This window comes from Roseovarius faecimaris, assembly GCF_009762325.1.
Classification (GTDB): Bacteria; Pseudomonadota; Alphaproteobacteria; order Rhodobacterales; family Rhodobacteraceae; genus Roseovarius; species Roseovarius faecimaris.
On the sequence record NZ_CP034348.1, the window covers coordinates 1,988,305 to 2,216,673 of the forward strand.

The 228,369-nt window shown below is 63.0% G+C and carries 217 protein-coding genes, 4 tRNA genes and 1 pseudogene (2 of these 222 cut by a window edge); 101 read left to right on the top strand and 121 right to left on the bottom strand.

The window, feature by feature from the left end:
* The 7 genes from rpmF to EI983_RS10265 all read left to right on the top strand — a co-directional run.
* Positions 1 to 117, top strand: the 3' portion of a protein-coding gene (rpmF, locus tag EI983_RS10235) for a 50S ribosomal protein L32 (protein WP_157707307.1). 90 nt of this gene lie to the left of the window's left edge; 117 of the gene's 207 nt are visible here — the last part of the coding sequence; its start codon lies beyond the left edge, outside the window; the stop codon is at positions 115 to 117.
* 24 nt (positions 118 to 141) lie between these two features.
* Positions 142 to 1,236 carry a phosphate acyltransferase PlsX gene (gene plsX, locus EI983_RS10240; protein ID WP_157709053.1) on the top strand — a complete coding sequence of 365 codons (1,095 nt, stop codon included), beginning with the start codon at positions 142 to 144 and terminating at the stop codon, positions 1,234 to 1,236.
* On the top strand, positions 1,233 to 2,207 hold the full coding sequence (locus EI983_RS10245) for a beta-ketoacyl-ACP synthase III (protein WP_157707308.1): 975 nt from the start codon (positions 1,233 to 1,235) through the stop codon (positions 2,205 to 2,207). The genes plsX and EI983_RS10245 overlap by 4 nt, the downstream gene beginning before the upstream one ends.
* Positions 2,208 to 2,317: 110 nt before the next feature.
* Entirely contained in the window at positions 2,318 to 2,620 is a 303-nt protein-coding gene (ihfA, locus tag EI983_RS10250; protein WP_157707309.1) for an integration host factor subunit alpha, read from the top strand.
* A gap of 12 nt (positions 2,621 to 2,632) precedes the next feature.
* Entirely contained in the window at positions 2,633 to 3,424 is a 792-nt protein-coding gene (locus EI983_RS10255) for a MerR family transcriptional regulator (RefSeq protein ID WP_157707310.1), read from the top strand.
* 63 nt (positions 3,425 to 3,487) lie between these two features.
* A tRNA-Pro gene (locus EI983_RS10260) sits at positions 3,488 to 3,564 on the top strand.
* Positions 3,565 to 3,622: 58 nt separating this feature from the next.
* Positions 3,623 to 4,702 (top strand): 2'-deoxycytidine 5'-triphosphate deaminase, encoded by a 1,080-nt coding sequence (locus EI983_RS10265; RefSeq protein WP_157707311.1) that lies wholly within the window; start codon positions 3,623 to 3,625, stop codon positions 4,700 to 4,702.
* 87 nt (positions 4,703 to 4,789) lie between these two features.
* Here the strand turns inward: EI983_RS10265 and EI983_RS10270 are convergent, their stop codons facing one another.
* The 7 genes from EI983_RS10270 to EI983_RS10300 all read right to left on the bottom strand — a co-directional run bounded on the left by EI983_RS10270 (position 4,790) and on the right by EI983_RS10300 (position 11,539).
* Positions 4,790 to 4,957 (bottom strand): hypothetical protein, encoded by a 168-nt coding sequence (locus tag EI983_RS10270; RefSeq protein WP_157707312.1) that lies wholly within the window; start codon positions 4,955 to 4,957, stop codon positions 4,790 to 4,792.
* A gap of 71 nt (positions 4,958 to 5,028) precedes the next feature.
* Complete coding sequence (scpB, locus tag EI983_RS10275) at positions 5,029 to 5,691, bottom strand: SMC-Scp complex subunit ScpB (protein ID WP_157707313.1); 663 nt, start codon at positions 5,689 to 5,691, stop codon at positions 5,029 to 5,031.
* Positions 5,692 to 5,695: 4 nt separating this feature from the next.
* Positions 5,696 to 6,484, bottom strand: coding sequence for a segregation and condensation protein A (locus tag EI983_RS10280; protein WP_157707314.1), 789 nt, complete (start codon positions 6,482 to 6,484; stop codon positions 5,696 to 5,698).
* Entirely contained in the window at positions 6,484 to 7,482 is a 999-nt protein-coding gene (gene nagZ, locus EI983_RS10285; protein WP_157707315.1) for a beta-N-acetylhexosaminidase, read from the bottom strand. The genes EI983_RS10280 and nagZ overlap by 1 nt, the downstream gene beginning before the upstream one ends.
* Before the next feature lie 25 nt (positions 7,483 to 7,507).
* Complete coding sequence (locus EI983_RS10290; protein WP_157707316.1) at positions 7,508 to 8,461, bottom strand: SPOR domain-containing protein; 954 nt, start codon at positions 8,459 to 8,461, stop codon at positions 7,508 to 7,510.
* A gap of 78 nt (positions 8,462 to 8,539) precedes the next feature.
* Complete coding sequence (gene argS, locus EI983_RS10295) at positions 8,540 to 10,285, bottom strand: arginine--tRNA ligase (RefSeq protein ID WP_157707317.1); 1,746 nt, start codon at positions 10,283 to 10,285, stop codon at positions 8,540 to 8,542.
* A gap of 84 nt (positions 10,286 to 10,369) precedes the next feature.
* Entirely contained in the window at positions 10,370 to 11,539 is a 1,170-nt protein-coding gene (locus tag EI983_RS10300) for a deoxyguanosinetriphosphate triphosphohydrolase (RefSeq protein ID WP_157709054.1), read from the bottom strand.
* An 88-nt stretch (positions 11,540 to 11,627) separates the two neighbouring features.
* Between EI983_RS10300 and EI983_RS10305 the strand changes: the two genes are divergently transcribed.
* The gene (locus EI983_RS10305; protein ID WP_157707318.1) at positions 11,628 to 11,951 is read left to right on the top strand and encodes a HesB/IscA family protein; all 324 of its coding nucleotides are present in this window, start codon (positions 11,628 to 11,630) and stop codon (positions 11,949 to 11,951) included.
* A gap of 51 nt (positions 11,952 to 12,002) precedes the next feature.
* The gene (xth, locus tag EI983_RS10310; protein ID WP_157707319.1) at positions 12,003 to 12,785 is read left to right on the top strand and encodes an exodeoxyribonuclease III; all 783 of its coding nucleotides are present in this window, start codon (positions 12,003 to 12,005) and stop codon (positions 12,783 to 12,785) included.
* Between the two features lie 49 nt (positions 12,786 to 12,834).
* Here xth and EI983_RS10315 read toward each other — a convergent pair whose 3' ends face one another.
* Together EI983_RS10315 and dksA are read right to left on the bottom strand one after the other, a co-directional pair.
* Entirely contained in the window at positions 12,835 to 13,986 is a 1,152-nt protein-coding gene (locus tag EI983_RS10315) for an FAD-dependent monooxygenase (RefSeq protein ID WP_246162113.1), read from the bottom strand.
* Positions 13,987 to 14,070: 84 nt separating this feature from the next.
* Entirely contained in the window at positions 14,071 to 14,526 is a 456-nt protein-coding gene (dksA, locus tag EI983_RS10320) for an RNA polymerase-binding protein DksA (RefSeq protein WP_157707321.1), read from the bottom strand.
* A gap of 159 nt (positions 14,527 to 14,685) precedes the next feature.
* Here dksA and EI983_RS10325 point away from each other — a divergent pair, with 159 nt between their 5' ends.
* The 4 genes from EI983_RS10325 to EI983_RS10335 all read left to right on the top strand — a co-directional run bounded on the left by EI983_RS10325 (position 14,686) and on the right by EI983_RS10335 (position 18,534).
* On the top strand, positions 14,686 to 15,525 hold the full coding sequence (locus tag EI983_RS10325) for an AAA family ATPase (RefSeq protein ID WP_157707322.1): 840 nt from the start codon (positions 14,686 to 14,688) through the stop codon (positions 15,523 to 15,525).
* Positions 15,526 to 15,806: 281 nt separating this feature from the next.
* The gene (locus EI983_RS10330; RefSeq protein ID WP_157707323.1) at positions 15,807 to 17,174 is read left to right on the top strand and encodes a DUF2927 domain-containing protein; all 1,368 of its coding nucleotides are present in this window, start codon (positions 15,807 to 15,809) and stop codon (positions 17,172 to 17,174) included.
* Positions 17,175 to 17,177: 3 nt separating this feature from the next.
* A complete protein-coding gene (locus EI983_RS19230; RefSeq protein WP_198389273.1) occupies positions 17,178 to 17,345 on the top strand; it encodes a hypothetical protein in 168 nt (55 codons plus the stop codon).
* Between the two features lie 4 nt (positions 17,346 to 17,349).
* Complete coding sequence (locus EI983_RS10335) at positions 17,350 to 18,534, top strand: vWA domain-containing protein (protein ID WP_157707324.1); 1,185 nt, start codon at positions 17,350 to 17,352, stop codon at positions 18,532 to 18,534.
* Positions 18,535 to 18,644: 110 nt separating this feature from the next.
* Here the strand turns inward: EI983_RS10335 and EI983_RS19235 are convergent, their stop codons facing one another.
* The 6 genes from EI983_RS19235 to prfB all read right to left on the bottom strand — a co-directional run bounded on the left by EI983_RS19235 (position 18,645) and on the right by prfB (position 24,096).
* The gene (locus EI983_RS19235; protein WP_198389274.1) at positions 18,645 to 18,929 is read right to left on the bottom strand and encodes a GNAT family N-acetyltransferase; all 285 of its coding nucleotides are present in this window, start codon (positions 18,927 to 18,929) and stop codon (positions 18,645 to 18,647) included.
* Between the two features lie 6 nt (positions 18,930 to 18,935).
* Entirely contained in the window at positions 18,936 to 19,130 is a 195-nt protein-coding gene (locus EI983_RS19240) for a hypothetical protein (protein WP_198389275.1), read from the bottom strand.
* A 75-nt stretch (positions 19,131 to 19,205) separates the two neighbouring features.
* The gene (locus EI983_RS10345; RefSeq protein ID WP_157707325.1) at positions 19,206 to 20,027 is read right to left on the bottom strand and encodes a DUF2189 domain-containing protein; all 822 of its coding nucleotides are present in this window, start codon (positions 20,025 to 20,027) and stop codon (positions 19,206 to 19,208) included.
* Between the two features lie 69 nt (positions 20,028 to 20,096).
* A complete protein-coding gene (locus EI983_RS10350) occupies positions 20,097 to 21,509 on the bottom strand; it encodes an amidase (RefSeq protein ID WP_157707326.1) in 1,413 nt (470 codons plus the stop codon).
* 93 nt (positions 21,510 to 21,602) lie between these two features.
* Positions 21,603 to 22,865 carry a SulP family inorganic anion transporter gene (locus EI983_RS10355; RefSeq protein WP_157707327.1) on the bottom strand — a complete coding sequence of 421 codons (1,263 nt, stop codon included), beginning with the start codon at positions 22,863 to 22,865 and terminating at the stop codon, positions 21,603 to 21,605.
* Between the two features lie 103 nt (positions 22,866 to 22,968).
* Positions 22,969 to 24,096 carry a peptide chain release factor 2 gene (gene prfB / locus EI983_RS10360; protein WP_157707328.1) on the bottom strand — a complete coding sequence of 376 codons (1,128 nt, stop codon included), beginning with the start codon at positions 24,094 to 24,096 and terminating at the stop codon, positions 22,969 to 22,971.
* A 185-nt stretch (positions 24,097 to 24,281) separates the two neighbouring features.
* On the opposite strand from prfB, the gene EI983_RS10365 reads away from it, so the two are divergent.
* Positions 24,282 to 25,322 (top strand): Ldh family oxidoreductase, encoded by a 1,041-nt coding sequence (locus EI983_RS10365; protein ID WP_157707329.1) that lies wholly within the window; start codon positions 24,282 to 24,284, stop codon positions 25,320 to 25,322.
* A 31-nt stretch (positions 25,323 to 25,353) separates the two neighbouring features.
* Here the strand turns inward: EI983_RS10365 and EI983_RS10370 are convergent, their stop codons facing one another.
* The 3 genes from EI983_RS10370 to EI983_RS10380 form a co-directional block, all read right to left on the bottom strand.
* Complete coding sequence (locus EI983_RS10370) at positions 25,354 to 27,876, bottom strand: penicillin-binding protein 1A (protein WP_157707330.1); 2,523 nt, start codon at positions 27,874 to 27,876, stop codon at positions 25,354 to 25,356.
* A gap of 100 nt (positions 27,877 to 27,976) precedes the next feature.
* Positions 27,977 to 29,194: an N-acetylmuramoyl-L-alanine amidase gene (locus EI983_RS10375; RefSeq protein WP_246162114.1), complete on the bottom strand. Its 1,218-nt coding sequence runs from the start codon at positions 29,192 to 29,194 to the stop codon at positions 27,977 to 27,979.
* A 107-nt stretch (positions 29,195 to 29,301) separates the two neighbouring features.
* A complete protein-coding gene (locus EI983_RS10380; protein WP_157707331.1) occupies positions 29,302 to 30,453 on the bottom strand; it encodes a pyridoxal phosphate-dependent aminotransferase in 1,152 nt (383 codons plus the stop codon).
* A gap of 75 nt (positions 30,454 to 30,528) precedes the next feature.
* Between EI983_RS10380 and EI983_RS10385 the strand changes: the two genes are divergently transcribed.
* On the top strand, positions 30,529 to 31,857 hold the full coding sequence (locus EI983_RS10385) for a M48 family metalloprotease (RefSeq protein ID WP_157707332.1): 1,329 nt from the start codon (positions 30,529 to 30,531) through the stop codon (positions 31,855 to 31,857).
* Positions 31,858 to 31,862: 5 nt separating this feature from the next.
* Positions 31,863 to 32,612, top strand: coding sequence for a DsbA family protein (locus EI983_RS10390; RefSeq protein WP_157707333.1), 750 nt, complete (start codon positions 31,863 to 31,865; stop codon positions 32,610 to 32,612).
* Positions 32,613 to 32,659: 47 nt separating this feature from the next.
* On the opposite strand, the gene EI983_RS10395 is transcribed toward EI983_RS10390, so the two are convergent.
* The 4 genes from EI983_RS10395 to hemA form a co-directional block, all read right to left on the bottom strand.
* The gene (locus tag EI983_RS10395) at positions 32,660 to 33,667 is read right to left on the bottom strand and encodes an NAD(P)-dependent alcohol dehydrogenase (protein ID WP_246162115.1); all 1,008 of its coding nucleotides are present in this window, start codon (positions 33,665 to 33,667) and stop codon (positions 32,660 to 32,662) included.
* Positions 33,668 to 33,672: 5 nt separating this feature from the next.
* Positions 33,673 to 34,803, bottom strand: a complete 1,131-nt coding sequence (gene ispG / locus EI983_RS10400; RefSeq protein WP_157707334.1) for a flavodoxin-dependent (E)-4-hydroxy-3-methylbut-2-enyl-diphosphate synthase — start codon at positions 34,801 to 34,803, stop codon at positions 33,673 to 33,675.
* Positions 34,804 to 34,878: 75 nt separating this feature from the next.
* Positions 34,879 to 36,123 (bottom strand): helix-turn-helix domain-containing protein, encoded by a 1,245-nt coding sequence (locus EI983_RS10405; RefSeq protein ID WP_157707335.1) that lies wholly within the window; start codon positions 36,121 to 36,123, stop codon positions 34,879 to 34,881.
* Positions 36,124 to 36,262: 139 nt separating this feature from the next.
* Positions 36,263 to 37,501 (bottom strand): 5-aminolevulinate synthase, encoded by a 1,239-nt coding sequence (gene hemA / locus EI983_RS10410; protein WP_425500850.1) that lies wholly within the window; start codon positions 37,499 to 37,501, stop codon positions 36,263 to 36,265.
* A 206-nt stretch (positions 37,502 to 37,707) separates the two neighbouring features.
* On the opposite strand from hemA, the gene EI983_RS10415 reads away from it, so the two are divergent.
* Together EI983_RS10415 and EI983_RS10420 are read left to right on the top strand one after the other, a co-directional pair.
* A complete protein-coding gene (locus EI983_RS10415; RefSeq protein WP_157707337.1) occupies positions 37,708 to 39,087 on the top strand; it encodes a M20/M25/M40 family metallo-hydrolase in 1,380 nt (459 codons plus the stop codon).
* Positions 39,088 to 39,141: 54 nt separating this feature from the next.
* Positions 39,142 to 40,005: an alpha/beta fold hydrolase gene (locus tag EI983_RS10420; RefSeq protein WP_157707338.1), complete on the top strand. Its 864-nt coding sequence runs from the start codon at positions 39,142 to 39,144 to the stop codon at positions 40,003 to 40,005.
* An 80-nt stretch (positions 40,006 to 40,085) separates the two neighbouring features.
* Here EI983_RS10420 and EI983_RS10425 read toward each other — a convergent pair.
* Together EI983_RS10425 and EI983_RS10430 are read right to left on the bottom strand one after the other, a co-directional pair.
* Positions 40,086 to 40,162 (bottom strand) — tRNA-Asp (locus EI983_RS10425).
* A gap of 106 nt (positions 40,163 to 40,268) precedes the next feature.
* Entirely contained in the window at positions 40,269 to 40,499 is a 231-nt protein-coding gene (locus tag EI983_RS10430) for a hypothetical protein (protein ID WP_157707339.1), read from the bottom strand.
* A 115-nt stretch (positions 40,500 to 40,614) separates the two neighbouring features.
* Between EI983_RS10430 and EI983_RS10435 the strand changes: the two genes are divergently transcribed.
* The gene (locus EI983_RS10435) at positions 40,615 to 41,343 is read left to right on the top strand and encodes a helix-turn-helix domain-containing protein (RefSeq protein ID WP_157707340.1); all 729 of its coding nucleotides are present in this window, start codon (positions 40,615 to 40,617) and stop codon (positions 41,341 to 41,343) included.
* On the opposite strand, the gene EI983_RS10440 is transcribed toward EI983_RS10435, so the two are convergent.
* The 5 genes from EI983_RS10440 to EI983_RS10460 form a co-directional block, all read right to left on the bottom strand.
* On the bottom strand, positions 41,326 to 42,012 hold the full coding sequence (locus tag EI983_RS10440) for a hypothetical protein (RefSeq protein WP_157707341.1): 687 nt from the start codon (positions 42,010 to 42,012) through the stop codon (positions 41,326 to 41,328). The two genes, EI983_RS10435 and EI983_RS10440, sit on opposite strands and share 18 nt — an antisense overlap.
* A 302-nt stretch (positions 42,013 to 42,314) precedes the next feature.
* Positions 42,315 to 42,390 (bottom strand) — tRNA-Val (locus tag EI983_RS10445).
* A gap of 46 nt (positions 42,391 to 42,436) precedes the next feature.
* A complete protein-coding gene (locus EI983_RS10450) occupies positions 42,437 to 43,018 on the bottom strand; it encodes a histidine phosphatase family protein (protein ID WP_157707342.1) in 582 nt (193 codons plus the stop codon).
* Positions 43,019 to 43,186: 168 nt separating this feature from the next.
* A tRNA-Val gene (locus EI983_RS10455) sits at positions 43,187 to 43,261 on the bottom strand.
* A gap of 19 nt (positions 43,262 to 43,280) precedes the next feature.
* Positions 43,281 to 43,697: an HU family DNA-binding protein gene (locus EI983_RS10460; protein ID WP_157707343.1), complete on the bottom strand. Its 417-nt coding sequence runs from the start codon at positions 43,695 to 43,697 to the stop codon at positions 43,281 to 43,283.
* Positions 43,698 to 43,839: 142 nt separating this feature from the next.
* Between EI983_RS10460 and EI983_RS10465 the strand changes: the two genes are divergently transcribed.
* On the top strand, positions 43,840 to 44,025 hold the full coding sequence (locus EI983_RS10465) for a hypothetical protein (protein WP_157707344.1): 186 nt from the start codon (positions 43,840 to 43,842) through the stop codon (positions 44,023 to 44,025).
* A gap of 155 nt (positions 44,026 to 44,180) precedes the next feature.
* Positions 44,181 to 44,375: a hypothetical protein gene (locus EI983_RS10470; RefSeq protein WP_157707345.1), complete on the top strand. Its 195-nt coding sequence runs from the start codon at positions 44,181 to 44,183 to the stop codon at positions 44,373 to 44,375.
* A gap of 60 nt (positions 44,376 to 44,435) precedes the next feature.
* Here the strand turns inward: EI983_RS10470 and lon are convergent, their stop codons facing one another.
* Entirely contained in the window at positions 44,436 to 46,850 is a 2,415-nt protein-coding gene (gene lon / locus EI983_RS10475; RefSeq protein WP_157707346.1) for an endopeptidase La, read from the bottom strand.
* Positions 46,851 to 47,294: 444 nt separating this feature from the next.
* On the opposite strand from lon, the gene EI983_RS10480 reads away from it, so the two are divergent.
* A complete protein-coding gene (locus EI983_RS10480; protein WP_157707347.1) occupies positions 47,295 to 48,365 on the top strand; it encodes a sugar-transfer associated ATP-grasp domain-containing protein in 1,071 nt (356 codons plus the stop codon).
* Positions 48,366 to 48,721: 356 nt separating this feature from the next.
* On the opposite strand, the gene tgt is transcribed toward EI983_RS10480, so the two are convergent.
* Entirely contained in the window at positions 48,722 to 49,846 is a 1,125-nt protein-coding gene (tgt, locus tag EI983_RS10485) for a tRNA guanosine(34) transglycosylase Tgt (RefSeq protein ID WP_157707348.1), read from the bottom strand.
* Positions 49,847 to 49,968: 122 nt separating this feature from the next.
* Here tgt and EI983_RS10490 point away from each other — a divergent pair, with 122 nt between their 5' ends.
* The 10 genes from EI983_RS10490 (at position 49,969) to tpiA (ending at position 59,760) form a co-directional block, all read left to right on the top strand.
* Positions 49,969 to 50,859, top strand: a complete 891-nt coding sequence (locus tag EI983_RS10490) for an SPFH domain-containing protein (RefSeq protein WP_157707349.1) — start codon at positions 49,969 to 49,971, stop codon at positions 50,857 to 50,859.
* The gene (locus EI983_RS10495; RefSeq protein WP_157707350.1) at positions 50,859 to 51,137 is read left to right on the top strand and encodes an NfeD family protein; all 279 of its coding nucleotides are present in this window, start codon (positions 50,859 to 50,861) and stop codon (positions 51,135 to 51,137) included. The genes EI983_RS10490 and EI983_RS10495 overlap by 1 nt, the downstream gene beginning before the upstream one ends.
* A gap of 351 nt (positions 51,138 to 51,488) precedes the next feature.
* A complete protein-coding gene (rimK, locus tag EI983_RS10500; protein WP_157707351.1) occupies positions 51,489 to 52,898 on the top strand; it encodes a 30S ribosomal protein S6--L-glutamate ligase in 1,410 nt (469 codons plus the stop codon).
* 255 nt (positions 52,899 to 53,153) lie between these two features.
* A complete protein-coding gene (locus EI983_RS10505) occupies positions 53,154 to 54,671 on the top strand; it encodes an ABC-F family ATP-binding cassette domain-containing protein (RefSeq protein WP_157707352.1) in 1,518 nt (505 codons plus the stop codon).
* A 109-nt stretch (positions 54,672 to 54,780) separates the two neighbouring features.
* The gene (locus EI983_RS10510) at positions 54,781 to 56,640 is read left to right on the top strand and encodes a pentapeptide repeat-containing protein (protein ID WP_198389276.1); all 1,860 of its coding nucleotides are present in this window, start codon (positions 54,781 to 54,783) and stop codon (positions 56,638 to 56,640) included.
* 142 nt (positions 56,641 to 56,782) lie between these two features.
* Positions 56,783 to 57,145, top strand: coding sequence for an SUF system Fe-S cluster assembly protein (locus EI983_RS10515; protein WP_157707354.1), 363 nt, complete (start codon positions 56,783 to 56,785; stop codon positions 57,143 to 57,145).
* A gap of 50 nt (positions 57,146 to 57,195) precedes the next feature.
* Entirely contained in the window at positions 57,196 to 57,822 is a 627-nt protein-coding gene (locus EI983_RS10520; RefSeq protein WP_198389277.1) for a MarR family transcriptional regulator, read from the top strand.
* Positions 57,819 to 58,538, top strand: coding sequence for a DUF3307 domain-containing protein (locus EI983_RS10525; protein WP_157707356.1), 720 nt, complete (start codon positions 57,819 to 57,821; stop codon positions 58,536 to 58,538). Before EI983_RS10520 ends, EI983_RS10525 begins: the two co-directional genes overlap by 4 nt.
* A 34-nt stretch (positions 58,539 to 58,572) precedes the next feature.
* Positions 58,573 to 58,923 (top strand): HesB/IscA family protein, encoded by a 351-nt coding sequence (locus EI983_RS10530; protein ID WP_157707357.1) that lies wholly within the window; start codon positions 58,573 to 58,575, stop codon positions 58,921 to 58,923.
* A 78-nt stretch (positions 58,924 to 59,001) separates the two neighbouring features.
* The gene (gene tpiA, locus EI983_RS10535; RefSeq protein ID WP_157707358.1) at positions 59,002 to 59,760 is read left to right on the top strand and encodes a triose-phosphate isomerase; all 759 of its coding nucleotides are present in this window, start codon (positions 59,002 to 59,004) and stop codon (positions 59,758 to 59,760) included.
* A gap of 136 nt (positions 59,761 to 59,896) precedes the next feature.
* Here the strand turns inward: tpiA and EI983_RS10540 are convergent, their stop codons facing one another.
* A complete protein-coding gene (locus EI983_RS10540; RefSeq protein ID WP_157707359.1) occupies positions 59,897 to 60,358 on the bottom strand; it encodes an Lrp/AsnC family transcriptional regulator in 462 nt (153 codons plus the stop codon).
* Between the two features lie 210 nt (positions 60,359 to 60,568).
* On the opposite strand from EI983_RS10540, the pseudogene cobA reads away from it, so the two are divergent.
* The 6 genes and pseudogenes from cobA to EI983_RS10570 all read left to right on the top strand — a co-directional run.
* Positions 60,569 to 61,336: pseudogene (gene cobA, locus EI983_RS10545) on the top strand (uroporphyrinogen-III C-methyltransferase); the annotation flags it as partial.
* 1 nt (position 61,337) lies between these two features.
* The gene (locus tag EI983_RS10550; protein ID WP_157707361.1) at positions 61,338 to 61,640 is read left to right on the top strand and encodes a DUF2849 domain-containing protein; all 303 of its coding nucleotides are present in this window, start codon (positions 61,338 to 61,340) and stop codon (positions 61,638 to 61,640) included.
* Positions 61,640 to 63,307, top strand: a complete 1,668-nt coding sequence (locus EI983_RS10555) for a nitrite/sulfite reductase (protein WP_157707362.1) — start codon at positions 61,640 to 61,642, stop codon at positions 63,305 to 63,307. Before EI983_RS10550 ends, EI983_RS10555 begins: the two co-directional genes overlap by 1 nt.
* Entirely contained in the window at positions 63,294 to 64,028 is a 735-nt protein-coding gene (locus tag EI983_RS10560; RefSeq protein WP_157707363.1) for a phosphoadenylyl-sulfate reductase, read from the top strand. Before EI983_RS10555 ends, EI983_RS10560 begins: the two co-directional genes overlap by 14 nt.
* Positions 64,025 to 64,429 (top strand): DUF934 domain-containing protein, encoded by a 405-nt coding sequence (locus EI983_RS10565; RefSeq protein WP_157707364.1) that lies wholly within the window; start codon positions 64,025 to 64,027, stop codon positions 64,427 to 64,429. Before EI983_RS10560 ends, EI983_RS10565 begins: the two co-directional genes overlap by 4 nt.
* A 146-nt stretch (positions 64,430 to 64,575) precedes the next feature.
* Entirely contained in the window at positions 64,576 to 65,421 is an 846-nt protein-coding gene (locus EI983_RS10570) for a ferredoxin--NADP reductase (RefSeq protein ID WP_157707365.1), read from the top strand.
* Positions 65,422 to 65,558: 137 nt separating this feature from the next.
* On the opposite strand, the gene EI983_RS10575 is transcribed toward EI983_RS10570, so the two are convergent.
* The gene (locus tag EI983_RS10575; RefSeq protein WP_157707366.1) at positions 65,559 to 66,533 is read right to left on the bottom strand and encodes a translation initiation factor 3; all 975 of its coding nucleotides are present in this window, start codon (positions 66,531 to 66,533) and stop codon (positions 65,559 to 65,561) included.
* 178 nt (positions 66,534 to 66,711) lie between these two features.
* On the opposite strand from EI983_RS10575, the gene infC reads away from it, so the two are divergent.
* The 5 genes from infC to EI983_RS10600 all read left to right on the top strand — a co-directional run bounded on the left by infC (position 66,712) and on the right by EI983_RS10600 (position 72,779).
* Positions 66,712 to 67,284 carry a translation initiation factor IF-3 gene (infC, locus tag EI983_RS10580; protein WP_246162118.1) on the top strand — a complete coding sequence of 191 codons (573 nt, stop codon included), beginning with the start codon at positions 66,712 to 66,714 and terminating at the stop codon, positions 67,282 to 67,284.
* Positions 67,285 to 67,749: 465 nt separating this feature from the next.
* Positions 67,750 to 69,066 (top strand): PIG-L family deacetylase, encoded by a 1,317-nt coding sequence (locus EI983_RS10585; protein ID WP_157707367.1) that lies wholly within the window; start codon positions 67,750 to 67,752, stop codon positions 69,064 to 69,066.
* A 680-nt stretch (positions 69,067 to 69,746) separates the two neighbouring features.
* The gene (locus EI983_RS10590) at positions 69,747 to 70,604 is read left to right on the top strand and encodes a tail fiber domain-containing protein (RefSeq protein ID WP_157707368.1); all 858 of its coding nucleotides are present in this window, start codon (positions 69,747 to 69,749) and stop codon (positions 70,602 to 70,604) included.
* Positions 70,605 to 70,925: 321 nt separating this feature from the next.
* Positions 70,926 to 72,052 (top strand): IS3 family transposase gene (locus EI983_RS10595; protein ID WP_157705192.1). Its coding sequence is split into 2 segments (ribosomal slippage): positions 70,926 to 71,190 and positions 71,190 to 72,052, totalling 1,128 coding nucleotides; the frame shifts between segments, so codons are not numbered across the junction.
* 58 nt (positions 72,053 to 72,110) lie between these two features.
* On the top strand, positions 72,111 to 72,779 hold the full coding sequence (locus EI983_RS10600; RefSeq protein WP_157707369.1) for a hypothetical protein: 669 nt from the start codon (positions 72,111 to 72,113) through the stop codon (positions 72,777 to 72,779).
* A gap of 58 nt (positions 72,780 to 72,837) precedes the next feature.
* Here the strand turns inward: EI983_RS10600 and EI983_RS10605 are convergent, their stop codons facing one another.
* Together EI983_RS10605 and EI983_RS10610 are read right to left on the bottom strand one after the other, a co-directional pair.
* A complete protein-coding gene (locus tag EI983_RS10605) occupies positions 72,838 to 73,227 on the bottom strand; it encodes a cell division protein ZapA (protein ID WP_157707370.1) in 390 nt (129 codons plus the stop codon).
* The gene (locus tag EI983_RS10610; protein WP_157707371.1) at positions 73,227 to 73,715 is read right to left on the bottom strand and encodes a hypothetical protein; all 489 of its coding nucleotides are present in this window, start codon (positions 73,713 to 73,715) and stop codon (positions 73,227 to 73,229) included. Before EI983_RS10610 ends, EI983_RS10605 begins: the two co-directional genes overlap by 1 nt.
* 217 nt (positions 73,716 to 73,932) lie before the next feature.
* Between EI983_RS10610 and tkt the strand changes: the two genes are divergently transcribed.
* Together tkt and EI983_RS10620 are read left to right on the top strand one after the other, a co-directional pair.
* Entirely contained in the window at positions 73,933 to 75,951 is a 2,019-nt protein-coding gene (gene tkt, locus EI983_RS10615; protein ID WP_157709058.1) for a transketolase, read from the top strand.
* A gap of 70 nt (positions 75,952 to 76,021) precedes the next feature.
* On the top strand, positions 76,022 to 76,570 hold the full coding sequence (locus EI983_RS10620; RefSeq protein WP_157707372.1) for a DUF4329 domain-containing protein: 549 nt from the start codon (positions 76,022 to 76,024) through the stop codon (positions 76,568 to 76,570).
* Between the two features lie 6 nt (positions 76,571 to 76,576).
* Here the strand turns inward: EI983_RS10620 and EI983_RS10625 are convergent, their stop codons facing one another.
* Together EI983_RS10625 and EI983_RS10630 are read right to left on the bottom strand one after the other, a co-directional pair.
* Complete coding sequence (locus EI983_RS10625; protein WP_157707373.1) at positions 76,577 to 77,173, bottom strand: dimethylsulfonioproprionate lyase family protein; 597 nt, start codon at positions 77,171 to 77,173, stop codon at positions 76,577 to 76,579.
* Positions 77,170 to 78,138: a DUF808 domain-containing protein gene (locus EI983_RS10630; RefSeq protein WP_157707374.1), complete on the bottom strand. Its 969-nt coding sequence runs from the start codon at positions 78,136 to 78,138 to the stop codon at positions 77,170 to 77,172. The genes EI983_RS10625 and EI983_RS10630 overlap by 4 nt, the downstream gene beginning before the upstream one ends.
* Positions 78,139 to 78,309: 171 nt before the next feature.
* Between EI983_RS10630 and gap (EI983_RS10635) the strand changes: the two genes are divergently transcribed.
* The 6 genes from gap (EI983_RS10635) to gap (EI983_RS10655) all read left to right on the top strand — a co-directional run bounded on the left by gap (EI983_RS10635) (position 78,310) and on the right by gap (EI983_RS10655) (position 82,211).
* On the top strand, positions 78,310 to 79,311 hold the full coding sequence (gene gap / locus EI983_RS10635; protein WP_157707375.1) for a type I glyceraldehyde-3-phosphate dehydrogenase: 1,002 nt from the start codon (positions 78,310 to 78,312) through the stop codon (positions 79,309 to 79,311).
* Positions 79,312 to 79,557: 246 nt separating this feature from the next.
* Complete coding sequence (locus EI983_RS10640) at positions 79,558 to 79,809, top strand: PepSY domain-containing protein (protein WP_157707376.1); 252 nt, start codon at positions 79,558 to 79,560, stop codon at positions 79,807 to 79,809.
* A 68-nt stretch (positions 79,810 to 79,877) separates the two neighbouring features.
* Positions 79,878 to 80,417 (top strand): cytochrome b/b6 domain-containing protein, encoded by a 540-nt coding sequence (locus tag EI983_RS10645; RefSeq protein WP_157707377.1) that lies wholly within the window; start codon positions 79,878 to 79,880, stop codon positions 80,415 to 80,417.
* Complete coding sequence (locus tag EI983_RS10650; RefSeq protein ID WP_157707378.1) at positions 80,414 to 80,950, top strand: helix-turn-helix transcriptional regulator; 537 nt, start codon at positions 80,414 to 80,416, stop codon at positions 80,948 to 80,950. The genes EI983_RS10645 and EI983_RS10650 overlap by 4 nt, the downstream gene beginning before the upstream one ends.
* Before the next feature lie 67 nt (positions 80,951 to 81,017).
* Positions 81,018 to 81,161, top strand: a complete 144-nt coding sequence (locus EI983_RS19245) for a hypothetical protein (RefSeq protein ID WP_198389278.1) — start codon at positions 81,018 to 81,020, stop codon at positions 81,159 to 81,161.
* A 51-nt stretch (positions 81,162 to 81,212) separates the two neighbouring features.
* Entirely contained in the window at positions 81,213 to 82,211 is a 999-nt protein-coding gene (gene gap / locus EI983_RS10655) for a type I glyceraldehyde-3-phosphate dehydrogenase (protein WP_157707379.1), read from the top strand.
* On the opposite strand, the gene coaD is transcribed toward gap (EI983_RS10655), so the two are convergent.
* From coaD to EI983_RS10670, 3 genes are all read right to left on the bottom strand, one after another.
* Complete coding sequence (gene coaD, locus EI983_RS10660; protein ID WP_157707380.1) at positions 82,208 to 82,699, bottom strand: pantetheine-phosphate adenylyltransferase; 492 nt, start codon at positions 82,697 to 82,699, stop codon at positions 82,208 to 82,210. The genes gap (EI983_RS10655) and coaD overlap by 4 nt on opposite strands.
* Before the next feature lie 254 nt (positions 82,700 to 82,953).
* A complete protein-coding gene (locus EI983_RS10665) occupies positions 82,954 to 83,388 on the bottom strand; it encodes a CBS domain-containing protein (RefSeq protein WP_157707381.1) in 435 nt (144 codons plus the stop codon).
* Between the two features lie 52 nt (positions 83,389 to 83,440).
* On the bottom strand, positions 83,441 to 84,337 hold the full coding sequence (locus EI983_RS10670) for a LysR family transcriptional regulator (protein WP_157709059.1): 897 nt from the start codon (positions 84,335 to 84,337) through the stop codon (positions 83,441 to 83,443).
* 115 nt (positions 84,338 to 84,452) lie between these two features.
* Between EI983_RS10670 and EI983_RS10675 the strand changes: the two genes are divergently transcribed.
* From EI983_RS10675 to EI983_RS10725, 11 genes are all read left to right on the top strand, one after another.
* Positions 84,453 to 85,949 (top strand): CoA-acylating methylmalonate-semialdehyde dehydrogenase, encoded by a 1,497-nt coding sequence (locus tag EI983_RS10675; protein WP_157709060.1) that lies wholly within the window; start codon positions 84,453 to 84,455, stop codon positions 85,947 to 85,949.
* A 212-nt stretch (positions 85,950 to 86,161) separates the two neighbouring features.
* Positions 86,162 to 86,527, top strand: coding sequence for a hypothetical protein (locus EI983_RS10680; RefSeq protein WP_157709061.1), 366 nt, complete (start codon positions 86,162 to 86,164; stop codon positions 86,525 to 86,527).
* Positions 86,528 to 86,623: 96 nt separating this feature from the next.
* Positions 86,624 to 87,757 (top strand): carboxylate-amine ligase, encoded by a 1,134-nt coding sequence (locus EI983_RS10685; RefSeq protein WP_157707382.1) that lies wholly within the window; start codon positions 86,624 to 86,626, stop codon positions 87,755 to 87,757.
* A 71-nt stretch (positions 87,758 to 87,828) separates the two neighbouring features.
* A complete protein-coding gene (locus EI983_RS10690; protein ID WP_157707383.1) occupies positions 87,829 to 88,971 on the top strand; it encodes an acyl-CoA dehydrogenase family protein in 1,143 nt (380 codons plus the stop codon).
* Positions 88,968 to 90,020 (top strand): enoyl-CoA hydratase/isomerase family protein, encoded by a 1,053-nt coding sequence (locus EI983_RS10695; RefSeq protein WP_157707384.1) that lies wholly within the window; start codon positions 88,968 to 88,970, stop codon positions 90,018 to 90,020. Before EI983_RS10690 ends, EI983_RS10695 begins: the two co-directional genes overlap by 4 nt.
* Positions 90,017 to 90,892 carry a 3-hydroxyisobutyrate dehydrogenase gene (gene mmsB / locus EI983_RS10700; RefSeq protein WP_157707385.1) on the top strand — a complete coding sequence of 292 codons (876 nt, stop codon included), beginning with the start codon at positions 90,017 to 90,019 and terminating at the stop codon, positions 90,890 to 90,892. Before EI983_RS10695 ends, mmsB begins: the two co-directional genes overlap by 4 nt.
* Before the next feature lie 63 nt (positions 90,893 to 90,955).
* Entirely contained in the window at positions 90,956 to 91,762 is an 807-nt protein-coding gene (locus tag EI983_RS10705; protein WP_157707386.1) for a class I SAM-dependent methyltransferase, read from the top strand.
* The gene (locus tag EI983_RS10710) at positions 91,755 to 93,413 is read left to right on the top strand and encodes a glycosyltransferase family 4 protein (protein WP_157707387.1); all 1,659 of its coding nucleotides are present in this window, start codon (positions 91,755 to 91,757) and stop codon (positions 93,411 to 93,413) included. The genes EI983_RS10705 and EI983_RS10710 overlap by 8 nt, the downstream gene beginning before the upstream one ends.
* Entirely contained in the window at positions 93,410 to 94,063 is a 654-nt protein-coding gene (locus EI983_RS10715; RefSeq protein ID WP_157707388.1) for a Crp/Fnr family transcriptional regulator, read from the top strand. The genes EI983_RS10710 and EI983_RS10715 overlap by 4 nt, the downstream gene beginning before the upstream one ends.
* Positions 94,064 to 94,151: 88 nt before the next feature.
* Entirely contained in the window at positions 94,152 to 94,358 is a 207-nt protein-coding gene (locus EI983_RS10720) for a YgaP family membrane protein (protein WP_157707389.1), read from the top strand.
* A gap of 89 nt (positions 94,359 to 94,447) precedes the next feature.
* Positions 94,448 to 94,762 carry an excinuclease ABC subunit A gene (locus EI983_RS10725; protein ID WP_157709062.1) on the top strand — a complete coding sequence of 105 codons (315 nt, stop codon included), beginning with the start codon at positions 94,448 to 94,450 and terminating at the stop codon, positions 94,760 to 94,762.
* Positions 94,763 to 94,764: 2 nt separating this feature from the next.
* Here the strand turns inward: EI983_RS10725 and uvrA are convergent, their stop codons facing one another.
* The 7 genes from uvrA to EI983_RS10760 form a co-directional block, all read right to left on the bottom strand.
* Positions 94,765 to 97,623, bottom strand: a complete 2,859-nt coding sequence (gene uvrA / locus EI983_RS10730) for an excinuclease ABC subunit UvrA (RefSeq protein ID WP_157707390.1) — start codon at positions 97,621 to 97,623, stop codon at positions 94,765 to 94,767.
* 103 nt (positions 97,624 to 97,726) lie between these two features.
* Positions 97,727 to 98,293, bottom strand: a complete 567-nt coding sequence (locus tag EI983_RS10735) for a methyltransferase domain-containing protein (RefSeq protein WP_157707391.1) — start codon at positions 98,291 to 98,293, stop codon at positions 97,727 to 97,729.
* Between the two features lie 115 nt (positions 98,294 to 98,408).
* Positions 98,409 to 99,803: a dihydrolipoyl dehydrogenase gene (lpdA, locus tag EI983_RS10740; RefSeq protein ID WP_157707392.1), complete on the bottom strand. Its 1,395-nt coding sequence runs from the start codon at positions 99,801 to 99,803 to the stop codon at positions 98,409 to 98,411.
* 122 nt (positions 99,804 to 99,925) lie between these two features.
* On the bottom strand, positions 99,926 to 100,510 hold the full coding sequence (locus EI983_RS10745) for a DUF924 family protein (protein WP_157707393.1): 585 nt from the start codon (positions 100,508 to 100,510) through the stop codon (positions 99,926 to 99,928).
* 91 nt (positions 100,511 to 100,601) lie between these two features.
* Positions 100,602 to 101,852, bottom strand: a complete 1,251-nt coding sequence (locus EI983_RS10750; RefSeq protein ID WP_157707394.1) for an MFS transporter — start codon at positions 101,850 to 101,852, stop codon at positions 100,602 to 100,604.
* Positions 101,853 to 101,887: 35 nt separating this feature from the next.
* The gene (gene queA, locus EI983_RS10755) at positions 101,888 to 102,976 is read right to left on the bottom strand and encodes a tRNA preQ1(34) S-adenosylmethionine ribosyltransferase-isomerase QueA (protein WP_157707395.1); all 1,089 of its coding nucleotides are present in this window, start codon (positions 102,974 to 102,976) and stop codon (positions 101,888 to 101,890) included.
* Positions 102,973 to 106,290 carry an AsmA-like C-terminal region-containing protein gene (locus tag EI983_RS10760; protein ID WP_157707396.1) on the bottom strand — a complete coding sequence of 1,106 codons (3,318 nt, stop codon included), beginning with the start codon at positions 106,288 to 106,290 and terminating at the stop codon, positions 102,973 to 102,975. Before EI983_RS10760 ends, queA begins: the two co-directional genes overlap by 4 nt.
* A 103-nt stretch (positions 106,291 to 106,393) precedes the next feature.
* Here EI983_RS10760 and EI983_RS10765 point away from each other — a divergent pair, with 103 nt between their 5' ends.
* The 4 genes from EI983_RS10765 to EI983_RS10780 all read left to right on the top strand — a co-directional run bounded on the left by EI983_RS10765 (position 106,394) and on the right by EI983_RS10780 (position 109,696).
* Positions 106,394 to 106,855 carry a peroxiredoxin gene (locus EI983_RS10765; RefSeq protein WP_157707397.1) on the top strand — a complete coding sequence of 154 codons (462 nt, stop codon included), beginning with the start codon at positions 106,394 to 106,396 and terminating at the stop codon, positions 106,853 to 106,855.
* A 14-nt stretch (positions 106,856 to 106,869) separates the two neighbouring features.
* Positions 106,870 to 107,673, top strand: coding sequence for a ferritin-like domain-containing protein (locus tag EI983_RS10770; protein ID WP_198389427.1), 804 nt, complete (start codon positions 106,870 to 106,872; stop codon positions 107,671 to 107,673).
* A 198-nt stretch (positions 107,674 to 107,871) separates the two neighbouring features.
* The gene (locus EI983_RS10775; RefSeq protein WP_198389279.1) at positions 107,872 to 109,194 is read left to right on the top strand and encodes a M23 family metallopeptidase; all 1,323 of its coding nucleotides are present in this window, start codon (positions 107,872 to 107,874) and stop codon (positions 109,192 to 109,194) included.
* On the top strand, positions 109,184 to 109,696 hold the full coding sequence (locus tag EI983_RS10780; protein ID WP_157707399.1) for a bactofilin family protein: 513 nt from the start codon (positions 109,184 to 109,186) through the stop codon (positions 109,694 to 109,696). Before EI983_RS10775 ends, EI983_RS10780 begins: the two co-directional genes overlap by 11 nt.
* 99 nt (positions 109,697 to 109,795) lie before the next feature.
* Here the strand turns inward: EI983_RS10780 and EI983_RS10785 are convergent, their stop codons facing one another.
* Complete coding sequence (locus tag EI983_RS10785; protein WP_157707400.1) at positions 109,796 to 110,071, bottom strand: DUF4242 domain-containing protein; 276 nt, start codon at positions 110,069 to 110,071, stop codon at positions 109,796 to 109,798.
* Between the two features lie 154 nt (positions 110,072 to 110,225).
* Here EI983_RS10785 and EI983_RS10790 point away from each other — a divergent pair, with 154 nt between their 5' ends.
* Together EI983_RS10790 and EI983_RS10795 are read left to right on the top strand one after the other, a co-directional pair.
* The gene (locus EI983_RS10790) at positions 110,226 to 111,140 is read left to right on the top strand and encodes a LysR family transcriptional regulator (protein WP_157707401.1); all 915 of its coding nucleotides are present in this window, start codon (positions 110,226 to 110,228) and stop codon (positions 111,138 to 111,140) included.
* A 75-nt stretch (positions 111,141 to 111,215) separates the two neighbouring features.
* Positions 111,216 to 111,995 carry a methyltransferase domain-containing protein gene (locus EI983_RS10795; protein ID WP_157707402.1) on the top strand — a complete coding sequence of 260 codons (780 nt, stop codon included), beginning with the start codon at positions 111,216 to 111,218 and terminating at the stop codon, positions 111,993 to 111,995.
* Between the two features lie 268 nt (positions 111,996 to 112,263).
* Here the strand turns inward: EI983_RS10795 and EI983_RS10800 are convergent, their stop codons facing one another.
* The 5 genes from EI983_RS10800 to EI983_RS10820 form a co-directional block, all read right to left on the bottom strand.
* The gene (locus EI983_RS10800; protein ID WP_157707403.1) at positions 112,264 to 112,581 is read right to left on the bottom strand and encodes a hypothetical protein; all 318 of its coding nucleotides are present in this window, start codon (positions 112,579 to 112,581) and stop codon (positions 112,264 to 112,266) included.
* A gap of 319 nt (positions 112,582 to 112,900) precedes the next feature.
* Positions 112,901 to 113,485: an HNH endonuclease gene (locus EI983_RS10805; protein WP_157707404.1), complete on the bottom strand. Its 585-nt coding sequence runs from the start codon at positions 113,483 to 113,485 to the stop codon at positions 112,901 to 112,903.
* Positions 113,486 to 113,646: 161 nt separating this feature from the next.
* Positions 113,647 to 114,312, bottom strand: coding sequence for an alpha/beta hydrolase (locus EI983_RS10810; protein WP_157707405.1), 666 nt, complete (start codon positions 114,310 to 114,312; stop codon positions 113,647 to 113,649).
* The gene (locus tag EI983_RS10815; protein ID WP_157707406.1) at positions 114,309 to 114,932 is read right to left on the bottom strand and encodes a DNA-3-methyladenine glycosylase family protein; all 624 of its coding nucleotides are present in this window, start codon (positions 114,930 to 114,932) and stop codon (positions 114,309 to 114,311) included. Before EI983_RS10815 ends, EI983_RS10810 begins: the two co-directional genes overlap by 4 nt.
* 2 nt (positions 114,933 to 114,934) lie before the next feature.
* A complete protein-coding gene (locus EI983_RS10820; protein WP_157707407.1) occupies positions 114,935 to 115,663 on the bottom strand; it encodes a cobalt-precorrin-6A reductase in 729 nt (242 codons plus the stop codon).
* 161 nt (positions 115,664 to 115,824) lie between these two features.
* On the opposite strand from EI983_RS10820, the gene EI983_RS10825 reads away from it, so the two are divergent.
* Entirely contained in the window at positions 115,825 to 117,042 is a 1,218-nt protein-coding gene (locus tag EI983_RS10825; protein WP_157707408.1) for an MFS transporter, read from the top strand.
* Between the two features lie 170 nt (positions 117,043 to 117,212).
* Here EI983_RS10825 and EI983_RS10830 read toward each other — a convergent pair whose 3' ends face one another.
* From EI983_RS10830 to EI983_RS10850, 5 genes are all read right to left on the bottom strand, one after another.
* Positions 117,213 to 118,007, bottom strand: a complete 795-nt coding sequence (locus tag EI983_RS10830) for a squalene/phytoene synthase family protein (RefSeq protein ID WP_157707409.1) — start codon at positions 118,005 to 118,007, stop codon at positions 117,213 to 117,215.
* Entirely contained in the window at positions 117,970 to 119,583 is a 1,614-nt protein-coding gene (gene cimA, locus EI983_RS10835) for a citramalate synthase (RefSeq protein ID WP_157707410.1), read from the bottom strand. Before cimA ends, EI983_RS10830 begins: the two co-directional genes overlap by 38 nt.
* 124 nt (positions 119,584 to 119,707) lie before the next feature.
* On the bottom strand, positions 119,708 to 121,069 hold the full coding sequence (cysS, locus tag EI983_RS10840; protein ID WP_157707411.1) for a cysteine--tRNA ligase: 1,362 nt from the start codon (positions 121,067 to 121,069) through the stop codon (positions 119,708 to 119,710).
* 200 nt (positions 121,070 to 121,269) lie between these two features.
* The gene (locus EI983_RS10845) at positions 121,270 to 121,728 is read right to left on the bottom strand and encodes a DUF411 domain-containing protein (RefSeq protein WP_157707412.1); all 459 of its coding nucleotides are present in this window, start codon (positions 121,726 to 121,728) and stop codon (positions 121,270 to 121,272) included.
* A gap of 82 nt (positions 121,729 to 121,810) precedes the next feature.
* Positions 121,811 to 122,185, bottom strand: coding sequence for a VOC family protein (locus EI983_RS10850; protein ID WP_157707413.1), 375 nt, complete (start codon positions 122,183 to 122,185; stop codon positions 121,811 to 121,813).
* An 82-nt stretch (positions 122,186 to 122,267) separates the two neighbouring features.
* On the opposite strand from EI983_RS10850, the gene soxR reads away from it, so the two are divergent.
* From soxR to EI983_RS10870, 4 genes are all read left to right on the top strand, one after another.
* Entirely contained in the window at positions 122,268 to 122,738 is a 471-nt protein-coding gene (gene soxR / locus EI983_RS10855) for a redox-sensitive transcriptional activator SoxR (protein ID WP_157707414.1), read from the top strand.
* A 72-nt stretch (positions 122,739 to 122,810) separates the two neighbouring features.
* Entirely contained in the window at positions 122,811 to 123,986 is a 1,176-nt protein-coding gene (locus tag EI983_RS10860) for a pyridoxal phosphate-dependent aminotransferase (RefSeq protein WP_157707415.1), read from the top strand.
* 3 nt (positions 123,987 to 123,989) lie between these two features.
* Entirely contained in the window at positions 123,990 to 124,775 is a 786-nt protein-coding gene (locus EI983_RS10865; RefSeq protein ID WP_157707416.1) for an AAA family ATPase, read from the top strand.
* Between the two features lie 264 nt (positions 124,776 to 125,039).
* Positions 125,040 to 126,581 carry a trimethylamine methyltransferase family protein gene (locus tag EI983_RS10870; RefSeq protein ID WP_157707417.1) on the top strand — a complete coding sequence of 514 codons (1,542 nt, stop codon included), beginning with the start codon at positions 125,040 to 125,042 and terminating at the stop codon, positions 126,579 to 126,581.
* Positions 126,582 to 126,749: 168 nt separating this feature from the next.
* Here the strand turns inward: EI983_RS10870 and EI983_RS10875 are convergent, their stop codons facing one another.
* The 4 genes from EI983_RS10875 to EI983_RS10890 all read right to left on the bottom strand — a co-directional run bounded on the left by EI983_RS10875 (position 126,750) and on the right by EI983_RS10890 (position 129,649).
* On the bottom strand, positions 126,750 to 127,724 hold the full coding sequence (locus tag EI983_RS10875; RefSeq protein WP_157707418.1) for a DUF3179 domain-containing protein: 975 nt from the start codon (positions 127,722 to 127,724) through the stop codon (positions 126,750 to 126,752).
* A 98-nt stretch (positions 127,725 to 127,822) separates the two neighbouring features.
* Positions 127,823 to 128,605, bottom strand: coding sequence for a DUF4336 domain-containing protein (locus tag EI983_RS10880; RefSeq protein WP_157707419.1), 783 nt, complete (start codon positions 128,603 to 128,605; stop codon positions 127,823 to 127,825).
* Complete coding sequence (locus EI983_RS10885) at positions 128,602 to 129,150, bottom strand: peptidylprolyl isomerase (protein ID WP_157707420.1); 549 nt, start codon at positions 129,148 to 129,150, stop codon at positions 128,602 to 128,604. Before EI983_RS10885 ends, EI983_RS10880 begins: the two co-directional genes overlap by 4 nt.
* Positions 129,143 to 129,649: a peptidylprolyl isomerase gene (locus tag EI983_RS10890; protein ID WP_157707421.1), complete on the bottom strand. Its 507-nt coding sequence runs from the start codon at positions 129,647 to 129,649 to the stop codon at positions 129,143 to 129,145. Before EI983_RS10890 ends, EI983_RS10885 begins: the two co-directional genes overlap by 8 nt.
* A gap of 129 nt (positions 129,650 to 129,778) precedes the next feature.
* On the opposite strand from EI983_RS10890, the gene EI983_RS10895 reads away from it, so the two are divergent.
* The 5 genes from EI983_RS10895 to EI983_RS10915 all read left to right on the top strand — a co-directional run bounded on the left by EI983_RS10895 (position 129,779) and on the right by EI983_RS10915 (position 136,370).
* Complete coding sequence (locus EI983_RS10895; RefSeq protein ID WP_157707422.1) at positions 129,779 to 130,963, top strand: phosphoglycerate kinase; 1,185 nt, start codon at positions 129,779 to 129,781, stop codon at positions 130,961 to 130,963.
* 258 nt (positions 130,964 to 131,221) lie between these two features.
* Complete coding sequence (locus EI983_RS10900; RefSeq protein ID WP_157707423.1) at positions 131,222 to 132,787, top strand: inorganic phosphate transporter; 1,566 nt, start codon at positions 131,222 to 131,224, stop codon at positions 132,785 to 132,787.
* A 132-nt stretch (positions 132,788 to 132,919) separates the two neighbouring features.
* Positions 132,920 to 134,509, top strand: a complete 1,590-nt coding sequence (locus tag EI983_RS10905) for a hypothetical protein (protein ID WP_157707424.1) — start codon at positions 132,920 to 132,922, stop codon at positions 134,507 to 134,509.
* Between the two features lie 86 nt (positions 134,510 to 134,595).
* Positions 134,596 to 135,372, top strand: a complete 777-nt coding sequence (locus EI983_RS10910) for an SDR family NAD(P)-dependent oxidoreductase (protein WP_157707425.1) — start codon at positions 134,596 to 134,598, stop codon at positions 135,370 to 135,372.
* Positions 135,373 to 135,476: 104 nt separating this feature from the next.
* Complete coding sequence (locus EI983_RS10915) at positions 135,477 to 136,370, top strand: fructose bisphosphate aldolase (protein WP_157707426.1); 894 nt, start codon at positions 135,477 to 135,479, stop codon at positions 136,368 to 136,370.
* Positions 136,371 to 136,495: 125 nt separating this feature from the next.
* On the opposite strand, the gene EI983_RS10920 is transcribed toward EI983_RS10915, so the two are convergent.
* Positions 136,496 to 138,136, bottom strand: a complete 1,641-nt coding sequence (locus EI983_RS10920; RefSeq protein WP_157707427.1) for an acyl-CoA dehydrogenase family protein — start codon at positions 138,134 to 138,136, stop codon at positions 136,496 to 136,498.
* Positions 138,137 to 138,268: 132 nt separating this feature from the next.
* Here EI983_RS10920 and EI983_RS10925 point away from each other — a divergent pair, with 132 nt between their 5' ends.
* The gene (locus tag EI983_RS10925) at positions 138,269 to 138,571 is read left to right on the top strand and encodes an FtsB family cell division protein (RefSeq protein ID WP_246162120.1); all 303 of its coding nucleotides are present in this window, start codon (positions 138,269 to 138,271) and stop codon (positions 138,569 to 138,571) included.
* Positions 138,572 to 138,628: 57 nt separating this feature from the next.
* Here EI983_RS10925 and EI983_RS10930 read toward each other — a convergent pair whose 3' ends face one another.
* The 3 genes from EI983_RS10930 to EI983_RS10940 form a co-directional block, all read right to left on the bottom strand.
* Positions 138,629 to 141,028, bottom strand: a complete 2,400-nt coding sequence (locus EI983_RS10930) for a GcvT family protein (protein WP_157707429.1) — start codon at positions 141,026 to 141,028, stop codon at positions 138,629 to 138,631.
* The gene (locus tag EI983_RS10935) at positions 141,025 to 143,424 is read right to left on the bottom strand and encodes a GcvT family protein (protein ID WP_157707430.1); all 2,400 of its coding nucleotides are present in this window, start codon (positions 143,422 to 143,424) and stop codon (positions 141,025 to 141,027) included. The genes EI983_RS10930 and EI983_RS10935 overlap by 4 nt, the downstream gene beginning before the upstream one ends.
* Positions 143,425 to 143,493: 69 nt before the next feature.
* A complete protein-coding gene (locus EI983_RS10940) occupies positions 143,494 to 145,020 on the bottom strand; it encodes a trimethylamine methyltransferase family protein (RefSeq protein ID WP_157707431.1) in 1,527 nt (508 codons plus the stop codon).
* A gap of 178 nt (positions 145,021 to 145,198) precedes the next feature.
* Here EI983_RS10940 and pdhA point away from each other — a divergent pair, with 178 nt between their 5' ends.
* From pdhA to EI983_RS10955, 3 genes are read left to right on the top strand one after another with little or no spacing between them, the layout of a single operon-like run.
* Positions 145,199 to 146,194, top strand: a complete 996-nt coding sequence (pdhA, locus tag EI983_RS10945) for a pyruvate dehydrogenase (acetyl-transferring) E1 component subunit alpha (protein WP_157707432.1) — start codon at positions 145,199 to 145,201, stop codon at positions 146,192 to 146,194.
* Positions 146,195 to 146,222: 28 nt separating this feature from the next.
* Complete coding sequence (locus tag EI983_RS10950) at positions 146,223 to 147,608, top strand: pyruvate dehydrogenase complex E1 component subunit beta (protein ID WP_157707433.1); 1,386 nt, start codon at positions 146,223 to 146,225, stop codon at positions 147,606 to 147,608.
* Between the two features lie 13 nt (positions 147,609 to 147,621).
* On the top strand, positions 147,622 to 148,935 hold the full coding sequence (locus tag EI983_RS10955; protein WP_157707434.1) for a pyruvate dehydrogenase complex dihydrolipoamide acetyltransferase: 1,314 nt from the start codon (positions 147,622 to 147,624) through the stop codon (positions 148,933 to 148,935).
* Between the two features lie 68 nt (positions 148,936 to 149,003).
* On the opposite strand, the gene cysE is transcribed toward EI983_RS10955, so the two are convergent.
* Positions 149,004 to 149,819 carry a serine O-acetyltransferase gene (gene cysE / locus EI983_RS10960; RefSeq protein ID WP_157707435.1) on the bottom strand — a complete coding sequence of 272 codons (816 nt, stop codon included), beginning with the start codon at positions 149,817 to 149,819 and terminating at the stop codon, positions 149,004 to 149,006.
* A gap of 84 nt (positions 149,820 to 149,903) precedes the next feature.
* On the opposite strand from cysE, the gene EI983_RS10965 reads away from it, so the two are divergent.
* On the top strand, positions 149,904 to 150,242 hold the full coding sequence (locus EI983_RS10965; RefSeq protein ID WP_157709064.1) for a TraR/DksA family transcriptional regulator: 339 nt from the start codon (positions 149,904 to 149,906) through the stop codon (positions 150,240 to 150,242).
* 26 nt (positions 150,243 to 150,268) lie between these two features.
* Here EI983_RS10965 and EI983_RS10970 read toward each other — a convergent pair whose 3' ends face one another.
* From EI983_RS10970 to EI983_RS10980, 3 genes are all read right to left on the bottom strand, one after another.
* The gene (locus EI983_RS10970; protein ID WP_157707436.1) at positions 150,269 to 152,728 is read right to left on the bottom strand and encodes a phage tail protein; all 2,460 of its coding nucleotides are present in this window, start codon (positions 152,726 to 152,728) and stop codon (positions 150,269 to 150,271) included.
* Positions 152,661 to 152,990, bottom strand: coding sequence for a hypothetical protein (locus EI983_RS10975; protein ID WP_157707437.1), 330 nt, complete (start codon positions 152,988 to 152,990; stop codon positions 152,661 to 152,663). Before EI983_RS10975 ends, EI983_RS10970 begins: the two co-directional genes overlap by 68 nt.
* 211 nt (positions 152,991 to 153,201) lie before the next feature.
* Positions 153,202 to 153,903, bottom strand: coding sequence for a DUF1223 domain-containing protein (locus tag EI983_RS10980; protein WP_157707438.1), 702 nt, complete (start codon positions 153,901 to 153,903; stop codon positions 153,202 to 153,204).
* Between the two features lie 224 nt (positions 153,904 to 154,127).
* Here EI983_RS10980 and acnA point away from each other — a divergent pair, with 224 nt between their 5' ends.
* Complete coding sequence (gene acnA / locus EI983_RS10985; RefSeq protein WP_157707439.1) at positions 154,128 to 156,815, top strand: aconitate hydratase AcnA; 2,688 nt, start codon at positions 154,128 to 154,130, stop codon at positions 156,813 to 156,815.
* Between the two features lie 458 nt (positions 156,816 to 157,273).
* Positions 157,274 to 157,408: a hypothetical protein gene (locus tag EI983_RS19450; RefSeq protein ID WP_281356431.1), complete on the top strand. Its 135-nt coding sequence runs from the start codon at positions 157,274 to 157,276 to the stop codon at positions 157,406 to 157,408.
* Positions 157,409 to 157,465: 57 nt separating this feature from the next.
* Here the strand turns inward: EI983_RS19450 and EI983_RS10990 are convergent, their stop codons facing one another.
* The 9 genes from EI983_RS10990 to yajC are packed head-to-tail and all read right to left on the bottom strand — an operon-like array spanning position 157,466 to position 164,253.
* A complete protein-coding gene (locus EI983_RS10990) occupies positions 157,466 to 158,005 on the bottom strand; it encodes a DsbE family thiol:disulfide interchange protein (protein WP_157707440.1) in 540 nt (179 codons plus the stop codon).
* Positions 157,998 to 158,156: a heme exporter protein CcmD gene (gene ccmD / locus EI983_RS10995; RefSeq protein ID WP_198389280.1), complete on the bottom strand. Its 159-nt coding sequence runs from the start codon at positions 158,154 to 158,156 to the stop codon at positions 157,998 to 158,000. Before ccmD ends, EI983_RS10990 begins: the two co-directional genes overlap by 8 nt.
* Entirely contained in the window at positions 158,153 to 158,884 is a 732-nt protein-coding gene (locus tag EI983_RS11000; protein WP_157707442.1) for a heme ABC transporter permease, read from the bottom strand. The genes ccmD and EI983_RS11000 overlap by 4 nt, the downstream gene beginning before the upstream one ends.
* A gap of 25 nt (positions 158,885 to 158,909) precedes the next feature.
* Positions 158,910 to 159,566, bottom strand: a complete 657-nt coding sequence (gene ccmB / locus EI983_RS11005; protein WP_157707443.1) for a heme exporter protein CcmB — start codon at positions 159,564 to 159,566, stop codon at positions 158,910 to 158,912.
* Positions 159,563 to 160,180 (bottom strand): heme ABC exporter ATP-binding protein CcmA, encoded by a 618-nt coding sequence (gene ccmA, locus EI983_RS11010; RefSeq protein WP_157707444.1) that lies wholly within the window; start codon positions 160,178 to 160,180, stop codon positions 159,563 to 159,565. Before ccmA ends, ccmB begins: the two co-directional genes overlap by 4 nt.
* 2 nt (positions 160,181 to 160,182) lie before the next feature.
* Positions 160,183 to 160,536 carry an Mth938-like domain-containing protein gene (locus tag EI983_RS11015; protein ID WP_157707445.1) on the bottom strand — a complete coding sequence of 118 codons (354 nt, stop codon included), beginning with the start codon at positions 160,534 to 160,536 and terminating at the stop codon, positions 160,183 to 160,185.
* Between the two features lie 7 nt (positions 160,537 to 160,543).
* Entirely contained in the window at positions 160,544 to 161,296 is a 753-nt protein-coding gene (locus EI983_RS11020; protein WP_157707446.1) for a sulfite exporter TauE/SafE family protein, read from the bottom strand.
* Positions 161,289 to 163,931 (bottom strand): protein translocase subunit SecD, encoded by a 2,643-nt coding sequence (gene secD / locus EI983_RS11025; RefSeq protein WP_157707447.1) that lies wholly within the window; start codon positions 163,929 to 163,931, stop codon positions 161,289 to 161,291. Before secD ends, EI983_RS11020 begins: the two co-directional genes overlap by 8 nt.
* Before the next feature lie 40 nt (positions 163,932 to 163,971).
* Positions 163,972 to 164,253 (bottom strand): preprotein translocase subunit YajC, encoded by a 282-nt coding sequence (gene yajC, locus EI983_RS11030; protein WP_157707448.1) that lies wholly within the window; start codon positions 164,251 to 164,253, stop codon positions 163,972 to 163,974.
* A gap of 320 nt (positions 164,254 to 164,573) precedes the next feature.
* On the opposite strand from yajC, the gene serS reads away from it, so the two are divergent.
* Positions 164,574 to 165,866 carry a serine--tRNA ligase gene (serS, locus tag EI983_RS11035; protein WP_157707449.1) on the top strand — a complete coding sequence of 431 codons (1,293 nt, stop codon included), beginning with the start codon at positions 164,574 to 164,576 and terminating at the stop codon, positions 165,864 to 165,866.
* Between the two features lie 107 nt (positions 165,867 to 165,973).
* Here serS and EI983_RS11040 read toward each other — a convergent pair whose 3' ends face one another.
* Together EI983_RS11040 and EI983_RS11045 are read right to left on the bottom strand one after the other, a co-directional pair.
* On the bottom strand, positions 165,974 to 166,210 hold the full coding sequence (locus EI983_RS11040; RefSeq protein ID WP_157707450.1) for an EF-hand domain-containing protein: 237 nt from the start codon (positions 166,208 to 166,210) through the stop codon (positions 165,974 to 165,976).
* A gap of 145 nt (positions 166,211 to 166,355) precedes the next feature.
* Entirely contained in the window at positions 166,356 to 167,342 is a 987-nt protein-coding gene (locus tag EI983_RS11045) for a fatty acid desaturase (RefSeq protein WP_157707451.1), read from the bottom strand.
* An 84-nt stretch (positions 167,343 to 167,426) separates the two neighbouring features.
* On the opposite strand from EI983_RS11045, the gene EI983_RS11050 reads away from it, so the two are divergent.
* Positions 167,427 to 168,242 carry a TgpA N-terminal domain-containing protein gene (locus EI983_RS11050; protein WP_343038598.1) on the top strand — a complete coding sequence of 272 codons (816 nt, stop codon included), beginning with the start codon at positions 167,427 to 167,429 and terminating at the stop codon, positions 168,240 to 168,242.
* Here EI983_RS11050 and der read toward each other — a convergent pair whose 3' ends face one another.
* Genes der through EI983_RS11065 form a run of 3 tightly spaced genes read right to left on the bottom strand, consistent with a single transcriptional unit; the run spans position 168,243 to position 171,762 of the window.
* Positions 168,243 to 169,703 (bottom strand): ribosome biogenesis GTPase Der, encoded by a 1,461-nt coding sequence (gene der / locus EI983_RS11055; protein WP_157707452.1) that lies wholly within the window; start codon positions 169,701 to 169,703, stop codon positions 168,243 to 168,245.
* 48 nt (positions 169,704 to 169,751) lie between these two features.
* Positions 169,752 to 171,077 (bottom strand): PQQ-like beta-propeller repeat protein, encoded by a 1,326-nt coding sequence (locus EI983_RS11060; protein ID WP_246162121.1) that lies wholly within the window; start codon positions 171,075 to 171,077, stop codon positions 169,752 to 169,754.
* A gap of 16 nt (positions 171,078 to 171,093) precedes the next feature.
* Positions 171,094 to 171,762, bottom strand: coding sequence for a tetratricopeptide repeat protein (locus EI983_RS11065; protein ID WP_157707453.1), 669 nt, complete (start codon positions 171,760 to 171,762; stop codon positions 171,094 to 171,096).
* Positions 171,763 to 171,991: 229 nt separating this feature from the next.
* Between EI983_RS11065 and EI983_RS11070 the strand changes: the two genes are divergently transcribed.
* Positions 171,992 to 173,314, top strand: a complete 1,323-nt coding sequence (locus tag EI983_RS11070) for an efflux RND transporter periplasmic adaptor subunit (protein ID WP_157707454.1) — start codon at positions 171,992 to 171,994, stop codon at positions 173,312 to 173,314.
* A complete protein-coding gene (locus tag EI983_RS11075; RefSeq protein ID WP_157707455.1) occupies positions 173,311 to 177,369 on the top strand; it encodes an efflux RND transporter permease subunit in 4,059 nt (1,352 codons plus the stop codon). The genes EI983_RS11070 and EI983_RS11075 overlap by 4 nt, the downstream gene beginning before the upstream one ends.
* A gap of 33 nt (positions 177,370 to 177,402) precedes the next feature.
* Here EI983_RS11075 and EI983_RS11080 read toward each other — a convergent pair whose 3' ends face one another.
* The 12 genes from EI983_RS11080 to EI983_RS19335 form a co-directional block, all read right to left on the bottom strand.
* Positions 177,403 to 179,028, bottom strand: a complete 1,626-nt coding sequence (locus EI983_RS11080) for an amidohydrolase (RefSeq protein ID WP_157707456.1) — start codon at positions 179,026 to 179,028, stop codon at positions 177,403 to 177,405.
* 183 nt (positions 179,029 to 179,211) lie between these two features.
* Positions 179,212 to 181,029 (bottom strand): ABCB family ABC transporter ATP-binding protein/permease, encoded by a 1,818-nt coding sequence (locus tag EI983_RS11085; protein ID WP_157707457.1) that lies wholly within the window; start codon positions 181,027 to 181,029, stop codon positions 179,212 to 179,214.
* A gap of 418 nt (positions 181,030 to 181,447) precedes the next feature.
* A complete protein-coding gene (locus tag EI983_RS11090) occupies positions 181,448 to 182,344 on the bottom strand; it encodes a polysaccharide deacetylase family protein (protein WP_157707458.1) in 897 nt (298 codons plus the stop codon).
* A 3-nt stretch (positions 182,345 to 182,347) separates the two neighbouring features.
* Positions 182,348 to 183,433, bottom strand: coding sequence for an ABC transporter ATP-binding protein (locus EI983_RS11095; protein ID WP_157707459.1), 1,086 nt, complete (start codon positions 183,431 to 183,433; stop codon positions 182,348 to 182,350).
* A gap of 1 nt (position 183,434) precedes the next feature.
* Complete coding sequence (locus EI983_RS11100; RefSeq protein ID WP_157707460.1) at positions 183,435 to 184,232, bottom strand: ABC transporter permease; 798 nt, start codon at positions 184,230 to 184,232, stop codon at positions 183,435 to 183,437.
* Positions 184,229 to 185,050 carry an ABC transporter permease gene (locus tag EI983_RS11105; RefSeq protein ID WP_157709067.1) on the bottom strand — a complete coding sequence of 274 codons (822 nt, stop codon included), beginning with the start codon at positions 185,048 to 185,050 and terminating at the stop codon, positions 184,229 to 184,231. The genes EI983_RS11100 and EI983_RS11105 overlap by 4 nt, the downstream gene beginning before the upstream one ends.
* A 101-nt stretch (positions 185,051 to 185,151) precedes the next feature.
* Positions 185,152 to 186,291 (bottom strand): extracellular solute-binding protein, encoded by a 1,140-nt coding sequence (locus EI983_RS11110; protein WP_157707461.1) that lies wholly within the window; start codon positions 186,289 to 186,291, stop codon positions 185,152 to 185,154.
* A gap of 141 nt (positions 186,292 to 186,432) precedes the next feature.
* A complete protein-coding gene (locus EI983_RS11115) occupies positions 186,433 to 187,317 on the bottom strand; it encodes a LysR family transcriptional regulator (protein ID WP_157707462.1) in 885 nt (294 codons plus the stop codon).
* A 63-nt stretch (positions 187,318 to 187,380) separates the two neighbouring features.
* Complete coding sequence (locus EI983_RS11120) at positions 187,381 to 188,313, bottom strand: ribose-phosphate pyrophosphokinase (RefSeq protein ID WP_157707463.1); 933 nt, start codon at positions 188,311 to 188,313, stop codon at positions 187,381 to 187,383.
* A gap of 54 nt (positions 188,314 to 188,367) precedes the next feature.
* Positions 188,368 to 188,988, bottom strand: a complete 621-nt coding sequence (locus EI983_RS11125; protein ID WP_157707464.1) for a phosphoribosyltransferase family protein — start codon at positions 188,986 to 188,988, stop codon at positions 188,368 to 188,370.
* A gap of 13 nt (positions 188,989 to 189,001) precedes the next feature.
* Positions 189,002 to 189,739, bottom strand: coding sequence for a BtpA/SgcQ family protein (locus EI983_RS11130; RefSeq protein ID WP_157707465.1), 738 nt, complete (start codon positions 189,737 to 189,739; stop codon positions 189,002 to 189,004).
* Between the two features lie 299 nt (positions 189,740 to 190,038).
* Complete coding sequence (locus EI983_RS19335; RefSeq protein WP_246162124.1) at positions 190,039 to 191,442, bottom strand: LysM peptidoglycan-binding domain-containing protein; 1,404 nt, start codon at positions 191,440 to 191,442, stop codon at positions 190,039 to 190,041.
* 105 nt (positions 191,443 to 191,547) lie between these two features.
* On the opposite strand from EI983_RS19335, the gene EI983_RS11140 reads away from it, so the two are divergent.
* Positions 191,548 to 192,099 (top strand): LOG family protein, encoded by a 552-nt coding sequence (locus EI983_RS11140; protein ID WP_157707466.1) that lies wholly within the window; start codon positions 191,548 to 191,550, stop codon positions 192,097 to 192,099.
* Here EI983_RS11140 and rarD read toward each other — a convergent pair.
* The 3 genes from rarD to EI983_RS11155 all read right to left on the bottom strand — a co-directional run bounded on the left by rarD (position 192,069) and on the right by EI983_RS11155 (position 194,850).
* A complete protein-coding gene (rarD, locus tag EI983_RS11145; RefSeq protein WP_157707467.1) occupies positions 192,069 to 192,956 on the bottom strand; it encodes an EamA family transporter RarD in 888 nt (295 codons plus the stop codon). The two genes, EI983_RS11140 and rarD, sit on opposite strands and share 31 nt — an antisense overlap.
* Positions 192,957 to 193,036: 80 nt before the next feature.
* The gene (locus EI983_RS11150) at positions 193,037 to 194,083 is read right to left on the bottom strand and encodes a hypothetical protein (RefSeq protein WP_198389281.1); all 1,047 of its coding nucleotides are present in this window, start codon (positions 194,081 to 194,083) and stop codon (positions 193,037 to 193,039) included.
* A gap of 167 nt (positions 194,084 to 194,250) precedes the next feature.
* Positions 194,251 to 194,850: a superoxide dismutase gene (locus EI983_RS11155; protein WP_157707469.1), complete on the bottom strand. Its 600-nt coding sequence runs from the start codon at positions 194,848 to 194,850 to the stop codon at positions 194,251 to 194,253.
* A 196-nt stretch (positions 194,851 to 195,046) separates the two neighbouring features.
* Between EI983_RS11155 and EI983_RS11160 the strand changes: the two genes are divergently transcribed.
* A complete protein-coding gene (locus EI983_RS11160; protein WP_157707470.1) occupies positions 195,047 to 196,594 on the top strand; it encodes a hypothetical protein in 1,548 nt (515 codons plus the stop codon).
* Here EI983_RS11160 and EI983_RS11165 read toward each other — a convergent pair.
* The 5 genes from EI983_RS11165 to EI983_RS11185 all read right to left on the bottom strand — a co-directional run bounded on the left by EI983_RS11165 (position 196,591) and on the right by EI983_RS11185 (position 202,288).
* Positions 196,591 to 197,157: a sarcosine oxidase subunit gamma gene (locus EI983_RS11165; protein WP_157707471.1), complete on the bottom strand. Its 567-nt coding sequence runs from the start codon at positions 197,155 to 197,157 to the stop codon at positions 196,591 to 196,593. The genes EI983_RS11160 and EI983_RS11165 overlap by 4 nt on opposite strands.
* The gene (locus EI983_RS11170; protein WP_157707472.1) at positions 197,150 to 200,167 is read right to left on the bottom strand and encodes a sarcosine oxidase subunit alpha family protein; all 3,018 of its coding nucleotides are present in this window, start codon (positions 200,165 to 200,167) and stop codon (positions 197,150 to 197,152) included. The genes EI983_RS11165 and EI983_RS11170 overlap by 8 nt, the downstream gene beginning before the upstream one ends.
* Positions 200,164 to 200,493, bottom strand: coding sequence for a sarcosine oxidase subunit delta (locus tag EI983_RS11175; protein WP_157707473.1), 330 nt, complete (start codon positions 200,491 to 200,493; stop codon positions 200,164 to 200,166). Before EI983_RS11175 ends, EI983_RS11170 begins: the two co-directional genes overlap by 4 nt.
* Before the next feature lie 147 nt (positions 200,494 to 200,640).
* Positions 200,641 to 200,877, bottom strand: coding sequence for a hypothetical protein (locus EI983_RS11180; RefSeq protein WP_157707474.1), 237 nt, complete (start codon positions 200,875 to 200,877; stop codon positions 200,641 to 200,643).
* A gap of 166 nt (positions 200,878 to 201,043) precedes the next feature.
* Positions 201,044 to 202,288 carry a sarcosine oxidase subunit beta family protein gene (locus tag EI983_RS11185; protein ID WP_157707475.1) on the bottom strand — a complete coding sequence of 415 codons (1,245 nt, stop codon included), beginning with the start codon at positions 202,286 to 202,288 and terminating at the stop codon, positions 201,044 to 201,046.
* A gap of 216 nt (positions 202,289 to 202,504) precedes the next feature.
* Between EI983_RS11185 and ccmI the strand changes: the two genes are divergently transcribed.
* The 3 genes from ccmI to EI983_RS11200 are packed head-to-tail and all read left to right on the top strand — an operon-like array spanning position 202,505 to position 204,473.
* Positions 202,505 to 203,761: a c-type cytochrome biogenesis protein CcmI gene (gene ccmI / locus EI983_RS11190; protein ID WP_157707476.1), complete on the top strand. Its 1,257-nt coding sequence runs from the start codon at positions 202,505 to 202,507 to the stop codon at positions 203,759 to 203,761.
* 53 nt (positions 203,762 to 203,814) lie between these two features.
* Positions 203,815 to 204,234 carry a Holliday junction resolvase RuvX gene (ruvX, locus tag EI983_RS11195; RefSeq protein WP_217626489.1) on the top strand — a complete coding sequence of 140 codons (420 nt, stop codon included), beginning with the start codon at positions 203,815 to 203,817 and terminating at the stop codon, positions 204,232 to 204,234.
* A complete protein-coding gene (locus tag EI983_RS11200) occupies positions 204,231 to 204,473 on the top strand; it encodes a DUF1289 domain-containing protein (RefSeq protein WP_157707478.1) in 243 nt (80 codons plus the stop codon). Before ruvX ends, EI983_RS11200 begins: the two co-directional genes overlap by 4 nt.
* Positions 204,474 to 204,494: 21 nt before the next feature.
* Here the strand turns inward: EI983_RS11200 and EI983_RS11205 are convergent, their stop codons facing one another.
* The 3 genes from EI983_RS11205 to dusA form a co-directional block, all read right to left on the bottom strand.
* Positions 204,495 to 205,283, bottom strand: a complete 789-nt coding sequence (locus tag EI983_RS11205) for a phytanoyl-CoA dioxygenase family protein (protein WP_157707479.1) — start codon at positions 205,281 to 205,283, stop codon at positions 204,495 to 204,497.
* On the bottom strand, positions 205,277 to 206,101 hold the full coding sequence (locus EI983_RS11210) for a sulfite exporter TauE/SafE family protein (protein WP_157707480.1): 825 nt from the start codon (positions 206,099 to 206,101) through the stop codon (positions 205,277 to 205,279). The genes EI983_RS11205 and EI983_RS11210 overlap by 7 nt, the downstream gene beginning before the upstream one ends.
* A gap of 90 nt (positions 206,102 to 206,191) precedes the next feature.
* On the bottom strand, positions 206,192 to 207,148 hold the full coding sequence (gene dusA, locus EI983_RS11215) for a tRNA dihydrouridine(20/20a) synthase DusA (RefSeq protein WP_246162126.1): 957 nt from the start codon (positions 207,146 to 207,148) through the stop codon (positions 206,192 to 206,194).
* A 620-nt stretch (positions 207,149 to 207,768) separates the two neighbouring features.
* Here dusA and EI983_RS11220 point away from each other — a divergent pair.
* Positions 207,769 to 208,710 (top strand): GAF domain-containing protein, encoded by a 942-nt coding sequence (locus EI983_RS11220; protein WP_425500905.1) that lies wholly within the window; start codon positions 207,769 to 207,771, stop codon positions 208,708 to 208,710.
* 140 nt (positions 208,711 to 208,850) lie between these two features.
* On the top strand, positions 208,851 to 210,368 hold the full coding sequence (gene adh / locus EI983_RS11225) for an aldehyde dehydrogenase (protein WP_157707483.1): 1,518 nt from the start codon (positions 208,851 to 208,853) through the stop codon (positions 210,366 to 210,368).
* A 334-nt stretch (positions 210,369 to 210,702) separates the two neighbouring features.
* Here adh and EI983_RS11230 read toward each other — a convergent pair whose 3' ends face one another.
* The 14 genes from EI983_RS11230 to EI983_RS11300 form a co-directional block, all read right to left on the bottom strand.
* Positions 210,703 to 211,233, bottom strand: a complete 531-nt coding sequence (locus EI983_RS11230) for a hypothetical protein (protein ID WP_157707484.1) — start codon at positions 211,231 to 211,233, stop codon at positions 210,703 to 210,705.
* Between the two features lie 72 nt (positions 211,234 to 211,305).
* Positions 211,306 to 212,178: a sulfotransferase domain-containing protein gene (locus tag EI983_RS11235; protein WP_157707485.1), complete on the bottom strand. Its 873-nt coding sequence runs from the start codon at positions 212,176 to 212,178 to the stop codon at positions 211,306 to 211,308.
* The gene (locus EI983_RS11240) at positions 212,175 to 213,008 is read right to left on the bottom strand and encodes a sulfotransferase domain-containing protein (RefSeq protein WP_157707486.1); all 834 of its coding nucleotides are present in this window, start codon (positions 213,006 to 213,008) and stop codon (positions 212,175 to 212,177) included. Before EI983_RS11240 ends, EI983_RS11235 begins: the two co-directional genes overlap by 4 nt.
* Positions 213,009 to 213,113: 105 nt before the next feature.
* Entirely contained in the window at positions 213,114 to 214,229 is a 1,116-nt protein-coding gene (locus EI983_RS11245; protein ID WP_157707487.1) for a porin, read from the bottom strand.
* Positions 214,230 to 214,598: 369 nt separating this feature from the next.
* Positions 214,599 to 215,432: a 3-oxoadipate:acetyl-CoA acetyltransferase gene (locus tag EI983_RS11255; protein WP_157707489.1), complete on the bottom strand. Its 834-nt coding sequence runs from the start codon at positions 215,430 to 215,432 to the stop codon at positions 214,599 to 214,601.
* 97 nt (positions 215,433 to 215,529) lie between these two features.
* Positions 215,530 to 215,919 (bottom strand): carboxymuconolactone decarboxylase family protein, encoded by a 390-nt coding sequence (locus tag EI983_RS11260; protein WP_157707490.1) that lies wholly within the window; start codon positions 215,917 to 215,919, stop codon positions 215,530 to 215,532.
* Positions 215,920 to 215,934: 15 nt separating this feature from the next.
* Positions 215,935 to 216,777, bottom strand: coding sequence for an ADP-ribosylglycohydrolase family protein (locus EI983_RS11265; RefSeq protein WP_157707491.1), 843 nt, complete (start codon positions 216,775 to 216,777; stop codon positions 215,935 to 215,937).
* The gene (locus EI983_RS11270; protein WP_157707492.1) at positions 216,777 to 218,003 is read right to left on the bottom strand and encodes a Coenzyme F420 hydrogenase/dehydrogenase, beta subunit C-terminal domain; all 1,227 of its coding nucleotides are present in this window, start codon (positions 218,001 to 218,003) and stop codon (positions 216,777 to 216,779) included. The genes EI983_RS11265 and EI983_RS11270 overlap by 1 nt, the downstream gene beginning before the upstream one ends.
* Positions 218,004 to 218,135: 132 nt before the next feature.
* Complete coding sequence (locus tag EI983_RS11275) at positions 218,136 to 219,584, bottom strand: aldehyde dehydrogenase family protein (RefSeq protein ID WP_157707493.1); 1,449 nt, start codon at positions 219,582 to 219,584, stop codon at positions 218,136 to 218,138.
* Between the two features lie 17 nt (positions 219,585 to 219,601).
* On the bottom strand, positions 219,602 to 220,342 hold the full coding sequence (locus EI983_RS11280; RefSeq protein ID WP_157707494.1) for a sulfotransferase-like domain-containing protein: 741 nt from the start codon (positions 220,340 to 220,342) through the stop codon (positions 219,602 to 219,604).
* On the bottom strand, positions 220,335 to 221,159 hold the full coding sequence (locus EI983_RS11285; RefSeq protein ID WP_157707495.1) for a hypothetical protein: 825 nt from the start codon (positions 221,157 to 221,159) through the stop codon (positions 220,335 to 220,337). The genes EI983_RS11280 and EI983_RS11285 overlap by 8 nt, the downstream gene beginning before the upstream one ends.
* Positions 221,159 to 221,572, bottom strand: coding sequence for a GFA family protein (locus EI983_RS11290; protein ID WP_157707496.1), 414 nt, complete (start codon positions 221,570 to 221,572; stop codon positions 221,159 to 221,161). The genes EI983_RS11285 and EI983_RS11290 overlap by 1 nt, the downstream gene beginning before the upstream one ends.
* Positions 221,565 to 222,656 carry an aromatic ring-hydroxylating oxygenase subunit alpha gene (locus EI983_RS11295; RefSeq protein ID WP_157707497.1) on the bottom strand — a complete coding sequence of 364 codons (1,092 nt, stop codon included), beginning with the start codon at positions 222,654 to 222,656 and terminating at the stop codon, positions 221,565 to 221,567. Before EI983_RS11295 ends, EI983_RS11290 begins: the two co-directional genes overlap by 8 nt.
* Positions 222,653 to 223,540 carry a MurR/RpiR family transcriptional regulator gene (locus EI983_RS11300; RefSeq protein ID WP_157707498.1) on the bottom strand — a complete coding sequence of 296 codons (888 nt, stop codon included), beginning with the start codon at positions 223,538 to 223,540 and terminating at the stop codon, positions 222,653 to 222,655. Before EI983_RS11300 ends, EI983_RS11295 begins: the two co-directional genes overlap by 4 nt.
* Before the next feature lie 73 nt (positions 223,541 to 223,613).
* Between EI983_RS11300 and EI983_RS11305 the strand changes: the two genes are divergently transcribed.
* The 5 genes in view from EI983_RS11305 to EI983_RS11325 are tightly spaced (each overlapping or abutting the next) and all read left to right on the top strand, a layout consistent with a single transcriptional unit that may run on beyond the window.
* On the top strand, positions 223,614 to 226,070 hold the full coding sequence (locus tag EI983_RS11305; protein ID WP_157707499.1) for an FAD-dependent oxidoreductase: 2,457 nt from the start codon (positions 223,614 to 223,616) through the stop codon (positions 226,068 to 226,070).
* Positions 226,067 to 227,152: an alcohol dehydrogenase family protein gene (locus EI983_RS11310; RefSeq protein WP_157707500.1), complete on the top strand. Its 1,086-nt coding sequence runs from the start codon at positions 226,067 to 226,069 to the stop codon at positions 227,150 to 227,152. Before EI983_RS11305 ends, EI983_RS11310 begins: the two co-directional genes overlap by 4 nt.
* Positions 227,149 to 227,748 (top strand): dimethylsulfonioproprionate lyase family protein, encoded by a 600-nt coding sequence (locus tag EI983_RS11315; RefSeq protein ID WP_157707501.1) that lies wholly within the window; start codon positions 227,149 to 227,151, stop codon positions 227,746 to 227,748. The genes EI983_RS11310 and EI983_RS11315 overlap by 4 nt, the downstream gene beginning before the upstream one ends.
* Complete coding sequence (locus EI983_RS11320; RefSeq protein WP_157707502.1) at positions 227,745 to 228,344, top strand: dimethylsulfonioproprionate lyase family protein; 600 nt, start codon at positions 227,745 to 227,747, stop codon at positions 228,342 to 228,344. Before EI983_RS11315 ends, EI983_RS11320 begins: the two co-directional genes overlap by 4 nt.
* Positions 228,344 to 228,369, top strand: partial view of a mandelate racemase/muconate lactonizing enzyme family protein gene (locus EI983_RS11325; RefSeq protein WP_157707503.1) — the 5' portion only. Its footprint extends 1,099 nt past the window's final position; 26 of the gene's 1,125 nt are visible here — the first part of the coding sequence; its start codon is at positions 228,344 to 228,346; the stop codon falls past the right edge of the window. The genes EI983_RS11320 and EI983_RS11325 overlap by 1 nt, the downstream gene beginning before the upstream one ends.

Sequence of the window (228,369 nt, forward strand, 5' to 3'; positions counted from 1 at the left end):
CCGAATTGCGGCGAACTGAAGCGCCCGCATCACGTGTGCTCGGCCTGCGGTCACTATGCCGACCGTGAGGTTGTGTCCCTGGTTGACGACGTCGATCTGGACGAAGACGCGGCATAACCCCAGCGCATGGACGCCGCCCGCATGACCGCGCAGAAGGATTCCTCCAAAGCGGCGCCGGGGCGCACCATCATTTCGATTGACGCCATGGGTGGCGATGAAGGGCCGGCAACCGTTGTTGCCGGTCTCTCGCGTGCCGCCCACAAGCTTCATGATATCGGGTTCATCCTGCATGGCCCCCGCGAGGAGCTGGAAAAGCTTGTCGCCAAACGCAGGAACCTCGCGGGTATCTGCGAGATCAGGGATGCGCAGGATGTCGTCACGATGGAGGACAAACCCTCCCATGTGATGCGCAATGGCAAGAACACGTCTATGTGGTCGGCGCTCGAATCGGTGCGCAATGGCGAGGCGACGGTCTGCGTCTCCTGCGGCAACACCGGCGCGCTGATGCTTCTGAGCGTGGTCCGCCTGCGCAAGCTCGACGGCGTTTACCGCCCGGCGATTGCCGTGCTCTGGCCCTCACGCAACCCGCAGGGCTTCAACGTGATGCTGGATGGCGGGGCCGATATCCGGGCCGATGCCAAGGACCTCATGCAATACGCGCTGATGGGCATCTCTTACGCGCGCAACGGCTTTGGCCTGAAACGCCCGCGCGTCGGCCTGCTCAATGTCGGCACCGAAGAGCACAAGGGCCGCGCCGAGCTGAAAGAAGCCCATGACCTGATCAGCGCCAATGCCCGGCGTGCGGATTTCGAGTTTGTCGGCTTTGTCGAGGGCAAGGACCTGCCCGGTGACCGCTGCGATGTCATCGTCACCGACGGGTTCACCGGCAATGTGGCGCTGAAGACCGGCGAAGGCACCGCCAATCTGATCGGAGAGCTGCTGCGCAAGGCGTTCCGCCACACGATCTGGTCACGCATGGCCTCGCTTCTGGCCTATACCTCCATGCGCCGCCTGAAAGAGCGGATCGACCCGCGCCGCGTCAATGGCGGCGTTTTCCTCGGCCTGAACGGGACGGTGGTCAAATCCCACGGGGCCGCCGATGCCACGGGCGTGTCGGCAGCCGTGAAACTGGCCTATCAGCTTAGCCAGTCGGGCTTCTCCGAAAAACTCGCCGCGCGGGTTGCGTCCGCCGCCATGCTCAGCGATGAAGACGAAAACGAAAGTGAAGCGTCATGAGCGTACGAGCGGTTGTCGAAGGGGTTGGTCATTACCTGCCGGAGCGGGTCGTGCCCAACAGCCATTTCGAGGCCACGCTGGACACATCCGACGAATGGATTCGCACCCGCTCAGGAATCGAGCGCCGTCATTTCGCCGCCGAGGGTCAGACCACCTCGGACCTCGCCATTCGCGCCGCCACCGCAGCACTTGAGAATGCAGGCGTCAATATCTCGGAAATCGACGGGATCGTCGTCGCCACCTCCACGCCAGACCTCACCTTCCCCTCCGTGGGCACGATGGTGCAAAAAGGGCTCGGCATGGAGCGCGGCTTTGCCTTCGACGTGCAGGCGGTCTGTGCGGGCTTCATCTATGCCCTGACCACCGCCAATGCGATGATCCTCGCAGGTCAGGCGCAAAAGCTTCTGGTGATCGGCGCCGAGACCTTCAGCCGGATCATGGACTGGACCGACCGCTCGACCTGCGTGCTGTTCGGCGACGGCGCGGGCGCGCTGGTGCTGGCCGCGCATGAGGGCAAGGGCGACAATTCCGACCGGGGTATCCTGGCCTCGGACATCAATTCGGACGGGCGCTACCGCGACATGCTCTTTGTCGATGGCGGCGTGTCGACCACGGGCCAGTCGGGCAAGCTCCGGATGCAGGGCAACGCGCTTTTCCGGCAGGCGGTGGACAAGCTTGCCGGCACCGCCTTCACCGCGCTGCACAAGATCGGGCTCAAGGACGAGGACGTGGACTGGATCGTTCCGCACCAGGCCAATATCCGCATCATTTCGGGCACGGCCAAGAAAATGGGCATCCCGATGGACCGCGTGATCGTGACCGTCCAGGACCACGGCAATACCTCCGCCGCATCCATCCCTCTGGCCCTTTCAGTGGGGGTGCAGACCGGCAAAATCAAACGCGGCGATCTACTCTTGTCCGAGGCCATCGGCGGCGGTTTGGCCTGGGGGGCGGTGGTTCTGCGCTGGTAATGCGCGAAAAACCCCCGATTTCATACCTCTAAACGGCATTTCTCAACCTAGCTGCGTTGACTCGCAAAATCCTTACGTCCTAATGTTTGGTCAGAGATCAGGGGGATGCGATGAGCGACAAGACTTTGACACGAATGGATCTGAGCGAAGCGGTGTTCCGCGAAGTGGGCCTGTCGCGCAATGACAGCGCGCATCTGGTGGAAAGCGTTCTGACCTATATGTCCGACGCGCTGGTGGCTGGCGAGCAGGTGAAAATCTCGTCATTCGGCACCTTCTCGGTGCGCGACAAATCCGCCCGCGTGGGCCGCAACCCCAAGACCGGCGAAGAGGTTCCGATCAACCCGCGCCGTGTGCTGACCTTCCGGCCCTCCCACCTGATGAAAGACCGCGTCGCCTCGGGCAACAAGCGCTAAGGAGGCGCGCCGATGGCCAAATCAGCCGACGCCTTCCGCACCATCAGCGAAGTGGCCGAATGGCTGGAGACGCCCGCGCATGTCCTGCGTTTCTGGGAAAGCAAATTCAGTCAGGTCAAGCCTGTGAAACGCGCAGGCGGGCGACGCTATTATCGTCCCGCGGACATGCAGCTTCTGGGGGGAATCAAGCGGCTTCTGCACGAAGACGGCATGACCATCAAAGGTGTGCAGAAGATTTTGCGCGAAAACGGCGTCAAACATGTGGCGAACCTGTCGCAGCCGCTGGACGAAGTGACCGAGATCGAAGCCAGTGAAATGGCCGTGGATGTCGCCCCGATCGATGTCCCCCCAAGCACCGCCGAGGTGGTCAGCTTCCGAAGCGAAGAGGCGAAACCGGTCAAGACCCCGGCAAAGCCCGCCCCCCCGGCCGAGCCCGAAGTGACCGCCGCCCCTGCGCCCGAGCCTGAAACGGCGGCAGAACCCGACACAGCCGACACCGACGAGGTCAGCCCCTCCGAGCCGCCGGCGGCAGAACCCGCGAGCCCGCCGGTCATGCCCAGCTTTCTGCAACGGCACAAGGAGGCGGCCGCACAGACAGAAAGCGCAGCAGAGGCCACGCAGGACGCCCCCGCCCCCGAGCCGCCCGCGATCACCGCCCCCGACATTCCCGAAGACCCGGGCGATGACACCCCCGCCGAGCCCGGACCGCTCAGCACCCTGGCCTTGCTTGACGGCTCGGTCGACCCTGACGCCCTCGCGCGGATGCAAGAGCTGACCGAACAGCTTGGCTCGGGCCCAGGGTGAGGTCGAAAAGTTGCCCCAAGCCCCTTGCCCCCGCTCAGAAAAGCGGTATGTAGGCGCTATCGTCGGGCTATGGCGCAGCCTGGTAGCGCGTCCGTCTGGGGGACGGAAGGTCGCAGGTTCAAGTCCTGCTAGCCCGACCATATCAAAAACCGCCCGCCCGGGCTCTCGGGCGGGCGTTTTGCGTAAGAGGACAGGCATATGACCAGCGGCGTCTTATCCGACCGTCAGATCCGGGATATGATCGCCCAAGGCGGGATCGGGGCCGCCTCGCCCATCCTCAATGACCAGATACAGCCTGCCTCGCTCGATCTGCGCCTGGGCGATGTGGCGCATCGCGTGCGCGCCTCCTTCCTGCCCGGGAAATCCTCCACCGTCTCCGAACGGCTCGGGGATCTGACCATGCACGAGGTGCCGCTCACCGGCGGCGCCGTGCTGGAAAAGGGCTGTGTCTATGTCGTGCCGCTCATGGAACGTCTGCATCTGCCCAAAGGCATGACCGGGGCCGCCAGCGCCAAAAGCTCCATCGGCCGGGTGGACCTGATGACACGGATCATCACCGACCAGGGTATCGAGTTCGACCGCATCCCCGAAGCCTATGACGGCCCGCTTTATGCCGAGCTTTGCCCGCAAAGCTTCTCGGTCGTGGTACAGCCGGGGCAATTGCTCACCCAGGTGATTTTCCGGCAGGGTAAGACGATGCTCAGCGACGCCGAGCTTCTGGACGTGCATCGCACAACGCCGATTGTTTCGGGCACGCCGGTCATCTCCGAGGGTCTGAGCTTCTCGGTCGATCTGAAACCGGCCAAGGGCGATCTGGTGGGCTACCGCGCCAAGCGGCACACGGGCGTGGTCGACCTCAGCAAGCTCAACCATTACGACCCGGCGGACTACTGGGAAGAGGTACGCACCAGCGACGGGCGCATCATCCTCGACCCCGGTGCCTTCTACATCCTCGTCAGCCGCGAGGCGATTGCCATCCCCCCCAATTGCGCCGCCGAAATGGCCCCGTATCTGGCCATGGTCGGTGAATTCCGCGTGCATTACGCAGGCTTCTTCGACCCCGGCTTCGGCTATGACGCCGCGGGCGGGTCCGGCTCTCGCGGGGTACTCGAAGTGCGCTGCCACGAGGCGCCTTTCGTGCTGGAGCACGGGCAGGTCGTGGGGCGGCTGGTCTATGAGCGCATGGCGGAAGTGCCGCAACAGCTCTATGGCGCGGATATCAAGTCAAACTATCAGGGTCAGGGGCTCAAGCTTAGCAAGCATTTCAAGTCCGGCTAAACGCACCTCCGAACCGGGCCGCACAACGCCCAAAGGCCCCGGATCATGTCCGGGGCGCGTTTCAACCCAGTGCTTTGGGGAATGCCGTCAGGCCTGGTTCTGATTGTCGCCCGTGGACTTGCGCGCCGACATGGGCAGATCGTTGCCCTTCGCCATGCGCTTGTTCACCGCGTTAAAGCCCGCATCCACACCGCCGCGCACCACACGGCGCATGATCTGGCGGATCACCATATTGATAAGCTGATTGGCGTTCATTGCGCCCTCCATGTCCTGCTCTGACGCAGAAGATAACCACCAATCATGGAAATTTTAGGGCAAGGACCGCTTTAATCCTCAAAAAGCTCGTTCTGGCCTTCGTCTGTCTCTTCCTCGGCATCCACATCGCCCTCGCCCAGTTGCGGCATGGAGCCCGGCGGCGGGCGGTTTTCCAGCAGGCCAGCGGCGCGCAATTCCTTGAGCCCGGGCAGATCGCGGGCGTTCTCCAGCCCGAAATGATCCAGAAACCCCTGCGTCACCACGAAAGTCACCGGACGGCCCGGTGTCATGCGGCGGCGACCAAAGCGGATCCACTCCATCTCCAGAAGCTGATCGACCGTGCCCCGGCTGACGCTCACGCCACGGATTTCCTCGATCTCCGCGCGCGTGACCGGCTGATGATAGGCAATGATTGCCAGCGTCTCGATCGCCGCCCGGCTCAGCTTGCGCGTCTCGACCGTCTCGCGCTGCATCAGAAAGCCCAGATCGGGCGCAGTGCGGATGGCCCAGGCATCCCCCACGCGCACCACCTGCACGCCGCGCCCCTCATAACGTTTGCGCAGATAGACAAGCGCCTCCGCCGGGTCGCTGCCATGCGGCATCCGCGCTTCCAACTCGCGCACCGTGACCGGCTCGGCGGTGGCAAACAGGATCGCCTCCACCATCCGCTCCTGCTCGGCCATGGGCGGCGCCTCGAACAGGCTTTCTTCTTTTTGGTCAATCTCTTCCGACATACTCTTAATCCTTCCGCCGCAATTCAAGCGGCGCGAATGTCTCGGCCTGGCGCAGCTCCACCTTGCCCTCTTTCGCCAGCTCCAGCGAAGCGGCAAAGGTCGAGGCCGTGGCGCTGCGCCGACGCGCCGGATCAGTGGTGAACCCGTCCGGCAGATAGGTGGAAATATCCGTCCATGTCCCCGCAAAGCCGATCAGCCCGCGCATCCGCTCCAGCGCCTGCTCCAGCGTGAAAACGGAATCGCGGTCCATCACATAGGGGCGGAACTCGTCCTTTGTGCGGATGCGTGCATAGCCCTGCATCAGGTCCAGCAGCGTCGCGGTATAGGTGATCTTGCGCACCTGGGTGACATCCTCGGGGATGCCGCGCGCAAAGAAGTCGCGCCCCAGCTGATCGCGCGCCATCAGTTTGGCCGCCACATCGCGCATCGCCTGCAACCGCTCAAGCTGAAAGGCCAGATGCGCCGCCAGTTCCTCGCCCGATGGGCCCTCTTCCGTCGGGTCGGGCGGCAACAACAGGCGCGATTTCAGGAACGCCAGCCAGGCCGCCATCACCAGGTAATCGGCGGCCAGCTCAATCCGCAGCTGTTTGGCCTTTTCCACGAAGGCCAGATATTGCTGAGCGAGTTGCAGCACCGAGATCTTGCGCAGATCCACCTTCTGCGTGCGCCCCAGCGTCAGAAGCAGGTCCAATGGCCCTTCAAAACCGTCCACATCGACAATGAGCGCCTCGGCGGCCATCCGCTCGGCGACGCTTTCGATCCGCCCGATCTGATCAAAATCCTCGTCCGACATTATCCCGGCCCGTTCATGACGGCGGACAGCTTGGCCTCCAGCGCGGCAATGTCAACCTCGTCAGGGGCTTTGCGGGCCGCCAGTGCCCGCTCGGCCCGGGCCTGGGCCGCGTCTGTCATTTCTCCCGACGCCTCGGCCACGGCCACGCGCTCGGCAAAGGTGCCGTTGCAATGCAGGACCACGTCACAGCCCGCGGCGAGAGACGCGCGGGCGTTGTCCTCGAGCGACCCGCGCAACGCCTTCATCGAGATATCGTCGGTCATGATCAGCCCGTCAAAGCCGATATCCTCGCGGATCATCTGCATCACCTTGGGCGAGAGCGTCGCGGGAGCATCGTCAAGCTGGCTGTAGACCAGATGCGCCGTCATCCCCAGTGGCAGATCGTTCAGGGCGCGGAACGGGGCAAAATCGGTGTCCAGAAGCTCTTCGGGCTCGGCATCCACCACCGGCAGGTCGAGGTGGCTATCGACCACCGCCCGCCCGTGGCCGGGGATATGCTTGAGCACCGGCAACACCCCGCCATCGAGATGTGCATCCGCCACGGCACGACCGATTCCGGCCACCGCCTGCGCCTCGGTCCCATAGCAGCGGTTGCGCAGAAACGGATGCGTGTCCGGTCCGGCCACATCCACCAGCGGCGCGCAATTGCTGTCAATGCCGATGCTGCGCAACTCATGCGCGATGATCCGGTAACGCCAGTACATCGCGTCCTCGGGCCGGTCCGTTGCCTCCACCTGCTCCAGCGGCGGCAGCCATTCGCGCCAGAGCGGCGCGCGCAGGCGCTGCACCCGGCCGCCTTCCTGATCGATGGTGATCGGCGCCTCGCGCCCCACCGCCTCGCGCAGGTCACCGCAAAGGGCGCGCACCTGATCCGGCGTGTCGATATTGCGGGCAAAAAGGATAAACCCGAACGGGTTCACATCGCGAAAAAGCGCCCGCTCATCCGAGCGCAGCCTCAACTCGTCCGCATCCAGGATCGTGGCCCCGTATCGGCTCATCGCACGCCCGCCACGCGCTTGAGGATCATCGCGTAACCACCGGAATGCATTCAGCCTTTTCAGCCACCAGCGCGGAACAGAACCGGCGCGCGTCGCTCAGGTCGGCAAAGCCCATGGCGCGCAGTCGATAGAAGGTCCGCCCGCCGCTCTGCGCCTTTTGCACCACGCGCTGCTTGCCTTCGAGATACTCGGCAAAGCGCCCGTTCAGCCGGTCCCATTCGGCGCGCGCCACCTCGGCGCTGTCATAGGCCCCTAGCTGCGCCAGCCGTGTTCCGACCGGAATCGTCTCCGGGTCCACGTCAAGCACCCGCGCCACGGCGGCGGCAATCGCCTCGGACGGCGCCGAGGTGTTGAGCGTCGCAGGCCGCAACACCGGGCGCAAAGAGCGTTTCAGCCCGCCCTTGACCTCGGGCAGCTCTACCGGGGCCGTGGCAGCCGCTTCTTCGATCACGTCAACGCGCGGCTCAATGGCGGCGGTCACTTCACTCAGGGGCTCAACCCCGTCCGCAAGCTGCGCCGCCAACGCCTCAAGCGCGGCAAGCTGCACCGTCTCTTCGTCTTCCGTATCCGCGGCAATGGCCGCCGCGCTGCGGGTCTGCGCCGCACCAGCCGGTTCATCGGCAAGGGCCGCCTTTGCCAGCACGGCGTCCTCCTCGGTGATATCGAGCGGGGCCGGAGCCAGAACAAGCCGGTCCGCCGGAGCCGCTGCCGTGCCTTCCGCGGCGACGTCGTTTACGCTCAACCCCTGGTTCTGGGCCTGCATCCCGCCGGGATCTTCGGGTTGCACCCGCATCGGCCCTTCGGCGGCGCGCACCACAGGCACCCCGCTGACATCGCGCATGATCAGCTTGTATCCCCACACTCCAACCCCCACGAGCAGCGCCAGCGATACCGCCGCACCAACAAGATTGGTTGCTGTGCCAAGAGATGATTTCTGCCCGGATGCAGCCAATGGCCGCGTGTCATGCATATCGCCCATGTCTCGCCTCTTTCTCACCGGCGATACATGGCCGCCGGGGATGTCCTTCTGCCTCAGCCCCGGCGTTACGTGCGATAATCAGCGCATCTCTTCTTTCGGAGCCACGCCCAGAATACCAAGACCAGCAGAAATAACAACGGTTACGGCACGCGCGAGGGCGATTTTCGCCTGTGAGGCGTGCACATCCTCTTCATCCAGAAAGCGCAGCCCGGGCTGATCATTGCCCTTGTTCCACAGGCTGTGCAGCTCACTGGCCAGATCGTAGAGGTAGAAGGCCACCCGGTGCGGCTCGTTCGTGCGCCCGGCGATCTCGACCAGGCGGGGCCATTCGGCGATCTTCCTGGCCACCGAAATCTGGCCCTCATCGGTCAGCGCGCTCAGATCGACGGACGCAAGCGTGGCGTCATCCACGTCAATCCCCGCCTCGGCCGCCTTGCGCAGCACCGAATGCACCCGGGCATTGGCATATTGCACGTAAAAGACCGGGTTATCCTTGGACTGCTCCAGCACCTTGTCGAAGTCGAAATCGAGCGGCGCGTCGTTCTTGCGGGTCAGCATGTGGAAGCGGGTCACATCCGGGCCCACCTCGTCCACCACATCGCGCAGGGTCACGAAGGTGCCCGCGCGTTTGGACATCTTGAACGGCTCGCCATTCTTGTAGAGTTTCACAAGCTGCGTCAGCTTGATATCCAGCGGCACCTTGCCATCGCTCAGCGCCGAGACGGCCGCCTTCATCCGCTTCACATAGCCGCCGTGATCCGCGCCAAACACATCAATAAGGGCGTCGAACCCTCTGGAAACCTTATCATAATGATAGGCGATGTCTGGCGCGAAATAGGTCCAGCTGCCGTCGGATTTCTTCACCGGACGGTCCACATCGTCGCCATGGGCGGTGGAGCGGAACAGGGTCTGCTCGCGCGGTTCCCAATCCTCGGGCGTCTTGCCCTTGGGCGGCTCCAGCACGCCCTCATAGATCAGACCCTTGGCCTCCAGATCAGCAAGCGCCGCCTCGATCCGGCCCGTGCCATAAAGCGACTTCTCCGAATAGAAACTGTCCATCTCGACGCCAAGCGCGCCCAGATCGGCCTTGATCAGCATCATCATGGCGTCGGTCGCATAATCGCGCACCTCTTCCAGCCAGACGCTTTCGGGCTGGCCGACATAGGCGTCGCCCACCTTGTCCTTCAGCGCCTCGCCCACGGCAATCAGGTAATCGCCCGGATAAGTGCCATCCTCAAAAGCGACCTCCTGCCCATGCGCCTCCAGATAACGCAGGTAGACCGACCGTGCGAGCACATCGACCTGCGCGCCGCCATCGTTGATGTAATATTCGCGGGTCACGTCATAGCCCACGAAATCCAGCAGGCTCGCCAGCGCATCGCCAAAGACGGCCCCGCGCGTGTGACCCACATGCAAGGGACCGGTGGGGTTGGCCGAAACATATTCGACATTCACCCGCGCCCCCTGCCCCATATCGGAGCGGCCAAAATCCGCCCCCTCCGCGAGGGCCGCGCGCAGCACCTCGTGCCAGAGGCTTGGGGCAAGCCGCAGGTTCAGAAAGCCGGGGCCCGCCACATCCGCCGCCTCGATCCGCGTATCGGTGATCAGTTTGCCTGCCAGCGCCTCGGCAATGTCGCGCGGCTTCAGGCCCGCGGGCTTGGCGAGCACCATCGCGGCGTTGGTTGCCATATCGCCATGGGCCGCATCGCGCGGCGGCTCCACCGTGACATTGGCAAAGTCCAGCCCCTCGGGCAGCGCGCCCTCCGCCTGCATCGCGGCCAGCGCGTCAATCACCAGAGTGCGGATATCGGTAAACAGATTCATCGCATGTCCTCAAACGTCCTTGAGCGTGCGGTTTATCACCCCTCCGGCAGAGGTCAATCACCGCTCTGCGCACAGCCCGAAAAGTCAGGCCCCGCCGTGTTCCCCGGCCCCGCCCGGTCCGCCAAAGATCCGGGCATGGGCCTGCAACGCATAGCGGTCCGTCATCCCGGCGATATAGTCCGACACCAGCCGCGCCAGCGCCAGATCGTCCTGCGCCCCGGCCACATCCGCCCGCCATTGCCCGGGCAATGACTCGGGGTGGGCCATGTAATGCGGAAACAGCGCCTCCACCACCCGTGTCACCCGCTCGCGCATCTCCACCACCGATGGCGCACGGTACATCCGGGTGAACAGGAAGGCCCGGATCACCTTGAGATCCGCCCACAGCCCGGCCGAGAACCGGATCACCGGCTGACCCAGATGCCGCACCTCCTCCACGCTTTGCGGGCGCAGCGCGTCGAGCGTGGCGCGTGACGTGGTGATCACATCCTCGACCATGACCCCGAATACCCGCCTCAGCGCCTCATGCCGCCGCCGCGACGCATCCAGCCCCGGATACCGCCCATCGACCCGCTCGAACGCTGCGCCGATGATCGGCAAGGCGCTCAGATCCGCCTCGGAAAACAGCCCTGCGCGCAGCCCGTCATGCAGATCGTGATTGGTATAGGCGATGTCATCCGACAGCGCGGCCACCTGCGCCTCCGCGCTGGCATAGGTGTCCAGCTCCAGATCGTGCCGCGCGTTGTAGTCGGCCAGCGCATAAGGCAGATCGCCCGTCACCGGGCCATTATGCTTGGCAATCCCTTCCAGCGTGTCCCAGGTCAGGTTCAGCCCGTCGAACTCTGCATAATGCCGCTCCAGCGCGGTCACGATCCGCACCGCCTGCGCATTATGATCAAACCCGCCATAGGGCTGCATCAGCGCATCCAGCGCATCCTCGCCCGTATGGCCAAAGGGCGTATGGCCCAGATCATGCGCCAGAGCCACCGCTTCGGTCAGCTCGCCATTGAGCCCCAGCGCGCCCGCGATCGTCCGCGCCACCTGCGCCACCTCGATCGAATGCGTCAGCCGTGTGCGGAAATAGTCGCCCTCATGCTCCACGAAAACCTGCGTCTTGTGCTTGAGCCGCCGGAACGCGCTGGAATGAATGATCCGGTCCCGGTCGCGCTGAAAGCAGGAGCGGAACGCGCTTTCCTCCTCCGCCACGAGCCGCCCGCGCGCGCGGCGCGGGTCAAGCGCATAGAGTGCCTGCATTTCCTCGCGCCTCATCCTTGTCGCCTTGTCCCGGCTTTCATATATTGCAATTCGAGACACAGTTAAACCGCCGCAAACGAGGCCAAAGATGAACCTGCCCCCGAAAGTCACCGACCGTGCTTTTGAGCAACTCGCCGCCATCGGTGCGGGCAATCAGGGCCAGGCACTGCGTGTGGCCGTCGAAGGCGGCGGGTGTTCGGGCTTTCAGTACGAGATCAAGCTGGATGAACCGGCCGAGGATGACCTGATCCTGGAAGGTAGCGGCGAGAAAGTCGTCGTCGACGCGGTCTCCCTGCCATTCCTTGCCGGGGCCACCATCGACTATACACAGGAACTCATCGGCGCACGGTTCGTGATCGACAATCCGAACGCCTCCAGTTCCTGCGGCTGCGGCACATCCTTTTCGATGTAACTTGCATGCCCCCGCTCCCTGCGCGATAGAGAAACCGCGGGAGGGGCCACCATGAAAATCGCCAGTTTCAACATCAACGGCATCAAGGCGCGGATAGGCGCGCTTTCGGATTGGCTCGACGAGGCGCAGCCTGATGTGGCGGTGTTGCAGGAGATCAAGTCGATCGACGAAAACTTCCCCCGCGAGATCTTCGAAGACAAGGGCTATGTGGTTGAAACCCATGGTCAAAAAAGCTTCAACGGCGTAGCGATCCTGTCGAAACATCCGCTGGAGGACGTGACCCGCGGCCTGCCCGGCGATGACGAGGACGAACAGGCCCGCTGGATCGAAGCCACCGTGATGGGCGACACCACCGCCTGCCGTATCTGCGGCCTCTACCTGCCCAATGGCAACCCGGCGCCCGGGCCGAAATATGACTACAAGCTCGCCTGGATGGAGCGGCTCCATGCCCGCGCCCGGGACCTGCTGGCCAGCGAAGAACCGGCCCTGATGGCCGGTGACTATAACATCATCCCCCAGGACGAGGACGCCAAACGCCCCGAGGCCTGGACCGAGGATGCGCTTGCCCGCCCCGAAAGCCGCGCCGCGTTCCGCCGGATCGTCAACCTGGGCTTCACCGACGCCTTCCGCGCGCGCCATCAGGGGCCGGGGCATTATTCCTTCTGGGATTATCAGGCAGGAGCCTGGAATCGCGATGACGGCATCCGCATCGACCATTTTCTGCTCACTCCGCAGACCGCCGATCTGATGAACGATTGCCAGATCGACAAGGCGGTGCGCGGCCGCGAAAAACCCTCGGATCACGTACCGATCTGGGTCGACCTTTCCCTTTAAGAGCACCTTGGAAAATGTTCATTTTCCAGCCTAAATTCTGATCCAGAATTTAGCCCCGCGTCACGTCGTGGTTATAAAGCCAGTCGAACTTGCGCAAGATCTGCATCGGCGCCAGCATCCCGCCCAGCCGCAGCGCCGTATGTGCCGCAAACCGCAGCGGCGGAAAGGCCAGGTGATATTTCCACGCATTGCCATTGGCCGCCTCGATCACCCGGCAGGCCCGCATTCTGCGCCGGGACTGATAGGCCTCCAGCCCCTCGGCCACCGTGCCGGACCGCTCCAGCGCATCCGCCAGAACCCAGGCATCCTCCAGCGCCAGGTTGGCCCCCTGCGCCAGAAACGGCAGCGTCGGATGTGCCGCATCACCCAGAATCGCCACCCCGTCCGAATGCCACAGCGGCGCCACCTCATGCCGGGAAAGCCCCCAGAGATTCACCTCATTCACCCGCTCCAGCACCGCGCGCAGTTCGGGCGCAAACCCGGCAAAGCTTTCGCGCAGACTGTCCGGATCATCCTTCTGGCTCCAGCTTTCCTCCACCCAGGCGTCGCGTTCCTCCACGGCCACCACATTCAGGATCGACCCATCGCGCAGCGGATAGACCACCGCATGCCGGTGGGGGCCCATATAGACCCGCACCTCTTCCGGCTGGTTGCCGAAATTGGGCACGATCGCGCGCCATGCGACCTGCCCGGTAAAGAATGGCTCTTGCGTCGGGCAAAGCGCCGGGCGCACGCGGCTGTGCAGCCCGTCCGCCCCGACGATCAGATCGGCGTGCCGCTCATCGCCATTGGCCAGCCGCACGCACGCCCGGTCGCCTGCATCCACCTCTTTCACCTTCTGCAAAAGGCGGATCTTCACCCCGGCCGCCCGCGCCCCTTCGGCCAGTATGTCAATCAGATCGGCCCGGTGAACAAAGAGAAACCCGTCGCCGCCCTGCTGTGTCAGGTCCAGCCGCAGCACCTCGGATTTGCGGTAATCCCGCAGCGATACCGCCCGCGCCCGCACCGACCGCGCGGCCACCTGCTCGCTCAGGCCCAACGCGCGCAGCACGGCAAACCCATTGGGGCTGATCTGCAGGCCCGCGCCCACCTCGGTGATCGCTTCGGCCTGTTCCAGCAGGGTCACATCGGCCCCGCGCAGCGCCAGCGCCCGCGCCGCCGCCAGCCCGCCGATCCCGGCGCCGATCACAAGAATGGACATGTCCCGTACCATTCCCCAGTGATGAAACGAAAAACGCCGGAGCGGAAGCCCCGGCGTCATGAAATCGTGTCACTCAGGCGGCGATCAATCGTCGCGGTGGACCTTTTCGCGGCGCTCGTGGCGCTCCTGGGCCTCCAGGCTCATCGTCGCGATCGGGCGCGCATCCAGCCGTTTCAGGCTGATCGGCTCTCCGGTCACTTCGCAGTAACCATATTCGCCTTCGTCGATCCGGCGCAGCGCCGCGTCGATCTTGGCCACCAGTTTGCGCTGACGGTCCCGGGTGCGCAGCTCCAGCGCGCGGTCGGTCTCTTCGCTTGCGCGGTCGGCCACATCGGGAATGGCCCGCGTGCCGTCCTGCAGCCCCTCGATCGTGTCGCGGCTGCCTTCGATCAGTTCGTTTTTCCAATTGATCAGCTTGCGGCGAAAATACTCAAGCTGGCGTTCGTTCATAAATGGTTCGTCTTCTGCCGGCTGATAATCATCAGGCAGGAATAGTTCGACTTTCATGTCCGCTCCCTCTTCAAGGGTTGCGTTTGCCATGACCTTCTCCTCAGACATCTGGCACGCCCCTGGCGCTTCAACTACACCCGCATCAGACGATTGTCACTAGGCAATCACGCAGCATTGATGTGTTTTCTTTGAGACGGTAGGGTGCGCCCGATCCGAGAGCGACCTGCATCAAAAACAGAGTGAAAAAATATGAAATTCCAAGGCACTGACACCTATGTTGCCACCGATGATCTGAAGATCGCCGTGAACGCGGCGGTCACGCTGGAGCGTCCGCTCTTGGTGAAGGGAGAGCCCGGCACCGGCAAAACCGAGCTTGCCCGGCAGGTCGCCGATGCGCTGGGGCTGCCGATGCTGGAATGGAACATCAAATCCACCACCAAGGCGCAGCAGGGGCTTTATGAATATGACGCCGTCTCGCGCCTACGCGACAGCCAGCTGGGCGACGAACGGGTGCATGATGTGCGCAACTACATCAAGAAAGGCAAACTCTGGCAGGCCTTCGAGGCGGAACAAAAGATCGTGCTTCTGATCGACGAGATCGACAAGGCCGATATCGAGTTTCCCAACGACCTTCTGCAAGAGCTCGACAAGATGGAGTTCCATGTCTACGAAACCGGCGAGACCGTGCGCGCCGCGCACCGCCCGATCGTCATCATCACCTCGAATAACGAAAAAGAGCTGCCCGACGCCTTCCTGCGGCGCTGCTTTTTTCACTATATCCGCTTCCCCGACATGGAGACGATGCGCCAGATCGTCGAGGTGCATCACCCGGGCCTGAAAGAGCAGCTTCTGACCACCGCTCTCACCCAGTTCTACGAGATCCGCGACCAGGCCGGCCTGAAGAAAAAACCGTCGACCTCCGAAGTGCTCGACTGGCTCAAGCTGATCCTGGCCGAAGACCTCACCGCCGAGGATCTGCGCCGCGACGGGGCCGATGCCCTGCCCAGGCTGCACGGGGCGCTTTTGAAGAACGAGCAGGATGTGCATCTGTTCGAGCGGCTGGCTTTCATGGCGCGCCGCCAGCGATAGCGCGCCATACGGGACCGTCGGTGTTACATCAACGACTCAGTCCAGCCCTTTGTTATTGCGAACGTAAATGGAACATGAAGGCCGATTCGCCACAAAAGCGAATCGGCCACATTTTTGCCTTATTTCATCCTTAACGCCGACAGGATGAGCGTTGAAACTCCTCCCGATCCTGTTTGGGAGACCGGCCCGGTTTTTGCCGATCGCCCCATTGTGACAGGACACCGCCCCTGCGCCCGACCGGTGCCGGAGTTTTTGGTGGGACATGAGTTTTCGGGGGCCCGATGCGCAAAGTAATACTACCGATCTGCCTTATGCTTGGCGCCTGCGTTGCAGGTGGACCCGCAGAGCAGTCCACCCGGACCGCCACGCAGACCGCCAATATCCTGCCTGTGATGAAGGCGTTTTCCGCCCCGCGCCCGGTGCCGCCCTCGCGGTCCAACCGCGACATTCACCGCGATTTCATGGAGCTCGTCTTTCAGCTCGAATCCGGGCGCGCGCTGACCACTTTCACCCGGTTCGAAGGCCCGATCACCGTCCGCGTGACGGGCAATCCGCCGCCCAATCTTGGCCCTGACCTGAACCGCCTGATGCACCGGTTGCGCACCGAGGCCGGGATCGAGATAGACCGCATATCGGGCCCCTATGCCAATATCACCATCCAGGCCGTCAGCCGTGCCGATATCCGGCGCCACCTGCCCAAGGCCGCCTGTTTCGTGGTGCCCAATATCTCGGACCTGTCCGAATATCGCATGGCCAAGCGCGGCCGCACCACCAACTGGAGCAGCCTCAAGAAACGCGAAAAACTCGCGATTTTCCTGCCCAACGATGCCAGCCCGCAAGAGGTACGCGATTGCCTGCACGAAGAGCTGGCCCAGGCGATTGGCCCGCTCAATGACCTCTACCGCCTGCCCGATTCCGTTTTCAACGACGACAACGTGCACACCGTCCTGACCGGTTTCGACATGCTGATCCTGCGCGCCTATTACGCGCCCGAATTGCATAACGGCATGACCCGCGGTCAGGTGGCCGCGCGCCTGCCCGCCATTCTCACCCGCCTGAACCCCGCAGGCGATCAGGTCGCCCCGCGCCACCTGCCCCCCACACCGCGCGCCTGGATCAGGGCCGTGCAAACCGCTCTCGGGCCGGGCGCCCGTCCGGCGCAGCGCCGTGCCGCGGCGAACGAGGCCGTGAAAATCGCCCAGGCGATGGGCTGGACCGATCACCGCCGCGCCTTCAGCCATTTTGCCCTTGGCCGTCTCAGCCAGGGCTCGGACCCGGCGCTGGCCCGTGCCCATTTCGGGCTGGCCGACAAATTCTATCGTCAGACCCCCGGCACCGCGCTGCACCAGGCCTATGCCGCCTCGCATCTGGCGGCCCACGCCATCAGCCGCGGCCAGGGTGAAGAGGCGCTGGCCCGCATCGCCCCGCATATCGCCACCGCCGAACGGCACGAGAACGCCGCCCTTCTCGCCACGCTTCTGATGCTGCGCGCCGAGGCGCTCGACCTCACCGGCCGCGTCTCCGAAGCACAGGCAGTACGTATGGACAGTCTGGGCTGGGCGCGTTACGGGTTCGGGGCGGATTGGGCGGTGCGCGCGAAGCTGCGCGAAATCTCATCGCTCTCCCCGCTCAAAGGACCAAACGGGTGAGCTATGATCGTTCTATTTGGGGCACTTCTGGGCGCTGTCACCGGCGGCCTTATCGCCCGTCGCCGCAAGGGCAAAACCGCTGACATCCTGCAATATGCCTTTGTTTATGCGCTGATCTTCGCGCTGGCGGGCCTGTTCGTGACGCTGATGATTCACCGCGCCTCGGTGTAACGCGATGTTCCTGCCCTTTTTCGAAAGCCTTCGGAAAACCGGCGTGCCCGTGAGCTTGCGCGAATACCTCACCTTTCTTGAGGCGATGAGCGCGGGCCTCGTGACCTATGATATCGAGGGGTTCTACTACCTCGCCCGCTCCGCCATGGTCAAAGACGAGCGTATGATCGACCGGTTCGACCGCGCCTTTGCCGAGGCCTTCAAGGGGCTGGAAAGCATCAGCGCCGATCAGGTGCTGGAGGCGGTCGATCTGCCCCGCGAATGGCTGGAAAAGATGGCCGAAAAGCACCTCACCCCCGAGGAGAAAGCCGAGATCGAGGCGCTTGGCGGGTTTGACAAGCTGATGGAGACGCTCAAAGAGCGCCTGAAAGAACAGCAAGGCCGCCATCAGGGCGGCAACAAGTGGATCGGCACGGCGGGCACCTCGCCTTTCGGGGCCTATGGCTACAACCCCGAAGGCGTGCGCATCGGACAGGACAAATCCCGCCACCAGCGCGCCGTGAAGGTCTGGGACAAGCGCGAGTTCCGCAATCTCGACGACACGGTCGAGCTGGGCACGCGCAACATCAAGGTGGCGCTGAAACGCCTGCGCCAATGGGCGCGCACCGGCGCCGAGGAAGAGCTTGACCTCGACGGTACGATCCGCGCCACGGCCGAGCATGGATACCTTGACGTGCAGACGCGCCCTGAGCGGCACAATGCCGTGAAGGTGGTGATGTTCCTCGACGCCGGCGGCTCGATGGACCCGCATGTCAAAGTGGTCGAAGAGCTGTTTTCAGCCGCGCGGTCCGAGTTCAAACATCTCGAATATTACTATTTCCACAACTGCCTTTACGAAGGTGTGTGGCGCGACAACCGCCGCCGCTGGAACGAGGTGACGCCGACCTGGGAGGTGTTCAACACCTACGGGCCGGATTACAAATGCATCTTCGTGGGCGACGCCAGCATGTCGCCTTATGAAATCGCCTATCCCGGCGGCGCCAATGAGCACTGGAACGAAGAGGCGGGCCATGTCTGGCTTCAGCGTGCGCGCGCGAACTGGCCCGCGCATCTATGGATCAATCCGATCCCCGAAAGCCATTGGGGCTACACCCAGTCAATCGGCATGATCCATGAAATATTCGAGGGCCAGATGGTCCCGATGACGCTCGCCGGGTTGGAAAAGGGCATGAAGGCGCTGGTGCGCTAGGTCTTGCACTGTTTGCCTTGCGGCAGTGCGATTTCTGCTTTGCGGTACGAAACTGCCTTTCGCTGCGGCTGCTACAATGTCAGCTCACCATGGCTCAACCGACAAACGGTTCAAAGCCGCATGGACATTTCGTGCCAAATCATTCCTCCATGATCAGAGGTTGATGGATGAAGATAGCTGTAGCCAAATTTCCGATAAAGCGGGACGTGATGCTCTTTGCACATTAGGTAAATCGCGGATTTGCCCATATTTCTCATGCGGTCGACGAATTCAGTCATCAATGCCCGCGATAGGCCTGTCCCCTGTTGCGCAGGATCTACGACGACAGACATGATGACGACATTTGGTGCATCGGGGTCATGCCCCACAAGCTCTTTAAACTCCTCATCAGACATTTCGACTTAATGGGCACATCCGCAATTGATAAAGCTTACGATCTCGCCTTGTTCCTCAAGAATGAGGAAACCATCGGGATAGACTTCGATCCTTTTGGATATCTTTTCGAGGGTTGCTGCTTCGTCGCCTTCATAGGCAGCAATTTCAATCTCAAAGCATCGCTGTGCGTCGGATTGTCGGGCATTTCGGAACTTGCTCATGCACTTACACTATTCGGGTTGGGTCAAGTTGCATAGCCACCATTGGTTGGGCTCGCAGCATTCGGCACTTTGGGCTCAAAGCGGCCGTTCAGCACCTTCGCCGTCAGCCGCCTGCCCGTCCGCCGCTTCCACCATCAGATGGTAGAGATGCCAGGACGCATGCCCCAGCAACGGAAGCACCAGAAAAAGCCCCACAAAGGCCGGGATCAGCGCCAGGAAGGTCACCACGGCCACAAAGACCGCCCAGGCCAGCATCGGGCCGGGATTGGCCGTGACGGTCTGAAAACTGGTGATCATCGCGGTCACGAAATCCACCTCCCGGTCCAGCAGAAGCGGCAGGCCGATGACGGTGATCATGTAGATGAGCAGCGCGAAAAGCCCGCCCACGACCGTGCCCACCGCAAGCATGCTCAGCCCCTCTGTGGTGGTATAGACCTCCAGCGAACTGGACACATTGGTCATGGTCGACAGCCCCAGAAACAGCGCAAAGATCATATGCGCCAAAAAGAACCAAAACAGGAACACCATGATGATGATCGCACACATGGATGGCAACTGGCGGCGCGACTGATACAGCACCACCCCCAGGATCCCGTTCCATTCCAGCGGCCAGCCCATCTGCAACCGGTGGCTCACCTCGTAAAGCCCCACCGCCGCGAACGGCCCGATCAGGGGAAAGCCGACGGCCGCAAAGACCAGCCAGTAACTTTCGCCCGTCACCCAGGTGATCCACAGCATGATCCAGCCGAGCATCACATAAACCGCCGAAAACAGGATCGCATAGCCCGGCGCGCGGCGCATGTCTGCCCAGCCGCGCCGGAGCGCTTCACCCAGCATCGGCATCTCAATCGCACCCATTGCGGGCACCCCAAGCTCTCGTGCGCGTGGTTCCTTCATCGCCTCCCTCCATGTCCCTCGGGCCAAGCCTAGCGCCGGGGCAATGGAGCGAAAAGATTTATTTTGGAATCAGTTGATTGGCGGTGGCCGACGCGTGGGCCAATGGGTTCTGCGATGATAGGCCTCGGCCAACTCCAGCAAACGCTTATCACCGCCGTGCCGCCCGATCAGCTGTATCCCCATAGGCAGGCCAGCCGCACCAAACCCCGCGGGCATCGCCACCGCAGGCAGCCCGATCAGGCTCACCGGAATCACCAGTTCCATCCAGCGGTGATAGGTGTCCATCGCCACTCCCGCCACCTCGCGCGGCCATGTCTGCTCGACAGGAAATGGCCAGACCTGCGCCGTGGGCAGTGCCAGCGCGTCATAACTCTCGAACAGCTCCGCCGCGCGGCGATACCACTCCGAACGGATCGTGCTGGCCTGATTGACATCCATCGCGGACAGGGCCTGTCCGGTTTCCGCCTCCCACAGCGCCTCGGGCTTCAACTGCCCGCGGGTCTGCTGGTTGGCCATGAGCGGCTCCAGCCCGACCGCGTTGGACCAGGCCCTGAGCGTGACCCAGGCCTCCCAAAGCGCGTCGCGCGAGAAGGGCGGCGCCAGCTCTTCCACAACCGCCCCCTGCTCTTCCAGCGCCTCCAGCGCGCTTCGACACAGGGGAAGAATGCCGCCCTCATAGGGCAGCGCCCCGCCCCAGTCGCCCAGCCATCCGATGCGGCAGCCCTGCGCGCGCGGTGCGATCTCTCCCATCGCCTCATAGGGCATCGGGTTGGGCACCCCCGCGACCGGCCCGCTCATCACATCAAGCTGCAACGCCAGGTCAGCCGGGCAGCGCGCCATCGGGCCGTTGGTGGAAAGCTGATGCAGAAACATCTCGCCCTCCGGCTCCGGCGGCACCCGCCCCCAACTTGGCCGCATGCCATAGACATTGCACCAGCCTGCCGGATTGCGCAGAGACCCCATCATGTCCGACCCGTCCGCGATACTCAGCATACCGGTGCTCAGCGCCACCGCCGCCCCGCCCGACGAACCGCCACAGGTCACCGAGGGGTCATAGGGGTTGAGGGTGGTGCCATGCACCGGGTTATAGGTGTGCGACCCCAGACCGAATTCCGGCGTGTTGGTCTTGCCGATGATGATCGCCCCCGCCGCGCGCAACCGCGCCACATGCAGGCTGTCGGCCTCCGCGAGCCGACCCGCAAAGGCCGGAGAGCCCTGCGAGGTCGGCAATCCCCTCGCATCGGCCAGATCCTTGATGGCAATCGGCAGGCCGTGCAGCGGGCCGGACGGGTCCATCGCGTCCGCCGCCCGCGCCTCGGCCAGTAGCGCCTCGGCCTCGCGCAGCGAGACAATCGCATTCACTCGCGGGTTCACCGCCGCGATCCGCTCCAGCGTGGCCTGCATCAGCGCCTCCGCGCTCAGCCCGCCCCTGGCAATTCCCGCCGCCTGCTCCACGGCACTCAAACTCAGAATATCGCTCATACCCGCAGCATGACCTCAGCGCGCGGGCCGGATCAAGCCTGAAGATCAACGCCCGGCTCTTCCCCTGCGCCGGTACCGGCCTGTCCGCTGCATTTACCTGTCAGGCTCGGACCAGTCCGACGCAGGAACGCCGCGCCGCTGTAGCCGAAGGGCCAGCCCCAAGGCGACACCGCACCCGATCGCCACGGTGAGATCGGTCAGAACGGTAAGGACAAGCGTGAGCAGCAACAGGCCAGTGTCCGATCTGCGCTGCGTCAGGTACTCCCTCCACTTGTCAGGCTCGCTCATGTTCCATGCGGTCAGGATCAGCAGCCCCGCAAGGGCTGGCATCGCCATATATCCGACGAGGTTTGAGGCAAACAGCATCACCAGCAGGATCGTCACCGCGTGAACCAGCCCCGCAACAGGGGTCTTGCCGCCTGCCCGGATATTCGTGGCCGTGCGCGCAATGGCCCCGGTGGCCGGCATCCCCCCGAACAGCGCCGACCCGACATTGGCCGCCCCCTGTGCCAGCAACTCCGCATTGGGACGATGCTGTCCCTTGATCATGCTGTCGGCCACCATCGCCGACAGAAGCGATTCAACTCCCGCCAGAAAGGCGATGATCAGCGCCGAAGGCAGCAAGCTGACCATCCGCTCGAAACTGATCTGAGGCATTTCGGGCCAAGGCAGAGTGGCGGGCAACGCCCCAAACCGCGACTGGATCGTCGCCACATCCAGACCCGCCAGAGCCACCCCTCCCGAGGTAAGCGCCATCGCAACAATCAGCCCCGGCCATTTCGGCGCCACCCGGCGAAACAGCACGATCAGCACCATCGTCGCCAGACCTGTCAGCGCCGACTCCGCCGAGACCATATCTCGCGCCGCCCACAGCGCCCCGATCTTTGCCACAAACTCGGCCGGCACCTCGTCGAGCGGGATCCCCAGCATGTCCTTCAACTGGCTGGTGGCGATGATCACCGCAATCCCGATGGTGAAGCCGTTGACGACGGGGTGCGGCACCAGAGCGATCAGCCGGCCCGCCCTGAAATACCCGGCCACGAGCAGGATCAGACCGGCCATGAACGTGGCGATGATCAGCCCGTCATAGCCATGCTCCGCGATCACCCCGAAGACGACGACGATAAACGCCCCGGTCGGCCCGCCGATCTGCACCCGGCTGCCCCCCAGCAACGAAATCAGGAAGCCCCCGACAATCGCCGTCACCAGCCCCTTGGCAGGGTCGGCCCCCGAGGCAATCGCAATCGCAAGGCTGAGCGGCAGCGCGACCATCGCCACCGTCATCCCCGCCACCAAATCCTGATATAGCAGCGATCTGGAATAGCCGGCCATCGTTGTGATGATCTTGGGTTTCATGGCCGCAGGCTAGGAGTAATCCATCGTCCTGTCATGCCCGATGATCATCTTAGGATGCGACAATTCCGCATCTTACATGCGGGCGGGCGTGCGGCAGGGTGCGCTAGTCCTCGCCCTGCGCCTCGGCACGGGATTTGCCCGACACGTTCATCGCCAGCGTGGCGGCCATGAACTGGTCCAGATCACCATCGAGCACACCCTTGGTGTCCGACGTCTCCACATTGGTGCGCAGATCCTTGACCATCTGGTAGGGCTGCAACACGTACGACCTGATCTGGTTGCCCCAGCCCGCATCGCCCTTGGCCTCATGCGCTTCGTTGATCGCCTCGTTGCGCTTGTCCAGCTCCAGCTGATAGAGCCGCGATTTCAGCGCCTTCATGGCGATATCCCGGTTCTGGTGCTGCGATTTCTCCGAGGAGGTCACGACGATCCCGGTCGGGTGGTGGGTGATCCGCACGGCGGAATCGGTGGTGTTGACGTGCTGGCCGCCCGCACCGGATGACCGATAGGTGTCGATGCGGATATCGGCCGGGTTCACCTCGATCTCGATATCGTCATCCACCACCGGATAAACCCAGACCGAGCAGAAGGACGTGTGCCGCTTGGCGGCTGAATCAAACGGGCTGATCCGCACCAGCCGGTGCACGCCGCTTTCGGATTTGAGCCAGCCATAGGCATTATGGCCGCTGATCTTGTAGGCCGCGGATTTGATCCCGGCCTCGTCGCCCGCACTTTCCGATTGCAGCTCCACGGTATAGCCGCGCTTCTCGGCCCAGCGGACATACATACGCGCCAGCATGCTCGCCCAGTCGCAGCTTTCGGTGCCGCCGGCACCTGCGTTGATCTCAAGGAAGGTGTCATTGGCATCCGCCTCGCCATCCAGCAGCGCCTCCAGCTCCTTCGCGGCGGCCCTTTTGGCCAGCGCCTTCAGCGCGTTCTCGGCATCGGTGACAACCTCCTTGTCATCCTCCATCTCGCCAAGCTCGATCAGCTCGCTATTGTCGCTCAGCTCCTGCTGAATGCTGTTATGCGTCTCCAGCGCATCGACCAGCGACTGCCGGTCGCGCATCAGCTTCTGCGCCTTGGCCGGGTCGTCCCACAGCGTCGGATCTTCCACCCGCGCGTTGAACTCCTCCAGCCGGTGCTGCGCCGTCTCCCAGCCCATGCGCTGGCGCAACAGCTCCAGCGAGTTTTCGATCTCCCCCACAAGGGTCTGAATTTCGGCGCGCATTGCGGTGATCCTTGGTCTGCTCAGACCCGCGTGATAGCGCAGGCGCACAGAGCCGGCAAGATGGGTTCACACCCGGCGCGCATCCGCAGGGCGGGGTTTTACCCCCCGCGCCGCCTCATGTCGCAGACATGCTAGACGCGCGCGCCCCGCCCTCCCTTCATGAGACAGCAGACCCAGCGAGAGCCATGACCAAATACAGCCCCAACACCGCCCGCACCGAGATCCCCTCCGATCTTGCCCACCGGATCGTCACCGGCGTTCTGACCGCAAAAGGCTGTCCCCGGGACATCGCGCATCAGGTGGCCGATCACCTGATCGACGCCGACCGCTCGGGCGTTGAATCGCACGGGGTCTGGCGCATCCTGCCTTATGCCGACTACTACGACAGCGGCTATCTGCGCGCCGATGCCCGGCCCGAATTGCGGCAGAACGACCGGGGCGCATGGCTCGTCAATGGCCAGGGCGGCATCGGCATCCCGGCCATGTCTCTGGCCGTCCGCTCAGTCATCGACCACGCCAGAGCGTCGGGCCTTGCCGCCATCGCGCTTGAGGATGTGGGCCATACCGGCCGGCTCGGCGCCTATGCCGAGGAGGCCGCGCGCGCAGGCTGCCTTCTGATCATCATCGGCGGCGGCGGGCGCAAGGACTGGCGCCTCGTCGCCCCCTATGGCGGGCGCAAGGCGCTCATGTCCACCAACCCCTATGCCATCGGTATTCCGGGCGGCAACCACGGTCCGGTGATCGTCGATTTCGCCACATCCGCCGCCGCCGCGGGCTGGGTCTATGGCGCCCGCATCGCCGGGGCGCAATTGCCCGAAGGCGTCATAATCGACCGGGACGGCCACCCCAGCACCGACCCCGAGGCCTATTTCAACGGTGGCGCGATCCTCACGGCGGGCGGGCCCAAGGGCTATGCGCTCTCGGTTGCGGCCGAAATGATCGCCGAGGCCATGCTTGGCCCCGTGCGCACCGAATGCAACTGGCTGATGCTGGCGCTTGATTGCAGCCTCTATCAGACCCCCACGCGCATGCAGGAGATCGCCGAGGAAATCCTGGACGAGCTGCGCACATGCCCCCCGGCTCCGGGCTTTGACAGTGTGGAGGTGCCCGGCGAACGCGAGGCCCATGCCCGCGCCCGCAACGCCGACCGCCCCGTTTCCCTGCCCACCGCGACCTGGACCCAGATCGCGGCGCTGGCAGCCACACTGAAGCTAAATCTGGATTGACGCGCGACCCGACCGACCGCGCGCCGATGGCTCAGTACAACCCGCCCGAGCTGATCGAGCCAAAGGTCGCCTTGTCGCCCACCTGGGCCTTCTTGCCGGTCGAGGTGGTGATCTGTCTGACCTGCTCGCTCTCGCCCGCGCTGAACAGATCAAGATCGTCGCCCATCGCAAAGCCGCCGTCGAACATGATGCCAAAGACAGGGTCTTCGCCCTCGCGGAAACATTCGGCCACCACATGAGAGCCGCTTGCGTCGCTCGACAGGCGCGCACCGGTATGGCGGTCAATCTTGATGAACTCACAGCCCGCGGGCACCTCGAACTGGCCACCGCCATAGCTCTCGATCGCCTTCGCCATGAACCGCTGAAAGACCGGGCCGCACATCGTGCCGCCATAGGCCCCCCGCCCCATCGGGCGCGGCTGGTCGAAACCGATGTAGCACCCCGCCACGATATTGCTGGAGAAGCCCACGAACCACACATCGCGCGCCTCATTGGTCGTCCCGGTTTTCCCGGCAATCGGCACCGGCAGGTTGATATTGCTGGCCGCCGTGCCGCGATCCACGACCCCTTTCATCATCGAGGTCAGCTGATAGGCCGTCACCGCGTCCATCACCCGTTCGCGGTGCGACACGATACGCGGCGCGCGGCCTTCGGCGATATTGGGATCGGCGCATTCGGTGCAATCGCGCTGATCATGGCGATAGACGGTCTTGCCATAGCGGTCCTGCACCCGGTCGACCAGTGTCGGCTCGACCCGCTCGCCGCCATTGGCAAACATCGCATAGGCCGCCACCATCTTGTACAGCGTGGTCTCTTCCGAGCCCAGCGAATTGGCCAGGAACCGGCTCATGTTGTCATAGACGCCAAAACGCTCGGCATAATCGGCGACGATATCCATGCCGACCTCCTGGGCCAGGCGGATGGTCATCAGGTTCCGCGACTGCTCGATGCCCGTGCGCAGCGGCGTGGGCCCATAAAACCGGTTGGACGAGTTGCGCGGCCGCCACAGCCCCTGCGGCGTGTTGATCTCGATCGGCGCGTCCACCACGATCGTGGCCGGCGTATAGCCGCTGTCCAGGGCGGCGGCATAGACAAAGGGCTTGAAGCTCGAACCGGGCTGCCGCTGCGCCTGCGTCGCGCGGTTGAAGACCGAATGCTGATAGCTGAAGCCGCCCTGCATCGCGATCACCCGCCCGGTATGCACATCCATCGCCATGAACCCGCCCTGCACCTCCGGCACCTGCCGCAGCGTCCAGCGGATGAACGCGCCCGAGCCATCTTCAGTCATCCGGCGCACATGCACCACATCGCCCGACTCGAACGTCTCTCTGAAATTCTTCGGCAGCCAGGCGATATCCTTGCGCGGGATCACATGCGGCTCGGCCTCGCTCTCCTGCACGCCCTCGATCCCGACCCGCATCTGCTGATCGCCGATCTCCAGCACGACCGCCGGATGCCACTTGCCGCCCAGGTCCACATCGCGGCTCACCTCGACCGCGGCCAGCGCCTCCCGCCAGGCCGCCTCGTCGCCCAGCACCTCCGCGGGCAGCGTCTTGCCGGTCCCGCGCCACTGACCCCGATTCCGGTCATAGCGCTCCAGCTCCTGCTGCAGGGACTGTGCCGCCAGTTTCTGCATCTCCGGGTCGATTGTCGCACGAACGCTCAGACCCCCGGTGAAAAACTCCCCTTCGCCAAAATCGCGGGTCAGCTGACGACGGATTTCATCGGTGAAGTAATCCCGGGGCGGCAGTTCGGCGGAAAAGGGCTCGAAATCCCCGTTCTGCACGGACCGCACCGGCTGGGCCACCTCATACTCGTACTGCTCGCGGGTGAGATAGCCATTCTCCATCATCTCTTCGAGCACGAAGTCCCGCCGCGCCTGTAGCCGGTCCTTCTGGCGCACCGGATGATAATCCGAGGGCGCCTTGGGCATCGTGGCAAGAAACGCCGCCTCGTGCGGCGCCAGCTCGCGCAGCGGTTTGTTGAAATAGGTCTGCGCCGCCGCCGCCACACCATAGGAATTCTGACCGAGGAAAATCTCGTTCAGGTACAGCTCCAGGATCTCCTCCTTGTCGAGCGTATCCTCGATCCGCGTCGCCAGGATGATCTCCTTGATCTTGCGTTCCAGCCGCCGGTCCCCGCTCAGCAGGAAGTTCTTCATCACCTGCTGGGTGATGGTCGACGCACCGCGCACCGTCTGTCCACGGGTGCGCACCGCCTCAACGAAAGCTGCCGCGATGCCGCGCGCGTCATAGCCCTGGTGGGTATAGAAATTCTTGTCCTCGGCCGAGATGAACGCGTGTTTCACCAGCGGCGGGATCTCCTCGGCCGGGGTAAACAGCCGCCGTTCCTTGGAAAATTCGTCAATGATCCGCCCCTCGCCCGAATAGATCCGGCTGATGGTCGGAGGCGTGTAATTGGCCAGGCTCTCATGGCTGGGCAAGTCCTCGCCATAGATATAGAACACCGCGCCGATGCTCAGCAGGATCAGCGTGATCCCCAGCGTCAGCAGGCTGAAGATCGTGCCGAAAAATGAGAGGATAGCTCTTAACACAAAAGACCCCGGGTTGCGTTGTCTGTCATATAGGGATGCGCGCCAGCGGCGTCAAAACACAAATGCCCCGCATATGGGCGGCGTTTTGCCTGCCCCCCGCTCATTGCCGCACCAGATCTCGCGTCGCCGCATCGGCCCGCTGCCAGGCAATGATCGCATCCCGTATCGACGCAGCCATCACCGCGCGCCACTCGGGGTTCTTCAGGTTGGCGCGATCCTTGGCGCTGGACAGAAACCCGAGTTCCAGCAGAACCGACGGAATATCGGCGCTTTTCAGCACCGAGAACCCCGCCGAGCGCATCGGCCGCCCGGCGAGTTTCAGCCCGCGCTGCTTGATCCCCAGCCGCAACGCCTCGGCAAAGCGTTCGGCCCGGGGCTGGGTTTCGAGACGGGCCAGATCAATCAGGATATCGGCAACCACATCATCCTGCCCCTGCAGGTCGATCCCCGCCAGGATGTCGGCCCGATCGTGGCGCTCGGCCAGCGCCGCCGAAGCCGCATCCGACGCCTCCTCCGACAGGGTATAGACCGTCGCCCCATGCGCGCGCCCCTCGCTCAGCGCATCGGCATGCAGCGATAGAAACAGGTCCGCGCCCGCCTGATGCGCCAGGGCCACCCGCCGCTCCAGCGAAACGAAACTGTCATCGTGACGCGTCATCGCCACCTCGATCTCGCCCGAACGCAGCAAAAGCTCCCTCAGTTCGATGGCAAAAAGCAGCATCAGGTCCTTTTCCAGCACGCCCCCCTGATCCGCGCCCGGGTCTATCCCCCCGTGGCCTGGATCAAGCATGACCTTCAAGCGCTTGTTATCAAGGGGTTTTTCAACAGGCTCGCCACCCGTCGGCACATCCCATCCCGGCAAGGACGGCGCCCCGGCCGCGTCCGCGAAGGCCTCGGCGCTGCCCGGCTCAAGCCGCACGATCAGCTCCGCCTGCCCGGTCTCCGCCTCCAGGCTCAGATCCGCGGTCCGCACCAGATACGGCCCCGCCAGGTCGACCACCATCCGCGACCAGCCAGGGCGAAACCCGCCCATGCGCACGCCGCTCACCCGCTCGGCCCGGTCGAGCGCGGCCGCATCGGCCCCGCTCCAGTCCACCTCGCGGAAATCCAGCACAAGCCGCTCCGGGTCTTCCAGCGTGAACACCCGGTACGGCACCCCCTGGCTCAGCCTGAGCCGCAGCTCGATCCCCTCACCGGCATCTTGCAGCCCCGACCCCTCGGGCAGCACCCGCGCCAACCCGCTGAACTCCTGCGCGCCCGCCGCTGCGGCCCACAGCCCCAGCAGCGCCGCCGCCACCATGTTGATAAATCTGCTCACCGCCGGTGCCCGGTCTTGCTCTCGTTGCCGTCAGCCTACACGAGCCTGAGGGGATTCGGACAGACCTTGTCTTTCATTGTTCCCCAAATACTCAAAACCCCAACCTCTCAGCCCGCGCCACGCTCCGCCATGTAGCGCGCCAGCCGGGCCAGACCCTCCTCGATATCCGCCGTCGCGCGCGCATAGGAAAAGCGCAGCGTACCGCCGCCCCGCTCCGGATCGAAATCCAGCCCAGGCGTGACCGCCACACCCGCCTTGTCCAGGATATCCGCCGCCAGCGCGCGGCTGTCATCGGTCAGCTCCGACACATCCGCATAGACATAGAACGCCCCGTCGGGCGGCGCGATCCTGTCGAACCCGGCCTTGGGCAGCCCCTCCAGCATCAGCGCCCGGTTGCGCCGGTAAACCTCCATATTCGCCTGCAACTCCGCCTCGCATTCCATCGCCGCCAAAGCGGCCACCTGGCTGGCATGGGGCGGGCAGATGAACATGTTCTGCGCGATCCGCTCGACCACGCGCACATGCGCCTCCGGCACCACCATCCAGCCCACGCGCCAGCCGGTCATCGAGAAATACTTGGAAAAAGAATTGATCACATAGACATCGTCGCTGATCTCAAGCGCACTCACCGCCTGTCTCTCGTATTCGATCCCGTGATAGATCTCGTCGCTGATAAAGCTCGCCCCCTGCTCCGCGCAGGCTTCGATCAGCGCACGCATCTCTGCCTCGCCCAGCATCGTGCCGCTGGGATTCGCCGGGCTCGCCACCATCAGCCCCTTCAGATCGCGCCCCTTCAGGTCGCCCGGCACCGGTTGAAAGCGGTTTTCCGCCGCCGTCTCGATATCCACCGGCACCAGGTCGAGCGCGCGCAATATCTGCCGGTAACTGGGATAGCCGGGCGCGCCGATCCCCACCCGGTCGCCCGTGTCAAACAGCGCCGTGAAGGCCAGCAGGAACGCCCCGGACGAGCCGGGCGTCACGATCACGCGCCCCGGGTCCAGATCGACACCGTACCACTCCGCATAGAGTTTCGCGATCCGCGTGCGCAGCTCCGGCAGCCCCAGTGCCACGGTATAGCCCATCGCATCGCTCTGCATGGCGTGGGCCAATGCGTCTCGTGCCCCCTCCGGTGCCGGCGTGCCGGGCTGGCCCACTTCCATGTGGATGATGTGCCTTCCTTCGGCTTCTGCACGGGCCGCGGCCTGCATGACATCCATCACAATAAAGGGATCGACCTGGCTTCGCCTTGAGTTCCGCATATATCTCTTCCTAAGGTGGGCGCATCTTTCGGGGTGTTCGCGCCCGGGTTTCGCTTGGAATGTATCGTGCCGTCAATGCAGCTTCTTCGGTTTTTTGCCCTTGCTCTGGTGCTGTCGCTCTCGCTGGCCTCGCCGCTGCGCGCGCTGACGCTGCTGCGCGACCCGGATATCGAATACGCGCTCAAGCAACTGGCCGCGCCCATCCTCAAATCCGCCGGGCTCAGCCCCACCAGCACCGATATCCTGGTCATCGACGATCGCAGCCTCAACGCCTTCGTGGTCGACCGCTCCGCGATTTTTCTGCATGCCGGGCTGATCCTGAAAATGGACGATGCCGCCATGCTGCAATCGGTCATTGCCCATGAGGCCGCGCATATCGCCAACGGCCACCTTGTGCGCCGCCCGGTGAATGTGCGCAACGCGCGCACGGCCGCGGGCATCGGCATGGTGCTGGCCGGGGCGGCGGCGGCGACCTCGGGCCATTCCGATGCCATTGGCGCCGCGGCCCTGGGCGCCTCCAACACCGCGCTGCGCCTGCTCATGGCCCATACCCGCGCCGAGGAAAACGCCGCCGACCAGACCGGCATGCGCTATCTGGCCAATGCCGGGATCGACCCCTCGGGCGCGGTGCGCGTGATGGAGATCTTCCGCGGGCAAGAGGCGCTGTCGGTCTCGCGCCGCGATGCCTATGCCCGCACTCATCCGCTCTCCTCCGACCGGTTCCGCGTGGTGCAGCGGCTCGCCGCGGGCTATGCCGACCGCAAACGCAGCAATCCCGAGCATGATTACTGGTTCGCCCGCGCCAAAAGCAAGCTTTCGGCCTTTGAGCGCTCGCCCAAATGGACGCTCAACCGCGCTGGCGAATATGGCTATCAGGATGTCAAACTGATGCGCCAGGCGGTGGCCTATCACCGCCAGTCCAACCTGCGCCGGTCGCTGGCGGCCATTGACGGCGCCATCGCGACACGTCCCAAAGACCCCTATTACCACGAATTGCGCGGCCAGATCCTGATGGAAAGCCGCCAGATCAAACCGGCCGTGTCCGCCTATGCCCGCGCCACCAATCTCGCCCCCAAGAACGCCCTGATCCTGGGCGCCTACGGACGTGCATTGCTGGCGGATGGGCAGGTGAAGAAGGCCGTACAAGTCCTTGAAAAATCACGCGCCCGCGACGGTCGCGATGCCCGTGTGCTGCGCGATCTCGCCGCGGGGCACGCCAAGCTCGGCAACACCGGTATGGCCTCGGTCATGACCGCCGAACGCTACGCCATGCTGGGCCGTCTGAAAGACGCCGGCATTCACGCCAAACGGGCGTCGGACCTTCTGCCGCGCGGGTCTGCCGCTTGGCAGCGCGCCCAAGATGTGCTTTCTGCCTCGGAAGCCGCCCAAAAGAAACGGAGATAACCACCATGACCCGCCTGACCCTGCCCGCTCTGGGCCTCTGCCTCGCCCTGCCGCTGCCCGCGCTGGCGCTCGACCTCGAAAGCATGTCCGACGTCGAACGCGGCCTGTTCCGGGCCGAGGTCCGGGCTTTCCTTCTGGAAAATCCCGAGGTAATCATGGAGGCCGTCGCGGTTCTGGAAGAGCGCGAGAAAGCCGCGAAGGAACTGGCGGATGTGGAACTGGTGCGCGCCAATCTCGATGAATTGCTGAATGACGGCCACTCCTGGGAGGGCGGCAATCCCGACGGAGACCTCGTTCTGGTGGAGTTCATCGACTACCGCTGCGGCTATTGCCGCCGCGCCCATAACGAGGTGGAGCAACTGATTGAAATGGATGGAAATATCCGCTTCATCGTCAAGGAATTTCCGATCCTTGGGCAAGAGAGCGAACTCAGCTCGCGCTTTGCCATCGCCACGCATCAGCTGGCGGGCGACGAGGCCTACAAGTCCGCGCATGATGCGCTGATCACCTTCAAGGGCCAGGTGAATGACACCTCGCTCCTGCGCATCGCCGAAACGCTGGGGCTTGAGGGTCAATCCATCCTCGACCACATGCAAAGCGACGCGGTGACCAAGGTGATCGCCGAAAATCACAGCCTCGCCGGGCGGCTTCAGATCTCCGGCACACCGTCCTTCGTGATGGGTGAGCGCATGTTGCGTGGTTACCTGCCGCTCGACGGCATGATGCAGATAGCCGAGGCAATCCGCGCGAACTGACCCGTCCGCCAATCGGCCCCATCCGCCAATCGACCAGGAGGCGCCCGCTAGGGCGTCTCGCCCCCGGTCTGCGCCACAGGATCAAGGATCACGATCCCCGTCTTCTGCGCCGTTTCGACATAGCGATAGGCCGCGACGATCTCATTCAGCCCATAGCACCGGTCAATCACGGCCTTCAGCTGTCCCGCCCGCATCAGACTGGCAAAACGGGCAATCATCACCGGATTCGCCCTGGGCATCGGAAAGCGTAACCGCGTAGAGCCGATCAGGCCAAACCACAGCGACAACCAGATATTCTGCCACCCGGCTCCAAGGTCCGTCGCGGCAAAGCGCCCGTCCGGCAAAAGCAGCTTCCTGCACTGAAAATAGGACGCCTTTCCAACGGCATCCAGAATGAAGTTAAAGCGCTCATCAAGGGCGAGATACGCCTCTTTCTGATAGTCGATCACCCGGTCCGCCCCCAGCTCGCGCGCCAGATCGACATGCCGTGTCCCCACAACCGCCGTCACCTCCGCCCCGCGTGCCTTGGCCAGTTGCACCGCCGCCGTGCCGATCGCCCCCGATGCGCCATAAATCAGAATGCGGTCACCGGGGCCGATCCCGAAATCCTGCAAATAGGTCTCGGCATACCACGCCCCTTCGCAGAGCACGGCATCCGCAAACTCAATCCCCTCGGGAAGCAGCGCCATCGGCCCGGTCACCGGCAGGCAAAGATACTCGGCATGGGCCCCGAACCGCTCGGGCGACAGGCCGAAAACCCGGTCACCGGGCGCATAGGCGCCGACCCCCTCGCCGATCGCGGCGACCGTCCCGGCAAAATCCACACCCAGGACCTTTGCCCGCGGCGCGAACAGCCCCGCAGACAGGCGCATGAACCACGGATACCCGCGCAGCATGCCGCAATCCGTTCGGCTGACAGTCGTGGCGTGCAGCTTGATCACCACCTCGCCCGGCCCCGGCCGGGGTGTTTCAATCTGTGTCACTTCGATTTGCTCAGGACCGCCATAGCGCCTGGACAGGGCGGCGCGCATCCGGGAAGGAGGGCCGCCGCTCATCCGCGCTATTCTGCGGCTTGTGGCTCGGCGTTGCCCGCCTCTATGGCCTCGGCGCGTTTCTCGACCTCTTCGACGATATGGTCGATCATCTGATCATTGCTCATCTTGTGGCTCGCCTTGCCCGCCAGGTACACCATGCCCGACCCGGCCCCGCCCCCGGTGAAGCCCACATCGGTCATCAGCGCCTCGCCCGGCCCATTGACCACACAGCCGATGATACTGAGGCTCATCGGCGTCTTGATATGCTCCAGCCGTTTTTCCAGCGTCTCGACCGTGCGGATCACATCAAAACCCTGCCGCGCGCAGGAGGGGCAAGAGATGATGTTCACGCCCCGGTGGCGCAGCCCGAGGCTCTTGAGGATCTCATAGCCCACCTTCACCTCTTCCACCGGATCGGCGCTGAGGCTCACGCGGATCGTGTCGCCAATGCCCATCCACAGCAGGCTGCCCAGGCCGATCGCTGACTTGATCGTGCCGGTCATCAGCCCGCCCGCCTCGGTGATGCCAAGGTGAATAGGCGCGTCGGTCTGTTCGGCCAGCATCTGATAGGCGGCTGCGGCCATGAACACATCCGACGCCTTGCAGCTGATCTTGAACTCGTGAAAATCATTGTCCTGCAACACCCGGATATGATCGAGCCCGCTCTCCACCATCGCATCCGGACACGGCTCGCCATATTTTTCTAGCAGGTGCTTTTCCAGGCTGCCCGCATTCACCCCGATCCGCATCGAACAGCCGTGATCCCGCGCCGCCGCGATCACCTCGCGCACCCGGTCCGCGCTGCCGATATTGCCCGGGTTGATGCGCAGGCACGCGGCCCCCGCCTCGGCCGCCTCGATCCCGCGTCGGTAATGGAAATGAATGTCGGCCACGATCGGCACCGGGCTCTCGCGGCAGATATCCTTCATCGCCCGCGCACTGGCCTCATCGGGCACCGAGACGCGCACGATATCCGCCCCCGCCTCGGCCGCGGCCTGCACCTGCGCCACCGTGGCCGCAACATCGGTCGTGTCGGTATTGGTCATGGTCTGCACGCTGATCGGCGCACCGCCGCCCACGGGCACATTGCCTACCATGATCTGACGGCTTTCGCGCCGGTCGATATTGCGCCAGGGACGGATCGGATTATGGGTCATCTCATGGGCCTATGGGTCTGTCAGGGCTTTTCCCAGACATAGTGCAGCCGCACGGTGCCCGCAATCTCTAGAGGGTTATTGATCTGCGGGTTGCGCGGATTGGCTCAGTTCGGCCACGTAACGCTCCAGATCCTGATCCTGTTCCAGCACCGCAGGCTGCAACGTTCCGGTCAGGTCCGCCGAGGCCAGCGACATATTCGACGTGACCGACCCGCGCGGCCCCGCAGGCCCGTAAATCTGCCCGGCCACGGCAAAATAGATCGCCCCGCTTTCGCCCACGCGCAGCACCGGCGGCTCCTCGGTCACGGGCACATCATAGGTGTCGCCCGCGTTCAGGATACCTTCGAAGATCACACTGCCATCGGCCGAACGCACCCGCACCCAGGCCGGGCGCACGGCGACCATCTGCACACCGGCCGGCTGATCGGCCAGAACCTGCGGCGTTGTCGGCTGCGCCAGCGGCGGCGCGGAGCCTTCTGCAATCACCAGGGTGCTGTCGCGCTCTGCAGCGGGCAGATCAGAGCTGAGCGCGCCCACGCGGGCGGGATCGAGCGTCGAAATCGGCGCATCGCGCGCCACCATCACCGGCACATCCAGCGCCTCGGGGCGATACAGCCGGTCTTCGGCCGGATAAAGCTGCCCCAGCCGGTCCACATTGGTGATCTGAACGCCTGCGGTCACCTCATCGGTGATCACATCCTCATTGGTGATCGCCATACCGGCCAGCGGATCGAGATCGGCCAGCACATCGGGCGTGTTCTCCACCGGGGCCACGGTCACGCGCTGCACCTCGTTGAGCACCGCATACCCGCCATAACCAATCGCGCCGATCAGGGCGAACAAAACCAGCGCCGAGCCGATCGCGCCCGGCTCGATCCGGGCCAGAAAGCTTTCCGAGGCCGGCAGGAACGGCGTTGCGGGGGCGACCAGAGGATCGGCATCGCGCGGCTTGCGCCGCAGCGGATCATTGGGCTTGCGGATCGACGACGCCTCGGCCGACATCCCATGCGCAATCGAGAACCCGCTTTCAGAACAGAAATTGCGGAAAGACCGGTCCGGGTCCATGCCAAGATAGCGCGCATAGGACCGCACATAACCGGGGATAAAGCCGGGCGTGTCAAACGCATCCGGGTCACAGTTTTCGATGGCTGCGATATAGCTCGCCTTGATGCGCAGCTCGCGCTCCACATCGAGCAGGGATTTACCGAGCGTCGCGCGCTCGCCGCGCATCACATCGCCCAAACGCAGGTCAAAATCGTCGAACCCTTTAGGCTCAACCTCTTCGACATGTTCCTTGCGTTTGGAAAGACGCCCGATCATCAATCCCGCCTCTAGAAAACCCAATCCGAACCACCGGCACACTCACCTTCCGAATGTCCCGATTCGGAAACTGCCCTTTTCTTTCGGCTAACCTAACACATCGCAAGCAATTTTGCATCAATCGCGCAGGTATGGGCGTTTATGCGCTCAACTCCGCGCGATTCAGGGCGCAGTGGCTCCAAAGCGCATCCATCGCGTTCACCAGCGCGTCCATTTCCTTCGGCCCGTGTACCGGCGACGGCGTGAAGCGCAGCCGCTCGGTGCCGCGTGGCACAGTGGGGAAATTGATCGGCTGCACGTAGATGCCATAGCCTTCAAGCAGCATGTCGCTCAGCTTCTTGGTGTGGACCGGGTCGCCCACGATCACCGGCACGATATGGCTGCCATGATCGATCAGCGGCAGGCCCAGCCCTTTCAGGCGGGTCTTGAGGATCCTGGCTTGTGTCTGGTGCTGATCGCGCAGCGCCTGATCGCGCTTGAGATGCGCCACCGAGGCCGCAGCCCCCGCCGCCACCGCCGGCGGCAGCGACGTGGTAAAGATAAAGCCCGGCGCATAGGACCGCACCGCGTCGCACATCTTGGCCGAAGCGGCGATATAGCCGCCCATCACGCCATAGGCCTTGGCCAGCGTGCCGTTGATGATGTCGAGCCGATGCATCAGCCGGTCGCGCTCGGCCACGCCCGCGCCCCGCGGGCCATACATGCCCACCGCGTGCACCTCGTCGATATAGGTCAGCGCGCCAAACTCATCGGCCAGGTCGCAAATCTCTTCGATGGGGCCAAAATCGCCATCCATCGAATAGACGCTCTCAAACGCGATCAGCTTGGGCAGGCTGGGGTCGTCCGCCTCCAGAAGCTCGCGCAGATGCGCCACGTCGTTATGCCGGAAAATCCGCTTCGCCCCGCCATTGCGGCGCACCCCTTCGATCATGCTGGCATGGTTCAGCTCATCCGAATAAATGATGAGGCCGGGAAAGAGCTTGGGCAGCGTGCTTAATGTGGCGTCATTGGCAATATAGGCGCTGGTGAACAGCAGCGCAGCTTCCTTGCCATGCAGATCGGCCAGCTCCGCCTCAAGCCGCTTGTGATAGACCGTCGTGCCCGAGATGTTGCGCGTCCCGCCCGAGCCTGCGCCGGTCGCATCCAGCGCCTCGTGCATCGCGCCCAGCACGGCGGGATGCTGGCCCATGCCAAGATAGTCATTGCCGCACCATACGGTGATCGGGGCCTGCGTGCCGTCGGGCTTGTTCCAGGTGGCGTGCGGGAACTGTCCGTTCTGGCGTTCGATATCAATAAAGGTCCGGTAACGACCTTCTTCATGCAAACGACCGATCGCCTGATCCAGCTTCTCAGAGTAGTTCACCAGTATCCCCTCCATCTGGCATCTGCCTCAAATCAAAGGCAGACGGCGCAGCACGCCCCTCATATTCAAGTTTTCCGATACCTATAGTCCGGCCCCGGATATCGCAACACGTAACAAATTGCCACGGGGGTGCTCTTTGATCTTGATCAACATGCTGGACAGTGCCGTGCGGGCTGTTACGGTCTGCGCGACCTGTCACATCGATCAAGAGGCCCGTTCCCATGTCCCTCGACGCCATTCTCGCGCGCATTGACGACCAGTTGCCCACCGCACTCGACCGGCTCACAGGGCTGTTGCGCATCCCCTCCATCTCGACCGATCCGGCCTATGACGCCCAATGCGAACAGGCTGCCGACTGGCTGGTGGAAGATTTGCAAAGCATTGGAATAGATGCACAAAAACGCAAAACACCGGGCAAGCCCATGGTCGTCGGACATATCGACGGGCCCGGGCCTCACCTGCTCTTTTATGGTCATTACGACGTGCAACCGGTGGACCCCCTGGAGCTGTGGCACACCGACCCGTTCGAGCCCGTGCTGCAGGACACACCCCATGGCAAGGTGATCCGCGGGCGCGGATCCTCCGACGACAAGGGCCAGCTCATGACCTTCGTCGAGGCCTGCCGCGCCTACAAGGCCGTCACCGGCTCCCTGCCCTGCAAGATCACGTTTTTCTTCGAGGGCGAAGAGGAATCGGGCTCGCCCTCGCTGATTCCCTTCATGGAGGAAAACGCGCCCGAGCTTTCGGCCGATATCGCGCTCATTTGTGACACCTCCATGGTCTCCCCCGGCGTGCCCTCGATCGCCAGCCAGCTGCGCGGCATGCTGAAGGAAGAATTTACCATCCACGGCCCCACCGTGGACCTGCATTCGGGCCATTACGGCGGCCCCGCTCTCAACCCGCTGCGTGAAATGGCCCGGATCATCTCCACCTTCCACGATGACACCGGCCGCGTCGCCATCGACGGGTTCTACAAGGGCGTGCACGAGGTTCCCGCAGACCTGTTGCGGCAATGGCAGAGCTGCGGCTTCGACGAAGAGACCTATCTCAGCTCGGTCGGCATGACCCGCCCGCATGGCGAAGAGGGCTATTCCACGATCGAACAGCAATGGGCGCGCCCGACGCTTGAGATCAACGGCATGTGGGGCGGCTATCAGGGGGCCGGCACCAAGACGGTCATCCCGGCCGAGGCGCATTGCAAACTCACCTGCCGCCTGGTCGGCGACATGGACCCCGATCGCATCCGCGACCGTCTGCGCTTTCACGTGGAGGCCCATCTCAGCCCCGATGCGCGGGTGACGTGGGACGGCGATCTCGAAGGATCGGCAGCGGCGGTGATGAACACCGACCGCCCCGAGTTCGAGCTGGCGCGCCAGGCGCTCTCGGATGAATGGAACCGCGAGGCGGTGCTGGTGGGCATGGGCGGCTCGATCCCCATCGCCGGGTTCTTCAAGGATATTCTGAACCTCGATTCCATGCTGATCGGCTTTGCCCATGACGATGACGCGATTCACTCGCCCAACGAGAAATACAATGTCGAAAGCTTCCACAAAGGCATGCGCAGCTGGGCGCGCGTCCTGCATGCTCTGGCCAAAGGCTGATCCGGGGCGGCAGAAGAAAATTCGTACGAATTTTCTTGGCCCCGGCCCAAACCGATGATCCCGGGCTTCACCGATCATATCATCGCCCCGCAGGGCATCGACATCGCCTATAGCAGGGCAGGCTCCGGCCCGCCGCTACTTCTGCTGCACGGCTTTCCCCAGACGCGGGCGATGTGGGCAAAGGTTGCCCCCGAACTGGCGCGCCGCCATACCGTCATCATCCCCGACCTGCGCGGTTATGGGCAGAGCGGCAAGCCCGAGGGCCTGCACAATTATAGCTTTCGCGCCATGGGTGGCGATCTCTTCGCGCTGATGCGCCATCTCGGTCACGACAGGTTCGCCATCGCCGCCCATGACCGCGGCGCACGCGTGGCGCACCGCATGGCGCTCGATGCGCCACAGGCCATCACCCGGCTCTGCCTGATGGATATCGTCCCCACCCACACCCTGCTGTCGGACCTGCACCGCGATGTCGCGCAGGCCTATTACCACTGGTTTTTCCTGGCACAGCCCGCGCCCTTCCCCGAAACGCTGATCGGCCATGACCCCGATGCCTATTTTCAGTCCTGTCTTCTGGGATGGGGCGGGGCCACGCTCAGCGATTTCGACGCGGACCAGCTCGCCGCCTACCGCACCGCCTGGCGCGATCCGGAAACGATCCGCGCCATGTGCGACGATTACCGCGCCGCACTTGCCCATGATTTCAACGATGACGCGGCGGATCTCGGGGCGCGCATCGCCTGCCCGACGCTGATCCTTTACGGGGGCACGGGGGCGATGGCCAGGGCCTATGACGTCCCCGCCACCTGGGCGCCCAAATGCAGTGAGATGCAGGCCGCCGCCATCCCCGGCGGGCATTTCTTCATCGACACCGCCCCGGCGGACACCACAGACGCGCTGCACCGCTTCTTTGCCTGAACCAGGACCAGGCACGCCCGCAAGGGCGCGACGGGCGCCACATCCGCAATGATATAGAAATGATCTATGAGGGGGGAAAGTGGCGCGGTTGACGGGGCTCGAACCCGCGACCCCCGGCGTGACAGGCCGGTACTCTAACCAACTGAGCTACAACCGCGTGAGGGGCTGATTAATCAAAGCCGCCCCTCCCGTCAATGGGCAAAGCGCGGAAAGTTTCAAAGAAGTTTGCACCGGCCCCGACCGCGCCCCGATCCACCCCGGGATCAGTCGAAATCCGACAAGGCCGCGCGCACGATCTCGATCCCGCCCAGGCGCCGGAACAGCGACAGAAGCTCCGCCTGTTTTTCCCGATCGTCACAAAGGATCGCCCATTCCAGAAGCTCTGCGGCCTCGCTTGGCCACAGTACCGGCCGTTCCCGGCGTTCCAGCCTGTCGCGAATGACGAAAAGCAGCTTCTCCCGCTTTCCGTCATCCGGCGTCTGGTCACAACTCATAATCACCACTACCTTTACTGCCCGACGCAGATTCTATAATTGACGTGAGGTCAGCAACGTCAATATAAATGACTCAAAGTCCTGTATTAAGGACACGTTGCAGGGGGAGGTATCAGTGACTGATTTTCACACGCGCCTTAAAGCGCTGATTCAAAACTCGGATTATGATTACAAGAGCCTGTCGCTGAAGATCGGCCAGGGCGAGCGCTATATCTCCAACCTGCTGTCCAACAAGAGCGACCCGGGTTACTCTTCCGTGGTCAAGATCTGTTCGGCCCTGGGTCTGACCCCCAATCAGATCGCCGGGCTCGACGATCAGATCACCCTCGCGGGCACCGATGTGGATACCCGCGTCGTCTCGGCCCATGCCGAGAAGATCCTGACCGCCGTCACCAAGGAAGCGCATCGCAAGCTTGCCACGCGCGGCGCACAGCCGCTTCTGGATGACGTGCTGACCTGGTGGTACCAGCAAGGCGGCGTTCTGTCGAATTTCGACACGCTCTCCGAACATGTCGATCTCTACCGCGCGCCCACGCCCGACACGCCCCTGCCCGACCCCTACAAGATCGGAAGTCAGAGCCTGGCGACCCGCTCCTTCGGCGTGAACTCCACAGAACACCTGCGCTATCTCTTTACCACGTTTGACAAAAAGATCAGCGACGCGGTGCGTCTTGCGCATGTGGAAACCACCAAGGGCGATCCGCAACTGTCGGTACAGGAGCTTGACGTCACCCTGCCCGGCCACAGTTTTCCGCTGCGCTTTGTCTACAAGCGCCTGCTTCTGCCGGTGCGTGACACGGCAGGAAACGGCTATGTGCTCAACTACTCACAAGCTCTCGAGTGAATGCGCATAATGATGCATCATGTGATCCATATGATGCACCGGCACCGCCACCAGCCATTCTGAATCGCCCCGGCCCTCAGGGGCAGGTGACACCCATTTCGCCACCCCGGGCAATTGCATGGAAAAGCCGTAAACCGTGGCGAAACCGCGTTTGACATCGCGGTCGCGCATCATCGCATAGACCCAGTCGATCGGCCATTTCGTGGCGATGCAACATTGCAGTAACATCATGAAATAACGTAGTTTCTGGCGTGACCCGCGATGATCTGGATGCACGAAAAGCTCCCCGATATAGGCCATCCTGCCGTGAAACCCCGGTGGCAGCGCATCGGTGAACTCCAAAAGCGTCTCGCCTTTGTCATTCGGATAATGCCGCCGCATGGTCCGGATCATGTAAGAGCCCATATGCTCCCGCCCGATATTATCGAACCGGGTCGCAACCGCGGTGACAAAACGGCCCTCTTCCTTCATGAACAGCCAGAAACCGCTTTCCTGGGTGAAATCGTTGAACCCCGATGACAGCTTTGCCGTCTGGCTCTCCTTGCCCATGTCCTGAATAAGGGATTCCGCCTCGGCGAAATCGCTGATCACCTCCACCTCACACCCCTTCTGGGCGAGCGAAGACACACACGCACCGCCGACCTTGATGTAATCAAGCGAGTTCCCCATCTTCCGTCCCTTTAGCTGGCACTCCGGGCGCGAACACACGAAAACCATTAACAATTTTACTGACCACCTTCAGACCTATCGGAGATGCACCGGGGAGGAAAAGCTTCAATCGTCCCGAAACAGTTTGTTTCCGGTTCAGAAACAATCATTCGTTTTCGGCGAATTCACCGGCCCGCGCTCTCGTCCCAAATCGGTGACCGCCGCGCAGCCGCCCCCCTTCGCCATACCCGTCCATACAGCCTCGCCCGCACGCGCGCAGGCCCCGCACAGGGAAGCGGATCAACAAGTCATGGGAAGGATAATGGTGGGTGATGAGAGACTCGAACTCCCGACATCTTCGGTGTAAACGAAGCGCTCTACCAACTGAGCTAATCACCCGGTCCGCGCGGTTTAGCCGGGCGCGGGGCGTCTGGCAAGGGGGGATTTACGCCGCCTCGCGCAGCACCGTCTCACTGCCGTTTTCAAGCACGTAGACACAGGCCTGCTCATTGCTGAGCGTCCCCATCTCCTCGTGGGGCAGCCCCAGGATCAGCCCCCGCATCACCTGCCCCAGCAGCCCATGCGCAACCACGACCGACGGCTCGGTCAAGTCCCGCATAAACGCCAGGATCCGGTCATGAAACACCGCAAAGCCCTCGCCGCCCGGCGCCTTCAGGAACAGATCGAGCGCCGTTGTCTCAGGCGGCAAAAGCTCGGGGTGGTCCCGCCGCACATCCGCGTGCAACAGCCCCTGCCAATCGCCCGCATGGGCCTCTGCAAGGCGCGGATCGGTGACATATGCCCGCGCCCCCAGGGCAATCTGCGCCGTCTGCTGCGCCCGGCCCAGCGGCGAGACGAAACAGGGCGGGTCGGCCTTGAGAATCGGCGCCATCAGACGCGCCTGCGCCTCGGCATGGCCGATACCGCGCGGCGTCAGCTTCGATTCAAGCTGCCCCTGAATACGCCGCTCGGCATTCCATTCGGTCTCGCCATGACGCAGGAACCAGATTTTGGGATAGTCAGACATGGCCTCTCATGGCGCTGCACGCAACGCGCTTCTCAATGGCTCACAGGATTGAAATGGTGGGTGATAAGAGATTTGAACTCCTGACCAGAGGCGGCTTGCGCAGCAAACGCCGGGGGTCAGGCCCATCCAACTGCGAAACCATCGGCCCCTGCTGTACGGTGGGTTTAATGGTGGGTGATAAGAGATTTGAACTCCTGACATCTTCGATGTGAACGAAGCGCTCTACCACTGAGCTAATCACCCTCCGATGCGCCTTTTAGCGTCACTCCGCGGCCTCTGCAACCGCTCTGTTGCCTGTCCCGTCCGGTTTCTTTCCGCTCTTGTTCTGACGCAGCTTCGCCACGATGATCCGGGCGTTTGGCGTCTCTTTCGTCCGGTTCAGCTTGAGTTTGCCCAAAGGCGCCAGGTTCAGCCCGCGCCCCTGTGCCAGCGTCTCGCCCAGCACCTCCAGCATCGCCTCGACCACGGGCTTGGCGTCTTTCTTCTTGACGCCGGAGAGCTGCACAACCTTTTCGATCAGCTCCTGCTTTTTCATCTCCAGCCCCTCGGGCCGGGCCGCGCCATCTTCGGGCGCCGCAACGGGCTTGGCCGTGGCCTTGCGCCCGGTTGTTCCGGTTGCCGTCGGGCTGGTCCCGGGCCGTCCTTTGGACGGGGTTGTCTTGCTTGTTCGCGTGGCCATGTCCGCCCTTTCCTCATCATCCTCAATACGGGACTTATCCACAGGATACTGTGACGCACGGCGTCTGACCACCCATATGTTGACCTGATGCGCATAAAACCGCTATGACAAACCCAAGAGCACCTGTTTTGGGGGTACAGCTGTGAAATACATACTCGTCGCCGCTTTCTTCGCCGCGTCGCCGGCATTGGCAGGCAGCCTCTCGGACCCGGTCGTCACACCCGATGTGGTGGTCGCCGAAGCGGTCGCGGACTCGTCCAACGCAGACGGGCTGATCATCGCGGTCTGGCTCGCCACGCTTCTGGCCGCCGCGGGCGGCGCTTTCTGAGGCACCCCCCGTCCGGCAGGCCGGTTATCGGGCAATGTCACAGAAGGTCTAACGGCCCGGGCGCTCAATCCCGGGGCGTCCCGTTCTGTATCTGCTTCCAAGAGTATTCTCATGCCTACCGGCTGACCCGCACCCGGCACACCGGAGGGTAGAGCATGAAACCCCTCACCTTATTCACCATATCTGCGCGTCTTCCATGCGCTCTGGCCGATCCGTCGCTGACCGGGGGCGATGGCCCCAACATTGGCGCGGGCACCGTCGCTGAAGGCGCCGCAGGACGCTCAGACGGGGGGATCATTCTGCCGCTCATTCTGCTTGCACTCATCGCGGCAGCGGCGGCAAGCGGCTGAAATTCCATGAAAAAGGGCGCCTGACCTCGGTCAGACGCCCCATATCTTCAGTGACCTCGCTTAATGCGTGGTGGTGGCCCCGGCTTCCGCCCCGCCATCCTTCAGCGCGGCTTCGGCGGCGGCGGCCTCTTCGGCGGCTTCGTCCCACTCCACCGGCTCGGGCGTGCGCACCAGCGCGTGTTTCAGCACATCGCTGACATGCTCCACCGGGATGATCTGAAGCCCCTCCTTCACATTGTCGGGGATCTCGGCGAGGTCCTTCTCATTCTCCTTCGGGATCAGCACCGTCTTGATGCCGCCCCGGAGTGCTGCAAGAAGCTTCTCCTTCAGCCCGCCAATGGCCAGGGCATTGCCGCGCAGCGTCACCTCGCCCGTCATGGCGATGTCCTTGCGCACCGGGATACCCGTCAGAACCGACACAATCGACGTCACCATGGCCAGACCGGCGCTCGGCCCGTCCTTCGGCGTCGCCCCTTCGGGCACGTGCACGTGAATGTCCCACTTCTCGAACTTGGGCGGCTTGATCCCGATCTGCGGGCTGATCGACCGGACATAGGATGAGGCCGCATCGATCGATTCCTTCATCACGTCGCCCAGCTTGCCGGTGGTTTTCATCCGGCCCTTGCCCGGCAGGCGCAGCGCTTCGATATTCAGAAGCTCACCGCCGACAGAGGTATAGGCCAGACCCGTGACAACACCCACCTGATCCGATTCCTCGGCCAGACCATAGCGGAACTTCTTCACGCCCAGGTACTCATCAATATTGTCCGCCGTGACGGTGATCGTCTCGGCCTCTTTCTTGATGATCCTGGTCACGGCTTTCCGCGCGATCTTGGCGATCTCGCGCTCCAGGTTCCGCACCCCCGCCTCGCGGGTATAGTGGCGGATGATGGCGGTCAGCGCGTCGTCGGTCAGCTCGAACTCGCCCTTTTTCAGGCCGTGGTTCTTGATTTGCTTGTCAATGAGATGCTGCTTGGCGATCTCGCGCTTTTCGTCCTCGGTATAGCCCGCCAGCGGGATGATCTCCATCCGGTCCAGAAGCGGCCCGGGCATGTTATAGCTGTTCGCCGTGGTCAGGAACATCACGTCGGAAAGGTCATATTCGACCTCCAGATAGTGATCGACAAAGGTCGAGTTTTGCTCCGGATCAAGCACTTCCAGCATGGCCGAGGCCGGGTCGCCCCGGAAATCCTGGCCCATCTTGTCGATCTCGTCCAAGAGGATCAGCGGGTTCGTCGTCTTCGCCTTTTTCAGCGATTGGATGATCTTGCCCGGCATCGAGCCGATATAGGTCCGGCGGTGGCCGCGGATCTCGCTCTCATCGCGCACGCCGCCCAGGCTGATGCGGATAAACTCGCGCCCCGTCGCCTTGGCCACGGACTTGCCCAGCGATGTTTTACCCACGCCCGGCGGGCCCACGAGGCACATGATCGGCCCTTTGAGCTTTTTCGAGCGTTGCTGCACGGCCAGATACTCGACAATCCGTTCCTTGACCTTCTCCAGCCCGTAATGGTCCTTGTCCAGCACGTCCTGCGCGCGGTGCAAGTCCTTCTTCACACGGGATTTCTTGCCCCAGGGCAGGCACAGCATCCAGTCCAGGTAATTGCGCACAACCGTCGCTTCGGCGCTCATCGGGCTCATGTTCTTGAGCTTCTTGAGTTCCGCTTCGGCCTTTTCCTTGGCCTCCTTGCTCAGCTTGGTCTCGCTCAGCTTGGTTTCCAGCTCGGCAATCTCGCCTTCGCCCTCTTCGCCGTCGCCCAGCTCCTTCTGAATGGCCTTCATCTGCTCATTCAGGTAATATTCGCGCTGGGTGCGCTCCATCTGGGATTTGACGCGCGTCTTGATCTTTTTCTCGACCTGCAGAACGCTCATTTCGCCCTGCATCAGGCCATAGACCTTCTCCAGCCGCTCGCTGACGCTCAGCGTCTCCAGCAGGTCCTGCTTCTGGTCCACCTCGATGCCCAGATGACCGGCCACAAGGTCCGCGAGCTTGGCGGGCTCGGTCGTCTCCGACACCGCGCTCAGCGCCTCTTCCGGGATGTTCTTCTTGACCTTGGAATAGCGCTCGAACTCGCTCGTCACGGTCCGCAACAGCGCCTCGATCGTAGCCGCATCGCCCGGCATTTCCATCAACGCCTCGGCGCGCGCCTCGAAATAATCTTCGTTTTCAAGGTATTCGACGATCCGCACCCGCTGCACACCTTCGACCAGCACTTTCACCGTGCCGTCGGGCAGTTTCAGCAGTTGCAGCACATTGGCCAGCACGCCGGCATTATAGATGCCGTCGCTCTTGGGGTCGTCGTCGCTCGGGTCAATCTGGCTCGACAGCAAAATCTGCTTGTCGTCCTGCATCACTTCCTCAAGCGCCCGGACCGATTTCTCGCGGCCCACGAACAGCGGCACGATCATATGCGGGAACACCACGATATCGCGCAGCGGCAGCACGGGGTAGGATGCGTTCAGGGGGTCTTGCATGCTCAGTATCCTGTATTTGGCAAGAAGGCTCCGGTCCCGATCATCGGCAACTCTGGCCTTCTCCTCTCTCAGAGGTCTTACTTGGGGTGTATGCGACCCGTTTCAACCTTCTCCGGCGGACACAATGCCTTGCTCGCCCAGAAGGAGCAAGCGGCATTTCCGAAGGAAACTGCATAAAAGCGCCAGCTTCGGGGGCGCATGCGGCCTCTCCCGGCCGAAAGACCCGGCCCGCTTGGTCCTATTGCCGTGAAACGGCCTATAGACGCTCCAGGATGGTCATATTTTTACCATATTGCGAGCGGATAACTGTTTCCAATCGACCAACAATCATCCCAAAACAGACTGAATGGAGCCGTCGTGACAGTCCAAGGCAAAATCTCCGCAAGCGATCTGGATCAGCGTAATTACTATGCGGTCCGGGATACAGATCACAAAGACTTGTTGGTGCATGCGGCACGCAACAGCGGCAAATCCGTGTTCCAGATTCAGCGCGAATTCCGCCAGATGGCAAAATCCGATAGCCGGATCAACATGGTGGAATACATCCGCTTCGGCCTCTACCGCAGCGAAAACTTCACCGACGAAGAGCGCGCGGCCTACATCTCGAACGACCTGCACTGGGAGATCACGCATCGCTGCAACAATCGCGGCTGGAGTGCTGTGGCCGAAGACAAGGCCCTCGCCGGTCTGATGCTGTCGTCCGGCGGCGTGCCCGTGCCCGACTCCATCGCCGTGATCGACACAACCGCCCGCACCTTCCCCGGTCTGCGCAAGATCTCGTCAGCCGACGCGCTGCGCGACCTGCTGCAAAACGAAGAAGGCAGCGTCTTTGGCAAAATCGTCGATGGCATGGTCAGCTTCGGCGCCTTCCGCATTGATCACGCCGATGACACGCATCTGCATTGCGCGGGCCAGCCCCCGATGACCTATGACCATTTCTTCGAGGCGTTCGTCGCCGGGCACAGCTATCTTCTGCAGCGCACCCTGACAAACCATTCGCATTTCGCGCCCTATTGCTCGGCTTTGGCCACGGTGCGCATGGTCAACATGGTGCGCGCCGACGGTGTGTTTTGCCCGATTGCGATCATCAAGCTGCCGCAGGGGGAAAACATCGCCGATGCCTTCTGGCGCCCCGGCAACCTCGCCTGCGAGGTCGATGTGCAGACCGGTGAAATCCTCACCGTCGCCGAACGCACCGGCCTCGAAGTGAGCTTCCATGACGATCACCCCTCCGTGCCGGGCCTCAAGGGGCTGACCCTGCCCCACTGGGACAGGCTGATCGAGGTCAACGCCCAGGCGGCCCGGCTGTTTGCGCCCATGCCCTATCAATCAACGGATATCGCCATCACCGAAGAGGGCCCCGTCATCGTGGAGCTGAATTACGGCGGCGGCTTCGATCTGCCTCAATACGCCTCCGGCCGCGGCATGCTGACACCCGACGTGCGCGCCTTCTTCGAGGGCAACGGGTATGTCTTCGGCGGTGCGGCCAAAAAGAAAGGCTGGTTTGGTCGGTAAACCGATCAGGCCAGCGCCACCGCGGCCAGAACGGCCACCGACATCCAACCGGCCGCGAAAATCGAAAAATTAAACAACATGTCAAAACCCCAGGTTCAATGCCTTCCTGGGTAGTCTACTCGTCGGCACTCACAGCGTGCTATGCCGGTTTTCCTGACCTATGCTCTTTTCACGGTGCACTCACGCCAGCGCAATCGCCGCCGCTGCCGCAAGGCCAACACCAAGTGCCGAAACAAGCAAAACTTTCATGACCGCGTCCTCCTGGGCCGCAGTCTACTCCGAATCCCGCGGAATTTGCCGACGCCGCACACCAGATATTGCGGGGTGTTGCGCGATTGCACCAACATGAAGTGGCTTCAGAGCGGCGGAATGTCCCCCTCCGCGCGCTGCGCATGGAACATAGCCTCCCACGCCGCAAACCGCCCTTCGGCAATCGCCGCGCGCATGCCCTGCATGATCTCCTGGAAATAATGCAGGTTGTGCCAGGTCAGAAGCATGCCGCTGATCATCTCCTGCGCGCGGAACACATGATGCAGATAGGCGCGGGAATAGCTGCGGCAGGCCGGACAGCTGCAAGCCTCGTCCAGCGGGCGCGGATCGTCCGCATGGCGCGCGTTCTTGATGTTGACCACGCCGCGCCGGGTAAAGACCTGCCCCGTGCGCCCCGACCGCGACGGCAGCACGCAATCCATCATGTCCACGCCCCGCTTCACGGCCCCCACGATGTCATCGGGCTTGCCCACCCCCATCAGATAGCGCGGCTTGTCCTCCGGCAGAAATCCCGGCGCATAATCCAGACAGTCGAACATCGCCGCCTGCCCCTCGCCCACCGCCAGCCCGCCGATGGCATAGCCGTCAAACCCGATGGCCTTGAGTGCTTCGGCGCTTTCCTCGCGCAGATCGCGTTCCAGCCCGCCTTGCATGATGCCGAACAGCATATGCCCCGGCCGTACGCCAAAGGCCGCCCTTGACCGCTCGGCCCACCGCATGGACAGCCGCATGGACCGGGCAATCGCCTCGCGCTCGGCGGGCAAGGCGGGACATTCGTCAAAGCACATCACGATGTCCGACCCCAGAAGCCGCTGTATTTCCATGCTGCTTTCCGGGCTCAGCATATGTTTCGACCCGTCGATATGGCTCTTGAAGGTCACGCCCTCCTCGGTGAGTTTCCTGAGCCCTGCGAGGCTCATCACCTGAAACCCGCCGCTATCGGTCAGAATGGGCCGCTCCCAGTTCATGAACTTGTGCAGCCCGCCCAGGCGCGCCACCCGCTCGGCGCCCGGGCGCAGCATCAGGTGATAGGTATTGCCCAGCAGAATATCGGCCCCTGTCTCGCGTACGCTCTCGGGCAGCATGGCCTTTACCGTGGCCGCCGTGCCCACCGGCATGAAGGCCGGGGTGCGCACCTCTCCGCGCGGTGTGCGGATCACGCCCAGCCGCGCCGCGCCATCCTGCGCCAGTTTCTCGAATCCGGTCGTCAAAACCTATAGCCCTCAGCCAAGTTTCATCTTTTGCCTCTCCATAAAGCGGGCTACCGTAGCTTGCAAATCCAAGACACACACCCCAACTGTATACTATTGCATACACTTTAAGAGGGCCAATTATGACCGAAGACCTGATTATGGACCTGCTGTCCTCCAACCTGCCGCTCCTGTTGCTGGCGCTTCTGCTTGTCATCACCGTCTTCAAGGCGGTCAAGATCGTGCCGCAATCCGAACAGCACGTGGTCGAACGCTTCGGCAAGCTGCGCAAGGTCATGGGCCCCGGCATCAACCTGATCGTGCCGTTCTTCGACGTGGTCCGGCACAAGATTTCCATTCTCGAACGGCAATTGCCCAATGCCTCCCAGGACGCGATCACCAAGGATAACGTGCTGGTGCAGGTGGAAACATCGGTGTTCTACCGCATCACCGAGCCGGAAAAGACGGTCTATCGCATCCGCGACGTGGACGCCGCCATCGCCACCACCGTGGCCGGGATCGTCCGCGCCGAGATTGGCAAGATGGACCTGGACGAGGTGCAGTCCAACCGCGCCCAGCTGATCACCACGATCAAGGCTCTGGTCGAGGACGCCGTCGACAACTGGGGGATCGAGGTCACCCGCGCCGAAATTCTCGATGTCAACCTGGACGAAGCCACCCGCGCCGCGATGCTGCAACAGCTCAACGCCGAACGCGCCCGCCGCGCCCATGTGACCGAGGCCGAAGGCCAGCGCCGCGCGGTGGAACTGGCCGCCGATGCCGAGCTTTACGCCGCCCAGAAAGCCGCCGAGGCCCGCCGCGTCGAAGCCGACGCCGAAGCCTACGCCACCGGCGTCGTTGCGGCGGCCATTCAGGCCAACGGGCTTGAGGCCGCGCAATACCAGGTGGCCCTGAAACAGGTCGAGTCGCTCAACGCCCTGGGCAACAGCCCGTCGGCCTCGACCATCGTCGTGCCGGCCAACGCGCTTGAGGCGTTTGGCAACGCCTTCAACATGCTGAAAGGGAAATCGTGATGGAAGAGCTGGCACTCTGGCAACTCTGGTGGGCCTGGCTCGCCGGGGCCCTGGGCCTCGCCATTCTCGAAGTGATCGCTCCCGGCTTTATCTTCCTCGGCTTTGCCGTCGGCGCGGCCATCGTGGCGCTGCTCGTGCTGCTGCCACTGAAGATCAGCCTCGTCGCCCTGCTGGTAATCTTCGCGGCCACTTCGCTCATCGCCTGGATCGTGCTGCGCAGGCTCTTCCGCAACCCCGACGACCAGACGCGCATTTTCCACGAGGATATCAATAAGTAAGCCATTTGAAGCGACTGCCAGGCGGATGTTGCTGACCTAGGAACAAGGCACCACGGGCCGGTTAACAGCCGCGCAGCGGCCCGGCCCATCGCCAGCCCCCCTACCAGGGCTGGCGATATGGCGGGGCTGGGTGCCTCGCTCCTTCTGCGCGCGGATGTGGCGGGGATAAAGTGCCCCGGAACGCCTGACAGGATCGCCACCCCGGGGGCTGGCAATCGGCCTTGTGGTGCGCTTGCCGCAATGACCGCTCAGGGCTCAAACCGGACATCCCGCCTCCTCCCTTGCATCCCCCCGCGATTTCCCGATGATAGAGCGTTCAACCCGCGCACAAAGACCGACAGGGAAAAGCAAATGACGGACGACACCCAACCAGAGATTCTGCAATTCGGCTGGGAGGAGTGGATCAGTCTGCCCGATCTGGGCGTTCCTGCGCTGCGCGCCAAGGTCGATACCGGCGCGCGCACCTCGGCGCTGCATGCGTTTGACATCGAAACCTTCGGTTCGGCCAAACATCCCAAGGTGCGGTTCACCCTGCACCCGATTCCCGGCCGCGACGATCTGGTGATCCCCTGTTCCGCGCCCATCGTGGACCGGCGCGAGGTGGCCTCGTCGAATGGCGAGAAAGAGCTGCGCTACGTGATCGAAAGCACGCTCTCCGTTGGCGGTCAGAGCTGGCCCATCGAGATCACCCTCACCAACCGCTCCTCCATGGCCAGCCGCATGCTGCTGGGCCGCCAGGCGCTGAAGGATCACATCTCGATCCAGGCCACCGACCGGTTCTTCCAGCCCGAGCTCAGCTATGACGTCTACCACACGTCCAAGATGCGCACCGCACAGCCCAACCGCGCCCTGCGCATCGCCGTGCTCAGCCGCGAAGACAACTATTCCACCCGCCGCCTCGTCGAAGAAGGCGAAAAGCGCGGCCATACCGTCGAGGTGATCAACACCACCCGCTGCTACATGGCGATCAACCCGATGACGCCCGAAGTGCATTACGACGGCAAACGCCTGCCCCGCTATGACGCGGTGATCCCGCGCATCGGCGCCTCGATCACCCCTTATGGCACCGCCATCGTGCGCCAGTTCGAAACCATCGGCACCTATTGCGTGAACCCCTCCGCCGGCATCACCGCAAGCCGCGACAAGCTCTATGCCCATCAGCTCATGTCGCGCGCCAAGATCGGCATGCCCAACACCGCCTTTGCCGCCTCGCCGATGGACACCGCGAACCTGATCGGCCTCGTCGGCACCGCGCCCCTGATCGTGAAACTGCTGGAATCGACCCAAGGCAAGGGCGTCGTGCTGGCCGAAACCAAAAAAGCGGCGGAATCGGTGATCGACGCCTTCCGCGGGCTCAAGGCCAACTTCCTCGTGCAGGATTTCGTCAAGGAGGCCGCGGGCGAGGATATCCGCTGCCTCGTCGTGGGCGGCAAGGTCGTGGCCTCGATGAAACGCACCGGCGCCGAAGGCGATTTCCGCTCCAACCTGCATCGCGGCGGGTCGGCCAAATCGGTGCGCATCACCAAGGCCGAGCGTGAAACCGCGATCAAGGCGGCGCGCGTCTTCGGGCTCAACCTCGCCGGCGTGGACCTGCTGCGCGCCGAGGCCGGGCCGAAAGTGCTCGAGGTCAACTCCTCTCCCGGGCTCGAAGGCATCGAAAATTCGACCGGCAAGAACATCGCCGGACTGCTTTACGAGCAGATCGAGGCCCAGGTCCGCCCTGCCCCGATCCGCCGCCGCAAAACCAAATCCGCCGGATGATCCATCCCGTAGGGTGCGTGTTCACACGCACCTCCCCGCCGATTGACCTCGCGCCCGCATCCGCCTACCCTTGCCCTGCTCAACACCGGGAGGGGTCAGCAGATGCACGCATTCCGCTATCATGACCGAACCCGCGGCCCTGTCCGCGCCCCGCAACGTCGTTTGTGGGGCTGATCCGGACGCGCATACCATCTGATCCGATCTGCCCTGACCGCAGCCGCCTTGCGCTGCTTCTGACCCGGAAAGACCTGACAGATGTCCCTGATCACCCTTCGCAATCTTGGCCTGACCATCGGCACGCCCCTGTTTTCCAACCTCACCTTCTCCATCGAGAAGGGCGACCGCATCGGGCTTGTCGCCTCCAACGGGCGCGGTAAATCCTCGCTTCTGTCGCTGATCGCGGGCGCGCAGGAGCCGACCACCGGCGAAATCACCACCGCCCGCGGCTTGCGCATGGCACTTGTCGCCCAGAACCCGCCTGACGCGCTGCACCCGCTCAGCCTCTATGACACCGTGCTCTCGGCCCTCGATCCCGAGACCGCCGAGATGGAAAGCTGGCGGGTCGATATCGTGCTCGACGATCTCTCGGTCCCGCCCGAGCTGTGGCACACGCCGCTGGCGCAGCTTTCGGGCGGCTGGCAGCGGGTGGCGCTTCTGGCCCGCGCCTGGGTGAGTGAACCGGACGTGCTTTTGCTCGACGAGCCGACAAACCACCTCGATCTTTCCCGCATCGGGTTTCTGCAGAACTGGATCGCCACCATCGCGCGCGGCGTGCCCATGCTGATCGTCAGCCATGACCGCGCCTTTCTCGACGAGGTGACGACCCGCACGCTTTTCCTGCGCTCTGAGGCGTCCGAGGAGTTCCCCCTGCCCTACACAGAGGCCCGCGCGGCCCTGGACGAGAAGGACCATGCCGCCGCCCGCCGGTTCGAGAACGAGGTCGCCAAGGCCAATCAGCTCCGCCGCCAGGCGGCCAAGCTCAAGAATATCGGGATCAATTCCGGCTCTGACCTGCTGCTGAAGAAGAACAAGCAACTGAAAGAGCGCGCCGACAGCATCGTGCAGGCCGCCCGCCCCGCACATCAGGAGGCCGGTTCCGGCCAGATCCGCCTCGCCAATTCCGGCGCCCATGCCAAGGCCCTGATCAGCTTCGAGCCGACCGAAATCTGCATTCCCGACGGCCCCATGCTCTACACACTGCCGCAATCCTGGATCAGCCCCGGCGACCGTGTCGTGATCCTCGGGGCCAATGGCACCGGCAAGACGCAGCTCCTGACCCAGGTCATCGCCGCCACCCGCGCCGAGCACCCCACGATCCGCGTCGCCCCGTCGGCAGTACCCGGCATCTCCGATCAGGCGCTCAGCCAGCTTAGCGCCTACAAGACCCCGTTCGACGCCGTCACCTCCGTGTCGGATATCGGCGATCAGAAGGCCATCGCCGAACTGGCCGCCGCGGGCATCGCCTTCGGTATGCAGGACAAGCCCATTCCGGCCCTCTCCGGCGGCCAGCGCAGCCGCCTCGCCATGCTTCTGCTGCGGCTTCAGGCGCCGAACCTCTACATCCTCGACGAGCCGACGAACCATCTCGATATCGACGGGCAAGAGGCGCTGGAGCATGAGCTTCTGGCCCATGACACCACCGCCCTTCTGGTCAGCCACGACCGGACCTTCGTGCGCACCATCGGCACCCGCTTCTGGCAGGTGGTGCGCAAACGGCTGGTTGAGGTGGACAGCCCCGAGCCGTTCTTTGCCGAACAGCTGGGCGCAAGCTGACCCCGCCCCGGACCCCGATCCCGGGCCTCCTCCTCCCCGCTCAGCATTTGCTTTTCACCCGCCTCGCATGCAGACTGACCGATATATTATACCCAAAGGTCTTTGCCCCATGGCTGATCTGCCCGACGACATCGCCCGCATCAACGCGCTCACCTCCAATGCCCGCAACACCTGGTTCGCCCTCCTCGGTGTGCTTGTCTTTGTCGGGATCACGCTGATGGGGGTCGAGCATATCGACTTCTACGGCGTCGGCCGCGCCACTGAGCTGCCTTTGGTCAATGTCGACGTGCCCACGCGCTATTTCTTCGTCGCCGCCCCGATCCTGACTGCCGCGATCTACGGCTACTTCCACCTCTACCTGATCCGGCTTTGGGATGTGCTGGGCAAGGCCGACCCGGTGCATCAGGGCCAGCCTCTGGGCGATGTGGTCTCGCCCTGGCTCGTGACCGACGCCGCCCTGCACCTGCGCCGCCGCTTGCGCGATGACGCCTGCACCACCCCCCGCACCCTCGAAGCCGCCGCCATGGCGCTCAACTTTCTGCTCGCCTGGGGCTTCGGCCCTTTGGTGCTGGGGCTCTTGTGGTGGCAATCCATGCCCGCCCGGGAGTTTCTCTGGATCACCCTTGTGGCCACCCTGGCGCTGATCGTGGTGCTCATCACCGGCACCGCCAGCCTCGCCATGCTGATCCTGCGCATGCGCCCCTCGAATAGCGGCCAACAAATCAACCTCTGGTCCACCGTTCCGGCAATGAGCGCCTTCCTCATCATCGCTCCTGCCCTTCTGATCTTCGCCTTTCAGCGCACCGAAGGCCCGACCGAGTACCTCGCAGACCTGGTCCTCATCGGAGAAGACATTGTCGAACGCCCCGAAGGCTGGCTCCCCTACGCCATCGCCCGCGACGAGTTTCGCGATAACTGGTGTCGCCGCAAGGGGATCAAAGCGGCGGATTGTTTGGACTTAGGCGACCGCGAGCAGAGCTTTAAAGACGAATGGAGATCCCGCCGTTCCTCTTCATTTGCTGATTTTCAGCGTCCTTCATGGGATGGCCCATTTCAAAAGAAACCTGATCTAAGGAACGCGGTATTGATATCTGCTTATCTGGTTGGAGCAAACCTCTCGCTCATAGATTTAGCTGGTTCTGAATTTTGGGATGCTAATCTGGAAGGGGCTGATCTCAGCAAAGCTAATCTAAGCTTCACGGATTTTAGAAATGCTGAGCTGGCAACTGCAAGTCTGCGGTCAACCAACATACTGCACGCAAGTTTCGTAAGAACGAATCTAGTCGACACACACATTACTTTCGCAAAAATAGAAAGCACTGTTTTTTGGTACGCCAACTTGACCCGCACAAGTTTCAACAATTCCCAAATTACAAATACAACTTTCTTCGATACCAGTTTGAACAGCGTAGATTTTAGCAGCTCAGGCATGAAGGAAGTTAACTTTGGAGATGTAACTTTGACTTCGGCTAACTTCAAATTTTCGTACTTAGATGATGTGAGTTTTGGGCATGCAAAAATGGCAAACACCGTATTCGATTTCTCATATTTGGCTGGTTCATTAGATACACCGACTTTCTTTGCTGAAATCAATCTAGATGGTGCAACTAACTTTGGTGGTGCAATGCGCAATCTTATTGTTGATAAAATAGATTTTGACGAACGCACTGATTTCCGAAATGCATTTCTAGATAAAAGCGTTTCGTTTTCCCCTGATTTTGCAGCGCAAATGGGTACTCCGCTCAATCGCCCTTGTCAGTGGGTCACTACCCATCTGAGCGACGAAGAGTACTTTTCTCTTTGGCGCTGGTGGATAGAACGTAGCCCCGAACTCATATATTGGGATCAAATTGCCCCACCCGAATGGCGCAATGTCCCCCGCCTCACCCCCGAAGACATCGCCGAACTCGGCCTCACCGATTGCACATGGAAAACCGGCCCCATGCCGGGCGCGGAAGCGTCGGAGTGACGCCCCGAAAGCGCCACCCCGGCAAAGAATTTTGTACAAAACAGGGGGTCATTTTGTACAAAACGTACAATTCTCCTCCCTCTGGACGCCGCCCGAGATAAATCCTATATGTTTGCTCAGGAATGAAGCGCAGGACCCCGACATGAGCCAGACCCCCGACCCGGTTGAAGGTGCCCCACTGATCGCACCGTCGAGCACGGATCACCCCCTTTACGATAACATCGTTGAGGCGTGCCGCTCTGTCTATGACCCGGAAATCCCGGTCAATATCTTTGATCTGGGCCTTATCTATACCATTGATATCGATACGGAAAATGCCGTCAAAGTGGTGATGACCCTGACCGCTCCCGGCTGTCCCGTGGCGGGTGAGATGCCCGGCTGGGTGGCCGAGGCCGTGGAGCCGCTTCCGGGCGTGAAACAGGTCGATGTGGAGCTCACCTGGGAACCCCCCTGGGGCATGGACATGATGAGCGACGAGGCGCGTCTCGAACTGGGATTCATGTAACGCAAGTAAATTAGCTTGCTTTGTTTCTCTGCAAGCTTTATAACTTGCCAATGATCCCGATCTCCGTCCTCTCAGGCGATTTGATACAATCGTCCAAACTCACCGACCGCCAGGTTAACGACGCGATATCCGCCCTGGCCGACGCAGCACAGGACGTGGCGCGCTGGGCGCCGGAGCTGCGCACGGGCTTCGCCCGGTCCAGCGGTGACGGATGGCAGTTTTTCCTGTCTTCAGAAGGGCTTGCATTGCGAAGCTCTCTCTATCTGCGCGCGGCCCTGCGCCGTCTGGGCAAACCCTTCTCCACCCGCATCGCCCTGGCCAGCGGGTCAGACAGCTTGCCCCCGGACGGCAATCCCAACTCTGCCACCGGCCCGGTCTTCACCACCTCCGGCCGCCTCCTCCAAACCCTCACCGGACCCCACATCCAAATGGCCCATGCCACCGGCGGCTCAGCCCATGCAGCAACCCTTTTGGCCGATCATATTTCCCAAGGCTGGACCCCCGCGCAGGCCCGCGCGATGGTGCTGATGCTGCCCCCTGCGCCGCCCACACATGCCACCGCCGCCGCAGCGCTCGGCATCTCCCGGCAGGCCGTTGACCAGGCGCTGAGCGCCGCTGGATACCATGCGCTGGCCGATGCGCTCACAGCCTTCGAACACGAGGGGACAGGCCCATGATCGAGACATTCACCGCCCTGCTTCTGGCGCATGTCCTTGCCGATTTTACATTACAAACCAATTGGATAAATGCCAACAAATCGCGCCCGCACGTGCTTGTCCTGCATGGGGCCATCGTCTGGATCACCGCGCATCTGGCGCTTGGTCAGATCTACGATGCGACCCTGGCCCTGCTGACCGCCGCGCATCTGCTGATTGACGCCATCAAGACCTATGGCGGCTTTCGCAAGCTGGGCGCCTTCCTTCTCGATCAGATGGCCCACCTCGCCACGCTTCTCGCCGCCGCCTCCTATGCGCCCACGCTCTGGAGCACCGGCGCCTGGGCCGCATATGACCCGCTCCTGCCCCTCATGGCGCTCGCCGCAGGGGCCATAACCGCCCTCACCGCGGGCCGCCATGCCGTGGCCCTTTTGATGCAGCCCCACACGCAGCGTATCCGCAACGCCGGTCTGCGCGATGGCGGACGCCAGATCGGCCTTCTCGAACGCGGCCTGATCTACCTGATGATGCTGGCCGGACAGCCGCTCGGCGTCGGTTTTCTGATCGCGGCCAAATCCGTCCTGCGCTTCGGCACCGCTATGCGTGACCAGCGGCTTGCCGAATACGTGATCATCGGCACGCTCGCCTCCTTCGGCTGGGCCATTGCCACCGCTCTTGCCACACAAGCCCTTCTCGGGGCTTTGCCCCCTCTTGAGATCATCCCCTCGTCGCCCTAAGTTCATCCTGAGAGATATCTTTGGAACCGCCACCATGTTCAGCATTCCCGGCAAACAGGCCGTCACGATCACACCCCGCGCCGCCGCGCAGATCGCCAAACTCATGGCCGAAGGCGAAAGCCAGGGCCTGCGTATCGGCGTCAAGAAAGGCGGCTGCGCCGGTATGGAATACACGATGGACTATGTGGCCGAGATCGACCCGCTCGACGAGGTGGTCGAACAGGACGGCGCGCGTGTGATGATCGCCCCGATGGCACAGATGTTCCTCTTCGGCACCGAAATCGACTATGAGGTGAGCCTGCTCGAGTCGGGGTTCCGCTTCAAGAATCCCAACGTGACCGAAGCCTGCGGCTGCGGCGAATCGATCAAGTTCGCCGATATGTAGCGCCCCCCGCCCCTTGACGCCCCTGCCCGCGTACCACAAGAAAGGCGCGCGCCCCAAGAGCAACAAGGAGAGCCGCAGATGCGACGCAAACTGGCCGCCGGCAATTGGAAGATGAACGGCACATCTGCCGCCCTGGCCGAGGCCGAGGCCATCGCACAGACCCATGCCGCCTCGCCTGTCGAGCTGCTCCTCTGCCTGCCCGCCACGTTGCTCAGCCGCGCCCATGACCGGCTCGCCGCCTCCAGTCTGTCCCTTGGCGGACAGGACTGCCATGCCGAGACAAGCGGCGCGCATACCGGCGACATCTCCGCGCCGATGCTGGCGGATGCGGGCGCGCGCGCGGTGATCCTCGGGCATTCCGAACGCCGCGAAGCACATGAAGAAAGCTCTGAAATGGTCCGCGCCAAGGCCCGTGCCGCGCATGAGGCAGGGCTGATGGCGGTGATCTGCATGGGCGAAAGCCTGGCTCAGCGAGAGGCCGCCAACACACTCGACATCATCGCCGGACAGCTCTCCAGTTCCGTCCCCGACACCGCCACCGGCGAAAACACCGTCATCGCCTATGAGCCGATCTGGGCCATCGGCACCGGGCTGACCGCCACCACCGATCAGATCGGCGAGGTGCATGACTTCATCCGCGCCCGGCTCGAACGCCGCTTCGGTGCCGGGGTCGGCCGCTCCACCCGCCTGCTCTATGGCGGCTCGGTCAAACCCGACAATGCCGCCCAGATCTTCGCCACCCCCAATGTCGATGGCGCACTCGTGGGCGGGGCCAGCCTGACGCAGGCTGATTTCTCTCCCATCGTCACCGCGCTTGAAGCCGCCCCCGAGAACTGATCTCCAGACGCTTTCATTGTTCCTCAAATACTAAGTTTCCAGGCCTTCCCATACAGCCCAAGCTCAGAGGGTGCGCGTCACCTCTGCACTGCCAGACTAAAAAGCGCGCGGAAGCGCTCCTTTGGATCCCGTCTGCTCACAGAGGCAGCGCCGTGGTCGACTTGATCTCCTCCATCGACAAAAGCGCTGTCACGTTATGCACCTTCACCTCTGAAATCAGCGCCTGGTAAAACGTGTCATAAGCCCGCGCATTGGCCACGCGCACCTTCAGGATATAATCGATATCGCCCGCCAGCCGGTGCGCCTCCTGCACCTCGGGCCGGTCGCGCAGCGCCTTCAGGAAGGCCGCCTGCCAGCCCGCATCATGCTCCGACGTGCGGATCAGCACAAAGAAACAGGCCTCGAACCCCAGCGCCTCGGCGTCCAGCAGATAGGTCTGGCTCTTGATCACCCCGGCCTCGCGCATCTTGCGAATCCGGTTCCACACCGGCGTCTTGGAACTGCCGACGATCTTGGCAATGTCATCGAGTGATTGCCCCCCGTCCTGTTGCAGCTGCACAAGGATTTTCCGGTCTAACTCATCCAGACGGACTGACATTCTTCAAATTCCCTCTTCATGGAACGCCCCGCAGGCTTTGCCGCCAAACCGGAACATATTTCCTTATTTGCCGGGGTTACTGGCAAATATCCAGAACTTTTTTCTATATTACAGGAAAGTCAACGCGCCACCGGAGCCGCAACCATGAAACCGCTTTCCCGCATTCTGTCTCTTCTGACCCGCGCGAATGCCGCAACTGCAAAGCCTGCCGCCCTGCCGCGTCCGGGCCATGTTGCCTTTGTCGGCGCAGGTCCCGGCGATGCGGGGCTTTTGACCGTGAAGGCGCTGAACGCCCTGCAAAGCGCGGATGTGGTCATCCATGATCGGCTGGTTTCGGCCGAGATCCTGGCCCTTGCCGGGCGCGGCACGGCCCTCATCGATGTGGGCAAGCAAGGCTTCGGCACATCCACCGCCCAGTCCGAGATCAACGCGCTTATCGTGCATCACGCCGCGCGCGGATCACAGGTCGTGCGGCTCAAGGGGGGCGATCCGTCTGTCTTTGGACGCCTGGATGAAGAAATCGACGCCTGCGACGCCGCCGGGATCGGCTGGCATGTGGTGCCCGGCATCACCGCCGCCTCGGCCTCGGCCGCCGCCATCGGCCAGAGCCTGACCAAACGCGGCCGCAACTCTTCGCTGCGCCTGCTGACGGGTCATGACATGCAAGGTTTCGCCGATCACGACTGGCGCGCGCTGGCGCGTCCCGGCGAGGTGGCCGCGATCTATATGGGCAAGGCCTCGGCGCGGTTCGTGCAGGGCCGCCTGATCATGCATGGGGCCGACCGGGCAACGCCGGTGACGCTGGTCGAAAACGCAAGCCGCCCCGATCAGCGCATCCTCGCCACCACGCTGGAGCGCCTGCCCGCGGATCTGGCCGCATGGCAGGCCAGCGGCCCCGCGCTCACCCTTTTCGGCCTTGCCCCGCGTGATGCCGCAACCGCCCTCACTGAAATTGAGCAGAAACAGGAGCTTGCCTGACATGCCCCGCGAATTCACTCCCAAAGTTGTCACCGGAAACGCCCTGATCGAAGGCGATGTGATCTATCAGACTGCCGATGACGGCTGGACCCGCAATCTGTCGGAGGCCGAACTTTTGACGGACGAGGCCGAGGCCAGGCTGCGCCTGCTCATGGCCGAAGGCCAGCCCGATCAGGTGGTCGGGCCCTATCTGGCGGATGCCAGACCCGGTGCCAGCGGCCCCGAGCCCACCCATTTCCGCGAGGCGTTCCGCCGCACCGGACCCTCCAACTATTTCCACGGCAAACAGGCGGAGCTGGGCTGATGTACGACTATACAGACTTTGACGCGGCATTCGTCGCGACACGCAACCGCCAGTTCCGCCAGCAGGTGGAGCGCCGCATCGCGGGCGCGCTGACCGAGGATGAGTTCAAGCCGCTGCGCCTGATGAACGGGCTCTATTTGCAACTGCATGCCTATATGCTGCGCGTGGCCATTCCCTATGGCACGTTGGGTAGCCGCCAGATGCGCAAACTGGCCGAGATCGCGGACCGCTGGGACAAGGGCTATGGCCATTTCACCACGCGCCAGAACATCCAGTATAACTGGCCCAAGCTTTCGGACGTGCCCGACATGCTCGACGCGCTGGCCGAGGTGAACATGCACGCCATCCAGACCTCGGGCAATACGATCCGCAACGTGACGGCAGACCATTTCGCCGGGGCCGCCGCCGATGAGGTGGCCGATCCGCGCCCGGTGGCCGAGCTGATCCGGCAATGGTCGACCGATCACCCCGAGTTCCAGTTCCTGCCGCGCAAGTTCAAGATCGCCGTGTCGGGGGCCACTCAGGACCGCGCCGTCACCCGCGCGCATGATATCGGATTGCAGATCGTCGAACGGGACAGAGAGATCGGCTATGCCGTGATCGTCGGCGGCGGGCTGGGCCGGACCCCGATGATTGGCAAGGTTATCAATGACTTCGTAAGCCAAGCTGATCTTCTGCCTTATCTTGAGGCGGTGGTGTCGGTCTGGAACCTGCTGGGCCGGCGCGACAACAAATACAAATCGCGCATCAAGATCACCGTGCACGAGCATGGCATCGACGACATTCGCGCCCGCGTCGGCGAACGCTTCAAGGTGATCCGGCCGACCTTCTCCGGCATCGACCTTGCCCTGTTTGACGAGATCAAGGCCGCCTTCGCCCCGCCCGCCTTCCGCGAGGGCAGCACGGCGATTTACGAAACCGCGTATAAGACCGACCCGATCTTCCGCGCCTGGGCCGACACCAACCTCGCCCCGCACCGCGCACCGGGCTATGCCATCGTGCAAATCAGCCTCAAGGCGCATGGGGCCACGCCAGGCGATGCCACCGCCGGGCAGATGCGCGTGATGGCCGATCTGGCGGAACGCTTCGGCCATGACGAGCTGCGCATCTCGCACGAGCAGAACGTGATCCTGCCGCATGTGCACAAATCCGACCTGCCGGAACTGCACGCCGAACTGAAAAAACACGGGCTGGCCACGGCCAATATCGGGCTGATCTCGGATATCATCGCCTGCCCTGGCATGGATTACTGCGCGCTGGCCACGGCCCGGTCCATCCCCGTGGCGCAGCAGATCGCGACACGCTTCGACGAGCTGAAGCTGGAGCATGAGATCGGTGATCTGAAAATCAAGATCTCGGGCTGCATCAATGCCTGCGGGCATCACCATGTCGGCCATATCGGCATTCTGGGTCTCGACCGCGCGGGCGTGGAAAACTACCAGATCACGCTGGGCGGCGACCATACCCAGGATGCTGCCATCGGTGAACGCACCGGGCCGGGTTTTGCCTATGACGAGATCATCCCGGCGATCGAGCGGATCGTCTATGCCTATCTCGACCTGCGCGAGAGCCCCGAGGAAAGCTTTCTCGCCACTTACAGGCGCATCGGCATGGCCCCGTTCAAGGCAGCACTTTATGAGAAGGCCGAAGCCTATGCCGCTGAATGACCTTGCCCCACGGGTGGCGGGCCTGAACGAATGGTACAGGCTCCATTCCGCCACCGCCGTGCTGACCCATGCGCTGACCGCGCCCGAGGCGGGCAAACTGGCGCTGGTGTCCAGCTTCGGCGCGGAATCGGTGGTGCTCTTGCATCTGGTCTCGGTGATAGCGCCCGCAACGCCGGTGATCTTTATCGACACGGAACTCCTGTTTACCGAAACGCTGGTCTACCAGCAGGAGCTGGCCGAGCGGCTGGGGCTGCGCGATCTGCGGATCATCCGGGCCAGTGCCGCGGAAATTGACCAGGCGGATCCGACCGGCACGCTGCACCGGCACGATCCCGACGCCTGCTGCGCCCTGCGCAAGAGCGCGCCACTGGCCCGCGCGCTTGACGGGTTCGACGGCTGGATCACCGGGCGCAAACGCTATCAGGGCGGCGCGCGAGAAAGCCTTGAGTTCTTCGAGACCGAAGACGGGACAGGCCGGATGAAGGTCAATCCGCTCGCGCATTGGTCGCGCGAGGATGTGCAGACCTACATGACCGAAAACCGCCTGCCCCGGCACCCTCTGGTGGCGCAGGGCTATCCGTCGATCGGCTGCATGCCCTGCACCAGCCCCGTGGCAACAGGCGAAGACCCCAGATCAGGCCGCTGGCGCGGCCAGCAGAAAACCGAATGCGGCATCCATTTCGTCAATGGCACCGCCCAACGCATAGGAGAGAACGCATGAGCGTGATTGTGACCGATACCGGCTTTGCCAAGGATGACTGGGACGCGCCGATTGTGGCGCTCGAGGATGCCTATGAGGGGGTCGCGATCGACCTGCCCTCCTCTGCCGATCCGCTGGAGCTGGCAGGCCGCCTGCCCGATGTGCCGATGATCCGCGTGGATTTCCCCAGCTTCTCCGACGGGCGTGGTTTTACCATTGCGCGGCAGCTCAGGCTGATGGGCTTCACCGGGCGGCTCAGGGCGCGAGGGCATGTCCTTGCGGATCAGTTCGCCATGGCGCGGCGCGCGGGCTTCGACGAGGTGGAGATCAGCGACGAAATGGCCGAGCGCCAGCCGCAGACGCACTGGCTTTTCCGGGCGGATTGGAAGGCGCATGACTACCAGGCCCGCTTGCGCGGCTAAGACCTTTCCCCGAACGCGAAACGCGGCTGGGGCAAAAATGCGCCAGCCGCAATTCATTTGCACGCAAATGAACTTCCGCCTCTTCACCTGATCCAGATCAACGACTAAGAAAGGAATGCCGGGCAAACGCACCGGTAACGGAAACCATGAACGAGATCTCTCCTGTGACCGAAGCCAAACCTGTCAAGGTGCCCACCCTGCCCGATGCACAGACCGTAACGGAGGTGAAACACTGGACCGACCGGCTGTTTTCCTTCCGGGTGACGCGGCCCGCGAGCCTGCGGTTCCGCTCGGGCGAGTTTGTGATGATCGGCCTGATGCAGACCGACGAGAAGACCGGCCGCGAAAAACCGCTTCTGCGGGCCTATTCCATCGCCTCGCCAAGCTGGGACGAGGAGCTGGAGTTCTATTCGATCAAGGTGCAGGACGGCCCGCTGACCTCGCGGCTGCAACATATCGCACCGGGCGATCAGATCATCCTGCGGCCCAAACCCGTGGGCACTCTGGTGCATGACGCGCTGCTGCCGGGCAAGCGGATCTGGTTCTTTGCCACCGGCACCGGCTTTGCGCCTTTTGCCTCACTGCTGCGTGAGCCGCAGACCTACGAGGATTATGACGAGGTGATCATCACCCATACCTGCCGCGAAGTGGGCGAGCTGGCCTATGGCGCTGAAATCATCGAGAGCCTGAAACATGATGAGCTGTTGAACGAGGTCATTGGCGAAGGGTTCTGGAAAAAGGTCAAATACTACCCGACCACCACCCGCGAAGAGAGCCCCAAGATGGGCCGGATCACCGACCTGATGCGCTCGGGCGAGGCCTTCGCGGATCTGGGCACCACGCCGCTCTGCCCCGAGAACGACCGCGCGATGATCTGCGGCAACCTGGCCTTCAATCTTGAGCTCAAGGAGATGCTCGAGGAATACGGGCTGGAAGAAGGGGCCAATTCCGACCCCAAGCAATATGTGGTGGAAAAGGCGTTTCTGGACTGATCTGCCGGGAGCGGTGCGTGCAAGCACACACCCTACATCTTGTTCCGTAGGGTGCGTGATTTCACGCACCTTGCTGTCCCATAGAAAAACCCGCGCCAGTGACAGCGCGGGTTTCGTTTTGTCAGGATCAGAGCGGCTTACTTCGCCAGCGCCTTCTTGACCGCATCCAGGGCGGCTTGCAGCAATTCGGGATTGTCCTGAGCTTTCTTCACCCCTTGCGTCAGCATGGCTTTCTTCGCCGGGCTCAGGTCCGATCCGGCGATCAGTTCACTCACCGTATCCATGTTGAACTCTTCCGCGCTCAGCGCCTTGGCCAGGGTGTCGGCCATGCTGCTGGCCTCTTCCTCTACCGCTTCGGTCGCCTCTGCGGCGGTTTCCGTTGCGGCATCAGCCGCCTCCGCTGTCGTATCCGCCGCCTCGGTCGCGGTTTCAGTGGCCGCGTCCGTCGCCTCCGCAGCCGCTTCGGTCGCGCTGTCCATCGCCGCGTTGGTCGCGTCCGCTGCGGCATCCGCCGCACCTTCCACCGCCTCGACCGCCGCGTTGGCCGCATCCGCTGCTGTGTCTGCCGCACCTTCGGCCGCTTCGGTCGCCGTTTCGACCGCCGCATTGGCCGCGTCTGCGGCCCCTTCTGCAGCTTCCGTCGCCGTCTCGACAGCGGCGTTGGCCGCGTCAGCCGCAGCGTCGGCAGCCCCCTCGGCGGCTTCGGTGGCGGTCTCCACCGCCGCTACGGCAGCATCGGCCGCCGCATCCGCCGCACCTTCGGCAGCTTCAGTCACCGTGTTCGCCGCATCCGCCGCGGCATCCGCCGCACCTTCGGCAGCTTCGGTCGCAGCCTCAACCGCGGTCGCTGCTGCGTCGCCGACCGCGTCGGTCGCCTGAGAAGCAGTATCCGTCGCCGCAGTTGCGGCATCAGCAGCCGCATCAGCCGCCTCCGACGCCGTCTCGGTCACGGCTTCAGTCGCCGCACCAGCCGCCTCGGTGGCGGTCTCGGTGCTGCTATCAATGACGCCTTTGGCTTCCTCGGTCATCTCTTCTACCGACTTGCCGGTGAACAGCATGTAACCGCCCAGAAGAACGACGACAGCCAGTACGATCCACAGAAGATTCCTCATATTCTTTCCCCTCAGAACTCAGGCCATTCGCAGGAGTGCAGGCCTGTCTTACCTGACAACCAGATGGCGAGGATGACAGGAAGGCACAAGGGGGAAACTCACTGATTTCGGCGCAGATTAGCCGATATTCCTGCTTGTATCGGCCCAACGCGAGGTTTACCTTGGCGCCACCTGAACTGTGAACAACCGAAGGATCAAAACCATAGCCCGCAGACCTCACAACGCGCCGCCCACGCGCGACACCGGCCCACGTATCAACGAACGTATCACATCTGACGAAATTCGCCTGATTGGGGCTGATGGTGAAAATGTTGGCGTCGTAACGCCCTCCCGCGCACTCGATCTTGCCGAGGAAGCGGGGCTGGATCTGGTGGAAATCTCACCCAATGCCAACCCACCGGTCTGCAAGATCATGGATTTTGGCAAATACAAATACGAACAGCAAAAACGCGAATCCGAGGCCCGCAAGAAACAGAAGGTCATCGAGGTGAAGGAGGTGAAGTTTCGCCCCAACACCGACACCCATGACTATGATGTGAAAATGCGCAACGTCACCAAGTTTCTGCAAAACGGCGACAAGGTGAAGGTCACGCTGCGGTTTCGCGGCCGCGAGATGGCCCACCAGGAGCTGGGGCGCGATCTGCTGAACCGGGTGGCCGAGGACACCAAGGACATCGGCAAGATCGAAAACATGCCCAAGATGGAAGGCCGTCAGATGATCATGATCATCGGCCCGGTGGCGAGCAAGTAGGCCAAAACACCCGCAAGAGGGTCTGCGCAGGCGACCCCCTGAAACGCGCTGTCCCGGCGCCAATGGCACGCCGGGACAAAAGGCGATCAACCCCTGCGTGTTTTATCTGCGCCACACTTCAGACATATTCGAATCGCGCCCGGACAGGCGGTGTGACGGCCCTACCTATCGGTTTGTAAACAATCCCGACCCAGCAGAGGGATCGTTGATCATTTTCGCGCAGTCATTTACCAGGCGCACATTTTCACCGCCTGGCACACTTTCACGCAACTCTTTGTAATATAATGATTTATACACATTTCAACCGGCCAAATCCTCGGAGATTCGGCGTTTGCTGGCATGAAAAAGGTTAAAATCTGGTAAATTTGTGACCTCAAGGCGTCGGAGGTCAGGACGGTGTTGGTTTCAACTACAGCTATATCAACTTTTGCGATTGTCGCGCATCCTGACGACGACCTGCTTTTCATGAACCCGGACATCCTGCACAGCATTCAGTCAGGCGACGGGCATGTCTCGGTCTATCTGACCGCCGGAGATGCCGGACAAGACGAAGAGTATTGGGAAGGCCGCGAGGACGGCATCAAGGCGGCTTACGGCGAAATGGCCGGTGCGAATGACTGGGTGGACACCGAAGTGACCCTGTCCAACGGTGAGGACGAGGTCACCATTGCCTCCTCATATCTCGAAAGTCAGCCCGAAGTGCGCCTCTATTTCCTGCGCCTGCCCGACGGCTACACCGCCACCGAATCCGGTTACACGGAGAACATGAACGGGCTGGAGCAGCTTTGGGATGGTGACATTCAGACCGTCACCTCGATTGACGGGGCAAACAGCTATTCCGGTGGTGAGCTTGTCGGGACGCTGCACGCCCTGCTGGAATTCCACGAACCCGAAACCGTCATGATCCAGGACCACCAGACCGAATTCTCGGATCACAGTCACGCCGATCATGTGCACGGCTCGATGTTTGCCCAGACCGCTTATGAGTTCTATGCAGACGATCACCAGCATGATCTTGTCGGCTATGTCGATTACGCGTCGTCCGAGCTCGATCCGAACGTGTCCGGGCAAGATCACGCGCAGATGCTCGACACCTTCCTGGCCTATGCAGGGCATGACGAGAACGTGCGCACCGGCAGCACCGAAGATGGCACGCCGATCCTCAACACCTCCTACCTGCAATGGCTGGAACGTCAGTATTACACCGAGGAATTTGCATCGACGCATGATCACGAAGACCCGGCGTTCGAGTTGGAAACATCGGACTTCACGGTCCAGTCCTGCGGCTGTGAAGACGGCTCTTGCGACGCGTGCCAGGGGATCGTGGAAAATCCCGATCTGAGCATTCACGTCACACCAGACAGCCCCTCTCCCGATGCCGCAATTGCCTCCGACACGGCGGGCGGGGGCCCTGACGCGGCGCCGGGCCCGTCCGGCGGTGCACCCGCCGGGCCATCGACGCTCAATCAGTTTCTCGCTCAAATCGGATGGACCGGCGGGCGCTTTGATACGAACGGGCCGGAACATTCCGGTGCGGCTGACCCTTCGAATAACGTGTTCACCGGGCATGATCCGATGAACCGCTGGCTCGTACAAGATGGTGCTGCACGGCCGGGCACAGCCGCCCTTGGGGCGTCTCAGGAACAGCCAGCCGGAGGGATCGCGGATCTCGGCGCGCTCGAGCTGATGTCTGCCCTCTTCACACCGATGCCCAACGAGCATGAGTATGTTCAGGACATGCAGCTCGATCCCGAGGATCAGCAGTTCCTGCCAGAGCTATGACCGATGGGCCTTTCGGAGGGGCCGGGATCGCTTCGGCCCGCCCGTGAGGGCCAGCCGCCGCCTTTTGAGCAGCGCGGCCCCGGCACCGGTGCCGCCCCCCTCTGCCGATCACTCCCAAGGTCCCCGGGGCGTACGGGGCTTTTCAGATTGTCCGGATTGGGGCATGTTTTGAAAGATAATCTATCGAACCCGCATCTTTTCCGCAGAAAGGTTTTCAGATGAAGTGCTCAGCTCTTGTTACCATCACGTCCCTCTTGGCAATGTGCACCCTGCCCGCCCAGGCGCAGGATTTGAACGGGGCGAACCTGACACTTTCAGGCACCATCACTCAGAGCGGTTTTGGCCAAAACTACTTTTCTGCGCAGAACAATACTTTCGATGGGCGCGCCTGCATAGGTCCCGCCTGTGATGGCACGGAACCGTTCGAACAGGGCCCGTTGAGGTTGAAATGGTCCGAACCCGACATCTTGTTTCAAGACAGCTCAGTCTCTGGCGCTTTTTCAAGCAATGACTGGCGGTTGGTCGTCAATGATGTCAGCCAAACTTTCTTTGCCGTTGAGGACATTGACGGCGGCACAATCCCGTTGAAGATCGCCGGTGGCGTGCCAACCAACAGCCTGTATCTTTCAAGTTCAGGAAATATCGGATTTGGCACGTCTCTTCCCCAGGAAGCGCTTCACGTGACCGGAGGCACCCCCAATCTCAGGTTCGAGGATGTTATAGGCACGACCTACCAATGGGATGTGGGCGGCAATCACATCGGTTTCTTTGTTGAGGATGTCACTGCCAGCCGGTTACCCTTCATTATTGCGCCAGGCGCACCCACAAACAGTATCTATATTGCAGGTTCAGGCGGGATCGGTATGGGCACGGACCTGCCGTCCACCGGCCTGCACGTCCAAAAATCCGATGGCACCGGCGCGATCCTGATCGAGGAAACCTCTGCCGGCACACTTGGCCAGATGACCCTTCGCAACAACGGCATCACCTTTTTCACGCTGGAGGACACGTCCATCGCTGACGTGGACAATTCGGGCCGCAAGTGGAACTTCCAGAACCAGGCAGGCACCTTCCGCGTCACCACCGCCCCCGGGGGCCCCGGCGAGATCGAGATGATCCTGACGCCCGCGGGTGACATGACCATCGAAGGTGCTTTGACCCAGAACTCGGACAAGAACAAGAAAATGGCGATCGAGCCGGTGGACCCCGGTGAGATCCTTCAGAAAGTGGCCGAATTGCCCGTCTCAAGCTGGATGTACAAGGACAACGAGGCCCTCGGCATCCGCCACATGGGGCCCATGGCACAGGATTTCCACGCGGCCTTCGGCCTTGGCGCTAGCGAGACGGGGATTTCCTCGCTCGACACCTCGGGCGTCGCACTGGCGGCCATTCAGGCGCTGGCCAGTGAAAACGCGGCGCTGCGGACCGAGTCTGCCAAGCTCAAGGCACAAACCAAAGCAGAAACGGACGCTTTGAGGGCACAATTGACCGCGCTCACTGCTCGGCTTTCCGCGATGGAAATGCAGATCACAGACTGATCCAGTTGAACACCTGACGTGTGTAAGCGCCCGCTTTCGACGCGGCTGTGATTGAATTTATTGAAAAAATCTGCCAAACCTTTGGCCTTAGAGCGGGGAAACTGTGCACATGTTTTCCCGGCTTTGCTTCTCGTCTTTGTTTTGGGGAGGATACGATATGAGACTCAATACTCTGCTAACCGGCATTCTGGCTTTTGCGGTCGCGACGCCTGCCGCGGCACAGGTCGTCAATCTCACCCCCAACAACAGTGACGCTGGAGTAGCCCCCTGAAAGTGGTCCACCAACTGGGATAGATTATCCCGCAAATTGGAGGATCAGCGATGGCTGGAAAACGAGAGAAGCCCGAAGAGATTGTTTCGAAGCTTCGACAGGTTGAAGTTCTGCAGGGGCAAGGCGCGACGATTGTCGAGGCAGTGCGCCAAATCGGCGTGACGCAACAGACGTTCTATCGATGGCGAAAGCTCTATGGCGGGATGCAGCGGTCTCAGCTTGCCCGTCTGAAAGAGCTGGAGAAAGAGAACCAAAGGCTGCGTCGAGCGGTGTCCGATTTGACCTTGGATAAGCTCATCCTGACGGAAGCCGCAAAGGGAAACTTCTGAGCCCTTCGCGTCGCCGGAAATGCGTCGACCATGTGCGGCAGGAGCTTGGCGTGTCTGAACGCCGCGCCTGCCGCGCACTTGGGCAGCATCGATCGACGCAGCGCAAGGTCCCCCAAGGCCGTGCTGATGAAGCGCGATTGACCGACGACATCATTGAGCTGGCCGACCAGTACGGGCGCTATGGGTATCGCATGGTCACTGGTTTGCTGAACAACGCTGGGTGGTGTGTGAATCATAAGCGGGTTGAACGGATATGGCGGCGTGAAGGGCTGAAGGTTCCACAGAAACAGAAGAAGAAAGGGCGGCTTTGGCTGAACGACGGATCATGCGTGCGTCTCAGGCCCGAACGACCGAACCACGTTTGGTCCTATGACTTCGTGCAGGATCGAACCGCTGATGGGCGCGTCTATCGAACGCTCAACATCATCGACGAATACACCAGGGAGGCGCTGATGATCCGCGTCGATCGCAAACTCAACTCAACCGATGTGCTGGATGCACTGACCGACCTGTTCATCCTGCGTGGCCCGCCGGAGTGGATAAGATCCGACAACGGACCAGAATTTATCGCTCAGAAGGTGCGAGACTGGATCGCCGCCGTCGGAGCAAAAACGGCCTACATCGAACCAGGGTCGCCTTGGGAGAATGGATATTGCGAAAGCTTCAACGCCCGTTTCCGCGACGAGCTACTCAACGGCGAAATCTTCTATACCTTACGCGAGGCTCAAATCCTGATCGAGCAATGGCGCGTCCACTACAACACGGTCAGACCCCACAGCGCATTGGGTTACCGCCCACCCGCGCCCAAAAGCATCGTTCCAATGGACCAGAGGCCCACGATGCACTAACAATTAAACCGGACCACCCGAAGGGGGCACGCCACCTCTGATCATCGAAAACGGGGCGATGACCAATGCGCTCCGGATCGCGAATGACGGGAATGTCGGACTTGGCGCCGGAGTACCAAGCGTGGGCCTGCATGTGCAGCGGGGCGATGGGAACGGCGCGATCCTGATCGAGGAGACCTCTGCGGGCACCCTCGGACAGATGACCCTTCGCAATAACGGCATCACCTTCTTCACACTCGAAGACACGTCCATCGCGGCTGGCGACAACACCGGCCGGGCCTGGAACTTCCAGAACCAGGCGGGGACTTTCCGAGTGACGACCGCGCCGGGCGGACCGGGCGAGATCGAGATGATCCTGACGCCCGCGGGCGACATGACGATCAAGGGGTCACTCACCACCGGCGGCGGCACCTGTGGCGGGGGCTGTGACGCTGTCTTCTCGGACGACTACGATCTGCCCACGATTGCCGAGCATCAGGCGCAGATGTGGGCGGCGGGACACCTGCCTAATGTCGGCCCGACGGTGGAGAACGAACCGATCAACGTCTCCGACAAGCTGGGGCGCATGCTCAACGAGCTGGAGCACGCGCATATCTATATCGGGCAGCTGCATGACCGGCTTTCGGAAAGCGAGACGGAAAAAGCCGATCTCCGGGCGATCATCGCCGATCAGAACGCACGATTGGCACGGCTCGAAGCTGCGGTCACCGCTCTGAGCGCGGAGTAACTCCGAGGGCGCCATCGCCGACTGGCATTCCTGCGCCCAGCTCCCTTGCCTCTGGGCGCTACCCGCGCGGGTCCACGGTATCGGCCAGCGCCTCGGCGCGGGCGGCGATCTCGGCCAAGGCGTCGGTCACGTCGGCGGGCACCACGGGCACTTCGACCCTCTCTGGCTCGGGCTGGGGCGCGTTGCGCAACTGCGCCAGTTCGGCCTCTTTCTCGGCCATCTTGTCCTCCAGCTCGCGCAGCCTGTCCTGCACGCCCGCCGTCTTGTCCGCCAGCATCAGCCCCGCCATCAGCAGCATCCGCTGCTCGGGGATACGTCCGATCTGGCTGGTGAGCACCTGTGCTTCTTCGTTCAGCATGGCGGCGGCGGATTTCAGGTAATGCTCTTCCCCCTCCTGGCAGGCCACGTCGAAGCTGCGGCCTCCGATATCGATCTGTACTTCGGGCATTATGCGTCCTCCGATGATGCGGCGGCGGCCTTGGCGATGCGGCCCAGCTCGGCCATGACCGCCTCGGTCTCGGCGCGGTCGGCGGCGCGGGCGGCGCGCAGCCCTTCAAGCTCGCTCAGCATGGCCTTGTTGATCAGGTGCGGCTCGGCCACGCCTGCCTCGATGGCCTCGCGCAGCGCCTTGTTGTTGTCGCGCAGCTGGGCATTGGCCCGGCGCAGCGATTGCAGATCGCCGTCAAGCTTGGCCAGCCCGTCGCGATGCTCCTGCACCGCTGCCTCCGCCGCGGCTTCGGCCGCATCGAGCTTTTCCTTCATCCGCTTGAGCCGCTCTTCGAGCTGGGCATTGGCGGTCTGCTCATCTTCCAGCTGCTGTCTGAGCGCGTCCATCTCATCGGCATCGGCCCCGTCTGCGGACATCCCCTCAAGCCCCTGGCTGATCCGGTCCAGCGCCGCCGTGATCCGCCCTTGCAACTCTTCGATCTGGCTCACCTACTCACCCCTCTTGTCTTGTCGTACCAGTCACATTTTCCCCGATACGGGCGCAAGGGACGAATCGCCCGCAGGCCCGATTTATCCACAAGTCTACATAAGCCGCAGGGAAAATGCGCCCCCTTAACGGGGCCTTCCGGGGCTGGATGCTTGATCTTTGATCTTGGCCTGATATGCACCGGTTTGACTGATGCTGCATGATAAGGAACACGACCCCGTGGATATTGCTGCCCTGCGTTCTGCCAACCCCGATCACTGGATGCGCTCAACCGCCATTCGCGCGCTGACCCTGGACGCGGTGCATGCCGCCAATTCCGGCCATTCCGGAATGCCCATGGGCATGGCCGATGTGGCCACCGTGCTGTTCGACAAGCACATGAAGTTTGACGCCAAGGCCCCTGATTGGCCTGATCGCGATCGCTTCATCCTGTCGGCCGGCCACGGCTCCATGCTGCTTTATTCGCTGCTCTACCTCACCGGCTACGAGGACATGACGCTGGAGCAGGTCAAGAACTTCCGCCAATGGGGGGCGATCACCGCAGGCCACCCGGAATATGGCCACGCCAAGGGGATCGAAACCACCACCGGCCCGCTGGGTCAGGGCATCTCCAACGCCGTGGGCTTTGCCATGGCCGAGGAAATCCTGCGCGCGCGCTACGGGCGCAAGCTGGTGGATCATTACACCTATTGCATCGCGGGCGACGGCTGTCTGATGGAAGGCGTCAGCCAGGAGGCGATCGGCATCGCCGGCCGGCACCGCCTGGGCAAGCTGATCGTGTTTTGGGACAACAACAACATCACCATCGACGGCACGGTCGAGCTGTCGGACAGCACCAACCAGGTGGCGCGTTTCAAGGCGGCAGGCTGGCATGTGATCGAAATTGACGGTCACGACCCCGAGGCCATCGACGCGGCCATCACCAAGGCCAAGGCCACCAAGAAGCCCTCGATGATCGCCTGCAAGACCCATATCGCCCTGGGCCATGCCGCACAGGACACCTCCAAGGGCCACGGCGCCCTCACGGACGAGGCGCAGATGGCCACCGCCAAAGCGGCCTATGGCTGGACGACCGGACCTTTCGAGGTCCCGGGAGAGATCAAATCCTGGTGGGAAGGTGTGGGCACCCGTGGTGCCTCCGAGCGCGCAGCCTGGGAGGCGCGGCTGTCCGAGGCCTCGGCTCAGCGCCAGGCCGAGTTTGCCCGGATCTTCGCGCGGGACGTCCCCAAGAAGCTCTCGGCGCGGATCAAGGCGCTGAAAAAGCAGATCAGCGAGGAAGCTCCCAAGGTGGCCACCCGCAAGAGCTCGGAAATGGTGCTGGAGGTGATCAACCCGATCATGTCCGAAACCGTGGGCGGCTCGGCCGATCTGACCGGTTCCAACAATACCAAATCGGGCGATATGACCGCCTTTGACGTGGATAACCGCAAGGGCCGTTATGTCTATTGGGGCATTCGCGAGCATGGCATGGCCGCGGCGATGAACGGCATGGCCCTGCATGGCGGCATCCGCCCCTATGGCGGCACCTTCATGTGCTTCACCGATTATGCGCGCCCGGCGATGCGTCTGGCGGCCCTGATGAAAATCCCGACCGTCTTTGTCATGACCCATGACAGCATCGGTCTGGGCGAGGATGGCCCGACCCACCAGCCGGTCGAGCATCTGGCAATCTCGCGGGCGACGCCCAACACCTATGTGTTCCGGCCCTGCGATACGGTGGAGACGGCAGAAGCGTGGGAACTGGCGCTGACCTCGAAGGAAACCCCGTCGGTCCTGTCGCTCACGCGGCAAGGCGTGCCGACGCTGCGCACCGAGCACAAGATGAAGAACCTGACCGCCCAAGGCGCTTACGTGCTGGCCGAAGCGGAAGGCAAGCGGCAGGCGATCCTGCTGGCCACCGGCTCGGAGGTTTCGGTTGCGATGGCCGCGCGCGATATCCTTCAGGCCAAGGGGATCGGCACGCGTGTCGTCTCCATGCCCTGCTGGGAGCTGTTCGAACAGCAGGACGAGGCCTATCGCAAACGCGTCCTGCCCGGCGGATCGGCTGTGCGTGTGGGCGTCGAGGCGGCTGTCCGGCAAGGCTGGGACCGCTGGCTTTGCGGCGAACGCGGGCGCGAGGCGCGTGCAGGTTTCGTCGGTATGGACAGCTTCGGCGCGTCGGCCCCTGCCGGCACTCTTTATGAGAAGTTCGGCATCACCGCCGAAGCCGTGGCCGAAAAGGTTCAGTCGCTGCTCTGAAGGCGGCACCGCAAACATCACACGTAGGGTGCGTGATTTCACGCACCTTGCGGCACCACAGGGGGGACCGATGATCCGACAGCTCACCGCGCTCGCGATCCTGGCCGCCCTTGGTGCCTGCGGTGATGTGGAGGTATCGTCCGCTCCCATCGAAGGCCCGCGCACTAAAGACGCCGACGCGTTCGCCATCGCCTATCTCGACCTCATGCAGGCGCGCTCTTTCAGGCGCGGCGTTGAATATTGCGGCCTGTTCGGGCGCGACGCCGAGGGTTATGTCATCGCCACAGCTCCGCTTGTGGGGCGACTTTCCAGTTGCCACACCCCGGATTTTCCCGACGGTTTCAACGCCTTCGCCACCTACCACTCGCACAGCACCTACGACATCGAGGCCGATAGCGAAGTGCCCTCGTCCAACGATGTGATCGCCGATCAGATCGACGGGGTCATTGGCTATATCAGCACGCCGGGGGGACGCGTCTGGCGCAATGAGGACGGTGTCGCCACCCTGGTCTGCGGGCCTGGCTGCATCACGGCGGATCCGAATTTCGTGCCCGAGACCTTCGGGCCCATCCGCACCCGCTACACCATCATCGACCTGCGCGAGCGTGAAGCGTCCTGAGTGCGGTTACGGATCCTTCCAGAGCGCCCACATCGCCAGCAACGGCGCCTCGCCCGATCGCATCGCGTGCAGGATGCCGGGCCGGTTGTAGAACGTCCCGCCGATCCCGGGCGTGAACCAGCCGCGGCCCTCCTGCCAGAAGCCACCTTCGGTGAACACCAGATAGCTTTCTTCCGGTGGATGGTCATGATCCGGGTAGCGCACCCCGGGCGCCAGCAGGGACACGCCCAGCCACACGCCCGGCACCTCCGCCAGCCCCTGCGGGCCAATCAGCATCGCATTGGCATGACCCTCGGGATAGGCCTCATTGGCCCCCGCCCCACCGCCTGTGCGCCTGTACCAGTGCAGATGCGGCTCCAGCCCGACAAGGGCGTGCGCCAGGCTCCGGACCGGCCCTTCCGGCAATCGTGAGGCATCCGCGCCCTGCGCGAAATACCGGCAGGCGGGCAACCGCTCCGGCACCGCGCCGCGCAAGTGCAGGGGGCCGCGCAGCGCGGCGAATATCCGCGCCACCGAGGCCCGCCCGCGCGGATCGCTCACCTGGGTTGCATAGGCCGCCTCGGCCGCGTCGATCGCCGTGCGCAACCGCCTCTCTGCCGTCATCCCTCACCCTTTCCGTTCAGCCGCCTCCACAGCGGCGTGATCACACCGATCCCGAGCGGGATCAGCGCCAAGCCCAGCACCAGCCCGAAAAGCCCGTCGAGCCCGGCCGTGACCCCCCATGTCACGGCACCAGACCACGCGCCCGCGCCCTCTGCGGCGCCCTCGGCCACATGATGCACCCAACCATAAGGCGCATGCCAGCCGATCTGGTCCAGTGCATGCAGAACGATCGAGCCGCCAACCCACAGCATCGCCGCCGTGCCGACGACCATCAGCAGGGTCATGACCCCCGGCATGGCCTTCACGATCCCGTGCCCCAGCGCCCGGGTCAGGCCCAGCCGTCCGCGCGCCGCCAGATAGAGCCCCACATCATCCGCCTTCACGATCAGCGCCACGGCGCCATAGACCAGAACGGTCATCCCGATGGCCACCATCGCCAGGGTCGCCGCCTCCATCCAGATCGAACTTTCAGGGATCGCGGCCAGCGCGATGGTCATGATCTCGGCCGACAGAATGAAATCGGTCTTGATGGCCCCGGCCACCTTGGCCTCTTCCAGATGCGCGGCATCTCCCGATGCGTGACTGCCATCCGGCCCGCCATGCCCTTTGCCGATCCCCACCGCATGGGCCACCTTCTCGGCCCCTTCATAGCACAGATACATCCCCCCCAGCAGCAGCAAAGGCGGGATCATCCAGGGCGCGAAAGCCGACAGTAACAACCCCGCCGGCAGCAACACAAGCAGCTTGTTCTTGATCGACCCAAGGGCGATGCGCCCCACGATGGGCAACTCCCGCGCGGGCGAAAAACCCTGCACATATTTCGGCGTGACGGCGGCATCGTCGATCGCGGCCCCCGCCGCCTTGGCCCCGGCCTGGGCCGCCTGTCCAGCCACATCATCCACCGAGGCCGCGGCGATCTTGGCAATCCCCGCCACATCGTCCAGCAACGCCATCAATCCGCTCATCCCGCCCTGCCCTTCTCCCGCGAGGCCGCCCATTCGGGCGGAAGAGCACCACAGTTCCGGGGTTTGCGCAAACGGTTATCGCTACCACGCTCCCGCCGGTCATTTTCCGCTTTCGCCACTCGGGGCGGCCCGCTAAGAGGCCCCCAAATCCTCACCTTTCGGGAGACATCCATGACCATCAAAGTCGGTATCAACGGATTTGGCCGCATCGGCCGCTGCACTCTGGCCCATATCGCCGCCTCGGGGCGCGACGATATCGAGGTCATCAAGCTCAACGCCACCGGCCCGCTGGAAACCGCCGCACACCTGATCAAATATGACAGCGTGCATGGCCGCTTCCCCAATGAGATCACGCTGGGCGAGGGCACCATGGATCTGGGCCGTGGCCCGATCAGCATGTTCTCGACCTACGAGATGGACGAGCTTGACTGGTCCGGCTGCGACGTCGTTCTGGAATGCACCGGCAAGTTCAACGATGGCGAGAAGGCGAACAAGCACCTCGAGCGCGGCGCGGGCAAGGTTCTGCTCTCGGCCCCGGGCAAGAACGTGGACCGCACGGTTGTCTTCGGCGTCAACGATGGCGACCTGCAGGCCGGTGAGCGGATGATCTCGAACGGTTCCTGCACCACCAACTGCCTGGCCCCCGTGGCCAAGGTGCTGCACAACGCCTTTGGCATCGAAAGCGGCATCATGACCACGATCCACGCCTATACCGGCGACCAGCCCACGCTCGACCGTCGCCACAAGGACCTCTACCGCGCCCGTGCCGCGGCCATGTCGATGATCCCGACCTCCACCGGCGCGGCCAAGGCCCTGGGCGAGGTGCTGCCCGCCCTCAAGGGCAAGCTTGACGGCTCGGCCATCCGGGTGCCCACGCCGAACGTGTCGGCGGTGGACCTGACCTTCGTGGCAGGCCGCGACGTGACCGAGGACGAGGTGAACGCCGCGGTCGAGGCCGCCGCCAATGGCGAGATGAAAGGTGTTCTGGGCTATGACCCCGAGCCGAAAGTCTCGATCGACTTCAACCACACCGACGAAAGCTCGATCTTCGCGCCTGCGCAAACCAAGGTGATCGGCGGCCGCCTGGTGCGTGTGCTGGCCTGGTACGACAATGAATGGGGCTTCTCCGTGCGCATGGCCGATGTGGCCGTGGCCATGGGCAAGCTGGGCTGAACCGCGTCTTATACGGACTGTTTACGCCCCCGGATCGCGTTGATCCGGGGGCGTTTTTCTTTGCGCTCAACAGAAAGAGCCGACCCCACGGCACCACGCGACAGGGCGTAACCGCCCCACATAAACTTCGGTTATACGCGCCCGGATATCAGACCTGAGTACAGTGGCCGCGCTGTCCTTTCGCAGGCATCTCAGGACGACAGCCCCGAGCGTTCCTCTGGGCGCTCACACAAGAAAGGATCAACCATGACACGGATTATCGCCCTGGCTCTTGCCATCGCCGCAGGCTCGCTTGCCCATGCCACCGAAAGCACCGTCGCACTCGACACGGCAACCTCCGAAAAGATCACCGCCATGCTCACTGCCCAAGGCTATGAGATCCGCAAGATCGAAATCGAGGACGGCATGTACGAGGCCTACGCCCTGAAAGACGGCAACCGCTACGAGATTTACCTGAATGCCGAGCTGGATGTGGTCAAGACCGAGCTGGACGACTGACCATTCCCCCAAAGGACGCAGGCCCGCCCGGGGTCAGGGCGGGCCGATCTCTTCCCAAAGGAGCTTCCATGACCTCCTATCGCATCTGGGATCCGTTCGTGCGCCTGTTTCACTGGACGCTCGTTCTGGGTTTTGTCGGCAATGCCTTGCTGATCGACGACGACAGCAAGGCCCATGAATGGGTCGGCTATTTTGTTCTGGCGCTGGTCGGCGCGCGGCTTGTCTGGGGCCTGATCGGCCCCTACCACGCGCGCTTCGCCTCGTTCTTCCCCAGCGCACGCGCCATCACCGGGCAGTTGTCCGATTTCCGCGCCCGCCAGCCCCGGGCCCATCTCGGCCACACGCCGCTTGGGGCGCTGATGATCTTCAACCTGCTGGCTACCATGCTCGCCATTGGCGCCACCGGCTACATGATGACCACCAACGCGTTCTGGGGCATCGACTGGGTCGAGGAGGTGCATGAGGCCCTCGTCAATTGGGCATGGGTCTCTATCGTGCTGCATGTGGCCGCCGTGATCTGGGAAAGTCGGCGCACCGGCATCAATCTGCCCCGCGCCATGATGACCGGTAGAAAAGATGTGCCGGAGGGCGTAACTCTGGTGGAATGAAACCCACCGCCTCCGACCGCCCGGCCCCATTGATTGCCCTGATTGCGGTGCAAGCTCTTTGCGCCGCTTTCTTCGTCCTGGATGTGCTAAGCGATGTCGGCCCGGATGGGCTTCGGGCATTGGCCAATCTGCATATCGCTATCGAAGCCGCCGCCGCGCTCGGCCTCGTCGCGGCCGTGATCTTCGAGACCCGCTATCTTCTCGCTCTTCTGCGCCGCAAGGCCCATCTGGAGCATCAGGTCTCGATCGCCGCCGGGGCCTTCAATGATGTCCTTCTCGAGCATTTCGAGCGCTGGAAACTGACCCCAGCCGAGCGCGATGTGGCCATCTTCACCATCAAGGGGTTTTCGGTTGCCGAGGTCGCGGACCTGCGGGGATCGGCCGAAGGCACGATCAAATCGCAGCTCAACGCCGTCTATCGCAAGGCCGACGTGTCGGGGCGCGGCGCGCTTCTGGGTCTGCTGGTCGATGACCTGATCGCCGCCCCTCTCGTCACCGCGGCCGATGCGGTCGCGTCCCCGCAACGCAGCTGACGCTTGCGCCGCCGCGTCTCGTCAGGCATACCGCTGTCGTTCTCATCATCCATGCCGAAAGCGCGCCATGACCAATCGCATCGCCCTGATCCTCGGCCTGCTGATCCTCGGCGGCCTGGCGCTCGATGCGTATTTCCTCAACTGGGCCAACACGCTCTTTCTGGCGCGCAAACTCGCTGACCTGATCGAGTATCTCGCCTTCTGGCGTTGACGCCCCGCCACCGCCCGCCTTTACTGCCCTCACCACCGCAGGGAGGCCCGCATGACCACCAGACTTGCCATCAACGGTTTTGGCCGCATCGGCCGCAACGTGTTGCGCGCCCTGATGGAGAGCACACGCACGGACCTCTCCATCGTGGCCATCAACGACCTCGCGCCGCCCGAGATGGCCGCCCATCTGTTCGAGTTTGACACCAATCATGGCCGCTACCGGGGCCCTGTCACCCTGGGCGACGGCACGCTGGATGTGGGCGCAGGGCCGATCCGGCTGACCGCCATCCGCGACCCGCAGAAGCTGCCCTGGACGGATGTGGATATCGTGCTTGAATGCACCGGCGTCTTCCGCCACCGCGACAAGGCGGCGCTGCATCTGGCCAACGGTGCCGCGCGCGTGCTCGTCTCTGCCCCCTCCAAAGGCGCTGATCGCACCGTGGTCTATGGGGTCAACCACATGGACCTCGCGGCAAGTGACACCATCGTGTCCAACGCCTCCTGTACCACCAATTGCCTCGCCCCGGTCGCCTCGGTGCTGCACGACAGCATCGGCATCACCCGCGGCTTCATGACCACGGTGCACAGCTACACCGCCTCGCAGCCAACGCTCGATACCGCGCGCAAGACCTTCGCCCGCTCCCGTGCCGCGGCCGAGAACATCGTGCCCACCACCACCGGCGCCGCCGCTGCCGTGGGCCTCGTGCTGCCCGAACTCGATGGCCGGCTCGACGGCATGGCGGTGCGCGTGCCCTCGCCCAATGTCTCGATGATCGACCTCAGCTTCGAAGCCGCGCGCGCCACCAGCCCGGACGAGATCAACGCCGCCCTGCGCGCCGCCGCCGCCGGGCCGCTCAACGGCGTGCTCGACACCACCGACCGCGAGCTTGTCAGTTCCGATTTCCGGCATGACCCGCATTCGGCAATCGTCGCCACCGATCAGACCCGTGTGCTGGACGGTCAGCTTTGCCGCGTGCTGGCCTGGTATGACAATGAATGGGGTTTTTCCATGCGCATGCTCGACACGGCCGCGGCCATGGCAAACGCCTAACCCAGCCGCTCTTTCAGCGCCGTGTTCACCGCGGGTGTCACGAATTTCGACACATCGCCTCCCAGCCGTGCGATCTCTTTCACCAGCTTGCTGGCAATCGCCTGATGATTCGCATCCGCCATCAGGAACACGGTCTCGATCGACGCATCCAGCGCCCGGTTCATCCCGACCATCTGAAATTCATACTCGAAATCCGCCACCGCCCTCAGCCCGCGCAGGATGATCTCGGCCCCCACATCGCGGGCGCAGTCGATCAGCAGGTTCTCAAACGGATGCACCACGATCTCGGTCCCGGTCAGCGCCGACAGCTTCGCGCCTTCGGCCTCGATCATGGCCACCCGCTCTTCCAGAGAAAACATCGGCCCCTTGTCACGGTTGATCGCCACACCGATCACCAGCCGGTCCACCAGCGTCGAGGCCCGGCGGATAATGTCGATATGCCCCAGCGTGATCGGGTCAAACGTACCGGGATAAAGGCCAATGCGCATGGGAGAGCTCCCTCAATTCAAATCGCTCACAAGCAACAGCACCCCCGCCCGGAATGCAAGGGCCAACACCCCGTTTTCATCGTTCCACAAATACTCCCGCCGGAGGCGCCCTCATGCAACACACGCGCACCGCTTCGGTCAGAGGCGTCGCCTCTCCATTGGCCCCGAGGACGCCGCCAAAGGCGAAGGACGAGATACCCTGCGCGCCGCAAGGCGCTCAACAAAACAGCGGTTCGGCCAGGACAGAGGCGGGCTCAGTAGCCCATGATCATGCCTTCCAGCGCGCTTTTCTCCATCGACAACTCCTGCAGCCGCGCCTTGACCACATCGCCGATGGTCACGATCCCGACGAGCTTGCCATCCTCCACCACCGGCATGTGGCGAAACCGCCCGTCGGTCATCCGGCTCAGCACCGCATCCGACGTGTCCTGCCGGGTGCAACAAACCGGGTTACGGGTCATCATCTCATCCACCGTCTCGGTCAGGCACCCTGCCCCGCGCACGGCCAGTGACCGCACGATGTCGCGTTCCGACAGGATCCCCTCGGCCTTCTCGCCATCGCTCGACACAACCAGGCCGCCGATCCGCCGCTCGGCCAGGATCTGCGCCGCATCGGACACTTTTGTCCCGGGTTTGATGGTGATCACACCGTCGCCGCCCTTGGATTGCAGGATCTGTTGCACCAGCATGGCTTTTCCTCCGCTTTTGAGAGTCTTAGCGTCGGACAGAAGCCCGCGCCTGTCAAGTCAGCGCCTCAAGCCGCGCCACCTCGGCCCGCAACCCCTCGACCAGCGCGGCGGCGAACCGGTTCTGCCGCTCCAGCCGCCGGTCATCGGCATGGCGCACAAGATAGAAGCTGCGCGTCAGGCTGACCTGATCCGTGAGGATTTTCCGAACCCCGCGCGTGGCCGGCAAGGCGAAATCATGCACCACGCCCACACCGCTGCCCTGCCGGACCCAGTTGATCTGAACCGAGACCGAATTCGACGCAAGGTCCACATGCTCCAGCCCCGCCTCCGACAGATAATCGAGTTCCTTGTCAAAGATCATATCCTGGATATAGCCGATCACGCGGTGCGCTCGCAGGTCCTCCAGCGTCTTGATCGGCGCATGGCGGCGCAGATATGCGCGCGAGGCCGCCAGATGCAGCTTGTAGTCACAGACCTTCTGCACCGTAAGGCGCCCCGCATTGGGGCGACTCACCGCGATCACCATATCCGCCTCGCGCCGTGTCAGGTTCACCACCCGGGGCAGCGCCAGTATCTGGATTTCCAGGTCCGGGTTGTCGCGCGAGATGCGCGCGCAAACCTGCGGCAACAGGAAATTGGCCGACCCATCCGGCGCGCCGATCCGGATCTGCCCGGTCAGCCCGCCCGATTGCCCGCCCATTTCATCCGCCGCCGCGATCATCGCCTGTTCGACCCGCTCGGCATGGCCGATCAGGCGCTGGCCCGCATCGGTCAGCGCATATCCATTGGGCGATTTGGCAAAGAGCGGCGTGCCGAAACTGTCCTCCAGCCGCCCGATCCTGCGGCCCACGGTGGCCGGGTCCACCTTCAGCATACGCCCCGCCCCGCTGAGGCTTTCGGCCCGCGCCACCGCCAGAAACACCTTCAGATCATCCCACTGCGCATCCATCTCTTCCGCTTCACCCACCTTTGCAAAATTGCATGACCTTTTTGGGATATTGCCTCTGTTCCAATGAATTTTGCAAGACTACCCTGCCCGCAACCAGGCTATGGAGGATTCGCCTATGGAAATGCATCACTTTATCGACGGCGCGTATGTCAAAGGCACATCGGGCCGCTTTTCGGATGTCTACAACCCCGCCACGGGCGAGGTTCAGGGCAAGCTGCCCATGGCCTCCGTCTCCGAGATGGACGACGCCATTGCCCGCGCGGCCGCGGCGCAACCCGCATGGGGCGCCATGAACCCGCAGCGCCGGGCGCGTGTGATGATGGCCATGGTCGGCCTGATGAACCGCGACATGGACAAGCTCGCCGAGGCGCTCAGCCGCGAGCACGGCAAGACCCTGCCCGACGCCAAAGGCGATCTGCAGCGCGGCCTGGAAGTGATCGAATACTGCATCGGCGCGCCGCAAATGCTGAAAGGCGAATACACCGATGATGCCGGCCCCGGGATCGACATGTATTCCATGCGCCAGCCGCTTGGCGTGGTGGCCGCGATCATGCCCTTCAACTTCCCCGCGATGATGCCGCTCTGGCATGTCGGCCCGGCGCTGGCCTGCGGCAATGCCGTGGTGCTGAAGCCGTCCGAGCGCGACCCCTCCGTGCCGATGATGCTGGCCGAGCTTTTCGTCGAGGCCGGTCTGCCCAAGGGCTGTTTCCAGGTCGTCAATGGCGACAAGGAGGCAGTGGACACCCTGCTGGACAGCGACATCATCCAGGGCGTCAGCTTTGTCGGATCCACCCCCATTGCGCAATATATCTACAGCCGCGCCACCGCGAACGGCAAACGTGCACAGTGCTTTGGCGGGGCCAAGAACCACCTGATCGTGATGCCCGACGCCGATATGGATCAGGCCGCCGACGCGCTGGTCGGCGCAGGATTCGGCGCAGCCGGTGAACGCTGCATGGCCGTCTCCGTCGCCGTGCCCGTGGGCGAGGAAACCGCCGACCGTCTGGTCGACGCACTCAAACCCCGCATCGAAAAGCTGCGCGTCGCCCCCTATACCGATGGCGATGACGTGGATTTCGGCCCCGTCGTGACCGCCGAGGCCAAGAACCGCATCCTCGGGCTCATCCAGTCCGGCGTCGATCAGGGCGCGGAGCTGGTGGTGGACAACCGCGACTTCTCGCTGCAGGGCTATGAGAACGGCTTTTTCGTCGGGCCGCATCTGTTTGACCGCGTGACGCCTGACATGGACATCTACAAGACCGAGATTTTCGGCCCCGTGTTGTCGGTCGTGCGCGCAGGCTCCTACGAAGAGGCGATCGGCCTCGCCATGGACCACGAATACGGCAATGGCACGGCGATCTATACCCGCGACGGCGACACCGCCCGTGACTTCGCCCACCGGATCAATATCGGCATGGTCGGCATCAACGTGCCGATCCCGGTGCCGCTGGCCTATCACACGTTCGGCGGCTGGAAGAAATCGATGTTCGGTGACCTCAACCAGCACGGTCCCGACAGCTTCAAATTCTACTCTCGCACCAAGACGGTGACCTCGCGCTGGCCCTCTGGGATCAAGGAAGGTGGCGAGTTCAACTTCAAGGCGATGGACTGACGCCCCCAATTTCTGACACAGAAATTGGCCAAGAAAATGTGCATTTTCTTGGACGTCACACCAGAAAATCAGGGCCGCGCACCACAGCGCGGCCCTTTTTGCGTTCCGCGCTCCCCGGCGTTCGCAAAAAAGAAAAAGATTTTCCTTTTGATCGCGGCACTTTCCTGTTTTCATCCAGGAACACAAAAAAATACATCTGGGGGGATGGGGAAATGACGGGACTGGCTTTCCGGTTTTTTGCAACCGCAATCGTGCTTCTGACGGCAGGTATGCTCTGGGGGATCCAGATGGGGATCACACAGGATCACACGCTTTCGCCCGCACATGCCCATCTTAATCTGGCCGGCGGCGTCCTGATGGCGCTCTTTGGCATCTTTTATCACCTTGTACCGGCGGCGGCCGCCTCGGTGCTTGGGAAGGTGCATTATCTGGTCGCACTGGTGGGGGCGATCCTCTTTGCAATCGGAATCGCGATACACCATTCAGGCGGAACGGAACTCTTTGCGATCCTCGGGTCTTTGGTGACGCTCGGCTCCATGCTGATCTTCCTCGCCACGATGCTCCGAACCCGGACATAGCGGCGGCGGCGACACCGGCAGAGACGAGTTTTTCCTTGGAACCAGGCCCGATCCGGGTTTTTCTGGTAAGGAAACAAGATTTTGGAGGGCGTGCTCATGGCCCAGACCGACACCGATTTCACCATCGGCATCGAGGAGGAATACCTTCTCGTTGACCGCGACAGCTTGGCGCTGGCCGAGGCCCCCGAAGGCCTGATGGAAGCCTGCGCCGCCGAATTGCAGGATCAGGTCGCGCCCGAGTTCCTGAAATGCCAGATCGAGATCGGCACCAAGGTCTGTCGCAATGTGGCCGAGGCGCGCGAGGATCTCAAACGCCTGCGGGCCTGTGTATCGAAACATGCGGCCACCCATAACCTCGCCCCGATCGCCGCCTCCTGTCATCCCTTCTCGGACTGGCGCGATCAGGCGCATACCGACAAGGACCGCTATAACGACCTCTCGCACGACCTGGCCGGCGTGGTGCAGCGGATGCTGATTTGCGGGATGCATGTGCATGTGGGCATTGCCAATTTCGACCGCCGCGTCGATCTGATGAACCAGCTCACCTATTTCCTGCCGCATCTTCTGGCGCTCAGCACCTCCTCGCCCTTCTGGCAGGGGCGCGACACCGGCCTCGCCTCCTATCGGCTGACCGTGTTTGACAACCTGCCGCGCACCGGCCTGCCGCCGCGCATGGACAGTTTCAGCGAGTTCGAACGCTCTGTCTCCATCCTGACCGATCTCGGGGTGATCGAGGACAGCTCGAAAATCTGGTGGGATCTGCGGCCCTCCTCCAAGTTTCCCACGATTGAGAGCCGCATCTGCGACGTGCAGCCCCGGCTCGAACATACGCTGACGCTGGCCGCGCTCACCCAGGCGCTTACCCGCATGCTCTGGCGGCTGGCGCAGAAAAACCAGCGCTGGCGCATCTATGACGCCTTCCTTGTGGCCGAGAACCGCTGGCGCGCGCAGCGCTACGGCACCTCCAGGGGGCTGATCGATTTCGGCCGTGGTGAGATCGTGCCCTTTGGCGAGCTTCTGGAAGAGCTGTTCGACCTGATCCAGGAAGATGCCCTGTTTTTCGAATCCACCACCGAGATCGAAACCGCCCGCGAGATGGTGGCCAGCCAGGGCAGCGCCGGACGGCAACGCACCGTCTATATCGACGCGCTGGAATCCGAGGATGACCGCGACGGCGCCCTGCGCGCCGTGGTCCGCCACCTGATCGAGGAATATCACGCCGATCTCTGATCTGCTTGCAAAACTCCTGCAAGAATTGGTAATTAAACGGGTGTTCAATTCGCACGATCTGAGAGGGCCCCATGGATTTCGCGCTGAGTGAGGAACAAACCGCCATATTCGACATGGCGCATGCCTTCGGGCAGGAGAAGATCGCCCCCTTTGCCCGTCAATGGGAGAAGGACGGCACCATCCCGAAAGAGCTCTGGCCCGAGATCGCCGAACTGGGCTTTGGCGGGCTCTACGTGTCCGAAGAGTCAGGCGGCTCCGGCCTTTCCCGGCTGGACGCCACACTTGTCTTCGAGGCGCTCTCGATGGCCTGCCCCTCCGTAGCCGCGTTCCTGTCGATCCACAACATGTGCGCCAAGATGCTCGACATGTATGCCAGTGACGACATGAAGGCGCGCCTGCTGCCCGATGTGCTGTCGATGCAAACCTTCCTCTCCTATTGCCTGACCGAGCCCGGCTCCGGCTCGGACGCCGCCGCCCTGAAAACCCGCGCCGAGCGGACCAATGAAGGCTATAGCCTGAACGGCTCCAAGGCCTTCATTTCCGGTGGCGGCTATTCCGATGCCTATCTGGTCATGGTGCGCACCGGCGAGGATGGGCCGAAAGGCATCTCGACCGTCTATGTCGAGGACGGCACCGAAGGGCTCAGCTTTGGCGGGCTCGAGGACAAGATGGGCTGGCGCAGCCAACCGACCCGGCAAGTCAACTTCGACAATTGCAACATTTCCGCCGATAATCTGATCGGTGAAGAGGGGAAAGGTTTCACATATGCGATGTCTGGCCTGGATGGCGGGCGGCTGAACATTTCCGCCTGTTCGCTCGGGGCGGCCCAGGCGGGCCTCGATCAGACCCGCGCTTATATGGCCGAGCGCAAGGCGTTCGGGCGCTCCATCGATCAGTTCCAGGCGCTGCAATTCCGCCTCGCCGATATGGAGATCGAGCTGCAGGCGGCGCGTACCTTCTTGCGCCAGGCGGCCTGGAAACTCGACACGCAGGCGCCGGACGCCACCAAGTTCTGCGCCATGGCCAAACGCTTCGTCACCGAGACCGGATCGAAGGTCGTCAACCAGTGCCTGCAACTGCATGGCGGCTATGGCTACCTCGCGGATTACGGGATCGAGAAACTGGTGCGCGATCTTCGCGTGCACGAGATCCTGGAAGGCACGAACGAGATCATGCGCCTGATCGTGGCGCGTCAATTGTTGTCTGAGTCATGAGCGATATTTCGATCCGCATCACCGGCCAGGCCGGCCGCATCACCCTGACCCGCCCCAAGGCGCTGAACGCGATGAGCTATGACATGGCCATGGCGATCGAGGGCGCTCTGGACGCATGGGCGACGGACGATGCCGTGAAGCTCGTGATCATCGACGCCGAGGGCGACAAGGCGTTCTGTGCCGGCGGCGACATTCAACAGCTTTATGACACCGGCCGCGCCGGGGATTTTGCCTATGGTCAGCGCTTCTGGCGCGATGAATACCGGCTGAACGCCAAGATCGCCGAATATCCCAAACCCTATATCGCCTTCATGCAGGGCTTCACGATGGGCGGCGGTGTGGGTATTTCCTGCCACGGCTCGCACCGCATCGTCTGCGAAAGCTCGCAGATTGCCATGCCCGAATGCGGCATTGGCCTTGTGCCGGATGTGGGCGGCTCGCTGCTTTTGGCGCGTGCGCCGGGTCGGCTTGGGGAATATCTGGCCACCACCACCGCGCGCATGGGGCCGCAAGACGCAATATTCTGCGGATTTGCAGATACTTACATCCCACAGCTCAAGTGGCCAGAAGTCATTGCGACGCTGGAGGAAACCGGCGACCCCTCGGCCATTTCCGCAGCCAGCGAGGCTCCGCCGCAAGGCGAGATGAGCGCCCTCGCCCCGCAGATCGACGCTCTTTTCGCAGGCGAGACCCTGCTCGACATTCGCAACGCCCTCTCTGCCGATCCGGGCGATTTCGCCGCCGACGCGCTCAAGAAACTCGGCCGCAACTCGCCGCTTTCAATGGCCTGCGCCGTTGAGATGATCCACCGTTTGCGCGGTCCCGCCGCCGATATCCGGCGCGCGCTGGAGCTGGAATACCGCTTCACCTTCCGCGCGATGGAACATGGCGATTTCCTCGAAGGGATCCGCGCCGCGGTCATCGACAAAGACCGCAGCCCCAACTGGCAGCACAGCCTTGACGCCCCGCCGTCGCTGGCCGCCACCAAAATGCTGATGCCACTGGGAAAAGACAGCTTAACCTTTGAAACAGAAGGACAAAACACATGAAAATCGGATTTATCGGATTGGGCAACATGGGCGGGCCGATGGCCGCCAACCTGGCCAAGGCAGGCCATGAGGTCACCGGGTTCGACACGGCGGGCGTCACCATCGACGGCGTGACCGTCGCCGCCTCTGCCGAGGACGCCGCGCGCGACCGCGATGTGGTCATCACCATGCTGCCCAACGGCGCCATCCTGCGCGCCGTCGCTGATCAGGTGATCCCGGTCATGCAGCCCGGTGCGGTGCTGCTCGACTGCTCCACCGTCGATGTGGAAAGCGCGCGCGCCGTCGCGGCCCAGGCCAACGCCGCCGGCCTCTCCGCGCTTGACGCGCCGGTGTCGGGCGGTGTCGGCGGGGCCACGGCCGGTACGCTGACCTTTATGGTGGGCGGCGATGAGGCGGGCTTTAACGTCGCCTCGGAACTCTTTGACATCATGGGGCAAAAATCCGTTCACTGCGGGCCTTCCGGCAATGGACAGGCCGCCAAGATCTGCAACAACATGATCCTTGGCGCGACCATGATCGTCACCTGCGAAGCTTTCGCTCTGGCCGACAAGCTCGGGCTCGACCGGCAAGCCATGTTCGACGTGGTCTCCACCTCCTCCGGCTATAGCTGGTCGATGAACGCCTATTGCCCCGCCCCCGGCGTCGGGCCGCAATCGCCCGCCGATAACGGCTACAAACCGGGTTTCGCGGCCGAGCTCATGCTCAAGGATCTGCGCCTGGCACAACAGGCCGCCGAGGCCGCCGATGCGGATACACCCATCGGGGCCGCCGCGACGGCGCTTTACGCGCAGTTCGTCGAAGACGAGGACGGTCAGGGTATGGATTTTTCCGCCATGCTCCCCCGCTTCGAAGGGCGCGGCCACAAAAGCTGACACCTTTTGCGCTTTGCCCGGTGCGGCAAGCCCGCTATCCTGCCCAAAACGACCGAGCAGGCCATGGCCCAGACGCAAAACAACACGCCCCCGCATTTCGTTGGGCAGATCACCGATTTGCTCAACGGCAACCCGACCGCGCAGGAGCTGAACGCAGCCCTGCGCATACTGGCCAAATGGCGCACTCAACTTATTGAAAACACAATTGTTTCCAAGGATGGGGCGCGCGTGCAATCAGGTCCGTTTCAGGGCATGACCTATGCCAGCCGCGCCAGTGAGGGCGCCCGGGCGCCCAGGCTGCTGGGCTGCTATGAAGCGTCGCTCGCCCCGGTCATCGAAGAGATCATTGCCCAGGCCTACCCGGTCGTTGTCGATATCGGCTCGGCAGAGGGCTATTACGCCGTGGGGCTTGCCCGGCGGATGCCCGACAGCCTGATCCACGCCAGAGACCAGAACCCGGCGGCGCAGGCGCTCTGCGCAGAGCTGGCCGCGCTCAACGGGGTCGCGGAGCGGGTGCGGATCGGCGGCGAGATCACATATGACGACCTCGCTCTGTGCACCGAACAGGACACGGTGATCATCTGCGATATCGAAGGCGCCGAACGGGCGCTGCTCGATCCGGAAAAGGCACCGGGCTTGCGGGCGGCGGATGTCCTTGTGGAATGCCATGAGCGCCTTTCGCCGGGCGTCACCGCAGAGATCGAGGCGCGCTTTACCCCCACCCACCGGATCACGCGGATCGACCGGGAAATGAGCAGCGCCGCCCTGCCCGCCTGGATGGAAGAATGGAGCGACCTCGACCGCGCTCTCGCGCTCTGGGAATGGCGCGGCGGGCCAACACCCTGGCTCTGGATGACGCGACATGACTGATCCTGGGCGCAACGCGGCAATCTGGTATGCAGATGACGGCTATGACCCTGTAAATAAAGGTTTAAACGGTCGGCGCGTCGCAGGCGCATCTTTCCTCGCCGGGTTCTTTCGGCATGCGGATGTGGCCGAGTTCGTATCGCTCACCCAAGGCCGCAAGGGCCAGGCCCGGTTTGCCGAACGGCTTGCGGCCTCGGGCCGCGATCTGCCCCACCGGGCCGCCTATGTCAGCGCGCCGCTGCGCATGGCGCCGGTGCACACGCTCTATTATCCGTCGCCCAATTATGCCGAGCAGTGCTGGTTGCGACAGCGCTTCGGCAAGCAGACCTATGCGATCAGCGGGATCACCCATACCACCGCCACGCGGGCGGTGATGCAGGGCATGTTCGACCTTCGCGCCGCACCGCAAGCCCCTTGGGACGCGGTGATCTGCACATCCCGCAGTGTTCACGCGGCGACCCTGCGCAATCTGGATCTGGCCGATGCACAGCTCAGGGCCCGTTTCGGCGCCCTGCCCCCGCGCCCGCTCATGCCCGTTATCCCGCTCGGGATCGATTGCAACGCCTATGCCCATGATCCGGCGGCCCGAGACGCCTTGCGCAGCCGTATGGGCTGGGGCCCCGATGACATCGTCATCGCCACCCTGTCGCGCCTGCTGCCCTATGGCAAATTCGACCCCGGGCCGCTCTTTCTGGCCCTGCAGGCCGCCCGGCAGGAGCTGCCCGGGCGCAGGCTGCACATGCTCGCCTGCGGGATCTATGCCGATACGCATTCAAAAAACACGTTCGAGGCCTGCGCCCGCGCGCTCATGCCCGATGTCAGCTACACCCATCTCGACGGGGCCGATGCCACGGCCCGGCGCGAAACCCTTTCTGGTGCGGATATCTTCACCTTTCCCATTGATAACATTCAAGAAACCTTTGGCCTTGCCCCGATCGAGGCGATGGCGGCCGGTCTGCCGGTGGTCACCTCCGACTGGGACGGCATGCGCGACACGGTGAGCGAGGATGTCGGCATTCGCGTGCCGACCCTGTCCGCCCCGGCGCGCCACACCCTCCCCGAGGCCTGGCGCTATCACTGCCAGCAACAATCCTATGCGCAGTATTCCTCGAATGTCTCCGCCCTTACGGCGATCGACCTGCCCGCGCTCACCCGGGCCTTTGTCGCGCTGGCCAGCAACCCCGACAAACGCCGCAGCATGGGCGAGGCCGGAAAACGCCGGGCGCGCACGCTCTATGACTGGGCCGCCATCATCCCGCAAATGCAGGATCTCTGGGCCGAGCAGAACGCCATGCGCGAGGCCGCGGACGACGACAAGACCCCCCGGGCCGTCCCCATGGCCCCCGCGCCGATGGATCTCTTTTCTGCCTACCCCACCGCGCAACTGACCCCGGGCCGGGGCCGCATCCACCCGCAAGACAGCTCTGTCACCCTGCGCGAGATCTACGCCGCCCGCCGCTACGGCAAGCTCGGGCAGGTATTCGAGAAGGAGGAGACGCTGCAAATGGTCCATGACGCGCTTGTTGCAGGCGGCGCGGCAGGCAGCAGCGCCGCCACACTCGCCAAACAGCTCGGCCTCAACCCCGTCACCGTTGAACGCGCCTGCCTCTGGCTGATCAAATACGGGCTTGCCCGCTACGAGGCCCCGTCATGAGCTGGTTGCAGGAAGCCACCGGGCTGCCGCCCTTCGCGTCCGAGATCGAGACCTTGCTCGAAGGAATATCGCCGATGGAGGTGCCCGAAGGCACCATCCTCTTTCGCCCGGGCGAAACGGTGAAGGGCTTCGTGATCCTTCTCGAAGGCCAGGTCGATGTCTATCTGACCGGGCAAAGCGGGCGCGAAATCCTCCTCTATTCGGTCTCACCGGGCCAGTCCTGTATTCAAAGCACACTCGGCCTGCTGGGCGGCGAGGAATATTCCGGCGAGGCCATTGCCCGCAGCGCCTGCCGGCTGGTTCTTGTCCCCAACGCGCTTTTTCTCACCTTGATGGACCGCTCCACCGCATTCCGGGGCTTTGTCTTTTCCGCCTTTGCCAGGCGGATGCAGAGCATGATGCATCTGCTCGATCAGGTCGCCTTTCAACGTGTCGAAGCGCGGCTTGCCCGCTGCCTGCTGGACCGTGCCGAGAACGGCGTTCTGCGTGCCACCCATGCCGATATCGCGGTGATGATCGGCTCCGCGCGAGAGGTCGTCTCGCGTCGGCTGGACGCGCTCGCCAGACGCGGGATCGTCACACTGGACCGCGGGCAGGTCTCGCTTCGCGATCCCAGGTCGCTCGAGGATATGGCGCGCGACGCCAAATAATGCGCGCAATGTGACCAAGTCACAGACCGCCCGGCCACCCCACGCAATACTGGTGTCATCAGTCACTCACTCGATTCGGAGATACACCATGTTCAAGAAAAACGTCGGATCCGTCGACCGCGCGCTGCGCATCATCGTCGGCATCGCCCTGCTGCTGGGCTTCTTCCTCAATGCAGACGCCAGCTATCGCTGGCTTTACCTGATCGGCATCGTGCCGCTGGTCACAGGACTGATGTCAAGCTGCCCGGCCTATTCCATTTTCGGGCTGTCGACCTGCCCGCTGAAAAAGGACTGAGGCGGCATTCCGCGCATCCGCCCCGGCCCGCCTTGGCAGGCCGGGGACAATTGCCCATCTTTGAGCCGTAAAGTTTGAAAGGGCATATGATGCGTATACTCATCCTTCTGGCGTCCGCCGCCTTGCTGGTGTCCGATCCGGGCCTGGCCCTGGCCAAGCAGAAGACCTGCCCGCCGGGGCTCGCGAAAAAGCAGAACGGGTGCCTGCCGCCGGGACAGGCCAAGAAAATCTATGGCACCGGTGATTACATCGACAGCGATTATCAACAGATCCGCTTGCCGGGTCGGCACGGGCTCGACCCTGACGAGACCTATTACCGCGTTGGCGATTACGTCTATCGCGTCGACCGCGACACTCGCAAAGTGCTGGACCTGATCGGGGCCGTGTCCCAGATCCTGAACTGAGCCTATTCGGCGGCCACCTTTCGCGCGCCCAGCATATCCTTAAGGTAGCGCCCGGTATGACTGCGCTCGGAGCGGGCCACCTCTTCGGGGGTGCCCGTCGCCACGATCTCGCCCCCGCCATCGCCCCCCTCCGGGCCGATATCGATGATATGGTCGGCCGTCTTGATCACGTCGAGGTTATGCTCGATCACCACAACGGTATTGCCGCTCTCGACCAATTCATGCAGCACTTCCAACAACTTGCGCACATCTTCGAAATGCAGCCCCGTGGTGGGCTCATCCAGAATATAGAGCGTGCGGCCGGTGGAGCGTTTGCTGAGCTCCTTTGACAGCTTCACCCGCTGCGCCTCCCCGCCCGAGAGCGTGGTCGCCTGCTGGCCCACCTTGATATAGCCAAGCCCCACCCGGGCCAGCGCATCCATCTTCTCGCGGATGCTCGGCACCGCCTTGAAGAACTCCTGCGCATCCTCGACGGTCATATCCAGCACATCGGCAATGCTCTTGCCCTTGAACTTGATCTCCAGGGTCTCACGGTTATAGCGCGCGCCCTGACAGGTCTCGCAGGTGACATAGACATCGGGCAGGAAATGCATCTCGATCTTGATGACGCCATCCCCCTGGCACGCCTCGCAGCGCCCGCCCTTGACGTTGAAGCTGAACCGCCCGGGCTTGTATCCCCGTGCCTTGGCCTCCGGCAGCCCGGCAAACCAGTCGCGGATCGGCGTGAAGGCGCCGGTATAGGTGGCCGGGTTGGATCGCGGCGTGCGCCCGATGGGCCGCTGGTCGATATCGATCACCTTGTCGAGATGCTCCAGCCCCTTGATCGTCTCACAGGGCGCCGGGGTCTGGCGCGCGCCGTTCAGCCGCATCGAGGCGGTTTTGAACAGCGTCTCGATGGTCAGGGTCGACTTGCCGCCCCCCGACACGCCCGACACACAGACAAACTTGCCCAGCGGGAAATCGGCATTCACCGCTTTAAGATTGTTCCCTGTCGCCTTGATAACACTCAAGGTTTTTCCATTTCCCTCACGGCGCACCGCAGGCACGGAAATCTCGCGCACCCCCGACAGGTACTGCCCGGTGATGGAGTTCTTGTCCTTGGCGATCTTGGCAGGCACGCCGTGGCTCACCACCTCGCCGCCATGCACGCCGGCACCGGGGCCGATGTCGAACACGTAATCGGCGGTGCGGATGGCCTCCTCGTCATGTTCCACGACGATGACCGTATTGCCCTGGTCGCGCAGGTTCTTCAGCGTGCCCAGCAGGCGGTCATTGTCTCGCTGATGCAGGCCGATACTGGGCTCGTCGAGCACGTAAAGCACACCCGTCAGGCCGCTGCCGATCTGACTGGCCAGCCTGATCCGCTGGCTCTCCCCGCCGCTCAGCGTTCCGGCATTACGGCTGAGCGTCAGATAATCGAGGCCCACATTGTTCAGAAACCCCAGCCGCTCGCGGATTTCCTTCAGGATGGCGCGGGCAATCTCGTTTTTCTGCGCGCTCAGGTGGTCCGGCACGGTCTGACACCAGTCAAACGCCTCGCGGATGCTCATCTGCACCACTTCGCCTACGTGCAGCCCGGCAATTTTCACCGCCAGAGCCTCTTCGCGCAGGCGGAAGCCGCCACATGAACCGCAGCTTCTATTATTCTGATATCGTTCGAATTCTTCACGAATCCAGTTGCTATCGGTTTCGCGATAGCGGCGCTCCATATTGGGGATCACCCCTTCGAACACGCGGGACACCTGATAGACCCGCCCGCCCTCATCATAGCGGAACGCGATTTCCTCGTCGCCCGAGCCATAGAGGAACACCTGCTGCACATGCGCGGGCAGATCCTTCCACCGCGCATTGGCGTCAAACTCATAGTGTTTCGCAATCGCTTCAATCGTCTGCAGAAAATAGGGCGACTTGCCCTTGCGCCAGGGGGCCAGAGCCCCGTCGCTGATCTTCAGCTGCGCATCGGGCACGACGAGACGTTCGTCGAAAAACAGCTCCACCCCCAGCCCGTCACAATCCGGGCAGGCCCCGAACGGCGCGTTGAAGGAAAACAGCCGCGGTTCAATCTCGGGGATGGTGAAGCCGCTCACCGGACAGGCGAATTTCTCCGAGAAAACAGTGCGTTCCGGCCCGCCCTCTTTCGGCGCGGTCTCCAGCATGGCGATCCCGTCGGCCAGATCGAGCGCGGTGCGGAAACTGTCGGCCAGCCGCGTCTCCAGCCCCTCCTTGATCACCAGCCGGTCCACCACCACGTCGATGTCATGGCGGAACTTCTTGTCCAGCTCGGGCGGCTCGTCAAGCTCGTAGAACTGCCCGTCCACCTTCACCCGTTGAAAGCCGGACTTGCGCAACTCTATGAATTCCTTGCGGTATTCCCCTTTCCTGTCGCGCACGATCGGGGCCAGAAGATAGGCGCGCGTGCCCTCTTCCATCTCCATCACCCGGTCGACCATATCCTGCACCTGCTGCGCCTCGATGGGCTTGCCGGTGGCGGGGGAATAAGGCGTGCCGACGCGGGCAAACAAGAGCCGCATGTAGTCATAAATTTCGGTCACCGTGCCGACGGTGGACCGGGGGTTTTTCGAAGTCGTCTTCTGCTCGATGGAAATCGCCGGGCTCAGACCGCTGATATGATCCACATCGGGCTTTTCCATCATATCGAGGAACTGCCGCGCATAAGCGCTGAGCGATTCCACATAGCGGCGCTGACCCTCGGCATAGATCGTATCAAACGCCAAAGATGACTTGCCCGAGCCGGAAAGCCCCGTGATCACAACCAGTTGGTCGCGCGGAATATCCACGTCGATATTCTTCAGATTATGCTCGCGCGCCCCGCGCACTTCGATATTCTTCAGCTCGGCCATAAATCACCCCACCACAATGGGCTATATCTAGGCGAGTCGTCGCAGGCTTCCAAGGGAAATCTGCGAACATACAGTGAACAAGAACCAATGCTGACAGCTTCTGTCAGTCAAAACTCTTCTGCGCCAGCGCCCAGGCACAAATCGGGAAGTCCGGGTCGTTCTCCAGATCGTCATGATCCGGATCGAAGGCCGGCGGCCATGGCATCTCGAAATTTCTCAGCGCCGCCGCGCGGTTGCCCCATTGCTCGGCGCGAATGGCCTCTTCGGCAAAGCCCGCCTCAATCAGCAGGTTCTTCAGCCCCCGCGCCGACCAGCGCGAACAATCCACCGGTGCCGCGTGATAGGGGATGAAAAACGGCACCGCGATCCAGAAATACCCGCCCGGCCGCAGCATCTCCAGCACGTTACAGGTGGCCGCATAGGGCCGGTCCAGATGCTCCCACACCTGGTTGGCCAGAATGAGATCATATTGCAGCACCTCACCCCGCGCCGTCAGAAACGGCCCCTCACAGATATCGTGCTTCGGGTATCGAAAGATCTTGTAACTCTTGAAGCTGTAGCGCCGCCCATGCTTGCCCGAGATTTCCGCCGCGTCCATGTGCGACAGAGGCAAGTCCTCCAGCCAGCTTCGCGACGTCTTTTGCATGACAACCCTGTTGATGCTCGGCATGGGGCCCTCCTCGACCCCAGAATGCACCAAGGGGGCCGCATCGCACAGCCCCCTCTTTCATTGTTCCAAAAATACTCACAAAAGAAAATTCGTACGAATTTTCTTTGGCCCGGCGTCAGATGTGGATCACACGGTCATAGGCGTCGAGCACGCTCTCATGCATCATCTCGCTCAGCGTGGGATGCGGGAAGACCGTGTTCATCAGATCTTCCTCAGTTGTCTCCAACTGACGGCCCACCACATAGCCCTGGATCAGCTCGGTCACTTCCGCGCCCACCATATGCGCCCCCAGAAGCTCTCCGGTCTTGGCGTCAAACACGGTCTTGATCATGCCTTCGGCCTCGCCCAGGGCAATCGCCTTGCCGTTGCCGATGAAGGGGAAGCGCCCGACTTTCACGTCATAGCCCGCCTCTTTCGCCTTGGCCTCGGTCAGGCCCACAGAGGCCACCTGCGGATGACAATAGGTGCAGCCCGCGATGCTCTCGGGCTTGACCGGGTGCGGATGACCGCCCGCAATCAGCTCGGCCACCATCACGCCTTCATGGCTGGCCTTGTGCGCAAGCCAGGGCGCACCGGCGATATCCCCGATGGCATAAAGCCCGTCCACGCCTGTGCGGCAGAACGCATCGGTCACCACATGGGTGCGGTCCACCTTGACGCCCAGCTCTTCCAGCCCCAGCCCCTCGACATTGCCGACAATGCCCACGGCCGAAATCACCGTGTCAAACTCGTGCTTTTCGACCTTGCCGCCCGCCTCGATATGCGCGGTCACCTTGCCCTTGGCGCGGTCCAGTTGCTTGACCATGGATTTCTCCATGATTTTCATGCCTTGCTTGACAAAGCTCTTCTTGGCGAAAGCTGAAATCTCGGCGTCTTCCACCGGCAGAACCCGGTCCATCACCTCGACCACGGTCGTGTCGGCGCCCAGCGTGTTGTAGAAGCTGGCAAACTCGATCCCGATGGCGCCCGAGCCGATCACCAGAAGCTTTTTCGGCATCCGCGACGGCACCAGCGCGTGTTTGTAAGTCCAGACCAGATCGCCATCGGCCTCCAGCCCCGGCAGCTCCCGCGCCCGTGCGCCCGTGGCCAGCACGATATGTTTCGCGCTCAGCTCTTCGGTGCCCTTCTCGGTCTTCACGCTGACTTTGCCCTTGGCGGGCAGCGTCGCCTCGCCCATGAACACCGTCACCTTGTTCTTCTTCATCAGGTGGCCGACGCCCGAGTTGAGCTGTTTGCTGACCGCGCGCGAGCGTTTGACCACCGCGTCGAGGTCATAGCCCACCTTCTCCGCGCTCAGGCCGAACTCCTTGGCGCGGTGCATCAGTTGAAACACCTCCGCCGAGCGCAGCATCGCCTTGGTCGGAATACAGCCCCAGTTGAGGCAGATACCGCCCATATGCTCCCGCTCCACAATGGCGACGTTCAGCCCCAGTTGCGCGCCGCGAATGGCGGCCACATAGCCCCCCGGCCCGGCACCGATTACGATCATGTCAAAGGAATTGGCAGCCATCTGGCCCTCCATCTGGAAATTTAGTTTGGTATTAAACTATTTTCCGAAAGCCCACAACGCAGAGCCGCCGCCCCGCGCTGAAATGGCGCGGAGACCAGCAATATCCCAAGAGATTTAAGCCCTTATGCAGCGGCCTTGGCCTGCAGACTGCGCAATGTATGGCCATAACCGCCCTTGGCGACATAGTCGCGCTCCAGATCGGTCGACGGGCGGTCCAGCGCCTCGTTGCGGTAGGGGAAGCGGCCGAACTGGCGGATCACGTCGCGATGAGCCTGGGCATGGATCAGCTGCTCGGGCCCGCCTTCCGGCATCCGTTCGCACATCAGGCGAATGCACCGCTCCTGGTCACACAGGTTTTCCGAATGCATCAGCGGCAGATAGAAGAACTGCCGCGCGGGCTCGTCCAGGCGCAGATCCCATTTGCGGTTGATGGCCACCTTGGCAGCGGCCAGCGCATGTTTGTCGGTCGAAAACGCCTCGCCGGAGCCCCGGAACATGTTGCGCGGAAACTGGTCCAGCAGGATGATATAAGCCAGCGTGCCCGAAGGATAGGTCAGCCAGAGCGCATTCGCCCCGTCCTTCGCATTCTGCCAGGCCTCACCAAACCTGTCCCGGATCGTCTGATCCAGCGCGTCGGTCGGATTATACCACCCGTCTTCCCCGACCTCGTCCAACCAAAAACTCAATACCTCTTCCGGCGCGACCATGGACAAACTCCTCTGCATTCCATGAGCGTTACAAAATGTTAACTGCAGAATCCGAGATGGGAACAGTAACGAATTCCTACAATCCGACATATTAACCCTGAGACGTTTCCTGTTGCTCCTGGGCCACTTCGATAGCGTATTCCACGATCAGCGGAGAGCTTGTCGCGCCCATGGGCGAATAGCTCTCGGTATCCTCCACCGACGGGGCCGCGCGCTGCGTCATCCGGTAGGCCGCATAGGCTGCCATGGCAAAGCCCAGCACACCGATGATCAGGAAGAACCCCCAGGCCCCCACAAGGCCCATCAAGCCCCCGGTGATCACCGGCCCGGCAACCGCCCCCAGCCCGTTGATAAAGACCATCCCGCCCGCGGCGGCGGCCATGTCGTCATGCTCCAGAAAGTCGTTCGTATAGGCGATGAGCAGCGAATAGAGCGGGTTCGACGTCCCGCCGATCAGGACGGCGGCCACGAGCAGCATGATATAGCTGCCTCCCAGCAGCCCGCCCAGCACACCTCCCAGCCCCAGCACGACCGAGATGATCAGGATCAGCTTGCGCCGGTCCATCCGGTCCGAAATCCAGCCGATCGGGAACTGCATCACCAATGCGGCCACATAGAACATCGACACGAAAAGCGAGATCTGCGCCACGCTCAGCCCCGCCTCGGCACCATAGACCGGCGCCATGCCGAACTGGGCCGCGAACACACCGCCCAGAAGGAACATACCCACACAGCCCAGCGGCGAAATCTTCATGATTTCCATAAGGCTAAGGGGTTTCGTGGTGGAAAAGGCCGGGGTTGGCCCGACCGAAAGAAGGATCGGCGCAAAGGCCAGGCTGACCAGGATCGACGGGATGATAAACAGGATATACCCGCCCGGATCGGCCACCAGCATCAGCGCCTGCGCGCTGACGATGCCGACCATCTGCATGATCATGTAAAGCGACAGCGCCTTGCCCCGGTTCTCGTTATTGGCCGCCTCATTGAGCCAGCTTTCGGCGGTCACGTAGACGCCCGAAAAACAGAACCCGATCAGAATACGCGCAGCCCCCCAGGCGAACGGGTCGGTAAACAGCGGATAGGTGATCATCACCGCCGAAATGAGTGATCCGAGGGCGGCAAAGACCCGCACATGCCCGACCCGGCGGATCATGTCCGGCGCGCGCCGCGATCCGAACAGAAAGCCGACGAAATAGCCCGACATCACCAGCGACATTTCCAGGGTGGAAAATCCCTCGATCTCGCCGCGCACACCCAACAGCGTGGACTGCATGCCATTGCCCATCTGCAACAGCATCATGCCCAGAAGCAGGGCCCAGGCGCTTCGTATCACATGCAGCATCTTCGCTCTCCACTGTCACGATCAGGGGTCGCGACTCAGGCTTTCATCAATTTGCCGCCGATGACAGTGTTTTTCTCCGGGATCAACAATGAAGAATCACCATAGCTGAAAAAACGGTAATTTTCCGCAACCGCATGGGCATAAATATCGCGGATGCGATCCTGGCCCATCAGCGCGGATACAAGCATCATCAGCGTCGATTTGGGCAAGTGGAAATTGGTCATCAGCGCATCGGTGGCCCGAAACTCAAAGCCCGGATAGATGAAGATATCCGTGTCGCCTTCCCAGGCGCGCACCACGCCCGTCTCGCGCGCCGCGGTCTCAATCAGGCGCAGGGCGGTGGTCCCCACCGGGATGATCCGCCCCCCCGCCGCGCGCGTCGCGGCGATCTCGTCGGCGGCCTCGGCGCTCACCTGCCCCCATTCGGCATGCATCTTGTGAGTGGTCACGTCATCCACCTTCACCGGCAGGAAGGTGCCCGCCCCCACATGCAGCGTGACATGGGTGAAATCGACGCCGCGCCTGCGCAACGCCTCCAGCAGCGCCTCGTCGAAATGCAGCGACGCGGTGGGCGCGGCCACGGCCCCCAATTCGCGGGCGAACACCGTCTGGTAATCTTGCTTGTCGCGCTCATCGGCCTTGCGCTTGGCCTCGATATAGGGCGGCAGCGGCATCGCCCCCACCCGCGCAAGTGCTGCCTCGAAATCCTCCCCCGTCAGGTTGAACCTGAGCCGCGCCTGACCATCGGCCCGGTCCATCAGCGTGGCCTCAAACCCCTCTCCAAAGGCGATCACCTCGCCATCCCTGACCTTCTTCAGCGGCTTGATCAGCGCGCTCCAGTCCCCCTCCGGCGTGGGCGACAGCAGCGTGACCTCGATCTTCGCAACACCCCCCTCCTGCGCGCCTGCCCGCGTGCGCGTGCCACTCAGCCGCGCCGGGATCACCTTGGTGTCATTCAGGATCAGACGGTCGCCGGGGTTGAGAAAATCGGGCAGCTCGATCACCCGCGCATCCCGGATCGTGCCGCCCTCGGCCACCAACAGGCGCGCCGAACTGCGCGGATTGGCCGGGCGCGTGGCAATCAGCCTGTCCGGCAAGTCGAAATCGAAATCGCTCAGCTTCATCTCTGCACCTTCGGCGGCGGACGGCGGAACAGCTCGCGGAACATCCCCGGCGTCAGCAGCGACAGCGGGTTCACCGTCACGCGCGGATCCGAGGCAGGCCCGGTCAGCTCGTAATTAAACCCGATGAGCCCCTCGCCCTTGCGGGTAAAAAGCCCGCCAACCGCATTCACCAGATACAGCGGCGAAAAGACCCCCTGCATGTTCATCTGTCCACTGCCCAAGTCATAAAACCCGTCCATCGAAATCCCCATCGACGCGCCCACCGCACTGCCCCGTTCCAGGATCACCTGCGTCGGCGTCAGCTGAAAATCCGCCTCCACCTGGCCAAAATGAATGCCTTCGCCGCCAAGCTGCTCCAGAAGCCCCACGACACTCAGCGTGTTGAACAGCGCGGCCAGCGCCGGGGCATCCTTGAGCCGCATCTGCTCGACCGTGAGCTTGCCGTTGTAGCTGCCTTTCGCGGTCGCCGGGAAAAGCGTGAGGTCCATCTCACCGTCACGCGCGTTTTTCAAGAGCCCCGCCGATTTCATCACACTGCCGGCATCCTGCGACAGGATGCGAAAGGCGCTGCGCCCCTGATGCGGCAGGACCACGCCCGTCACCCTGGCGCCGCCATTCACCTGCCCCGAAAAACGCCCGTCGGCGCCTTTCGACATATCCAGTTCGGCCTGGAAATTGGTCAGCGCGATCCCGTCGGAAATCTGCAACCGGTCAAGGCTCAGGCTCAGCGGCCCGGTTTGCCCGCTGCTCTGGCCGCTCTCCCCGCTGCCGCCCAGCGAGGTCTGGCGCATGTCGATCATGCCGCCCCGCACCTGCACGGCGGGCGCCGCATTGCCGCCGCGCCCGATCAGGTCCACCGGCGCATCCAGCCAGCTGCCCACACGCACCCGGGAAAACCGCGCCCGCTCCAGCCCGCCATCCGGCCTCAGGCCGATGCTGCCCTCGGCCTGCAATCCCGCCGCATTCAGCGAAAGCTGGTTGATCTCGGGCGGCGACCCGAGCGAGCCCAGCACCTCCAGCGCGCCGCGCCCGCTCTGCGACAATGCCCAGCCCAGCGGCGGCAGGCTCAGCCCCAGCCCCGCCAGATCCGACCGCAGGGCGAACTTGCCGGGCTCGCCCTTGCGGAACCGGATGGTCAGATCGCCCTGCCCGTTTCCGCTGATCGAGCCGGGGGGCAGGCCGATGTTGAACTCGTCGGCAAAGCGTTCCGACAATTCCACTGTCCCGTTCAGCACGCTGCTGCCATCCGCGTCCTTGCCGATCCGGGTGGACCACGCGCCCGAGGCAGGCACAGCCCCGATCCGCCCGTCACCCGCGATGCTCAGCTCTCCGTCCTTGGCCGTCACCGCCAGTCGCGGCGACGCGAGCACCCGCCCCGGCACCAGCGTCTCGGAGCGCACATCGCGTGCCGTGGCGCGGATATCATAGGTCACATCCCCGGGCGCCACCTTCTGCTTCAGCCGGAAATTCAGCAGCCCCTGCACCTCGGCCCGCCCATCGGCCAGGGTCACCGGCTGACCCGCCTTCTGCAGGAACCGGAACGGCCCCGAATCCAGTAGCGACAGCGCGGCGGTGACCGTGCTCGACGTGGACAGCCGCACCTCTGCCGGGGCCTGCTGCTGTGACGTGTCGGTCACGATAAAGCTGGTGCCAGCGATATCCACCTTTCCGCCCTGCGCCGCCGTCACATGCCCGCGATCCGCCGACAGCACGAACCGCTTGTCATAGAGCGAGCCATGCCCCGCCGCCCCCTTGATCACCGGCACATCCTTGATAAACCGCGTCTCCAGCTCTTCGAAATCGAAGCCAAGAAACAGATCAGGGCGGCTCTTGGGGCTGGACCGCAGGGCAAGCTGAATGTCACTCATCTTCGCCCCGCGCACATTGTCGCGGATCCAGTTGCGCGTCGGCGCCTTGACGCTTTCGGGCCAGAGCTGAAGCATCCGCTCCGGCGTCAGCCCGTCCATCCGCCCGTCCAGCGCAACCGACCAGCCCTCCGGCCCCGCCCCGGCCCGGCCCGTCAGGATCAGCCGTTGACCCTGATCGGAAAAGCTCATCTCGCCCAGCGTCAGCTCGAACGGATCAAGCCGCAGCTTCGCATCCATCGTCGCGCCTTCCACCGAAACCGGCTCGGCATAAAGCGCGGCCGGATTGGCCGACAGCTCGGACACCCGGAACTGCGTCCACAACTCCGTCGGCCAGCCCTCGTCCAGACCAATCAGAAACGCCTTGCCCTCGACCCGTGCCGTGACCCACTTGCTTTCGACAAAGGCTTCGCTGACCTGCATGGTCTGGGTCAGCGGATCGAAGGTCAGATAGGTGCGCGCGCGGCTGAACGGGATCGGCCGTGCCGCCTCTGTCGGCTGCACCGCGCCCGCGCCGATCTGCAAGGTCGCGTTCAGCGGCCCCAGACGGCCATCCTCCATCACCGAGGCCCGCAGCGCTCCGGACATCGGCGCATCCAGCGCATCCAGAAACGCCAGAGCCGGGGTCTGGCCGGCCATGTCTCGGGCGGGCATGTCGTCAAAGCTCACGCCGAACTCCGCCGCCGTCTCACCGATCTGGCCCGAATAGTTCATCTCCAGCGTGGTGGCATAGCCGCGATTGCCCAGCAGCACGAAATCCCCCCGCAACTGCAACCGCTTGCGCTCCCGCGACAGCTCGATCCGCCCGCCATCGACCGTCCAGTTGCGCCGCGCGCGCGCATCTTCGTATTGCACCGTGAGGTTCTCGGCCTCCACCCGTTTGAGCGCCGCGAAATCGGGCCGCAGCAGGAACCGGTCAACCTCCTGAATGAGCCCCGCCAGGCTGGGCGCGTCCTCCACCGTCTCGGGGCTGTCCCCCAGGGCCAGGCCGATATTGCCGTCCTCGCTGCGCCGCAATCTCAGCGTGGCCCCCGACAGTCGGATCGTCGCTGGACGTATCTCGCCGCGCAGCAACGGGCGCAGGGCCACCGTCCCATCCACATCCGACAGGATCGCCAGCCGCTCGCCCCGTGCATCCGAGATCATCAGGTTGCGCATCACCAGCCGCGGCACCCAGTCGCGTTCCAGCACAAAGGCCACATCGCCAAAACGCAGCTGCGGACCGGTCAGGCCGCTGTTGATCCGGGTCGACACCTCGTCGCGCAACCAGCCCGGCGCGCTGACCGGCTTGCCCAGGATCGAAAAAAGCCCCACCGCCCCGACAAGCGCCAGCACCACCAGCGGCACGCCCAGCCACAACGCGCAGCGCCGCAGCCACCCGCGGCGCGGCTTGGCCGCATCGGCCTCGGGGCTGCCTTTCGGGTCTGCCTCTTTGGCGGGCTCGCTCATCGTCCTCCTTGCGGCTGAGACCAGGGCCACACACACGCGCCCTTTTCGCTCGCCTTTTGCGACCTAATATGAAACTCCTCGTCGCAGTTAACAAGGATTGCCCATGCCCGAAACCACCGATATCGCCCCCGACTTCACCCTGCCCCGTGACGGCGGCGGCGAGGTGACGCTGTCATCGCTCAAACCCAAATCCGTTGTCCTCTTCTTCTACCCGCGCGACGACACGTCCGGCTGCACCAAAGAGGCCATCGGCTTCACCGACGCGGCGGGCGAATTCGAGGCCGCAGGCGCGGTCGTGCTCGGCATCTCCAAGGACAGCATCGCCAAACATGACAAGTTCCGCGACAAACACGGGCTCGGCGTGGCCCTTCTGTCGGATGAAGACAGCGATGTTTGCGAACGCTACGACGTCTGGAAGGAAAAGAGCATGTATGGCAAGAAATTCTTCGGCATCGAGCGCTCCACCTTCCTGATCGACGGGACCGGCAAGATCGCCCGCGTCTGGCGCAAGGTGAAAGTGCCCGGCCATGTGGACGAGGTGCTTGAGGCGGCGCGCGCGCTGTGACCACGCTCAGCGACATGGCCGTCGAGGTGCTGACCACCGCCGATGGCCGCGCCAAGACCGCCCTTTCGCGCAGGCATGCCGCCACCTGGTTTGCCGCGCGCGCGGCGGGTGAGGTGATCCCGCTCGGCAATGCCTCCCCGCCTCTGCGCCCGGCGCGCCCCGACAAACCGGCGCTCCTCGACCCGCGCGACGTGCCCCGCCGCCGCCCCGGCAGCCCGCAGGGGCGCATCGCCCTTCTGCATGCCGTGGCGCATATCGAACTGAACGCCGTGGACCTGCACTGGGACATCATCGCGCGGTTTTCTGATGTCAAAATGCCAGCCGGATTCTATGATGACTGGGTCAAGGCGGCAGATGAAGAATCAAAACATTTCAATCTGATATCCGACTGTCTTGAAGCACTCGGCAGCCATTACGGCGCCCTGCCTGCCCATGCCGGAATGTGGCGCGCCGCCGAGGATACGATCGATGATTTCATGGGCCGCCTGGCCGTGGTGCCGATGGTGCTGGAGGCGCGCGGCCTCGACGTGACCCCCGGCATGATCGAGATTTTCGAAAAGGCAGGCGAAACCCAGGCGGTCGATGCCATGCAGGTCATCTATGCCGAAGAGGTCGCGCATGTCGCCTATGGCTCCAAGTGGTTTCACTTCCTCTGCGGGCGGCATGATCTCGACCCCAAAGAGGTGTTCCACAGCCTTGTGCGGCGCTATTTTCACGGCCCGCTCAAGCCGCCCTTCAACGAGGAAAAACGCGCCGAGGCGGGCCTGCCGCCCGACTTCTACTGGCCCCTTGCCGACCACCCTGACGCGAACCGTTAGCGCCACCGTCACCGCATAGGGCAAGTCCTTGGAATCGGCGGATTTTCGCCACATGCGCCTTCATCCGCCAAAAAGGCTGGTGCGCTTGACCAAATACCTTGCCGAAGGCAAAGCCGCTGGGGTATGCACGACCGCGGGCGCTGCCACTCCAAAAATACGTGCGCCGCAATGGGATGGGAAAGATAGGGGCCCGAGGATTTGCGAAGCAAAATTGCGATCAAGATGGATGCGTTTCTGGAGCGGTATTTTCCTGAGCGACGCGTCTTTCTGAAATCCGATACGGACACGCGGTTCATCCGCCTCCGTCCTGCCTCACAACTCATGGCCTTCCTGGGCTGCTCGGCCATTGTCGCCTGGGCGATCATCGCCACCGCGATCCTGATCATGGACAGCATCGGCTCGGGCAATTTCCGCGAACAGGCCAAGCGCGATCAGCGCACCTATGAAACCCGGCTCAACGCCCTGTCCGCCGAACGCGACCTGCGCGCCGAAGAGGCGATTGCCGCCCAGGAGCGTTTCAATACCGCGCTTCGGGAAATCTCCAAGATGCAGTCGGAGCTTCTGGCCTCCGAGACCCGCCGCCGCGAGATGGAAACCGGCATCGAGGTGATCCAGGCCACCCTGCGCAAAGTGATGAACGAGCGCAACGATGCCCGCGAAGAAGCACAACAGCTCGCGCTCGCCCTCGAAGAAAACGGCGGTCAGACAGGCGTGACCGGCGACAAGGGCGGGCTGAACCAGCAGGCGCTGAACTTCCTGACCGCAGCACTTGAGGACACCGCCAGCGCCCGCGACACGATCACCGAAAATGCGCAGGAGGCGCTTCTGGCCGCCGATGAGATGGCGCTTCAGATCGAGTTGATGAAAGACCAGAACAACCAGATCTTCCGTCAGCTCGAAGAGGCCATGACCATCTCGGTCGAGCCGCTCGACAAGATGTTCCGCGCCGCCGGGCTCAACACCGAAAGCCTGCTGAACACCGTCCGCCGCGGCTATTCCGGCCAGGGCGGCCCGCTGACCCCGCTCAGCTTCTCCACCCGCGGGGGCGACCCCTCGGAAGACACGCTGCGCGCCAACCGGCTTCTCAGCCAGATGGACCGGCTCAACATGTACCGGATCGCGGCGCAAAAGGCCCCCTTCGCCCTGCCGGTCAAATCCGCGTTCCGCTACACGTCGGGCTTTGGCATGCGCTGGGGCCGGATGCATAACGGCACGGATTTCGCAGCCCCCCACGGCACGCCGATCTATGCCACCGCCGATGGTGTCGTCACCCATGCGGGCTGGCAGTCAGGCTACGGCCGCCTCGTGAAGATCCAGCACGAGTTCGGCATCGAGACCCGCTATGCCCATAATTCGAAACTGTTCGTTCAAGAGGGCCAAAGGGTCTCGCGCGGACAGAAGATTGCTGCTATGGGGAACACTGGACGTTCTACCGGCACTCATCTACATTACGAAATCCGTGTCGGCGGCAAACCCGTCAACCCCATGATCTATATCAAGGCAGCGAACGATGTTTTCTAAAAGCAAAATCAACGACCCGGCCCCGAAACCTGAGGAGGCCACCCGGCCCGCCGCCCCTGCGCCCAAGACGGATGCAAATCCCGCCGCGGCAGAGTTCAAGGCCGCAGCCCCCAAAGCCAAGCCGCCCGCATCGGTGCTTTCGTCGGATCTGCATGTGACCGGCAACCTCAAGACCACCGGCGATATCCAGGTCGAAGGCACTGTCGAAGGCGATATTCGCGCGCATCTTCTGACCATCGGCGAAGGCGCCACCATCAAAGGCGAAGTGATCGCCGATGACGTGGTGATCAATGGCCGCATCGTGGGCCGTGTGCGTGGCCTTAAGGTGCGCCTGACCTCGACCGCCCGCGTCGAAGGCGACATCATCCACAAGACCATCGCAATCGAAAGCGGCGCGCATTTCGAAGGCTCGGTGCAGCGTCAGGATGACCCGCTCAACGCCAAGTCGAAAAACCCGAACCCGGCCGCCGCCGCCGCATCTTCGGACGCCGCCAAAGGCTGACCGCAGCGCAAGACCGGCTGAAAAAACAGAGAAAAGGCGCCCTGCCCATGCGGCAGCGGCGCCTTTCCTTTTGCGGCCGTCCGGCCGTGTCCCGCGCGGTCAGTTATTGGCGGTCAGCGGGTCGATGATCTGGGACACTTCGGTGACCTTGCTGAACGGGATGCCGCTCAGTTCCGCATGTTGCTTGATCTCATCCTCGCTCTCCGCGAGATAGACACAGAACGTCTTGTCGCCCGCAACATAGGAATGCTGCCACTGAATGCCCGGGCCGACGCTGGCAAGGGCCTGGTTCGATGCGCGTGCCGCGCCGCACAGCTCGGTCATGGAAAACTCTCCGATACCAGGAATGTCACGTTCGATGATGTAGCGTTTCATGATGTTATCCTTCCGATTTTGAGGTCTGTCGGTGTGCACAGTCACAGCATGACCTGTCCCGGTCGAATTCGCGAATTCAATTTTCTTTAGCAAAACGAAGAAAACCTTTATCATTGATGCTTGATGTTTTGCCTATTAAAGGTAACCTTTATCAATGACCCCTGTCACGCACCTGAAATCCCTTCAGGCCCTCGAAATGGCGATCCGCGAAGGATCGCTCAAAGCTGCGGCCGAGGCATTGGGAATCACCTCCGCAGCGGTCGGACAGCGCATTCGCGCGCTGGAGGATTATCTTGGTACCGACCTGCTGCTCAGGGGGCGCTCCGGCCTCTCTCCGACGCCGGAACTTCTTGAGGCGCTGGCCGATCTGCGGGCCGGGTTCGCGGCACTCGAACGTGTGACCGAGGTGCTCGATTTTCAGCGCATGTCCGAGATTCATGTGGTCGCCGATCCGGACTGGACCGAGCTGTGGCTGATGCCCCGCCTGACCGAATTCCGGCAGATGTATCCCAATGTCCTCTTTTGCATCAATGGCGCCGGAGACGTGCCGATACGGATCGGCACGCCCGATCTGCGCATCACCTATGCGAACGGACCGGGCGAGGTTTTGTTCAGGGATGTGCTGATCCCGGTCACCGGCCCCGACAACCCGCGCCGCATCGCTGTGGGCGAGGCTTATCCGATGGAGGGCATGCCGCTCTTGCATCTGAAGGCACAGCTCGAAGACCCGGCCCATCCCGGCTGGCCCCACTGGTTCGACCTGTTCGGCCAGCGCGAAACAGGCATCGACCGGGGTGTGCGCTATCCGCATGCGCGCCTCGCCCTCAAAGCGGTGCGCGAAAATGTCGGTTTTCTGGTCTGTGGCCTGTCGCTGATGACCCGCGACATCGCGGAGGGGCGCATCGTTACCCCCTTCCCGCTGTCGCAATCCATTCCCGCGCCGCTGCCCTACCAGCTGACGGTCCGGCACGATTCCGGGAAACGCCCCCAGATCCAGAAATTCGTCTCCTGGCTGCGGGACGCCGCCGCGCAGACCCAGGCCGAAATCGACCGGATGACCAGCGCCTGAGCAGGGCGATTGCCGCGCCGCACCGCAGTTGATAGGCTTTCATCAACCACCCGACCCCAACCGCAGGAGCGCCCCATGTCAGACAAGAACCAGCATTACGACGACGCGTTTGCCGGGCTGCTCGAAGAGGTCTGGGGCGAGGGCTATCTTTCTCCTGGCGGCCCCGAGGAAGTGGCGCGCGTTCTGGAGGGGCTCGACCTCTCCGGCAAGACCGCCCTCGATATCGGCTGCGGCACCGGGGCGATCACCCTTTCACTCGTGGCCGATCACGGCGCGGCGCGCGCGGTGGGCATCGATGTCGAAAACCACGTCTGCCAGGAGGCCCGTGCACGGGCCGAAAAGGCTGGGTATGGCGACGCGGTCGAGATCGTCCATGTGGCACCCGGCCCCTTCCCTTTCGAGGATGGCACGTTCGATCTGGTCTTCTCCAAGGACTCGATCATTCACATCGCCGACAAGGAGGCGCTCGCGCGTGACATCTTCCGCGTGCTGAAGCCCGGTGGCGTGTTCGCCGCATCCGATTGGCTGACCAATCAGGATGGCCCGATGTCCCCCGCGCTCCAGCGCTATGTCGATCTCGAAGGTCTCGGCTTCGCCATGGCGTCGCCCTCCCGCTATGCCAAGGCGCTGAGTGACGCGGGCTTCACCGGCGTCGAGACCCGTGACCGCAACCCATGGTATCTGGGCCTTGCCGGGGACGAACGCGCGTTTCTCGCCGGGCCCGAACGTGCCCGTCTCGAAGTGGCCTATGGCGCCGGCCTGGTGGCGGAAAATATCGAGATCTGGGACGCGATGATCGCGGTGCTAGAAACCGGCGAGCTCTGCCCGCATCACCTGCGCGGACACAAACCTTAAGATTTGGTTGCGCGCGGTCCGATTGTACAATTCAGGGGGTGATTTTGTACAAAACGTACAAAACTACGCCTCCAGCTCGGCATCCCAATAGAGAAAGTCCATCCGGCTTTCATGCAGGTGTTTGGGGTTTTTAAAAGTTTGCCGAGTTACGGATAAGTACAAACAAAGCGGGAATGGACAGTTTGCGAAAACTGAAAAAACCCTAAGTTTTCCGATAACAGGGCTAAGGCTTCTGTATTTATATCTGCGTCAAAAGCAGCCTTAGCCTCTACGCTTTTCCATTCTCTGCGATCAAGGCTTTCAACAATGCCTTCAACCAAGCCCGAGCAGGTTTTCCGTTCCATGCCATAAAGCTCTGATCTGAATAAGCAACATGAGCAAATGCACCAGGTTTCTCATCTTTGGAGTTAATGCTAATTTCCCAAGCCCACTCGGGAAGAAAAGCTTCATGAAGAGTTTCTGCCGCGTTCAAATCACCGGTTGAAGCCTGATTGAGAACGCTAACCCATTTTTCTTCTGGCTGCGCCAAGTATGCCGGTAACATCAACGGTACTTCACCTGTGCTACCATTTTCTAAATCATTCAATAACTATTTGAACTCAAACAAATTATCCTTCATTTTCCCCCGCTCCCCAAAGCAATCTTGTACTTCTTAAAGGTGTTTCTTTACTCAGCCAACCCCTTTATAAGGTAGCTGAGATTAGCACTTTATAGATTGACTTAGATCATTCACTTCCTAAAAATGACGCGTTTTCGTTACATATTGTGTAAATAAAACCACGCATTGTGTAAATAAAACCAAGCAATGATACTCTGAAAGCTGTGAGTTCGATTTTGGCTAGCGACCGAGTGGGATTTGAAAGTTCACCTATTTGGAAACAATTTTTCCTGTAAAAAAGTTCCGATCACGCCTCCAGCTCGGCATCCCAATAGAGAAAGTCCATCCAGCTTTCATGCAGGTGGTTCGGCGGGAATTTACGCCCCATATTGCGCAGCTGCTCCGCCCCCGGCGCGCGGGGCGGTTTGCGCAGGGACATGCCCGTGCGATGCAGGCTTTTCGCGCCTTTCCTGAGATTGCAGGGCGAACAGGCGGCAACAACGTTTTCCCAGCTCGTGATCCCGCCCTTGGCGCGCGGCACCACATGGTCAAAGGTCAACTCCCCCTTGGCCCCGCAATACTGGCAGCGAAACTCGTCCCTCAGAAATAAATTAAAGCGCGTGAAGGCCACGCGCTTTTGAGGTTTTACGTAATCTTTCAAGACGATAACCGACGGTATCCTGATCTCTATACTCGGGGAATGCACCATCGCGTCATATTCCGCCACGATATCCACCCGGTCGAGATAGGCCGCCTTCACCGCCTCCTGCCAGGTCCATAAGGACAAAGGATAGTAGGATAAGGGCCGGTAATCCGCGTTGAGCACCAGTGCCGGATGCTGCTTCAGCGCTGCGGGGTCCCTGACAAACTCGGTCCTGAAATCACCTTGCATGGTCTGCTCTCACCTTGTCGTCTTGAGGCCCACTATATCTCGTGTTTGGAACCTGACAAGCCCTACATGTTGCGGCAATTTGCGCACAGTTTGGCAACAGCAGAATGACACCCGAAACCGCATCGGGCCAGGGAAAGCGCAGTGGCTGAAAAAACCGGTGGTCAGAACCCCAGCTTGTCGCGCATGAAGGCCAGCGCCACCTGCAACCCGTCCGGCGCGATGCCATGCGCTGTGCCCTTCATCACATGGGCATAGACCTCGTCCCAGCCCGCGCCCTGCAACGCCTCCGCCGCCTGCGGCAGGGATTGCGGCGGAACGACATCATCCATATCCCCATGCACCAGCAGGACGGGCGGGCGTACCTTCACCTCGTCCTTCAACAGATCGGGCGACAAGAGCCGCCCCGAGAAGGCCACGATCCCCGCCACCGCATCTTCCCGGCGCGGGGCGACATGCAACGCCATCATCGTGCCTTGGGAAAACCCAAACAAAACAACCTGTTCCGGCAGGACATCCTCATCCACCATCAGCGCGTCGAGATAGGCGTCAAGGTCTTCCGCCGCCGCCATCAGGCCGCGCTCGGCCTCTTCCTCGGACGACCCGTCGATCCAGGGGATCGGAAACCACTGATAGCCGCCGAACATCCCCGGGATCGTTTCCGGCGCATCGGGCGCCACGAAAAGCGTGTCGGGCAAATGCTCGCCCAGAACATCCGCCAGCCCCAGCAAATCGGCCCCGTTGGCGCCATAGCCATGCAGGAACACCACGACCGATCGGGTCGTGCCCGACTGCGGCTCTTTCCGGCCGGATTGCAAAACGCGCGTCATCTGATCCCTTCCCTGTCTTTCGCAACACGGTAGTAGGCCCAAAGAATGCGCGCCGCAACCGATCTCCACGGCGCCCAGGCCTCGGCCATCTGGCGCAGGGCGCGGTCCTTGGGCCGCTCCGGCAGGTCATAAAGCAGCCGCGCGGCCTCTTGCAGGGCCAAATCCCCCGGCGCGAAGACATCCGCATGACCCAATGAAAACATGGCATAAATCTCGGCCGTCCACACGCCGATACCGGGCACCTGCGTGAGCGTGGCCACCACCTCTTGGGTCGGCGCGTCGCGCAGCGCGGCATAATCCAGACGCGCCTCGGCCAGCGCCCTGGCATAGCGGATCTTCTGGCGGCTCAGCCCGGCCTCGCGCAGCGCCTCCTCGCTGGCGTTTGCGACCGCCTCAGGCCCGGTCAGCCCGGCCGCCTGCATCCGCTGCCAGATCGCCGCAGCCGAGGCGACGCTGACCTGCTGGCTGATGATGGCGCTCAGAAGCTCGGCGAAACCGTCGGGTTTGCGCCGTAGGGGCAGCGGCCCGGTCAGGCTCTGGGCATACGCCATGCGCGGGCAGATTTCTGCAAGATAATCAGCACCTTCCTCGACATCCTTCATGTCATGAATGAGTCGCATCCTTACAGCTCATCCACCCAGGCAAGCGCGGCGTCGACCGTGTCGAAGCACGGCCCTTCGGGCGCGACGGGCCGCGTGATCATCGCCACCGGCAGCCCCAGATTGCGCGCCGCGACAAGCTTGCTGCGCGGGGCCTCGCCGCCCGCATTCTTCACCACCAGCCAGTCAACCCCCAGCTCATGAAAGAGCGCCTCCTCCTCTGCCACCGAAAAGGGCGGCGTGCCGACAAGATATTCCCCATCGGGCAGAGGAAACGGCGCATCCGGCGGATCTATCTGACGGCAGATAAGCCGCCGCCCCTCAAGATTGGCAAATCTTTCAAGGGTTTGTCGGCCCGTCGCCAGAAAGACGACAGAGCCCGGCGCGATATGATCCGCCGCCTCTTCCTCGCGCGCCAGCATGGTCCAGCGGTCGCCCTCCTCGGGCACCCATTCCGGGCGGATCACCTGCGCATAAGGCAACCCGCGCGCCGCACAGATCCGTGCCGTCCGGTGCGAGATCCGATGCGCGAAAGGATGCGTCGCATCAAGCACCGCCGAGATGTCTTCGGCATCGAGAAAGTCCTGAAACCCCGCCTCGCCGCCAAACCCGCCGACGCGCAGAGGCAGCGGTGCGCTCTGCCCCCCGCGCGGGTGGTGCGCGATGGACAGAATGGCCGGATGCCCGCGCTCGCTCAGCGCCTCGGCAATCCGATCGGCCAGCCCGGTCCCCCCCAGCAAAAGTAGGGTCATGCGCAACTCTCCCCAAGGCATGCAGCAACGCACATCGCCCCGCTGCGGTCCGCGTGACTATACGGCTCCGGCCTGGCTGCGCAAATCGACAATCCCCCCTGCGACACCACAGCGCGCAATCGCGCTTGCGGGGGCGCGGCTTCGCCGCTAGCACGGACCCCATGACTGACGCCACGCTTCATATCGACGACGCCCGCGCCCGCCGCAATGTGTGGGTTCTGGTGCTGGCCCAGGCCTTCCTTGGCAGCCAGATGGCGATGATGTTCGTGGTCGGCGGCTGGGCCGGGCAATCTCTGGCCTCCAACCCCTGCTTTGCCACCTTGCCGATCTCGCTCATCGTGGTCGGGTCCATGCTGGCCGCCAGCCCGCTGTCCATGGCCATGCAGCGCTGGGGCCGCCGTGTGGGGTTCTTCATCGGGACGGGGGCCGGAGCCATCGGCGCAACGGTAGGCGCCTATGGGCTCTACCTCAATTCCTTCGCTCTTTTCCTGCTGGGCAGCCTGATTTCGGGCGTTTACATGTCGGCACAGGGGTTTTACCGCTTCGCCGCCGCCGACACGGCCAGCGATGCGTTCCGGCCCAAGGCGATCTCCTACGTGCTGGCCGGCGGGCTGGCCAGCGCCATCATCGGCCCGCAGCTGGTGAAGGTGACGACCCAGGCCATGGTCGTGCCCTTCCTCGGCACCTACGTGGCGATCATCCTGCTCAACCTGATCGGCGCGCTGCTGTTCTTGTTCCTCGACATTCCCAAGCCCATACCCCCCAGCGCCGACAGCCCCCGTGGCCGCACCCGGTGGGAGCTGATCACCACCCCGCGCATCACCGTCGCCGTGATCTGCGCCACGGTGTCCTATGCCCTGATGAACCTGGTGATGACGTCCACGCCTCTCGCTGTGGTCGGCTGTGGGTTCAGCGAAGGCAACGCCGCCGATATCGTCACCGGGCACGTGCTGGCGATGTTCGCGCCCTCCTTCTTCACCGGCCACCTGATCGCGCGCTTCGGGGTCGAGCGGATCATGGGCCTCGGCCTTCTGATCCTCGCCTGCGCCGGAGCGGTGGCCCTTCAGGGCATCGCGCTGGAAAACTTCTTCATCGCGCTCATCCTGCTGGGCCTGGGCTGGAACTTCGGCTTCATCGGCGCCACCACCATGCTCGCCGGTGCGCATGAGCCGCATGAGCGCGGCCGGATGCAGGGGCTCAACGACCTCATCGTTTTTGGTGGTGTCACCATGGCCTCGCTGGCCTCAGGCGGGCTGATGAACTGCGCGGGCGGCACGCCCGAGGCAGGCTGGATGTCGGTCAACCTCGCCATGACACCTTTCCTGGCGCTGGCAGGCGGCGCTCTTATCTGGCTGCTTCTGCGCCCGAAAGAAGCGTGACCGCGCGCCTCTTCTGCTTGGTCGAAATACTCCCCCCGCAGGTATCCACCGCCACCACAGGAACCACCACCCGGATCAGAGGCCAGAAGGCGGCCACCCGCGCCCGCCGCGCGCCCCATCAGGGGGCGTGCAAAACCGGTGAGGCCGCAGGCCTCTCAATCTGACAAGAGCTACCAGCGGCCCCGCGAGGCGCGCCACATCAAGGCAAGGCGGCTGTGCAAGGGCGAGATGTCAAGCGCGCCGGCCCCCACCCGTTGCGGATCCGCCGCTGCCCGTTTCAAGACCGCCGCGGTTTTCCACGCGGGCAACAGCGCGGGAAATATGGCTTTCGGCAGCCTGCCCCGTGTCTCGCCGAGCCGCGTCAGCCCCGTCCGCGCCAGCGCCTGCACCGCCTCGGCGCGACCATCCACCAACGGCACCCGGCCCGCAGCCTCAAGCGCCGGGATCGCGCGCAGGTAATTGGCCAGCCCCTGCGCATAACCCGCCTCCAGCACAAGCGGCCGCAGCTCGTCGCCTGCTCCCAGAGCCCGTGCCGCCGCCCACATCAGATGGCCCGAGGTCTTGCGCAGATAGTCGTCAAACGCCGCCGCATCCTCGAACGGGTCGCGGTAGATATCCCAGCGCCGCGCCAGGATCAGATCATCCAGAACCGCCGCGCCTTCGGCATCAAGCACCCCGGCCAGAGGCGTTGTCACCTCATGCCGCCGCACGCGCCCGCCGCCGCCGATTTCCTCCAGCGCATCGCGCCACCATTGCAGGCGCATCTCGGCGATCATCGCCTCTTCGGTGACCCAGGGCGCGCGCGCCACCTCGGCATTGAACGCATAGAGCGGAAACAGCACCTTGCGCGCCGCCACGGGCGCGGCCATGGCCGCCAGAAACCGCTCCGGATCGGCGCGGCGCACCAGATCGGCGCAGGCGGTCAGGTCATCGCTGAGCACGCAGAAGCTTCCAGTTGATGGCATCCAGCAGCGCCTCAAAGGAGGCATCCACTATGTTGGCGCTCACCCCCACGGTGGACCAGCGGCGGCCCTCTCCGTCCTCGCTGTCGATGATCACGCGGGTCACGGCCTCGGTCCCGCCTTGGGTGATACGCACCTTGAAGTCGACCAGACGCACATCGTCTATCGCCGCCTGGTAACGCCCCAGATCCTTGGCCAGCGCCTTGGCCAGCGCATTGACCGGGCCCCGGTCGCTACCGGCCTCGTCCATGCTCTCGGAGACCGACAACTTCTTCTCGCCGTCGATCTTTACGACAACCACGGCCTCCGACAGGGAAATCATCTTGTTATACTTGTTCTTGCGCCGCTCCACCGTGACCTTGTAGCGCTTGACCTCGAAGAACTCGGGCATCTGCCCCAGCACCTCGCGCGCCAGAAGCTCAAAGCTCGCCTGTGCGCTGTCATAGGTATAGCCGCGATCCTCGCGCGCCTTGATTTCCTCAAGGATGCGCGCCAGGGCCGGATCGTTATCCGCCACCTCGATCCCCGCCTCGGCCAGACGGCGGCGCAGGTTCGATTGCCCCGCCTGGTTCGACATCGGGATGATGCGCGCATTGCCCACAGCGCCCGGATCGATGTGCTCGTAGGTGCTCGGGTCTTTCAGGATCGCGCTGGCATGCAGCCCCGCCTTGTGGGCAAAGGCCGAGGCCCCCACATAGGCCGCCTGTTTCAGCGGTACGCGGTTGAGGATATCGTCAAGCTGACGGCTGGCCAGTGTCAGCCCCTTGAGCGCCTCCGGCGTCACGCCCGTCTCATACTGGCTGGCATACGGCTCCTTGAGCAGCAGCGTCGGGATCAGCGCCGTCAGATTGGCATTGCCACAGCGCTCGCCCAGACCGTTCAGCGTGCCCTGGATCTGCCGCGCGCCCGCATCCACGGCAGCAAGGGCGCCTGCGACCGCGTTTTCCGTGTCGTTATGGGTATGAATGCCCAGCCGCTCGCCGGGGATACCGGCCGCGATCACCGCCTTGGTGATCTCGAATATCTCATGCGGCAACGTCCCGCCATTGGTGTCGCAGAGCACGATCCAGCGCGCCCCGGCCTCCAGCGCGGCCTGCAGACAGCCCAGCGTATAATCGGGGTTGGCCTTGTAGCCGTCAAAGAAATGCTCGGCATCAAAGAGCGCCTCACGCCCCTGCCCCACCACATGGCTGATCGAGGCGGCGATATTGGCGGTGTTCTCGTCAAGGCTGATGCCAAGGGCCGTCTCCACATGAAAATCATGGGTCTTGCCCACAAGGCAGACGGCGGCTGTGTTCGCGTTCATCACGGCGGCGAGCACATCGTCGTTTTCCGCCGAGCGCCCGGACCGCTTGGTCATGCCAAAGGCGGTCATTGTGGCGCGCGTCTTGGGGGCAGCGTCGAAAAAGGCGCTATCGGTCGGGTTCGCCCCGGGCCAGCCGCCTTCGATATAGTCGATCCCCAGCCGGTCGAGCGTGGCGGCAATAAGCTGTTTCTCATGCGTGGAGAACTGCACGCCTTGGGTCTGCTGCCCGTCGCGCAGGGTGGTGTCGTAGAGGGAAAGGCGGGTTTTGGTCATGAGCGCCCTCCACATGCCTGCCCCGTGGAGGGGTGGGTCACTTCTCGGCGATTGAAGACAATCGCCTGCCAGTCAGCGGGGAGCGGCCCGGGGCAGGCCCGGGCGAAACAGAACGAATGGAGGGTCATTTGAGGGTCTCCAGTTTGCTGACGTCAAACCCAGCACCAGGAACCAATTCAACGCCATCCTTACTCATTCGCACCTCTACCCCTGCGGTCTGCAAAGCGGCTTTCGCGGCATCAAGCTCAGAAAAGTCCTTCGTTTCTATAGCATGAGTTCTGAGGTTGCGAATGCGCTGCGCAAACTCCGACAAATCTACAGCTTTCGCCCAATCGCCCAGTTCTTCCCCGAGAAGGCCCATGAGGGCCGCTGAGGCCTTCAATTCCCCAGCCGCGCCAGCGGCAGCCAGCCGGTGTAGCTCGGCCACGGCACCCGCCGTATTCACATCATCTGCGAGTGCCTCGAGCACCGGATCGGCCACGTCAGTGGCCGAAACTCCTTCCGTCAGGGCGCGCCACTTTCGCAATGTCGCCTCCGCCTCCCGCGCCTTCTCTGCCGTCCAGTCCATCGGCTTGCGGTAATGCGTGCTCAGAAACACGAACCGGATCACCTCGCCCGGTATCCCCTTATCCAGCAAGTCCCGAACGGTGAAGAAATTGCCTAAGGATTTGGACATCTTCTTGCCCTCCACCTGCAGCATCTCGTTATGCATCCACACCTGCGCGAACCCGCCCGAGGGGTGGGCGCAGCACGATTGCGCGATCTCGTTCTCATGATGCGGGAACATCAGGTCATTGCCGCCGCCGTGGATGTCAAAGCTCTCGCCCAGAAGCTCATAGGACATGGCCGAGCATTCGATATGCCAGCCCGGACGCCCCCGGCCCCAGGGTGACGGCCAGCCCGGCAGGTCGTCCGAGGAGGGCTTCCACAGAACGAAATCCATCGGGTCTTCCTTGTAGGGCGCCACCTCGACCCGCGCCCCGGCGATCATGTCATCGACCGACCGGCCCGACAGCCGCCCGTATTCCTTGTAGGACCGCACCCGGAACAGCACATGCCCCTCAGCGGCGTAGGCATGCCCGTCGGCAATCAGCCCTTCGATCATCGCCACCATCTGCGGGATGTACTGCGTGGCCCGCGGCATGTGGTTGGGCTCCAGCGCGCCCAGTTCGGACATATCGTCGAGAAACCACTGCGTCGTCTCGGCGGTGATGTCGCCAATCGGTCGCCCGCTTTCGGCGGCTCGCGCGTTGATCTTGTCATCCACGTCGGTGAAGTTACGGGCATAGGTCACATGCTCGGGACCATAGACATGCCTGAGCAGCCGGTAGAGCACATCGAACACCACCACGGGCCGGGCATTGCCCAGATGCGCGCGGTCATAGACCGTGGGACCACAGACATACATGCGCACATTCTCGGGATCGAGAGGCGTGAACACCTCCTTGCGGCGGGTCAGCGTGTTGTGCAGCTTAATCTCGGTCATGGCGCGCCCTTTCGACAAGCGTCTTCGCTTGGCGGGCTTAGCAACTTACTCAATCAGATGGAATAGAAGACCGGCCCGCCTAACGATGTTAGCGGATAATGCAGCAAATGATGCAGGTTGCACGGGTCATGCCCTTGTCTTAGAGCGCGGCCCCCTGCCCCGTCAAGCCGCATGATCAGCACCGCCCGCGCGGCGCGCCGTCAATTGTGGCGGGCAAAGAAATCCGCCGCACCGCCGGGATGCACCAGCAGCGTCGCATAGGGCTCGCGCTCATCGCCCATTTCCATCCCCGGAGAGCCGATGGGCATGCCCGGCACGCTCAGGCCCAACCCCTCGGGCCGCTCGGCCAGCAGGCGGCGGATATCCTGCGCGGGCACATGCCCTTCGATCACATAGCCCTCGACAAAGGCGGTATGACAGGAGCTGAGATCGTCGGTGATCCCCGCCCTGGCCTTGATCTGCCAGAGCATGTCCTGGCTGACATCCTCGGCCTGCACATTGAACCCGTCCTGTTCCAGATGCTCCACCCAGGCCGCGCAGCAGCCGCAGGTGGGGGATTTGTAGACCTTGATCTGCGGCTCCTCAGCATGGGCGGCGCGCACCAGAATCGGCGCGGTGAGTGCTGCGGCCAGAAAAGAGCGGCGGGTAAAACTGGGCATTTCGGAACCTCCGTCTGTGCCTGTTCAATATGGCGGTCATGGCGTCCAAGACAATCCCGCGATATGCCGCAGAGCGGTGTCATCAGGGATAGGCCACCACTTCGAACTCGATCCCGTCCGGCCCGTCGAAATAGAACCGCAGGCCCGGCTCGTAATCACCGTGGCTGTGCGGCGCGTATCCCGCCGCTTTGACCCGCGCCTCGGTGGCCGCGATATCATCGACCACCACGCCCACATGGTTGAGCCCCGCCACCTGGCCATAGGAATTGCCCATCGGCTCCAGCGTCTTCTTCGGTGCATAGAGCGCCAGATAGCTCTCCTCATCGCCCACATGCACGGTGAACCCGTTATCCTTGGCCTCCCCCTGCCAGCGGATATGCCAGCCGAAGAGATCGCACAGCACCGCGGCACTTGCCTTGGGGTCCGGTACCGTGATGTTCACATGTTCCAGTTTCATGGCTTGTCTCCTTAAGAATTGAATTACCTTGGCTTTTACCGTAATTCTTCAAGTATACTTTAATACAAGCGGGAAATTTTCCATGCGCAGCAGCAGCTTGGCCAGCCGTGGCCTCACAATCGGGCATGTGTCAAAGCGCACCGGCCTCGCTACCTCCGCCATCCGGTTTTATGAAGAGCAGGGCCTTGTGACCCCGGACCGGACGGAGACCGGCCACCGCCGGTATGAGCGCTCGGATCTTCGGCGGCTCTCCTTCGTGATGATCAGCCAGGAACTGGGCTTCACCATCGCCGAGATCCGCGCAGCCCTTGCCAGCCTGCCCGAGCACCGCACCCCGACCAAGGCCGACTGGGCGCGCATTTCCCGCAGCTTCGGCAAGGTGCTGGATGCGCGCATCGCCACCATGCAGCAACTGCGCGCCCGGCTGGATGGATGCATCGGCTGCGGCTGCCTGTCGCTGAAAACCTGCGCGCTCTACAATCCGAAGGATCGCGCCGCCGCGCGTGGGGCCGGTCCGCGCTATTTGAGGGGGGATGTGGCCGACGCACCCTGACACTCGGCGCTTGACACTCTGCGCCCGCGCTGCCTCTCTGCCGCGACAGGTCAGGACTTCAGGAGGTAGGGGATGCAACTTTCGGACAGGATCACCGGCATCAACGCGGGCGGCTCGGATGGCTGGGGCATCTATATCAAAGCGCGCGACATGGAGCGCGCGGGCCAGAAGGTCATTCACCTGACCATTGGCGAACATGACGTCAGGACTGATCGGACCATCCTCGACGCGATGCACGCGGCCACGCTGGCGGGGCACACGGGCTATTCCTTCGGCTCCGGCAGCCCTGGCCTGCGCGAGCGGATCGCCCGGCGTGTCAGTGAACGCACCGGCGTCACCACGACGCCCGATAACGTTCTGGTCGTGCCCGGCGGTCAGGCCGGGCTGTTCGCCACGCATATGGCGGCCTGCGATCCGGGGGACCGGGCGCTTTTCATCGATCCCTACTATGCCACCTATCCCGGCACCATCCGCAGCGTGGGGGCGCGGCCCGTCCCGGTGCTGGCCCGGGCCGAGCGCATGTTTCAGCCCGACGCCGCCGATATTGCGGCCGCCGCCGGGGACGGTGCCGCCTCGCTTCTGATCAATTCGCCCAACAACCCCACCGGTGTGGCCTATTCGCAGGAAACGATGGAGGGAATTGCCCGCACCTGTCAGGATCATGACCTCTGGCTGATCTCCGACGAGGTTTACGACACGCAGCTCTGGCATGGCCGCCATATCACCCCGCGCGCCCTGCCCGGCATGGCCGAGCGCACGCTGGTCATCGGCTCGCTGTCGAAATCCCACGCCATGACCGGCAGCCGCATCGGCTGGGTGGTCGGCCCGGAAGAAGCGCTGGAGCATATGGGGCATCTCGCGACCAACACCACCTACGGGGTGGCGGGCTTCGTGCAGGAGGCGGCAAGCTTCGCTCTGGATCAGGGCGAAGGTTTCGAAACCACCATCGCCGCCCCCTTCCGCCGCCGCCGCGACCTTGTACTGCGGCTGCTCGACGGTCAGAACGTGGTGCGCCCGATCCCGCCCGACGGGACAATGTATGTCATGCTCGACATCCGCGCCACCGGCCTGAGCGGCGAGGCCTTCGCCGAGGCCCTGCTCGACAAACACCACGTGGCCGTCATGCCGGGCGAAAGCTTCGGCAAGGCGGCGGCGGGGCATCTGCGCGTCGCACTCACCGTGGATGACGCACAACTGGAAGAGGCCATGCGCCTCTTGCTGGCCTTAGCCGCCGAGCGCGCCGGCTAACCCGTGGCCCGCCGCCGCTCCGATACCTCTCTGCCCGCGCCGTTTCTGCAACGTCTGCGTGTCCGCCCTGAAAAGCTGGCCGAACACGCGGGCTACCCCTTCGATCTGCCGTGGCTTGGCCCGGAATCGTTCGAGCTGCAATTTACCCAGCCGGTCACCATCATCTTCGGGGAAAACGGCACCGGCAAATCCACCCTGATCGAAGCCATCGCAAGTCTGAGCGGCTATGACGAGGCGGGCGGCGGTAAAGGCTACCGGCCGGTCGATCATTCCGGCGCCCTCGACAAGAGCGGCGCCGGGCTGGCCGAGGTTTTGCGCGCAAGCTGGCTGCCCAAGATCACCGATGGCTGGTTCTTCAAGGCCGAGAGCTTCTTCTCGGTCGCACGCTATCAGGATGAGATGGCTATCCGGTACGGCGGAATGGCCCCTGACTATCTTTCCTGGAGCCATGGTGAGGGGTTTCTCAGGTTTTTCGAAGAGCGCATGTCGCGGCAGGGCATCTATTTCATGGACGAGCCCGAAAGCGCTTTGTCACCGACGCGGCAGCTTGAGCTTTTGCGCATCCTTCACGGGATACAGCAGGCCGCGACATCCCAGGTGATCCTGGCCACACATTCGCCAATCCTGATGGCCTTGCCCGGGGCGCAGCTTCTGGAGATCACCCGGCACGGGCTGGCAGAATCCCACTATCGTCAGAGCGCTCATTTCAAGCTCTACCAGTCCTTTACCACAGACCCTGAGGAATTCATCAAAGAGGCACTAGCCCACCCGGATGATCTCCCTTTCTGACCAGGGCATGCGCGGATCGACTTCGCACCCGAATGCGCATTTTCAAGTCGTTTTCAGACCATGCGTCGCAAACGGGACAGAATTGCACAGCCCGAGCCGCAAGTGTCTGCTGCAGACTTCTGGAGACTGGCCATGTTGCCATGCTGTAAGATTCGCCTCGTCATCCTGACGATCGGCGCTCAGAGAGGCCGGGCCGCGCGTGGCAGGCCCTGACGGGCTCGTACCGCCTTCTCTGTGACATTTCTCCACCAAGGACATCCCGATATGACAGCCCCTTCCCCGCGCCGCTCCGGTGGCCGTGCCGCCCGTCAAGCCCTGCGCGCCGCCGCCCCTGCCGAAGATCAGCGCTCCGTTCGCCCCGGCATGTCCGGCGGCGTCTACAAGCCCCTCTCGCCGGAGGGGATCGAACGCATTCACCAGACCGCCCTTGCCGCGCTGGAGGAGATCGGCCTCGCGGACGCGCCGCCATCGGGCATCGAATATCTGACCGCCGCCGGGGCGATCCTTGGCGATGACGGGCGCATCCGTTTTCCGCGCGCGCTGGTCGAAGACATGCTCGCCAAGGCCAATCGCGAGATCACGCTTTTTGCCCGCGACCCCCGGCATGACATGACATTGTCGGGCGCACGGGTGCATTACGGGACTGCCGGCGCCGCGGTGCATATGGTCGATGTCAAAGGACGTAACTACCGCGAGAGCACGGTGCAGGACCTGCATGACGCCGCGCGGATCACCGATGTGCTCGACAATATCCACTTCCTGCAACGGCCGATGGTCTGCCGCGACATCACCGACAACATGGAGATGGACCTGAACACGGTCTATGCCACCGTCTCGGGCACGATGAAACATATCGGCACGTCCTTCACCGAGCCACATCATGTGCCGCCCGCCTTCGAGATGCTGCATATGATCGCCGGCGGCGAGGATAAATGGCGCGAACGGCCTTTCATGAGCAATTCCAACTGCTTCGTCGTCCCGCCGATGAAATTCGCCACCGAAAGCTGCCTGGTGATGGAGGAATGCATCAGGGGCGGGATGCCGGTGCTGCTGCTGTCGGCGGGCATGGCCGGGGCCACGACCCCCTCGACCGTGGCAGGCGCCATCGCGCAATCCTGCGCCGAATGCCTGGCGGGGCTGGTATATGTGAACGCGGTGAAACCCGGGCACCCGGCGATTTTCGGCACCTGGCCCTTCGGGCTCGACCTGCGCACCGGTGCGATGTCCATCGGCTCTGCCGAGCAGGCGCTGCTGACGGCAGGCTGTGCACAGATGCATCAGTTCTACGGCGTGCCCGGCGGCGCGGCGGCAGGCGCCTCGGACAGCAAGCTGCCCGACATGCAGGCCGGATGGGAGCAGATGTGCACCAATGTCACTGCCGGCCTCGCGGGCGTGAACATGGTCTACGAGGCGGCCGGCATGCATGCGTCGCTGCTGGGCTTCTGCCACGAAAGCCTGATCCTCGGAGATGACCTCATCGGCCACGCCCAGCGCGTCGTGCGCGGGATCGAGGTGGATGACGTGACCCTGGCGCTTGACCAGATCCGCTCGGTCTGTCTCGAGGGCCCCGGCCATTACCTCGGCACCGAACAAACCCTGGCCCGGATGCAGTCGGATTACGTCTACCCCGCGCTCGGAGACCGGATGTCGCCGAAAGAATGGGCGGAAAAAGGCAAGCCGGACCTGATTGAAAAGGCGATTGCCCGAAAAGAGGAAATCCTCGCCGAACGCTCGCGTGCGCGCTTCAACCCGGTTCTGGATGCCGAAATCCGGCGGAAGTTCAACATCCACCTGACGGCGGGCTGATCCCACAGGGCGGCTTTCGAGTATTTGAAGAACGATGAAATCATGGGCGAGCCCCCTTTCATTGTTCCAAAAATACTCCCGCCGGAGGCGTCCCGCAGGCACCGCATAGACATCGTCGGCCAAACGCGCGCCCAATGCGAGACGCGCACGCAAGAGCGCGGCGAGCGGTCAGTTTCCCAGCATCCAGGCGCCGTCGGGCCAGAAGGCGTGAAACGCAAAGGCAAAGAGCAGATCATGCGGCACATCGCGGCCCTGATCGTCGCGCACGCGCACCGTGCCCACATCCTTGCCCGAAGCAATCCGGCTGGTATCGAGCGCTGAGGCCTGGCCCGCCTCCCATGACAGTACGACACCGGCCTCGCTGATGCGGCCCGCCTCGCGCAGCCGCGTCAGCGGCCAGGCGCGCGCCCCCACACGCACGACGCGCACCAGCGGCGGGATGCCATGCGGCGGGTTTTCTCCGTTATAGAGGAACGGTTTGGTCAGGCTGTCGTACCCGCGATAGGGGTTTTGCCCATAGCGGCGTGGAAAATCCGGCTCGGCCATCACCAGCCCGTCGGGGTTTCTTTCGCGAAACTGATCCCAGCTTTCCATCCAGCTCGGCAGCTGCATAAGCGTGGTGCCGGTCAGGTCGCCCACGATCGCCTCCGCCGTGGCCTGCTGCCACCAGCTTTCGGTCTGGCGGTCATACATCACCATATCCGAGTTGCGCAGCTTGCCCGACACACCAAAGCTCAGCGTGCCGTGTTTTGTGCGCCGGTCAAACACCATGGCCGAGTTGCACAACGGGCAGAAGGTCACCGCCACGGGCATGCCCGCAACTTCGTCATTCACGATTTCATGCCAGGTCAGGTATCGGATCGGATAGGCGCGGGGCGGCCCGCCCAGCTCCACCGTGATCACCGGCTCCCTCCCGTCGATCCCTGTCTCATCCCCTGCGGCGATGAATACCGGCCCGTCAATGGCCGGAATACCATCCTTCGGCGGCCCGCCGGAGAGGATCTCGACCCAGTTGCCCACGCTGGTTTTCCCGAAATTGGTCTCAGGCCATTCATGCTTCCAGAATTCGGGATCGGCCTGCGCGGGGGCATTCCACACGCCAAGGCAGATCAGGGCGACAAAAACGGACATGAGACGGATCATGAGGCGGCACTCCTCGGCAAGGCAGCGCCATGATGCGCCGTATCGCCCACCTTTGGCCACCCGATCCACGCAATTGTGAAAACGCGAGAGGCCCCGCCTCACCTGTTTTCGCGCGCCTTGATTTCGTCCACCGTCTTTTCCCAGGCCCGGGCGTTCAGCAACTTGCGGAAGGCGCGTTGCAATTCGGCCGCCCCGTTCGCGTCATAGCAATCGCCATGCGCCAGGATAATGCGCCTCGGAGCCCAACCGACCAGGGTCTCGATATCCTCGGCCAGCGCCGCCTTGTTCTTGTAGGTCCAGCGCAGAAGCGGCGGCATCTTGCCGTCGGTGTTATCGATCCCGTTGAGCCAGACAAACGGGCGGCAATGGGCGGGCAGTTTGGCGGTGTCGAAGGCCTCGATCAGATCCGTGACGATAAGCGTCCGGCTGACGCGGTGGAAAAACACCGCCTCCTTGTGAAAAGAGCTGCCACGCACGATCAGCTGATCAAGCTGGCCCTGCCACGGTGCTTCTGCCCGGTCCCAGGCAAGCGGGGTCGCCTCGGGCAGGTGCAGGCCATTCTTAGCGGCGCGGGCATGCACATCCGGCGCCGCCCAGAAGGTGGCACCGGGATAGGCCTCCACCCAGGCGTTGACATGCACGAAATGGATCTGGTTGGGCGCGATCAGATGCCTCACCGGGCCAAGCGCGTCCAGTTCAGCGCGCAGGCTGGCGGTCAGCTCTGTCGGCGAATGCACCCAAAGCTCGCCTGTTTCCAGCCGCACCACCGTGGCGCGGGTGGAAAAGGGAAAGCCAAAGCTTCTGACCGCCGGGCCGTCGATGATCCAGAGCCCCTCGGCCACTGGCTTGAGTGTATTGAGGGGCTCATAGCCGGTCGTCATTCGGTCACAGTCACCGTTTTCATCACATCCGGGCGGCCCACGACGGCGCCGTTTTGCCCGGTGCCGCGCTTGATGGCGTCCACCACGTCCATGCCGTCGGTCACGCGGCCCACAACGGTATATTGCCCGTTCAGGAAATGGCCTTCGGCAAACATGATGAAGAACTGGCTGTTGGCCGAGTTCGGGTTCTGCGACCGGGCCATGCCGACCACGCCACGGTCAAACGGCACGTCCGAGAACTCGGCCTTCAGGTCCGGCTTCGAACTTCCGCCGCGGCCCGCATAAGCCATGTTGCCACCGTCGATCTTGCCAAACTCCACATCGCCCGTCTGGGCCATGAAGCCATCGATCACCCGGTGAAACACAACCCCGTCATAGGCCCCCTCTTCGGCCAGCGCCGCGATTTGCGCGGCATGACCAGGGGCCACATCCTCCAGCAGGTCGATGGTAATCGTGCCGTTGGCCTCGCCCTCGACCTCGATCTGAAGACCGGTGGCCAGCGCCGGGCTGGCGAGCAAAGCGAACGCTGCGGCGAGCTTATACATCGGCTGCCACCTTCATCGAAATCATCCGGTCGGGGTTCATTGGCGGCTCGCCACGGGTGATCGCATCCACATGCTCCATCCCCGAGATCACACGGCCATAGACCGTATATTGCCCGTTCAGGAAATGATTGTCCTTGAAGTTGATGAAGAACTGGCTGTTGGCGGAATCGGGCATCTGGCTGCGCGCCGCCCCCAGCGTGCCCCGGTCATGCGGCAGCTTGGAGAACTCGGCCTTCAGGTTCGGCAGGTCCGACCCGCCCGTGCCTGCGCGCCCGATGTTGAAGTTGTTTTCCATGTTGCCATGCGCCACGTCGCCGGTCTGGGCCATGAAGCCGTCGATCACCCGGTGAAAGCAGACATTGTCATAGGCTCCGGCGCGCGCCAGCTCTTTCATCCGCGCGCAATGGCCCGGGGCCACATCGGGCAGAAGCTCGATGGTGACGGTGCCGTCTTTCAGCTCCATCAGAATGGTGTTTTCGGGGTCTTTGATCTCGGCCATGTGGCACTCCTTTGTCATCCGTTGGCTCGATAGGTAAGGCCAATGCGACAGAATGCCAAGAGCGAGCGGTTGACGCCCCAGCCGGTTCGCGCCAATAGGAGCGCGAGACGGCACCGAGGAGGGCGCGCGATGGGCTGGAACACGCTGGATGACATGGATCTGGACGGCAAGCGGGTGCTGACCCGTGTCGATATCAACGTACCGGTGGAAGACGGGCGTGTGTCCGATACCACGCGCATCGACCGGATCGTGCCCACGATCAACGACATCCTCGCCAAGGGGGGCAAACCGATGCTGATCGCGCATTTCGGGCGGCCCAAGGGCAAGGTGGTTCTGGATATGTCCCTGCGCGTGGTGCTGCCGGCGCTGGAGGCGGCCCTTGGTAAATCCGTGCGCCTGATCGAGACGCTGGACGGTGCCGAAAACCTCACCGACGAGGCCCGCGCGGCCGATGTCCTGCTGCTGGAAAACATCCGGTTTTATCCCGGCGAAGAGGCCAATGACCCCGAGTTCGCCAAGCGCCTCGCGGGGCTGGGCGATGTCTATTGCAACGATGCCTTTTCCGCCGCCCACCGGGCCCATGCCAGCACGGAAGGCGTGGCGCATCACCTGCCCTCCTGCGCCGGCCGGCTGATGCAGGCCGAACTCGAAGCGCTGGAGGCAGCGCTTGGCACGCCCAAACGCCCGGTTCTGGCGGTGGTGGGCGGCGCGAAAGTGTCGACCAAGCTCGACCTGCTGGGCAATCTGGTGGAGAAGGTGAACGCGCTGGTGATCGGCGGCGGGATGGCCAACACATTCCTTGCCGCGCAGGGTTTGGGTGTGGGCAAGTCGCTGTGCGAGCATGACATGACCGGCACCGCCCGCGAGATCATGACCAAGGCGGGCGCGGCGGGCTGCGAGATCATCCTGCCCGCCGACGTGGTCGTGGCCCGCGAGTTCAAGGCCGGGGCCGCGCATGAGGTCCTGCCCGCCCATGCCTGCCCCGAGGATGCGATGATCCTCGATGCCGGGCCTGCCTCGGTCGCACGGGTGAATGCTGCGCTTGACGCGGCCAATACGCTGATCTGGAACGGCCCCCTTGGCGCCTTCGAGATTGACCCTTTCGATGCGGCGACCAACGCGGCGGCAACCCACGCCGCACAGCTCAGCCGCGAAGGCAAGCTGATTTCGGTCGCCGGCGGCGGCGACACGGTCGCGGCCCTCAACCAGGCGGGCGCGGCGGAGGATTTCACCTATATCTCCACCGCGGGCGGGGCCTTTCTGGAATGGATGGAAGGCAAGCCCCTGCCGGGTGTCGCGGCGCTGAGCGCTTAGGCGCGCGCACCCACCACGCAAGACAAAAGGCAAGACGGCCCGCCCACCCGCCGGCCCCGGCAGTCCACAGCGCGGGCCGACGCATGCAGACACGTCCCGCAAACTGGGCGCGCAAGCGGGCCGCGCCCTCAAACAGAGCTTGAAAACAACGGTTAGACCCGGCTCCCCTTGATCCACGTCATGGCGAGAAACCTCCCGAGATTTTAAAATTATGGGGTCGCATTTCATCATGCGGCACCAGCCTGGGAGGGAGAAAAAATGCTGCAGTCCGATCGCATTGAATCGGCGATGAAAGTCAATCGTGAAGAGCTGTTTCGGTTTGGAACCGCGCTGATTTTCATCGTTGGCATCATGCTGTTTACCATCGTGCGCACCGATGGGGGCGTTGACGGGGTGTTGTTGGTGATCGCCGCGATGATTGGCGGATACATGGCCATGAATATCGGGGCCAACGATGTCGCCAACAATGTCGGGCCAGCGGTGGGCAGTCACGCCATAACCCTGACCGGCGCCATCATTATCGCGGCCTTTTTCGAGGCGGGCGGCGCGCTGATCGCCGGGGGTGATGTGGTGGGCACGATCAAGAAAGGGATCATCGACCCCGATCTGATCGCCAATCGCGATACGTTTATCTGGCTGATGATGGCCGCCCTTCTGGCTGCGGCTGTCTGGCTGAACGTGGCAACCGCAATCGGCGCGCCGGTCTCCACCACGCACTCGATTGTGGGCGGCGTGCTTGGGGCTGGCATCGCAGCAAGCGGCTGGGCCATCGCCGATTGGGCGCAGGTTGGCAAGATCGCGGCAAGCTGGGTCATCTCACCGGTGCTGGGCGGCCTGATTGCGGCCGGATTCCTCTACATCATCAAGCGCACGATCACATACAAATCGGATGTGCTTGCCGCCGCGCAACGCATGGTTCCCCTGCTCGTCGCGATCATGGCCTGGGCCTTTGGCACCTATCTGATGCTGAAAGGTGTGAAAAAACTGGTGAAGGTGGATTTTCCCACCGCTCTGGTGATCGGGTTCGCCGTTGCGGCCCTCGCCTATGTGATCATGCGCCCCTATGTGACGCGCGCGATCAAATCGATGGACAACCACAAATCCAGCGTCAACGATCTGTTCACCATTCCGCTCATCTTTGCGGCAGCCCTTCTGAGCTTTGCTCATGGCGCCAATGACGTGGCCAATGCGGTGGGCCCGCTTGCCGGGATCAACGAGGCGATCATCGGCGGCGGCGTGGCCTCCAAGGCGGCGATCCCGCTCTGGGTCATGGCCGTCGGGGCCATCGGCATCTCCCTTGGCCTTGCGCTCTATGGGCCGAAACTGATCCGGACGGTGGGCAGTGAAATCACCGAACTCGACAAGATGCGGGCCTATTGCATCGCGCTGGCGGCGGCGATCACGGTGATCATCGCCTCGCAGCTTGGCCTGCCCGTCAGCTCCACCCACATCGCCGTTGGGGGCGTCTTTGGTGTCGGCTTCCTGCGCGAATACATCAAGTCGAGCTATGCCCGAACATTGCAGGACATCCGCGATCATCACGCTGATCTCGATCCCGCCGCCGTGGACGCCTTCCTTGAGAAGTTTGAAGCGGCCGACGTTGCCACAAAGGGCGAAATGCTTCAAAATATGAAGAACCAACAAGCCGAAGACCGGCTTCTGGGCAAACGCGAACGCCGTGGACTGGGCCGGGTGCATCGTGTCGAACTGGTCAAGCGCGCCCTGCTGGTGCGCATTGCAGCAGCCTGGGTCATCACCGTGCCGCTTGCCGGGATGCTGGCCGCGATGTTCTTCTTCATGATCCGCGGGATCATGCTGCCTTGAGGGACTGGCAGGCAGGGCGGCTCCGGGCAGCTTGTCGTGTCCTTGTTTGGCCAGGGTATGGTTTTCCTGACTCCGGATCGCCTGGCCGCGTTCCTATCTTGATCTGATAGACCTTCGAAAAGGATTAGCCTCATGCGCCATTTGAAATCTGCCCTTCTTGCATCTTGCCTTGGCCTGACCCTCGCCGCCCCTGTCGCGGCCGAGGGCGATCCAAAGCCCGGTATTCTTGACGTGATCACCCCCGACCGTGTCGCTGAATCCGTCGCCAGCCTCTCCATTTCGGCCCTGCGCACGGTGATGGAGGTGGAGTATGAACATCTTTCCACCGACATCATGCGCGGCACGGTTTCGCTCTCGGGCGTCACCCTGCGCCCGCAACTGCCCTATGACCGCGCCCGCCAATGCGAGATCACGATCCAGCGCGCGGGCTTTGACCTGGGCAAGTTCCGCCCGGACCTGTCGGCCTCGAACGCGTCGGTCACCATGATCGGGGCCAAGGCCAACATCGCCTGTGTCCCGCGCGAGCTGGGCCTGGCGATGCGCGCGGCAGGCTATAACGAGGTCGAGCTCGACCGGCTTGCCATGGAAGTGGATTATGTTCACGGCACCGGCGAAATCCGCACCAACGGCTCTGCCGCCATCAACAACATGCTGACGATCGACCTGGCCACCGCGGGCGCGATCCTGCCCCGGCTCAATGAATACGGCACTCCGGGCGATCCGGCCATTCGGGTGCGCAAGGCCGTACTCGGCATTCAGGACACGGGCGGATGGGAACGCCTGTCGTCCCAGATCCCCGAAAACCTGCGCCAGCCGGAGGTGATCCAGGGCCTTGGCACCGAAGAGCTGACCAACATGCTCAGCAACAACGGCACCCGCGCCCTGACCGCGACCGAGCGCAACTTCATCGACGATCTGATGGAACATGTGGCCGAGTTCATTCGCGATCCGGGCGAGATCACCATCGAGGCGCAGCTGCCCGCCTCGGGGATCGTGCTGGAGCCGGATGTCTATGAGACCCCCGAAGAGCTGCTGCAGGCGCTGGCGCCGGATGCCCGCACCGCGCCGCGGGCGCAATCGGACCTGCTGGACCCTGCCCTGCTGGCGCGGATCAACGGTGATCTCAGCGGGCCGGAAAGGCTGGAACTGGCGCAGGCGCTGCTGGCGGGCGCGGGCGTGCCCAAGGCCGAAGGGCTGGTGCCGGACCTGCTCGCCCCGTTGCTGGGCGACGGCACGGACGAAGCCGCGCGAGCCGCGCTGCTCACCGCCCGTGCGCAGCTCACGATCGATCCGGCCTCGGCCTATCGCAATTCGCTCGCCGCCAGTTCCGCCCGCCTGCCCGGTGCCGTGCCGCTCCTGGACGCGCTCGAGGCCAAGCTGACCACCGGCGAGGTCATCGCCGCGCAGGACGCCCACAGCCCCGGCTATGCGGCCCTGCCCGACGGCGCCGACATCCGCGCCGTGCGCGAACTGGCCCTTGCGCATTTCACCGGCCTCGGGGCCCCGCGCAACTACCGTCAGGCCTATTACTTCGCGCTCATCGCCGAAGCCGCGGGCGATATCGGCGCCCAGCCCCTGCGCGAGGATATCGAGGCCCGCTTTGCCAATCGCGGCGAGGCGGTGGATGCGCTCTGGTCCGATCTGCGCATCGCCACGCAGCAGCAGGCGCTAGGCGACTGGATTGCCGAAGATCTCGCCACGCGCTTCCTGCGCAGCGAGTAAGCACACAAAACCCTGTGAAAACCCGCCAGGCCCGCTTGCCTTGCGGGTTTTTTCATGTGTTACAAGGGTCCACAAAAGGGGATGTCATGCCAAACTGGACACTGATCACCGGCGCCTCGGAGGGTTTGGGCGTCGAATTTGCCCGTATCGCCGCCGCCGAGGGGCGCAACCTGATCCTGACCGCGCGTTCTGAGGACAAACTGAACGCGCTGGCTGATGAGCTGCGTTCCAACAGCGTGCAGATCGAGGTGATCCCGGCGGACCTGTCGCACCCCGATCAGGCAAGCACCCTCTGGGACAAGGCCAGCGACGGGCGTCGGATTGACATGCTGGTCAACAATGCCGGGCTCGGACGGCACGGCGATTTCGGCGATGGACAGGACTGGGCGCGCGAGCTCAGCTCGATCAACGTCAACATGGTCAGCCTCACCGCGCTGATGAAACAGGCCATCCCGCATATGCAGGCCGCAGGGGGCGGGCATATCCTGAATGTCGCCTCCACCGCCGCCTTCATGCCAGGGCCAAACATGGCCGTCTATCACGCCACCAAGGCCTATGTGCTGTCGCTCTCCGAGGCAGTCACCACGGAACTGAACGGCACCGGTGTCACCGTCACGGCCCTCTGCCCGGGCGCCACGGCGACGAATTTCTTCGACGATGCCGACATGCACGGTATCGGCCTGCTGAAACTGGCCAGACCGATGGCCGCGCGCCCCGTGGCGCAGGCCGGATGGGACGCTGCCAAGCGCGGCAAGCGGCTTGTGGTGCCGGGCCTCATGAACAAGTTTTTCGCGACCTCGCCGCGCATCGCCCCGCGCCCCCTTGTCACCTTCATCGCCTCGAAAGTGATGGGCAAAAGCTGACTTTTCCACACACCGCAACCTGTTAGCGCCACCACAATTGCAACCCCGCGCGCCCTCCCCTAGAAGCGGGCGGAACGGATGATTTGCACTTGAGCGGGGGCACCATGTCGAAAGAACAACAGGCAGCACAGATGCGCGATGGCAAAGGCTTTGTGGCGGCCCTCGATCAGTCCGGCGGCTCCACGCCCAAGGCGCTCAAGCTCTACGGGATCGAGGAAGACGCCTACAGCTCCGAGGCCGAGATGTTCGACCTCATCCACGCCATGCGGGCCCGCATCGCCACAGCGCCCGCCTTTACCGGCGACAAGGTGATCGGCGCGATCCTGTTCGAGATGACCATGGACCGTGAGATTGGCGGCAAACCCTCGGCGCAGTTCCTCTGGGAAGAGCGCGGCGTCGTCCCCTTCCTGAAGGTCGACAAGGGTCTGGCCGACGACGCCGACGGCGTCCGCCTGATGAAACCCATGCCCGATCTCGATGCCTTGCTTGAACGCGCCGTGGCAGCAGGCATCTTCGGCACCAAGATGCGCTCGGTGATCGACGCCGCCTCCCCCTCGGGCATCGCCGCCGTGGTGGCGCAGCAATTCGAGGTGGGCGCGCAGATTCTCGGCCACGGCCTTGTTCCCATCATCGAGCCGGAGGTGACCATCACCATCGCCGACAAGGCCGACGCCGAAAACCTGCTGCGCGACGAGATCCTGAAACATCTCGACGCCCTGCCCGACGACAAGCAGGTCATGCTCAAACTGACCCTCCCCGAGATGGCCAACCACTACAAACCGTTGGTCGAGCACCCGCGCGTGATGCGCGTCGTCGCCCTTTCCGGCGGCTACTCGCGCGAAGAGGCCAATGCGCGGCTGGCGCAGAACACCGGCATGATCGCCAGCTTCTCCCGCGCGCTGACCGAGGGTCTCTCGGCCCAGCAATCGGACGATGAGTTCAACGCCACCATCTCCGCGACCATCGACGACATCCGCGCCGCCTCTGTCGCTGGCTGATCACCGCTTTCATTGTTCCGAAAATACTCCGGGGGTTTGGGGGCAGCGCCCCCAAGGCCTGCGTGGCCTGAACACATTTCCCTGAGCGTGGCGCAGCCACTCCGCCAGATCACCCCCGGTCCGCATCACCCCCCGCCCGGATCCCCCCCGTCGAGCCGCGCCAGAATGCCCACCTCGTCCAGCCCGGCCACGGCCCCCGCAACGCTGCCCCGCTCGCCCATAAGGCGGGTTTTCACATACCCATCCGCCAGCGCCGCCGGGGCCTGACGGATCAGCACCGACGCCGTCAGCAGCCGGGCGAGGCTCTCGGCATACCAGCGCGCCAGGCCCTCCTCCGGCAATGTCGGGAACCGTGCCATATGCGCCTGTAGCGCCTGATCATAGCCGCGCAGCTGCCCCGTTGCCCGGCCCAGCTCGGCGCTCAGCACCTCCCCGGCCAGCGGCTCCGTGCGCAGCGTGCGCAGAATGTCGAGGCAGATCACATTGCCCGACCCTTCCCAGATCGAGTTGAGCGGCGCCTCGCGGTAGAGCATCGGCAGGGGCGTGTCCTCCACATATCCCATGCCGCCCAGTGCCTCCATCGCCTCATAAACGAGCCCCGGGGCCAGCTTGTTGCCCAGGAACTTGGCCAGTGCCACGGCAAGCCGAGCAAAGGCCCGGGCGTCGTCGCCAGCGGTGTCAAAGGCCTGTGCCACGCGCAGGCCCAGCGCCAGCGTGCCTTCCCAATCGAGCGCCAGGTCGGCCAGCACGGCGCGCATCAGCGGCTGATCGATCAGCTGCGCCTCAAAGGCGCTGCGGTGCCGCGCCCAGTGCAGCGCGTGATCCAGCGCCGCGCGCATCAGCCCCGCCGGTGCCATGGCCGTATCGAGCCGCGTGTGATGCACCATATCGAGGATGGTGCGGATGCCGCGCCCCTCTTCTCCGACCGGAAAAGCCAGCGCCTCCACATACTCGATCTCGGCCGAGGCATTGGCGTGGTTGCCAAGCTTGTCCTTCAGCCGCTGGATCTGGATGCCGTTGCGCTCTCCCTCCAGCCAGCGCGGCACCAGAAAACAGGTCAGCCCGCCCGGCGCCTGCGCCAGCGTCAGAAACCCGTCCGACATCGGCGCGGAGCAGAACCATTTATGCCCGCTCAGCCGATAAGCGTCGCCGTCCCGTGCCGCCCGCGTGGTGGTGCCGCGCAGGTCCGAACCGCCCTGCTTTTCGGTCATCGCCATGCCCATCGTCGCCCCCGGCTTGCGCGCCAGCGGCTTCACGCCTCCGTCATAGACCCGCGCTGTCAGCTTCGGCACCCAGGTCTCGAACAGCGCCGGGCTGGCCTTCAGGGCAGGCACGGCGGCATAGGTCATCGTCATCGGGCAGCACACCCCCGGCTCCACCTGCGTGGTCAGATAGACCATCGCCGCATGGGTGGCGTGCCCGCCCTTGCGCCCCTCCCAGGGCAACGCGGCATAGCCCGCCCCGATACCCGCCTGCATCAGCTGATGATAGGCCGGATGGAAACGCACCTCGTCCAGCCGCCGGCCCCCCGCATCAAAGAGAACCGCCTCGGGGCGCTGCCTTTGGGCCAGCCGACCGGCCTCTCGCATCTCAGATGCGCCCAGTGTCGCGCCGTATCCGGACAGGCGTTCCGCATCCGCACTCACCGCCGCCGCATGCTCTCGCAGCGCCACATCCCCCGCCCAGAGGTCGACATCGTCCCGTGCCTCCGGCTGGTTGGTCACGCTGTGGGTCGGCAGGCGCGTGCGGGGCGGCGTGTGTGACATCAAAGACTCTCCTCTTGCCCATCACCCTACCCTTCAATCCATTGTGAGCAAAAGGGGATTCACAAAGCCGCGCGGCTGTGCCATGGTGCCCGAGGACCGCCCGACAAGAGGCGGCAGACGAGGCAGACAAACGTGAGACAGTCCAGCAAACGACCTGCAGTGGGGCTCCTGATCTATTTCGCCGTGGCTTTTGGCCTTGGCGTGTATTTCACCTTTGCCGCCGTGCAGGGCGATTATGGCCTGTTCCGCCGCGCCGAGATCCAGGCCGAGACGGTCGAACTCAGAGCGCAGCTCGATCGGCTGAACATGCGGGTGGCGGAGATGGAGAACCTCACAAGGCGTCTTTCGGATACCTTTCTCGACATCGACCTGCTCGATCAGCAGGCCCGCGACGTGCTCGGTCTTCTGCGCTCGGACGAGATCGTCATCCGCTAATTTTATCTCTGGTCTCTGGTCCCTGGTCCGTAGGGTGCGTGATCTCACGCACCACGATTACCCGTCCCGCATGCGCGCATTCTCTGGATCATACGGTGCCACATCCAGAACCCGTGCAGCGCGCGCCTGACCCAGTATCCTGAGGCTCAGATCGTCTCGCGCAGGTTCCCGCAGATAGGCCAGCGCCAGCACCTTGCCGGTCCGGTGGCCATAGGCGCCAGAGGTCACCACGCCCACAACCCGCGCACCGCAATAGACGGGATGCGCATAGAACGGATCCACCTCGCCCGGCTCAACCTCCAAAAGCACCATGCTCCACGCGCTGTCACCCTGCCGCGCCAGCATCGCCTCGCGCCCGGCAAAATCGCGGCCTTCCGCGGCCACCAGATAGTCCAGACCGCTGTCCAGCGGCGTGCGCTCTGTGGTCAGGTCGGCGCCCCAGCCGCGATATCCTTTCTCCAGCCGCATCGCATTAGCCGCATAGGCCCCGTAATACCCGATCCCATGCGCCTGCCCGGCCGCCTCCAGCGCGTCAAAGAGTGTGACGGCATCGTCGCGGGCCACATGCAGCTCCCAGCCCGGCTCCCCCACATAGGACACCCGCAGAGCGCGCACCGGCAGACCCGCAACCGTGATCTCCTGCACGCTCAGCCATGCCCCGAGACTGTCCTCGGTCAGCACCTCCAGCACCGCGCGCGCCTTCGGTCCCATGAGCCCGATCACGGCCAGGTCCTCACTGCGGTTAACCACCTCCACCTCGTGCCCCGTAGCATGGGCGCGCAGCAGGTCATCATCCATCTCCTCGGCCGCGGCGGCCGAGGTGAGATAGGCATGGGTTCCGCTCAGCCGCGCAACGGTGAACTCGGACGCCACGCCCCCCGCCGGGGTGAGCACATGGGTCAGCCCGATACGCCCGGCCCGGGGCGCGCGGTTGGCCCCAAGCGTGTCGAGGAACCCCGGCACCCCTGGCCCGGTCACCTCGAACTTGGAAAACACCGACAGGTCCGCCAGCGCCACCCGGCTGGCCACGGTCTCGCATTCCCGGGCCACGGGCGCGAACCAGTTGGTGCGCCGGAAGCTTTCCACCGCCACGGCGCCCGGCGCGTCGGCAAACCAGTTGGGCCGCTCCCAGCCATGCGCCGCCCCCATCACCGCGCCGCGCGCGCGCATGTGCTCATGCAGCGGCGACAGGCGCAGCCCGCGCCCCGCAGGGCGCTCCTCATAGGGGTAATGCACACCGAATTGCAGCCCGAAACACTCCACCGCCTTGGCCACGCGATAGTCGCGATCCGCCCAGGCGCCAAACCGGCGACTGTCCACGGCCAGCGCATCCATCGGCGGCGCGCCATAGGTCATCCAATGCGCCAGGAACCAGCCCGCGCCGCCGCCTTCCATCACGCCCATGCTGGACCCCGTCAGCAGCCAGGCATTTTCCACCCCATGCGCAGGCCCGATCAGCGGGTTGGCGTCGGGGGTAAAGGTGATCGGGCCGTTGACCACCGTTTTCACGCCCCCCTCGCCCAGCGCGGGGATGCGCGCCATCGCGGCCTCGATGATATGCTCCACCCGGTCCAGATCGGGCGGCATCAGCTCGGCACCGAACTCGGGCGGCACCCCGTCGACCGACCAGACCTGCGCCTCTCGCTCATACGGCCCGAGGATCAGCCCATCGCGTTCCTGCCGCACATACCAGCTTTCCTCCGGGTCGCGGATCATCGGCAGTTCCGCTAACCCCCGCGCTTGACGATCGGCCACGGCCTCCACCGTATCGGTCACCAGATACTGATGCAGAACCGGAACCGAGGGCACGTTGACCCCCATCATCTGCCCCACCTCAAAACCCCAGGTGCCTGCTGCGTTCACGATATGCTGTGCGCGGTAGGTGGCCTTGGAGGCCTCGACGATCCACGCGCCCCCTTCGCGCCGGATCGCCTGCACCGGCTCATAACGCCGCACCGTGCCCCCACCGCGCTGCGCCACCTGCGCCATGGCATTGGTCGCGAGGCTCGGGTCCACATGGCCGTCATCGGGCTCGTAAATCCCGCCCAAGAGCCCGTCCAGCCGCGCCAGCGGATGCAGTTCCGCGATCCGCTCGGGCGTGAGCAGCTCCAGCGGATAGCCGGTGAAGTCCGACAGCCCCGCCACATGGGCGAACTCGTCCATCCGGTCGGGGTTGCGCGTGATCCGCATGGCCCCGGACCGGTGAAACCCGCAGCTCTGGCCGGTCTCCTCCGGCAGGATGTCGCGATAGAGCCTGACGGACGTGGCGCGCAGCTCCTGAATGGTGGGATTGTGGGCGAAATGCGTGCAGAGGCCGGCGGCATGCCAGGTGGAGCCGTGAGTCAGATCGTTTTTCTCCACCAGGACAACATCCTGCCAGCCGGCCTTGACCAGATGATAGAGCAGCGAGGTGCCCATCGCCCCACCACCGATGATCAGAACCTGCACATCGCTCATCCGCGCATCCTTTCGCCTTTGGGATCGAAGGGCGGTTTGGCCAGCACCTTCGCAGGATAGAGCGCGCCCGCCACCTCCACCTCGAACCGCCGCTCCGCAGTCTCACTCAGCGCTTCGCCCGGCGCCACATCGATCAGCCCGAAGGCCAGCGTCAGTCCGGTGCGCGGCCCCTGCCCGCCGCTGGTGGTCAGGCCAACAACGCGGCCACCCTCGCGGATCAACTCGTCATGCAGCATCAGCGGGCGGCCCTCGACCTGCATAAGGCACAGCCTGCGCGCCGGGCCCGCATTCTTCTGCTGTTCCAGGGCATCGCGTCCGTTAAACGGCTTGGACCAGTCCACCGCAAAGCCCAGCCCCGCCTCCAGCGGCGTGATCTCAGGGCCCAGATCGTGCCCCCAGTGCTTGAATCCCTTCTCCAACCGGCAGCCATCCAGCGCATAATGCCCCAGCGGCTGTGCGTCTGCCGCGATCAGCGCGTCAAAGACGACACCGGCCCGGTCCGCCGGAAGCGACACTTCCCAGCCCAGCTCTCCGACAAAGCTCATCCGTGTGGCCTGCGCCGATTGCCCGGCAAGGGTCACCGCGCGGCTGGTGGCGAAGGGAAAGGCGTGCCAGTCCTCTTCCGACAGGGCGGTAAGCACGCCGCGCACCCCCCCGCCCATCACGCCAATGACCGCCTCATCTTCGGTCACATCGTGGATCGTAACGTCAAATCCCGTGGCCGCTCGCCGGAGCGTCGCTCCGTCTCGCCACCGTGTCGCGGCGCCCGAGGTCAGGCGGAACTGCGTGGTTCCGATCCGCGTCACGGTCACATCCGCCTCGATCCCGCCGCGCGTGTTCAGAATGGGCGTGTAAACCGCACGGCCGATCTCGCGGTCAATGCGCGCCGTGCAAAGCTGTTCCAGAAAGGCCAGAGCGTCCGGCCCGGCGATATCGAACTTGCTGAAAGGAGACAGGTCCAGAAGGGCGGTGCCATCGGCCATGACCCCGGCCTCGCGCGCGGCAATCGGCCACCAGGGTTGCGCCCCCACCGCATAGGGCAGATCCCGCTCGGAGGCATCCCGCGTATACCACAGACCGCGCTCCCACCCTGCGGTCTGTCCAAAGACAGCCCCCTGTGCGGCCCAATAGTCATGCAGCGCCGACAGACGCAGGCCACGCCCGGCCTTGGGCTGTTTGTAGGGCCAGTGCATCGCCATCAGATCGCTCACCGCTTCGCGCATGCGATCGGCCATATGCGCGTCACTGGCCGCCGCCGGATCGGCCCGTGCGATATCCACCTCCCACATATCCATGGGCGGACGGCGGTCCACCATCCAGTCGGCCAGCGCCCGGCCGATGCCCGCCGAGGACATGACCCCGACCGAGTTGAGCCCCGCCGCGACAAAGAGCCCGTCCATCCCCGGCGCTTCCCCCACGAGGGGCCGGGTGTCATGGGTAAAGCTCTCCGGCCCGTTCATGAAATGCTGAATACCGGTCTCGGCCAGCAAGGGCATCAGATCAAGTGCCGCTTCCATGAACGGGGTGAACTGCTCCCAGTCCTCGGGCAGCTCCAGAAAGGGCCGGTCGCCCTCGGGGCCGAACGCGTCCCAGCATTTGGCGTCGGGCTCAAACCCTCCGATCACCAGCTTGCCCGCATCGCCCTTGATATAGATCCCGGTGTCCATGTCGCGCAGCACCGGCATCGGGTCAGGCAGGCCGGGGATCGGCTCGGTCACCACATACATATGCTCCACCGCCTGCAATGGCAGGGCAAGCCCGGCCGTCGCCGCCAGCCGCTTCGACCACGCCCCGGCACAGAGCGCCACCTGATCGGCGGCGATCTCTTCGCCATCCGCCAGCACCACACCGGCCACGCGGCCCCCATCGGTTAACAGGCGCGCCACCTGCGCGCCCTCCCGGATCGTCACGCCCCGCGCCTTGGCACCGCGCGCATAGGCCATGCACAGATCGACCGGGTTCACATTGGCATCCTCGGGCACCGCCATGCACCCGGCATGCCCGGCCACGTTCAGCCCCGGCACCGCCTGCGCGGCCAGATCGGCACGGCCCACCTCGGGCTTCAGCCCGAAATGCCGCCCCAGCGCCGCGATCCGGCGCAGCTCATCCAGCCGCTCCGCCCTGCGTGCCAGCCAGAAGCCCCCGGTGCGGCGATAACCGGTACTCATGCCGGTCTCCGCCTCCAGCTTGGGGAAAAGCTCCAGCGCGTAGCTGGCCAGCCGGGTCATGTTGGGCGTGGCGCGCAATGGCCCGACAATACCCGCCGCATGCCAGGAGGTGCCGGAGGTGAGCTGATTGCGCTCCAGCAGGATCACCTCTGCCGCCCCTCGCAGACCAAGATGATAGGCCAGCCCAAGGCCAATCGCGCCGCCGCCGATGATAATGGTCCGGCTCATGCGCACCCCCAAGAAAATGCACATTTTCTTGTCCATTTTCTGCACAGAAAATGGGGCCAGGTCCGCAGCTTAGAAGTAATTGGCATCCGGCACCTCTGCTTTGCGCACTGCGATATAGGCCTGGAGCTCCTCGTCGATCGCCGGATCAAGCCCCGGATCCTCGTATCGCTCCAGATGCGCCTTCCACAGGGCATTGGCCCGTGCCGCCGCATCCAGCCCGCCCGCCTCCTGCCATTGCTCGAACGAGCTGTTATCCGGCGTCTCGGGCCGGAACAGCGCGGTGAGGAAATTGGCCTGCGTATGGGCCGAGCCCAGGAAATGCTGTCCTGGCCCGGTGCTGGCAATCGCTTCCATCGCCTGCGCGTTCTCGCTGAGGTCGATACCATCAAAGAACCGCGCCAGCTTGCCACAGATATCCGCATCCAGCATGGTTTTCTCGAACCCGGTGACCAGCCCGCCCTCCAGCCACCCGGTCGCGTGGTTGATCACGTTGGCCCCGGCGAACATCGCCATCATCAGCCCCCAGGTCGCCTCCTGCTGGCTTTGCGCATCGGGCAGCTTGGAGGCCGAAAGTGTGCCGACCGTGTGCAGCGGCACCCCCAGACGCCGCGCCAGCTGCCCGGCCGCCAGCACCATCTGCCCGGCCTCGGGCGTGCCGAATGTGGGCGCCCCGGTCTGCATCGACATCGTCGAGGCAAAAGACCCCATCAGGCAAGGCGCGCCGGGGTTGATCAGCTGCACCAGCGTCATCGCGGCCATCGTCTCGGCCAGCACCTGCGCCAGCGTGCCTGCCACGGTGCAGGGGCTCATCGCACCGGTCAGCACCCAGGGTGTGCAGGCTACCGGCTGTCCGGCGCGGGCATAGGTCTTCAGAGCGCCCGACATATGCGCATCCATCACCAGCGGCGCGTTGGTGTTGGACACGCAATACAGCACCGGGTTCTGCGCCACATAATCCGCGCCGAACACGATCCGCGCCATATCAATCGCGTGCCCGGCCCGCTCGGCCCCGATAAAGGCGCCCATCACCGCCCGGTCGGACCATCGGAAATGGGCATACAGCATATCGAGATGCCGCTTGTTGGCGGGCAGGTCCACCGGCTCACATACCACACCGCCGGAATGATGCAGCCAGGGAATGGTCTGGTGCAGTTTCACCAGCGTGACGAAATCCTCATAGCTCGCATAGCGCCGCCCCCGGTCGAGATCCTGCACGAAGGGCGGCCCCCAGGAAGGGCAGAGCACCGTGGCATCGCCCCCGATCTGCACGCTATTGGCGGGGTTGCGGGCCTGTTGATGATAGCGGCCGGGGGCCGTGGCGCGGATCGTCTCGCGGCAATAGCCGGGGGCGAAACGCACCCTGGTCCCCGTTACCTCACAGCCGGGGGCCGCGCGGAAAATCTCCAGCACCTCGGGCTCGTCCACGAACTCCATGCCGGTCTGCGACAGGATCAGGTCGGCATTGGTCTCGATCGTCTCCAGCCCCTCCTCGCTCAGAACGTTGAGCGTCCCGATCCGGCGGGTGATATAGGGGGCACGCGGGCCCGAGCCCTCGGCCTGGTCGCGCTTGGATCTACGGCGCGGTCGGGATGTCATCGGCGCTGTCCTGTGACGGTTGCCCGGGCAGTCTTGCGCGGAGTCCTCAGCTCGCGCAAGACCTTTCGATGCGGCGGCATCTGCCCCTGCGTCAGATTATCCCTCGTCAGCCGGGATCAGATCATGTATTAGATAGTTTAACGCTAAACTATATCTGTTTCGCACGGGAGCACGCGCAATGGCCGCCAGGAAAACCACCAAGAAACCAAACACTTCAGGCGAGGAACTCAAAAAGTTCTACCGCGAGATGCTGCTGATCCGGCGATTCGAGGAAAAAGCGGGCCAGCTCTATGGCATGGGGCTGATCGGCGGTTTCTGCCACCTTTACATCGGCCAGGAAGCGGTTGTTGTCGGGCTTGAGGCCGCCGCCAAAGAGGGTGACAAGCGCATCACAACCTATCGCGATCACGGCCATATGCTGGCCTGCGGGATGGACCCCAACGGCGTCATGGCCGAACTGACAGGCCGCGAAGGCGGCTATTCCAAGGGCAAGGGCGGCTCGATGCACATGTTCAGCCGCGACAAGGATTTCTATGGCGGGCATGGCATTGTCGGGGCCAACGTGCCCTTGGGCGCGGGTCTGGCCTTTGCCGACAAGTACAAGGGCAACGATAACGTCACCTTCACCTATTTCGGCGATGGCGCCGCCAACCAGGGCCAGGTCTATGAGACCTTCAACATGGCCGCCCTGTGGGACCTGCCGGTGATCTTCGTCATCGAGAACAACCAGTATGCCATGGGCACGAGCCAGCAACGCTCCACCTCGTCCCCTGACATCTACCACCGGGGCGAGGCGTTTGGCATCCCCGGCGAAATGGTCGACGGCATGGATGTGCTGGCCGTCAAGGAGGCCGGTGAAAAGGCCGTGGCCCACTGCCGCGCGGGCAAAGGCCCCTACATTCTGGAAGTGAAAACCTACCGCTATCGTGGGCACTCCATGTCGGACCCGGCGAAATACCGGACCCGTGAAGAGGTGCAGAAAGTGCGCGACGAGAAAGACGCGATCGAGCATGTGCGCGACCTGCTGTTGCAGGGCAAACATGCGTCCGAGGATGACCTCAAGGCCATCGACAAAGAGATCAAGGGCATCGTCAACGCCTCGGCCGAGTTTGCCAAGGAAAGCCCGGAACCGGCTCTCGACGAGCTGTGGACCGACATCTACGTAGAAGCGTAAGCGACAGAGAATTCAGGAGATTTAAGAAATGGCAACCGAAATTCTGATGCCCGCCCTGTCGCCCACGATGGAAGAAGGCACCCTGGCCAAATGGCTGGTAAAGGAAGGCGATACCGTGTCGTCCGGCGACATCCTCGCCGAGATCGAAACCGACAAGGCCACGATGGAGTTTGAGGCCGTGGACGAAGGCACCATCGGCAAGATCCTCGTGGCCGAAGGCACCGAGGCCGTGAAGGTCAACACCCCCATCGCCGTGCTGCTGGAAGAGGGCGAAAGCGCCGACGACATCGCCAGTGCCAGCGCCGCACCGGCCGAGGCCGCCCCGCAAGAGGCGGAGGACGACGCCCCGGTCGCTCATGCCAGCACCCCCGCCGCGGCCAAGCCCGAAGCGCCCGTTCCGGATACCAGCCCCGACTGGCCCGAAGGCACCGAGATGAAGAAGATGACCGTGCGCGAGGCGCTCAATTCGGCCATGGCCGAAGAGATGCGCAATGACGACACCGTTTTTGTCATGGGTGAGGAAGTGGCCGAATACCAGGGCGCCTACAAGATCACCCAAGGTTTGCTTGACGAGTTTGGCGCCAAGCGCGTCATCGACACGCCGATCACCGAACATGGCTTTGCCGGGATCGGTGTGGGCGCCGCCTGGGGTGGCCTGCGGCCCATTGTCGAATTCATGACCTGGAACTTCGCCATGCAGGCCATCGACCAGATCATCAACTCTGCAGGCAAGACCAACTATATGTCCGGCGGGCAGCTTGGCTGTTCCATCGTGTTCCGCGGGGCCAATGGCGCGGCGGCCCGTGTGGGCGCGCAGCACTCTCAGGATTACGCCGCCTGGTATGCCCAGGTGCCCGGGCTCAAGGTGGTCCAGCCCTATTCGGCCGCTGATGCCAAGGGCCTGCTGAAAACCGCCATTCGCGACCCGAACCCGGTGGTCTTCCTCGAAAACGAAATCCTCTACGGCAAGAGCTTCGACGTGCCGGTGATCGACGATTTCACCATTCCGTTCGGCAAGGCCCGCATCGCGCGCCAGGGCGAGGATGTGACCATCGTCAGCTTCGGCATCGGCATGACCTATGCCATGGAAGCCGCCGAGAAGCTGGCCGAGGATGGCGTCAGCGCCGAAGTCATCGACCTGCGCACCCTGCGCCCGCTCGATTATGACACGGTGATCGCCTCCGTGATGAAGACCAACCGCTGTGTAACGGTCGAGGAAGGCTGGCCCGTGGCCTCCATCGGCAACCATATCAGCGCCACGCTGATGGAGCGCGCCTTCGACTATCTCGATGCGCCGGTGATCAACTGCACCGGCAAGGACGTGCCCATGCCCTATGCGGCCAACCTTGAAAAACTGGCCCTGACTTCGACCGCCGAGGTGCTCGAGGCTGTCAAACAAGTGACCTACCGGTAAGGAGACGAGAGCGATGCCAACTGAAATTCTCATGCCCGCCCTCTCGCCCACGATGGAAGAAGGCACACTGGCCAAATGGCTGGTCAAGGAAGGCGATACCGTCTCCTCGGGGGACCTTCTCGCCGAGATCGAAACCGACAAGGCCACGATGGAGTTTGAGGCCGTGGACGAAGGCACGATCGGCAAGATCCTCGTGCCCGAGGGCACCGAGGCCGTGAAGGTCAACACCCCCATCGCGGTGCTGCTGGAGGACGGTGAGAGTGCCGATGACATTGGCGAGGCAAGTTCTGCCCCCGCCGCGGCCGTCCCTGCCGAGGCCGCCACGCAAGAGGCGGAAGAGGCTCCCGCGCCAGAGGCCAGCCCTGCCCCCGCGGCGCCGAAGAAGGACGGCGAGCGCATCTTTGCCTCGCCGCTGGCCCGCCGCATCGCCGCGCAGAAGGGGCTCGATCTTGCCTCCATCACCGGCTCCGGCCCGCATGGCCGCATCGTGAAGGCCGATGTGGAAAGCGCTCAGCCCGGTGCTGCCGCAGCCCCTGCCGCGCCCGCCGCGACAAGCAGCGGTGCAGCACCGGCACCCGCCGCCGCCGCACCGGCCGGACCGGATGCCGCGCAGGTGCTCAAGATGTTCGAAGGGCGTGAGTATGAAGAGGTCAAGCTCAACGGCATGCGCAAAACCGTTGCCGCCCGCCTCACCGAGGCCAAGCAGACCATCCCGCATTTCTACCTGCGCCGGGATATCCAGCTGGATGCGCTCCTGAAGTTCCGCTCCCAGCTCAACAAGCAGCTTGAAGGGCGCGGCGTGAAGCTCAGCGTCAATGATTTCATCATCAAGGCCTGCGCCCTGGCACTGCAATCGGCACCTGACGCCAATGCCGTCTGGGCCGGTGACCGGATCATCAAGCTGAAACTGTCCGATGTCGGCGTCGCTGTGGCGGTCGATGGCGGCCTCTTTGTGCCGGTCCTGAAGGATGCCGAGATGAAGTCGCTTTCCGCGCTCTCCTCGGAGATGAAAGACCTCGCAGGGCGCGCCCGCGATGGCAAGCTGGCCCCGCATGAATATGTCGGCGGCAGCTTTGCCATTTCCAACCTCGGCATGTTCGGCATCGACAATTTCGACGCCGTGATCAACCCGCCGCATGGGGCGATCCTCGCCGTGGGCGCGGGCGTGAAAAAGCCGGTGGTCGGCGAGGATGGCGAACTGGCCGTGGCGACGGTCATGTCGGTCACTCTGTCGGTCGATCACCGTGTCATCGACGGCGCGCTCGGCGCTCAGCTTCTTGCGGCGATCAAGGACAACCTTGAGAACCCGATGGTGATGCTGGCCTGATCCGCGATGCAGACATGAAAAAAGGCCGCGGGACATCCTGCGGCCTTTCCTGTTCGGATGGTGGGGATTTAGCTCCCCGGGCAGCTCTGCAACAGCTGGTCCATGGTCATCGACGGCTGCTCACAGCCCGCCTCGCCCACGACCTTGGCCGGAATTCCCGCCACCGTCTTGCAGGGCGGCACTTCGGCCAGCACGACCGAGCCTGCCGCGATCCGGCTGCAATGGCCCACCTTGATATTGCCCAGCACCTTGGCCCCGGCCCCGATCAGAACACCATCGCCGATCTTGGGGTGGCGGTCCTCTTCTTCCTTGCCGGTCCCGCCCAGGGTGACCGAATGCAGCATCGACACATTATCGCCCACCACGGCGGTCTCACCGATGACGATAGAATGGGCGTGGTCGATCATGATCCCCTTGCCGATCACGGCGCCGGGGTGAATATCCACGCCGAAGGCTTCCGAAGCGCGCATCTGGAAAAACCGCGCAAGATCACGGCGGCCATGAGTCCAAAGCCAATGCGCCACGCGGTAAGCCTGCACCGCCTGGAACCCCTTGAAGAACAGAAGCGGCTGCACAAACCGGTCACAGGCCGGATCACGGTCACGCACCGCCACCAGGTCCGCCCGCGCGGCCATGGCCAGTTCGGGCTCATCGGCATAGGCGTTGTCGCAAATCTCGCGCAGGATCTGCTCGGGCATCTCGTTCGACGCCAGCTTGAGCGAAATGCGGTAAGCAAGTGCCGCCTCAAAGCTCTTGTGGTGCAAAACGGAGGAATGCACCAAGCCGCCCATCAGCGGCTCGGCCTCCAGCGCCTCATGCGCTTCTTCGCGAATCCGCAGCCAGACCGGATCGACTGCCGCGAGTTTTTTTCGGGTTTCCGCCATGATGACACTCCTTCTTCGAAGCTTGACTATACCAGATAGGAACGATTGGTAAAATGCAAAGCGGTGAGCGAAGGGATCACGAATGTGAATGAAAGCGAACTGGCCCGCTTCCGGGCGCTGATCACAACACGGCTGGCGGCGCTGGACGCCGAGGACAGCCTTGGCGAAGCCGGGCAAGCCACGGTCGAGCTTGATCAACAGGCCGTCGGGCGGCTCAGCCGCATGGACGCGCTGCAAAATCAGGCCATGGCCCAGGCCAATGCCGCGCGCCGGAAGGTCGAACGCACCCGCCTTCATGCGGCCCTGGCACGCATGGAGGAAGGCGAGTTCGGCTATTGTGACGATTGCGGCGACGAGATCGCGAAAGGCCGGCTTGAGCTCGACCCCGCCGCGCAGCTCTGTATCGACTGCGCGACGGGCTAAACAGACGCCTTGCGCACCCGCCGGGATCAGGCCGCCAGAGTGATGCGCACCGCCGGGCCTGCCCCATAGCTTGCCGAGATCTGCGCCACCTCGATCTCGTAAAAGCCCGCCTGCCCGTCCGCGGCGCGCATGGCTGCGGTATAGGTCCAAGCCGGGGTGCTCACCATCTCCTCGCGCAGAAGGTTGCCGGTCTGCACCACCCGCACCAGATAAAGCTCGCTTTCTTCGCCCAGCGGCACCTCCGGCGTCTCCCACCGGTCGCCGCCCACGCGGGTGCGCCTGATCCAGCGCAGCGCGACATCGCCCGCCCCGCTCTGCTCTGCCATCAGATGCACGGGCGCATAAGGGCGCAGGCCAATGCCTTCGAAAGTCAGCGTCACATGCTGGAACGACGGGTCGGTGTAAAACCGGTCCCCCGGCCCCACCCGGTAATGCCGCTCCAGACCAAGCTGGTTTTCGGTCAGCACGATCTGTTCTGCCGTCTGATCGAACCGGACAAAGAGCGAGCCCGCCGGCCATTCGGAAGGCATCAGCGCATCCGTGCCCAATTGTCCGCGCAGCCGCATCGAAAGCGCATAGGTCTCGGTGCCGACAAGCTCCGCGTCGCGAAACTGAAACAACTCCCAATTGCCCGGGCTTCCATCCCCGATGGCACAGAGATTGGCCCCGTTGAGCAGTGCCAGATCGTCGACACTGTTCAGCTGTCCGCCGATCATTCGCACCTGCAAAGCCGCGCCGCGATCATAACAGCCGCTGGCCGCATAACGCAGCGGAGTTTCGGTCACCCCAATCGGCGTAGGCGTGTAAAGCAACGTGTTCAAAGCATAAAAATCGTCGCTGTCAGAAGAGTACAACGCCGCGTAACCGGGCCAGGGGTTTGCCGTGACCGCCAGATAGGGCGCATGCGGGACCGTATTGCCGGGGATCAGCGGCAAGTCCATGAACATCGCCGTCACGGGCTTCGGCGGCACAAAGCTGCTGGTTGTGCCCGGATCGTCCGGGAAGGTGATCGGCACATAGCTTTCCGGCTCGATCCGCACCGCATCCACCCGCTGCGCGAGGCCAAGCTGCTCGATCCGGTCGATCCGGTAAAGCCCCGCGCCACCTTCTTCGGGCAATGCAATCACGTCACCGGCCCCCCGGTCCATCTGCGAGGGCGGCAGGGTCAGCCGCACCGTATCGCGTGCCAGCCGCGATTCCGACAGCCATCGCTCCACCGTCTGCCGGCCTTCCGCACGGGTCATCGAGATCGGCACTTCCGAGATCGACACCGTATGCGTCTCATCCTCGGGCAGGATCGCCTCTTCGGCGATCACCTCGTAATCCCCGTTCGATTCGACAAAACGCAGCCGCACCCGGCCCGCCAGTTCCACAGCGCTGCCCCGGCTCTCCTCGATGACCGGCGCCTCGGCGCTCTCCCGCACGACGCGCGCCGGATCGACGTCGTAATCCTTGCGCCCGTCGCGCATCCGGAAGGTCAGCACCCCACCCCGGTCAATCGCATCGAACCCGTAGCGCAGCACAAGCGCCTGCAACGCCGTGCGCGCGTCCGAGACATCCTCGACGATATACCCTCGCAGGTGCCCGTAAAGACCGCTCACATCATAGTCTTTCAGCCCCGCGCGCTCGCAGAGCTCAGCCACCACACCGGCCAGCGTCCGCGCCGAGGCGCGGCCTGTCAGCCAGTGCCCGCGCGCATAATTGCCGCCATCGCCCCAAAGCGCGCGGTTGTTGGGAAAGAACGGATAGGGACGCGCATCCCAGGCCCAGACATAAGAGTGATCCCAGTCCAGCATTGGAGCTTCGTATTCCACCGATACCGGGTTGTTTGCCGGGTCGCTCCAATAGGCTGCCATCGCGCGCAGATATTGCATCTGGATCAGCTCATCCTGGCGCCCGTTCGAGTGGTAGGGCAGCCGCGATTCCGAGCTTTTCGGATCAAGAAACTTGTTCGGCTGGTTGGTGCCCTTGTCGATCGCAGCACAACCATATTCATCCACCCAGGCCCCGTCGAACTGCGGCCCGCGCAGGCTTTCGGGATCATGCGCCGAAAAGGCCTGCGCCGTGGCACCATTGGGCCAGATCAGCCGCTTGCGCGTGGCTTGCCATTCGGGGCGCCGGTCGGGGGGCGAACAGGCCAGAATGCCGCTTTCGCCAAACACCATGACCTCGCGCACCTGATCAATCGTCTCTCCCACCAGCGCGATGCGCTGACAGCGCCCGGGGTCAAGCGGCCTCGGCCCTTCCACCTGCGCACGCACCCACTCCGAGCCCGCGCGCGTCTTGCCCGCCCCGCGCCCGCCCATGGCGACCCAGGTGCGCCATGGGCCTTCAGGCGGAAGCTGATGCTCCATCGCCCAGAATTCGAACAGGAAGGGCAGCGCGATCAGCTCGCCCTCATCCAGCGAATCGAGAAACTCAGCCTGCGTTTCGGGCCCTTCTGAGGCGATCCAGGCGGCACCCGATCGAATGTTTTGCTGCGTCAAAATCGATGGCGTAGTCGTGGACGATGCCTTTTTGTTGCTTGTTGCGTTTTTCAAGGGTGGCCTCCGCTTCAATGGCGATTTTGAGCCATTGCCTGATCTCGGCTGTGGCTTTGGTTGCGTTTGTGATTTCGTGGAATTCACCGGTCCGTATGCGCTCATAGAGCGCTTCCAGATCCTCCCGCATATCCGCCAACTGGCGTTCCAGCGAGGTGATCGAGGTGCTCAGCCCTGTTGGCTCCTCATTTGGGGTAATCAATGTCATGCGCGCGTATCTGCCTTGTCCGTTTAGGGTCAGGCCCTTTCGGGCGGGCATGAAAAAGCGACCGGCGGGATACCTCCCGCGGCCGCTCCTCCATACCGTCCATATGGACAGACAGACTTAAGGCAAAGTGCCTATTTTGTCAATAATTACAAATATTTATGCGACCTCAGCATTAACGGCCGATTAACTTTTCGGCCCCGACCCCTTGCGCTTATTCGATATAGGCCGCTGCCAGAACCGGGCCATGATCGGCCCCCTGCACCAGGATCACACCCGGACCCGAGCCGGAAATCTGCGCGGAAAACTCCAGCGCGCCCTTACCGTCCCAGTCCCGCAACTCCCTGATCTCGGTCACGATATTGGCATAGCTCAGGCTTCGCCCCGCATTCTCGCCGCGCTTGATATCCACCGTCTGACGCGGCATGAACCGGATCAGCTGAACCACGGCAGGCCCCTTAACCGGCGTCAGGGTTTCCCCGCGCACCATCACCTGATTGCCCTCGCGCGTCGCGCTCAGCGCCATCACCGCCCCCGCCCGCGCATGGCGCTGGATCAGCTCTTCCACATCCTTGGGCCGGTTGCCGACCACATGATCCTGCCCGTTGATGATCATCTGCGGCGTATAGACCATCCGCCGGTTGCCGGTGCGCGCATAGCCGCGCTGCCGCGCCGTCATCTTGGGGCTGGCGAAGCTGTCTTTCCAGCCGATGTAATCCCAGTAATCCACATGCATCGCCAGGGCGATCACCCCGTCGCGTTTGGCCAGCTTGTGCAGATAGGCATCCGCCGGCGGGCAGGACGAACAGCCCTGCGAGGTGAACAGCTCCACGACAACCGGGTGCTCCTGCGCCCCTGCCCCAACCGGCAGAAGCAGCATTAACGCCATCGCCATGAATTTCTTCAACTGTCGCATACCGATCCGGTCCTGCTGATTCTGTTTCTTGATGCCTTCAACTTAGGCAGCCAGCGGTCACAGCACCAATCAAGGTTTCGCGAGAGATTGGTGAAGAACTGTAACCTTTGATTTTTTTGTGTGCCATGGTATACAATAGTGTCGCACCCCCCTTGATTGGCAGGGTCAAATCGGTCAGAACCGCGGCAGGTTCAGCCACTCTATTTGCTCGAAGGAATGCAGCTATGCCCATCACAGTCGGACAAGACACCGCCAAGACACGCACAACCCTTCAGGTCGGTGACAAGTCTTATGCCTTCTACTCCATCGCCGCCGCCGAAAAGGCCGGCCTTGGCGATTTCTCGCGCCTGCCCGCGGCCCTGCGCGTGGTGCTGGAAAACATGCTGCGCTTCGAGGATGGCAAGACCGTGTCGGTGGACGACATCAAGGCCTTCTCGGAATGGGCCAATCTGGGCGGCAAGAACCCGCGTGAGATTGCCTATCGCCCGGCCCGCGTGCTGATGCAGGACTTCACCGGCGTGCCCGCGGTGGTCGACCTTGCCGCCATGCGCGACGGCATCGTGGCCCTTGGTGGCGACGCGCAACAGATCAACCCGCTCAACCCCGTCGATCTCGTGATCGACCACTCCGTGATGATCGACGAGTTCGGCAACCCCCGCGCCTTCCAGATGAACGTGGACCGCGAGTATGAGCGGAACATGGAACGCTACCAGTTCCTCAAATGGGGACAAGGCGCGTTCAACAACTTCCGCGTCGTGCCCCCCGGCACCGGCATCTGCCACCAGGTGAACCTTGAGTATCTGGCCCAAACCGTCTGGACCGACATGGACCAGTTCAATGAGCCCGTGGCCTACCCCGACACGCTTGTCGGCACCGACAGCCACACCACCATGGTCAACGGCGCCGCCGTTCTCGGCTGGGGCGTCGGCGGGATCGAGGCCGAAGCCGCCATGCTGGGCCAGCCCATCTCGATGCTCATCCCCGAAGTTGTGGGCTTCGAGCTGACCGGTGCGATGGTCGAAGGCACCACCGGCACCGACCTCGTGCTCAAGGTCGTGGAAATGCTGCGCGAACGCGGCGTTGTGGGCAAATTCGTCGAATTCTACGGCGAAGGCCTGGATCGCCTGCCCCTGGCCGACCGTGCCACCATCGCCAACATGGCCCCCGAATACGGCGCCACCTGCGGCTTCTTCCCGATCGATGACGAAACCCTGCGCTACCTGCGCAACACCGGCCGCGACGAAGAGCGCGTCGCCCTCGTCGAAGCCTATGCCAAGGAAAACGGGTTCTGGCGCGGCGCGGATTACGCGCCCATCTACACCGACACGCTGCATCTCGACATGGGCACCATCGTGCCCGCCATCTCCGGCCCGAAACGCCCGCAGGATTACGTCGCGCTGACCGATGCCAAAACGGCCTTCCGCCGCGAAATGGAAGAGACGTTCAAGCGCCCGATGGACAAGGAAATGCCCGTGGCGGGCGAAGATTACACGCTCAGCTCCGGTGATGTCGTGATCGCCTCGATCACCTCCTGCACCAACACGTCAAACCCCTATGTGATGATCGGCGCCGGGCTTGTCGCCCGCAAGGCCGCCGCCCTTGGCCTTGACCGCAAACCCTGGGTCAAGACCTCGCTCGCGCCCGGCTCTCAGGTCGTATCGGCCTATCTGGAGGCCGCCGGTCTTCAGGAAGATCTCGACAAGATCGGCTTCAACCTCGTCGGCTATGGCTGCACCACCTGTATCGGCAACTCCGGCCCGATCCAGAAAGAACTGTCCGAGGCCATCGCCGAGGGCGACCTCGTCGCCACCTCCGTCCTTTCGGGCAACCGTAACTTCGAGGGCCGGATCAGCCCCGATGTGCGCGCCAACTACCTCGCCTCGCCGCCGCTCGTGGTGGCCTATGCGCTGGCGGGCACGATGGATATCGACATCGCCAACGATCCCATCGCGCAAACCCCCGATGGCAAGGATGTCTATCTCAAGGACATCTGGCCCAGCCAGGCCGAGATTGCCGAGCTGGTGGAAAAAACCGTTACCCGCGAAGCCTTCATCGAGAAATATGCCGATGTCTTCAAAGGCGACGAGAAATGGCAAGGGGTCGAGACCTCCACGGGCGAGACCTATGACTGGCCGCCGCAATCCACCTATGTGCAGAACCCGCCCTATTTCCAGGGCATGTCGAAAGAGCCGGGCACAATCTCGAATATCGAAGGCGCGCGTGTTCTGGCGCTCCTGGGCGATATGGTCACCACCGACCACATCTCGCCCGCGGGGTCCTTCAAGGACACCACGCCCGCCGGTCAGTACCTGGTCGACCGTCAGGTGCCGGTGCGCGAATTCAACTCCTACGGCTCGCGCCGCGGCAACCACGAGGTGATGATGCGCGGCACCTTCGCCAATATCCGCATCAAGAACGAGATGCTGGATGGCGTCGAAGGCGGCTACACCAAAGGCCCCGACGGCAATGAGACCTCGATCTTCGACGCCGCCATGGCCTATCAGGCCGAAGGTACGCCGCTCGTCGTCTTCGGTGGCGAACAATATGGCGCAGGCTCCAGCCGTGACTGGGCCGCCAAGGGCACGGCCCTTCTGGGCGTCAAGGCCGTGATCGCCGAAAGCTTCGAGCGTATCCACCGCTCCAACCTCGTCGGCATGGGCGTGATCCCGTTTGAGTTCACCGGCGGCGACACCCGCAAATCGCTGGGCCTGACCGGCGACGAGACCGTGTCGATCTCCGGCCTCGATACGATCCAGCCGCTTCAGGAGGTGCCCTGCACCATCACCATGGCGGATGGCTCGACCAAGGAGATCACGCTGAAATGCCGGATCGATACCGCGATCGAGATCGAATATATCGAACACGGCGGCGTGCTGCATTACGTGCTTCGCAACCTCGCCAAAGCGGCCTGACCCGCGTTTCATATGACCTGAGAAGCGGCTCCCAACCGGGGGCCGTTTTTCTTTTTTGAAGAGGGCGAGAGATCATTGTGAAGGTCGGCTTTGAGCCCTTTGAGGACAAGTGATGTGTGGGCCTTACGCGGAATCAAGGGCGAAGCCCGCCGCGCATCGCCGACGCGCCCCCACGCGGCGGCGATTGGGTTCAGCTTGGCGCACCACTCGGAAAGCGTTCGGATGTGTCAGGGATAAAGCGCCCTGAATATCGGTTGGATCGCCCCCGCGCGCGTCGGCAATACGCGGCTCGGTGCCCGGAAAACCAAATGGCAGCGACGTCCCGCAGAGCCGGCACCCCAAGAGGAGCCGTTTTCCGCCCATCACGGCACCGTGACGCGTTTCCGCAAAGTCTCCCCTTCAATTCAAACCAGAGATGACCATGTTGCGGGAAGAGCAAAACAAAAAGGCAGTAAACCATGCGCACGGTACTCATCACCCTTCAGGCAGCCCTCATCGCAACTCTTGCCGTGTTTGGCGCGCAGTCCGGGGCGGATGTGGACCAGCATTGCCCCCTGCCCTTGCCTCAGGCCGATCAATCTTGCGATCTCTAGGGGTCTGGCGGAATTTTGTACAAAACAGGGGTGGATTTTGTACAAAACGTACAAAATTCAGTTCGCCTGAGCCTCGGCAATCGCGGGACGGATCGTGCTTTCCAGGATACTTGGGGTGATCGGCCCGGCAAAGCGCAGCACGATCTGCCCGTTGCCGTCGATCACATAGGTTTCCGGCACGCCGTAAAGGCCCCAATTGAGCGCCATGCGCCCGCTCGCGTCGGCCCCAAGTGCGGCATAGGGATCGCCCAATTCTCTGAGGAATCTCTGTGCCTTGGCGGGATCATCCTTGTAATTGACCCCGTAGATCGTGATGCCTTCCTTCGCCATCAGCTCCAGGTTGGGGTGCTCCACCCGGCAGGGCGCGCACCAGCTGGCCCAGAAATTCACCAGCTTCACACCCTCACCGCGCAGCATCGCATCCTCGAAAACCGGCGCATCTCCCAGCGCCGTCACCTCCACCGCAGGCGCCGGTTTCCCTTCCAGCGCCGACGGCAGCTCATCGGGGTTTTCGCGCTGCATGCCGACGAAGAACAGCATCGCCAGAGCGAAGAAGACAAGCGGCGGCGCCAGCATGAGAGGAGAAGGTTTAGCCATTGGATTTCACCTTGTTTTCAACGGCCTCCAGCTGCTTCTTCACCTTGCCTGCGCGCCAGATACTGGCCAGAACCAGCGCGATGATCAGCACGATGGAGACCGCGTAGGACGACAGCACAGCGTCGGCATATTTTCCAAGATCCGGCATCATGACATCCTCTCCCGCACCATCAGCGCCCGTGTCCGACGCGCCCGGATCTCGGTCTGCGTCCGCAGGAACACCAGCGCGACAAACAGCAGCACAAAGCCCGCGATGCACACCAGCAGCGGGAAATAGAACACATCCGAAATATTCTCTTCCTTATCCAGGCTCAGCGTCGCGCCCTGATGCAGACCCTGGTTCCAGAAGTTCACCGCATAGCGGCTCAGCAGCGCAAAAACCGAACCCACAAGGCACAGAATCGAGGTCAGATCGGCCGCCGTGTCATCGTTTTCAATCGCCGACCAAAGCGCGATGTAGCCCAGGTAAAACAGCGTCAGGATCAGGAAGGAAGTCAGCCGCGGATCCCAGGCCCACCAGGTGCCCCACATGGGCTGGCCCCAGATCGCCCCGGTCGCCAGCGCGATCAGCGTCATCACCAGCCCCACAGGCGCCGCGGCCCGGGCCGCAAGGGCGCTGACGTGGTGCCGTCGCACGATCCAGATGAGCGAGGCCACCAGCATCATCAGCCAGGCATTGATCGCCATCAAGGCACTGGGAACGTGGAGATAAATGATCTTCACGGTGGAGCCCTGCCGGAAGTCATCCGGCGTGAAGAAAAAACCCCAGATCAGCCCCACAACCAATGACACAAGCGCAAGCACCGATATCCACGGCAGCAAACGGTCAGTGGTCTCAATGAACTTCTTGGGGTTGGCATATGTCCAGATCGAGCTCACGCGTGGTGGTCCTTTTCCGTGTCCTTCATCGCAGGTTCACCTTCAATACCGCAGCCGAGGCAAAAGGCAAAAGCGCTATCGTGCCGCAGGTGATCCCCGCCAGCATCAGAAGCGGCGTCGAGAAATCCAGCCCCTGCGCCCCGCGCCGCGCCACCTCGGCTCCGAAGATCAAACTAGGCACATAAAGAGGCAAAACAAGGAGGCTCAGAAGCAATCCGCCACGTTTTATCCCCACCGTCAGCGCGGCCCCGAAAGTACCGATCACGCTCAAAGCAGGCGTGCCAAGCATCAGCGAGATCAGCAGCGGTTTGAACCCCTCCACCGGCAGGTTCAGAAGCACCCCCAGCACCGGCGCGGCCAGCACCAGCGGCAGCCCCGTGGTGATCCAGTGCGCCAACGCCTTGACACTGACTGCGGCCTCCATCGGCAAGGGGGCGACGGCCAGCAAATCAAGGCTGCCATCCTCCCAGTCCAGCGCGAAAATCCGGTCGAGACTCAACAGACAGGCCAGCAGCGCCCCCAGCCACAGCACCCCGGGCGCAATGGTCGACAAAAGCTGTGTGTTCGGCCCCACGCCAAACGGCACCAGCACCACGACGATCAGGAAAAACGCTAGGCCAAGGCCAAAACCGCCCCCGGCGCGCACCGCAAGGCGCAGGTCCCGGATCAACAGCGCAATCACAGGAAATCCTCGTCGAAAGCGTCACTGACAGGGGTTTTGGCCCGCATCGGGCCGAGGTCCAGCACCTCTGCCTCGTCAAGGCCAAGGTCGATATGCGTGGCCATCAGCGCGGCCCCTCCTCCTGCCAGATGGCTTCGGATCGCCGCGGCAAACATGGCCACGGCTGTCGCATCGAGAGAAACGGTCGGCTCGTCCAGAAGCCACAGTTTGCGGCCCGTCACCAAAAGCCGCGCCAGCCCCAGCCGCCGCTTCTGACCAGCCGATAAGAGCCCGGCCGGGCGATCGGCCAGAGGCTCCAGCTCAAAAGCGGTCAATGCAAGCGAAATATCCGACTTTCCAAAGACCTGCGCCCAGAAGTTCAGGTTCTCTGTCACGCTCAATGTAGACTTGATTCCATCCGAATGGCCGACATAGGCAAGCGCATCCGGCGCGGCCTCGATCCGACCGTCCAAAGCGGGCTGAAGCCCCGCAACGGTGCGCAAAAGCGTCGTCTTGCCGATCCCGTTGGGCCCGCGCAACACCAGCGCCTGCCCGGCGGCAATTGAAAAACTCACCCCTTCCAGCACCCGCACACCGCCCCGGGCAATGGACAGATCTTGCACCGTCAGGATCATGCCTACACCGGCATCAGGGCCACGGCCACGCGACGCCCCTCGGAGAGAAGTACGTTATAGGTCCGGCAAGCGGCGGGCGAGTTCATCGCCTCCACGCCCAGCCCGGCCTCTTCAAGCAGAACGCGCAGCGCGGCAGGCACATGCGCCGTCTCTGCCCCGGTCCCGATAAAGATCACATCCACCTGCCCCAGCAGCGCTTCGAGCGTGGCGCTGTCGCCATAGCCGCCCCAGCCCTGTGCGCCTTTCTCGGTCACCACGATCGGCCCCTCGATCACCTGACCGGCAATCCGGAAAAAGCCCGGTCCGTAGCCATCAATCGGGGTCGCCCCGGAAAACTGGATTTCATTCAACTGCATAGCGCCCTCAATTCCAGATCGGCAGCCCGCTGACAAGGGCCAAGGCGATCACACCATACGCCGCCACACGATACGCCCGTTCATGGGAAGGATCAAACAGCGCCTGCCCGATCAGTGAGGTGATGAAATAGGGCACCGACAGGACCGCAGCCAACAGCGCCACCTCCCAGCCCAGCGTGTCGCCGAAGGCCAGGTTGATCACGATCACCACATCGAGACTGGCCAGAAACAGGATGGTGTTGGCCCGCACCGATTGCGCGGTGGATTGGCTGGCCAGGTAGAACATGATGACCACCGGACCGGTCAGCCCGGTCAGCCCCCCGATCAGCCCCGACAGCGCCCCGATGCCCAAAAGTCCCGGCAGCGCCAGACGCCCGGTATAGCGCCAGCCCGCGATCACCACGACCAGCGTCACAGCCGCGACGAATGATACAATCCAGCGGATCACCTCTCGGTCCACCACGCTGATCAGCCATAGGCCCAGCGGCACCGTCACCACCGCCGCCAGTGCAAGGGTTCCCACCTCGCGCCGATCCGCCTTGCCCCAGGCACGCGGCAACAGGGCGGCGTTGCTGGCCACGCCGGTCAGCGTCATGATGGCGATCACCATGGTCGGCGGCAGGAAAATACCCGCCACCGGCACAAAGATCAGCGCCGTGCCGAAGCCGGTAAAGCCACGCACCACCCCCGCGACAGAGATGGTCAGGATCAGCCAGATCAGCCCCGGCGTGGCCAGGACTTCGCGCAGCAGATCAGGCATCTACGTTGGCAAACTGGGTGCCCGCGGGCCCACCTGAATTGTCGGTCTTGGACCAGTCACGCTTGACCCCAAGCCAGAGCAGAACCGTAGACGCCACGAAGATGGACGAATACGTGCCCACGATCACGCCCCAGATCATCGCAAAGACGAAACCACGGATCACATCGCCACCCAGCGCGAATAGTGCCAGAAGCGCCAGAAGCGTGGTGGCTGAGGTCATGAACGTCCGGCTCAGCGTCTCGTTGATCGAGATGTTGAGCACTTCGGCCAGAGGTTTCTTCTTGTATTTCCGCAGGTTCTCGCGCACCCGGTCAAAGACGACCACCGTGTCGTTGAGCGAATAGCCGACAATGGTCAGCAGCGCCGCGATAATGGCAAGATCAAACTGGATCTGAAGCTCCGAGAACACCCCGATGGTCAGCACCACGTCATGTACCAGCGCCACGACGGCCCCGACGGCAAACTGCCATTCGAACCTGAGCCAGATATAGATCAGCACCGCCGTAATGGCGAGCACCACCGCGATAGCCGCCGTCTGAATCAACTCGCCCGACACCTTTGGCCCGACACTCTCGACCGAGGTAAACTCGATATCCGGCACCGCCTCCAGCAATGCCTGTTCGACCTGCTGGATGACCTCGACGGTGACCGCCTCCTCGCCTTCCTGCGCCTGAATGCGGATCATGGCGACGTTCTGATCGGGGCCGAAGGTCGGGTCGAACACTTCGGTGATGCTGATATCGCCCAGCTCCAGCGGGGCAATCGCGTCGCGGTATTTTCCGATGTCGATTGGCTCGGCGCTCTGGGTGCGGATCGTGGTCCCGCCTTTGAAATCAATACCATAGTTCAGCCCCTGAATGGCGAAAGAGCCAAAGGCGACAACGATCAGCACCATGGACATACCCAGCCAGAGCCGCCAACGGCTGAAGAAATCCCAGCTGGTTCCCTGCGGCACCAGACGCAGCGCGCGCCCGGTGAGCACGGTCTTGGGACGCTTGCGCTCAAACCAGATGATCACGATCAGGCGGGTCACGAAAATCGCCGTGAACACCGAGGTCAGAATGCCCAGGCCCAGCGTGATCGCAAATCCGCGCACGGGGCCAGAGCCCATGGCATAGAGGATCAAAGCGGTAATGAAGGTGGTGATATTGGCGTCGGTGATGGCACTCAGCGCCTTTTCATAGCCAAGCTCGATCGCGCGGGCGGGGCCGCGGGCGGATTTGATCTCTTCGCGGATGCGTTCAAACACGAGCACATTCGCGTCCACCGCCATCCCGATGGTCAGCACGATCCCGGCAATACCCGGCAGGGTCAGCGTGGCCCCGATCAGGCTTAAGAGGCCAAAGATCAGGCCGACGTTGATGATCAGCGCGATATTGGCGAAAATCCCGAAAATTCCATAGCTTAGGAACATAAAGACCAGCACCAGCGCGAAGGCCACGATACAGGCGATCTTGCCCGCATCGATACTGTCCTGACCCAGTTCCGGGCCAACGGTGCGTTCTTCGAGAAACTCCAGCCCCGCAGGCAGCGCCCCGGCCCTGAGCAGCACGGCCAGGTTGGTGCTTTCCTCGACGGTAAAATTGCCGGTGATGATGCCCGATCCGCCGGGGATATGGCTCTGGATCACGGGGGCCGAGATAACCTCGCCATCGAGCACAATGGCGAAAGGATTCCCAACGTTTTCAGCAGTATAGTCGCCAAACTTGCGGGCGCCGGTGGGGTTGAACCGGAACGAAACGGCAGGCCGCCCATTCTGATCGAAATCGGGCTGCGCATCGACCAGTTCTTCGCCGGTGACCACAGGCGCTTTTTCCAGAATGTAATACTGTCCGGGCTCATCAATCGACGGCAAAACCTCGTTGCCCGCCCCGGCCCGCTCGTCCTTGTTGGTGGTGCGGCTCACCACTGGCTGAAAGGTGAGTTGCGCGGTTGTGCCAATGATTTCCTTGAGTTCCGCGGCACTGCCCACGCCCGGCACCTGGATTAGGATGCGGTCGGTGCCCTGACGCTGGATCGTCGGCTCGCGGGTGCCCACCTCGTCGATCCGGCGGCGGATGATCTCCAGCGATTGCCGTACTGTGCGCTCGTCCGTGGCCAGCATTTCGGCCTCCGAGAGGGTGACGACAATCTCATCCCCCTCCACATTCACCACGATATCAGACGCCCCGGCGCCGGTCAGGCTGACTACGGGGCGTGCGATGCCACGCACCAAACCTGCTGCATATTCAACGGCTTCCGGCTTTTCTACCAGCCGCACGCGCAGCTCTGCCGCGCTGGAGGGCTGCAGGCGGATGGGGCCGACCTCATCACGCTCCTCGCGCAGAAGATCCCGCACCTCGGGCCACATGCCTTCGACCCGGGCCTGATAGACATCCGCCACCTGCACCTCGGCCAGAAGATGCGCCCCACCGCGCAGATCAAGCCCCAGATTGACCAGCCCCGAGGGCATCCAGCTGGGCCAGAGCGCATAATCCTCCAACAGGCGCGGATCCTCCGAGCCGCCTTCGATCAGCGCCGCCGCATCATTATGCTTCTCGACATTGCCGTAGAACCCATTGGGCAGAGCCAGCAAAAGGCCAAGGGCCACCACGCCCCAGATGACGATGCGCTTCCACAGATCAATCTGAAGCATTATGGTGCCTTTTCAAAAAGTTGGATGGTGCAATTAAAGCTCAGCTATCGGCCGGTTCGGTCTTGTTCAGCACCTGGGCGATGGTGTTGCGCACCACACGGACCTTGACGCCTTCGGCCAGTTCGATCTCGAGCTCGCTGTCATCCTTGACCTTGGCCACCTTACCGATCAGACCGCCTTGGGTGATCACCTGATCGCCCCGGCGCAGGGCCGCGACCATGGCCTGATGTTCCTTCATTTTCTTCTGTTGCGGGCGGATCAGCAGGAACCACATGATCGCGAAAATGAGGATGAGGGGGATGAACTGTCCGAGGGCTTCCATGGGCGATGTCCTTCATGCGAGAAACGGGGACATGCCCCGGCGGATTTTGCCGGAACCTAAGGTTCGCAGGCGGCATTTGCAAGGCGGGAAAGTTTTGTACGTTTTGTACAAAATGGGGGTGTGTTTTGTACAAAATTCAGGGCCATGCCCCCGCATCCCGCGATTGACCCGGTTTTGGCGTCGAAATGGCCGGAAAAACCGAGCGAATCCCGCGCAGCGACAGAGATTGTGAACGCGGTGTAAGTATCGGGTGGTTCCTGTTTACCATTCCTTGTTAAAGAGCGTGTCAGACGACTCACCACTCCAGAAGGATCACCGCCATGCATGATATCCGTGCCATCCGCGAGAACCCGGACGCCTTTGACGCCGCTTTGGCCAAGCGGGGGCTGTCGGGCGTGTCGGCGCAGGTTCTGGAGATCGATGAGGCGCGGCGCGCGCGCATCCATGCCGCCGAGACGGCGCAGGCGGAGCAGAACAAGGCGAGCAAAGAAGTGGGCGCCGCCAAGGCCAGTGGCGATGAGGCCGAGTTTGAGCGGCTGCGCGCGCTGGTGGGCGAGAAGAAGGCCGAGGTCGCGGCGATGCAGGCCGAGGCCAAGGAGCTGGACGCGAAGCTCAACGATCTCTTGATGGGCATCCCCAACCTGCCGCTCGACGATGTGCCGCTGGGCGATGACGAGGAGGACAATGTCGAGATCCGCCGCTGGGGCACGCCCAAAACCTTCGATTTCGCGCCCAAGGAGCATTACGAGCTGGAGGGCGTGAAGCCCGGCATGGATTTCGAGACGGCCGCCAAGCTGAGCGGGAGCCGGTTTGTCGTGCTCTCGGGCGCCGTGGCGCGGGTACACCGGGCGCTGGCGCAGTTCATGATCGACACCCATGTGGATGAGAACGGCCTCAGTGAGACCTGGACGCCGGTGCTGGTGCGCGATGAGATGATGCAGGGCACCGGGCAATTGCCGAAATTCGGCGAAGACAGCTATCAGACCACCAATGGCTGGTGGCTGGTGCCCACGGCCGAAGTGACGCTGACCAATATCGTCAATGGCGTGGTGGTCGAGGAAAGCTATCTGCCGCGGCGCTACGTGGCGCATACGCAATGCTTCCGCTCGGAGGCGGGCAGTGCCGGGCGCGACACGGCGGGGATGCTGCGCCAGCACCAGTTCGAGAAGGTCGAGATGGTCAGCATCACCCATCCCGATGCCTCGCTCGAAGAGCTCGACCGCATGACCGCCTGCGCACAGGGCATTCTGGAGAAGCTGGGCCTGCCCTACCGCACCGTGGTGCTGTGCACCGGCGACATGGGCTTTGGCGCGCGCAAGACCCATGACATCGAGGTCTGGCTGCCCGGGCAGAACATGTATCGCGAGATCAGCTCTTGCTCGGTCTGCGGCGATTTCCAGGCGCGCCGGATGAACGCGCGGTTCAAGCCTGAGGGTGGCGGCAAGCCGCAGCATGTGCATACGCTGAACGGCTCGGGGCTGGCGGTGGGGCGTGCCCTGATCGCGGTGCTGGAGAACGGCCAGCAGGCGGATGGCTCTGTCGTGCTGCCCGAAGCGCTGCATGGCTATCTGGGCGGCAAGTCGGTGATCTCGGCTGAGGGCGTGCTGCGCTGAAACGAGACCGGCCGCAAGGCCGGGCGAGTGGCCCTTTCGCACAATAAAAAGCCCCGGTGTTTCCACCGGGGCAAGGACAGGCTGCTATCAGGATGAGGTCGGCAGGCTTATTCGGGCAGGATGCCGCTTTCGACCGCTGCGACCAGCTCTTCCTGGCTGACTTCACCCGATGCGTCGGCATCGATCTCAGCGAAGTCCGCATCGGTCAGGTCGGGGAAGCTGACGATCATTTCGTCCATCGAATAGGTGCCGTTGCCATCGGCATCTTCGACAACAGTCATGGCCGCTGCCGAAACGGCAGTCAGCGCCAGCGCGGATGCCAGCACGAGACCAGTGATTTTCATGTAAGGATCACTCCAAGGGTGGCTCTGCCACCGAGACAAAGGCGAAATTGCCTTCGCCGCGATCTATGCCATAACGCCCCGGATTCGCAACAGAAATCACGAATGCCCCGGTGCGCGGTGAGCGCCTTTCAGCCGATGGCGCGGATCACTCGGCCGGGACCACCACCCGGTCTTCGGCCTTGGGAAACGGCACCAGGCGCTCGGCGGTTTCATCCCAGAGTTTCAGCCGGAAACTGGCCAGCGCCTGCCCCCAGCCGATGGGCTCATGCGCCTTCAGATCGTCCGGCAGGGCACGCTGGCACTGGCGGAGGCGATAGGAGGGGATGCCGGGGTTGAAGTGATGCAAATCGTGATAGGCGATGTTGCCGGTGCCGATATCCCACCACCAGCCGAGATCGAGCGAGCTTGACCCTTCCAGCGTCGCTTTGCGGAAATCGAGCTCGGGCTTGCGGTCCCAGTAGGTGTCTTCGAAATTGTGCTGCAGATAGACGAGAAAGACGCCGATCATCCCCGCAACGACCGCGCTGACGCCCAGCACCACAAGGCCGGGCACGCCCAGCCCCCACCAGACCAGCGCGATATACCCCGCCACCAGAGCGTTATGCGCAAGCACCCCCGCAACCCCCACACGGCGGGTGTTGCGCGGCCAGCGGTAGGCGATGAAATAGGTAAAGATCCCGCCCAGGCCCAGCATGATCAGAGGGTTGCGATAGAGCCGGTACCACAGGCGCGTGTGCCAGGGGGCGCAGCGCCATTCGCGCAGGGTCATGGTATAGACTTCCGTCGTCTCGCGGTGGTCGAGATTGCCCAGATAGGCGTGATGCTGATTATGGTTGAACTGCATGACCCGGAAGGGGGTCAGCGAAAACACCGACAGCACATAGCCCGCCGCGTCGTTGAGCCATTTCGTCCGGAACAGGGAGGCATGGCCGCAATCGTGCTGCAGCACATAGAGCCGCACGGAGGCAAAAGCCAGGATCAGCACGGCGGGCAGAACAAGCGCCCACTGGCCCCAGACCAGCGCGCCGCCGATCAGCGCGGCAAGGTAAACCGCCAGGCTGCCGAGAAAACTCAATGCCCCCATGACATCGCTCTTATGAGCGTAGAGACGGGTAAATTCCTTGATATCCATCTGACGACACTCGCCTAGCAAAGGTGGAACCCAGCGACACTTTTACGACGATCAATGCTCAAGAATTGGAGCGCGCACCATTCTTTGCAAGTCTTGACAGGGTTTTTCAACCCCATCCGCAAGGTTGCGCCGACCGGGCGGCCTGCCGCCCTGCCCCTTGACCTTGGCGGCACACGGCCCATCTGCCCAGATATGGACCCGATGAAATCAATCCTTGTGTTCTGTGCTGCGGTGGCCTTTGCGCTGTCGCCATTTCTGAGCCCTGGCTTCAACGGTTTCGCGCCCGATCAGTTCCCGATCCCGCAGGTGGACCCGCCGGCGCAGCCCGCGGGCTATGCCTTTGCGATCTGGGGTCTGATCTATCTCGCGCTGATTGCGGGCACGGGCTATGGCCTGTTCATGCGGCCCCGCGACGAAGGCTGGGACTGGCACCGCTGGCCGCTGATCGTGAGCCTTGTGATCGGGGCGGCGTGGCTGCCGGTGGCGCAGACCTCGCCCTTCTGGGCCACGGTCCTGATCTGGCTGATGCTGTTCACCGCCATCGTGGCGTTGATGCGGGCGAGCCCGGCCGACCGGCTCTGGCAACGGATGCCGGTGGCGCTGTATGCGGGCTGGCTGACGGCGGCGAGCGCGGTGGCGCTGGCGCTGATGCTGGCGGGGCACGGTCTGCTTGGCGGGACGACGGCGGCGGTGCTGTGCCTTGGGCTGGGGCTTGTGATTGCCTCTGTGGTGCAGCGCCTGCGCCCGGATACGCCGGAATATTCCGCGGCCGTGATCTGGGCGCTGGTGGGGGTGGCGCTGTCCAACACCGATCCGCTGAACATCGCGGTGCTGGGGCTGAGCCTGGCCGGGATTGCCGCCCTGGCGCTCACCGCCTGGCGGGGCATGTCCGAAGGCTGATCAGCCCGGTGGCCCCTTGCCCAGATGCTTGCGCAGCCGTGAGGGCGTTGATTTCTTCTTGCCCTTGTAGGGGTTCTTGTCGGATTGCGAGCGCATATGCAGGCGGATCGGCGTGCCCGGCATGTCGAAATCCTCGCGCAGCCCGTTGACCAGATAGCGAGAATAGCTTTCCGGCATCTTCTCGGGGCTGGAGCACATCACGACAAAGCCGGGGGGCCGCGTCTTGGCCTGGGTCATGTAGCGCAGCTTGATCCGGCGGCCGCCCGGTGCGGGGGGCGGATGCGCCTCAAGCATGCCCGCCAGCCAGCGGTTGAGCTGAGCGGTGGTGACCCGGCGGTTCCAGACCTCATAGGCGCGCTCGACCGCATCGCGCAGCCGGTCAAGGCCCCGGCCCGTCTTGGCGGAGACCGTGATGAGCGGCGCGCCCCTGAGCTGTGGCAGAAGCCGCTCGAAGGCTTCACGCAGATCGCGCAGCTTGGCCTGCTTGTCGTCTTCGATGTCCCATTTGTTGACCGCGACCACGACGGCGCGGCCCTCACGCTCGGCCAGATCGGCGATGCGCAGATCCTGCTGTTCGAACGGGATGGCGGCATCGAGCAGGACAACGACCACCTCGGCAAACTTGACCGCGCGCAGACCGTCACTGACCGAGAGTTTTTCGACCTTGTCCTGTACCTTGGCCTTCTTGCGCATACCGGCGGTGTCGAACATCCGCACCGGCAACCCGTCCCAGTCCAGCGTGAGCGAGATCGCGTCGCGGGTGATGCCCGCCTCGGGGCCGGTCAGAAGACGATCTTCGCCCAGTATCTTGTTGATCAGCGTGGATTTTCCCGCATTGGGGCGGCCCACGACGGCAACTTGCAGGGGCTTGGCGATGGTGGGCTTGCGATAGCCCTCGTCATCATCCCCATCCTCGTCCAGCGACACATCGGTTTCGGGCGCATCGGCGGCGGCGCGTTCAGCGAAGAGATCAGCAAGCGGCATGAGCTGGCTATAGAGGTCGTTCATCCCCTCGCCATGTTCGGCCGAGAGGCGAATGGGCTCGCCCAGGCCGAGGGAATACGCTTCGATCACGCCTGCATCGGCGGCGGCCCCTTCGGCCTTGTTGGCGGCAAGGATCACATGCGCCGAGCGTTTGCGCAGGATCCCGGCAAACATCTCATCGGTGGGCGTGACCCCGGCGCGCGCGTCGATCAGGAACAGGCAGATATCGGCCATGTCCACCGCGCGCTCGGTCAGTTTGCGCATGCGGCCCTGAAGCGACTCGTCGGTGGCCTCTTCCAGCCCCGCCGTGTCGATCACGGTAAAGCGCAGATCGCCAAGGCGCGCCTCGCCCTCGCGCAGATCGCGCGTCACACCGGGCTGATCGTCGACCAGCGCCAGGCGTTTGCCCACAAGGCGGTTGAACAACGTGGATTTGCCCACATTGGGCCGCCCCACGATGGCGAGGGTGAAAGACATGGATACGCTCCGAACCGGCTCAGGCGGCTCTGTTACAGCAAAGCGGGCTCAACGGAAAGCCAGCAATTGGCCCTTCGTGCTCACCACATAGAGCGTACCACCCGCCACCGCCGGGTTGGTCGTGGCGCCGCCGGGGATCTCGACCGTGCCGCGTTCGGCGCCGGTGGCCGGATCATAGAGGCGCATCAGCCCGTCATTGGAGACGACGATCAGGTTGCCGCCGGCGATGATCGGGCCGTAATGGCCGAAGATCTCGGTCTGCTGGCGCGGGCGGTTCTTGGTGAAGAAGCTGAGCGTCTTCGACCAGACGCGGGTGCCATCCTCGGCGTTGAGGCGCAAAAGCTCATTGCGGTCATTGATCAGGAACACCGAATTATCGGCGGGCCAGACCGTGTTGAGCGGCCCGTCGGTGGCGGTCCAGATCCGTTCGCCATTGCCGATATTGAGCGCCACGGTACGGCCCGAATGCGTGCCGACATAGATGCGGTCGCCCACCACGACGGGGTCGGAGGTGATATCGCCGATGCGCGCGGCGGAAAACCCGCGGCGCTGGCCCGCGACCTGGCTATCCCAGAGCCGCAGCCCGCCCTTGCGGAACGCGCCCTGGATCTCGCCCGAACCGAAGGCGAAGATCACGTATTTGTCGGTCACCGCCGGGGCGGGGCCGCCGATCACGTTCTGGATGTCGGGGCTGGCCGAAAGCCGCCATTCGATGCGGCCTGTATCGGTGTCGAGCGCCCAGGCCACATCGTCACCGGCCACGAGATAGACCAGACCGTCCTTCACGGTGGGTTTGCCCGAGCCGGTGGCGCGCAGGTTCTGCTGCCAGATCTCATTGCCCGTGGCCGGGTCGAGCGCGGTCATCAGGCCGAAACCCGACGAGATGAACAGCTTGCCATCCCCCAGCGCCAGACCGCCGCCGGTGGCGTCCTGCCCGGAATCGTTTGTCGGGACAAGGTCGCGCGTCCAAAGAAGCTCTCCGGAGGTGGAGACCGCGCTGACCCGCGCTTCGGCATCGAGGGTGAACACGCGGCCATCGGCCACGACCGGATCGGCGGTGATGCGATTCTTGCGCCCGTCGCCCTGACCGATACCCACGCTCCACACAAGTTGCGGCGTCGAGGACAGGGCGGGATGCGCGGTGCGGGTTTCGGGAGTGGCGATACTCTGACGCCAGCTGGCATTGTTGGTGGCGGCGGCGAGGGCCAGCGGAAGATTGGCCGCCTGCGTGGCCTCGGCCTCGGCCGGGGTGCCCTCTTCGGTCAGCACGGCACGGATGTCTTCGCGGGCACCGGGCAGGATCGGGTCTTCCCGCTCGCAGCCGGACAGGGCGGCGACAATGGCCAGGCTCAGGAATGCTCGGATCGGTTTCAATGCACGTGCCCCCAACTTATTCGGTCGCGGTCGGCTGCTCCGGAAGCTCGCCTCCCAGCGCCACAATCACTTGTGAAGCACGGCGACGCAAGGCCGCTGTAACCGCTTCATCCTCAAGAATGGCCAGAAGACGGGTCAGCGCGGCCTCGGTATCGCCTGCTTCGGCATCGAGATAGGCGAGTTGCTCTTCGGCGAGAAGCCGCGTCAGCCCCTGCCCCAACGCCAGCCCGTCAAGCCGGGTGCGGCGCTCTTCGGCGCTGAGCACGGTGCCGGGCAGCGACACGGCCTTGAGCGTGGCGATCTGGCGATAGACGGTGGCGGCGTCGGCGTTGTCGGCCAGGGCGATCAGCCGCTCAGAGGCTGCGCCCGGGTCGGTCTCGGCCAGTTCGGCGGCCACCAGAAGATCAACCAGGGCCCGCGCGCCCGCATTCGGGGCGTCAATCGCGGCGAGCGCTTCGCCGCGGGCCGCCTCATCGGTCTGTTGCAGGGCGTCGAGCATGGAATCACCCAAGGCCTGCGCGGCCGAGCGTTCCTGCGCTTTGCGCCATTCGTTCCAGGCGGCCCCGCCGACGATCAGGATCACCAGCAAAACCGCGATCCAGCCATAGCGCTTCATCAGCGCAAACAGGCGGTCGCGACGCACCTCTTCCGTGACCTCTTCGATAAAACTGTCGGTCTGGCTCACACCGTGCCCCCAATGACGTTTCTGCCTCTTCGGCTCCTCTTACCCCGAAGCCCTGCCCCTGCCAAGGCCTGGCTAGTGTTGCAGGAATGGATCACCTTGCAGCCCGGGGTTGAAAAGACTAATCTAAACCGGATAGTTCACCGTATATACGGCTAAGTTCAACTGAGTCGGCCCGGCTATGCTTTGCTTTGAACGCTCCGGGCCATCCGCGGCGCAAAAGGTATGCCCCATGAGACTGTTCCCGATCCTTGCCGCGATCCTCGTCTCGGCGCTGATCTATGTATTTCTTTTCGAACGGGACCGGCTGTTTCCGGCTGACGCGCCGACCGGTGCCGAAATGGCCGAAACCGGGACGGTCGAGGCCGAGGCTGCGCCGGGCCAGACACCTGTTGGTGTGGTGGTTCTGAAATCCTCTGCCCGGACGGTGGACAGCGCGGTGATCCTGCGCGGTCAGACCGAAGCGATCCGGCATGTCGACCTGCGCGCCGAGACGGCGGGCCAGGTGATTTCCGAGCCGCTGCGCAAAGGCACCTTTGTCGAACAGGGCGATGTCATGTGCCGCCTCGATCCGGGCACAAGGATGGCGTCGCTGGCCGAGGCGCAGGCGCGGCTTGCCGAGGCGCAATCGCGCGTGCCGGCCGCAGAGGCGGCGGTCCCCGAGGCCGAAGCCCGCGTAGAGGAAGCCAAGGCGCGGGTGGAAGAGGCCAAGGCGATCCTCGAAGAAGCGATGATCAACTCCAATGCCGCGACCCGACTGTCGCAGGACGGGTTTGCCTCGGAAACCCGCGTTGCCAGCACCCAGGCCGCCGTGCGCGGTGCCGAAGCGGCGATCACCAGCGCCGAGGCCGGGCTGAAATCCGCCGCGTCGGGACTGGAGAGCGTGGCCGCAGGTATCGAGGCGGCCAAGGCCGGGGTGGAAAGCGCACGCGCCGCCGTGGCGGCCGCAGAGAAAGAGATTGAACGTCTGACGATCAGCGCGCCCTTCGGCGGGCTGCTGGAATCGGACAGCGCCGAGATTGGCAGCCTGCTGCAGCCTGGGGACCACTGCGCGACGGTGATCCAGCTCGATCCGATCCTGATGGTCGGCTATGTCCCCGAAACGGAGGTCGGCCGCGTCGAGGTTGGTGCGGCTGCGCTGGCCGAGATGGCATCGGGCGAACAGGTTCAGGGCAAGGTTGTGTTCCTGTCCCGCTCGGCCGATCCCACGACGCGCACCTTCCGGGTGGATATCGAGGTGGCCAATCCCGATCTGGCGCTGCGTGACGGTCAGACCGCCGAGATCGTGATCGCCTCGGACGGCAAACACGCGCATCTTGTGCCGCAATCGGCGCTGACGCTGGATGACGAAGGCACGCTTGGCGTGCGGCTCGTGACCGAAGACAGCACCGCGATGTTCCAGCCTGTGACGCTCCTGCGGGATACGCCGGGCGGATTATGGCTGGCCGGTTTGCCGGACGAGGCCGATGTGATCATAATCGGCCAGGAATATGTGATTGATGGGGTGCGGGTCGCTGCCTCCTATCAGACCGAAGATGAGGAGCCTGCGCAATGACAGGTCTCGTCGATTGGGCCGCCGCGCGCGCGCGCATGGTGATTGCCTTTATCGTCCTGTCGCTTCTGGCGGGCGCGCTGGCCTATACCGGCCTGCCCAAGGAAGGTGAGCCCGATATCGAGATCCCGGCGCTGTTCGTGTCGGTCCAGTTCCCCGGTATTTCCGCCGAGGACAGCGAGAAACTTCTGGTCAAGGTCATGGAGACCGAGCTGTCGGACCTTGACGGGCTCGATGTGATGACCGGCACGGCGGCGGAAAATTATGCCGGTGTCGCGCTGGAGTTCGAGTTCGGCTGGGACAAGACCAAGATCATGGCCGATGTGCGCGACGCGATGAGCGCGGCCGAGGCCAAATTTCCAGACGGGGCCGAGAAATACAAGATCAACGAGATCAATTTCAGCGAGTTCCCGATCATCATCGTGAACCTGTCGGGCGATGTGCCCGAGCGCACCATGGCCAAGCTCGCCAAGGATTTGCAGGACCGGCTGGAGGGGCTGGAGCCCGTCCTGGAGGCCGGGATCGCGGGCAATCGCGACGAGATGGTCGAGGTGGTGATCGATCCGGTGCGGCTGGAGGCGTATAACGTCACGGCGCTCGAGCTGATCAGCGTGGTGCAGAACAACAACCAGCTGATTGCCGCGGGCGAGGTCGAAAGCGACAAGGGCACCTTCTCGGTCAAGATCCCCTCGTCCTTTGACGAGCCGCGCGATATCTATGACCTGCCGGTGAAGGTCAACGGCGACCGGGTGGTGACGCTGGGCGATCTGGCCGAGATTTCGCTGACCTTCGAGGACCGTCTTGGCACCGCGCGCTTCAACGGCGAGACGACCGTGGCGCTGCAGGTGGTCAAGCGCAAAGGCTATAACATCATCGACACCTCGGAGCTGGTGCGCGAGACGGTGGCGCAGGCGCAAAAGACCTGGCCGCCGGAGTTGCAGGCGGCGGTGAGCCTGGCCACGTCAAACGATCAGAGCCATGTGATCGAGTCGATGGTCAGCCAGCTTGAAGGCTCGGTTCTGACCGCGATTGCGCTGGTGATGATCGTGATGCTGGCCACGCTGGGCATCCGGCCCTCCCTTCTGGTGGGCTTTGCCATTCCGACGTCGTTCCTGCTCTGCTTTGCGCTGCTGGCGGTGATGGAGGTGGCAATATCGAACATGGTGATGTTCGGCCTGATCCTGGCGGTGGGGATGCTGGTCGACGGGGCCATCGTGGTGGTCGAATATGCCGACAAGCGCATCTCTGAGGGCGAAGGGCCGATGCATGCCTATGTCGAGGCCGCCAAGCGCATGTTCTGGCCGGTGATCAGCTCAACCGCGACGACGCTCTGCGCCTTTTTGCCGATGCTGTTCTGGCCGGGCATTCCCGGGCAGTTCATGCGGATGCTTCCCGTCACCCTGATCTTTGTGCTGAGCGCGTCGCTGCTGGTCGCGCTGGTCTATCTGCCGGTGATGGGCGGTGTGACCGGGCGGCTGGAGCGGTGGTTCAACCAGCGGATCGCGCAGATCTCAAGCGCCTGGTGGGTCTGGCATCTGGTGCTGTTTCCGCTGGCCGCCGCCGGGCTGGCCATTGCGGGCCTGCTGGTCCCGGTCTTTCTGGAGCAGGTCAATACGCTCTTTGCGGCGATGGATATGGGGCGCATCCTGGGGTCGGTCATTCCGGTACTGGCGGGGGTGTTTGCCCTGCTGACCGTGGTGGTGGCGCTGGCGGGGATCGGCATGGCGGGGACGGTTGCGCTGCTTCTGGGGCTGCTGGCGCTGAAGCCGAGGATCGCAGGCGCGATTGCCGGGTTCGATCGCCTTGTTGCGCACCGTGCGCCGCTGATCCCGCATCTGAGTTCCTATATCCTTCTTGCCGCGGCGGTCGGTGTGGCCATTGCCGCCGGGCTGGGTGCGGGCACCGCGCTGATCCTGGGGCTTGTCGGGGCGGCGGCGATCTTTGTGTCCGGGCGCCTTCGCCGCCAAAGCGCCAACCGCGTGGAGGGACGTTACAGACGCACGCCGTTCGGCTGGTTCATCCATTCCATCGCGTCGAACCCGGTGGCCCCGCTGCTGTCGTTCTGTTTCATCTTCGTGCTGGTGGGCTCCACGCTGATCTATTTCATCGGCAACAACCGGGGCGTCGAGTTCTTTGTCGAATCCGAGCCGGAAAACGCGCTGGTTTACGTGCGTGCGCGCGGCAACCTGTCTCTGGAACAGAAGGACGATCTGGTCCGGCAGGCCGAGGCAATCATCCTGGAGCATCCCAACGTACAATCGGCCTTTGCCTTTGCGGGCGATGGCGGGCTGAACAACAACACCGGCGGCGCGCAGCCGCCGCGCGACACGGTGGGCCAGGTGCAGCTGGAGATCACCAAGTGGAAGGACCGGCCCACCACCTATGAACACTGGTTCACCGTGCCGATCCTCGATTATGACGTGATGCGACGGGTCACCGACCCGGCTGCCGATGGCGACACCACGATCAACGAACTGACCGCCGCGCTGGAACAGATCCCCGGCATCAAGATTGAGATCATGGCGCTGGAGCGTGGACCGGCCTCCGCGAAGCCCGTGCATCTGCGGATCAAGGGGGATGACTGGGACACGCTGAGGGCCTTTACCGAAGTGGCGCGCGCGAAGTTCGAGGAAACGCAAGGGCTGACCCTGATCGAGGACACGCTGCCCCTGCCCGGCATCGACTGGCAGATCGACGTGGATGTGGAAAAGGCCGGGCGTTACGGCGCGGATGTGGCCACCGTGGGCGGCATGGTGCAGCTTGTCACGCGCGGCATCCTTCTCGATACGATGCGGGTGGACAGCTCGGATGAAGAAATCGACATTCGTGTGCGCCTGCCCGAGGAAGACCGCGTCCTGTCCACGCTCGACACGCTGCGTATCCGCACCAATCAGGGGCTTGTGCCGCTCAGCAATTTCGTCAGCCGCAAGCCGGTGGAGAAGCTGGCCCAGATCGACCGGGTGGATCAGGTGCGCTTTTTCGACGTCAAGGCGGGCGTGAAGGACGGCCTGACCAAGACGGTGACGGATGAGCGCGGCAATGAAATGACCGTTCCGATCAATGCCAATGAACGGATCGAGCAACTGACCGCCTGGCTTGACAGCGGCGTGGTGCCGCCGGGGATCGAATATGAATGGACCGGCGACCAGGAGGACCAGGAAGAATCGGGCGCCTTCCTGCAACAGGCCTTCCTGGGGGCGCTGGGGCTGATGTTCATCATCCTGCTGGCACAGTTCAACTCGGTCTATAACGCCGTACTGGTGCTTCTGGCGGTGGTGCTGAGCACCACGGGCGTTCTGATCGGCATGCTGGTGATGGGGCAGCCCTTCTCGATCATCATGACCGGAACCGGGATCGTGGCGCTGGCCGGGATCGTGGTGAACAACAATATCGTGCTGATCGACACCTATCAGGAGTTCAGCCAGTACATGCCCAAGGCCGAGGCGATCACCCGCACCGCCGAGGCGCGCATTCGCCCGGTTCTGCTGACCACGGTCACCACGATGGCCGGGCTTGCGCCGATGATGTTCGGGCTGTCCTTAAACTTCTGGGATGGCGGCTACACGTTCGACAGCCCCACCGCACTCTGGTGGAAGCAATTGGCGACCGCGGTGGTGTTCGGCCTTGGCATCGCCACGGTGCTGACGCTGATCTTCACGCCCTCGATGCTGGCGCTGCGCATCTGGTCGAGCACCTATGTGCTGTGGATCGCGCGGGCGGTGGCGGCGCTGTCCTCGGGCAAGAGCAGCCAGGCGGCGCGGGACTGGGCGCTGACACGCGCGGCGAAAAAGACCAAGGCGCCCGAGCTTTTGTGGGAGCAGGCCTTTGCAGGCGATCCGGGCTATGAGGACACCCGCGAAAGCGACGCGCCCCAGCTTGACGATTTGCGCCGGGTTCTGGAAGAGCGCGAGGCGGCGCTGGCCGAACAGGCGGAGGCCGAAAAGGCTGAAGCCGGAAAGGCTGAGGTCGGGGCAGCGGACAGCGAGGCGGCAGAGAGCGCAGAAGACGAGGCGCGCCCCGAGACTTCCGGTGAAGACCCCGTGCGCGCAGCGGAGTGAGCGAAAGGTGCGTGTGAACACGCACCTTACATCTTAATCGCGGCGGTAGATTTCCACCCCGGCCACATGGGTCGAGACCACCTCGACATTGTGAATGTCATGGCTGGGAATCGTGAAGATATCCCTGTCGAGCACGCAAAAATCGGCCAGCATGCCGGGCAGCAACCGACCCTTGAGATGCTCTTCGCGCCCGGCATAGGCCCCGAGCGTGGTATAGGCCTCGACTGCCTCATAAACGCTGACCGCCTCGGACTGGCCCAGATCGGCACCCGATGCCGTGACCCGGTTGACCATCGAATGCATGGCGCGCATCGGGTTGGGGTGGCACACGGGCGCGTCGGAATGGCCCGGGGCCACAATCCCTGCATCGATCATCGAACGGTGCGGCCACATGTGGACCATCGCCTCTGCCCCGCGATTGCGGATATAGGCATCGCCCAGATCATAGGCAAACCCCGTGGCCGACGAACAGATCACCTCTAGCCGCCTCAGCCGGTCCAGGATGGCGGGCGTCACGTGACAGCAATGCTCAACCCGCATGCGGTGATCGGAGCGCGGATGCGCCGCAAGAGCGGCCTCGAACCCGTTCAGCACGAAATCGATGCCGCGATCCCCGACCCCGTCAGCGCCGACCATCAGCCCCGCCCGGTGGGCCCGCGTCACCCGAGCATTGAAATCGCCCTGCTCATAGAGCAGCATGCCGCAATTATGCTCCGGCTCGCCCAGCACAGGCTCGCCCACATAGGGCGTGTAATAGGCCGCCGTGCGCCCGCTGGTTGAGCAATCGGGGCACCATTCGACCCCGGTCAGGCGCAGCCACTCATCCCCCATGCCCGAGCGCCAGCCCGCCCGGATGATGGCCTCGATCAGATCGTCCTCCCGCCCGCTGGCCAGCAGCCCCACGCGCAGGCGCAGATCGCCCGCCTCGCGCATCTTCTGATAGGCAATGATACCGTTGGTCGAAGCCAGGGAATTATGCACCGAAGTGATGCCGTAGCCGGCAAAACGCTCGAAAACCCTGATCAGTCCCGAGGCGAACTGCTCGGGCGTGTAATCCGCCTGGATGTGGTCGACGACGGCATGGGCCGCCGTTTCGCGCAGCAGGCCGGTCAGCCTGCCTGTCTCAGGGTCCCGGTCCAGCGCGCCGAACGCAGGATCGGGGCTGTCGGCGGTGTATCCGACCCGCGCCATGGCGGCCGAATTGACGAGGCCAATATGCGCGTCGCGACGATAGAGAAAGACCGGACAATGCCCCGCCGCCGCGTCCAGCTCCGCCAGCGACGGATACCCGCCCATGGCGATATCGTCATAGCCGAAACCGACGAACCAATGCGTGGCCGGCTGGCCTTCGGTGTCCTGTGCGATCCGGCGCAGCAGCTCAGCCCTGGTCGGGGTCAACTCCCCGATATCCACCCAGCGTCCCAGCCGCGCGCCATGCATATCCGGGTGACAATGGCTGTCGATCAGCCCCGGGATCACCGTGCGCCCTTCGCAATCGACCACCTGCGCCGAGGGGGCAAAAGCGCGTATCTCCATCGTGGACCCCACCGCCACGATCCGCCCCTGTGCCACCGCCATCGCCTCGGCAAACCGGCCCGGACCCGCCATTGTGGCGATCCTGCCATTGACGACGATGGTCTCGACACGTGCCCCTTGCATCGCTCGCCCCCTTTGCGCGGACATGCCCCATCATCCCGAACCCGCCGTCCAAAGCAAGCTCAACAGGCACATCCCTTTCATCGTTCCGCAAATACTCCGGGGAGTTTGAGGGGTGGCACCCCTCATCGGGGGTTTGGGGGCCTGCCCCCAAAAGTGAATGCGTGGCGCAGCCACTCCTTTGGATCAAACCGCCTCGTCCTGCTCGCGGGCCTGACGCTGCCAGAGGCTGGCATAGCGCCCCTCGCGCTCCAGTAGCTCTGCATGGGTGCCCTGCTCTGCGATGCGGCCCTCTTCCAGCACCACGATCCGGTCCGCATCGGCAATGGTCGACAGCCGGTGCGCGATGGTGATGACCGTGCGCCCCTGCCCCGCGCGGGCCAGCGCGCCCTGGATATCGCGCTCGGTCTCGGTATCGAGCGCGCTCGTCGCCTCGTCCAGGAGCAGGATGGGCGGGTCTTTCAGCAGGGTCCGGGCGATGCCGACACGCTGCTTCTCGCCGCCCGAAAGTTTCAGGCCGCGTTCGCCCACCAGCGTGTCATAGCCCTGTGGCAGCCGGGCGATGAAGTCATGAATCTGGGCGGCGCGGGCGGCCTCTTCGATCTCGGATTGCGTGGCGTCGTCGCGGCCATAGGCGATGTTATAACCGATCGTGTCGTTGAAAAGCACCGTATCCTGCGGCACAACGCCGATGGCCGCGTGCAGGCTGTCCTGCGTCACGTCCCGCACGTCCTGACCGTCGATCATGACAGCGCCGTCCTGCACGTCGTAGAACCGGAACAAAAGCCGCCCGATGGTGGACTTGCCCGAGCCGGAGGGGCCGACCACGGCCACGGTCTGTCCGGCGGGGACCTCCAGGCTGACGCCCTTGAGAATGGGCCGTTCCGGCTCATAGCCGAACTGCACATCGCGCAGCGCCACGGTGCCGCCACCCACCTTCAGCGCGGGCGCGCCCGGTTTGTCGGACACCTCGGGCGGTTGTTCCAGCAATTCGAACATCTCGCCCATATCGACCAGGCTCTGGCGGATCTCGCGATAGACCGTGCCGAGGAAGTTGAGAGGCATGGTGATCTGGATCATATAGGCGTTGACCATCACGAAATCGCCCACGGTCATCGATCCGTTCTGCACACCGATGGCGGCCATGACCATGACGATGATCAGCCCTGCGGTGATCAGGAAGGACTGACCGAAATTGAGAAAGGCCAGCGAATAGGAGGTTTGCAGGGCGAACTTCTCATACCCCGCCATCGCCTCGTCATAGCGGCGCGCCTCGCGCCCCTCGGCGCCGAAATACTTGACCGTCTCGAAATTGAGCAGGCTGTCGATCGCCTTCTGGTTGGCGTCGGTGTCCTGATCGTTCATCGCCTTGCGCAGGCGCACGCGCCATTCGGTGACCTTGAACGTAAAGAGGATGTAAAGCGCGATCACCCCTGCCACCACGGCCAGATACCAGATGTCGAAAAGCGTCCAGAGAATGACGCCGATCAGCAGCAGTTCCAGGATCAGCGGGATAATCGAGAAGATCAGGAAGCGCAGGAGGAAATCCACGCCCTTCACCCCGCGTTCGATGATCCGGCTCAGGCCCCCGGTCTTGCGCGCGATATGATAGCGCAGCGACAGGCGGTGGATATGCTCGAACGTCTGCAGGGCGATGGCGCGCAGAGCGCGCTGGCCGACCTTGGCAAAGACCGCATCGCGCAGCTGCTGGAAGCCCACATTCATCAGCCGGGCAAGGCCATAGGCCACGGTCAACCCGACGGCCCCCGCGCCCAGCATCCAGGCCGCCGACTGGCCTTCGCCCGCCAGCGCGTCCACCGCCGCCTTGTAGAAAAACGGCGTACCCACGGCCACGAGCTTGGCCAGCACCAGAAGGCCCAGCGCAGTGACGACGCGCAGTTTCACACTGGCGTTATCGGCAGGCCACAGATAGGGCGCGACCCGGCGGATGGTCTGCCAGCCGTTGCGGGGGGCCTCGGTGGTGTTGATGGATGATCTGCGCATGGATCAAGCACTTAGTGCCTCTGCCGCGCGGCGACAATAGGCGAACACGATTGCCTTTGTCTTGCGCCGAACTCAAAGGATGTGTCACGCGACATCCTTGCTGCAAACCGATGCCTTCGGCTGTCCGGTTTGCGGACGGAGCGGCTGTAAACCTCTGAATCTATAATGACAGATTCACACGCGCTTCTTGCCCTAGGTGAAACATTAGTCGCCAAAAGTCCTGGTTCTGAAATTCAGAAAAATCTGACAGCTAAGTTGGTTGGTCTCTGGTTTTCCAGTTGAAGTGTTCATCCCGATAACGCCAGCTGCGTTGGATTAGTTTCAAGTTGAACTGTTTCCGTAAACGCGCGGCGTCGCTTTCAGGTGTCTTGTAGGCCTTTCAGGCGCCGTTGCCCTGAAACGCCTCCCTTCGTGAAAATCACGAAATCCATTGCTTAGCCGGTGGTTTGTTGAAGTACGGAAGCTTTTCAACGCTGGGCGACCAGGTGCCGGATTTCCGCAGTGCATCCATATGGTCTGCAATTCCGGCAAGGGTCGAAAACCACACGTTGCGCGTTTTCAGGGTGTCTTCGATCCATTTCTCAATCAGTCGCCAACGAGCCAGTCTTCCGGTTAAAAATGGATGGAGGATCAGCAAGAAAAATCCGCCGGCCTCGTACTGTGCCTCGAACTCTTCCCAAAATCCGGCGAGAGCTGCCGCAGGTGGCCGGACCGGCATCATGTAACCAATTTCCTCGTAATGTGCGAAGGGCGGCCAGTCATCTGTGCCCCAATGAACCGGCATTTCGTATAGCTGGCCCTTCGAAGTCTCGATGGCATAAGGAATATCGTCAGCCATCATCGAGCTGTCATAACGCATCCCATTTTCCTGCATGAGGTCAATCACCTCATCGGTAATGTTGTAGACCGGGGCGCGGTACCCTTGAGGAACCTTTCCGCAAATACGCTTATGCGCATCAAGCGTTCGCTCGAACCATTCGCGCTGGCTGCCATAGGTCGTAATGGGGTCTTCATGCAGATACCCGTGATGTCCGATCTCATGGCCGTCGTTCAGGATCGCCTCGGCGGTTTCTGGATATTGCTCCAGGCACCATCCGGGAATGAAGAAGGATTGTTTGAGGTCATATCGACGATAGGTGTCAAGGATGCGCGGCAGAGCGACATTTGGGCCGTATCGCCCCATGGATGTTTGATAGAGGCGGCGATGGCTGTCGTCGGGGCGGGCAATATGGATCAGGCTGTCGGCATCCATGTCGAAGCTGATCGCAACCGCACATTTGGCGCCATTGGGCCATGGTATAGGGTTGCGGATCATAGATTATTCACGGTCCAGAACATGCGCATTCTGTACAGCCCAGCTGAGCCATATCTGATCATCACCATGCAGGTCCAATTCGATCAGGTCTCGTTCCTGCATCTGCACCTTGAATTCATGACCATCCGCGCTTTCCAAAAACAGGGTCACCATGGAGCCCACAAATTCTTCCGAGATCAACGTGCACAGGATACGATTTTCGCCCGTGGGCTCTTCCCTTGATACGCTTACCAGGTCTGCCGACACGACGAAGGTGGCATCGGACCCTACAATGCGCGCGGTTTCCGGGGCTGTTGCAACAAATGTTCCCGAGGGTGTCGATATCGTAACTGCCTCGCTGTCCAGGGACACCACCGAGCCTGACAGGATGTTATTCCGGCCAACGAACTCGGCCACGAACCGATTGGCGGGCGCGCGGTAAATATCCTTGGGCGAGCCGACCTGCGCAATTTCGCCCTGGCTCATGATCACCACGCGGTCAGCCATGGCGAAAGCCTCAGACTGCGAATGTGTGACATAGACGAATGTGATGCCCAGCTCTTTTTGCAGGCGGGTCAAAACGGCCTGCATGCGGATCACCAGGTTGGCGTCAAGCGCCGATAGAGGTTCGTCCAGCAGCAGCATCTTGGGTTCCATCACCAGGGATCGTGCAAGCGCCACGCGCTGTTTCTGACCGCCCGAGAGGGTGGTAATGTTCCGCTCGGCAAACTCACCGATTTCCATCCGGTCGAGCCATTCAAGTGCGCGCCGCTTCCGTTCTTCTTTGCTGACACCGCGCATCTTCAGGCCGAACTCGACATTCTCACGCGCGCTGAGAAACGGGAACAAGGCCAGAGATTGCCAAACCAGCGGCGTATCACGCTCATGCGGTTTGACCTCATTCATTAGCTCACCACCGATACGGATTTCGCCCGATGTCGGCGCTTCCAGACCAGCCAGCATCCGCAGGGTTGTTGTCTTGCCGCAGCCTGATGACCCCATGATGGCGAGAAATTCACCAGCATGAATGTCCAGTTCCATGTCCCGTACGGCTACGAAGCTGCCGAAGTGTTTCTTTACGTTGCGAAAGGTAACGAGAGGCTCTGTCATATCACGAATGGCTCTTCACTTGGCGGCTGATGAAAAACACCTGTGCAAGGATCACCAGCGTCATGGAGGTCAGGAATACGAATGTGCCGATGGCATTGACCTGTGGGTCGATATTGCCTTGGACAATCTCTAGGATAACCACGGGAACAGTCTTGTTCAGGCCAGACACAAACCACGAGATCGCAAATTCATCGAAAGATACGGCTGCGGTCAAACAGAGGGCCGATACGATCGCGGGGGCACAGAACGGTATGATGACATGGCGCATGGCCTGCCATTCGCTGCTGCCCAGATTCCAAGCGGCTGCCTCAAGGTCAGGATCCATCTGGTTCAACCTAAGCCGGATGATGGCCATGGCAAAAGGGGCCGTTAGCACTGAATGGGCCAGGATGATTGACCACAGCTGGCCGGACAGCCCCAGCTTTGACAGCCACGCCAGCATCGCCAAGGCCATGATTATAAGCGGAATGGTCGGCGGCAGAAGGATGAGCGCCAGATAGGGACCCTTGAAGCGGAAGTTGTACCGAAAATCCGAATAGGCGGTGCAAAAGCCCAAGAAGGTGGCCACCACTGAGGTGCTGACCGACACGATCAGCGAATTGCGTGCTGCCAACCAGACATCAGGATCGGCAAAGATTTTAGCATACCATTCGGTTGAAAACTCTCCCAGCGGAATGGTCGGGAAGCGTTGCGAATTGAACGAAAACACCAAGCTGAACAGGATCGGTGCGAAGATAAAGACAAAGATGCACAGCACATACAGCGCTAGAATAAAGTTGAGGGTACGGTTCTGGTTCATCTCGCGCCCCCTTTGCGATAGGCCAGCGCGATAGCGGCAAAGGCGATTGTAAAGAGCGTCGCCATCATCATGATGGCGACTACGGCTGCCCTTGGCCATTGCTGGCCCGATTTGGTGGTATCGAGGATCAGAATGGGCAATGTCGGCTCTTGCGAGCCCCCTAGATAAAAAGGCGCCACGAAGTCCCCAAAGGACAGAATGAAACAGAATAGGGCCGCAACGATTAGCCCGGTTTTCGACAGCGGCAGCACAACGCGCCAAATGGTCGCCAGTGGTTTGCACCCGAGGTTGCGTGCAGCCTCGATCAGAGTTTTATCGACATTGGCCATGGTCACGGTTTGTAGGATCACCACCAACGGCAATGTCAGGGTCAGATAGCCAATGACCGTACCGAAATGCGTGTTCAGCATCTTGAACGGCCCCAGACCGATCTGTCCCAGCATCGCGTTGACCACGCCGCTTTCGGCCAGAATCACATACCAAGAGAATGTACGCACCAGATATGAGGTGAAAAACGGGATGATCAGCAGGAAAACCGCCCAACGGCGCAGGCTGTCTGAGGCGCGAAACGCCAAGGCGAAGGAAGCCGGAAAGGCAAGCAGCATCGCCACCGCAGTGCTGATCCCGGCGATGAAGATGGTGTACCAGTAACTGTCCCAGAAATAACCGCGAGACAGCATCTTCTGCCAGTTCACCATCTCGAAGGCTTCGGTCATGCGATAGTTCTTCACGATGAAGAACGAGAGCGCGACCATAAACAAAAGCGGGCCAACAAAGAACAAGAGCTGCCAGAAGATGATCGGCAACCGCCATGTCATGGCATAGAGATCAAACTTGCGCTTCACGAAGCCCTACCTATTCTGGCTGATCAGGACAGCCCTGACCGGGCTGCTCTGTTTAACTTGTCAGATGTTGCCAATCAGGCGTTTTTGTACTCCGACCAAAAGTCATTCCAATCCTCAAGCGATTGCTGCTGCGGAATGTCACGGTAGTGAATACGGCCCTCGTTGATCAGGGCGATCGGATCATTGGCCATACCTTCAATCTGATGGCTACGCTTGGCCTCGGCGGGATCGACTTCCTGCAACATGGCACGGCCGGCTTTGGTGATGCAGAAGCCGGGATAGGCCAACATCTGCGCCGATTTCACCTGACCTTCGGGCGACAGCATGTACTGAATGAACTTGGTACAGATATCCGCCTTCTCGCTGTCTTTGCCGATAGAATAGCTTTCCGTAAATTGAATGCCCCCTTCTTTCGGGATGGTCGAAGCAACCGGTGCGCCATCACGCTCCAGCACGCCGGTGATCCAATCGCCGATGCCGCACATGGCCAGCATTTCTCCGTTCTTGAGGCCGTTGAATGTGCCGCCATAGTCAAAGAAGCCACCCACCTGCGGTCGCAAGGATAGCGTCGTATCCTGTACCGATTGCCATGCGGCGTCATCCAGATCCCAAAGCCCGGCACCATTGCCGTTCTTGAGGCTCATCATGCCAAGGGTGGGCAGATGCCAGTCGAAATGGCCCGCCTTGCCTTTCAGGCTTTCCTTCCAGAACACGTCATAGCTGGCCGCTTCTTCGGCTGACGCAGCTGTGGTGTTGTAAGATACGCCCAAATGCCCGCCGCGAACCATCATCGAATAGAGCTTGTCGTCAGCCCAATGGCCTGGGAATTTGGTGAAATCCTCATGCAGCATGTCATCGAGCGGGTAGTCTGCCGCGTTCAGCTCTTCGATATAGCCTGCAGCATTGAGCTGCTGCACAAACTCGGCATCCGACAGGATAATGTCGTAGGTGCCCGGAGGCGATTGCGCAATCAGCGCAAGCATGTTGTCGCCGCCTGCGTAGTACTTGGGGACGAACTTGACGTTGTTGGCCTCTTCGAAGGCACCGACCATGTCAGGCTCACCATGACCATACCAGGCCAGCATGTTGATTTCCGTGGTCGAGGCCCAGGCTCGGCTTACAAAGGGTGCCGAGAGTGCGATGCCCCCACCGATCCTTAGCACATCGCGACGCGTGGGTGTCATCCGGCGGGTTGTCAGGTGTTTCGGCTTCATTACTTTTCCTCCATGCTGTTCTGCGAACTTTTTCGCGACACGCCGATTACGGCTATGTGTTTTGCCGCAGATTTGACCGAAGGATATGCCAGTGCGCGTTCAAAAGGAAATTTATCGTTAATATGATCTCATTACGAATGCTTATCCTGAATTAACGTCCGAGGATTGCGATTCAAGTGTGTTTACAATGGCGTCAATTGCCGCATAGCCACCGGCGCCCAACTGCGCCTGACGCGCGAAGAGCCCAATGTGGAGAGCAGGCAATGCCGGAAGGCCATCCTTTTCGGTAAATCGGCGCATGCCGTCCAGAACGGTAGGGCCCGTCAAGCAGGACAAACCCAGCCCATCCCTCACCGCATGCTGCACGCCACCGATGCCTGGACTGGAGTAGGCGATGCGCCAGTCCTGCCCGGCCAGCTTCAGGGCCGTGGCCATGCGCTCCCGGTAGACGCAGCCAAAGGGGTGAACCACGAGCGGGATAACGTCCTGATCTGGAACCTCAAAATCTGTTGCACCGACCCAAACGGGCTGTTCTTTCCAGTTTCGGAACAGAAATTGCTGATCATCACCATCAAACAGCGCTACTGCAATGTCTATTTCGTTGCTTCTCAAGGCTGATAGGAGATTCTTGGATAAGTCACACCTTATTTCAATCTGAATGTCAGAGAACTGTCGCACAACGTTCGTCAGACAGGACTGTAAAGTGTTTACCGCATAATCCACAGGCAATCCGACCCGAAGCTTGGACGATTCTTTCTGGTGTTCAAACTGCGCCACAGCCAGATCGTTCAGGCGCAGGATTTGCCGCGCATGGATGGCTAAGGACTCGCCACGCTCGGTTAGGGAAATATCTTTGCCTTCGCGCTTTATCAGAGCGTATCCAACCGTGTCTTCCAATCGCTTTATCTGAAGGCTGATCGCCGGTTGTGTCCGTCCGAGGATTTCTGCGGCCCGCGTGAAGCTTTCCACTTCGATGACGGTCACGAAGGTCCGCAAAAGTTCGGTCGAAAGATTGACAACACGCATGCCGCGAAGATTAGCGTTGAAAATGCTCGGAGGGCAATCATTAACATGATGAATGATATTCGATCATTCGAACAAAACGCTGACAGACTCCCCGCTGGCAATGCGAGTAATCGCCTTCGCAAACATCGGCGCGATGGAAATTGTGCGGATCGTGGAAGACGCTGCGACCGCCTCGGTGGCACAAATCGTATCGGTGATGACCAGCGACGCCAGATCTGATGAATCGATCCTTTCGACCGCCTTGCCAGACAAAACGCCATGGGTGATGTAGGCCGACACATCAGCGGCACCGTGTTCCAGCAAAGCCGTCGCAGCATTGCAAAGAGTTCCACCTGAATCGATGATATCATCAACTAGCACACAGGATTTACCCTCAACATCGCCGATGATATTCATGACTTCTGATGAGCCCGGCTTGTCCCTTCGCTTATCGACAATCGCCAGTGGGCTGGAAATACGTTTGGCCAATCCGCGCGCACGAACTACCCCGCCCACATCCGGTGAGACAACCATGACATTATCACGGCTACTTTGTTGCTCAATATCGCGGACGATTTCGGGCACTGCAAAGAGATTGTCGGTGGGTATGTCGAAAAAGCCCTGAATCTGGCCTGCGTGCAAATCCATCGTCAAAACCCGGTCGGCACCCGCATGAGTGATGATGTTCGACACCAGCTTGGCCGAAATCGGTGTGCGAGGGGCTGGTTTGCGATCCTGACGAGCATAACCGAAGTAGGGAATAACGGCGGTAATCCGTCCCGCTGATGCGCGGCGCAGCGCGTCAATCAACACCAACAATTCCATCAGATTGTCATTTGCAGGAAACGACGTGGATTGGATGACGTAAACATCATCACCACGCACATTTTCCTGTATCTGAACGAACACTTCCTCATCGGCAAAGCGGCGCACATTACACTCTGCAAGCGGTACTTTCATATGCGCCGCAATCGCTTCTGCGAGCGGTCGATTGCTGTTTCCACAGACCAGTTTCATCTGTCGAGCCCCTTTTCAGGTGAGGAGTCAGGAATGTGGGCTGAGCCCAGTTGCCTAGACCGGAAATGCCATCTCGGGTTTGTAGGTCTTAAAGCTTTCGAGATATTGGGCGTTGGCCTGACGCTGCCATTCGGTTCCCGGTTGAATCGCAGTGACGCATTTGTATTTCTTGCGATACTCGGCGGTATTGTCATTCTCTTCCATGACAATGGCCACCATGCCGGCCACCTTGCCCTTTTGCTGTTCTACCAACTGAACCGCGCCGTGCATGGTACCTCCGGTCTCCACCCATTGGTCCACAAGCAAGACCCGTGTTCCCGGCGCGAAGGCTGGCAAACGCATCTCCATTGCCTGCGTCTGACCTGAGTAGTTGGTCATCGACGCCTGATCTGTATCAACACACAGCTTGCCGGGCTTGCGGATGGGCAAGAAGCCCCGACCAATCCGGGCGGCGATACCAGCCGCCAGCACAAAGCCCATGGCATCCAGACCCGCAACAACGTCGATCTCGTCCGCGTCCAGATCGGCAACAAGATCATCCAGCAGATCATGATAGGCCTTGCCGTTTATGTAGATGGAAGTCGGGTCCAACCAGGCGAATTTGTCGCCCTTGGTGTTGGGTGCCATCAGCGAGAAGTACCAGCGGTCATCCCGGGGTCCTTTGTCATGAGTCATTTGATTGTCTCCCTTATTTCCGTGTGATGTCCATGAGGCGCTTCAGGCGATCGGGGTCGATGTTGTAGAAATCCCCCTCGAAATTGATTCCTGTCGCAACCATGAAAAGATCAACCGCATCCGCATATTGCGCTGCGTTTTCGGGTGTGATGCCCGAGGCCAGGCCAAGAGCCGTATCACCGCAATTTTCTCGGAAGGTTTCGATTTTGCCCACATCTGCCGCATGGCCGGTCGCCACGCCAGACGTCACCACAACATCCATGTAGCGTGTGGCGATACGGGCGCTTTTGGCAAATTGGGCAGGTTCTACCTCGCGCTGTTTCTTGAACGCAGTGCCACCGATATACAGCCCGGTCCATCCGCTCTCATTGCGAATATCGGCGATCTCTTCTGCCTCGGGTTGGTCATCCTCGGGTCTGCGTTCATCTATCCGCGCATCATCGGCCCAATAGCCGTCAACCTGAACTCCCTCTGCTTGCAGCTGGCCCAAAATTGGGAATGCAAACTTGCCGGTCACTGCGAGGAAGTTCACACCAATCCAAACATCTGGAAATGCTCGACGCATGTCCTTGATGATTGGGACCAATTTTTCCTTTTCAAAGTCGTGATTGATCAGAAAAACACCAGGACACCCACCGTCGATGGCCGATTGAATGTTCGTTTTTGTTTGCTCGGCGTCAAGCACGTGAATCACTGGGAGCACGACCGGCCCGGAGGTCCCAAAACTCTGTTGAAAGGTGTACCGGTTCATATTTCGCCTCTGCTCAGTAGGTCTGGGCGAAAAGTATCATTGGCAATTCAATTTAGAAAATTTATAGTTCTTATTTATCCATTAACCTTGAAAATGAAACTTTGTTGGACAACAAACTTTGCTGACAGATCGATTGCCCCGTTGTCCTGTGTTTTGAACAAGAACCACTTGTTGCAGATAGCAGCCTTTCCTATGTCGCGCGGCATTTGGTGTTTTGGGCTCACAGTCGACGCTCACCGCGGTTGCATCCGAAATGGACCGCCCTACGGCGCGGTATAGGCAAAGCGATATCGCAGAGATCACTCCGGCAGGCTGAACACCTGGCCGGGATAGATCAGGTCGGGGTCGCGGATGCGGTCGCGATTGGCCTCGAAGACGCGCACATAAAGCACCCCGTCGCCATAGGCTGCGCGGCTGATGGCCCAAAGCGTCGAGCCGGGTTGCACCGTGACGGCGGCAATGCGCTGTTCGGCCACGGCGGCGGAGGCGGCGGCGATCACGTCCTCCTCTTCGCGCTTGAAGGGGGTTTCGACGCGGGAGGTGACATTGCCCTCGGCGTCCGTTTCATCAATCCGCAGCGTGTAGACGCCGGTATCGACCTCAGGCAGATCGGTGCGCCAATTGCCGTCTTCCGAAATCCGCGAGCTGGTGACGGGCGCATTGTCAAGATAGACCCGCACGAAGCCGTCCCCCTGCCCCCGGCCCGACAGTTCAACCTCGCCCTGCTGGGAGTAGGTGATCGCATCGAGCGCCACCGAGGACATGACATCGGGCGCGAGGTCGCGCGGGGTCGCGGGCTGAAGCACACGCACGCCGTCATCGTTGGACAAAAGCACGGTTTGCGACGCTTCCGCACTGTCCTGCACGGGGTCGACCGCAATGGTTTCGATTGTGGTTTCGGTTGTGGTTACGGTTGTGGTTTCGGTCTCTGCCGGGGCGGTTTCGCTCTCTGTCGGGGCAGTCTGGGCGGTCTGTCCGGCATCGGCCGTTTGCACGCTCTTGGTGTCGGGTTCGGCGTCACCGGCCGTATCGGACGCCGCGGCCTCGGCCACCTCCTGCGTCTGGGAGGTTTGCCCGGTCTCACCCGCGTCAGTGGCCTGCGATTCCGCCAGCTCTTCGGCTTGTGCCACGGGGGTGGGAGCGATGATCACCTCGTCACGCGACGCAATCTCGGCGCCGCTCTCCGGGTCGCGCATCAGCAGCGACAGGATCCGGGGCTCCGCGCTCTGGTCGATCTGCAGGAAGGCGACGAACTTGCCCGCGCTGTCCGGGGTCACGGTCTCAAGGGTGGCCCCGTCGAGCGTGACAAGCGTGTCCCAGCCCGGAGCGGCCTGCCCGGCCACCAGAAGCGCGCCATCGGGGTCAAGCCGGAACGTGTCGATGGAGGGTGCCTCGGGCATCGCGGGAACGGCACGGGCCTCGGTGTCCTCGGTGGCCTCGGGCGCGGCCTCTGCCACGTCGTCCTGGGCGGTGGTTTCGGCGGGTTCGGCACTGTCGGCCTCAGGCGCATCGCTGGTTTCTGCGGTGCTGTCCTCCTGAGGGGTCTGCGCCTCGGGCACGGTCCCGGCCAGGTCCGCGGGCGTCTCGCCCGTGTCTGCGCCTTTGTCGCCCGGCCCGATCAACAGCGCCACCGCCAGCACAAGCGCCGCTGCCGCAGCGGCCCCCAGGACCGGACCGCCCACCACGCCCGAGAATTTGCTCATTGATCGTCTTCCTTCGCCCCCGGCTATGCCGCTCATCCCACTTGTGAGACCATATCAACCCGCGATACACAAATCAAAGCAACCCGTACATCCCGGAGATCGCCCATGTCAAAGCCTTCAGTCTGTGTCTTTTGCGGCTCACGCACGGGGCGCAACCCGGCCTATGAGGCCGCGGCCACTGCCACCGGGCATATGCTGGCAGATGAGGGGTTCCGGCTGGTCTATGGCGCGGGGGATGTGGGGCTGATGGGTGCCTGCGCGCGGGCCGCACAGGAGCGCGGCGGCGAAACCTTCGGCGTGATCCCGGTGCACCTGATGCGCGCCGAGGTGGGCAAGACCGACCTCACCAGCTTTGTCGTCACCGAAACGATGCACGAGCGCAAGAAGGTGATGTTTATGAATTGCGACGCCATCGTCGTGCTGCCCGGCGGCGCGGGATCGCTGGACGAGTTTTTCGAGGTGCTGACATGGCGTCAGATCGGCCTGCATTCCAAGCCGATTTTCCTTTTGAATACCGACTATTACTGGTCACCCCTGATGCAGTTGATGAGCCATGTCATCGACGAGGGATTTGCCGATGCCAGCCTGCTTGACTATCTGCGCAGCCCGGCCACCGTGCCCGAGCTTCAGACCGGCCTGCGCGCGGCCTTGCTCTGACGCCAGCTTGCGGCGGAATAGAGCGCGAGCGCCGTCCAGATCATCGCGAAGGCAATCGCGTGCCAGAGGCCGAACGGCTCTTGCAGGACAAGCGTGGCCACCAGAAATTGCAGCGTCGGGTTGAGGTAGGACAGAAGGCCCACAGTCATCATCCCGACCCGCTGTGCGGCATAGCTGAAGAACATCAGGGGCAGTGCGGTTATCGGGCCCGAGAGGGCCAGCAGGACACTGTCCTGAAGGTTTGCGCCAAAGGCCCCTGCCCCGGTGCCGTGTTGCCAGGCGAGAAAACCGAGCGCGAAGGGAGACAGCAGCATCGCCTCAGCCGTAACCGACACGACCGGGCCAACGGCAAGCCCCTTCTTGACCATGCCGTAAAGCCCGAAGGACACCGCCAGCAGCAGCGCCAGCCAGGGCGTCACCCCCAGACCAATGGACAGCAGCAGCACCGCCGCCGTCACCAGCCCGATCGCCAGCCCCTGCGCCCGGCCCACCCGTTCGGCAAAGACCACGATGCCCAGCGCCACGGCCACCAGCGGATAGATGAAGTAACCCAGTGACGCCTCAAGCGCCTTGCCCTGCTGGATGGCATAGACAAAAACCAGCCAGTTGATCCCGACAAGGACCATGGCCACCGCAAGGATGCCAAAGGACCGACGCGTTGACAGGGCGCGAAACGGGGCCGAGGGGCGGCGTTGCAGGGTCAGGAGGACGAGGAAGAACACCACCGCCCAGACGGTGCGATGCGCCATCACCTCTACAGCCGGGATATGGGTGAGATAATTGTAGAACAGCCCCGAAATGCCCCAGAGGACACAGGCCAGGATCATGGCGAGAACGCCTTTGGTGGTGTCGGTCATGGGATGGCCTCTGAGCGGGGCAGATTTGCCCGCCACCGTGCTGGCTCACGGCGCAGAGGAGATCAAGGATAATCTGTCGCTCATCCGTCGGTTTGCGGTGCGTCGTCCTCGGTCACCTGCGTGGCCTCCAGCGGTTCGGCAAAGAGCAAAGGCACCGCGCGTTTGGAGATTGCCGCGATATAGGCGCTGCGTTTCGCGCTCGCCTTGATCTGGCTCTTGTGCAGCTTGTCCTCGCCTGCGCAGTTGATCACTTCCTCTAGGTCTTCATCATCGTCGGCGCCCAGTTTCTGCATGGCGCGCAGGCGGATGCAGGCCGCATCGACGTGATAGACCAGCCCCAGCGCATGGGATTTCTGAAGGTGCCAGTTTGCGCCCCAGCGTTCCAGTGCCGCCCCGTCAAGAGCGGTGAGCGTGGCGCGGATCGTGCGCCGCTCATGCTCGGCCAGCAGGCCGGTTTTGGCGATCTGACCAGTGGACATCTGTGCGAGTAAAGCGCCCAGCGTGTCGCAATCGGTGCTGGACGTGGCATCTGGGTCGCGCCGCTTCTGATCCGAGCACACCGAATAAACGGCAGACCCGAAGGTCACCACCGTGTCGCGATAGGTGGCGAAGACACGGCGCAGGATCGGGAAGGTCCGCTTGCCCGTGTTCAGAAGCCCGGCCAGGTCCAGATCGATGATATCGTCGATCAGATCATCGAGGTCGGCGGCATCGCTGCTCTGCTTGGCCAGCGCATAGAGCGTGCGCTGCATGTCGTAGCTGTTTTTCTCAAAGGCGAAGGCACTGTTGGTCGGCGTATCGACGGATTTGCACGACGTGTGCTGAAGCACGCAGCTATGGCTGATCTCGTTCATCCGGCCCAGGATGTCGTAGGCCTTGTTGATCTGAATGGACATGGATTTCGCCTCGGCCTCGGTCTGGGCCAGTTCGGCGGCAATGGGGGCGATCAGGGTCAAGCTCATCAGGTAGCGGTCGGCGCGTTGGGCCATGCTGCGGGCCTGAAAGAGCCGCTCATCGGCAAGCCGCCCAAAGGCCCCGCCGGTATAGCCTGTCTCGTCGTTCACGGTGCCGCACGCCACAAGCATCAGCGCCGCGCAGGCGGATGCCAACCATGTCTTCAATCTCATATTGGTCCCCAGATCGTCAGTAATACGTTTTCGTTCTCAAAAGCTCGCGTCAGGGACGCAGACTGCCCGAGCGACACACCTATAGCAAGAAAAATCGCATTGATTTAAAAGGAAAAAGAAAAACCCCCGCTCAAGGCGGGGGCTTTGGGATCATAAAGGAAACCGGATCAGAGGCGCGAGGCGACGTTTTCCCAGTTGACCAGATTGTTCAGGAAGTTCTCCAGATAGGCCGGGCGTTTGTTGCGGAAGTCGATGTAGTAGGAATGCTCCCACACGTCGCAGCCCAGCAAAGCCGTCTGACCGAAGCAAAGCGGGTTCACGCCATTTTCCGTCTTGGTCACGGCCAGCGAGCCATCGGCGTTTTTCACCAGCCAGCACCAGCCCGAGCCGAACTGTCCGGCACCCGCGGCGGAAAACTGCGATTTGAACTCATCGACGCTGCCGAAGCTTTCGGTGATCGCCTTTTCCAGCTCACCGGGCATGCCCGCATCGCCGGGGCCCATCATCTCCCAGAACTGGTTGTGGTTCCACAGCTGGCTGATGTTGTTGAAGATGCCGTTCTGCGCCACCGCGTTCGCGTCATAGGTGCCGGTGATGATCTCTTCCATCGACTTGCCGTCCCACTCGGTCCCGGCAATCAGCTTGTTGCCGTTGTCGACATAGGCCTTGTGGTGCAGGTCGTGGTGATACTCGAGCGTCTCGGCGCTCATGCCTTTGCCGGCCAGCGCATCATGGGCGTAGGGAAGGTCGGGAAGTTCGAATGCCATTGGTTGGGCTCCCATATTGGTGATTATTCTTCTATCGCCCTACATGGTAGGCTTGAGGGGACAAGGTCAAGGGGCCGGGGCAGGTTTTCTGGCGACGGGCGCGGGCCGGGCCTGTCGGGTTTTCGTGGAAATCGCGACGGGAGCGCCCTATATTTCCGGAAAACCGCCGGTAAGCGCGGTGCACAGGAGCAGGGCAATGAGCAGATCATCCGTTTCAGCGGTCCCGCAGGCGCGCATCGAAGAGCTGTGCCGGACCTATGACATCCCGTCCTCCGATGTTCTGGCGCAGCAATGGGTGCTGACGCGTGATTACACGGCGGTGCCCGATGGGCTGATCCGCGCCAAGCTGGGCGACTGGTATTTGTGGCACGGGCCCGACCTGCCGCTGGCGCGAACCTCGCTGAAGACAGGCGGACAGGTGGCGGTGCTGGGCGTGGCGGTGGATGACGAAGGCCAGGTGATCGACGCCAGGCGCCTGCGCAGCCTGGCCCGGGCCGAGGAGGAGCTGCAGGCGCTGATCGACCGGCTGATCCTGTGCGCCGGGCGCTATGTGATCGTGGTGCACACCCCACGGATGACCCGGGTTTACCCGGACGGTTTCGGGTCGCTGGGCGTGGTCTATGACCATACGACGCGGCGGGTGGGGGCCACGGTGAACCTCACGCTGACGCGGGCGCCGCAGTTCAACCGCGCCTATCCGTTGACCGGCAATGCCCTGATCGGGATGGGGCGCTTTGCGTTCGGGCAGACCGAGGACCGGGTGGTCAAGCGCCTGTTGCCCAACCATTTCCTGAATCTGAAGACGTTCAAACCGGTGCGGTTCTGGCCCGGAGAGGACGCGCTGACCGAGCCGACGGCCGCGGAGGAACCAAGGCAGCTTGGCCGGATCACGGCCCGGCTGGAGCAGGTGATCGCCGCCCTGGTGCGCCACGCGCCCGGGCAGGTGCATCTACCGGTGTCGGGCGGGCTGGACAGTCGGCTGCTGCTGGCCTGTGCAAAGCCGCACCTGCCGGAAATGCGCCTGTTCAGCCATACCGAGAACGTGATGAGCCGGACCGATCTGGCCATCGCAGGGCAACTGGCGGGCGCGCTGGAGGCGCCGCTTGACGAGATCGACCCGGCCGGACAGGCAGAACACAGGCTCGATGAGGCCCGGCGCGCGCGTCTGGCCCGTACTCATCAGATCATAACCGGAGCGATGGCCCCGCCCTCCTCCACGCTGCTCGATGTGCTCTATGCGCATCCGCCCGGCGGGCTGATCCTGCGCGGCAACGGCGCGGATTTCCTCAAGGCGGTGCTGTGGCGGCGCGGGGTGCGGGAGTATTCCGATGGGCGCGCCCATGAGACCGATATGGGCATTCGCATGATGATGCTGGGGGACGGGGCGCTTTCAGGCAGCCCCGAGATCCGGTCCGCCTATGAAGCGTGGTTCGCCACCCTGCCCGCCGCGGCGCAGGCCCGCCCCTATGACCTGATGTTCGCCGAGCAGTTCCTGGCGCATGGGTTCGGCAACCTGCTCTACAGCTTTACCAACAATTTCTATATCTGCCCGTTCAATGACCGCCGGCTGCTGGGCTGGGCCGCGGCGCTGCCACCCGACAAGCGGGCCGAACTGCGCTATCACCTGGAGCTGATGAACGCCCACGCGCCCGAGCTTGCGGGCATTGGCTATACCCGCAAGGCTGTGAACGCTCAGATCGCGCGGCTGAACACCGAAACCTGCCCGGTGGCGCGAGTGGCTTAGAAATAGCCAACCTCTCCGCCCGGCTCGGCGGAGGTCTTGAGCAGGTTGAACGCGTAGTCCGAGACCGAGCGGAAACAGACGACCTGAACGCTGGTATCGGTCGGCATCCAGAAGGCGGCGGGCACCTGCGCCATGCGCGAGCGGCGGAAATCGCCCGGCCCGAAGGCCGCCGCCGACATGTCCACCGGCGAGATCTTGGCCATCACCTCGCGCACCCCTGCCCCGTCAAGGTGGAACATGGCGCGCGCGTCGGACACGTTCACGGCAAGGAAATGCGTACCGGCCAGCGCCTCGTGCAGCTCGGTCAGTTTGGCATCGACCTCGGCGTAAGGCACGAAGAGCAACAGCTCGTCCGGGCTCATCCAGGCCACGCCGCTTTCGCCCTCATGCGCGATTTTGCGCTGTGCGGGCACGGCCTGACCGGTGGCGGCCTTCACGGCCTTCTTGAGCTTGGCGTCCGACAGATCGCCCCGCAGGGTGATCATGCCTTGCAGGCCCATCGCGCGGAGGCTGACGAAGCCTTCGTATTTCGCGCCGTTCAGCGGTGCCACTGCTTCAGACATTCTGTTTCTCCCCGTCCTTGTCGTAGAAGACCTGATCGACGATTTTTGCTTTGACCACGGTGCCGTCCACCTTGGGGAAGTCGATCACCTCGCCCATGCGGTCCGGCCCGTTATGCACCAGCCCCATCGCGATGCCGCGCTTGAGGGTGGGCGAGTAGTAGGTCGAGGTCACACGGCCCTGGGTGTTGCGCTGACCGTTTTCGTTGGTGCCCTCGGCCACGGCATAGGCGCCTTCCGGCAGGACCGAGCCGTCCACCGTTTCCAGCCCCACCAGCTTCCAGCGGTTGGGATCGGCCATATGGGTGCGTTCCTGCGCGCGTTTGCCCAGGTAATCCTCTTTCTTCTTCGAGATCGCCCACTGCATGTTCAGATCCTGCGGGATCACCGTGCCGTCGGTTTCGTCCCCGATCATGATGAAGCCCTTTTCGGCACGCATCACGTGCAGGCCCTCGGTGCCATAGGTGGTGACATCGTATTTGGCCCCCACCGCCAGCAGATCATCCCAGAGCGCCCGGCCATAGGAGGCAGGCACCGCGATCTCATAGCTGAGTTCCCCCGAGAAGGAGATGCGGTAGGCCCGCGCCGGAATGCCATCGCCCAGCGTGATCTCCTTGAAGCTCATGAAGGGCAGTGCCTCGCCCGAGATGTCGTCCTTGGTCAGCGCCTCCAGCGCCTCACGCGCCTTGGGGCCGACCACGGCGATCTGGGCGTATTGCTCGGTCACGTTGGCGGTATAAACCTTCCAGTCCCACCATTCGCATTGCAGCCAGTCTTCCATATGGCCATGGATGCTTTCGGCCCCGCCGGTGGTGGTGTGGCAGAGGAACGTGTCCTCATCCAGCCGCACCACAACGCCGTCGTCGATGAGAAAGCCGTTTTCGCCGCACATCAGGCCATAGCGGCATTTGCCGGGGGCCAGAGTGCTCATCATGTTGGTGTAGAGCATGTCGAGGAACTTGCCCGCATCCGGGCCCTTGACGATGATCTTGCCCAGGGTCGAGGCATCCAGCAGGGCCAGCGATTTGCGGGTTGTGTCGATCTCGCGGATCACGGCGTCTTTCACGCTCTCGCCCTCTTGCGTGTAGCAATAGGGCCGCCGCCAGGCGCCCACGGGCTCGAACACAGCACCGTTTTCCTCGTGCCAGTCATGCAGCACGGTCTTGCGGATCGGCTGGAAGATCGGCCCACGCGCCTCACCCGCGATGGCCGACATTGAAATCGGCGTATAGGGCGGGCGGAAGGTGGTGGTGCCGGTCTGCGGGATCGGCTGGTTTAGCGCGTCCGACAGGATCGCGAGCCCGTTGATATTGCTGAGCTTGCCCTGATCGGTGGCCATGCCGAGCGTGGTGTAACGCTTGGCATGCTCGACGCTTTCATAGCCTTCGCGTGCGGCCAGCTGCACATCCGACACTTTCACGTCGTTCTGATAATCCAGCCACGCTTTCATGCGCTTCTTATTGCCCGCCCCTTGCGGCATCAGCCAGATCGGCTGAATCGCGGCCTCGGCGACGGTGTGGCCTTCGGGGGCCGCGGACTTCTTCGGCTTCATGCCAGCAGCCTTGGCAGCGGCTTGGCCAGCGGCATGGGCATCGGTCAGAACCGCACCCAGACCGAGGTGGCCATTGGCGATGCCTGCGGGGATCACGAAAGCTTCCCCGGCGTCACCTGTCGGTGCTTTATCCACATCCGGGCGGAAACACGCCTGTGCCTCGTCCCAGATCAGCTTGCCGCCGCAATGCGACCAAAGGTGCACGACCGGCGACCAGCCACCCGACATGGCCACGGCGTCACAGGCGATTTCCTCCAGTACAGCGCCTTCGCCGGCCTGGCTGCAAATCTGCACACCGGTCACGCGCTTGCCGCCCTTCACCCCGGCGATGCCGTGGCCCATGACCACGCGCAGCCCCAGCGCCTTGGCTTCGGCCATCAGCGCGCTGTCCTCGGGCAGGACCCGGGCGTCGATGATCGCGGGAACGTCAAGCCCTTGTTGTTTCAGCACAATCGCGGTGCGATAGGCGTCATCATTGTTGGTCACAACCACCGTGCGATCGCCGCAGGAGACGCCGAAATTGACCACGTAATCGCGAATGGCAGAGGCCAGCATCACACCCGGCACGTCATTCCCGGCAAAGCTGAGCGGGCGTTCGATGGCACCCGTTGCGGTGATCGTCTGCTTGGCGCGGATGCGCCAAAGGCGGTGGCGCGGGCCTTTCGCATCGGGTTGATGATCGTTCACCCGCTCATAGCCCAGCACATAGCCGTGGTCGTAAACGCCTGCGCCCATGCACCGGCTGCGCAGGGTCACGTTTGGCATTTCCTGAAGTTCGCTCAGGATTTTCTGAACAAACTTATCCACAGGCTCGCCGTCCACTTCGCCACCATCCACCATGGCGCGACCGCCCCAGTCGGAGGTCTGCTCGATCACAAGCACCTTGGCGCCAGCCTCGCCCGCGGCCTTGGCGGCCTGAAGCCCGGCCACGCCGCCGCCGATCACCAGAACATCGACGAAGGCATAGAAATGCTCATACCGGTCCTGATCGCGGTCGCGGGGGGCTTTGCCCAGGCCCGCGGATTGACGGATGAAGGGTTCATACACATGCTTCCAGAACGGGCGCGGATGGATGAACATCTTGTAGTAGAAACCCGCGGGCAGGAAGCGGCCCAGATGCTTGTTGATGCCGCCCACGTCAAACTCAAGGCTGGGCCAGTGGTTCTGCGAGGTGCAGGTCAGCCCGTCATAAAGCTCGGTCGTGGTGGCGCGCTGGTTCGGCTCAAAGCGCGAGCCCTCGCCCATGTTGAAAAGCGCGTTCGGCTCTTCGGCCCCCGACGCCACGATGCCGCGCGGGCGGTGGTATTTGAAGGACCGGCCCACGAGCATCTGGTCATTGGCCAGAAGGGCGGAAGCGAGCGTGTCGCCCTCGCGGCCCTGCAGGCGCTTGCCGTTGAAGGTGAAATGAACGGTTTTGCTGCGGTCGATCAGGCGACCGCCATCGGCCAGACGCGTGCTCATGAAAACTCTCTCCAGCTCCAGCCCGGCACCTTGGCCGAGATTTTGTCCTTGATCTCTTGCGGCGGCTCGGTGGTCTGGGCGCTATAGGTGCCATAGACCTCCATCGTCACGGTGTTCCGCGCGGCCAGAAACCACTTGCCGCAGCCATTGGCATGGCGCCAGCGTTCCAGATGCACGCCTTTGGGGTTCTCTTTCATGAAGAGATAGTCGTGAAACTGGTCATCGGTCGAGCCGGGGCCGAAACGCTTCAGATGCGCCTCGCCGCCAGCGGCAAATTCGGTTTCTTCGCCGCGCACGCCGCAGCAGGGGCAGTCGAGGATCAGCATGAGGTGCCTCCGGTGATTTGAGCGCCAAGAAAATGCACATTTTCTTGGCAAAATTCTGCGCAGAATTTTGGCGCGCCCATGGCTGACGACACGCCAAAGGCGGACGCCGAACGACGCCCGCCTTGCAGGTTTTCCACGAGGATCTGGTTAGTCGACGAGCGTGCCGGTTTGCGGCAGCGCTGCATTTTCATCGGGCACGGCGACAGGCTCCGCCCCTGCCCCGCCGGGATGCGGCACGGTTGTGGCCATGTTGCCGAACGCCCCGATGAGGACGAGCAGACCAAGCCCCGCGATGGCCGCGAGAACCCAGAAGAGGCCCGAGCCGGAGCCGCTGCCAGCGAGGTGGTTCGGCGGGTAGGACCGCGATTGATGGAAGTCGGACATGAGGGATACTCCTTTCTGAGGTGCAGAAAGGATGAGGCTTCAGCCCCCGCCCGTGAAGACTGAGCGGAAATCCCCCGGCGATCTGAGCCGATCCCTGCGCGTTCTGCGGATCGCCCTGCGCCGGTTTCCGCCAAGAGCGGAATTTGAGGAAAATGGCAGGGACGCATCAGTGCGCCACCCCCGCGGCGACGCTTTCGTCGATGAAGCGGCCTTCCTTGAAGCGGTCGAGGCTGAACGCGTCGCAGAGCGGCGAATGCCCCTTGGCCATCAGTTCGGCAAAGCCCCAGCCCGAGCCGGGGATCGCCTTGAACCCGCCGGTGCCCCAGCCGGAGTTGATGAAGATGTTCTCCACCGGTGTTTTGCTGAGGATCGGAGAGCGGTCGCCGGTCACGTCCACGATCCCGCCCCATTGGCGCAGCATCTTGAGGCGGGCGACCATCGGGAAGGTCTCGATCAGGGCGCGCACGGTTTCCTCGATATGGTGGAAGCTGCCGCGCTGCGTAAAGGCGTTATGCCCGTCGGTGCCGCCGCCGATGACCATCTCACCCTTGTCGGACTGGCTCATGTAGCCATGCACCGTGTTGGCCATGACGACGCAATCCATGCAGGGCTTGATCGGCTCGGAGACAAGCGCCTGAAGCGGCACGCTCTCGATCGGCAGACGGAAGCCCGCCATGCCCGCCACGTCGCCCGAATGGCCCGCAACGACGATGCCCAGCTTGTCGCAGTCGATATCGCCCTTGGAGGTGGTGACACCCACAACCTTGCCGCCTTCGTTGCGAATGCCCGTCACTTCGCATTTCTGGATCACATGCATGCCCATGTCGGAGCACGCCCGCGCATAGCCCCAGGCCACCGCATCGTGCCGCGCGGTACCGCCGCGCGCCTGCCAGAGCCCGCCGAGGACCGGGTAACGCGGGCCTTCGAGGTTGATGATCGGCACGATTTCCTTGACCCGCGCGGGGCTGATAAACTCGGTCTTCACGCCTTGCAAAGCATTGGCATGCGCGGTGCGCTTGTAGCCGCGCACCTCATGTTCGGTCTGGGCCAGCATGATCACGCCACGGGGGCTGAACATCACGTTATAGTTCAGGTCCTGGCTCATCGTCTCGTAAAGGCTGCGCGCCTTTTCATAGATCGCCGCCGAAGGATCCTGCAGGTAGTTGGAACGGATGATCGTGGTGTTCCGGCCGGTGTTGCCGCCGCCAAGCCAGCCTTTTTCCAGGATCGCCACGTTTTTGATGCCGTGGTTCTTGCCCAGGTAATAGGCGGTGGCCAGGCCATGCCCGCCGGCGCCGATGATGATGGCGTCGTATTTTTTCTTCGGCTCGGGCGAGGCCCAGGCGCGCTCCCAGCCGGTGTGATAGCGGGCGGCTTCTCGGGCGATGGCAAAGGCGGAATAACGTCTCATGGCGCTCTCGGAATAATGGCGTGGAATCGCAGGGCGTTCGCGATGCTCTCATATGCGCCGGATTGGCCGGAAAGAGGACATGATGCGCGGCAAAAAACGCACAGATTGCGACATTAGTGACAACGCGCCCCCTGCCCCGTGCAGATGTGCTGCTTTGTCCCTTTTTTCCGGCGCATGGCAGGGCTAGATGAGGGGGACGGACGTAAGGAAGACGACATGATTTTCTGGCTCATCATTCTGGTCATGGGGCTCTGTGTGGCGGCGGTGATCGCGCGCGCGGTCCTGACGGGGCGCACCGGGGCGATCACGCCCGCGGCCTATGATTTGCAGGTGTATCGCGACCAGCTCAAGGAGGTGGAGCGCGATCTGGCGCGCGGGGTGCTGACGCCGGAGGAGGCCGAGCGCCTCAAGGTCGAGGTGTCGCGGCGTATTCTGGCAGCCGACGCCCAGGCCCGCGAGGGTGGCGAGAGCGGCGGGCAACCGCAGGCCGTCAGTCAGGTGCTTGCCGGTCTGCTGGTGCTCGTGCTGATCGGTGGGGCTGGATTTGTCTATTCCCAGATCGGCGGTGTGGTCGCGACCGAGAGCTTCCCCGAGCCCTATCGCGACCTGCCGATCGAAGCGCGCCTGGCCCGCTCGGAAGAGCTGCGCGCGAACCGGCTGAGCCAGGCCGATGCCGTGGCCGAGGCGGCGGACCTGCCCGAACTGCCGCGCCCGGAGATCGATCCCAGTTACCAGGAGCTTATGGAGAAGCTGCGCGACACCGTTGCGGAGCGGCCCGATGATGCCGAAGGGCTGAGCCTGCTGGCGCGCAACGAGGCGCGGATCGGCAATGTGGAGGCGGCGATTGCCGCGCAGGAAAAGCTGCTTGCGCTTCTGGGCGACGAGGCATCCGCCAATGAACACGCGTTTTATGCCGATCAGCTGATCGTCGCGGCGGGCGGGTATGTGTCGCAGGAGGCGCGCGAGGTGTTGCGCACGGCCCTTGAGCGCAATCCGAGAGAGCCCATCGCCCGCTATTACCTGGCGCAATATTTCCTGCAGGTGGACCGGCCCGATGCGGCCTTCCGCACGATGGAGGCGCTGTTGAATGACAGCACGCCCGATGCGCCCTGGCTGCCGCTGCTGCGCCGTCAGATCGAGGATGTGGCCTGGCGCGCGGGGGTCGAATATCAACTGCCGCCCACCGCGGAAATGCCCGGCCCCGATGCCGCCGCCATGGCCGCCGCCGAAGATATGACCGCAGAGGACCGTCAGGCGATGATCGAAGGCATGGTCGCGCAGCTGTCGTACCGGCTGGCCACCGAAGGCGGGACAGCGCAGGAATGGGCCCGGCTCATCCGCGCGCTGGCTGTGATCGGCAAGGCCGAGCAGGCAGAGGCGATCTGGCAGGAGGCCGAGACGATCTTTGGCGGGCGTGAAGAGGAACTGGCGCTGATCCGGGCCGCCGCCGCCGATGCAGGGCTGGGCGAGTGACATTCGACGACATCGAAGGCTTTGCCGCCGCCCTGCCCCCGACGGGCGCCCTGATGGGGCTGGACCTGGGGGACAAGACCATCGGCGTGGCAGTTTCGGACGGGTTGCGCGGTGTCGCCTCGCCGTTCGAGACGATCCGGCGGCGCAAATTCGGGCTTGATGCCGCGCGGCTGATGGAGATCACGGGCGAGCGCGCGGTCGTGGGCCTGGTGCTGGGGCTGCCGCGCAACATGGATGGCTCGGAAGGCCCGCGGTGTCAGTCCACCCGCGCTTTCGCGCGCAATCTGGAGCGACTGACAGACCTGCCCATCGGCTTCTGGGACGAGCGTTTGTCCACCGTGGCCGCCGAGCGCGCGCTTCTGGAGGCGGATGCGTCCCGAAAACGTCGCGCCGAGGTTATCGACAATATCGCCGCCTCCTATATCCTTCAGGGTGTACTGGACCGCCTGCGACATATGAAAGATGCGCTATGAATGATGAAACCGTCTGGCAACGGGCCGAAATCGAAAGCCCCTGCGTGCGCATTTGCGTGGTCCATCCCGAGGCGCGGATCTGCACCGGCTGTTACCGGAGCATCGATGAGATCGGGCGCTGGTCGAAGATGAGCCCGGACGAGCGGCGCGAGATCATGGCCGCCCTGCCCGACCGGGCCTCGATGCTGCGCAAGCGGCGTGGCGGACGCGCGGCGCGGATGGCGCGCGGGCAGCAGTAGCGGGGTCTTTCGTCGCCCCTGTCAGGGCGCCTCAAGCCAGTCGCGCGTGCCGGGTGCACATTCCGGACGAAAATAGGCGATCATGCGTCCGGCCGGTTCGGCCTCGGCCCCCTGCCCCCAGGGGGCCACACCATGCAGCGTGTGACGGTGAATGAGCGTGGCCTCGCCGGGGCGGGCGGGCAGTTCGATCCTCGCGCAGGTATCGAACACCTCGCGGCGGGCCTCCTGATAGCGGGCGGTCAGGTCCGTGTCGGCCCAGGCGCTTTCGGGCAGGTCAGCCAGCACCTCATGAAACAGCGCGCGCATGATATGGTGCGAGCCGTCCCAGACCACCAGCGGGCTCGCGTCAGCGCTGGCCTCGGTCAGCGGCAGGCCAAGGATGTAGGCATGCCGTTCTTTCAGCATGCGTTCCCGGTTGGGCCCGGCGGGCAGGAGCCCGTCCACATGCGCCGCATCCCGTTTCAGCCGATAGCCAAAGGCCGCCTCGCCTTCGCCGGTGCGCGGCTTGGGGTAGCCCGGATAGATGATCGAGACCTGCGCGCGGTGCAGGGCCAGGGCGCCATAGAGCGCCGTGGCCGCCGCATAGGCCGAACCGGTCAGAGGGCCGGATCCCGCCACGGCCCCGGCGGCATCATTTTCCAGAGCATCGACACCGACAAACCAGGTGCCCTCGCATTGCAGCCATTCGGCGCGCTGCGCCGGGTCGCGCGCGGCCGCTTCGGCCACGGGGCGCGCGGCCCTGACCCATTCCGTGACAGCAGGCTCAACCGGCCAATGCGCCCAGCCCCGCTCGAGCAGCGCCGCTACCATCCCAGCGCCTTGCGCAGCATGTTGAGCGCCACCAGCGTCAGGAACACGGCAAAAACCCGTTTGAGCGGTTTGGGGTCCATCGAATGCGCAAGCTTCACCCCCCAGGGCGCGGTGATCAGCGTCATGGCGATGACCACGCCGAACGCCACCAGGTTGACCGCCCCGAAAGTGAGCGGCGGGCGGGTCGCCGGGTCAACCGTCAGAAACAGGAAGCCGATGACCGACGGCACGGCGATGACCACGCCAAAGCCCGCCGCCGTGGCCACGGCGCGGTGGATGGGGGTGTTGTAAAGGCTCATCAGCGGCACCCCGAAAGAGCCGCCGCCAATGCCCATCAGCACGGACATGAAACCGAGGATGGGCGACATGATGATGCGCGTCACACCTGTGGGCATGGCCTGACCCAGCCGCCACTCGGACCGGCCCAGCCCCATGTAAAGCCCGACGATGATGCCCAGGATGCCAAACACGGCCTGCAGGGCGGTGGAGCTGAGATTGGAGGCGACACTGACGCCGATCACGGCCCCGATGGCAATGCCGGGCGCCCAGGCGCGCAGAATGTCCCAGTCGACTGCTCCGCGTTTGTTATGGCTCAGGACCGAACGCACTGAGGTGACGATGATCGTGGCCAGAGAGGTGGCCAGACAGACTTGCATTAGCTGCGGACCGTCATAGCCAAGTGTCTGGAACGCATAGAAAAACGCAGGGACCAGTACAATGCCTCCCCCCACGCCCAACAGGCCCGCCAGCACCCCGGCAAAGCCGCCGATGACCATGAGAAGGATCAGCATCTGGATCAGAAGCATCGTGTCGGGCATTGGCGTCCCCCTTTGTGTCGCCTTGGCTTACACCGCCAATGCGCGAAGGAAAAGAGAGGCCGTAGGGTGCGTGTTTACACGCACCGATGGTCAGGCACTGGCCGGTACCTGCCCCACCTGATCCAAGGCCGACAGCACCAGCTCGGGTCCGGCCCCGGGTTTCGTGGCCCCCTCCGACAGCACACGCCGCCAGCCGCGCGCGCCCGGGCGCCCCGCAAAGAGGCCAAGCATATGGCGGCTGATCTGGTGCAGCCGCCCGCCCGAGGCCAGATGCGCCTCGATATAGGGCAGCATGGCGTGGACGGCCTCCTCCGGCGCGGTGAGAGGCGATGTCCCCCCGAAGATCCGTGCATCGGCCTCCAGCAGAAGGTCTGCCGGTTGATGATAGGCCGCACGCCCGATCATCACCCCGTCAAGACCGCGATCGAGAAAATCCGCGGCCTGTTCCAGGCTGTCGATGCCGCCATTCACCGACAGGTGCAAGCCCGGAAACAGCGCCTTCATCTGGTGGACAAGCGCATAGTCGAGCGGTGGAATTTCCCTGTTTTCCTTGGGGCTTAACCCCTGAAGCCAGGCTTTGCGCGCATGGATGATGAAACGGTCGATACCAGCGGCTGAAACCTTGGCCAGAAACTCGGGCAGCACCTCTTCGGGCGTCTGATCATCCACCCCGATCCGGCATTTCACCGTCACCTCGATCGGCACCGCCTCGGCCATGGCGGCACAGCAATCGGCCACAAGGCCCGGCTCTTTCATCAGAACCGCGCCGAACGTGCCCGATTGCACCCGGTCCGAGGGGCATCCGACATTGAGGTTGATCTCGTCATAGCCCGCCTCAAACCCGAGCCGCGCGGCCTGGGCCAGTTCCTCGGGATCCGAACCGCCGAGCTGGAGCGCGACCGGGTGCTCGGCCTCGGAAAACTCCAGCAGATGCACGGCCCCGCCCCGGACCAGCGCAGGTGCTGTGACCATCTCGGTATAAAGCAGGGTCTGGCGCGTCAGCAGCCGATGCAGATAGCGGCAATGCCGGTCCGTCCAGTCCATCATCGGGGCCACAGACAATTTAGCGTGTTGATTTATCTTCATTTCTTAACTTCAAACTTTTGGCTTTGGGCCCTGCTACGCTGGACTACGCGCCGACATCCCCGAATTTGCCCCTCAACGACGACCCGTCGCACACATAGCGCACATCAAAATGGCCTCCTCCCCTCCGGTGCCTACCGGGACCCGATCAGACGAAAGGGCCGCGACGCGAGCGAAACGGTCCTTCACCGCGACGGCGCCCAATGCCGGGCCCGCCGGGGCTGGCGCAGAACACGTTAGCCGTCTTCGGCCTTCAGACCTTTGGCGACCTCATCGACCTTCATATAGACGATATGTGCGAGGTAGGGAAACCGCCGCCTCGCGCGGGTCTTTCCCGTCCGGGACCCTTGCGGCTGAGTGATCCGGGTGTCAGAGGGAAGCCCTCCCGGCCCGTGACGGGTTTGGAGGTCGGCAGAGACGCTCCCTTCGACCCTGCCCCGCGCAGCAACAGGCTTTCGGCGTTCCTTGGACTGCGACGGGTTCACGCCGCTTGGTTCCTGCAAATGCGTGTTTCTGGCGCTTGATTTTGATCATTTCCAAAACTTGGCTTGGCCACTAATGTCATGCAAGGGAGGAGAAACTTGATCAAGAACCATGCCGATCGCGTTTTCGAGAGCGTGCGGAGCTCAACCGCTGCCGCCCGATCCGCGGTTGCGGCCTCGTGGCGGCGCAGTTTCGATCGGTACGGACTTGACCCGTCACAACGGCAAGAGCCGCGGGCGGTCGACGAGAGCACCCTTCTGCGGCAAAAGGAAGCCGCAGGCCACCTGATGCATCTGGCAGAGCCGCGTCTGGATGAACTATACGGCATGATCGCCCATTGCGGTGCGGCCGTCTTCCTGACGGACAGGGATGGGGTGGTGCTTTCGGGCCGCGCCCGCCCCGGTGATCAGGGCGCCTTCCGCGAGTGGGGGCTCGAAGCAGGCCGCGACTGGAGCGAGGCGGCGCAAGGCACGAACGGGATCGGCACTTGCCTTGCGGAACGACGGGCCCTCATCATCCACCGGGACGAGCACTTCATGGCGCATAACACGGGTATGAGCTGTATCGATGCGCCCGTCTTCGGGGCCGACGGTGCACTTGTGGCAGCATTGGACGTCTCGTCGGCACGGGCTGACCAGACCGAAAGCCTGAACCAGTTGATCGCCGCCATGGTCACCCGCCTCTCAATCCAGCTCGAAACTGACCTCTTCCGCGCGGAATTCAGCAATCGTCGTATTCTCATGACGGGCGAAGAGACCTCGGGGGCGCATCTTCTGGCCGTTGATTCCGATGACATCGTGGTTGGCGCCAGCCGCGCCGCACGGCAGGCCTTCGGGATTGTGCGGGAAGGCGCGTTCGACAAAAGACCGCTTCGCGATCTGACGGGCGAAGCGTCCGTAGGTCTGCAGGGCGCGGAACGCAGCGCGGTTCTTCGTGCCATCACGCGGGCTGGCGGCAACCTCTCCGAAGCGGCGCGAGAGTTGGGAATTGGCCGCGCCACGCTCTATCGCCGGATGAAACGGCTGGGGATCAGCGAAAGATAAGCGAACCTGTCTCAGGATTGAGACAGGTCGACCTCCTGCCCGGTTTCGGGCCACTGACAGACCCGTTTCCCCTTGTCATCTCTGTCCATGTCGCGGCCAGGAGGCCCGCGCATAGACGAAGATCCAGGAGGAGGATTCACATGAACGAAATGACCCAGATCGCGACCGGTTACACGTCGCCTTTCAAACCGCGCTACGACAATTTCACCGGCGGTCAGCCCGTGGCCCCCGTCAATGGACGGTATTTCGACAACATCACACCGATCAGCGGTGAAAAGGTTTGCGAAGTTGCCCGCTCGGACGCGGCCGATATCGAGTTGGCACTGGATGCCGCCCACGCCGCCAAGGACGCCTGGGGCAAGACCTCGGCTGCGGAACGCTCCAACATCCTGCTGAAGATCGCCGACCGGATCGAGGAAAACCTTGAACTGATCGCCACCGCCGAGACCTGGGACAACGGCAAACCCATCCGCGAAACGATGGCCGCCGATATCCCGCTTTCGGTCGACCATTTCAGGTATTTTGCCGGTGTCCTGCGCGCGCAGGAAGGCAATATGTCCGAGATCGACCATGACACGGTCGCCTATCACTTCCACGAGCCGCTTGGCGTCGTGGGCCAGATCATTCCGTGGAACTTCTCGGTTCTCATGGCCGCGTGGAAACTGGCCCCTGCCCTTGCCGCCGGCAACTGCATCGTGCTCAAACCTGCCGAGCAGACCCCGGCCGCGATCATGGTCCTGATCGAGACCATCGCCGATCTGCTCCCGGCTGGCGTGCTGAACGTGGTCAACGGATACGGTGCCGAGGTGGGCGCGCCTCTGGCCTCCAGCCCGCGCATCGCCAAGATCGCCTTTACCGGCTCCACCGAGACCGGCCGCAAGATCATGCAGGCTGCAACCGAGAACCTGATCCCCGTCACGCTGGAGCTGGGCGGCAAGTCCCCCAACATTTTCTTCAGCGACGTGATGGCCGAAGATGACGCCTTCCTCGACAAGGCGGTCGAGGGCTTCGTCCTCTTCGCCTTCAACCAGGGCGAGGTTTGCACCTGTCCGTCCCGTGCGCTGATCCAGGAGGACATCTATGAGGAGTTCATCACCCGCGCCATCGCCCGCGTCGAGGCGATCACACGGGGCGATCCGCGCGACATGAACACCATGGTCGGTGCGCAGGCCAGCCGCGAACAGCAGGACAAGATCCTGTCCTACCTGACCATCGGGGTGGAAGAAGGCGCCGAGGTCCTGACCGGCGGCAGTGCCGAGACAATCGAGGGTCTTGAGAACGGCTTTTACATCAAGCCGACCATCCTCAAGGGCCACAACAAGATGCGTGTCTTCCAGGAGGAAATCTTCGGGCCTGTCGTCTCTGTGACGACCTTCAAGGACGAGGCCGAGGCGCTCGCGATTGCCAATGACACGATGTACGGCCTCGGAGCGGGTGTGTGGTCTCGCGATGCGAACCGCTGCTACCGCTTTGGCCGCGCCATCGAGGCCGGGCGGGTTTGGGTCAACAACTACCACGCCTATCCTGCCCACGCAGCCTTCGGCGGCTACAAGCAGTCCGGCATCGGGCGCGAAACCCACAAGATGATGCTGGACCATTACCAGCAGACCAAGAACATCCTGATGAGCTACAACCCCAACAAGCTGGGGTTCTTCTAAGCCTCACCAGGTACAGAGCCAATGATTGGGCCTGCCACTGCATGTGGCAGGCCTTTTCGCGTGCGCCATGAACGTCTTATTGCCGCGAAGACGAACGACCAGTTCCGATGGAAAGGGCCTAATCCATCTTCGACGTCCAAAGCAACACTCGAAATGTCCATAAGGTCGCCTGAAAACAAGCTGTCGAAACAAGGGCAGCGATTGCGTACGACACGTCGCAAATCATTGATATAAATCATTAATAACAGACACCCACCATCGCGGCGACGGACAGGCGCACCAACCGGCGCAGGGCCGCGTTCGAGGATGGGAACCTAGGTCACAAGCGCCGTTTTCAGCCGCCGAAAATCAGTGACTTGAGCGTTGGATTCTTTGCTCCGGGGCCGGTTTGACGAAAGATCACCTGAAGGCCGGTGCTGTCGCCCTCCTCGTCCTCGCGATGAACCACCTGGCGCGGGATTCGGATCTGCACGGGTTTGCCCTGATCCTGTGGCGACCAGGGGCGTGCGGTGCGGATGCAGCTTGCCTCCTGGCCCGTGTAGGGCGCGTTCGGGGCCACTTTGCGCATGAAGCCGAGGTCGCGATGCAGGACGGCGCCATCGACATAGGCCGAGCCTGTGCGCACCACATTGCCCGATTTACCCTTCGAAAAGATCGCCTGGCGTTCGCTTTCTGCCCAGACACCGCAGAGGCCGGTCATCCCGTCGACCTCCCGCAACTCGGCGGCGATATCGATCCCTCCACCGGTGGAATAGGTGCCGCCATCGAGGGTTGGATTTTCAAGCTTCATCATCATGACCTGCTCGGCCGGTGTGCAGGCGGTCAATGCGGCGATGCCGATAAGCGCAAGGCTGAAACGTGTCATGTCAGACCCTCTTTTGCTGGTGGTTTCCCCGAATCTAGGCCTTCGCGCCAGCTTTGCAAAGCCACAGTCGCGTTACGAGCCGCCCCCGGCATAGGCCGCGGTGTCATCGAGCAATTCAGGGTACCATTTCTCAAGCGCAGGCAGGAAGCCCTCGCGCAGACGGCCCACTTGCGCAGGCGTCAGATCCTCGCGCCAGACGCCCGCCTGCCCTTTCGCGAAGAAGCTGGTCATGCCTTTCGGCTTCTCGAAAAAGCCGTGCTTTTCTTCCTGCTTTTTCATCGCGGCAAAGCTGGTATCCTTGATCGCCTTGGCAAGCTTGGGGCTGTCCATCGGAACTTTCAGGAAATCACCCAGAAGCTTACGCATTGTTTTTGCTGGCTTTTCCAGAAGGTCCTCGTAGCGCACCACATGCAGTGGAAGCCCCGGCGCGCTGGTCCAGGCATGCACGTGATCGTCCCAGCGGCCCAGCACGTCATAGATGCCGCTTTCCGTTCCCATGATCGTCTCAGGGTTCAGCATCCGGTCAATCGCGGTATCCACATCCGCAGATTGATGCCGCGCGAAACTGGGCGCGAGGTCAAACGGATTGCGCAGGATATAGATCGCCGCCGACGTGACCTGGGGCGGGATGAGCTCCACATCGAAAAGTGTGATCGGCTGGCAGTGCGTTTTGACGAAATGGTGATTGGGTTTCGACCCGGCAATGAGCCGGACCACCTTGGCCCGCGCCTGCGCCCATTCCTGCAAGCTGTTGGCCCTGAATGGCCCGCCGACGGCGGCGTTGTAGATATCCTGCCGGGTATCGCCCGTCGTGAACGCGCGCAAATTGTTGATATCAGGCGCTTTTCCAGGGGGCATCAGGTAATGCGCCAAAAGGCTGCGCATCCAGGTATTGCCGGATTTCGGATAAGAGGCGAGCCAGATGATGCGTTGTAAATTGCTCATGCGTCGAGATATCCGTAGCGTTTCATCGTGGCGCGGTGGTCTTTTTTGATCTGCTCCGCCAGTTCGGGGGCAAGCTCGGACTTCCATGATCCGGCCTTGCCTGAGGTGAAGAAGCTTTCGGCCGCGGCGGATTTTTCGATGAAACCGTGCTTTTTCTCCTGCTTCTTCACTTCCTTGAAACTGGCGTGCTTGATCGCCCGTTTCAGGCGCTCCTCATCCACCGGAATCCCGATGTGGTTGAGAACATTTGCGAAATTCTCCTCCGGTTCGGCCAGAAGATCCTCGTAACGGATGGTAAGCTGCGGGTAAGAGGCGCGCGCGGTCCAGGAATTCACATGTTCGGACCACGAACCAAGGAAGGTTGCCACTGCCATCGCATCCCCGCTGGTGGCGTTGTCGGAATGGCCGATCGCATGAACCGCCTGCTCGACGCTCAGGTCATGGTGCCGTGCATAGGACAGCACCATGTCGAGCGGATTGCGCAGAATATAGATGGACGAGCGGGTGTATTGCTCGGGGATCAACTGCACACCAAAGGCGTCGCGGCGGATATTGTGGGTTTTGACGAAATTCACGTCGGCATTATTAGCGACGATCCCGCGCAGCACCTTGTCGCGCAGGGTGAGGATTTGGGCCGGATCGTTCACATCGATCTGGCGGCCGGCCACCATGTGATAGGTCTTGGCAATCGTATCGCCCATACCGAAGCGATGCACCTGATTGATCGGCATCGGCTCTTTGGTGTTCATAAGGTAGTTGGCCAGAAAAATCCGCATCCAGGTGTTGCCAGACTTCGGATAGGAGGCCAGCCAGATGATGCTCTTCTTCATGTCGACGTGGTCCCGGGCCATAAAAAATGGGGCTTTGCGCCCCCTTTTAAATAGAAACGGCGGAAGGACAAGCCCCCCGCCGCTCTAATACTTGAGTTTCTAAGATTAGAAGCTCAGGTTGATCGCGGTACCAACTGCGAAGCCTTCGACTTCGAGCGTACCCGACACACCGTTTTCAGCCATAACGGCATACACGTCCCAATCAACACCCGGGCCGAGGTCACGGCTGGCGCCGACTTTGTACGCGGTGTAATCGGAGGTCACGCCGGGAGCCACAGTCGTCTCACCTTGGTAGGTGAGCGCTTCGAAGGCCCAGGGACCAGCGGCGTCGTAGGTCATGCCGAAGCTCCAACCTTCTTGGTCGCCAACACCGTTGGCAGCGCCGTTGTCGTTTTCAGCATACGAACCACCGATGGTGAAGCCGCCGAAGCCAACAGTTGCGCCAATGCCCCAGGTTTCCGGGTCGCTGGCAGGGTTGCCTGCTGCGTAGCTACCGGTACCGTAGCGGGCACCGATGTTCACGTCAGCATTGCCGAAGGACTGGCTGTAGTTGACGCCGATGTCCATCACGTCCGACAGGAAGATGCCGTTGGTGTCCAGGCCGAGGCCGTAGTTGTTGCCAGCGTTGGTCACACCGTCACGGGCGTACGAAACACCGATGGTCAGGCCATTGAAGGACGGGGTGTAGTAGCTGATACGACGCACGTCGTTGTTACCGGCAACCTCAGTGTAGGACGAGATTGCGGCTTGACGGAATGCGAAGGGCAGAGCGCCCGAAGCCGACAGAGCGATGAAGGTCGAGATCGACGGCGAGTTGATCCACATCGACGTCACGGTCGGTGCGCCAACCATCGACTTGTAACCAGCCGAGTTTTCAGCACCGATGTCCAGACGACCGAAGGTGTCCGACGAGATCGACATATACGATTCGTCGATGTTCAGGCCGTTCTGGCCTTCGAACTGGATGTTCACACCAAAGGTCAGGCCGTTGTCCAGCGTGATCGACGGGGTGAAAATGATTTCAGCCGTTTGGTGCAGTTCCAGACCGGACCAGTCAAAGCCGGGTGCGGTCGCGCCGCCGACTTTCAGGTCGCCGTCAATGAATGCGACGTGCTGGCTCATGAAGCCGCCCCAGTCCAGGTTCCAGTCCTGAGCCGAAGCAGGCGCAGCAGCGGCGACGCCGAGAGCGATAGCGCTGGTGCAGAGAAGTTGCTTTTTCAAGGGTTATCCCTCCTAATAGCAGGAAAGTTTCATGTACCGCCGCCCCCAAGTCGGGCACGGCTTGGGAATGGAATGCGGCAAATGCCCCCTCAGAGTCAACGAAAGCCCCCATGGACGCCGTCATGTTGCGGGCGTTGTGTTGTTAAAACCACACTCAAACCGCCCGCCGCAAAGAGCTTTCTGTCAAAAGCCCTTATTTTATTGGAATCGCCATAACTTTCGCCCGGGATTGCCGGGGTGGCGAGCTTGCCGTTTTGCGGATGATTTCCGGGATTATGCCGCGGTCTGCGCATGGGTTGTGTGGCAATTCCGACTCACTTTGCGCCAGGCGGCCGGATGGCACACACGATTCTCAGGAATGTGCGCCGCTCAGCCGTCCGGATGCAGCCCGAGAAGGGCCCGGGCCTGTGCTGGCGTGGCGACGGGCCGCTCATATTTGGCGCAGAGATCGGCCGCGCGGGCCACAAGCGCCGCATTGGAGGGGGCCAGATGCGCCTTGTCGAGGCGGACATTGTCTTCGAGTCCGGTACGCGTATGCCCGCCGGCGGCGATCGCCCATTCATTAACGACGATCTGGTTCGGCCCGATCCCGGCGGCGCACCATTCGGCATGCGGGGCGCGCTCGCGCATGATCCGAACATAGAAGTCAAACACGTCCTTGTCGGCGGGCATGGCGTTTTTCACGCCCATCACGAACTGGATATAGAGTTTGCCATAAAGCACCCCTGCCCCATGCAAACGGATCGCCTGAAGGATATGGCTGAGATCGAACGCCTCGATCTCGGGGGTGACTTCATATGTACGCATCTCCGAGGCCAGCCAGTCGATCAGGTCCGGCGGGTTCTCGTAAACGCGGGTGGGGAAGTTGTTGGACCCCACCGACAGCGAGGCCATATCAGGCCGCAGCGGCAGCATCCCGCCCCGCGCGGCCCCGGCACCTGAACGCCCGCCGGTCGAGAACTGGACGATCATGCCCGGGCAGTGCATGCGGATCCCTTCGCCCAGCCGGGCAAAGCGATCGGGATCCGAAGACGGCGTGCCGTCGTCATTACGCACATGGCAATGCGCAATGGCGGCCCCGGCCTCAAAGGCGGCATGGGTGCTCTCGATCTGCTCGGTCACAGTGATCGGAACGGCGGGATTATCGGCCTTGGTGGGCACAGAGCCGGTGATGGCCACACAGAGGATGCAGGGTTTGGTCATGGCAACATCTTAGTGCGAAGCGCATCGCAGGCCAATGCTCTTCGCGCCTTGACATGCGCGCCTCGCAAGGTCGGGCAAAAGACCGCAGGCGCGGAGCTTACAACTGCCCCGCCTCTTCCAGCACCTTGCGGGCCGAGCGGAAACATTCGATCCCCTGCGGCACGCCGCAATAGATCGCCACCACATGCACGATGGCGCGAATCTCCTCGACGCTGCACCCGTTGGTCAGCGCGCCTTTGCAGTGGATCTCCCATTCATGCATCTTGCCCAGCGCGCCCAGCATGGCGAGGTTCATCATCGAACGGGTCTTGGGTTCGATCACGTCATCGCCCCAGCCAAAGCCCCAGCACCAGGCGGTCATCGCCTCCTGAAAGGGCCGGGTGAAGTCGTCCGCTGCAGCCAGGTTCTTTTCCACATATTCCGCGCCCAGGGTGCCCTTGCGCTGCTCCAGACCCTTGAGAAACAGGTCTTCGTCAAAGAGGCTCATGTTTTTGTCCTTTCTTCATATGTCGATGGGCCGCAGCGCATAGAGGTCATCCGCCGCGGTCAGGATTTTATCGTGATCATGCAAGAGGTTCCGCCAGTTTTCCGGAATGCCCTCATAGCCGTAAATGCGCCCCGCGATCTGCCCGGTGACCGCGCCCACCGTATCGGCATCGCCGCCCAGATTGACCGCCGCCAGCAGGATATCGCGGAAATTGTCGCCCTGGGTCATGGCCCAGAAGGCCGCGTGCAGCGTGTGCACCACATAGCCTGACGCCTCCTCGGGCGGCTCCTCCGGGCGGGGCAGCAGGCCAGTGTCGCCGGTGACAAGGAACTGCGCCAGGTTGGCCGCCGCCCGCATGCAGAGCGGGCTGGCATGGGTCAGCCGGCTGGAGAGCTGCGCTGCCGATTGCGCCGATTGCACATTCGCCCCATAGGCCAGCACCACGGGGGCCAGCCGCATGATCCCGCCATTGCCCGACTTCTCGTTCTCCGTCGGGCCGGAATAGGGATTGCCGGTTTGCAGATAGGCATCGAGTGCCGCGCTCGTCTGATTGCCGATATCGAAACAGACACCCGTCGAGCTGAGATAGCCGAAGTCGCGCCAATTGACGAAGCGGCGCATGGCATCATCGGCGTCCCAGCCATTGGCCGAACGCAGCATTTGCGCCAGGCAGAGCGCCATGGAGGTGTCATCGGTCCATTGCCCGGGTCTGAGCCCGAAGGGGCCGCCACCGACCATATCGTCAATCGGGCGCACCGCCTCACGCGGGACTAACTCCAGCGTCGTGCCCAGCGCGTCGCCCACTGCAAGCCCGATGAGCATCCCGCGCGCCTGATCAAGGGTGAAGGGTTTCTGCATCAATCGGCCTCCGGAAGGGTCTCGCGGAACTTGCCGGCCTTGGCCCGTGCGCAGGTGCCCTCCTCTTGCGCGGCATCGCCGGCATCCAATGCGTCGATCCGCAGACCGCGATGGGCAAAGACAGGCTGTCCCGCCGACGCAAGCCCGCGCAGACGCGCGGCCACGCTATGCTTCTTGGCCACCTGGTGCGGCTGGAAATCGTCATAATCACGCGGCGAATGCGCGCGGCCCAGAACCAGATCGCCCGCCGCCACGGCGCTCTCCAGCAGCGCCTGACCGGCCGGGCTGCGGGTAATGACACCGTTAAAGCCCTCATCCTCACCCATGGGTGCACCGCCGGGCCAGATATCGGCCGCAGCGATATCCGCCGCCTCGCCAATCGCATCGGGGCAGATCTTGCAGCGGCTCTGGATGCGCCAGCCCGCCTCATCGGCCCACATATCGAGATAGGTCTTTTCGAACGCCTCGCCCGATCGGGTCTCGATCCGGGTCGGCCCCGGATTGCCGTGGCCGCGATAGCGGAACAGGGTCACCTCCTCTTCGCGCAGCCCCAGCTCCTCTAGCACGGCCTGCGATTTGCCCAGATCCGACGCGCCACCACAGACCATGACCAGCACCGCCACCATGAGCCGGTCAAGCCGCGGGTCCGCCTTGGCCCGCGCGCGTAACGCATTGGCGTCACAGGGTTTTGCGATCACGGCAAAGGGTTCATTCCGGGCCAGCGCCGCCTCGATCCCGGCCAGCGTGTCCGACGGGCCATACCGGGACCCGGCCCGGTCGAGAACCTGTTCGGGCGTTTCACTGATCTGCCAGCGGCTGCGCATGGGGCGCTCGGGATCGGCCCCGCAATGCAGGATGAACCGTGCTTGCCCGGAGCGCAGCAGATGCACACCCAACGCCGTCAGCACCCCGCCCGTCGCGGCGCGATAGCGGATATCGGCATCGCCTGCCCAGGCCTCGCCCATATGGGTGAAGCTGCCCCAGACCGGATCGCTTTGGGTGCCGCGCGGCTCGGCTTCGACCACAGCGCCGGGACAAGCCGCCAGGATCATGGCATCGGCGTCGTGGTTCTCGGCTGTGAGAGGCGCGGGGCGCAGACGGCCCTCATCGGTCATGCGCATCGCCCATCGTTCGGGGGCCAGCGCCGCGCAGAGACCGCACCCGATACAAAGCCCGTTTTCGACCACCGCGCGAAGAGTAACAGGGGGAGTGGCCTCGCTGATCATGGGCGGTTGTCCTTTTTGCTCATGGCCGGATCATGGCGCCTGCGGAGGGGCATCGGGCCCCCTGCGCCCGCCTCCCACTCAACCGGCTTTGGGGCCGGAGCGCAAGCGGGTGACGGAAGGCCCGAAGGTGATCTATCTCACCTGGATCGCGACATTCTTGGTCTGCACGTAGTTGAGCAGCGCCTCGCGCCCCTTCTCGCGGCCATAGCCGGATTTGCCATAGCCGCCAAAGGGGGTTTCGACCCCGCCGGCGAACCATTCGTTGACAAAGACCTGACCGGCGCGGATTTTCTGCGCGGCGCGTGTGGCACGGTCGAGATTGCGGGTGAACACGCCGCCGACAAGCCCGTACTCGGTCCCATTGGCGATGGCGACGGCCTCGGCCTCGTCCCGGAAGGGGATCACCGACAGAACCGGGCCGAACACCTCTTCCTGCGCGATGGTCATGTCGGGGGAAACACCTGTGAGAACAGTGGGTTCCAGAAACGCGCCGGGGATGTTCATCTTGCGTCCGCCGGTGGCCACATGTGCGCCCTGCGCCTCGGCCTCGGCCACCATCCGCGCGGCGCGGTCGCGCTGTGCCTCGGACACCATCGAGCCCATCGTCAGCCCCGCCTCGGCCCGGTCGATACCAGGGCCGACCGAGAGCGATTTCGCGACCTTCACGGCGCGCTCGACCAGCTCGTCATGGCGGCTTTCGTGGACCACGATCCGCGACATGGCCGAACAGACCTGCCCGGCATTGAAAAAGATGCCCCAGCGGATGTCCTTCTCCATCGCTTCAAGATCGGCATCGTCATGCACGATGGCCGCCGATTTGCCGCCCAGTTCCAGCACACAAGGCACGACATTGGCCGCCGCCGCCGTGGCAATGGCGATCCCGGTTTTGACCGAGCCGGTAAAGACGATCTGATTGACGTCCGGATGCGCGCTGAGCGCGGCGCCGGCCTCGTGCCCCCAGCCGCAGAGGATATTGACCGCACCCGCGGGCAGGCCCACGGCTTCGGCGGCATGACCGTAGATATAGTTGGAGAGCGGGGTCAGCTCTGGTGTCTTGACCACGCAGGCATTGCCCGTGGCCAGCCCGCAGGAGAGCGAGCGCGCCGTCATCTCAAGCGGGAAATTCCACGGGATGATCTGCGCCGAGACGCCGTAAGGCTCGTAATGGGTGAAGTCGAAATAGCCCGCGCCAAGCGGGATCGAGCGGCCTTCGAGCGTTTCGGCCTGGTTGCCGTAATACTCGAAATAGCGTGCAGCGCCCTGGATTTCACGATGCGCTTCCCACAGAGGCTTGCCCTGTTCCAGCGTGAGAACCTGCGCAATATCGTCTGCGTTTTCAATCAGGTAGCGGCCAATGGCCTGCACCATCCGGCCCCTCTCAACCGGGCGCATCGCGGTCAGCACCCCGCTTTGATGAACCCGGCGCGCCGCCTGCACGGCGCGGTCGATATCCGCCGCGTCGGCCAGGGCCTGCTCGGCCAGAACCTCGCCCGTGCCGGGGTTGACCACCTCGACACGGCCCGCGCCGCCATCGACCCAACTGCCGTCCACATAGTTCTGCCAATAGGGCTTGATCTGCATCGGTGGTCTTCCTTTCTTCAGGCTGTCAGCCGGTGCGCATGAAGCCGCTGATAATGCGGCTGCATCCGGCGATACACCTGTTGCACGCGCGGCGCACACTCCGCAAGCTCCACATAACGGCGCTCCTGCCGGGTCAGGCCCGTGGATTTGGCAAGGTTGCCATGAAACGACCCGCCATCCCACCAGCTATGCGCCGAAGGGTCGCCGCCCGGCGCCCAGCTCAGCGCCTCGGGGATAAAGGGGATACCCACCGCGTTGCAGAAGGCAGCGGTCATCGCCTCGGGGTTCTCCAGAAGATCATCGCTGTCGATCACCGGTGGCGGGCTGCCGTTCAAAGCCCACAAGAGGTCAAACAGGGCGCGCTGTTCGGGGAAGCCTACTTCGCCCTCGTGAAAGTCGGGCCATTTGTCATGCATGGAGGTGATCGTCTTGGCCGGGTCACGGATGAGAAAGGCATGAGTGAAATGCGACAGGAACTCAGGCGTCCACATGTGATTGATGTAATGCGGAAAATCCTTGAGGAAAACCGGGCCATGCGCGGCGCGCGCCTGAATGTCCTGCCAGACACTTTCCAAGGTCAGCCCCGGTGTGGTCTTGTCGCCGGGCTGGAAGCGTTGCCAGAGCGGCTCTTCGCCCTGATACCAGGCCTCACCGAAGGGTTCGTGCAGGCAGTCGAGATCGCCGCGCTGGCGCATCATCCATTCAAACGCGGTGGAGGTGGAGCGCGGCACGGCCCAGAGGGCAACGATTTTATGCATTGAGGCTCTCCAGAAGCTGGCCTTGCGGGGTGACGGGACCAAGCCCCAGATCCTTGAAAATCCGCCAGTAAAGGGCCGTGTCATGGCCGATGACGGGCTTGCCAAGGGCGGCCTCCAGCGCGCGTGTCAGATGCAGCGGCCGCTGCGGCAAACCGTCGGGCCCCGAACGGAAATTGCACATGCCGTTGATCAGGTAGGCATCGGCATCGGGGGCCTGTTCGGCAACGTAGAGAAAGCTTTTCATCGCCAGATCGCCCTCGAACACCCAGCGGTGATCGTTCACCTCCTCCTGGCTGTCGAACCAGCCCTGATCGTGGAAATTTCCGGCCCAGAGCACATCGAAACCCGCCTCGCGAAGAAAGCCCACCGTGCCCTGCCACCAGGCGGGCCAGTGATAGGCGGCGTTGAGCGCGACCTTCTCCACATTCATCGCGCGCAGTGCCTCGACCATGGCGTAACCTGCCATGTGAAAGCGCACGCCGTGCTTGTCCGACAGCGCCTCGCAATGGGCGCGGATACCCTCCACGCCCAGCCCGCTGGCATGGACCCAGTTCGACCCCACCTGCCCCGCCACATCGACGCCGTTGCGGGCCATGCAATGCACGAAGTCTTCCATCATGCCAAAATTCTGTTTGCGCTGGTCAAGAGCGTGCACATAGTCGGGCACATGCAGCATCCAGCCATGCACGCCCACGGTTTCAGGGGCCATTCGGAGGAAGTCGCTGGGCGCCGCGTCATAGTCGAAGGGCGGGCAGGTAAAGCCCACTTGATGCGGAAACAGCTTGTGTTCGGGCCGCCAGGTTTCGGGCATCAGCATCAGAGCGGCTCCGTCGTGTCGGCCGAGCCCGGATATTTGGGCAGATCGTCGGTGATCCGGACCCAGGGCAGTTTCTCGGCGTAGTGAAAATGCGCTTTGGGGGCAAAGCTTTGCGGGTTGTCCAGCGTGGCGGCGTAAAGATGCGTCTCGTCCGGCCAGCCCTCATACTGATAGGTCATCTGCGTTCCGCATGCCCCGCAGAACAGGCGTTTCACGCGGCCATTGGATGTAGCGTTGGTTTTCAGCTCACCCTCCCAGCGCACGGACGCGCGGGGCACCCCGAAAAAGCTGGTGAACGGGGCCGAGGTGGCCCGGCGGCAGCTGTCGCAATGGCAATGCCCGGCCCAGAGCACGGGCCCCGGAGTGGCATAGCGCACCGCCCCGCAAAAGCATCTGCCTGTGATGTCAGCCATCCACCGCCTCGCGCATCCATTGTTGCAGCTTCTGGATCGAATGCTCGGACATCACGCCGCAGCCCGGGTCGAGCACCAGCGGGCCGGGTTTGTAGCCCTTGGACTTGAGGCCGCGATGCACCGATTCCACCAGCCGGATATCTTCTTCGACGGTGGTGTCGCGGTCCTGAATGGCAAGCTTGCGGATCACGTCGCTCTCGGCGCCATCCACCGTGTACCAGCCGCGCCAGACGGTGCAATTGTCCACATCATGCGCCCGCCAATGGTAGGTGTTGAGCACATTGCCCGGGTAGCACTGGAACGAGAACATCGGCCACAGGAACCATGACTGGTAATCGCCCGCATGGGGCACCGACAAATCGATCGGATAGGTCATTGCCTCAAGGCTCTGGCATTCGGTGACATGGCGCAGCACATAGCCGCCGCTCGCATCGGGCTGGATGTCATAGGTCTCGGGTTTGATTACCCCTTCGGCAAAGGTCGGGTGGTTGGTGGGGCAATGGTAGCATTCGGAGTAATTCTCGACCGAAACCTTCCAGTTGCACCGCTCGGGGCATTCGACCCATTCGAGGGGTGCCAGAGCGTCGATATGCGGCACATATTCAGACAGCTCTTCGCGCACGCCGGGAAACCAGTCGTCCATCGGGGCCGCCGCATCATCTAGATTGACGAAGAGGAAGCCGTGGAAATCCTCGGTACGCACTTCGGTCAGGCAGATCTTTTCCCGGTCGAAGCCCGGCACGCTCTTGATGTTGGGCCCGGCGCGCAGACCACCGGTCAGCTCATAGGTCCACTGATGATAGGGGCAGACCACGACGCGGGTGCTGCCCGTGCCGGTGACCAGCTCATGCGCCCGGTGCTGGCAGACGTTATAGAAGGTGCGCACCACCTCGTCGCGGCCACGTATGCAAAACAGGCTTTGCCCGGCGATCTCGAAGGCAAAGTAATCACCCACATTCGGGATCTGGCTGACATGCCCGGCAAATTGCCAGGTCCGCAGGAGCAAGCCATTCATTTCCTGCGCAAAAATCGCGGGGTCGGTGTAGTAGCGGGCGTCAAGGGAATGCACGAGGGGGACGTTCATTCCGGTTCCTCCTGATAGATGCCAAGCTGATGGCGGCGTTTGTGAAATTTTTCGACCCGGTCCACGATTTCCTCGCTGGACACCGCGATGACGAAGCTCAGCAGCGTTTCCAGAAGGGCGATGGTGGATACGGAGGACGGAAAGAATTGCGGCGTGTCGGCCGAGACGACAAAGCCGTGATGCGCCTGCAGGATGATCGGGCTGGCCGGACTGTCGGAGATCGACACCACGGTCATCTCCTGTTCGCGGGCGATGCGCACCGCCTCGATCACCTCGGTGCGGAACGGGCGGCAGGTCATGGCGATCAGCACATCGCGCTCATCCGCCCAGGCGAGGTCATCCGTGGCCACCGAGCCGGGCTTGGGGATGGCAAAGAACTGCGTCATGCCGGTCGAGGCAAGATAGGTGAAATTGCGCGCATTGGCATTATTCACACCCACGCCCAGCACATAGACATTGCGCGAGTTCCAGATCGCTTCGGCGGCGGCCTGAAGATTGTCGGCGCTGATGCCCGCGAAGGTGTCCTCGATATTGCGGATGGCGGCATTCAGCAGGTCCGCATAAAGCCCGCCCATATCGCCGGTGCGCGAAATATCCTGAAGCCAGCGCGCGCGGTCGGGAAAATTCACGCTGCCCCGGCGGATCGCCTCGCGGAACGGCTCGCGGAAATCGTCATAGCCGTCGAATCCCACCTGCCGCGCCATGCGCACGACGGTGTTGGGTTTGACCTTCGCGGCCTCGGCAATTTCGCGCACGGTGGAAATGCCCACATCCTGAGGGTTTTCAAGCACATAGCGCGCGGCCTTCTGGGCCTCGGGCGTCAGGGCCTCCCACTCTTCGGAGAGGCGTTCCAGAACGGCTGATGATACATTTGTGTCATTCATGATTGACGACGGTACAGATGTACGAATACCCTGTCGAGAGGAAAAACGACTCACAGCCAAAAGGATTGCCCGCATGTCAGACAAAAGCTTGCCCAGCCACGCCCGCGTGGTGATCGTTGGGGGTGGCGTGATGGGGGTGGGCCTTGCCTATCACCTGGCGCATGAAGGCTGGGGGGCAGAGACCGTCCTTCTGGAAAAGGCCGAGCTGACCTCTGGCTCCACCTGGCACGCAGCGGGCCAGATCACCCATTCGACCAGCTCTTTCGGCCTGGGCAAATGCGTGGATTACAATATCGGGCTCTATTCCGGGGGGCTGGAAGCCGAGACCGGTCAGGCGGTCACCTGGCATGGATGCGGGTCGTTCCGGCTGGCCTATACCGAGGACGAGATGGACTGGCTGCAGCACACGCTGTCGGTTGGCCGGTCGCTGGGCTTCAATATCGAGCTGGTCGGGCCTTCGCGGATCGCCGAGCTGCATCCTTTCTACAACCTCGACGGCGTGCTGGGCGCGCTGCACACCCCCGATGACGGCCATGTGGACCCCACCAATGTGACCATGGCCATGGCCGCCGGGGCGCGGCAGAAAGGCGCGCGTATCATCCGCCAGTGTCGTGCCACCAACATTACCCAGGCCGAGAGTGGCGAATGGGTGGTGGAGACCCAGAAAGGCACGATCACCTGCGAACATGTGGTCAATGCGGGCGGCACCTATGCGCGGCAGATGGGCGAATGGTCGGGCCTGCAACTGCCCATGACCTCGATGACGCACCATTACTTCGTGACCGAGCCGGTGCCGGAATTTGCCGATCTGGACAAGGAACTGCCGGTCATTCGCGATGACCGCAAGGTGTCGGGCTATATCCGGATGGAGCAAAAACGCGGCCTGATCGGGATCTACGAGAAGGAGAACCCCAACTCCGTCTGGCACGATCATTGCCCGTGGGACTACGAGAACTGGCTGTTCGACGCCGATTACGACCGGATCATGCCCTGGCTGGAAGAAAGCCTGAACCGCATGCCGATCTTTGCCGATCTGGGCATTCAGCGCGAGGTGCATGGCGCAATCAGCCATCCGCCCGATGGCAACCCCCTGATCGGCCCTGCCCCGGGCGTGCGCAATTACTGGTGCTGCTGTGGCACGCAGATCGGCATCGGCTGGGGGCCGGGGCTGACCCGCGAACTCGCGCGGTGGATGGTGCATGGGGCGGCGGATATTTCCATGCGCGACTATGATCCGCGCCGCTTTGGCTCTTATGCCAGCAAAGACTGGCAGGTGATCAAAGCGGAGGAGGATTACTGCCTGCGCCACGAAATCCCCTTCCCGCATTTCAACCGGCTGGCCGGGCGGCCTGTCAAACCCTCCCCTCTTTATGAGCGGCTGAAGGAAAAGGGCGCGGTCTATGAGGAAGTCTATGGCCATGAGCGCCCGCGCTGGTTTGCGCGGAACGGGCTGGAACAGCGCGACTATTACGGGTTCAAGCGGACCGCCACGCATGACATGGTGGCGCTGGAATGCAAGGCCGTGCGCGAGGCGGTCGGGATCATGGATATCTCCGCCTTCACCAAGGTCGAGGTGACCGGCCCCGGCGCCGAGGCGCTGCTGGACCGGCTGGTGGCCAACCGGTTGCCGCAAAAAATCGGCGGCATCGCCTTGACGCATATGCTCAACCGGCGCGGGCGGATCGAACTGGAGACCACGGTCGTCAAACTGGAGGAAGGGCGGTATTACCTTGTATGTGCTGCGTTTTTTGAGCAACGCCTGCTGGATCACCTGGCCCAGCACAAGGGCGACGCCGACGCCGAGATCATCCTGCGTTCAAACGAATGGGCGGCAATCACACTCAATGGCCCCAAAGCGCGGGACGTGTTGGCGCAATGCACCGATGCGGACCTCTCCAATGCCGGGTTCCGCTGGCTGACCGCGCAGGAAATCACTGTAGCGGGCCACCGGCTCTGGGCCTTCCGGATGTCCTATGCGGGCGAGCTGGGATGGGAATTCCACATGCCGCGTGAGGCGGCGCTTGATGTATACAACGCCCTCTGGGACGCAGGCGTGGCCCACGGGATCACCGATTACGGCAGCTTTGCCATGAACGCGCTTCGCATGGAGAAGATGTTCAAGGGCGCTGGTGAGCTGACCAATGAGGTGACGCTGGCCGAGGCCGATGTGCTGCGCTTTGCACGGACCGACAAGGACTATCTGGGCAAGGCGCACACGCTTAACGCTGACACCCTGCCTTGGGTCTGCGCCTATCTGGAGATCGAGCCGGATGGTGTTGAGGATGGCCATGGCGGCGAGGCGGTGCTGGTGGAGGGACAGGTCGTCGGCTCAACCGCCTCGGTGGCCTTCGGACACACGGTGGGCAAGATTCTGGCCTTTGCATACATCAAACCGCATGCCAACGTTGCCGGGCAAGAGGTCGAGGTGATCATCGCGGGCAAACCGCGCAGGGGTCGCATCCTGGATGCCCCCGTCTATGACCCCGAAAGCCTGCTGCCACGTGCCGATGCGATGGAGGTCTTTGCATGACGGATCTGCCCCAAACAATGCGCGCCATGGTGCTGACCGGGCATGGCGGCCTGGACAAATACGAATGGCACGAGGATTGGCCCACACCCACCCCCGGCCCGGATGACGTGGTGATCAGGGTCGGCGCCTGCGGGATGAACAACACCGATGTGAATACCCGCTCGGGCTGGTATTCCAAGGCGGTGGACGAGGCCACCACCGGCGGCGCCTATGGCGAGATCAACGATGACGATCCCACCTGGGGCGGTGCGCCGCTGACCTTCCCACGCATTCAGGGCGCCGATGCGGTGGGCCGGGTTGTGGCCGTTGGGGCAAATGCCGATCAGGCGCTGATCGGCAAGCGGGTGATGGTGGATGGCTGGCTGCGCGACTGGTCGGACCCCGGCAACATGGACAAGACCGGATATTTCGGCTCGGAAAAGGATGGTGGTTATGCCGAATACACGATGGCCGACCGGCGCGATGTGGCGGTGGTGGAGAGCGATCTGAGCGATGCCGAGCTGGCCACCTTCCAGTGCAGCTATACCACCGCCGAAGGCATGCTGGCGCGGGCAAAGGTCGTGGCGGGCGACACGGTGCTGATCCCCGGTGCCTCGGGCGGTGTGGGCGGCGCGCTGATCCAGCTGGCCAAGCGGCGCGGCGCACGGGTGATCGCCATGGCATCCGAGGCCAAGCATGCTGATGTGGCCCGGTGCGGTCCCGATGTGATCCTGCCGCGCAGCCCGCACAATCTGCGCGCCGCCCTGGGCGATGAAAAGATCACCGTGGTCGCCGATATCGTCGGCGGGCCAATGTGGCCGCAACTGATCGATGTGCTGGAGCGCGGCGGGCGCTATACCTGCTCGGGGGCGATCGCCGGCCCGATGGTCGAGCTTGACCTGCGGACGTTTTACCTGCGCGATCTGACCTTCACCGGCTCCACCATCCTCCCGCAGCATGTCTTTCACGACGTCGTTGGCTATATCGAGGCGGGCGAGATCAAACCGATGCTGGCCGCCACCTATCCGCTGGCCGAGCTGCGCGAGGCGCAGGCGGCCTTCATCGAGAAACGCCACACCGGCAATATCGTGGTGATCCCATGATGGACGCGCGCTGGACCACCCTTCTGGAGGCCGCCCGCGCCGCCCATGCCGCCGTGCCCGCCTTGCAGGATTTCTGCCCCTTCCCAGAGCCTCTGAGGGAACAGGCCGTCACCGCGCATCATGACCCGCTTTGCGATGCGATGGCGGCGGATGCGGATCTGACCACCGAGGCGTTTGCCGGTTTCCGCGATGCGCTGATCGCCGCAGGCCCGCTGGCGCAATGGCGCGAAACCTATCGCCACACGTCCATTGGCGCGGTGCTGCATGCGCATTTCGGCACATATGAGTTTCTTGGCCATGACGCGCCTTTCGGCACCGATACGATGCGCGGCTTCATGGTGTATCAGCGCCCGGGCTATCATTACCCGATGCATCATCACCCGGCGGAAGAGCTTTATCTGGTCCTTGCCGGCGAGGCGGAGTTTCATGTGGAGGGCGAAGGCAGCCGCGTGCTGCGCCCCGGTGAGAGCCAGTTTCACCTCACCAATCAGCCGCATGCGCTGACCACCCATGACCAGCCCGTACTGGCCTATGTGCTCTGGCGCGGAGACCTTATGACAAAGCCCGTTTTCACCTATCCGGAGGCGCTCGGATGAACGCACGCAGCCGCCTGGCGGCGGCCCTCGATGCGGCCCGCGACTGGCATGCCAACCTGCCGGAGGCGCGCGCCTTCTGCGACTGGCCGGATGATCTGGTCTGGGCCGACCTGCCCCCGCACCCCCTGCCCTCGGCCGCGCATGTCCTGAGCAATCCCGGCGCGTCCGGGGCGGGGTCCGATGCGCTGTTGCAGGCGCTTCAGGCCGTGGTCGGGGATGTGGAATGGCGGCACACCTATACCGCCGAGGAGGTCGGTCAGACCTTCCTCGATCATTTCTGCTGGTGTGAACTGGCGGGGCCGGAGGGGCATTTCCTGACGGATAAGGCGCGCATCACCGTGGGCTATTGGGGGCCGGGGCTTTTCTATCCGCGCCACCAGCACCAGCCCGAGGAGCTCTATACGATCGTGTCGGGCCGCGCGCTCTTTCATGCGGATGGAGAGGCGGATATCTGGCTGGCCCCGGGTGAGACCCGGCTGCACCTGTCCAATCAGCCGCATGCAATGACCACCGAGGCCGATCCGGTGCTGACCCTCGTATTCTGGCGCGGGGACGGTCTGGCCGACCCGCCCGCCATCACGCCCGGAGCGGGCTGATGCAGATCGCACGGATCGAGGTTTA

Coding starts and splice junctions, on each gene's coding strand:
- plsX (WP_157709053.1), top strand. CDS start 142: ATGACCGCGCAGAAGGATTCCTCCAAAGCGGCGCCGGGGCGCACCATC.
- EI983_RS10245 (WP_157707308.1), top strand. CDS start 1,233: ATGAGCGTACGAGCGGTTGTCGAAGGGGTTGGTCATTACCTGCCGGAG.
- ihfA (WP_157707309.1), top strand. CDS start 2,318: ATGAGCGACAAGACTTTGACACGAATGGATCTGAGCGAAGCGGTGTTC.
- EI983_RS10255 (WP_157707310.1), top strand. CDS start 2,633: ATGGCCAAATCAGCCGACGCCTTCCGCACCATCAGCGAAGTGGCCGAA.
- EI983_RS10265 (WP_157707311.1), top strand. CDS start 3,623: ATGACCAGCGGCGTCTTATCCGACCGTCAGATCCGGGATATGATCGCC.
- EI983_RS10270 (WP_157707312.1), bottom strand. CDS start 4,957: ATGAACGCCAATCAGCTTATCAATATGGTGATCCGCCAGATCATGCGC.
- scpB (WP_157707313.1), bottom strand. CDS start 5,691: ATGTCGGAAGAGATTGACCAAAAAGAAGAAAGCCTGTTCGAGGCGCCG.
- EI983_RS10280 (WP_157707314.1), bottom strand. CDS start 6,484: ATGTCGGACGAGGATTTTGATCAGATCGGGCGGATCGAAAGCGTCGCC.
- nagZ (WP_157707315.1), bottom strand. CDS start 7,482: ATGAGCCGATACGGGGCCACGATCCTGGATGCGGACGAGTTGAGGCTG.
- EI983_RS10290 (WP_157707316.1), bottom strand. CDS start 8,461: ATGGGCGATATGCATGACACGCGGCCATTGGCTGCATCCGGGCAGAAA.
- argS (WP_157707317.1), bottom strand. CDS start 10,285: ATGAATCTGTTTACCGATATCCGCACTCTGGTGATTGACGCGCTGGCC.
- EI983_RS10300 (WP_157709054.1), bottom strand. CDS start 11,539: ATGCAGGCACTCTATGCGCTTGACCCGCGCCGCGCGCGCGGGCGGCTC.
- EI983_RS10305 (WP_157707318.1), top strand. CDS start 11,628: ATGAACCTGCCCCCGAAAGTCACCGACCGTGCTTTTGAGCAACTCGCC.
- xth (WP_157707319.1), top strand. CDS start 12,003: ATGAAAATCGCCAGTTTCAACATCAACGGCATCAAGGCGCGGATAGGC.
- EI983_RS10315 (WP_246162113.1), bottom strand. CDS start 13,986: ATGTCCATTCTTGTGATCGGCGCCGGGATCGGCGGGCTGGCGGCGGCG.
- dksA (WP_157707321.1), bottom strand. CDS start 14,526: ATGGCAAACGCAACCCTTGAAGAGGGAGCGGACATGAAAGTCGAACTA.
- EI983_RS10325 (WP_157707322.1), top strand. CDS start 14,686: ATGAAATTCCAAGGCACTGACACCTATGTTGCCACCGATGATCTGAAG.
- EI983_RS10330 (WP_157707323.1), top strand. CDS start 15,807: ATGCGCAAAGTAATACTACCGATCTGCCTTATGCTTGGCGCCTGCGTT.
- EI983_RS19230 (WP_198389273.1), top strand. CDS start 17,178: ATGATCGTTCTATTTGGGGCACTTCTGGGCGCTGTCACCGGCGGCCTT.
- EI983_RS10335 (WP_157707324.1), top strand. CDS start 17,350: ATGTTCCTGCCCTTTTTCGAAAGCCTTCGGAAAACCGGCGTGCCCGTG.
- EI983_RS19235 (WP_198389274.1), bottom strand. CDS start 18,929: ATGTCTGATGAGGAGTTTAAAGAGCTTGTGGGGCATGACCCCGATGCA.
- EI983_RS19240 (WP_198389275.1), bottom strand. CDS start 19,130: ATGAGCAAGTTCCGAAATGCCCGACAATCCGACGCACAGCGATGCTTT.
- EI983_RS10345 (WP_157707325.1), bottom strand. CDS start 20,027: ATGAAGGAACCACGCGCACGAGAGCTTGGGGTGCCCGCAATGGGTGCG.
- EI983_RS10350 (WP_157707326.1), bottom strand. CDS start 21,509: ATGAGCGATATTCTGAGTTTGAGTGCCGTGGAGCAGGCGGCGGGAATT.
- EI983_RS10355 (WP_157707327.1), bottom strand. CDS start 22,865: ATGAAACCCAAGATCATCACAACGATGGCCGGCTATTCCAGATCGCTG.
- prfB (WP_157707328.1), bottom strand. CDS start 24,096: ATGCGCGCCGAAATTCAGACCCTTGTGGGGGAGATCGAAAACTCGCTG.
- EI983_RS10365 (WP_157707329.1), top strand. CDS start 24,282: ATGACCAAATACAGCCCCAACACCGCCCGCACCGAGATCCCCTCCGAT.
- EI983_RS10380 (WP_157707331.1), bottom strand. CDS start 30,453: ATGCGGAACTCAAGGCGAAGCCAGGTCGATCCCTTTATTGTGATGGAT.
- EI983_RS10385 (WP_157707332.1), top strand. CDS start 30,529: ATGCAGCTTCTTCGGTTTTTTGCCCTTGCTCTGGTGCTGTCGCTCTCG.
- EI983_RS10390 (WP_157707333.1), top strand. CDS start 31,863: ATGACCCGCCTGACCCTGCCCGCTCTGGGCCTCTGCCTCGCCCTGCCG.
- EI983_RS10395 (WP_246162115.1), bottom strand. CDS start 33,667: ATGAGCGGCGGCCCTCCTTCCCGGATGCGCGCCGCCCTGTCCAGGCGC.
- ispG (WP_157707334.1), bottom strand. CDS start 34,803: ATGACCCATAATCCGATCCGTCCCTGGCGCAATATCGACCGGCGCGAA.
- EI983_RS10405 (WP_157707335.1), bottom strand. CDS start 36,123: ATGATCGGGCGTCTTTCCAAACGCAAGGAACATGTCGAAGAGGTTGAG.
- hemA (WP_425500850.1), bottom strand. CDS start 37,501: ATGGAGGGGATACTGGTGAACTACTCTGAGAAGCTGGATCAGGCGATC.
- EI983_RS10415 (WP_157707337.1), top strand. CDS start 37,708: ATGTCCCTCGACGCCATTCTCGCGCGCATTGACGACCAGTTGCCCACC.
- EI983_RS10420 (WP_157707338.1), top strand. CDS start 39,142: ATGATCCCGGGCTTCACCGATCATATCATCGCCCCGCAGGGCATCGAC.
- EI983_RS10430 (WP_157707339.1), bottom strand. CDS start 40,499: ATGAGTTGTGACCAGACGCCGGATGACGGAAAGCGGGAGAAGCTGCTT.
- EI983_RS10440 (WP_157707341.1), bottom strand. CDS start 42,012: ATGGGGAACTCGCTTGATTACATCAAGGTCGGCGGTGCGTGTGTGTCT.
- EI983_RS10450 (WP_157707342.1), bottom strand. CDS start 43,018: ATGTCTGACTATCCCAAAATCTGGTTCCTGCGTCATGGCGAGACCGAA.
- EI983_RS10460 (WP_157707343.1), bottom strand. CDS start 43,697: ATGGCCACGCGAACAAGCAAGACAACCCCGTCCAAAGGACGGCCCGGG.
- EI983_RS10470 (WP_157707345.1), top strand. CDS start 44,181: ATGAAACCCCTCACCTTATTCACCATATCTGCGCGTCTTCCATGCGCT.
- lon (WP_157707346.1), bottom strand. CDS start 46,850: ATGCAAGACCCCCTGAACGCATCCTACCCCGTGCTGCCGCTGCGCGAT.
- EI983_RS10490 (WP_157707349.1), top strand. CDS start 49,969: ATGACCGAAGACCTGATTATGGACCTGCTGTCCTCCAACCTGCCGCTC.
- EI983_RS10495 (WP_157707350.1), top strand. CDS start 50,859: ATGGAAGAGCTGGCACTCTGGCAACTCTGGTGGGCCTGGCTCGCCGGG.
- rimK (WP_157707351.1), top strand. CDS start 51,489: ATGACGGACGACACCCAACCAGAGATTCTGCAATTCGGCTGGGAGGAG.
- EI983_RS10505 (WP_157707352.1), top strand. CDS start 53,154: ATGTCCCTGATCACCCTTCGCAATCTTGGCCTGACCATCGGCACGCCC.
- EI983_RS10510 (WP_198389276.1), top strand. CDS start 54,781: ATGGCTGATCTGCCCGACGACATCGCCCGCATCAACGCGCTCACCTCC.
- EI983_RS10515 (WP_157707354.1), top strand. CDS start 56,783: ATGAGCCAGACCCCCGACCCGGTTGAAGGTGCCCCACTGATCGCACCG.
- EI983_RS10520 (WP_198389277.1), top strand. CDS start 57,196: ATGATCCCGATCTCCGTCCTCTCAGGCGATTTGATACAATCGTCCAAA.
- EI983_RS10525 (WP_157707356.1), top strand. CDS start 57,819: ATGATCGAGACATTCACCGCCCTGCTTCTGGCGCATGTCCTTGCCGAT.
- EI983_RS10530 (WP_157707357.1), top strand. CDS start 58,573: ATGTTCAGCATTCCCGGCAAACAGGCCGTCACGATCACACCCCGCGCC.
- tpiA (WP_157707358.1), top strand. CDS start 59,002: ATGCGACGCAAACTGGCCGCCGGCAATTGGAAGATGAACGGCACATCT.
- EI983_RS10540 (WP_157707359.1), bottom strand. CDS start 60,358: ATGTCAGTCCGTCTGGATGAGTTAGACCGGAAAATCCTTGTGCAGCTG.
- EI983_RS10550 (WP_157707361.1), top strand. CDS start 61,338: ATGCCCCGCGAATTCACTCCCAAAGTTGTCACCGGAAACGCCCTGATC.
- EI983_RS10555 (WP_157707362.1), top strand. CDS start 61,640: ATGTACGACTATACAGACTTTGACGCGGCATTCGTCGCGACACGCAAC.
- EI983_RS10560 (WP_157707363.1), top strand. CDS start 63,294: ATGCCGCTGAATGACCTTGCCCCACGGGTGGCGGGCCTGAACGAATGG.
- EI983_RS10565 (WP_157707364.1), top strand. CDS start 64,025: ATGAGCGTGATTGTGACCGATACCGGCTTTGCCAAGGATGACTGGGAC.
- EI983_RS10570 (WP_157707365.1), top strand. CDS start 64,576: ATGAACGAGATCTCTCCTGTGACCGAAGCCAAACCTGTCAAGGTGCCC.
- EI983_RS10575 (WP_157707366.1), bottom strand. CDS start 66,533: ATGAGGAATCTTCTGTGGATCGTACTGGCTGTCGTCGTTCTTCTGGGC.
- EI983_RS10585 (WP_157707367.1), top strand. CDS start 67,750: ATGAACCCGGACATCCTGCACAGCATTCAGTCAGGCGACGGGCATGTC.
- EI983_RS10600 (WP_157707369.1), top strand. CDS start 72,111: ATGACCAATGCGCTCCGGATCGCGAATGACGGGAATGTCGGACTTGGC.
- EI983_RS10605 (WP_157707370.1), bottom strand. CDS start 73,227: ATGCCCGAAGTACAGATCGATATCGGAGGCCGCAGCTTCGACGTGGCC.
- EI983_RS10620 (WP_157707372.1), top strand. CDS start 76,022: ATGATCCGACAGCTCACCGCGCTCGCGATCCTGGCCGCCCTTGGTGCC.
- EI983_RS10625 (WP_157707373.1), bottom strand. CDS start 77,173: ATGACGGCAGAGAGGCGGTTGCGCACGGCGATCGACGCGGCCGAGGCG.
- EI983_RS10630 (WP_157707374.1), bottom strand. CDS start 78,138: ATGAGCGGATTGATGGCGTTGCTGGACGATGTGGCGGGGATTGCCAAG.
- gap (WP_157707375.1), top strand. CDS start 78,310: ATGACCATCAAAGTCGGTATCAACGGATTTGGCCGCATCGGCCGCTGC.
- EI983_RS10640 (WP_157707376.1), top strand. CDS start 79,558: ATGACACGGATTATCGCCCTGGCTCTTGCCATCGCCGCAGGCTCGCTT.
- EI983_RS10645 (WP_157707377.1), top strand. CDS start 79,878: ATGACCTCCTATCGCATCTGGGATCCGTTCGTGCGCCTGTTTCACTGG.
- EI983_RS10650 (WP_157707378.1), top strand. CDS start 80,414: ATGAAACCCACCGCCTCCGACCGCCCGGCCCCATTGATTGCCCTGATT.
- EI983_RS19245 (WP_198389278.1), top strand. CDS start 81,018: ATGACCAATCGCATCGCCCTGATCCTCGGCCTGCTGATCCTCGGCGGC.
- gap (WP_157707379.1), top strand. CDS start 81,213: ATGACCACCAGACTTGCCATCAACGGTTTTGGCCGCATCGGCCGCAAC.
- coaD (WP_157707380.1), bottom strand. CDS start 82,699: ATGCGCATTGGCCTTTATCCCGGTACGTTTGACCCGATCACGCTGGGG.
- EI983_RS10665 (WP_157707381.1), bottom strand. CDS start 83,388: ATGCTGGTGCAACAGATCCTGCAATCCAAGGGCGGCGACGGTGTGATC.
- EI983_RS10670 (WP_157709059.1), bottom strand. CDS start 84,337: ATGGATGCGCAGTGGGATGATCTGAAGGTGTTTCTGGCGGTGGCGCGG.
- EI983_RS10675 (WP_157709060.1), top strand. CDS start 84,453: ATGGAAATGCATCACTTTATCGACGGCGCGTATGTCAAAGGCACATCG.
- EI983_RS10680 (WP_157709061.1), top strand. CDS start 86,162: ATGACGGGACTGGCTTTCCGGTTTTTTGCAACCGCAATCGTGCTTCTG.
- EI983_RS10685 (WP_157707382.1), top strand. CDS start 86,624: ATGGCCCAGACCGACACCGATTTCACCATCGGCATCGAGGAGGAATAC.
- EI983_RS10690 (WP_157707383.1), top strand. CDS start 87,829: ATGGATTTCGCGCTGAGTGAGGAACAAACCGCCATATTCGACATGGCG.
- EI983_RS10695 (WP_157707384.1), top strand. CDS start 88,968: ATGAGCGATATTTCGATCCGCATCACCGGCCAGGCCGGCCGCATCACC.
- mmsB (WP_157707385.1), top strand. CDS start 90,017: ATGAAAATCGGATTTATCGGATTGGGCAACATGGGCGGGCCGATGGCC.
- EI983_RS10705 (WP_157707386.1), top strand. CDS start 90,956: ATGGCCCAGACGCAAAACAACACGCCCCCGCATTTCGTTGGGCAGATC.
- EI983_RS10710 (WP_157707387.1), top strand. CDS start 91,755: ATGACTGATCCTGGGCGCAACGCGGCAATCTGGTATGCAGATGACGGC.
- EI983_RS10715 (WP_157707388.1), top strand. CDS start 93,410: ATGAGCTGGTTGCAGGAAGCCACCGGGCTGCCGCCCTTCGCGTCCGAG.
- EI983_RS10720 (WP_157707389.1), top strand. CDS start 94,152: ATGTTCAAGAAAAACGTCGGATCCGTCGACCGCGCGCTGCGCATCATC.
- EI983_RS10725 (WP_157709062.1), top strand. CDS start 94,448: ATGCGTATACTCATCCTTCTGGCGTCCGCCGCCTTGCTGGTGTCCGAT.
- uvrA (WP_157707390.1), bottom strand. CDS start 97,623: ATGGCCGAGCTGAAGAATATCGAAGTGCGCGGGGCGCGCGAGCATAAT.
- EI983_RS10735 (WP_157707391.1), bottom strand. CDS start 98,293: ATGCCGAGCATCAACAGGGTTGTCATGCAAAAGACGTCGCGAAGCTGG.
- lpdA (WP_157707392.1), bottom strand. CDS start 99,803: ATGGCTGCCAATTCCTTTGACATGATCGTAATCGGTGCCGGGCCGGGG.
- EI983_RS10745 (WP_157707393.1), bottom strand. CDS start 100,510: ATGGTCGCGCCGGAAGAGGTATTGAGTTTTTGGTTGGACGAGGTCGGG.
- EI983_RS10750 (WP_157707394.1), bottom strand. CDS start 101,852: ATGCTGCATGTGATACGAAGCGCCTGGGCCCTGCTTCTGGGCATGATG.
- queA (WP_157707395.1), bottom strand. CDS start 102,976: ATGAAGCTGAGCGATTTCGATTTCGACTTGCCGGACAGGCTGATTGCC.
- EI983_RS10760 (WP_157707396.1), bottom strand. CDS start 106,290: ATGAGCGAGCCCGCCAAAGAGGCAGACCCGAAAGGCAGCCCCGAGGCC.
- EI983_RS10765 (WP_157707397.1), top strand. CDS start 106,394: ATGCCCGAAACCACCGATATCGCCCCCGACTTCACCCTGCCCCGTGAC.
- EI983_RS10770 (WP_198389427.1), top strand. CDS start 106,870: ATGGCCGTCGAGGTGCTGACCACCGCCGATGGCCGCGCCAAGACCGCC.
- EI983_RS10780 (WP_157707399.1), top strand. CDS start 109,184: ATGTTTTCTAAAAGCAAAATCAACGACCCGGCCCCGAAACCTGAGGAG.
- EI983_RS10785 (WP_157707400.1), bottom strand. CDS start 110,071: ATGAAACGCTACATCATCGAACGTGACATTCCTGGTATCGGAGAGTTT.
- EI983_RS10790 (WP_157707401.1), top strand. CDS start 110,226: ATGACCCCTGTCACGCACCTGAAATCCCTTCAGGCCCTCGAAATGGCG.
- EI983_RS10795 (WP_157707402.1), top strand. CDS start 111,216: ATGTCAGACAAGAACCAGCATTACGACGACGCGTTTGCCGGGCTGCTC.
- EI983_RS10805 (WP_157707404.1), bottom strand. CDS start 113,485: ATGCAAGGTGATTTCAGGACCGAGTTTGTCAGGGACCCCGCAGCGCTG.
- EI983_RS10810 (WP_157707405.1), bottom strand. CDS start 114,312: ATGACGCGCGTTTTGCAATCCGGCCGGAAAGAGCCGCAGTCGGGCACG.
- EI983_RS10815 (WP_157707406.1), bottom strand. CDS start 114,932: ATGCGACTCATTCATGACATGAAGGATGTCGAGGAAGGTGCTGATTAT.
- EI983_RS10820 (WP_157707407.1), bottom strand. CDS start 115,663: ATGACCCTACTTTTGCTGGGGGGGACCGGGCTGGCCGATCGGATTGCC.
- EI983_RS10825 (WP_157707408.1), top strand. CDS start 115,825: ATGACTGACGCCACGCTTCATATCGACGACGCCCGCGCCCGCCGCAAT.
- EI983_RS10830 (WP_157707409.1), bottom strand. CDS start 118,007: ATGCCATCAACTGGAAGCTTCTGCGTGCTCAGCGATGACCTGACCGCC.
- cimA (WP_157707410.1), bottom strand. CDS start 119,583: ATGACCAAAACCCGCCTTTCCCTCTACGACACCACCCTGCGCGACGGG.
- cysS (WP_157707411.1), bottom strand. CDS start 121,069: ATGACCGAGATTAAGCTGCACAACACGCTGACCCGCCGCAAGGAGGTG.
- EI983_RS10845 (WP_157707412.1), bottom strand. CDS start 121,728: ATGCCCAGTTTTACCCGCCGCTCTTTTCTGGCCGCAGCACTCACCGCG.
- EI983_RS10850 (WP_157707413.1), bottom strand. CDS start 122,185: ATGAAACTGGAACATGTGAACATCACGGTACCGGACCCCAAGGCAAGT.
- soxR (WP_157707414.1), top strand. CDS start 122,268: ATGCGCAGCAGCAGCTTGGCCAGCCGTGGCCTCACAATCGGGCATGTG.
- EI983_RS10860 (WP_157707415.1), top strand. CDS start 122,811: ATGCAACTTTCGGACAGGATCACCGGCATCAACGCGGGCGGCTCGGAT.
- EI983_RS10870 (WP_157707417.1), top strand. CDS start 125,040: ATGACAGCCCCTTCCCCGCGCCGCTCCGGTGGCCGTGCCGCCCGTCAA.
- EI983_RS10875 (WP_157707418.1), bottom strand. CDS start 127,724: ATGATCCGTCTCATGTCCGTTTTTGTCGCCCTGATCTGCCTTGGCGTG.
- EI983_RS10880 (WP_157707419.1), bottom strand. CDS start 128,605: ATGACGACCGGCTATGAGCCCCTCAATACACTCAAGCCAGTGGCCGAG.
- EI983_RS10885 (WP_157707420.1), bottom strand. CDS start 129,150: ATGTATAAGCTCGCCGCAGCGTTCGCTTTGCTCGCCAGCCCGGCGCTG.
- EI983_RS10890 (WP_157707421.1), bottom strand. CDS start 129,649: ATGGCCGAGATCAAAGACCCCGAAAACACCATTCTGATGGAGCTGAAA.
- EI983_RS10895 (WP_157707422.1), top strand. CDS start 129,779: ATGGGCTGGAACACGCTGGATGACATGGATCTGGACGGCAAGCGGGTG.
- EI983_RS10900 (WP_157707423.1), top strand. CDS start 131,222: ATGCTGCAGTCCGATCGCATTGAATCGGCGATGAAAGTCAATCGTGAA.
- EI983_RS10905 (WP_157707424.1), top strand. CDS start 132,920: ATGCGCCATTTGAAATCTGCCCTTCTTGCATCTTGCCTTGGCCTGACC.
- EI983_RS10910 (WP_157707425.1), top strand. CDS start 134,596: ATGCCAAACTGGACACTGATCACCGGCGCCTCGGAGGGTTTGGGCGTC.
- EI983_RS10915 (WP_157707426.1), top strand. CDS start 135,477: ATGTCGAAAGAACAACAGGCAGCACAGATGCGCGATGGCAAAGGCTTT.
- EI983_RS10920 (WP_157707427.1), bottom strand. CDS start 138,136: ATGTCACACACGCCGCCCCGCACGCGCCTGCCGACCCACAGCGTGACC.
- EI983_RS10930 (WP_157707429.1), bottom strand. CDS start 141,028: ATGAGCGATGTGCAGGTTCTGATCATCGGTGGTGGGGCGATGGGCACC.
- EI983_RS10935 (WP_157707430.1), bottom strand. CDS start 143,424: ATGAGCCGGACCATTATCATCGGCGGCGGCGCGATTGGCCTTGGGCTG.
- EI983_RS10940 (WP_157707431.1), bottom strand. CDS start 145,020: ATGACATCCCGACCGCGCCGTAGATCCAAGCGCGACCAGGCCGAGGGC.
- pdhA (WP_157707432.1), top strand. CDS start 145,199: ATGGCCGCCAGGAAAACCACCAAGAAACCAAACACTTCAGGCGAGGAA.
- EI983_RS10950 (WP_157707433.1), top strand. CDS start 146,223: ATGGCAACCGAAATTCTGATGCCCGCCCTGTCGCCCACGATGGAAGAA.
- EI983_RS10955 (WP_157707434.1), top strand. CDS start 147,622: ATGCCAACTGAAATTCTCATGCCCGCCCTCTCGCCCACGATGGAAGAA.
- cysE (WP_157707435.1), bottom strand. CDS start 149,819: ATGGCGGAAACCCGAAAAAAACTCGCGGCAGTCGATCCGGTCTGGCTG.
- EI983_RS10975 (WP_157707437.1), bottom strand. CDS start 152,990: ATGACATTGATTACCCCAAATGAGGAGCCAACAGGGCTGAGCACCTCG.
- EI983_RS10980 (WP_157707438.1), bottom strand. CDS start 153,903: ATGCGACAGTTGAAGAAATTCATGGCGATGGCGTTAATGCTGCTTCTG.
- acnA (WP_157707439.1), top strand. CDS start 154,128: ATGCCCATCACAGTCGGACAAGACACCGCCAAGACACGCACAACCCTT.
- EI983_RS19450 (WP_281356431.1), top strand. CDS start 157,274: ATGCGCACGGTACTCATCACCCTTCAGGCAGCCCTCATCGCAACTCTT.
- EI983_RS10990 (WP_157707440.1), bottom strand. CDS start 158,005: ATGGCTAAACCTTCTCCTCTCATGCTGGCGCCGCCGCTTGTCTTCTTC.
- ccmD (WP_198389280.1), bottom strand. CDS start 158,156: ATGATGCCGGATCTTGGAAAATATGCCGACGCTGTGCTGTCGTCCTAC.
- ccmA (WP_157707444.1), bottom strand. CDS start 160,180: ATGATCCTGACGGTGCAAGATCTGTCCATTGCCCGGGGCGGTGTGCGG.
- EI983_RS11015 (WP_157707445.1), bottom strand. CDS start 160,536: ATGCAGTTGAATGAAATCCAGTTTTCCGGGGCGACCCCGATTGATGGC.
- EI983_RS11020 (WP_157707446.1), bottom strand. CDS start 161,296: ATGCCTGATCTGCTGCGCGAAGTCCTGGCCACGCCGGGGCTGATCTGG.
- secD (WP_157707447.1), bottom strand. CDS start 163,931: ATGCTTCAGATTGATCTGTGGAAGCGCATCGTCATCTGGGGCGTGGTG.
- yajC (WP_157707448.1), bottom strand. CDS start 164,253: ATGGAAGCCCTCGGACAGTTCATCCCCCTCATCCTCATTTTCGCGATC.
- serS (WP_157707449.1), top strand. CDS start 164,574: ATGCATGATATCCGTGCCATCCGCGAGAACCCGGACGCCTTTGACGCC.
- EI983_RS11040 (WP_157707450.1), bottom strand. CDS start 166,210: ATGAAAATCACTGGTCTCGTGCTGGCATCCGCGCTGGCGCTGACTGCC.
- EI983_RS11045 (WP_157707451.1), bottom strand. CDS start 167,342: ATGGATATCAAGGAATTTACCCGTCTCTACGCTCATAAGAGCGATGTC.
- der (WP_157707452.1), bottom strand. CDS start 169,703: ATGTCTTTCACCCTCGCCATCGTGGGGCGGCCCAATGTGGGCAAATCC.
- EI983_RS11070 (WP_157707454.1), top strand. CDS start 171,992: ATGAGACTGTTCCCGATCCTTGCCGCGATCCTCGTCTCGGCGCTGATC.
- EI983_RS11075 (WP_157707455.1), top strand. CDS start 173,311: ATGACAGGTCTCGTCGATTGGGCCGCCGCGCGCGCGCGCATGGTGATT.
- EI983_RS11080 (WP_157707456.1), bottom strand. CDS start 179,028: ATGCAAGGGGCACGTGTCGAGACCATCGTCGTCAATGGCAGGATCGCC.
- EI983_RS11085 (WP_157707457.1), bottom strand. CDS start 181,029: ATGCGCAGATCATCCATCAACACCACCGAGGCCCCCCGCAACGGCTGG.
- EI983_RS11090 (WP_157707458.1), bottom strand. CDS start 182,344: ATGATCCGCAACCCTATACCATGGCCCAATGGCGCCAAATGTGCGGTT.
- EI983_RS11095 (WP_157707459.1), bottom strand. CDS start 183,433: ATGACAGAGCCTCTCGTTACCTTTCGCAACGTAAAGAAACACTTCGGC.
- EI983_RS11100 (WP_157707460.1), bottom strand. CDS start 184,232: ATGAACCAGAACCGTACCCTCAACTTTATTCTAGCGCTGTATGTGCTG.
- EI983_RS11105 (WP_157709067.1), bottom strand. CDS start 185,050: ATGACATGGCGGTTGCCGATCATCTTCTGGCAGCTCTTGTTCTTTGTT.
- EI983_RS11110 (WP_157707461.1), bottom strand. CDS start 186,291: ATGAAGCCGAAACACCTGACAACCCGCCGGATGACACCCACGCGTCGC.
- EI983_RS11115 (WP_157707462.1), bottom strand. CDS start 187,317: ATGCGTGTTGTCAATCTTTCGACCGAACTTTTGCGGACCTTCGTGACC.
- EI983_RS11120 (WP_157707463.1), bottom strand. CDS start 188,313: ATGAAACTGGTCTGTGGAAACAGCAATCGACCGCTCGCAGAAGCGATT.
- EI983_RS11125 (WP_157707464.1), bottom strand. CDS start 188,988: ATGACTCATGACAAAGGACCCCGGGATGACCGCTGGTACTTCTCGCTG.
- EI983_RS11130 (WP_157707465.1), bottom strand. CDS start 189,739: ATGAACCGGTACACCTTTCAACAGAGTTTTGGGACCTCCGGGCCGGTC.
- EI983_RS19335 (WP_246162124.1), bottom strand. CDS start 191,442: ATGAGCAAATTCTCGGGCGTGGTGGGCGGTCCGGTCCTGGGGGCCGCT.
- EI983_RS11140 (WP_157707466.1), top strand. CDS start 191,548: ATGTCAAAGCCTTCAGTCTGTGTCTTTTGCGGCTCACGCACGGGGCGC.
- rarD (WP_157707467.1), bottom strand. CDS start 192,956: ATGACCGACACCACCAAAGGCGTTCTCGCCATGATCCTGGCCTGTGTC.
- EI983_RS11150 (WP_198389281.1), bottom strand. CDS start 194,083: ATGAGATTGAAGACATGGTTGGCATCCGCCTGCGCGGCGCTGATGCTT.
- EI983_RS11155 (WP_157707469.1), bottom strand. CDS start 194,850: ATGGCATTCGAACTTCCCGACCTTCCCTACGCCCATGATGCGCTGGCC.
- EI983_RS11160 (WP_157707470.1), top strand. CDS start 195,047: ATGAGCAGATCATCCGTTTCAGCGGTCCCGCAGGCGCGCATCGAAGAG.
- EI983_RS11165 (WP_157707471.1), bottom strand. CDS start 197,157: ATGTCTGAAGCAGTGGCACCGCTGAACGGCGCGAAATACGAAGGCTTC.
- EI983_RS11170 (WP_157707472.1), bottom strand. CDS start 200,167: ATGAGCACGCGTCTGGCCGATGGCGGTCGCCTGATCGACCGCAGCAAA.
- EI983_RS11175 (WP_157707473.1), bottom strand. CDS start 200,493: ATGCTGATCCTCGACTGCCCCTGCTGCGGCGTGCGCGGCGAAGAAACC.
- EI983_RS11180 (WP_157707474.1), bottom strand. CDS start 200,877: ATGTCCGACTTCCATCAATCGCGGTCCTACCCGCCGAACCACCTCGCT.
- EI983_RS11185 (WP_157707475.1), bottom strand. CDS start 202,288: ATGAGACGTTATTCCGCCTTTGCCATCGCCCGAGAAGCCGCCCGCTAT.
- ccmI (WP_157707476.1), top strand. CDS start 202,505: ATGATTTTCTGGCTCATCATTCTGGTCATGGGGCTCTGTGTGGCGGCG.
- ruvX (WP_217626489.1), top strand. CDS start 203,815: ATGGGGCTGGACCTGGGGGACAAGACCATCGGCGTGGCAGTTTCGGAC.
- EI983_RS11200 (WP_157707478.1), top strand. CDS start 204,231: ATGAATGATGAAACCGTCTGGCAACGGGCCGAAATCGAAAGCCCCTGC.
- EI983_RS11205 (WP_157707479.1), bottom strand. CDS start 205,283: ATGGTAGCGGCGCTGCTCGAGCGGGGCTGGGCGCATTGGCCGGTTGAG.
- EI983_RS11210 (WP_157707480.1), bottom strand. CDS start 206,101: ATGCCCGACACGATGCTTCTGATCCAGATGCTGATCCTTCTCATGGTC.
- dusA (WP_246162126.1), bottom strand. CDS start 207,148: ATGATGGACTGGACGGACCGGCATTGCCGCTATCTGCATCGGCTGCTG.
- adh (WP_157707483.1), top strand. CDS start 208,851: ATGAACGAAATGACCCAGATCGCGACCGGTTACACGTCGCCTTTCAAA.
- EI983_RS11230 (WP_157707484.1), bottom strand. CDS start 211,233: ATGACACGTTTCAGCCTTGCGCTTATCGGCATCGCCGCATTGACCGCC.
- EI983_RS11235 (WP_157707485.1), bottom strand. CDS start 212,178: ATGAGCAATTTACAACGCATCATCTGGCTCGCCTCTTATCCGAAATCC.
- EI983_RS11240 (WP_157707486.1), bottom strand. CDS start 213,008: ATGAAGAAGAGCATCATCTGGCTGGCCTCCTATCCGAAGTCTGGCAAC.
- EI983_RS11255 (WP_157707489.1), bottom strand. CDS start 215,432: ATGACCAAACCCTGCATCCTCTGTGTGGCCATCACCGGCTCTGTGCCC.
- EI983_RS11260 (WP_157707490.1), bottom strand. CDS start 215,919: ATGAGCCTCTTTGACGAAGACCTGTTTCTCAAGGGTCTGGAGCAGCGC.
- EI983_RS11265 (WP_157707491.1), bottom strand. CDS start 216,777: ATGCAGAAACCCTTCACCCTTGATCAGGCGCGCGGGATGCTCATCGGG.
- EI983_RS11270 (WP_157707492.1), bottom strand. CDS start 218,003: ATGATCAGCGAGGCCACTCCCCCTGTTACTCTTCGCGCGGTGGTCGAA.
- EI983_RS11275 (WP_157707493.1), bottom strand. CDS start 219,584: ATGCAGATCAAGCCCTATTGGCAGAACTATGTGGACGGCAGTTGGGTC.
- EI983_RS11280 (WP_157707494.1), bottom strand. CDS start 220,342: ATGCATAAAATCGTTGCCCTCTGGGCCGTGCCGCGCTCCACCTCCACC.
- EI983_RS11285 (WP_157707495.1), bottom strand. CDS start 221,159: ATGCTGATGCCCGAAACCTGGCGGCCCGAACACAAGCTGTTTCCGCAT.
- EI983_RS11290 (WP_157707496.1), bottom strand. CDS start 221,572: ATGGCTGACATCACAGGCAGATGCTTTTGCGGGGCGGTGCGCTATGCC.
- EI983_RS11295 (WP_157707497.1), bottom strand. CDS start 222,656: ATGAACGTCCCCCTCGTGCATTCCCTTGACGCCCGCTACTACACCGAC.
- EI983_RS11300 (WP_157707498.1), bottom strand. CDS start 223,540: ATGAATGACACAAATGTATCATCAGCCGTTCTGGAACGCCTCTCCGAA.
- EI983_RS11305 (WP_157707499.1), top strand. CDS start 223,614: ATGTCAGACAAAAGCTTGCCCAGCCACGCCCGCGTGGTGATCGTTGGG.
- EI983_RS11310 (WP_157707500.1), top strand. CDS start 226,067: ATGACGGATCTGCCCCAAACAATGCGCGCCATGGTGCTGACCGGGCAT.
- EI983_RS11315 (WP_157707501.1), top strand. CDS start 227,149: ATGATGGACGCGCGCTGGACCACCCTTCTGGAGGCCGCCCGCGCCGCC.
- EI983_RS11320 (WP_157707502.1), top strand. CDS start 227,745: ATGAACGCACGCAGCCGCCTGGCGGCGGCCCTCGATGCGGCCCGCGAC.